The sequence below is a fragment of the Streptomyces sp. NPDC051364 genome (assembly GCF_040682115.1).
GTDB lineage: Bacteria > Actinomycetota > Actinomycetes > Streptomycetales > Streptomycetaceae > Streptomyces.
Genome location: NZ_JBFBAH010000001.1, coordinates 167,173 through 395,319, shown reverse-complemented (window position 1 = coordinate 395,319; position 228,147 = coordinate 167,173). Strand labels below are relative to the sequence as shown.

The following is a 228,147-nucleotide window of genomic DNA, read 5'->3' as shown; positions in this document are numbered from 1 at the left end:
GACTCGTGCACTCCACCGATGGCACGGCCGGCTCCGTGCACCGCTACGACACGCTGGTCCTGGCCACCGGGTCCCGCCCGGCCGTCCCCCGGATCCCGGGGCTGCCGGCCGAGGGTGCAACGGCGCTGCGGACCCTCGCCGATGCCGGGCGGTGCGCCGCGGCGCCCCCGGGGGCCGCCGTCGTCCTGGGTGGCGGACTGCTCGGGGTCGAGGCGGCCGCCGCGCTGCGCCGGGCCGGGCACGAGGTGGCGCTCGTCCACCGCGGGCCGCATCCCCTGCACCGGCACCTGGACGCCGCCGCGGGCGCGCTGCTCACCCGGCGCCTCGCGGACCTCGGGGTGGACGTCCACCCGGGCCGGACGGCGGCCGCGTACTGCCCCGGCAAGCTCACCCTCGACGACGGTCTGGTGCTCGCGGCCGACACCCTGCTGCTGTGCACCGGCACCGTCCCCGAGACCGGGCTCGCCCGCCGGGCCGGGCTCACCGTCCGCACCGGCGTGGTCGTCGACGGGCTGCTGCGCACCGACGACCCGCGCATCCACGCCATCGGCGACTGCGCCGAGCACCCGGGGGACACCGCCGGGCACCTCGAACCCGCGTGGGCGCAGGCGGAGTCGCTGGCCCGGCAGCTCACCGGCAGCGCCGCGGCGTACGCCGGCACCCGGCAGATCACCCGGCTGCGGGTGCCCGGCGTCGACCTGGTCCGTCTGGGCAGGGGCGGGCCGGCCCCCGAGGGCGCGGAGGTGGTCGCGTTCACCGATCCGGCGCGCGGCCGGTACGCCCGTCTCACCCTGCACGGGCAGCGGATCACCGGGGCGGTCCTGCTGGGGCTGCCGCGGGCCATCGCCGCCGTGAGCCGGCTGTACGAGCTCGACCTGCCGGTGCCGGCCGGGCGGCTGGAGCTCCTGCTCGGCATCGCACCGGCCGCGCCGGGGGCCGACGGACTTCCCGGCGACGCGGTGGTCTGCCGCTGCAACAACGTCACGAAACACGCCGTCACCGAGGCCTGCCGGGCCGGTGCCGCCGACCTGGCGCAGATCGCCGCGACCACCCGCGCCACCACCGGCTGCGGAGGCTGCACGGACGTCGTCCGCGCGCTGTGTGCGGCCGTACGGCCCGAAGGGGGCAGCACGCCATGACCCGTACCGCTCGTACCCTCGTCGTCGCCGGGCACGGCATGGCCGGGCACCGGCTCGTCGCCGAGCTGCGGGGCCTCGATGCCGCCGGGGCCTGGCGGGTCGTGGTGCTCGGGGAGGAGCCGCATCCCGCGTACGACCGGGTCGCGCTGTCCTCGTACCTCGACGGCCGGAGCGCGGCGGACCTGGCCCTGGCCGGGCCCGGGCTCCTGGACGATCCGCTGCTGGAGCTGCGGCTGAGCACCGGCGTGGCCGCCGTGGACCGGGCGGCGCGCACCGTGACCACCACCGCCGGCGACGTGGTCGCGTACGACGCGCTCGTCCTGGCCACCGGCTCGCGGCCGTTCGTACCGCCCGTGCCGGGCCGCGACCTGCCCGGCTGCTTCGGGTACCGCTCGCTCGGCGACCTCGACGCGATCCGCGCCGCCGCCGTGCCCGGCCGCCCCGGCGTGGTGATCGGCGGCGGGCTGCTCGGCCTGGAGGCCGCGAACGCGCTGCGGCTGCTCGGCATGGAGCCGCACGTGGTGGAACTCGCCCCGCGGCTGATGCCGTTGCAGGTGGACGCGGACGGCGGCGGTGTCCTCGGGCGGCGCGTGGCGCAGCGCGGGCTCCGGATCCACTGCGGTGTGGCGACGGCAGCGCTCGAGGCGGGCCCGGACGGCCGGGTGGCCTCGGTGGTACTGGCCGACGGCAGCACCCTCGAGGCGGACGTCGTGGTGTTCTCGGCGGGGGTGCGGCCACGGGACGAGCTCGCGGGCCCGGCGAGCCTGGCCACGGGCGAGCGCGGCGGGTTCCTGGTCGACGAGCTGTGCCGGACGCGGGACGAGCGGATCTGGGCGATCGGCGAGTGCGCGGCCGTGTCGGGCCGCTGCCACGGGCTGGCCGCACCTGGCTACCGGATGGCGGCCTCCGTCGCCCGGCAGCTGCTGGGCCTGGGCGGGGAGCCGTTCGGGGAGGCCGACCTGTCGACCAAGCTCAAGCTGCTCGGCGTGGAGGTGGCGAGCTTCGGCGACGCCCATGCGGCGGCCGTGGGCGCGGTGGAGCTGAGCCGGCTGGACGAGGCGGCGGGTACCTACGCGAAGCTCGTGCTGGACGCGGACTGCCGCACCCTGCTCGGCGGCATCCTCGTCGGTGACGCCCGCGCCTACGGCGAGCTGCGCCCGTACGTCGGCCTGGGCTTGCCCGCGGCGGGCCACCGGCTGCTGGCCGGGGCGGCCTGAGGAGCGCAGAACGCAGGACGCAGTACGCCGCCCTTCGGGGTCCGGGAACCCGAAGGGCGGCGCAGGGCAGGGCCGGTGGGGGCGCCGGTGGGGGACGGCGCGGCCGTGCGGTGGAACGCAACGGTGTGTCAGACGGTCTCGAGGGTGCGGCCCTCGGAGTCGGACGGGCCGGAGCCCTGGACGGCGGCCTCGGCAGCCGCGGCCTTCGCCGCCCTGGCCTTCCGGGAACTGGAGAAGCGGCGCGTGATCGGCGCCTCCACCCAGGCGTACAGCGCCCAGGACAGCAGCACCGCGACGACGATCTGGGCGGCGATCAGGGCGACGGCGACCGGGGTCGGGTAGAGCTGGTCGCCGAGCAGTTCCCGGGAGTAGGCCAGGACGATGTAGTGGAGCAGGTAGAAGGCGAAGGAGATCTCGCCGAGCCAGATCATGAACCGGTTGTTGAACGGCGTCGGCTTGTTCTCCGCGTCGCGCGTGGCGACGGCCGCGATCAGCAGCACGATCGGGACGAGGGTGACCGAGCGCTGCGCGTACAGGTGCTCCACGTTCATGGCGACCGCGTAGCTCACGGCCAGCAGCAGCGCCGACCAGGTCGTGCCGATGTTGCGCCAGCGGCCCGCCATCACGGCGCGGGCGACCAGGATGCCGAGGGCGAAGTCGAGCAGCCGGACGGGCGGCAGGACGTACGCGAACCAGTACTGCACGGTCGAGGTGCCGTCGGCGCCGGGCATCTGCATGCCGCCGCCCGGGATGACCGCGTAGGTCAGCGTCGGGGTGAGGCAGATGGCGGCGACGACGCCGCCTATCCACCACTTCAGCCGCGCGGGGTCGATCTTCTTGATCAGCAGGAACAGCAGCGGGAAGGCGAGGTAGAAGATCGCCTCGGCGCCGAGCGACCAGCTGGGCGGGTCCACGCTGAAGTTGGTGGCGAAGTCCGGCACCCACACCTGCACCATGAGCAGGTTGACCACGGCCTGCCAGGGCTTCGTCATGACCGCCGCGAACGTGAGCAGCGCGAGCGCCCAGGTGATCACGTAGTTCGGGTAGATCTTGACGAAGCGGCGGCGCCAGAAGGCCCGCATCGTGTCCCGGTCGCGGGCCGACCAGGTCAGGACGAAGCCGCTGAGCACGAAGAAGAAGGTCACGCCGAGCGCGCCGGCCTGTGAGGCGTACTTGGCGAACGCGTCGTTCGCCGCGTCGTCCTCGAAGAGCCGGATCCACGGCACCCCGAGGGAGGCGTGGAAGAAGAAGACCAGGAGGGCCGCGGGGAAGCGGAGTCCGGTCAGCGAGGGGAGCCGTGGCGGTCTCACAGGTCTGGAACCGACCGTTCCATTCATGGACATGACAAATACGCTCCTTTGTGGGTGACGGGATGACTGGGCGACGGGAAGAAAGGGAAGGCGGGAGACCTGTGCCTGCGCGCCGGTGTGCCGTGCGTGAACGGGTCCGGGCCGAGGCCCGGACCCGTTCGGTGCGTCAGTCGCGGATGACGGTCTTGGTCCGCATCAGGAACTCGCCGAGGTAGCCGTCGTGCGGAACGCCCGGCCTGATCCAGTACGTCGGGTGGTCGCCCAGGTAGACGTTGCTGATGGTGGGCTCCTGGAGCAGCGCGTCGATCAGCGCCTCGTCCTCGGTGAACGCGGTCAGCACCAGCGAGTTGCGCAGCGGGCCGATCCCGTCGGCGGGCGACCACGGGGCCACCCACACGCAGGGGAAGGGCAGTTCGATGCCGGCCTGCTCGGCGTCCGGCCGCGCCAGCTGGTGCACGGCCGGGCGCAGTACGGCGCTGCCGTCGCCGAGCTCCTCCACGATGCCGTCGCCGCCGAGGTGCGCGGTGGACCCGGCCGCCTTGGCCAGCAGGAACTTCTCGATGGCGCGCGCCCCCTCCACCGGCTGCACCGCGAGGACGGCCTTCGCGTCCTCCGGGGGCAGGCTGGGGATCGTGGCGAGGCGCTCGGCGATGGCCTGCGCGAGCGGCGCCGGATCGCCGTCGACGAGCACGGTGGTGGCGTTGATGCAGGCCACACCGCCCTGGTGGCTGATGGAGTCCACGATGGTGTCGAGGTGGTCGCGCCAGTCGACACCGGCCGGGACCAGCATCTTGGAGCGGCCGGGGCCCTGCGGCAGCACGTTGGTGCCCGCGTACTTGCGCACGACGTCGTCGCCGCCGTACACGAGGCCGTAGTCGGCGCTGCGCAGGATCTCGTCCGCCGCCTCGTAGTCCGTGGGCAGCAGCACCACCTGGTCGTTGCCGAAGCCCGCGGCCCGCAGCGCCGAGATCAGCCGGTGCGGGGTGAACGGCTCGCGGCGCGAGGGCCGCACCGCGACGCGGTAGCCGAGGGCGAGGGCCTCGACCCACAGCGAGTGCGGGCCGGGGTGGTTGCCGGCGGCGTGCACGGCGAACACGTCGCCGCGCCGGGTCCACACGGCGCTGCCCGTACGGGTCTCCCCGGCGCGCCAGTCGTCGACCGCGCCGGTCGGCCGGGCCTGGTACGCGGCGAACCGGGACTGCTCGGTCGCCTCGATGATGGCGGCGGTCGCGGCCTGCACGACGCCGACGGGCACGCCGGAGACCCGGGCGACCGTGTGCTCGTACTCGGCGAACGACAGCCCGTCGATCGTCTCCTCGGCGAAGATCTTCCCGGCGCGGGCCAGTGCAGCCGTCCGCTCGCAGGCCGGCAGCGAGCCGGCCTTGCGCAGGGCGTCCATCGCGCGGGTCACGAACAGCTTCGGGACCAGGCTGAGTTCGGCGACCGGGGCACCCGTCACATCGGTGACGGTCATGCGCTTGCGGGCGCGGAAGGGTCCGGCGGGCCCGAGTGCGTCCAGCGTGATCAGGCCGGCGCTCCCGGTGCTGTCGGCGCTCCCGGCGCTCATTAATAGACCCCTTCGATGACGGTCTCGTTGTCGAACTCCTGGACCGGCGCGATGTCCGCCACGGAGTCCCCGAGCTGCCAGATGCCCTCGGGGGCGGGCACGCGGGTCGCGTAGTCGCGCTCGAGGTTGTTCGGCATGAACAGGCTCTTGCTGATGTGGTGCATGACGACCTGGCCGCGCTCGCCGTACGGGACGGTCTCGCGGGTCTCGGGGTCGACCACGTCGAAGATCATGTGGGGGGAGAACGGGTCGTAGATGCACGGGTCGTCGTCGGACAGGCCCGGGCGCTCGCTGGCGTTGCCGAGGATCATCGTCGAGCCGTAGCCGCTGTACAGGTGGGCCTTGGGGAAGACCTCGGTGCGGTACAGGTAGCGGGTGTCGGCGTCCATCTGGGTGCCGACCCAGTTGATCGCCTTGACCTTCTCGTCGATCAGCTTGGCGAGGTCGTCGCGGCGGGCGAGGCGCTCCAGGACCGGCGGCGTGCACATCAGGACGCCGATGTCCTGGGTCTGCAGCAGGAACGCGACCTGGTCGACGATGTGCTCGGCGTACGCACCGGCCTCGGCGCCCTTGCCGTCGGATATCAGCTTCTTGACCCAGCGCGGGTCGAGGTCGACGGTGAAGGCGAGGCCGCCGCGGAAGGCGGTCTGCCGCTTGATCACGTCACCGACCATGTGGGGCCCGGTCGGGGCGACGACCAGCCAGTTCACGTTCTGCGGGACGCCGTGGCGGTCCAGCTGGGCGCTGCTCCAGGTGAGCAGCCGGTCCAGCCACTCCCGGAGCAGCACGATGCGCTTGGGGGCGCCGGTGGTGCCGCCGCTCTCGTAGACGCCCACGACCTCGGGCTTCTCGCCGTAACCGCGGGGTATGAGGTCCTCGGCCCGTACGTGGCGCAGTTCGTTGGCGAGGTTGGGGAACTTGCCCAGGTCGGCGAATCCGCCGATGTCGGTCAGCGGATCGAATCCGAGAGTTCCTGCGCGTTCCAGCCAGAACGGCGAACCCGTTTCCGGGGAGAAATGCCACCGCAGGGCGGCGCGCAGGAATTCGTCGGGGTCCGGCTGGGTGTCGAGTGGAAATTCCAGCAAGGGATCAACGATGGACACAATGCTCCTTCCGGATACGGAGTAACGCCGTACTCTTCGCATCGTGCGCCTCGCCGCAGCAGCCGGTCCACGGCATTCGGATGAGTCCGTCAACTGTCTGTGTCAGGTCAGCTGGATCCCGACGGTCCGGTTTGCGCCACCGTCTTCGGGAGTTCGTCGAGCAGCATTCCGAAGTGGGTGCGGTAGGCGGCCAGGATCTGCTGGTCGCCCTCCAGCTGTTCGGTCGTGCGCGCCCCGCCCTCGACCCTGACCAGGCGTTTCCCCTTGAGCGTGACCCGGCCGTCCGCGAGCGGCAGCGAGCAGAACAGCTCCTGGAGGAACGGCGAGTCGGGGCTGCTGCGCCACCACCACAGGGTGGGCCCGAAGTCCTCGAGGCGGCAGGGGCGGTCGTCGATCCGGTAGAGCGGGTTCCCCTCCAGGGACACGTCGAAGCCTCCGGCCTCGGCCGGCGCGACCCGGTACTCCCCGTTCGGGTCCCGCTGCACGTCAGTGGTGGCGAAGCGGAGCGGGTGGCGGCTGTTGCGGCCGAATCCGGCGTCGACCAGCCAGGGCTCGTCCAGGGTCACCCGCAGCGCGAGATGGCACATCGCCGGCCCCAGCCCGTCCGGCCGGTAGACCCGGCCCGGCAGGATCTCGACCCGGTACCCGAGGGCGTCCAGCAGGACCGCGAAGGCCGTGTTCACCTCGTAGCAGCCGCCTCCGCGCCGCTGTCGCACGATCTTGTCGACGACCTGCTCGCCGAGGTGGATCTCGCGGTCGAGGTGGTAGTCGATGTTTTCGAAGGGCACCGAGAGGACATGCCGCTCCTGAAGGTGGCGCAGACCCTCGAGATCGGCTTTCTCCGGCCTTTTCGCGCCGATCCGCTCGAGGTATCCGGCCACTCCTGCGTCGTCCAGCATCGCATTCTCCTTGACGATTCGAACCCGGCAGCGTACGCCGAATGAAAATACACGGCCACCCGTCGTTGCCGAATCGATCTGACGGACAACCCGGCACCTGACACAGTGCCGTTCCGCTTGTTGCGGGGTTCTTGCGCGGTTACCAGCATCGGATGGCCCGGAGTCATCCGACGCGGCACATTCGGTTCGAATGGTCACCGTGGAGTCGGCGTGACTGACCGCCCGCCGATGACGATGGAGAACCCACGGCAATGGCCACCTCAGCCGCCCACCGCCCTTCGCCAGAAAACGATGCCGAAGCCGGATCCGTGCTCGCGCACACCAGCGCCGGCGTGATCGCCGGGGAACGCTGCGGACGGCTGTCCGTCTTCCGCGGCATCCCGTACGCCGCGCCGCCGGTCGGTGCCCTGCGCTTCGCCTCGCCGCGGCCGGCCGTCCCGTGGAGCGGGGTGCGCGACGCCACGGCGTTCGCCCCCGAGTCGCTCCAGCCGATCATCCCCGGCAGCGCCGAGGACTCCCTGTACGCCAACGTCTGGACGCCGGCGCCTCCCGCGCAGGCCCCGGGCAGCGCCTCCGACGCCGAAGAGGACGCCGACGCCGAGGGCGCCAGGCCGGTGCTCGTCTACATCCACGGCGGGGGCTGGATGGTCGGCGGCGGCAGCCTGCCCGTCTACGACGGCGCCCGCCTCGCCGACCGCGGCGACCTCGTCGTCGTCACCTTCAACTACCGCCTCGGCGCGCTCGGCTTCGGCCTGCACGAGGAGTTCACCGACCCCGACACCGGCGACTTCGCCAACTGGGGCCTGCAGGACCAGGTGGCGCTGCTGCGCTGGGTCCACGAGAACGCGGCGGCCTTCGGCGGCGACCCCGGCAACATCACCGTCGCCGGCACCTCCGCCGGCGGGGCGAGCACCTGGCAGCTCGCGCTCCTGCCCGAGCTGCGCGGCATCATCCGCCGCATCGTCCCGATCAGCGCCTGCCACGTGTGGGAGCCGTCCACCTCGCTGTCCCCCGCCGACTCCCGCCGGGCGTACGAGTCGGTCGCGCGCCGGCTCGGCACGACGGTGCCGGGCCTGCGCGAGGTCCCGGCGGCCGCCCTGATGGGCGCCTGGGAGGAGGTGTTCGGCGGGCTGCCCGGCGAGCGCGAGGTCGGCAGCGGCCGCGAGTTCCGCGGCCCGGTCGTCGACGGCCGCTGGATGAGCGCCTTCGACTACGAACTGCCCACCCCCGATGTGCCGATCCTGGCCGTCTACGCCCGGACCGAGGGCTCGTTCTACACCGGCCCCTGCCCCCCGCAGCCCACCCCCACCCCGCCGCCCACCGACGCGGCCGAGCTCCGCGAAGCCGTGCGCGGCGTACTGGAGAAGGGGATGGACAAGGCCCCGTACGAGCTGGCCGACGCCTGCACAGCCGCCTACCGCGAGGCCGCCGAGGCCGACGGGCTCCCGCTGGACCCGCTGTCGCTGTGGACGGAGATCTGGGGCGACGCGCTGTTCCGCTACCAGATCATGCGGCTGTCCGAGCGGCACGCCCGGCACGGCCGATCGCCGCAGTACGTCATGGAGTTCGCGTACCCCGTACGGCCGCCGCACCACGGCACCCCGCACGAGGCGACCTCGCCGTTCCTGTTCGGCACGTACGGCGACCCCTCGGCCATCTCCGCCACCTACCCGGTGCCGGAGACCGTGCCCCTGTTCCACGACGGACCGCACGAGCGCGCCGTCTCCGAGACCTTCATGGACCTGGTGGCCGCCTTCGCCCGCGACGGCGTGCCCACCGGCCCTGGCAGCCCCGCATGGCCGGTCTTCGATCCCGAGCACCCCAGCACGCTGGTCCTCGGCGGTGAGCAGGTCGCGGAGATCGCCACCACGTCGAAGCTGCGGCAGCTGCGGTTCTGGGACGAGTCCGGCTGGGTCCCGCGCACCTGACCTGCCCCGCGGCCGACCTGCCGGCTCCCGGCGGCGCGGCCCCACGCCCCCAGAGACACGAATGAGGTTCTTGTCATGGCAACACTCGAAACACCCGCCGAGACCGCCGCACCGGCGCAGGCGCCGGAACGCACGTCCCTGAAGAGCTGGCTGGCCGTCGTCTCCGTCGCCGTCGGCATCTTCACCCTCGTCACCGCCGAGCAGCTGCCCATCGGCCTGCTCACCTCGGTCGGCGGCGCCCTGCACGTCTCCGAGGGCACGGCCGGCCTCATGGTGACCGTGCCCGGCCTGGTCGCCGCGCTGTCCGCGCCGCTGATCCCGGTGGTCGTCGGCCGCATGGACCGCCGCTTCCTGCTCGTCGGCCTGATGACCGTGATGGCGGTCGCCAACCTGGTCACCGTCCTCGCGCCCAACTTCGGGATCCTGCTCGCCTCGCGCGTCCTCGTCGGCGTCACGATCGGCGGCTTCTGGGCCGTCGCCGGCGGTCTCGCCTTCCGGCTGGTGCAGCCCGCGGCGATCCCCCGGGCCACCGCGCTCATCTTCGGCGGCGTCGCCGCCGCCAACGTCCTCGGCGTGCCGACCGGCACCCTGATCGGCGGTCTGGCCGGCTGGCGCACCGCGTTCGCCACGCTCGGCGTCCTCGCCTTCGCGGTCCTCGTCGCCCTGCTGGTCCTGCTGCCCTCGCTGCCCGCCACCAAGCCCGTCAGCGTGGGTGAGCTGATGGGCCAGTTCGCCAACCGCGGCGTCCGCTCGGGCATCATCGCCACCGGCCTCATCGTCACCGGGCACCTCGCCGCGTACACGTACGTCAGCCCGATGCTCCAGCAGGTCTCCGGCATCGACGAGGACCTGATCAGCGTCCTGCTGCTGGGCTTCGGCGTCGCCGGCATCATCGGCAACTTCGTCGCCGGCGCGGCCGTCGCGAAGAACCTGGGCCGCACGATGGCCGTCATCATCGTCGCGCTGGCCGCCGCGATGCTCCTCTTCCCGCTGCTCGGCAAGAGCCAGGCCGGCGGCATCGCCCTGCTGATCCTGTGGGGCCTGGCCTTCGGCGGGGTCTCCGTCAGCCTGCAGACCTGGATGCTCAAGTCCGCGCCCGACGCCATGGAGGCCGCCTCGGCCCTGTGGGTGTCGGTCTTCAACCTGGCCATCGCGCTCGGCGCGCTCGTCGGCGGTCTGATCGTCGACCAGGTAGAGCTGATCACCGTGGCCTGGCTGGGCGGCGTCGTGGTGCTGCTCACCGCGCTCACCCTCCCGAGCCTGCGCACCGCCGGCAAGGCCGCCGAGTGAGCACCCCGCCAGCGAAAGGAACCTCCTCAGTGACCACCACCGCCGTGACCACCGACGACCTCGCCGCGCTCGCGTCCGAGCTGCGCGGGCCGCTGCTGCTGCCCGGCACCGACGCGTACAAGGACGAGGCGCTCGGCTTCAACCGGATCCTGCCGGACGCCCGGCCCGCCGCAGTGGTCCTCGCCGACGGCACCGCCGACATCCTCGCCTCGGTGCGCTTCGCCGCGCGCCACGGCATCGCGGTCGCGGTCCAGGCGACCGGGCACGGCGTCGCGCTGCCCGCCGACGGCGCCCTGCTGATCAACACCCGCAACCTCGACGGCGTACGGATCGACCCGCGCACCCGCACCGCCCGCATCGAGCCCGGCGTCCAGTGGAGCCGGGTCATCGAGGAGGCCGCCGCCTTCGGGCTGGCCCCGCTCAACGGCGCCTCCCCCGGCGTCGGCGTCGTCTCGTACACCCTGGGCGGCGGCCTCGGCCCGCTCGGCCGCTCGTACGGCTACTCCGCCGACCACGTGAAGAACATCGACCTGGTCACCGCGGACGGCGAGCTGCGGTTCGTGTCCCCCGAGGAGCACCCGGACCTGTTCTGGGCGCTGCGCGGCGGCAAGGGCAACTTCGGCGTGGTCACCTCCATCGAGATCGGTCTCTTCCCCGTCGCCCGGCTCTACGGCGGCGGCCTGTTCCTCCCCGGCGAGCACATCGACGAGATCCTGCGCACCTGGCGCGACTGGACGCGGACCGTCCCCGACGCGATGCAGTCCTCGATCGCCGTGATGCGCTTCCCCGACATCGACGTGCTGCCGGAGCCGGTCCGCGGCCGCTTCCTCGCGCACATCCGGATCGCCTACAACGGGCCCGTCGCGGAGGGCGAGGAACTGCTGCGCCCGCTGCGGGAGATCGCGCCGGCCGTCCTCGACACCGTCGCGGACATGCCGTACACCCGGGTCGCCGAGATCAACATGGACCCGACCGTCCCGTTCGTCTACTACGAGCGCTCCACCCGGATCCGGGAGCTCGACGATGCGGCGATCGACACCCTGCTGCCGCTGATCAAGGAGGGGGTGGACGCGGTCCGCCCCGGCATCGAGCTGCGCCACCTGGCCGGCGCCCTGGGCCGGCAGCCCGAGCACCCCAACGCGCTGCCGCACCGCGAGACCGCGTACACGCTGTTCGCGGGCGCCCCCGTCTGGCCCGAACACATCCAGGACGTACGGGAGTTCCAGGAGCGGCTGATCGAGACGATGGAGCCCTGGCGCATCGGCGGCCCGTTCCTGAGCTTCATCAGCGCCCTGGAGAGCACGCCCGAGCACCTGCGCTCGGCGTACGACGAGGCGACGTACGCCCGGCTCGTCGCCGTCAAGGACGCGTACGACCCGCAGAACGTGTTCCGGGTGAACCACAACATCCCGCCGACCGGCTGGTCCCGATGACCGAGGAGAGGACGAAGACCATGCTCAGCGATGCGATGGTGGACGCGTACCTGGAGCGCATCGGCGCGCGCCGGCCGGAGAAGGCCGACATCCACGCCCTGCGGCACCTCCAGGAGCGCCATGTGCTGTCGGTGCCCTTCGAGAACATCGACTACCACGTCGAAGGCGCCGAGCTCGGCCTCGAGCGGGACTTCCTGTACGAGAAGATCGTCACCCGCCGGCGCGGCGGCGGCTGCTACGAGCTGAACCCCGCTTTCGGGCACCTCCTGGAGGCGCTCGGCTTCTCCGTGGAGATCCTCGCCGGCCAGGTCTTCCTCGGCGGCGAGTTCGGCGCGCCGCTGTGCCACCTGGCGCTGCGCGTGCGCCTGGAGGACCGGGACTGGCTGATCGACGTGGGCTTCGGCAAGAACAGCCGGTTCCCGCTGGAGACCGGGTCGGCGGAGGTCCAGAAGGACCCGCACGGCGATTACCAGGTGACCCGGCCCGAGGAGGGCTTCCTCCAGGTCCACTTGAACGGGGAGATCCAGTACCGGCTCGACGAGCGGCCGGTGCGGATCGAGGACTTCTACCCGACGCTGTGGTGGTACCGCACGGCGCCCGATTCGGTGTTCCTGCACAACCTCATCTGCTCGATCCAGAACGAGGGCGGCCGGGTCACCGTCAACGGCCGGGAGCTGACGCGTACGGACGAGAACGGCACCGTGACGGTGGAGCTTGCGGACGACGCCGCCCTGCGTGCCGCGTACGAGGAGGGCTTCGGCCTGGTCATCGACCCGGCCGCCATGCCGAAGCAGCCGGACGTCGATCCGGCCATTCGCATCGTCATGCAGATCGACTGAATATCCTTTCCCTGATATCCACACCCCTGTGCCGCACGTATTCCGCGTGCGGCACAGGGGTTTTTCTGCCACGGCGAACACATCGGGCCGACCTGACGGATCGACATCTGGTCCATACCTCTCGTGAATTCATCGCGCCATCATAGGAATTGCAGGAATACTCATCAATTCCATGGGAGACGATCACATGCGCAAGAGCACCCGTATCAAGGTCGCCGTTTTCGCGGGCGTCGCCGCGCTCGCCACCGCGACGGCCGTCACGGGCTCCGCGAACGCCGCGGTCGAGGGCGGCAGCAGCTGCTACACCCTGCCGGGCAGCTGGAAGGTCGTCGACGACAACACCCACGAGACCTTCCTCGGCAGCTACTACGGCAGCGCCACCGCCACCGCCGGCGTCGTCAACTTCACCTCGCCGAACAACACCACGACCGCCTCGCACGGCGAGTGGCGCCAGACCGGCTGCGGCACCTACTCCGACACCGACGTCGCCTTCCTGATCGGCGCGGACGGCAAGGCCGCCTCCACCATCACCTTCAAGGCCAACATCTCGGTGACGGGCAAGAACACCGCGAACTTCGACTTCGCCTTCACCATCAACAACCTGGACGGCTCCTTCGTCACCAGCGGCGCCTCCACCGGCAAGGCCACCCGCATCGCCGTCCAGCCCCGCTGACCCCGCACTTCCCCCGCACACCCCCTGCACCGCACTCACCCCCTCGGCGCCCCCCTCAGGCGTCCGCCGTACGGGCCCGGCTCCCCCCAGCCGGGCCCGTACGGCTTTGTCGCGTACGGGCGCCCGCACCGCCAACGGAACGGGGCCCGCGGTGCGCACCGGCCGGGGTGCGCGCCACGGGCCCCGCAGGGGCCGTACGGGAGCTCAGGAGGGCTCGGGGGCCGGCAGCGCGGCGACGACCACCGCGGCCTCCTCCTCGGTCAGCTCGATCCCGAACTGCTTGGCCAGCAGCTCGCGCACCTCCCCGTCCGCCACGTGCCGGACCTCGACGGTGCCGTCGGCCCGGGTCAGGGTGAGCTTGCGGTGGTTGAGGTTCAGCCGCCAGTCCTCCGCGATCCGCTCCAGGAAGACGCGGCCGGTGAACGGCGAGCCGGCGTGCGTGGAGATGAAGTAGTTCGCCACCACGCAGTCGATGTGGTGGTGCGCCTCGGTGGCGTACCAGTACAGGGGGAACCAGCCCTCGTCCCGCTTCAGCGAGAGCACCCACTCCTTGTCGGTGCCCTCCTCGCGGGCCAGCCGGTACACCCAGCCGCCCTGGTCCGAGACGGTCCCGTCCGAGACCGGGATCGGCTCCAGCGGGCCCTCGTCGCCGAAGCCCACGTCCGCGAGGTACGTCTCCTCGCCGACGGCCACGCTCAGCATCAGGTGGGTCCGGGGCAGCGGCTTGGGCGCGTCCAGGAGCGGGCGGGCGTACAGCCGCGTGACCTCGTACCCGAGCCGCTCCAGCAGCACCGCGAAGAGCATGTTGTGCTCGTAGCAGTACCCGCCGCGCCTGCTGCGCAGGAGCTTGGACTGCATGACGTCCACGTCGAGGTCGATGCCCCGCCCCAGCAGGATGTCGAGGTTCTCGAACGGGATGGTCAGGGCGTGCGCCCGGTGCAGCCGGCGCAGGGTCTCCGCATCCGGCTCCAGCGGCCCGGTGATGCCGAGGCGGTCGAGGTACGCCTCGACGTCGAGGAGTTCGGCCTGCCACTGGGCGGCGCTGCAGAACGGCCTCATGCTCAGCCCTTCTTCTCGCTGTCGAGCATGGCCATGCCCTCGGCGTCGAAGCGCGTGCCGGCGACCTCCTCGGCGGGGACGGCCCGCTCGATCTCGGCGACGTCCTCGGCGGTCAGCTCGAGGGAGAGGGCGCCGAGCGCCTCGGTGAGCTGGTCGCGGCGGCGGGAGCCGACGACGGGGACGATGTCCACGCCCTGGGCCATGGCCCAGCCGATCGCCAGCTGCGAGGTGGTGACGCCCTTGGCCTCGGCCACCTTGCCCAGGGCCGCGACCAGCTGCAGGTTGCGGTCGAGGTTCTCGCCGCTGAAGCGCGGGAAGTTGCTGCGGCCGTCGTCGGAGGCGGCGGCGCGCTGGTGGTTCCAGCGGCCGGACAGCAGGCCGCGGGCGAGCACCCCGTACGCGGTGATGGCGGTGCCGAGCTCGCGCGCGGTCGGCAGGATCTCGTCCTCGATGGAGCGGGAGAGCAGCGAGTACTCGATCTGGAGGTCGGAGATGGGGTGCACGGCGGAGGCCCGGCGCAGGGTCTCCGCGCCGATCTCGGACAGGCCGATGTGCCGGACGTGGCCGGCCTCCACCATCTCCTTGACGGCGCCGATGGTCTCCTCGATCGGCACCGCCGGGTCGAGGCGCGCCGGGCGGTAGACGTCCACGTAGTCCGTGCCGAGCCGCTGCAGGGTCTGGGCGAGGGAGTTCTTGACGGCCTCGGGACGGCAGTCGACGCCGAGGATGCCGCCGGACGGGTCGCGCAGGACGCCGAACTTGACGCTGAGGGTGAGCTGCTCGCGGTCGTGGCTCTGCAGCACCTCGCGCAGGAGGAGCTCGTTGTGGCCGCTGCCGTAGAAGTCGCCGGTGTCGAGGAGGGTGATCCCGGCGTCGATGGCGGCGTGCGCGGTGGCGACTCCCTCGGCCCGGTCGGCAGGGCCGTAGAAGTCGGACATGGACATCAGGCCGAGGCCGAGAGCGGAAACCTCAGGGCCGGCCGAACCAAGTGATCGCAGCGAAGTCATATACCCCAGCATTGAGCAGCCGCCTTCGGCGCAAAAACCATTCCGGGCCGGTCTGTCAGGTCGTGAATGGCCGAATATCGACGGGGATTCGGCTTTGCGAGTTGCGATCATCGACTGCATGACAGAAACGATGCGCACGGTCCGCCAGGACGTCCTGGGCGGCACCGAAGTACTGAACCTGACGGATTCCCCGCTCCCCATTCCCGGTCCCGCCGGAATTCTGGTAAAGACCCACGCCGCCGGCGTCAATCCCATCGACTGGAAGATCCGTGCATTCGGATTGTGGATGACCCCGCCGTTCGGCGTCGGCTGGGACGTCTCCGGCACCGTCGTGGCGGTCGCGGCGGGCGAGAACCGGTTCAAGGTCGGCGACGAGGTCTTCGGCCTCCCCTCCTTCCCCGACGAGGCCGCCGGGTACTCGGAGTACGTCGCCGCGCCCGCGCGCCACTTCGCGCGCAAGCCGGGCAGCCTCGACCACGTCTCCTCGGCCGCCCTGCCGCTCGCCGGCTCGACCGCCTGGCAGGCCCTGGTCGACGGCGCGGACCTGCAGGCGGGCCAGCGGGTGCTGATCCACGCGGCGGCCGGCGGCGTCGGCCACCTGGCCGTCCAGATCGCCAAGTCCCGCGGTGCGTACGTCATCGGCACGGCCAGCGCGGCCAAGCACGAGCTGCTGCGCGAGCTGGGCGCCGACGAGCTGATCGACTACACGGCGCAGGACTTCACCGAAGCCGTCCAGGACGTGGACGTCGTACTCGACCTGGTCGGCGGCGAGTACGAGGACCGCTCCCTGCGCACCCTGCGCCCCGGCGGGCTCTACATCGGCGTGACGAACCCCCTCGGGATCGAGGAGATCACCGCGAAGGCGACCGCGGCGGGCGTCCGCGCCATCACGGTCAACGTGGCCCCCGACCACATGGTCCTGCAGGAACTGGCCACCCTCGTGGACACGGGCCGGCTGCGCCCCCTGATCGCGGAGACCTTCCCCCTCCAGGACGTGCGCAAGGCCCACGAGCACGGCGAGTCCCGCCACACCACGGGCAAGATCGTCCTCACGGTCTGACCCGGCCCGGACGGCGCCGCCGCACCGACCGCCCCTGCGGGCGGTGCGGCGGCGGTGACGGTGACGGTGACGAAAACAAACCGTCTGACCACTTAAAGTGATCATGTGTTGTAACTGACGATGGCCGGTATGACGGGACCTCCCTCAGCGGACTCCGGCGACCCCTCCGAGAGCGCCAAGCTGCAGCAGGACGCCACGCGGCGGTCCGGAACACCGCAGACGGCGACGCGCTCTCCCTGCGCCGCTTCGGCGGTGACTGCGGCGACTCCGGCAACACGGAGGAGCTCGTCGGCAGCGGACGGGGGAACGGGAAACGGATCGGCGAGGCGGCCCACACCCTGACCCCCGGCGGCAAGGCGACGCTGAACAGCGGGCTCCTGGCCGCGATCGACGATTTCTCCGGGCGCTACCCCTTCCGCGGCAGCAAGCGCAACCGGATCGTGGTCGTGACCACGCAGGGCACCGACGGCTGCGGCGAGGACCCGGCCGCAATGAACAAGCGGGTCCGCGACCGGATGGACGCCCTGGGCCTGCAACTGGAGTTCCGGTTCGTCGGCTACCGCGTGCCCGTCAAAGAACAGGAAGCCCTGGGCAAGGCGTGCGACCTCACCACCTACGAGTCCTCCGCAGGTCTGCAACTGACCGTGAGTGACCACCCCAGCGCCATGGAGGGGTACGGGGTGGGCCTGGGGGAAAGCGAAACAGCCGGCATGGGAGAAGCGGTGGACATCCCGACCGGCGTCCCGGGTCTCTCCATCGGAACCATCCGCGATACCTCAGGGCCCGAGATCAAGGCCTGGCTCCAGGTTTTGAGGACCGACAAGCGCCCTGCCACGAGTAATCTCCTCTGCCTGCTCCCCAAGGAACAGGCAGACATCTGCACCGCCTCGCTCGTCTTCTTCTTCCTCCGGCAGGCGGCCGGCACGGACATCTCCACCGCCGACCGCGACCGCGTCACCGCAGCCGTCGAGGCCTACGTCAAGAGCCTGCCGTGAGGCGGTCGAAGTCGTACGCGCCGTGCAGCCACGCCACCTTGTCGTACATGTCGTCGTCCGACAGGGAGGCAAGCATCGCGTTGCGCTCGACCCGCGCCTCGCCCGCCGCGTGGTAGAGCTGCCGGCCCATCTCCCGGGCCACCAGCTGCACCTGCGCGGTCCGCTCGCGCCGTGCCGCGTTGTACTTCTCCAGCCGCTGCTCGAAATCGGCCGGGCAGCCGTCCAGCAGCCCGCTCAGCAGCACCGCGTCCTCGATCGCCTGGCAGGCGCCCTGCGCGGCGTACTGGAGCATCGGGTGCGCGGCGTCGCCCAGCAGCGCCACCCGGCCCTCGGTCCAGCGGTCGACCGGGTCGCGGTCGCACAGCACCCAGGACTTCCAGTCCCGGCCGAGCTCCAGCAACCGCCGTGCGGCTCCGGACAGTTCGGGGAAGGAGTTCACCACGTGGCCGTGCTCCGCCGGCAGGCCCGCCACGGCCTCCGTGGCGCCGTCGTCCCGGGTCGCGGCCAGGTTGAAGTGCTCGCCGCCCGCGATCGGGTAGTGGACGAAGTGCCACTTCGGGCCGGCCCACAGGGTGACGGTGTTCCACCGCAGCTCCTCGGGCACCTCCTCCATCGGGATCACCGACCGGTAGATGGTGTGCCCGGAGACCCGCGGGGACCCGTCGCCGACCATCTGCTGCCGGATCGCGGAGTGCAGTCCGTCGGCGCCGATCAGCGCGTCGCCGGTGACGCGCCGGCCGTCGGCGAGGACGGCGGTGACCGCGCCCGCCTTCTGCTCGTACGCGACGACGTGGTGGCGGCCCAGCAGCTCGATGCCGGGGTGGCGGCGGGCGGCCTCCAGCAGCGGCAGGTACAGGTCGACGCGGTGGACGACGGCGTACGGGTTGCCGAACCGGCCCCGGTACTTCTCCTTCACCGGCATCGCGGCGACCTTCTCGCCGGTCGTGCCGTCCATGAAGCGCAGCTCGTCGATGAAGACGGCGCGGTCGCGGACCTCCTGGCCCACGCCCAGCAGGTCGAGCGCGTGGAAGGCGTTCGGACCGAGCTGGATGCCTGCGCCGACCTCCGTGAAGACGTCCCTGCGCTCCAGGACGGTGACCTGGTGTCCACGCTTCGCGAGTCCGAGCGCCGCGGCGAGGCCACCGATGCCACCGCCGGCGATGAGTATGTCGGCCATGGGGGTTCTCACATCCCTTTCGTTGTCAGTGACTGTGGGTGCCCGAGCGGTGGGCCGGGAAGAGCCGTCCCAGTTCGGCGTGGAAGCCGGGGAAGGTCTTGCCGACACAGGACGGGTCGTCGAGCGTGATGCCGGGGACGCGCAGGCCCAGTACCGAGAACGCCATGGCGATCCGGTGGTCCCGGCGGCAGGCGATCCGGGCGGCTGTGGGGCGGCCCGGGTGGACGGTGAGCCGGTCCGGTCCTGACTCGGTGCGGATCCCGAGGGCCCGCAGGTTCTCCTCGACCGCGGCGATCCGGTCGGACTCCTTGAGCCGTGCGTGGCCGATGCCGTGGACGGTGATCGGCGCGTCGGCGAGCGGGGCCACCGCCGCCAGTGTCATGAAGGTGTCGGAGATGTCGCCCATGTCGACGGCGAAGCCGCCGCGCAGCGGCCCGGTGCCGGTGACGGTGGTCGCCCCGTCGGCGATCTCCACCCGGGCGCCCGCCCGGCGCAGCACCTCCACGAAGCCGAGGTCGCCCTGGACGCTGCCGCGGCCGAGGCCGGGCACGCTGACGGTGGTGCCGGTGACGGCGGCCGCCGCGAAGAAGTAGGAGGCGGTGGAGGCGTCGGGTTCGATGTCGAGCTCGGCGGCCCGGTAGCCGCCGGGCAGCACCTGGATCGCGCCGCCCTCGAACTCGTCGACGTACGCGCCGAAGTGGCGCATCAGCTCCTGCGTCATGGTGATGTACGGGCGGCTGACCAGCCCCTCGCCCCGTACGGTCAGCGGCTGCCGCATCAGCGGTCCCGCCATCAGCAGGCCGGTGAGGTACTGGCTGCTGAGCGAGGCGTCCACGGTCAGCTCGCCGCCGGTCAGGCCCCGGGCGGCGACGGTCAGCGGCAGGCCGCCGACGGGCTCGGCGACCCGGGCGTCCGCGCCGAGCCGCCCCAGCGCCTCGGCGAGGGGCCTCAGCGGCCGGGCGCGCAGCTGCTCGGTGCCGTCGAAGGTGAACGCGCCCGCGCCGGTCGCCGCGAACGGCGGCAGGAACCGGGCCGCGGTGCCCGCGTCCTCGCACCACACCGCGCCGCCGCCGGCCGGGGCGCGCCCGCTGCCGGTGACCTTCCAGCCGTCGTCGCCCTCCACGACGGGGACGCCGAGGCCCGCCAGCGCCTCCCGGAAGGCGGCCGTGTCCGCACTGACGAGCGGGGCCCGCAGCAGCGAGACCCCGTCGGCCGCGGCGGCCAGCAGCAGCGCCCGGTTGGTGATGCTCTTCGAGCCCGGGATGCGGGCGGTCAGTACGGCCGTGTTCACGCGCCCTCCCGGTGTCCGGCGCGGGCCAGCCCGGCCCGGGCGGTGGCGGCCACCCGCGCGGCGCTGAAGCCGTGCTGCCCATGGAGCGCGGTGTACGGGCCGCGCGCGCCGCACTGGTCGAGCCGGACCGGGATGCCGGCCTCGCCGAGCAGTTCGTAGCAGCCGAGCGCGGAGCCTGCCGCCACTGACACCCGGGCCCGGACGCCGGGCGGCGACTGGGGGCAGGGCATCGCCACCACCCGGGCGGCGATGCCCTCGCGGTGCAGGATGGCGCGGGCGTCGAGGGCGATGCGCATCTCGCCGCCGGTGGCGATCAGCACCACGTCGGGCGCGGCGCCCTCGGCGTCGGCCTCGACACCGACCTCGGCGTCGATCTCGGCCACGACGCTGTCCCGCTTGGACCAGCCGGGCTCGCCGGGATCGTCGTAGGGACGGGGAGAAGTCTGCATGGGACGGGCCACCGCTCTACTCGCTGGTCTTGCGGTCGAGCACGAGGTCGTGCCCGACGATGTACGCGGCCGCGTCGGAGCAGAGCCAGACCACGGTGTCGGCGATCTCCTCGACGCTGGCTCCCCGGCCGAGCGGGCAGGGGCTGATGGCGTTGATCCGGATCGACTGGGCGACGTACTCGCGGGCCGCGGTCCGGGTCAGGGCGCTGACGGCGGCCGTGGACGCGGCGTACGCGCCGAGGCCGGGGAGCATGCCCTGGGCGCCGATGTTGCTGGCCGTGTTGACGATGACCCCGCCGCCGGCGGTCTCCATGTGGGCGATCTCGTGCTTCATGGACAGCCAGACGCCGGTGAGGTTGGCCGTCAGGGTGTGGGCCCAGACCGTCTCGTCGATGTCCGCGACGGACTGGTGCGGGCCCAGTTCGGTGGTGTTGTTGAAGGCCACGTCCAGGGCGCCGTGCCGGCGCACGGTCTCGGCGACGACGTACGCCGCGCCGGCGTCCGCGCCGGCCGTCGTCTCCGACACGTCGGCGACGACGCTGTCGGCCTGCCCGCCCGCGTCGCGGATCAGCTTGACCGTTCCTTCGAGCGTCTCCGGGTGGCGGCCCGAGACCACCACCAGTGCGCCGAGCCGGGCGAAGGCAACCGCCGCTGCCCGGCCGATGCCTTCGCCTCCTCCGGTGACGAGGACGACCTGGCCGTCGAACCGTTCAGACATCAGCGTTCTCCTGATTCTCCGCTTCGGATTTAACGGGAAGGCGCTCTGCGGAACGCCACCGACCAACCGTCACCCTGCAAGAAACAACAGCCGGTGAGGCAGTGGCCTTCTCTCATTCCGTCAGGTCCCGGGGCAGGTGACGCAATACTCCGCCCGGCTTTGACACCGCTGTCCGCCCGACCGATGCTGCACGCCGGCTTAGCTGCGGAAAGGGGAGATCAATGCTGACGCTTTCGTGGACACGTCCGGTCGTCGGCGCAGTTCAGGAGGGGCGTCCGGCTCCTACGCGGGAGTGCCTGTGGCAGGCACTGCTGCACAAGGCGGAGTTCCCCACCGGCTATGTTCCGGCCATTACGGATTGCCGGATCAACGAACGGTACGCCGATGGATTTCTCCGGGAAATCCGGCGCGGGGGGCTGACCTTCCTGCAACGCGTCACTCCGCAGGAGAGCGCCGGGCGCATTACCTACCGGCATCTGGACGACACCGACATCGCGGAGATACGAAATGAGATCGGAGAGGACGAGGACGGCCGGCTCACGCTCACCCTGAGCATCACCCTGACCGACCGCCCGGCGGCCGCGATCCTGGCGCAGAACACCTATCTGCGGGACCTGGACTGCGATTTCCACGGCACGCTGGACGCCATGACGGAGGTCCTGCGCCAGGTGATGACCACAGGGGCGGACCGGAGGGCGTGACACCCACGCCTGCGGCCCCTCACGGCCCCCGGGGGCCGTGAGGGGCCGCAGGCGCTCTCGTGCTTCACACCTTCCCGGGCAGCGTGTGGACGCCCTCGACCGTCGCCTCCACGTCGAACACCGTGTACTGCACCGGCGCCCGCCCGATCAGCTCGGCCGCCCGCGGGGCCAGCGGCTGCGCCGCCGCCTCCGCGGACTCCCACAGCAGCACCGCGCCCCAGCGCTCCGTCGCCGGGTCCGCGATCCAGAACTTCAGCCGCAGCCCCTCGACCGCGGCGAACCGGTCGACCGCCTCATCGCGCAGGTACGCCCGCAGCGAGTCGATGCTGTGCCCCGAGCCCTTCAGGTCCCACCAGGCCACGGTCGCCTTCATGCTCATACGGTCTGCTCCTGGAGCAGACCGGACAGGGCCTCGCTGACGATGCGGATGCCGTCCTCCGTGAGCACCGACTCCGCGTGGAACTGCATCGAGCGGAAACCGGGCCCCCGCAGCGCGTGCACCTCCCTGGTCCCCGGCTCCCGGCACACCTCGACCGTGCCGATCCCCGGCACCTCGACGGTGTCCGAGGCGCTCTGCGCGGCGAAGGTGTTGTAGAAGCCGACCCGCTCGCGCCGCCCGAACAGCTCGATCTCCCGCTGCACGCCCTGGTTGGGCTGCTCCCGGCGCTTCAGCGCGAAGCCCAGCTTCGTGCTGAGCACCTGGTGGCTGAGGCAGACCGCGAGGAACGGCCGCCCCTCCGTGAGGAGGGTGTCCACCGCGGACCGCAGGTGCGCGATCTTCGGGTCGTCCACCTCCCGCGGGTCGCCCGGCCCCGGCCCCATCACGACCAGGTCGTACGGGGCGAAGCTGTACGGCTCGTCGAACCGGCGGACCGTGACGTCGGCCTCCATGGCCCTCAGCTGGTGCTCGATCATCGCGGTGAAGGTGTCCTCCGCGTCGACCACCAGCACCTTGCGGCCCATGAGCAGCGGGACCGGCCGGGCCCGGGACGTGTCGTCGTCCAGCCAGAACCCGGCGATCGTCGCATTGCGCCGGCTCAGGGCCGCCCGTACGTCCGGGTGGTCGCCGAAGCGGCGCGGCCCCGACGGCTCGAACATCGCGAGCAGGCCGGCCGCCTTCGCGCGGGTCTCGGCGACCTCGGACAGCGGATCCGAGTGGCGCACGAGGGTGGCGCCGACGCCGATGCGCATCCGGCCTGCGGCGTCGATGTCGGCGGTGCGGATCAGGATCGCCGAGTCCAGCGTCCGCTCGCTGTTCTCGTCCTGGCCCATCAGGGCCAGCACACCGCTGTAGTAGCCGCGGCCCTGCGGCTCGTACTTCTTGATGACCCGGCCCGCGCTCTCCAGCGGGGACCCGGTGACCGTCGGTGCGAACAGGGTCTCGTGCAGGATCTCGCGGGGGTCGCGGGAAGTACGGCCCTCGATGAAGTACTCGGTGTGGGCGAGGCGGGCCATCTCCTTGAGGTACGGCCCGACGACCCGGCCGCCCGATGCGCAGATCCGGGCCATCATCTTCAGTTCCTCGTCGACGACCATGTACAGCTCGTCGGCCTCCTTGCGGTCGGCGAGGAAGTCCATGACGCCGGGCAGTTCGGGCCCCGACGCGGGGAACCGGTACGTGCCGCTGATCGGGTTCATCACGGCCCGGCCGCCGGAGAGGCTCACGTGCCGCTCGGGCGAGGCACCGATGAGGGTGCGCTCGCCCGTGTGCACGATGAACGTCCAGTACGCGCCGGTCTCCCGCTCCAGCAGCCGGCGGAAGATGCGCAGCGCCGCGGCGGTGGAGTACTCGCTGATGTCGGCCACGAAGGACCGCTTCATCACGAAGTTGGCGCCTGCGCCGGTGCCGATCTCGTCCGCGATGACGCGGCGAACCGTTTCGGCGTACGTGTCGTCGTCGATGTCGAAGTCGCCGCCCGTCGCGAGGTGGACGGGGGCGTCGGGGATCCCCGCCAGGACGGCGGCGAGCGGCACCTGCGCCTGCTCCTCGATCACCATGGCGAGCAGCGGGGTGCCGTCGTCGGGCGCCTCGAAGCCGCGCTCGGCGAGCTGCCGGTACGGGACCAGGGTGAGCACGTCCTGGCGGACGCCGGCGCCCGCCTCGACGTCCCGGAGCGGGATGTCGGCGAGCGTGGCCGCCTCGGCGAACTCGCCGAGGAAGAGGTCGAGGTGCCCGGTGACGGTGGTCTCCGGACGGTGGATCAGCGCGAAGGCCGGCGGTCGGCCGGTCAGGATCCGGCCCAGCAGGTCTCCGGTCATGCGGATTCCCCTCCCGCTCCCGCATAGGCGGCCACCCGGTCCGGGAGGGCCGTCAGGAGCTCCTTGGTGGTGATCAGACGGGCGCAGCGGCCGGCGGCGTACTCGAGCGCCATCCGGTGCTCCTCCCAGCTGAAGTCGGCGACGGCGTCGGCGACCAGGAAGGGCTGGATGTCGTTGGTGAACGCATCGACCGCGGTCACCAGGACGCCCACGTGCGCGTACACACCGCAGAGGATCAGCTGGTCGCGGCCCTGGGCGCGCATCCGCTCCAGCAGATCGGTCTTGAAGAAGGCGCTGTAGCGCCACTTGGTGAGCATCCAGTCGCCGGCGGCGGGCGCCACCGGGTCCACGACCTGGCGGTGCTCCGGGCTGGGCTGCATGCCCGGGCCCCAGAAGTCCCCGAGCAGTCCGCGCTCCTCGGGGGTCATACCGCCCGGCTGCGCGGTGTACGCGACCGGGATGCCGAGCTCGGCTGCGCGTACGCGCAGCGCGCCGGCGTTGCGGGACAGGTCCACGACGGGCTGCTCGCCCGCGGGGAAGGGGGCCAGGAAGTACTTCTGCAGGTCGTGCACCAGCAGGACGGCGCGGTCCGGATCGATCTCCCAGTCGACGCCGGAGGCGGGCAGGTCGGCCGCCGACGGCATCGGATAGGGGTTGATCGCAGGTATGCCTGCCATGCGTTTCTCCCTCTCGTTCACGCTCTCGTTCACGGTTCGCTGACTGGTTGCACCGGTCTCAGGCACCGAGCGCCGCACCGCCGTCGACGGTCAGGTCGTGCATCGTGATGTGGGCGGCCTTGTCGGAGAGCAGGAAGACCACCGCCTCGGCGACGTCCTCGGGACGCGCCAGCTTGCCCAGCGGGATCCCGACGCGGTACGCGTCCGGAACCCCGTCGATGGAGGCCCGCGCGCTGCTCTCGTCCTGCCACATGGAGCTGAGCATCGGCGTGTCCGTCGAGCCCGGCGCCACGAGGTTCGCGCGGATGCCGAACTTGGCGACCTCCAGCCCCAGGCACTTGGTGAACATCGTCGCGGCGGCCTTGGAGGCGGCGTACGCGGACATCTCGGTACGGGCGGTGCCCGCGGCGTTGGAGGCGATCGTGACGATCGCGCCCCGGCGGCGCGGCACCATGCGGTTGACGACGGCCCGGGAGACGAAGAAGACGCCCGTGGTGTTGACCGCGAACGTCGTGCTCCACTCCTGGTCGGTCAGGGTGCGTGCCTCGGCCAGCCGCAGCACGCCGGCGGCGTTGACGAGGAAGTCGAGCGGACCGACGAGCGCCTCGACGTCGTCGACGAGCGATTCGACGTCGGCGCTGGAGGTGACGTCGGCCGGGAACGGATCGACCCGGCCGCCCTCCTCCGCGACGGACTTGGCGACGTCGCGCAGGCGGTGGGCGTCCCGGTCGACCGCGGCCACCCGGACGCCCCGGGAGGCCAGGGCGCGGACAATCGCCTCGCCGATGCCGCCGGCCGCTCCGGTGACCAGAGCGATCTTTCCTTCCATGATGAAGAAACCCCCTCTTTCTCTTCGGCCTCAGCCGCGCCAGGCCGAGACGACCTCGACGGCCTGGTCGACATTGAGGCGCGGGTCGCAGAACGAGGTGTACTTCTCGCCCAGTTCGTCGACGTGGTATTTGTCGGAAACGCATTCGTGGACCAGGTCCGGGGTCGTTTCCAGGTGGAGCCCGGCCGCCACTCCGCCGTTGTCGACGACGGCCTTCTGGAATTCCTCGACCTCGCGTACGACCGTTTCCACATAACGGGTCTTGACGCCGCCCGGCAGGCTGACGGTATTCCCGTGCATCGGGTCGCACAGCCACAGCACCGGGTGCCCGGCGTCGTGCACCGCGCGGACCAGCTCCGGCAGCTTCTCGGCGGCCGTGCCCTGGCCCATCCGGGAGATCAGCGTGAGCCGGCCCGGCTCCCGATCGGGATCGAGCCTCCCGCACAGCTCCACCAGCTCGGCCGGGGTCATCTTCGGACCGACCTTGGTGGCGACCGGGTTGGCGATGGTCGCGAAGAGCTCGATGTGGGCGCCGTCCAGCTCGCGGGTGCGCTCGCCGACCCACGGCCAGTGCGTCGAGGTCAGCAGCACCGAGCCGTCCGGCTGGGTGCGCAGCATCGGGCCCTCGTAGTCCAGCAGCAGCGCCTCGTGGCTCGTCCACACCGGGGCCTCGGCCGCGGAGGGGCGCCCCTCGCCGTGCCAGCCGAGCCAGCCCATGGCCCCGGCGGCCGCCCGGTAGCCGGCGACCAGGCGCCGGGGGTCGGGACGGCGCAGCTCGGGGTCCGGCTCCGGGCTGTTGACCATGTGGCCGCGGTAGACGGGCAGCTCGATGCCGCCGACGGTCTCGGTCGGCTGGGAACGCGGCTTGCCGAACTGGCCGGCCAGCCGGCCCACCCGTATGACGGGCTTGAGCGAGCGCGTCTTCATGACACCGGCCAGCACGTCGAGGAGCGCCGCCTTGCGCGCCACATAGCCGGGAGTGCACTCCGCGGGGTCCTCCGCGCAGTCCCCGCCCTGGATGACCTGCACCTCGCCCCGCGCGGCCGCGGCGAGCAGGGCGCGAAGGGCTTCGACGTCCTGAGGACGAACGAGTGCGGGTGCTTCGGCGAGTTCGGCCCTGGCATTCTCCAGGGCGTCTTCATCCGGCCAAACGGGCTGTTGGCCCGCGGGCAATGATTTCCAGCGTGCAACACCGTGCATGCGGCACCTCCCAGTGCTGAACCTGCCGTGACATCAGATGCAGCCAGAAGTCTGTGAAACAGGCATTCGAGGGAACCACAAGAGATTCGCCACTACGTCAGGTGGGGCCGCATTCGGTCAGGTTGAAAGCAAGGGCCCGAAATAAACCTGACGCAGTACCCGGGCGTAGGGCCGCGGTCGCCTTCGAACCCTTTAAGGTCCGCACACGTGAGAGGACACGGGACCTGGACGGTCCGTTACTTGACACACCATCAACGGTTCAGTTCATACAGATGTCATGACGTTCTAAGGTCGTGTTCGTGGTTAGTCAAGGAGCTGGAGCGCTGCTGAAGCAACTGGTGTCCGAGGGGGTTTCGCCGTGGCTGAGCACGCAGGATCCCGGGGACTTCGACGCCGGAGCCCGGTACCCGACCCTGGGCGCCCACTTCCACAACGCCCTCGCGCCCACGGGCAGCAGCGTGGCCCAGCTCCGCCGCGCCTGCGATGTCCTGCTGCCCGTGTACGAGATCAGCAAGGGCGCGGTGGGCCAGGTCTCCGTGCCCGTCTCCCCGCGCCGCGCCCATGACGTGAAGGCGATGGGCGAGGCGGCCCGCGCGGTGCACCGGGCGGTGGACCGCCCCAACGCACTCGTCCGCATCCCCATGACCCCGGCGGGTCCCCGGGTGCTGTCCGACTGCCTCGCCGAGGGGATCGGGGTGCACGCCTCGATGGTCTTCTCGGACGAGCGGTACGCCGAGGTGCTCGACGGCTACCTCGACGGGCTGGAGCGGTCCCTCTCCTGCGGCCGGCCGCTGGGCGCCGCCCCGATGGTGGCCTCCTTCCCGGTGGGCCTGCTCGACGTGGCGGTCGACGCCCGGCTGGACGAGCTCAGCGTCGGCCCCCGGCACGAGGTGCGCGGCGCCGCGGGGCTGGCCGTGGCCCGCACGATGTACCGGCTGCGCGAGGAACGGCTGTCCGGGGACTGGTGGCGGGTGCTCCGGGCCAACGGCGCACCGCAGCCGCGGCTGCTGTGGGGTACCGGCGCCGACGGCGGCGTGGGCGCCCTGGTGGGCTGGAACACCGCGCTCGCCCTGTCCGTGGACACCCTGGAGGCCGCCGCCCGGAAGCCGGAGCTGACCGGTGACACCCTCCTCAACGCCGACGGGGAGGCGGCGTGCGCCCTCCGGGCCCTGGAGCGGCTCGGCGTACCCGCCCGTCAGGTCGCAGCCGTACTGGAGACGGAGGAGCTCACCCGCCTCCAGCACGGCTGGGGGGTCAGGACGGGATCCGGTCTCGCCGCCTCTCCGGGAACCGGGTATTCGTCAGCGCCAGCAGCGGAGCCGACTTGACGGCCGTCTCCTCGTACTCGGCGGCCGGATCGGACAGGGCCACCACGGCCCCGCCGACCCCGTACCGGACGCGGTCGGCGGTGACCGTGGCGGTACGGATCACGATGCTCAGGTCCGCGGCGCCGGACAGCGAGAAGTAGCCGATGGCCCCCGAGTACACCCCGCGCGGACCCGCCTCCAGCCGGTCGATGATCTGCATCGTGCGGATCTTGGGGGCCCCGGTCATCGACCCGCCCGGGAAGGCGGCCCGTACGCAGTCCACGGCCGACAGCTCCGGCCGCAGGCGCGCCCGTACGGTGCTCACCAGCTGGTGGACGGTGGCGTACGTCTCGACCCGGAACAGCTCCTCGGCCTCGACCGAGCCCGGTACGGCGCAGCAGCCGAGGTCGTTGCGGACCAGGTCGACGATCATGAGGTTCTCGGAGCGGTCCTTCTCGTCGGTCAGCAGGTCCTCGATCAGCTCCGCCTCCTCCTGCGGGGTGCTGCCGCGCGGCCGGGTGCCCTTGATGGGCGAGGACTCGACGAGCCCGTCGCGGGCGACGCGCAGGAACCGCTCGGGCGAGGTGCTGAGCACGGACAGCTCGCCGAACTGGAGCAGCGCGGCGAACGGCGCCGGGCTGGTGCGGCGCAGGGTGCGGTACGCGGTCCAGGGGTCGAGGCGGGCTTCGGCCTCGGCCATGTTGGTGAGGCAGACCTCGTACGTCTCGCCGGCGGCGATCTCCTCCAGGCAGGAGTCGATGAGGTCCAGATAGGCCCCGCGGTCGTGGCGCAGCCGGATCTCCCCGCTCGGGGCGGTCGGCCGGGGGGCCGGCAGGCTCAGGCCCGCGAGCTGGGCCAGCCGCTCCGCCGTGCCGATCAGCCAGGCGTCGGCCGCGGCGGCGGACTCCTCCGCGGTCCCCTCCACCAGGGCCAGCAGGTGGGTGGTGTTCCCGACGTGGTCGAAGACCAGGGCACGGTCGGCGAAGACCATCGTGGCGTCGGCCACCGGCGAGCGGTGCACGAGATCGCCGCCGCATTCGGCCTTGAGCTCGTATCCGAGGTAGCCGACCCAGCCGAGCGCGAAGCCGAAGGGGAGCTCGGGGAGTTCGGTGTGCAGGGAGCGCAGGTCGCGGTCGACCCACTCCAGGAAGGGGGCGGCGACCAGCTCGCTCGCGCCGCCCGCCGACTCGACGGTGACGCACCCGCTCCACACGTCGGCCGTGGCGACCCGGGCGAGCGGCCCGGTGGCGTCGCCCATGACCGAGAACCGGCCGCGGTCGCCGCCGGGCAGGCTGCTGTCCAGCCAGTAGGCGTGGTCGTTGCCGCGGAAGAGCTGGTCGTAGACGGTCTCGGGGGACCAGCGGGTGGGCAGCTCGCGCGTGACCAGCCGGAGCCGGCGGACCGGGACCTCGGCGACGGGCGCAGGAGCGGTGCCGGTGGCGGGTGCGACGGCGGGTGCGACGGCGGGGCGGCGGGCCCGCGTCGCGTGGCGCTCATGGTGCTTGTGGTTCGTGTGATGCGCCTGGTTCGCCTGGTGCGCGCGGGTCAGATCGGCGAAGTTTGCAAGCAGCTCGATCCCGTACTTACTGCAAATCGATTCGGGGTGGAACTGCACTCCCCACATCGGCCGCGTCCGGTGCCGCAGCCCCATCAGGATGCCGTCCGGCGTCCACGCGGTGGCCTCGAGCTCTGCCGGCAGGTCCGTCACGGCGAGCGAGTGGTACCGGACCACCTCCATCGGGGAGGGCAGCCCGGCGAACAGGCCCGTGCCGTCGTGCAGGACGGGCGAGGCGCGGCCGTGCCGGGGCTCCGGCGCACGGGCGACCGTGGCGCCGTGCACGTGCCCGATCCCCTGGTGGCCGAGGCAGACGCCCAGCAGCGGCAGCGGCGAGCGCTCGACGATCTCGGCGCAGATGCCGAAGTCGGCAGCCCTGCGCGGGGTGCCGGGGCCGGGCGAGACCACGACGTTGTCGAACGCGCCGAGTTCCGTCATCTTCCAGTGCGGGTCGTCATTTCGAACCACTTCCGGCTCCTGACCATTGACCTCGGTCAGATAGTGGAAGAGGTTATAGGTAAACGAGTCGTAGTTGTCCACGAGCAGCGTGCGCATGATGAAATATCCCCCCGTCTGAATCAGGCCGAGATTGGCTTGATCTCGAGCAGCATGTGCTCGACCATGTCCTCTCCGTACTCCCCCTCGCGGACCCGGTAGCTCGCCACGGTCGACAACTCGCGGCCGCTTCCGTCCGCCATCTCGTGCAGTGCCGCCAGGTCGCCGCGGTCGCTGAAGTGGAGCAGGACGCGGCCGCCCGGGGTGGTCCAGTGCACGGCCTGCTCCAGATACCGGCGGTGGGCCTGGTACCCGGTGTCCACGTATGCCCGCTCGTGCACCGACTTGTACTCGTAACTCTCGGGCCCCATCACGTAGTTGGAGCTCCAGAAGACGACATCGAACCGCTCGCTCTCGCGCAGTCCGGAGAACAGGTCGCTGTGCAGGGCCTGCAGACGGTCCGCCACCCCGTGCCGCTCCGCGTTGACGGAGGCGTTCTCCACGGCGGAGGGGCTGATGTCGGCCGCCACGACCCGCTCGTATCCGGCCAGCGCGGCGGTCACGGCGATCACGCCGGTGCCGCACCCTATCTCCAGGAACGAGCCCGAACGCAGGCTTGGTGCAAGCTTGTTGAGACCGAGCAGCTCGAGGGCCACACCCGTCGAAGGGGAGTAGACGGGGGCGAAGACCTCGTCGAACAGGTCCCACTCGCGGTCGCCGAGCGTGAACACCCGCGGCCGGTCCTGCCGGGTCAGCGACAGCCGGCTGCGCAGCAGCGACCGCTCGTAGCTCTGGAGCTGAGACAGCTGTGACACCTGAGTCATGCGAACTCCCCCAAGGAAACATCAGGCTGTTGATGGTGCCGATGGTGGTGACGGCACCGGAACGCTCGGTGAGCAGCCTGCCCTTGAGTCAGCCTCGACCAGAAGGTGTTCACGTGACAGCATCACTCATGGACCGTGGTGATCCGATCACCCTCCGCGTCGCTGACCTGGATCGCTTCTCGAGTGTTTCTTGACCGGTTCTTGCCCCAAGAGATACTTTCAGGCAGGCCAGGGATTGCTTGCACTCGGGTTGGTGCAATCGTGAACGGCTTTTACGGGGGTCGGGGGAGAAGTCGTGGTTGACCACGCTTACGAAATGCTGGAACTGCTGAACAGAGAGGCGCCTGCGGCTGCCTTCGACGACGTGGTCCGCAAAGCCCGTGAGTCCGGCCTGTCCGGGGCCGCCCTCGCCCAGCTGACCAGGGCCCGAGACCAGAGTCTCGGCATCCGGGCCCTCTTCGTACGCCGCCAGCAGCGCGAGGCCGGCCTCGCCGCCCTCGTGGACACCGCGCGCGACCTGACCCTGCCGTACGACCTCGACGAGCTGCTGAAGGTGATCACCCGCCGGGCCCGGCTGCTGCTCGGGCTCGACATGGCCTGGGTCAGCTTCGACGACCTCGACGCGCAGTGCTCCAGGGTGCGTTCGGCCGACGGCCATGCGTCCGCGCTCACCATCGGGTTCGCCATTCCGCTGACCGGCGGGGGCGTCGGCAAGCGCGCCGCGGACGGATCTGCCCCGTTCTGGTCGGCCGACTACATGAGTGACAAAACCTTCCAGCACAGCCCCGTCATCGACGAAGTCGTACAGGCCGAGGGCCTGCACGCCGTCATGGCCGTCCCGCTGCGGCACGCCGGAACCACCCTGGGCGCCCTGTACGTCGCGGACCGGAACATCCGGCACTTCACCCCGGACGAGGTGTCGCTGATGAGTTCGCTCGCCGACCTCGCCACCGTTGCGATCGAAAAGGCCCGGCTGCTGGAGCAGACCCGGTACGAGGTCGTGGAGCTGGAGCAGGACACCTCCCGCGCCCTGGACTCCTCCACCACCGCCCGCCAGCTCCGCGAGACGCACGGCCGCCTGCTCGACCTGGTGCTCCAGGGCGGCGGCCTCGGCAACCTGGCCGCCGAGGCGGTCAAGGGCTTAGAGGGCAAGCTGCTCGTACGGGACGCGGCCGGCCGCAACCTGGCCTGCCCCGGCGGCGAGCCCCCCGAGCTGGACGAGTCCGAGATCCGCACCGTCCTGCTGGACGCACACACCGACCGGCAGCCGCGCAGCACGGGCGACGGGGTGTGGGTCGCCTCGGTCGCCGCGGGCGACGAGATGCTGGGCACGCTCATCCTGGCCTGCGACGAGCCGGCCACCGACCGCCAGATCCAGCTCCTCGCGCTCACCGCCCAGGTCACCGCCGTGGTGCTGCTGATGGAGCAGGGCATGGCCGCAGCCGAGGGCCACATGCGGGACGAGTTCTTCCACGACCTGCTGCGGGGCACCTCGCTGTCCCCGGTGCAGATCGCGGAGCAGAGCCGGCGCCTCGCGCTCGACCTCGACGAACCCCACGTGATCGTGATCGCCCGGCCCGAGGGCGGAGTCCAGGGCCGCGTGCTCGCGTGGGCCGCCTCGTACGCCAACCGCCACCACGGCCTCAAGAGCGTGGACGGCGACATCGTGGTGCTGCTGCTGCCCGGCACCCGGGCCGGGGCCATCGCCCGTACGGCCTCCAAGGAGCTCTCCGAGGTGCTCGGCAAGCCCGTCACGGCAGGCTCCGCCGGTCCCGTCGACGATCCGGCCGGCATCGTCCACCTGTACCAGGAGGCCCGCCGGGTCCTGGACGCGGTCGCGGCGCTCACCGGCCCCGGCAGCACGGCGTCCCCCGAGGAGCTGGGCTTCCTCGGCGTCCTGCTCTCCGAGAAGCCGAACATCGCCGGATTCATCAACGACACCATCGGCCCCGTCCTCGACTACGACGACCAGCAGTACACCGAGCTGATCCGCACCATGGAGGCGTACTTCGCCTCGGCCAACAGCCCCTCCAGGGCTGCCGAGTCCCTGCACGTCCATCCGAACACGGTCTCGCGCAGGCTGGAGCGGATCACCGAGATCCTGGGCGAGGACTGGCAGAAGCCGAACCAGGCCCTCCAGGTGCAGCTGGCCCTCCAGCTCCAGCGGACCCGGCAGGCGCTGAACAAGGGCCCCCGCGGCGACCAGCCCCGGCAGACCATCGGCTGACCGCCGGCCGGCCTCCGGCCGGGCCGGCGGCCGGATGCCGGATGCCTACCGCTCGCCGGCCCCCTGGGTGAGCACCCGCACCGCGTGTGCGGCGGAGGCCAGGGTGGTGTGCCGGTGCCAGCCGCCGAAGGAGCGGCCGCCGAAGTCGGTGAGCCCCACCTTCTGCGAGACGTTCGCGAAGTCCGCCTCGACGTTCTGCGCCCGCTTCGCGAGCCGCAGCAGCCCGCCGGAAGGCGCCTGCGTCATGTCGGTGACCCAGCACTGCTCGGGCCAGCCGCGCGGATCGCTCCACTCGCCGAACAGCAGCAGAGGCCTGGGCGCCTGCGGCAGCTCCACCCGTACGCCGACCACCAGCGTGGTGCGCTGCTGGAGGGTCAGCGGGTCCACCCAGGTCACCGGGCGGCGTAACGTGCCCGCCATCAACAGCAGCTGGTGCGCCGCGAGTTCCCGGTTGCCGCTGCTCGGCAGGACCGGGTCCACGCAGCGGACCCGCATCGAGCCGCGGGCCGAGGCCACGAAGTGCGTCCCTGCCGGGCCGAACCGGCGGGCCACCGCGGCCGGATCGACGTCGGGCAGGTCGAACACCACCGGGCGGCGGATCTGCCCGACCCAGTCGCGCAGTTCCTCGACGGCTCCGGCGGCGCATTCGAGCGGGCTCGTCGCCAGTTCCGACTCGTGGACGTTGGGGGAGAGGGGGCCGACGCTGTCGCGCCACTTCTGGGTAAGCGCGAGCCGCCAGTTCACCGGGCAGCTGTGCTCCTCGCCGACGGACCAGACCCCGAACGCCACCTGGCTGTTGACCATCTGGCCCCGCTCGGGCACGAAACGGCGGGCCACCCCGACCGACTCCGTGCCGGCCTTGGAGATGACCACCGGCTGCACGACCCAGGCCCGGGGGCGCAGCGCCCGCTCCAGATACCGGGCGAGGGCGGCCCGTACCGGACCCCAGTCCCAGGTGGACGAGACCACGAAGTGGTGCAGGCTCTGCTCGGCCGCCCGGTCGCCGACGTGCGCCGCGATATTGCGTATCGACTTGCGCCCCTCGGCCTTCAGGAGGCCGCGCAGGTACACCTCCCCCTTGCGCCGCTGGTCGCTGCGCGGCAGCGAGGCGAACAGCTCGGCGCAGAGTTCGGCCACGACCAGGTCCGGTACGTACCGGCTGCTCAGGGTCTCCAGGCGTTCGAGACTCGGTGCGCTCATGACGGATGCATCCCTTCCCCCGACGTTCTCTCCAGCCCCTCAACCCTGCGGTCGGAGGAGGCGGGAGAACCAGGTGGACCCGTCACACACATTCGGCCCGGCATGCACGGCGGACCATCAGCCCGAAAGAACCAGGCGAACCCGAATCATCATTCGATGCAGCGCACCACAACCCTTTGGCCAGGGCAGCAACGATTCGCAGCCGGGTCGAGCCCCGCTGGAGCCGAGGTGGACCACCCACCCCACCCGCCCCACGCCGGGGGCATACGCCGCCAGAGGTGCCCGCCCCACCACGCCACGGCCCTGGCGTGGTGGCCGGCCCACCATGGGGCAGCTCAGATCACAGCGTGCGCACGAAGGATGCCCAGGCCAGGTCGGCGGTCTCGACGACCGCCCCGTCGGCCCGCTTGCTGTCCCGGATGGCGACGGTCCCGGCCACGTTCGTGGCCACCTCGACGCATTCGCCGCTGGATGTGCTGTAAGTGGACTTCACGAACTCGAAGTGCGTCATGCCTGGAGCCCCTTATGAATGCTGTCGATCAGGTCGATGGAGTCACGCGGCGCCAGGCTCATCCTGGCCGTGCGGTCGAAGTACCGGCTGTACACGGCACTCTGCTCGCGGCTCTCCACCCAGACAGTAGATCCGATGACATCGACATGGACCACGTCCATTGCCTCCGCCTCTGCGAACGAGACGACGTTGAAGGTCCCACCAATACACGGATGGCCACCGGCCCGGTACGGCAGAACCTGCACATGGACGTTTGGCAGCTCAGCAAGCTCCAGCAAGTGGGCGAGCTGCGCACGCATCACGTGGGTGCCACCGACCTCCTGTCGGAGCGCACCCTCCCAGACCACCGCGTGGACCTGGAGCGGTACCTCGCTCCGCAGCCGGTGCTGACGTTTCACACGGACGGCCACGATGCGCTCGATGTCGTCGGGCTCCTGCCAGAACTCGTCACTCACGGCGAGTGCCCGGGTGTAGTCGGCGGTCTGGAGCAGGCCGGGGATCAGGGACAGCTGCCAGGTGCGCACCCTGGTCGCCACGTCCTCCATCGCGATGTACTCCGCCATCGAGCCCGCGTCAGGTGAGTGCTGCCACCATCCCTTGGCCTTGCGACGCTCGCGATCCAGTCGGGCCAGATCCAGCAGACCAGTCGTGAACTGCGCGTCCGACACCCCGTAGAACTCGCACAGCACGCGAATGTCCGGGTCCCTCATCGGCACCCAGCCGCTCTCCATCTTCACGATCTTCGTCGCAGTGGCGCTGATCTCTTGGGCTGCTTGCAGCTGGGTCTTGCCCGCCGCCGTGCGCAGCCTGTTCAGCTCGCCACCCAACCTGCGCCCCAGCACCGTCGACACCCGGTTGCCCTGGCCTTCTCGCATCCCACGGTTCACCGGCCCAGTTTCGCGCCCTGCCAAGCACAAGTCGACACCGTAATCCATCTGGGGAAGATATTCCCCGAAACCCTTGCTCCCCCACCACAGTCGCTCCTACCGTCGGTGACGAACTGCTCACTGCCCAAGCCCAGTTGGCGGAAGTGCACCGTGCTGCCCGCACGGCGGAGCCACCGCCCATCGGAGGTGCACGTACAGATGGACGAGCCGACGCGATGCGACGTACGGAACTACCCGCCCCGGCAGGACTCGGTGCCCGCGGCCCGGCGGCGAGCCGCTTGGCTCGCGGTGGCGTGGGGGCTGCCCCAGCTGGCTTCGGACGCGGCGCTGCTGACCAGCGAGCTCACCACCAACGCGCTGCTGCACGGCTCGCTGCGGGACCGGTACCTACGGGTCGAGGTGCAGCTCACGGGAGCAGTGCTCCGGATCGCGGTCACCGATCCGAAAGGCGAGCGGCGGCCCGAACCGCGAGCGGCTGCCGACGATGAGCAGTACGGGCGGGGGTTGCAGATCGTGGGCGCCGTCGCGGAGCGGTGGGGGGACTCCGAGAGGGTCATCGGCAAGACGGTATGGGCCGAGCTCTGCGTCGGAGGGCCCCGTTAGGGTTGGCCCGTATGGGGACCTGGATCGCGCCGAGCGCCATCGAGAGAGAGCTGTACGAGGCCAAGGGCGCCGGCGAGTGGGGCCGGTACCTCGACGTACTCGCCCGCGCCGAGCTGTTCCTCGCCCAGCCCCGTACCCAGATCGACGCCGAGCCCACCCAGGCCCGCTTCTATCCGGTCGGCCACACCCTCCCCGTCTACACCCGCGGGATGCTGCCCGCCCCCACTCCCGAGACCGTCTTCGTACGTCAGAGCCTGGCCTGGTTCGCCAACGCCTGGGACCACCGCGACCCGCCGTACCTCGCCGTGAACCCCGGCAGCCCCGCCGAGGCCTACCTCACCACCGGCCCGGCCGACCTCGCCCGCTGGCGCGCCCACTGGGACTCCGCGACCAGCTGGGGCCTGGCCCCCGGCGCCGTGCACGCCCTGCACACCGGCGGGCCCCTGCACGGGCCCGTCGCCCGCGGACTGGCCGTGGGCGCCCATCTCGCGGTGAGCAACGGGGAGTTCTGGAACGCGCTCGCCTACCACGGCAGCGGCTACACCCGCGAGCGCGAACGCCTCCGCAAGTCCTGGGGCATCACCACCCGCGAGGACTGGCTCGACGTCCTGCACCGCATGCTGAACGCCGAGATCGTCAGCCCCGTCTGGGAGTTCGTCCTGCGCATCCGCCGGATCCTCGCCTCCGACTTCGCCGGGCCCGTCGACGTCGAGCACTGGCGGCACGCCGCCGAGGCCAGCCTGCGCCGCAATGCCGAACGGGCCGCCGAACCGCAGCTCACCCCCGACGGCGTCACGGTCGCGCAGCCGCGCCCCACCGCGGAGGTCGAGGGCGAGATCGCCGGCGTACAGCGCCTGATCGGGCGCATCGCCCGGTACGAACAGCGCTTCCGGGCCGACGGACTGCTCCCCGAGGGGGGTTACGTACGCTCCGTCGAGGGCTGGGACATCGGCCGGGCCTCCCAGATGGCCCGCTGGGGCCTCGGCACCCGCTACGGCACGCTGGAGGAGGCGGAGCGCGCGGTGCTCCGCGCGGGCGAGGCGGCCGCCGACACCTACCGCTCCTGGGCGGAGTTCTCCGCCGGTTACTTGCTCGGCCGGTGCCTGCACTTCGACGAGGAGGAGTTCGGCGAGTGGTACGCCGGCTCCCTGGCCACGCACCTGACCCTGACCACGGAGCCGTCCAGCCCCTGGCTCAACATCCCCTGGAGCTAGGACGTTTCATCGCTTCGTCGGCGTGGGCGATTCATCGGCGGAGGGCTAGTGCCCGGCCATGTCCATAAGTTCCGCGAGGGGTTTCTGCTGCATTGAGCCGCGCACCCGTTGCAGGCCGTACCGATCAATGGCTTTCTTGTTTCGATTAGGGTCCGACAGGTCAAAATCAACCTTCAAACCAGGCGGCTCCACAACCACATAAATGTACGGCCAGTCTTTTTTGTGCACATACCACAGAGTTATACGCTGACGGCCTCGAGTCACGTTGAGGATCTCATTGCTGTTCGAGATGTCGGTCTGATACCTGAAGTAATGCTGATCCGCCTGGCCCGGCTGGTCCGCCTGGTCCGGCCCTCGAGGATCTTTGTCCTTCCCTTCCTCTATGAGCTGCCTCAGATTCTTGCCGGAGCGCTCATAGTTGCCAACTATCGTCATCCGATCCTTCCTGATCGCGTACAATTCGGCCTCGACCTTGACCTTCTCGTATTTCGACTCATCCGAGTTATTGACCGCGATCTCGGCGACCTCGTCCTCCGAGAATTCCTCACCCGGATTCAATGTCCGCCCCGGCGGCATGATGAACTCACCGTCGTGGATCAGTTCGAAGTGCGGCTTCTTCTTTGCCGGGATCCAGCCGTGGACCCAGTAGATACTGCCGAGGATGTAGACGGGAATCTGGCCTGCGTTCTTCACCGCCAGATGAACCGGCAGATACATCTTCGTCTCCCCCTTGTTCAGACTTGGTTTCCCTAAGGTGGCCGCACTGTTCACGACCGGAGATGTCGCGTAGGGGAGATATATTTGCGTATACGTCACGTTGGGGATGGCAAAAAGGCTGGAGATGACCACCCCGGCCACGATGCGCTTCGGATGGGGAATCGCCCTCCATACCCGGTCGTGGACGAGTATGATCAGTGCCCACACGGACAGCAAGGTGAAAAATACCCAAAGCGGCACGTACCACGTATACGTCCCTCCGTTGATCAAATGCATGAGCAGCATGAACAGGCCGACGGCAATAGAGCCCAATGCGCCGATCAAAGTGATCATCCCGGAGTGCGCCACTTTACGCTTGTGCCAATAGTCGACAGCGGCCAGTGCGGCAACGATTTCCAGCGCGGCGGCAAGAAGGAAGATTATTCCTGTGATGCGTCCGGAGTAGGTAAGGGCGCCGAATATGTCCATCACGCCGATCACGAAGAGCATGCCCGCTGTCGCCAAGAGGCCGAGTGCCATCAGACCGCCGACGGTATACCGGTACCGCGGGTTGTCCGGCCAGACTGTGCAGTCCCCGCCGATCCAATGGATGTCGTATCCGGATTTCAGGCCGGCGCGGTCTATGAGTCTTCCCAGCTCCTTGATGGAGCGGACATTCCCCGCGTCCTTGCCGTCGACGGTGACGTGCCGCCAGCCGAGGCCATTCGGTCGATCTACGGCCACCACGGATGTGCTCGCCATGACACCAGTCTGCCGCCGTATGCCGGTGAACGCCTCTGGAGTGCGCCCGCACCCGATCGGAGTAACGTCATGACCCATGGCCCGCCCTCACAGGAGGTCCCCATGCATACACGACTTCTCGGCTTCGCCGCCGCCGTCATCCTGGCCGTTCTCGGCGTCATGAGCCCTGCCGCACAAGCCGCCGCGCCCGCAGTCGATGCGCCCACATGTCTCGCCGGCAGGGGCACTGTGGAGTACAACTCCGCAACGGGCCTGTGGACGTGCATCGATGGCGAACACGACGGCGAGCCCATCGACTGACAGGGTTGCCCCAGCCCCGACTTCGCTCAGTCGCAGCGCATTCCTGTGTGGGCGGCAATCCGCCAATTAGCCTACTGTGCATGACGATTGAGTTGAACGAGACCGTACGCGGCTTACTGGACTCCCCCCACCCCGCGGTGCTCTCCACCCTCAACCCCGACGGCAGTCCTCAGAGTTCGGTGGTCTGGGTGGCCCGGGACGGGGCCGATGTGCTTGTGTCCACCGAGCAGGGCCGCCGCAAGGAGCGGAACATCGCGCGTGACGGGCGCGTCGGGCTGACCGTCTTCGACACCGCCAATCCCTTCCTCTACGTCGAGATCCGCGGCACGGCCACCCTCGCCGAGGACGCGGGCCGCGAGGTCGCCATCCGCATCTCGGAGCAGTACCTGGGGCCGGGCGCCGGCAAGGAGTACGCCGAAGCACCGTCCGAGAACGTCCGCCTCGTCGTGCGCATCACCCCGACCAAGGTGCTCGGCAACGCCGCGAAGGGCAGCTAGGGCAGCAGCGGCTGGACCTCCGACCAGTCGTCCACCGCCTCCGCGAGGGAGTCGCCGTCCGGGAGGTGGGGTCGTGCGAGGGCCATCCAGGGCAGCAGGAGCTTGATGCGCCGCAGGTGCCGGATGCGGGGTCGCGGCAGGTCGCGCCAGGTGCGGGCCTCCGCGGCCGCCTCCGCCGGGGTCAGGTCGATCACCGCAAGCGCGTCCCGGCACAGGGATCCCGGGTCGCCGCCACGGCCCGGGCCGAACTGCTGGATCAGGTAGCCCCGTACGGCGGCCACCTCCACCGCGCGGTCCAGCTCGTGCGACCCCGCCCACTCCGCCTTGCGGTGGGTCGCGGCCAGCGCCACCCGGCCCCAGCGCAGCCGGGTCTCCTCGGGCAGCCAGTCCCCCTGCATCCGGCCCACGGCCAGGGTCCGCAGCGTCAGCGGATGCGGCTCGTCCTGCAGCGGCGGGTCGGTGGCCAGCCAGGCCTCGATGTCCTCGAGCGCATGCCCGCCGGGCGGGACCGCGGTCAGCACCTGCCCCCGGGTGAGCAGCGCGACCAGGGCGCCCGTGAGGTGGACCCTGGCCACGTGCCCCGCGTCGAAGAAGGCCACGGAGCGCCCGTACCGCTCGATCCGCCGTAGGCCGAGCCGCAGTTCCCCGACGGCGTAGACCTGTCCGGCGCGCGCGACCCCGCCGAGGCAGCGGACCACGCACACGCCGCCCGTGACGTCGGCCTCCTCGACGGAGTACACCTGCAACTCGGCGATGGCCACTCCGACCCCCCTTCCCGGGCGGGAGGCTACCGCCTGCCGGCGTCGGAACCTCCTACACCTCCTGAGCCTCCAGGACCAGGCGGATCTCCGTGACCTCGTAGCCGGCGCGGTCGAACGCCGCGGCCATGGGCACGTTGGCGGTGTCCGTGGTCGCAGTGATGCGCTCGGCGCCCGCGGCCGCGTGGAAGCGGGTGATCTCCGCGAGGACCTCGTCGATCAGGCCGCGGCCGCGCTGCTCCGGTACGACGCCCAGGTACCCGACGTTGCGGTGGTACGGGGTCGCGGAGGGGATGGCCATGCCCGCGAGGGTGCCGTCCGGGAGGTCGGCCAGGCGCCACCAGGAGCGCTCGCCCGGGCAGTCGAGGTAGAACTCGACGTCTTCGCGGGCCAGTTGCTCCGCGTCCATCGAGCGGAGCTCGTTCCGGGTGTGCACGTCCAGGCTGCCGGCGGACAGCCTGGCGAAGGCCTCGAGGAACTCCTCGTCCGTGCCCTCGCGGAACACCAGGCGCCCGGTGGGCTCCGCGGTCCCGGCGGCCGGGCTCCACTCGTAGCGCAGGCGCTCGATCTCCCGGGTCAGGCCCGCCCGGTACGCGGCCTCCTGGCGCCAGGCAACGGCCTCGACCAGGTCGGGGCGGGTCCGCCAGTCGCCGGGCAGCGCGACGTTGTAGAGCGGCAGGTTCCCGAAGGCCTCGTGCCCGGCGGCCAGCAGGGCAGCAGCGACGCCCGCCGGGTCGGCGACGGTTTCCCGTACCTGGAGGCAGTCGAGCGCGACGGGGCGCTCGCTGTCGGCGCGGCCCCACCACAGCGCGCGGGCCAGGATCTCGCCGTTCTCGTCCTCGGCGCACCAGATCCACTCGGGACGGAACCGGTTCTCGGCGAGCTCCTCGCGGATCCTGTCGGCGGAGAGGGCTTCGACGGGCCCGTCGGCCGGGTAGGCGACGGCGCGGTCGATGTCGGTGGGGGCTGCGATGGCAGCGCGGTAGGTCACGGTCACGGCCTGATGATCACACCGGGCAGAGCCCCTGGCCAAGACTTTTCCGGTACGCCGAAGGCCCCCTCGCGGTGCGGTGGCGAGGGGGCCTTCGGATGCGCGCCTATGAGCAGGTGCCGCTACGACCAGGTGATGAGCCGGCGCGGGTGCTCCAGGACGGCCGCGATGTCCGCCAGGAAGCGGGAGCCGAGCTCACCGTCGATGAGCCGGTGGTCGAACGACAGCGCCAGGGTGGTGACCTGGCGCGGCTTCACCTTGCCCTTGTGGACCCACGGCTGGAGCTTGATCGCGCCGACCGCGAGGATCGCGGACTCGCCGGGGTTCAGGATGGGCGTACCGGTGTCGACGCCGAAGACGCCGACGTTGGTGATGGTGATGGTGCCGTTCTGCATGTCGGCCGGGGAGGTCTTGCCGTCGCGGGCGGTGGTGACCAGCTCGGACAGGGCCGTCGACAGCTCGGGCAGCGTCTTGGCGTGGGCGTCCTTGATGTTCGGGACGATCAGGCCGCGGGGGGTGGCCGCTGCGATGCCCAGGTTGACGTAGTGCTTGAGCACGATCTCCTGGGCCGCCTCGTCCCAGGACGCGTTGACGTACGGGTTGCGGCGGACGGCCACGAGGACGGCCTTGGCGATCAGGAGCAGCGGGTTGATCCGCAGACCGGCGAGGTCCGGGTCGTCCTTGAGCTCCTGGACCAGCTTCATCGTGCGGGTCACGTCGAAGGTGATGAACTCGGTGACGTGCGGCGCGGTGAACGCGGAGCCGACCATGGCCTGCGCGGTGACCTTGCGGACGCCCTTGACCGGGATCCGGGTCTCGCGGGCCGAAGCCTCGCCGGGAACCGAGGCGGGAGCCACGGCCTGGACCTGGGCCTGGGCGGGCACGGCGGCAGCAGCGGCCGGAGCCTGCGCGACCGCGGCCTGCGGGGCGATCGCAGCCGCGGCGGCGGCGTGCACGTCCTCGCGGGTCACGACCCCGCCCTCCCCGGTGGGCACCACGGAGGCCAGGTCGATCCCGAGGTCCTTGGCGAGCTTGCGCACCGGCGGCTTCGCCAGCGGGCGCTCCCCGCCGGCGTGGCCGTTGCCGTTCAGCCCGGCGGCCGCGGCGGCGGTGCCGTTCTGTGCGACGGCGGGCGCGGCCGGCGCGACGGGAGCCGCGGCCGCGACGGACGCGCCGGGCGCCGCCTTGCGCGGACGGCGCTTCGTCGAGGCCTCGGAGACGCCGTAGCCCACCAGGACGGGCTGACGGGCCGCAGCGGCCGGCGCCTCGGCGGGAGCCGCGGCCGCAGCCGGGGCGGCCACCGCAGCGGCCGGGGCCTCCGCCTCGGCCGGGCCCGTCTGCACGGAGATGATCACCTGGCCGACGTCGACCGTGGTGCCCTCCTCGAAGAGCAGCGCGTGCACGACCCCGTCGAACGGGATCGGCAGCTCCACGGCCGCCTTCGCCGTCTCGACCTCGCACACGACCTGGCCGTCGGTGACCGTGTCACCCGGCTGGACGTACCACTTGAGGATCTCGGCCTCGGTGAGGCCCTCGCCCACGTCGGGCATCTTGAATTCGCGGATGGTCATGAACGTGGCTCCTCAGTACGCCAGCGAGCGGTCGACGGCGTCGAGCACCCTGTCCAGGCCCGGCAGGTACTCGTCCTCCAGGCGGGCCGGCGGGTACGGAGCGTGGAAACCGCCCACGCGCAGCACCGGAGCCTCCAGGTGGTAGAAGCACCGCTCCGTGATGCGGGCGGCGATCTCCGCGCCCGTGCCCAGGAACACCGGGGCCTCGTGGACGACCACGAGCCGGCGGGTCTTCTCCACGGAGGCCTGCAGCCCGTCGAAGTCGATCGGGGACATCGAGCGCAGGTCCACGACCTCCACCGACTTGCCCTCCTCGGCCGCCGCGGCCGCCGCCTCCAGGCAGACCTTCACCATCGGGCCGTAGGCCGCCAGGGTGATGTCGGAGCCCTCGCGCGTCACGCGCGCCTTGTGCAACTCGCCGGGGATGGCGTCGGTGTCGACCTCGCCCTTGTCCCAGTAGCGCCGCTTCGGCTCGAAGAAGATCACCGGGTCGTCGCTGAGGATCGCCTGCTGGAGCATCCAGTACGCGTCGCTCGCGTTCGACGGGGAGACCACCTTCAGGCCCGGGACGTGCGCGAACAGCGTCTCGGGGGACTCGGAGTGGTGCTCCACCGCGCCGATGCCGCCCGCGTACGGGATGCGGACGACGACGGGCATCTTGACCTTGCCCAGCGAACGCGCGTGCATCTTCGCGAGCTGCGTGACGATCTGGTCGTACGCGGGGAAGACGAACCCGTCGAACTGGATCTCCACCACGGGGCGGTAGCCGCGCAGCGCCAGGCCGATCGCCGTGCCGACGATGCCGGACTCGGCGAGCGGGGTGTCGATGACCCGCTCCTCGCCGAAGTCCTTCTGCAGTCCGTCGGTGATCCGGAAGACACCGCCCAGCTTGCCGACGTCCTCGCCCATGATCAGGACCTTCGGGTCCGTCTCCAGGGCCTTGCGCAGGGACTCGTTGAGCGCCTTCGCGATCGACATCTTCTCGACGGCCATCAGTGGCCCTCCTCGGCCGACTCGAAGGAAGCGAGGTAGGCGGCGAACTGGGCGCGCTCCTCGTCGACGAGCGCGTGCCCGTCCGCGTAGACGTTCTCGAAGATCGCCATGGTGTCCGGGTCGGGCATGGCGCGCACGACCTCGCGCACCCGCTTGCCCAGCGTCTCGCTCTCGGCCTCAAGGGCCTCGAAGAAGGCCTCGTCCGCCCCGCCGCTCGCCAGCAGGTACGTCTTCAGGCGCAGGATCGGGTCCTTCGCCTCCCAGGCCTGCGTCTCCTCGTCCCGGCGGTACTTCGTCGGGTCGTCGGAGGTGGTGTGCGCACCCATGCGGTACGTGAACGCCTCGACCAGGGTCGGGCCCTCGCCGCGGCGCGCCCGCTCCAGCGCCCAGCGGGTGACCGCCAGGCAGGCCAGGACGTCGTTGCCGTCGACGCGGACGCCCGGGAAGCCGAAGCCCTGCGCGCGCTGGTACAGCGGCACGCGCATCTGGCGCTCGGTCGGCTCGGAGATCGCCCACTGGTTGTTCTGGCAGAAGAACACCACGGGGGAGTTGTAGACGGCCGAGAAGGTGAACGCCTCGGCCACGTCGCCCTGGCTGGACGCGCCGTCGCCGAAGTAGGCGATGACCGCCGAGTCGGCGCCGTCCTTGGCCACACCCATCGCGTAACCGGTCGCGTGCAGCGTCTGCGAGCCGATGACGATCGTGTAAAGGTGGAAGTTGTTGATCGTGGGGTCCCAGCCGCCGTGGTTCACACCGCGGAACATGCCGAGCAGGTTGGTCGGGTCGACGCCGCGGCACCAGGCCACACCGTGCTCGCGGTAGGTCGGGAACACGTAGTCGTCGTCGCGCAGCGCGCGGCCGGAGCCGATCTGGGCGGCCTCCTGGCCGAGCAGCGAGGCCCACAGGCCCAGCTCGCCCTGACGCTGCAGGGCCGTCGCCTCGCCGTCGAAACGGCGGGTCAGGACCATGTCGCGGTAGAGCCCGCGCAGGTCCTCGGTGGTGATGTCCTCGACGTAGGACAGGAACTCCGCAGCATCGGGATTGTCTGCGGCGCTGACCCGTTCCCCTTCGGGCGTCAGCAGCTGTACGAGCTGGGGCTCGGCGTTCTGCGCGGTGGCGACAGCCTTGGCAGCGGGGGCCTTGGCGGCGCTCGCCGCGCCTGCCGCCCGCTTGGTGCCGCTGCTGCGTCGCGGCTTGCGCGCGGCAGTGCTCTCCACGGTCACGTGTTGCTCCTCCGTCGGTCCGGCTCCCGGGTTCTCCGGGGTCCAGTGCGGCTCACCCGGATCCGTACCAGCGCACGGGGTGGGTGCGCGTCGTGTGCGGATTCGAGCGTGACAGGTGCCCCGGCAAGTGCCCTGCGCAATGCACGTTACCCAGTGCGCCGCATATCCGCGAAACCCCACTTGACCTGCGTTTTTGCTTGGATTTCCAAGTAAATCCGCAGTGCGGGGAACAACCACTGGTCACAGCCTTGCAGGGGGCCGGAACAACGGCACGTTATCCCGGGTAACGGCGTCAGGGAAGGGGTGAGTGTGTGAAACTGAGTTCGTGCGCGAAGACGGAAAAATCAAGGTATTTCTCCTGGACGACCACGAAGTGGTACGTCGCGGGGTCCATGAGCTCCTTTCGGTCGAAGACGACATCGAGATCGTCGGCGAGGCGGGCACCGCCGCGGACGCCCTGGTCCGTATCCCCGCCACCCGGCCCGACGTGGCCGTCCTCGACGTGCGCCTGCCGGACGGCAGCGGGGTGGAGGTCTGCCGCGAGGTCCGCTCCCAGAACGAGGACATCAAGTGCCTGATGCTGACCTCGTTCGCCGACGACGAGGCACTGTTCGACGCGATCATGGCCGGGGCCTCGGGCTACGTGCTCAAGGCGATCCGCGGCAATGAGCTGCTGAGCGCCGTACGGGACGTCGCGGCCGGCAGGTCGCTGCTGGACCCGGTCGCCACCGCGCGCGTGCTGGAGCGGCTGCGCGACGGCAAGAACTGCAAGGGCGACGACCGTCTGGCCAACCTCACCGAGCAGGAGCGGAAGATCCTCGACCTGATCGGCGAGGGCCTGACCAACCGCGTCATCGGCGAGCGCCTGCACCTGGCCGAGAAGACCATCAAGAACTACGTCTCCAGCCTGCTGTCCAAGCTGGGCATGGAGCGCCGCTCCCAGGCGGCCGCGTACGTGGCCCGGCTGCAGGCCGAGAAGCGGGCCTGACCCCGGGTCCGTCCACTCGGGACCAACGTCCCTGATCGTCGGGGCGCCTTCCTCTTTTCCGGCGGAGCATCCGCACCGGAGAGTGGACGCATGTCACCGGAGGAACTCCACGCCGTCGAACTGCTGCGCCGGGTGCCGTACGGCAGGGTGGCCACCAGCATGCGCGCGCTCCCCTTCCTCGCCCTCGCCCGCCACGTCGTGGTGGACGGGGAGGTGGCCTTGAGAATGCACGCCGGCTTCGGCTACCACCAGGCGTGCAACGGCAGCGTGGTGGCCTATGGCGCCGACAACTTCAATTCCCGGGACCCCGGCTTGTGGTCCGTGCAGTTCACGGGAACGGCCCGGATCGTCGAGCCGACCAACCGCGAACTCGAGTTGTTCGGACCCGTCCCGCATTTCGTGGACGGCGCGGTCTTCGACCCCGTCTACATGCGCATCGAGCCCCAGTTCGTCACGGTCCACGCGCTGGCCGGAAATCCGGACCGGGAGCACCAGCACGCCCTCTGAGCTGCGCATTCACCGATCAACGCGAACGGGCCCGGCGGAATCGAATTCCGCCGGGCCCGTTCACTCGTAACGCCTAAGGTTCGTCAACCGGATTCGGCGGGTCCACCGGCGGGCTCACGCTCTTCGACGGCGGCGGCGACTTCGACGGCGACTTCGACGGACTGCTCGACGCCGACGTCGACGGGCTGGTCGAAGGCGACGTCGACGGGCTGGAGCTCGGCGTGAACTTGCTGCTGCGGCTCGGCTGCGGCACGGACTCCTCCGACGAGCGCGAGGGCTGCGTCTCGTGCGACTGCGTGCTCTGCAGCGTGGACGGGGTCGGCTGCTGGCCGCTCGAGGAACTCTGGACGGTGGACGGAACGCTGTCGTCCTTGTTCTTGTGCGACACGGAGCTGACGGCGTACGCCACGCCGCCCGCGATCGCGACGATCGCCAGCACCGCGAACAGCCACAGCTTCCACCGGCTGCTGCCGCGGTCGTCGTAGCCGTCGTAGCCGCCCTGGCCGCCCGGTCCACCGCCGTGGCCGTGGTTGTCGTACCCGCCCCCGCCGGGGAAGGCCGAGCCGTCGTCCGGGTTCAGCGGCGGCACCATCGGCTGCTGGAACTGCGAGGTCATGGCGTGCGCCGGGTAATTCTGCTGGCCGCCGGTCGGGCCCAGCGGCATCGCCGTGGTCTGCGCCGCACCGCCGCGCCCGTGCGGCAGGGCCATGGTGACCGGGCCGGTGTTCCAGGTGCCCGTGTTCGGCCCCTGGTCGTGCAGCATCTGCAGCGCGTACTGGACCAGCCCGCGCATCTCCTCGGCGCTCTGGAACCGGTCGTCCGGGTCCTTCGCGAGGGAGCGCATGACGAGGCCGTCGAGCTCCTGCGGAATGTGGTGGCCCTCCGGCAGCTGCGAGGGCGGGACCGGCGCGTCCTGCACGTGCTGGTAGACCACCGACAGCGGGGTCTCGCCGGTGAACGGGGGGCGCAGCGCGAGCAGTTCGTACAGCAGACAGCCGGTCGCGTACAGGTCGGAGCGGTGGTCCACCGCCTTGCCGAGCGCCTGCTCGGGGGAGAGGTACTGCGGGGTGCCCATGACCATGCCGGTCTGCGTCATCGTCGACTGGGCGCCGTGCAGGGCGCGGGCGATGCCGAAGTCCATCACCTTGACCGCGCCGGTCTCGGTGATGATGACGTTCGCGGGCTTGATGTCGCGGTGCACGATTCCGTGCTGGTGCGAGTACGCGAGGGCTTCCAGCACGCCCGAGGTGATGATGAGCGCCTGCTCGGGACCCGGGGCCTCGGCGCTGATCAGCAGGTCGCGGATGGTGCGGCCCTCGACCAGCTCCATGACGATGTACGGGACGGTGCTGGGGCCGACCTTGTCCTCGCCGGAGTCGTACACGGCGACGACGGCGTGGTGGTTGAGCCCGGCGACCGACTGCGCCTCACGCGTGAAGCGGGCCTTGGAGACCGGGTCCTCGGCGAGGTCGGCGCGCAGCAGCTTCACGGCGACGGTCCGGCCCAGCCGTACGTCCTCGGCGGCGAACACCTCCGCCATGCCGCCGCGGCCCAGGCGGTGGGTGAGCCGGTAGCGGCCGTCGCCGACCAGGCCGCCGGCTCCCCAATGCTCAGGACCGTCGGCCATCCCGGCGCCGTTCACCTCGGGTTCGGGTGCCATCAGTCCTCGCCGTCGTCTCTCTCGGCCGCCGCTCAGCGGTAGGTCCTTTTCGGGTGCTCCGCTGAACGCTACAGCCTCGGAACAGGTCGCCGTTCGGACAATGGCGCGCCGTGACCCGTGGTCACGGAACGGGCACCCGGCTTGACGTGTGCTTGCCCTCCGGCAGACTGGGCCCGACATGCGCTCAGCCAGAGGCGTAGGGACACATCCCGAGGGGAAGCAACAGTCATGAGCCAGGACGGCACTCAGGGCCAGTACGCGGGCGGCTCTCTGGCCGGTGGCCGTTACCAGCTAAGGGACTTGCTGGGTGCGGGCGGTATGGCGTCCGTGTACTTGGCGTACGACACGGCGCTCGACCGGCAGGTCGCCATCAAGACCCTGCACAGCGATCTCGGCCGTGAACAGTCGTTCCGCGAGCGCTTCCGCCGTGAGGCACAGGCTGTTGCGAAACTGTCGCACACGAACATCGTCTCAGTCTTCGATACGGGCGAAGGCGAAGTGACGTTCAGCAACCGCGGCGCCGGCGACGCCACGGTGATGCCGTACATCGTGATGGAGTACGTGGAGGGCCAGCCGCTCGGCTCCGTGCTCGAGACGGACATCCGCCAGTACGGGGCGATGCCCGCGGACAAGGCGCTGAAGGTGACGTCCGACGTGCTGGCCGCGCTGGAGGTCAGCCACGAGATGGGCCTCGTCCACCGCGACATCAAGCCCGGCAACGTGATGATGACCAAGCGCGGCATCGTCAAGGTGATGGACTTCGGCATCGCCCGGGCCATGCAGTCCGGGGTCACCTCGATGACGCAGACCGGCATGGTCGTCGGCACCCCGCAGTACCTGTCGCCCGAGCAGGCGCTGGGGCGCGGCGTGGACGCCCGCTCCGACCTGTACTCGGTCGGCATCATGCTCTTCCAGCTGCTGACGGGCCGGATCCCGTTCGACGCGGACTCGCCGCTGGCCATCGCGTACGCGCACGTACAGGAGGAGCCGGTCGCCCCGTCCTCCATCAACCGCTCCGTCACCCCGGCGATGGACGCGCTGGTGGCGCGCGCCCTGAAGAAGAACCCGAACGAGCGCTTCCCCACGGCCGCCGCCATGCGCGACGAGCTCGCTCGGGTGCTGTCGGCCGGCCAGACCGGTGCCCCGGTCATCGTCCCGGGCTCGCACACCGGAGCCAGCGGCGCGGGTGTGGGCTCGGCCGTGTTCCCGCCGGTGGACTCCGGGTTCCAGGCGCCCCCGGCCCAGTCGGTGCAGCAGCCGTACGCGCCGACCCCGGCGCCGTCCCCGTACGCGCCGACCCCACCGCCGGTGGCGCAGCCGCACGGGCAGGGCGGGTACGCGTACCCGCCCCAGCAGCAGCCGGTCTCGCACCAGCAGCAGCACTACGCGCCGCAGACCCCGCCGCCGTTCACGATCTCGCCGGCGGCCACCGCGGCCCCGGCCGGCGGGGGCTCCGGGAGCGGCGACAAGCGGAACATGCCGGTGATCGTGGGTGCCATCGCGGTGGCGGTGCTGGCCGTCGGCGGTCTGATCGCCGCGATCTCGATGAACGGCGACGGCGACAAGGACAAGGCCGACGGCAGTTCCGCGTCGCCCGGGGCCTCCACGTCCGCCTCGGCCAAGGCCGGCTTCAAGGGACCGGACCTCTCGCGCACGATCGAGTCGTCCAAGTGCAAGGACCCGAGCAAGCACTACAGCGACGCCACCAAGTACACGGCGCCCGACCTGCGCTACAAGAACCTGCTCTCGGTCAAGGAGTGCATCCAGGCCTCCGGCGGCAAGTACAAGATCGTCGAGAAGGACGAGGCCGTGTACGGCAAGGACACCGTGCTCGACCAGAACCCGCGGCCCGGCGACAAGATCGACAAGGAAGGTACGGAGTACACGCTGACCGTGTCGACCGGCAATCCGGAGTAGTCGGGGGCAATAAGGAGTAACCGGACGACATCCCGGGCGACCCCTACGGGGCGCCCGGGATGCCCGTTTTATCCCACCGTGGCAACCTGAGCACAACATCTCGGCGCTCGGGACGGGAGGGGCCCCCGTGACTCAACGCCTCCGCGCACAGCGCTGGCTGGCCGGGGCCGCAGTGGCCGCCGCCGCGCTGTCCCCCGCCGCCTCCACCGCGTCCGCCTCGTCCGCCGCCGCCTCGTCCCCCGCCGGCCTCGCCGCGGCCGTACGCCCGCTCGCGCCGGCCGCTGCGGACTCCTCCGCCAGGGCTCCCGGCAAGGCCCCGAAGGCCGATCCGGACGACACCGGCGACACCGCCGACAGCACCGGCACCGACCCGGTGGCCGACGTACCCCACGAGGCGTACGAGGAGCTCGCCGGCAGCGCCGCCGGGGTCGGGCGGGAGCGGCCCGGGCGGCCGGCGGCCGAGCCCGCGAACCCGGACACCGTGCTGGCCGCCCGCCCGCTCCCGGTGCGCCCGTACCACCGGCCGGCCGGCCCGAAGCCGGTGCCGCCAGTGCCGCCAGTGCCGCTGGTGCCGCTGGTGCCGCCGGCACCGCCCAGCCCGCCGTCCGCGGTCACCGCGCTCGGCACCGGGCCGAACGAGCGCGCCGCCGATCTGGCCGCGCACATACTGCCGCTCGGCACCGGATTCGCCCTGATGGGGCTGGGTCTGGGCTACCTCGGGATGCGGCTGCGCAAGGGCATCTGACTCCGCCCCGGGCGGGACGCGAGGACCCTCCTCCCCCTTCCGGCCTACTCCTCAGGACGGTTGCGGCGGTCGGCATACTCGGTATACATACTGAGTATGTCGATCCGCCACGGCCTTCTCGCCCTGCTGGAAAGGGGTCCTCGGTACGGCTCTCAGCTGCGTACCGAGTTCGAATCCCGCACCGGCTCCACCTGGCCGCTCAACGTCGGGCAGGTGTACACCACCCTCGCCCGGCTGGAACGCGACGGCCTCGTCGCACCCGGCGGCGAGGACTCCGCCGGGCACACCCTCTACGCCATCACCGATTCCGGACGCGCCGAACTGCACCAGTGGTACGAGCGCCCCGTCGACCGCACCAACCCGCCCCGCGACGAGCTGTCCATCAAGCTCGCCATGGCCGTGGGCGCCCCCGGCGTGGACATCCGCGCCGTCATCCAGGCCCAGCGGCACGCCACGATCAAGGCGATGCAGGACTACACCCGGCTCAAGGCGCAGGCGCTCGCCGCGATCGACAGCGGGAAGTCCCGCGAACGCGACGACGTGGCCTGGCTGCTGGTCCTGGAACAGCTGATCTTCCAGACCGAGGCCGAAGCCCGCTGGCTCGACCACTCGGAATCACGGCTCGTACGGCTCTCCCTGCCGGCCGACCGGAGAGCCGAGCCCGACCCGCCGCAGGCCGCCGAAACCGACGACGTCGCCGTCACCGCACCCCAGCCCCGCGCCTCCCGCACGCCGCGGAGCTGACGCCACCACCGTCCCAGGGGGGACCTCCCATGTCTGACCAGCAGTCCGCGCCCCACATACAGCCCGTACCGCCCGCACGGCCCGCTCAGCCCGTGCTGCAGCTCGACAAGCTCACCCGTACGCACGGCAGCGGCGCCACCGAGGTGCACGCCCTGCGCGGGATCGACCTGGCCGTGTACCCCGGCGAACTCGTCGCCGTCATGGGCCCCTCCGGCTCCGGCAAGTCCACGCTGCTCACGCTGGCCGGCGGCCTCGACACGCCCACCAGCGGCCATGTCATCGTCGAGGGCACCGACATCACCACCGCGAGCCGCAAGCAACTGGCCGCGCTGCGCCGCCGCAGCATCGGGTACGTCTTCCAGGACTACAACCTGATCCCGGCCCTCACCGCCGCCGAGAACGTGGCCCTGCCGCGTGAACTCGACGGGACCTCCGCGCGCAAGGCCCGCGTCTCGGCCCTGGCCGCCCTGGAGGAGATGGGCCTCGGGCAGCTCGCCGACCGGTTCCCCGACGAGATGTCCGGCGGCCAGCAGCAGCGCGTGGCCATCGCCCGCGCCCTCGTCGGCGACCGCCGCCTGGTCCTCGCGGACGAGCCCACCGGCGCCCTCGACTCCGAGACCGGCGAATCCGTCCTCGCCCTGCTGCGTTCGCGCTGCGACGCGGGCGCCGCCGGCATCCTCGTCACCCACGAACCGCGGTTCGCCGCCTGGGCGGACCGCGTGGTCTTCCTGCGCGACGGCAGCGTGGTCGACGAGACCCTGCGCAGCCAGGCCGATTCGCTGCTCTCGGGGCAGGCGGCCGGCCGGTGAGATCCTCCTACCACGCATGGATCGCGGCCATCCGGATCGCCCGCCGCGACGCCTGGCGGGCCAAGGGACGCAGCGCCCTCGTCCTCGCGATGATCGCCCTGCCGATCGTCGGTGTGAGCGCCGCAGACCTCACCACGCGCAGCGCCCAGCTCTCCCCCGAACAAACGGTGTCCCGTCAGATCGGTACGGCGGACGCCCGGCTGAGCGATTCGGCCCTCAACGGGCCCGTCTACCAGGACGTCGAGGGCAGGAACTCGACGCCCGTCGGCGGCTACGACAAGTACGTCCCCGGCGCGGAGCCGAATCCGAACCTGCTGACCTCGGTGATCCCGGCGGGCGCGCAGTCCCTCAAGGACAGCACCGCGCACACCAAGATCCGCACCCGGTACGGCCTGCTGGAAGCCGACCTGCGGGAGATCGACGCGGCCAGCCCGCTGGTCAAGGGCATGATCGAGATGAAGCGCGGGCGGCTGCCGCAGGAGGCGGGCGAGGTCGTCGCCACGACCGCCTTCCTGGAGGACTCCGGCTTCTTCGTGGGCTCCGAGTTCCGCGCACGCGGTTCGGACGCCTGGTACCGGATCGTGGGCGCGTACGAGCTGCCGTCCGAGCTCAAGAAGACCGAGGTCCTCGCCCTGCCCGGCACCCTGCTGACCCCGCTCGACAAGGCCTTCCAGGCCGCCGGGGTCCCCGGGGTGGTCGCCACCGACACCTACCTGGTCAAGGTCGGCGGCGATGGTTTCACGTGGAACATGGTCAAGGAGCTCAACGCGAAGAGCGTGCAGGTCGTCTCCCGCGCCGTGCACCTCGACCCGCCGGCCGAATCCGAGGTGCCGTACATCGTCCAGCAGAAGGAGCTGGGCTACTACTACGGGGACAACGAGCTCCCGATCACCGAACTGGCCGTCCTGGCCACCGTCGTCGGCCTCGCGATGCTGGAGATCTGCCTGCTGGCCGGACCCGCCTTCGCGGTCGGCGCCCGGCGCTCGCGCCGCCAGCTCGGTCTGGTCGGCGCCAACGGCGGCGACCGGCGCCACATCCGGGCCATCGTGCTCTCCGGCGGCCTCGTCATCGGCGCCGCGGCCGCCGTCACCGGCACGGTCCTCGGTGTCGCCCTCACCCTGGGGCTGCGGCCGGTGCTGGAGGAGTATCTCGGCGCGCGCTTCGGCGGATTCACGTTCCGCCCGCTGGAAATCCTCGGCATCGCCCTGCTCGCCGTCGTGACCGGCCTGCTGGCCGCGATCGCCCCGGCCGTCACCGCTTCCCGGCAGACCGTGCTGGCCTCGCTGACCGGCCGTCGCGGCGTCCGCCGGGCCAACCGGGTGCTGCCCGTCCTCGGTCTGATCGCCCTCGCCACCGGCGCCGCGATCGCCCTCTACGGCACGGCCTCCAGGATGGGCGCCACCGTCGTGGCGGGCGGCAGCGCCATCGCCGAGCTGGGCCTCGTCGCCCTCACCCCGGTGCTGGTCGGCCTGTTCGGGCGGCTCGGGCGCTGGCTGCCGCTGTCGCCGCGGCTCGCCCTGCGCGACGCCGTACGCAACCGGGGCCGTACGGCCCCCGCCGTGGCCGCCGTCCTGGCCGCCGTCGCCGGCACCGTCGCGGTGGCCACGTACCAGCACAGCATGGAGCTGCAGGCCCGCCACGAGTACATCGCCGACCTCCCGGACGGCGCGGGAATGGTGACCATCCACGAACTCGGCCGCAGCAAGGACATGGGCGCCGTCCGCGAGGCGGTGGCGCAGGAACTCCCGCTGGCCGTACGGGCGGACGTGGACTACATCTCGTACGGCAAGCCCGGCTGCGAGAAGTTCACCGGCCGCGAAGGCTGCGGCCGGGCCGACATCATGCGGCCCAAGGAGCAGCGCTGCCCGCTCTACGAGGCCAAGGATCCCGACGCGTTCAGCCAGGCGGAGAAGAAGGCGCTGCGCAAGGACCCGCGGTGCCAGTACAACCGCCACTCAGCGCAGTTCGTCGTGGTCGTCGCCGACGAGAAGCTGCTGACGGCGCTCGCGGTCACCGATCCGGGCGCGGCGTCCGCCCTGAAGGAGGGCAAGGGCGTCTCCTTCGACAAGCGCAACGTCAAGGAGGGCAAGGTCACCGTACGGCTGATCGACAACAAGAACGACGCCTTCGAGCCGGGGGTCGATCCGAAGGGGGAGGACAAGGTCTTCGCCGTCCACCAGGCGTCCGACACCACGGAGGGGTACGGCCTGGAGCTCATCCTGCCGCCCGCCGCGGCCAAGAGCGCCGGGCTGACCACCGTGCCGTTCGCCTCGTACTTCACCCTGGACGGCACGGCCACCAGCCACCAGAAGCAGCGGGTGGCCGGGCGGATCGACCAGATCGGCGTCGAGGCCCCCGTCACCATCGAAGCCGGCTACCAGGCCGGGGCCGACATCACGATGCTGGCCCTCACGGTCTTCGCGGGCCTGGTCACGATCGGCGCGGCGGGCATCGCCACCGGTCTCGCGCAGGCCGATGCCGAGGCCGATCTGAAGACCCTGGCGGCGGTCGGTGCACCGCCGCGGGTGCGGCGGACGCTCAGCGGCTTCCAGTGCGGGGTCGTGGCCCTGATGGGCGTGGTCCTGGGTTCGGTGGCGGGCATCCTGCCGGCGGTGGGCCTGCGGCTCGTCCAGCGGCGGGAGACGGAACACCTCATGGAGATGGCCGGCGACGCGAAGGACGTGCTGTACGTGCCGATCGCGGTGCCGTGGGAGACCCTCGGCGGGCTGCTCGTCGTGGTCCCGCTGGGCGCGGCCCTGCTGGCGGCCCTGGTCACCAAGTCCAGCGGCGCCATGGCCCGGCGCGCGGCGGGCTGACGGTCACGGTGCGTTCACGCCCCCGTACAGGGTGGATCACGCCCGTACGGGGGCACACCGTGTGAGTACGAGGGTGTGCGAGAGAATGACGGCATGGAGATGCCGAGGAGTGAACGGTCGCAGGACAGCCCCCCGCACGGCCTGATCGTGGGACAGGACGGGATGCCGGTCGGCGGCGCCGATGACGAGTCGCGCGAGGTCCCGGTGACGGAGATGGTCGAACAGCCCGCCAAGGTCATGCGGATCGGCAGCATGATCAAGCAACTTCTGGAAGAGGTCCGCGCCGCACCTCTGGACGAGGCCAGCCGGGTCCGTCTCAAGGACATCCATGCAGCGTCCGTGAAGGAGCTGGAGGACGGTCTGGCTCCTGAACTGGTCGAGGAACTGGAGCGCCTGTCGCTCCCGTTCACGGAGGAAGCGATCCCCTCCGAGGCGGAACTGCGCATCGCGCAGGCCCAGTTGGTGGGCTGGCTGGAAGGCCTGTTCCACGGCATCCAGACGGCCCTGTTCGCGCAGCAGATGGCGGCGCGGGCCCAGCTGGAACAGATGCGCCGCGCCCTCCCCCCGGGCGCCCCGACGGACGAGGAAGACGCCCACGGCGCCATCCGCTCGGGCCCGTACCTGTAAGCAACGAACGGCGTGGCGGGGCTGGAAGCATGCGCGCTTCCAGCCCCGCCGGCGTTCGAGCCCCCGGTAAGTACGTCTCCCCACCGGGGACATGGCCCGCGCATACTCATGGGTATGACCTACGACGCGATCGTCCTGGCCGGCGGCGCCGCAAGACGACTCGGCGGCGCGGACAAACCCGCCCTCCACGTGGGCGGCCGCGCCCTCCTGGACCGCGTCCTGGACTCCTGCACGGACGCCACCACCACCGTCGTCGTCGGCGGCCGCCGCCCCACCTCCCGCCCGGTCCGCTGGACCCGGGAGGACCCGCCCGGCGCCGGCCCCGTCGCCGCCCTCGACGCCGGTCTGCGCCAGACCACCGCCGAGCTGGTCCTCGTACTCTCCGCCGACCTCCCCTTCCTCGACCGGGCCACGGTCCACGCCCTCCTCCACGCCCCCGCCCCCGGAGGCGACGGCGCCCTGCTGCGCGACCCCACCGGCCGCGACCAGCCGCTCGTCGCGGCCTACCGCGCCGAACCCCTGCGCCGCGAGATCGCCCTCCTGGCGACCGAGCACGGCAGCCTCTCCGGCCTCCCCCTGCGCGCCCTCATCGCCGAGCTGGATCTGGCAAAGGTGACGGACACTGCGCCACTCGCCTCCTTCGACTGCGACACCTGGGACGATCTCGCAGCCGCCCGCGCCAGGATCAGGGAGCATGGAAGCGTGCTGGACCAATGGATCACCGCCGTCAAGACCGAGCTGGGAATCGACCTCGCCGTCGACACCAAGACCCTGCTCGACCTCGCCCGCGACGCCGCACACGGTGTCGCCCGGCCCGCCGCCCCCCTGACCACCTTCCTGGTCGGCTACGCGGCCGCCCAGGCCGAAGCCACCGGCACCGACCCCGCCACCGCCGTCGCCGAGGCCTCCCGCAAGGCAGCCGACCTGGCCCTGCGCTGGGCCGCCGAAGCCGAGGCCGAGGCCGAGGCCGAGGCCGAACAGAACGGCTCAGGATGACCCCCACCGACGCCGACCACGCCCTCCAGGCCCTCGACGAGGCCCTGGCCCTGGTCAGCCGCGATCCCCGGTCCGGCGCGGCCGGCGCCCACCGCGCCGCCGCCTGGCCGCAGGCCCGGGAGGCCGCCGCCCGCGCCGGCTCCGGCGTCCGGCCCCGCACCCACCGGGTCCCCCTCGCCGACGCGCTGGGCGAGGTGCTGGCCCAGTCCCTGGACGCGCTCACCGATCTGCCGTCCTTCGACACCTCCGCCATGGACGGCTGGGCCGTCGCCGGCCCCGGCCCCTGGACCGTCCGCCCCGGCGCCGGGGTGCTGGCCGGCTCCGACCGCCCCGAGCCGCTGGCCGACGGCGAGGCGGTACGGATCGCCACCGGCGCCCGGATCCCCGCCGACACCACCGCCGTCATCCGCAGCGAGCACTCCCGCGAGTCCGGCACCCAGCTGCACGCCGACCGGGCCGTCCTCACCGGCCAGGACATCCGCCCGCGCGGCCAGGAGTGCCGCTCCGGCGATCTGCTGCTGCCCGCCGGCTCCCTCGTCACCCCGGCCGTCCTGGGGCTCGCCGCGGCCGCCGGGTACGACGAACTCACCACCCGGCCCCGGCCCCGCGTCGAGATCCTGGTGCTCGGCGACGAACTGCTCACCGAAGGCCGCCCGCACGACGGGCTGATCCGGGACGCCCTCAGCCCCATGCTCGGCCCCTGGCTCACCCGGCTCGGCGCCGAGGTCACCGCCACCCGGCAGCTCGGCGACGACCCGGCCGGAGCCAAGGCCCTGCTGGACGCCATCACGTGCTCCGACGCCGACCTGGTCCTCACCACCGGCGGGACCGCCTCCGGCCCCGTCGACCACGTCCACCCCGTCCTGCACGAGGCCGGCGCCGAGCTACTGGTCGACGGGGTCGCCGTACGCCCCGGGCACCCCATGCTGCTGGCCCGGCTCGGCGACAGGGCCTCCGGCCAGGACCCGGTCCGCCACCTGGTCGGCCTGCCCGGCAACCCGCTCGCCGCCGTCTCCGGGCTGCTGACCCTCGCCGAACCGCTGCTGCGCGCCCTCGCCGGCCGCCGCCAGCGGCCCCGGTACACGGTCCCGGTGCAGGGTGACGTACCCGGCCACCCGTACGACACCCGGCTCGTGCCCGTGCTGCTGACCGACGAGCACGCCGTACCGCTGCGCTACAACGGCCCCGCGATGCTGCGCGGCGTGGCCGCCGCCGACGGGCTGGCCGTCGTACCGCCGCACGGAGCGCACGACGGGCAGGACCTCGAGATCCTGGATCTGCCGTGGGTCTCGGGAGGATGTTTCACGTGAAACTCCACGGCCAGGACGCGATGGCCCGTGGCGCCGACGAGAAACTCGCCTCACGCCGCATCAAACTGCCCAAGCGCGTGGTGGAGAAACCGCTCCGGCAGGTCGGCAAACGCCTGTTGATGGCCTTGTTCGTGCTGTTCCTGACGGTCCTGATCGTGTGGCTCGACCGCGACGGGTACCACGACAACGCCAACGAGACGGTCGACTTCCTCGACTGCGTCTACTACGCCACGGTGACCCTGTCGACGACCGGATACGGCGACATCGTCCCGTACAGCGACAGCGCGCGGCTGACCAACATCCTGCTGATCACGCCCCTGCGCGTGCTCTTCCTGATCATCCTGGTCGGAACCACGCTGGAAGTCCTGACCGAGAAGACCCGCGAAGAGTGGCGGCTGAGCCGCTGGAGGAAGAACTTGCGTGAGCACACGGTCGTCGTCGGCTTCGGCACCAAGGGCCGCTCCGCCCTGCAGACGCTGCTGGCCACCGGCCTCCCGAAGGAGCAGGTCGTCATCGTGGACCCGAGCGCCAAGGTGATCGACACGGCCAACGCGGAGGGCTTCACCGGAGTCGTGGGGGACGCCACCCGCTCCGATGTACTGCTCCGTGCCGAGCTCCAGAAGGCCCGTCAGATCGTCATCGCCACGCAGCGCGACGACACCGCCGTGCTGGTCACGCTGACGGCTCGGCAGATGAACCGCGGCGCGAAGATCGTCGCGGCGGTCCGCGAGGAGGAGAACGCGCCGCTGCTGCGCCAGTCGGGTGCGGACGCGGTCATCACGAGCGCGAGCGCGGCCGGCCGGCTGCTGGGGCTCTCGGTGCTGAGCCCGAGCGCCGGCACGGTGATGGAGGACCTGATCCACCAGGGCAGCGGGCTGGACCTGGTGGAACGGCCCGTGAAGAAGGCCGAGGCCGGCAAGGGAGTACGGGAGACGGAGGACCTGGTGGTGAGCGTGCTGCGCGGGCACCGGCTGCTCGCGTACGACGACCCGCACGCGAGCCCGCTCCAGCTGACGGACCGTCTCATCACCATCGTGCGCGCGGCGCCGCTCGCCTCGCCGCCGATGACGAGGGGACCCGCCGACTAAGCGGCTTCCCCGAGGCCGCGTAGCCGGTGGGGCGCCGCGTTGGCGTACCCTCCGGGCCATGCATGCGATCACCATCGAACAGCCTGGCGGCCCCGAGGCCCTCGTCTGGGCCGAGGTACCCGATCCGGTGGCCGGCGAGGGCGAGGTCCTCGTCGACGTCGCGGCGAGCGCCGTGAACCGCGCCGACGTCCTCCAGCGCCAGGGGTTCTACGAGCCCCCGCCCGGCGCCTCCCGCTATCCCGGCCTGGAGTGCTCGGGGCGGATCGCCGCCGTAGGGCCGGGGGTGTCCGGCTGGGCGGTGGGCGACGAGGTCTGCGCGCTGCTCGGCGGCGGCGGGTACGCGGAGCGGGTCGCCGTCCCGGCGGGTCAGCTGCTGCCGGTCCCGGCCGGCGTGGACCTGGTGACGGCGGCAGCGCTGCCCGAGGTGGTCTGCACCGTGTGGTCGAACGTGTTCATGGTGGCGGGGCTTCGCCCCGGCGAGACGGTGCTGGTGCACGGCGGCTCCAGCGGCATCGGCACGATGGCGATCCAGCTGGCGAAGGCGGTCGGCGCGACGGTGGCGGTGACGGCCGGCGGCCCGGAGAAGCTGGCCCGCTGCAAGGAGCTGGGCGCGGACATCCTGATCGACTACCGCGAGCAGGACTTCGTGGCGGAGCTGCGGGCCGCGACGGGCGGCGCCGGCGCGGACGTGATCCTGGACATCATGGGCGCGAAGTATCTGGCACGGAACCTGGACGCCCTGGCCGTGAACGGCCGGCTCGCGGTGATCGGGCTCCAGGGCGGGGTGAAGGCCGAGCTCAACCTGGGCGCGCTGCTGGCGAAGCGGGCGGCGATCACGGCCACTTCCCTGCGGGCGCGGCCGGCGGCGGAGAAGGCGGCCATCGTCGCGGCCGTACGGGAGCATGTGTGGCCGCTGGTTGCTGCGGACCGTGTCCGCCCGGTGGTCCATGCCACCTTCCCCATGCGGGACGCCGCCGAGGCCCACCGCACGATGGAATCGAGCACGCACGTGGGCAAGCTGCTCCTGACCACCTGACGGGTCCCGCTGCGCGGAGCTCTCTCCCCGCCCCGCCCTTCTCCCTCCCCCCAGACTTCGTCCGGGGGGAGGGAGAAGGGCGGGGCGGGGACAAGCCCCGCAGGGCCCCCGTTACAGCGAACGCAGAAGCACCGCCGGGGACTCCACGCAGTCGGCCACGTACCGCAGGAACCCACCGGCCGTGCCGCCGTCGCAGACGCGGTGGTCGAAGGTCAGCGACAGCTGGACGACCTTCCGGACCGCCAGCTCACCCTCGTGCACCCACGGCTTCGCCACGATCCGGCCGACGCCGAGCATCGCCGCCTCCGGGTGGTTGATGATCGGCGTGGAGCCGTCCACGCCGAACACCCCGTAGTTGTTCAGGGTGAACGTCCCGCCCGTCAGGTCGGCCGGAGCCAGCTTCCCGGCCCGGGCCACCTCGGTGAGGCGGGCGAACTCCGCCGACAGGGACTCGGCGCCGCGCGTCTGCGCGTCCCGGACCACCGGGACGACCAGGCCGCGCTCCGTCTGCGCCGCGAAGCCCAGGTGCACGGACGGCAGCCGCACGATCTCGTTCGCCGCCAGATCCACGGTCGAGTTGAGCTCCGGGTACTTCGCCAGCGCAGCCGTGCAGATCCGGGCCAGCAGCGCGAGCACGGAGATCTTCGGCCCGCCCACGGCATTCATCGCGGCCCGCGCCGCCATCAGCTCGGTCGCATCGGCGTCGACCCAGCACGTGGCGTCCGGGATCTCCCGGCGGCTGCGCGACAGCTTCTCGGCCACCGCGCCCCGCAGGCCCTTCAGCGGAATCCGCTCACCGCTCACCGCGGCCGCCACGGGGGCGGAAGCAGGGACGGCCGCCGGCTCCGGCGCGCGGAGCGCCGCCTCGACGTCCGAGCGCAGGATCAGGCCCTCGGGCCCGGACCCGCGCAGCGCGCGCAGGTCGATCCCGTGGTCCCGCGCCAGCTTGCGCACCAGCGGCGAGATCACCGCGACGGGACCGGTCGCAAGGGGAGCAGGAGCGGGAGCGGGAGCGGGTGCGGGAGCGGGAGCGGGTGCGGGAGCAGCGGCGACAGCCGGCGCTGCGGAGCCAGGTCGCACCCGCCTCCGACGCGCCGTGCGCGAGTGGTCCGTCCCGTAGCCGACCAGGACGTTGCCCGAGCCGGAGTCCTCGGGCTCCACCACCTCGTCCGCGCCCGCACCCACCGCCACCGTGATCAGCGGTGCTCCGACGGGGAGTTCCGTGCCCTCCTCCCCGAACCTGGCGGTGACCACACCGCCGTACGGGCACGGCACCTCCACCATCGCCTTGGCCGTCTCGACCTCGACCACCGGCTGGTCGATGGCGACGACGTCGCCCACCGCCACCAGCCAGCGGACGATCTCGGCCTCGGTCAGTCCCTCCCCGAGATCGGGGAGCTTGAACTCCATTACCTGCGGCATCAGTTCTCCCACTGCAGGCGGGCCACGGTGTCCAGGATCCGGTCCACACCGGGCAGATGGTGCTTCTCCAGCATCGGCGGCGGGTACGGGATGTCGAAGCCCGTCACCCGCAGCACCGGCGCCTCCAGGTGGTGGAAGCACTTCTCCTGGATACGGGCGACGAGCTCCGCGCCCGGTCCGCCGAAGCCGTTGGCCTCGTGGACCACCACCGCGCGCCCGGTGCGGCGTACGGACGCCACGACCGTGTCCTCGTCGAACGGGACGAGCGAGCGCAGGTCCACGACCTCCAGGTCCCAGCCCTCCTCGCGCGCCGCCTCGGCCGCCTCCAGGCAGACCGGCAGCGAGGGCCCGTACGTGATCAGCGTGGCGCTCGTGCCGGTACGCCGGACGAGTGCCTTCCCGATCCCCGGCACGGCCGCCGGCGTCTCGGGGTTCCACTGCGCCTTCGACCAGTACAGCCGCTTCGGCTCCAGGAAGACCACCGGGTCGTCGCTCGCGATCGACGCGCGCAGCAGCCCGTACGCGTCCTCGACGGTCGCCGGGGTCACCACGTGCAGGCCGGGAGTGGCCACGTAGTACGCCTCGGAGGAGTCGCTGTGGTGCTCCACACCGCCGATCCCGCCGCCGTACGGCACCCGGATGGTGATCGGCAGCGGCATCGCGCCGCGCGTGCGGTTGCGCATCTTCGCCACGTGCGAAATCAGCTGCTCGAACGCCGGGTACGCGAACGCGTCGAACTGCATCTCCACGACCGGCCGCAGCCCGTACATGGCCATGCCCACCGCGGCGCCCAGGATCCCGGCCTCCGCGAGGGGGGTGTCCGTACAGCGGTCCTCGCCGAACTCCTTTGCGAGGCCGTCCGTGATCCGGAAGACCCCGCCCAGCGTCCCGACGTCCTCGCCCATGACATGGACCGTCGGGTCCTCCGCCATCGCGTCGCGCATGGCCCGTCCCAGGGCCTGCGCCATCGTCGCCGGCTTCACGGCCACCGTGGTCACGACTGCTCCTCCGCGTCGAGCTCGGCGCGCAGCATCTCCGCCTGCTCGCGGAGCCGGCCGGTCTGCTCCGCGTAGACGTTTTCGAACAGGTCCATCGGGTCGAGCACGGGCTCGGCGTTCATCCGCTCGCGCAGGGTCGCGGCCATCGCCTCGGCGGCGTCCTTGGCCTCCTGGATGCCCGCCTCGTCCAGCATTCCGCGCGCGGTCAGCTCGCGCTCCAGCAGCTGCACCGGGTCGTGCGCCTTCCACGCCTCGACCTCGGCGTCACCGCGGTAGCGGGTCGCGTCGTCGGCGTTCGTGTGGGCCTCGATGCGGTACGTGACCGCCTCGATCAGCGTCGGTCCGCCGCCGGCCCGGGCCCGCCGGACCGCCTCGGACAGCACCTCGTGCACGGCGGCGATGTCGTTGCCGTCGACGAGGCGGCCGGGCATCCCGTACCCGACGGCCTTGTGGGCCAGGGTGGGGGCGGCGGTCTGCTTGGCGAGCGGGACGGATATGGCGAAGCCGTTGTTCTGCACGAGGAAGACCACCGGGGCCTGCCAGACGGCCGCGAAGTTCAGGGCCTCGTGGAAATCGCCCTCGCTGGTGCCGCCGTCGCCCACCAGGGCGAGGGCGACCACGTCGTCGCCGCGCAGCCGGGCCGCGTGGGCCAGGCCGACCGCGTGCGGCAGCTGGGTGGCAAGCGGGGTGCTCAGCGGGGCGATCCGGTGCTCGCGCGGGTCGTAGCCGGTGTGCCAGTCGCCGCGCAGCAGGGTCAGCGCCTGGACGGGGTCGAGCCCGCGCGCCACGGCCGCGAGGGTGTCGCGGTAGCTCGGGAACAGCCAGTCCTGCTCCTCCAGGACCAGCGCGGCCGCGATCTCGCAGGCCTCCTGGCCGACGGTGGAGGGGTAGACGGCGAGCCGGCCCTGCTTGGTGAGGGCGGTGGCCTGGGCGTTGTAGCGGCGGCCGCGCACCAGCTCGGCGTAGCAGCGGCGCATCAGCTCGGGATCGAGCTTCTCGGCGGCCGGCGTGCCCAGCACCCGGTACGGCTCGGGGTCCGGGAGCAGCGGGGCGGCATCCGTACGGGGCCTCCAGGCGGGCGGCGGGGTGGATCGGTAGGACGCACCGGCACCGGGCAGCTCTTGGACCGTCATGGCGGCGTACACCTCCTCGTGGGAAGTCGTCTGGGCGCCCTGGGGGTACCCCCCTCGGTAGCCGGGGGATTGTGAGGCGCCTCACCAACCGATTGTTCGGTCGATGGCGCAATTTGGCTACAGGCGGCTCCAGGCTGTGGACAAAGTGGCGCCGGGGCCCTGGGATGGGTGCAGGACGTCCAGGAGAGGGAGGCAGTGGGCAATGCCGGATGAACAAATGGCCGCAGCGGGTTCCGCACCGGTCCCACCGGGAGGTGCATCTTCCGCCCCACAGGCACCGCCCCGCGCCCTGGATCCCATCGACCGTTCGATCATGCGGCTGCTCCAGGCGGACGGCCGCGCGTCCATACGGTCGGTGGCCGAGCAGGTCCACGTGTCGCGGGCGAACGCCTACGCCCGGATCAACCGGCTGATCGACGAGGGCGTGATCCGCGGGTTCACGGCCCGCGTCAACCACGAAAGGGCAGGCCAGGGCGCCTCCGCGTACATCACCCTGAAAATCGTCCAGAACTCCTGGCGCACGGTCCGCGAGAAGCTCCGCGAGCTCCCGGGCGCGGCGCACATCGCCCTGGTCAGTGGCGACTTCGACGTCCTGCTCCTGGTCCACACGCCGGACAACCGCACCCTGCGCGAGCTGGTGCTGACCCGCCTCCAGTCCATCCCGGAGGTCCTCTCGACGCGCACGCTGCTGGTCTTCGAGGAGACCGACTTGCTCGACGCCGGCCCGATCGGCGGCCCGGCGATCTCCGAGGAGTAGCCGGCGGGAGAAACGGCGGGAGAAACGGCGGGAGAAACGGCACCGCCCCGGGAACGGCCTGGAGGGCCGTTCCCGGGGCGGTGTGCACGAGCGCCGGGGCTAGATCACTTGGTCTCGTAGTAGCCGAAGATGTCGACGATCAGGTCGGTGGTGTTCCAGCTCTGGTTCCAGAAGTCGACGACTCCGTTTACCCCGCCGGAGCTCGCCTGGACCAGGTTCGGGACGGTCTTGCCGGCCGTCCAGTTCAGGGTGGACGCGGTGGGACGCGTCAGCTCCGCCTCGGTGCCGCTCTCGTACTGGTCCGGCGTGTTCGTGTCCGGGGCGACCGAGAGGAAGCCCGCGTCCTTGGTGTTCGTCACCGTGGTGTTCAGGACGTAGCCCGCGATGCCCTGCTCGCCGTGGGAGATGGGCATCCAGATGTAGCCACGGGGGTACATCGGCCCCTGGCCCCAGGCACGGGTGTCGAGCATCCGGCCCGGGGTGACCGCCATGAAGGAGCCCGAGCTGTCGGGGCTGTAGTAGCCGACGACGTCGACGATGACGTCGGCCCCCGCCCAGGCGCCGTTGAGGACGTTGACCTTCCCGTCGGGACCGACCGGGACGACCACCGAGTTGGCGACGGTCTGCCCGGCCTTGAAGTTCACGTTCGAGGTGTTCGGGGCCTGCTGGCCGCTCGGGTAGGCCGTCAGGTGGCCGTCCTCGCGCGGGTTGGTGGCGGTCACGTTCAGCGCCACGGCGGTGGCGTTGGCGGGCACGTACCAGCCGCCGAGCTGCACGCCGATCGTGCCGCGGCCCGGGACCTGGCCCTTGGGCGCGCCCTGGCCGGAGCGGGTGTCCACGGCGCGGACCGGGGCCATCGGCGTGTAGCCGCTGGCCGCGGTGCGGGTGAAGTAGCCGGTGATGTCGGCGATCAGGTCGACCGCGGTCCAGCTGCCGTTGTAGAGCTCGACGGTGCCGTCCTTGCCGACCGGCACGACCACCAGGTTCGGGACGGTCTGGCCGGCCTCGAAGTTGAGGTTCGAGGTGGTCGGACGCGTGCCGCCGCCGGGGAAGGCCGTGACGTGCCCCGGGTTGGCGGCGTTGGTGACGGTGACGTTCAGGGCCACGGCCGTGACGCCCGCCGGGATCTTGCCGTTGCCGGCGATCTTCACCTTGGCCGAGGAGTACGCCTGGACCATGCCCTTCGGGGCTCCCGTGCCGCTCCGGGTGTCCAGGAGACGGGTCGGGGCGTACGGGGTGAAGTCCGAGCCGACCGTCGACAGCGGGAGCTCGTTGACGACCTCGGCCTGGTTCACGGTGTCCGTGACGGTGACCTTGACGTTGTACTCGCCGACCTCGGCGTAGGTGTGCTTGAGCGACACCTCCTGGCCGGGGAAGGCGTCGGTGCCGTCGGTCGTCCCGTCGCCCCAGTTGTAGGTGACGCGGAGCGTGGCGCCCGGGGAGCTGAGGACCTGGGCCCGCAGTTCGATGCCGTGCGCGGACGTGCTCTGCGCATCGAGGACGAGGCCCAGCTCCGGGTTGCCGGCGGCGGCCTCGGCGCTCTGGGCGGTTGCGCCGGTCTTGCCCTTGGCCGCCGGCAGGGCCTTGCGGACCGAGTGCTCCGCAGGGCTGTGGAACTTCTTGACTTCGGATGCACCGAGCTTGCCCAGGTCCGCTCCGGGAACGGACACCCCCTTGGCCACCGGTGCGGACGGACCCGCGGCCGGACCGGCCGCCTGGGCCATGCCCGGGATGAAACCAACGCTGGCCGCGACGACGACGGCAGCGGAAACTACGAGACGGCGACTGCGCACCGGCCCCCCCATTTTCTATTACTGCTTGAACATGTTCGAAAGCGTGCTCATCGTACAGACCCGCACGGCGATCGATCAGAAAATATGCGGCCAGACCGAACGGATCATGGCCGGTCACCGACCACGTATGGTCCGCAGGCCGTCCAGCGCCATGTGGACGACCGCGTCGGCCAGTTGGTCCGCGGTGGTGCCGGGGTGCGGGCGGTACCACTCCACCAGGGAGTTCACCATGCCGAACAGCAGGCGGGTGGCCAGCCGGATGTCCACGTCCGCGCGCAGGTCCCCCTCGGCCGCGGCGGCACTGAGGAGCTCCGCGACCTGGTGGTCGAACTCGCGGCGGCGCTCCAGGGCCCAGCGCTCGGTCCGGGTGTTGCCCCGGACCCGCAGCAGCAGCGTCACGTACGGGAGCTCGGCGACCAGGACCTCGACCGTGCGCCGCGTGACGTACTCGACCCGCTCGACCGCCCGGCCGCGTACGGCGCCCGGCTCCTCCAGGACGGCGAAGAGCCCGTCGAGCGCGCGGCTGACGGCCCGGCGCAGGAGCTCCTCCTTGCCCGCAACGTGGTGGTAGATCGAGGACTTCGAGATGCCCGCCGCCTTGGAGAGGTGCTCCATGGAGGTGCCGTCGTAGCCCCGCTCGTTGAAGACCTGGACGGCGACCGACAGGAGCGTCTCGGGGGTGTACGTGTCCCGCCTGACGGTGGTCATTCGGCATCCTCCGCGTAGCCGAGCTTGAACAGCGCCAGCGAGGGCGCGTAGCGGCCGCCGCGACAGCGCTCGTCGAGGTGGTGCAGCAGGTCGTACGCCCAGTCGCGGCCGAGCCGGTCGTGCCATTCGGACGGGCCCAGCGGGTAGTTGACGCCGAGCCGCATCGCCGTGTCGATGTCCTCGGCGGTGGCCGCGCCGCGCGCGACGGCGTCGGCGGTCAGGTCGATCAGCATCGCGACCGTGCGCGCCACGATCATGCCGGGCACGTCGCCGATGACGGAGACCTGCTTGCCGAGCTTCTGGAACAGCCCGACCGCCTCCGCGAGGGTCCGCTCGCTGGTGTCCTCGCCGGCGGACAGCGCGATCCGGGTGGCGCCGCGGTAGTCGAGTGCGAGGTCGAAGTAGACGACGTCGGCGAACTCTGCCGCGGTCTTGCCGTCCGCGAGCACCAGCTGGCCCTCGCCGGGTAGCTGGATGTACGGGCCCCCGTGCTCGGTGGACGTGACCGCGATCCCGGCCTCCTCCAGCAGCTCGAGGAGCCCGGCGGCGGGACCGAGGTCGCCGACCACGGTGACCTTCTCCGGGGCGTCCTCGGGACCGGCGGTGTGCGGGGCCTGGGGCTGGGCGTCCGGGCCGTACGGGAACCAGCCGTGCCCCGACTTGCGGCCCAGGCGGCCCGACTGGACCAGCCGGCGCTGCGCGAGGGACGGGGTGAACTTGGGGCTCCGGAAGAAGGACTCCCACACGGAGCGGGTGACGGCCTCGTTGACGTCCTGCCCGATCAGGTCGGTCAGCTGGAACGGGCCCATCTTGAAGCCGCCGCACTCGCGGAGCACGGCGTCGATGGTGGCCGGGTCGGCGCCCTGCTCCTCGTACACCGCGAAGGCCTCGGCGTAGAAGGGGCGGGCGATCCGGTTGACGATGAAGCCGGGGGTGTCGGCGCAGCGGACCGGCGTCTTCCCCCAGCCCAGCACGGTGCGGTACGCGCGCTCGGCGGCGGCCGGGTCGGTCGCGAAACCGCTGACCACCTCGACGAGCGGGAGCAGCGGGGCCGGGTTGAAGAAGTGCAGGCCGAGGAAGCGGCCGGGGTGCGCGAGCCCGGCGGCGAGCTCGGTGACGGAGAGGGAGGAGGTGTTCGTGGCCAGCAGGGCGTCCGGGGCGACCACCTCTTCGACTGCTTCGAAGAGGGCGCGCTTGACGGCGGCGTCCTCGACGACGGCCTCGATCACGAGTGCCGCGCCGGCGAGGTCGGCGAGGGCGGAGGCCGCATCGATCCGGCCGATCGCGTCCTCGGCCTCGGCGGGGTCGAGACGGCCCTTCGCGGCCATACGGTCGACGCGGTCCTGGACGATGCCCACGCCGCCGGCGGCGAGCTCGGCATTGATGTCGTAGATCAGCACCCGGTGACCTGCGAGAAGGGCGACCTGGGCGATGCCCTGCCCCATGGTGCCGGCGCCGACGACCGCCACAGTGCGGGACCGCTCGATTGCTGTCATGTCCTGATCCTCCCGCACCGGGTTATCCACAGGCCTGCCGGGCCCTCTTGTCCCGACCGATCGTTCGGTTACTCTAACTCCAGTCTGCTCTTCTTCACCCGCCCCTGCCTGATCTCAGTCTGCGACCCAGCCTGATCTTGCCCGGCTCAACGAGGAGTTGGTCCCTGATGGCCGCCGAGCTCACCGTCCCCCACCTGTCCGACAAGCACCGGTCCACCCTGGACCAGGCCCTGGCGGCCATCCGCAGCCGCGCCTACTGGTCCCCTCATCCGGAGCACCCCAAGGCCTACGGAGAGACCGCGCCGGCCGACGGGCTGGCCGCCTTCGAGGCCGTCCGCGGCACCCGGCTCGACCTGGGCCAGCCCGGCACGGACGGCTGGACGGGCGCCGAGGTGTCCCCGTTCGGCCCCGAGCTGGGCGTCGAGTACCCGCACGTCGACCCCGATGTACTGCTGCCCGCAATGAAGGCCGGCATGGGCGCCTGGCGGGACGCCGGTCCCGAGGTGCGCGCCCTGGTCTGCATCGAGATCCTGGCCAGGATCGGCGCGCGGACGCACGAGTTCGCGCACGCGGTCATGCACACCAGCGGCCAGGCCTTCATGATGGCGTTCCAGGCGGGCGGCCCGCACGCACAGGACCGCGGCCTGGAGGCGGTGGCCTACGCGTACGAGGAGCAGACCCGCGTCCCGGGCCAGGCCGACTGGTCGAAGCCGCAGGGCAAGAAGGACCCGCTGGAGCTCGGCAAGACCTTCACGGCCGTCCCGCGCGGCATCTCCCTGATGATCGGCTGCAACACGTTCCCGACGTGGAACGGCTACCCGGGCCTGTTCGCCTCTCTGGCCACGGGCAACGCGGTGCTGGTCAAGCCGCACCCGCGTGCCGTACTCCCGCTGGCGCTGACGGTGAAGGTGGCCCGCGAGGTCCTCGCCGAGGCGGGCTTCGACCCGAACCTGGTGGCGCTGGCCGTGGAGCGCCCGGGCGAAGGCATCGCCAAGACCCTGGCCGTCCGCCCCGAGATCAAGCTGATCGACTACACCGGCTCGACCGAGTTCGGCGACTGGCTGGAGACCAACGCCCGCCAGGCGCAGGTCTACACGGAGAAGGCCGGCGTCAACACGGTCGTCGTCGACTCGACCTCCAACTACAAGGGAATGCTGTCCAACCTGGCGTTCTCCCTCTCCCTGTACAGCGGCCAGATGTGCACCACCCCGCAGAACCTGCTGATCCCGCGGGACGGCATCGAGACGGACGCCGGCCACAAGTCGTACGACGAGCTCGTCGCCGACCTCGCGGCCTCGGTCGGCGGCCTGCTGGGCGACGACGCCCGGGCCAACGCGCTGCTCGGCGCCCTGGTCAACCCGGACGTCAAGACCCGTCTGGAGGCGGCGGCCGGCCTCGGCGAGGTGGCGCTGGCCTCCCGCGAGGTGGTGAACCCGGAGTTCCCGGACGCGGTGGTCCGCACCCCGGTGATGGTGAAGCTGGACGCCGCCAAGCCCGACCCGGAGGCCCCGTACCTCTCGGAGTGCTTCGGCCCGGTCTCCTTCGCGGTCGCCGTGGACTCCACGGCGGACGCCCTGGACCTCCTGCGCCGCACGGTGCGGGAGAAGGGCGCGATGACGGTCGGCGCGTACACGACGTCCGCGGACACCGAGCGGGCCATCGAGGAGGTCTGCCTCGAGGAGTCGGCGCAGCTGTCGCTGAACCTGACGGGCGGGGTCTACGTCAACCAGACCGCGGCCTTCTCGGACTTCCACGGCTCGGGCGGCAACCCGGCGGCGAACGCGGCCCTGTGCGACGGAGCCTTCGTCTCGAACCGCTTCCGCATGGTGGAGATCCGCCGCCAGGCCTAGGCGGGCCTAGGCGGGCCTAGGCGGGCCTAGGCGTCGCGGGGTCCGCCCCAGTGGAAGAGGGTCATGGCCACGCTGGTGGCCAGGTTGTAGCTGGAGACCTGCGGCCGCATCGGCAGGGACACCAGATGATCGGCTCGTTCACGCAGCTCGGGCGAGATTCCGTGGCGTTCCGAGCCGAAGGCGAGCAGGGCGTCGTCCGGGAGGGTGAGGGCACGGATGTCCTCGCCCTCCGGGTCGAGCGCGTACAGCGGCCCGGCGGGCAGGGTGCCGATCTCCACCCGGTCCACGGTGGTGGCGTAGTGCAGCCCGGCCCCGGCCCGGACCACGTTCGGGTGCCAGGGGTCGAGGTCGCCGCGGGTCACCACGCCGGTGGCGCCGAAGCCCGCGGCGAGCCGGACCACGGCGCCGACGTTGCCGAGGTTGCGCGGGTTGTCGAGTACGACGACGGGCGCGGTCCGGGGCTGCCGCTCCAGCCGGGCCCGCCCTTCGGCCCGGTCGGGACGTACCGCCAGCGCCGCGACCCCGGTGGGGTGGACCCGGGGCAGCAGCGTCCGCAGCTCCGCCTTCCGCACCAGCCGCCCGACCTCTCCCGCCACATCCGGAGCCAGCTCGCCGGCGAGCACCCGCACGGCATCCGGATCGTCGGCGACAACGACCCGCACATCGGCCCCGAACCGCAGGGCGTGCTTCAGCGCGTGGAACCCGTCGAGGAGTACGAGGTCCCCCCGCTCGGCGGCCTCCCGCCACTGCCGTGCGGTCTCGTCGGGGCGCCCGTGCTGCTCAGTCATACCGACGAGCGTACGGGCCGTGGCCTGGGCGTTCTGTCCCCTGCCCGCCCTTCGCCCGTTCCCCGGGCGCTGCCCGGACCCGGTCCCAGCGCCCCCGCAACGGCGCCGCGCCGACAGGGGGTCCGGGGCATGCCCCGGGAAACGGAGAAAGGGCGGGGCGGGGAGAAGCCCCGCGCAGCGGAAGCGGCGCGCCCCGGCCGGTCACCGCACGCCGGCGCTCGGCTCTGCCGGTGCAAGGACCCGCCCGGCCTCCGCCGGAACCGGCACAGACCCCGCCGCCCCCACCAGCCCGGAGGCCCTGGCCCCGAGCCACACCAAAAACCCCGTCGGCAGGAACACCGCATCGGCGGCGATCATCGCCAGCGAGAAGAACGGCAACCCCAGCAGCACCGCAATCCCGGCATGCTCCAGCATCATCACCCCCAGCAGCACGTTCTTGATCCGCCGGTTGAACACCGTGAACGGGAACGCCACCTGCACCGCCACCGTCCCGTACGACAGCAGCATCACGAGCGTCCCGCTCCCCGCCACCACCGACGACAGCCCCGGCCACGGCGCGAAGTAGTCCAGCCCGAGCGGGTAGTACAGCGCGGTCCCGTCCTGCCACCGCGACCCCTGGATCTTGTACCAGCCGGCCGTCGCGTAGATCAGGCAGACCTCCGCCATGATCACCAGCAGCCCCGCGTTGTGCACCAGGTTCGCCAGGACGTCGAGGACCGCCCGGCCCTCGCCCTCCGGCTCGTACCGGTCCACCATCCACCACACCGCGCAGACCACCCACAGCGCCGCGAAGGCCGCCAGCCAGCCGTAGCCGAACCGCGCCGCCACCGCCCCGTACGCGAACACCGCGCCCAGCACACCCCACAGCACCGGCCCGGCCGCCCCCGCCGAGGCCGACCCCCGCAGCCGCGCGCGCCGCGCGTCCAGCGACCACACCTGTGCGCACCGCGTCAGCACCAGGTACATCGCCATCAGGTGGATGACGTTGTCCCCGCCGTCGCCCATGAACACGCTGCGGTTCTGCAGCGACAGCACCCCGGCCATGAACACCACGGACATCGCGCGCGTCCGCCAGCCCAGCATCAGCAGCACGCTCGACAGCACCGACACCGCGTAGACGATCTCGAACCACAGCGTCGAGTCCGACCACATCAGCACCGTGAAGGCCTGGTTCGAGTCAATCAGCCGCTCCGCCAGCCCGAAGCTCCAGGGCCCGTCCGGCCCGTACAGCTCGTGCCGGTTCGGGAACTCCCTCAGCAGGAAGAACAGCCAGGTCGCGGAGAAGCCGATGCGGACGACGGCGCTCTGGTACGGGCCCAGCGACCGCCCGGTGACCCGTGCGACCGCCCGGCCGGCGGCGGCCCGCGCCCGCCTCACACCGTCCACCACGGCAGCTCCCGGTAGTAGGTCTGGGTGTCGGTCTTCTCGTCGCTCCACGGCGGCGCCGCCACCGCCCGCGTCGCCGAGCGCAGCTGGATCCGTACGATCTCGCCCGCGGCGACCCCGTCGTCCGCGAGCCGGTCCAGCGCGATCCGCCGCAGGTACTGCTCCGACAGCTCCCCGCGCTCGCCGATCGGCTTGTCGTCCTCGTCGTGCGAGCCGGTGAAGAAGTCCCAGGCCCGGCGCAGCTCGTTCTGCCGCACGTGGCTCGGCAGCAGGCTGTGCCGGATGGCCGCGCCGTCCTCCGCGGACAGGTCGCGCCAGCCGCTCGCGACCGGCTCGCCGCCCGCTGCCGTGCGCACCTCCGCCCGTACCTCCACCGCGATGTTCTGCTGGAGCGGGTTGGGGGCGAAGAGCTTCCAGTTCTGCTCGAACTCGGGGTAGATCCAGTCGTCGACCGTCTGCGCGTGCTGTTTGCTCACCGTGTTGGATGGGGCGACGTGCAGGAAGACCAGCGCCAGGTGCCCGCAGGCGGCGAGGCCCACGGCCGCCAGGGCGAGGGCCGTGACGACCCGGTACGGGGCGGACAGGCCGGCGATCCCGGGCGCCCGGGGCGGCACCGGACCGGCCGGCACCTCGCCCGGAGCCTCGACCGCCGTATCGGCCGCCGTATCGGCCGGCGTATCGGCCGGCGTATCGGCCGGCGGGCGCGCCGACGGAACAGCCAGGCGATCGACCGGCGGATCGACCTGCGGATCGACCTGCGGAACAGCCTCTTCCGCGGGCTCGCGCTCGTTCGAATCCATCCCGCCCCGATCGTCCGGCGTCCACAGGGTTGACCTCAGAGGTTGACACCCTACGGGCCGCCGACCCACCATTGAAGAGTACGAACCGAACGATCGGTCGGTCGGGCGGTCAACAATCTCTGGCAGGGAGCCGGGATGGTGGCAGTGACCCCGGAAACGGGGCAGGACTCAGGCCTCGGGGCTGACCTCGGGGCACAGCTCGCGGCGGCCTTCGATGCCGCCGTGGCGGCCGACGAGCGCGTCGAGCCGCGCGACTGGATGCCCGAGGCGTACCGCGCCTCGCTCGTCCGCCAGATGGCCCAGCACGCCCACTCCGAGATCATCGGCATGCAGCCCGAGGCCAACTGGATCACCCGTGCGCCCTCGCTGCGCCGCAAGGCGATCCTGATGGCCAAGGTCCAGGACGAGGCCGGCCACGGCCTCTACCTGTACAGCGCCGCCGAAACCCTCGGCACCAGCCGCGACGAGCTGCTCGACAAGCTGCACTCCGGCAAGCAGAAGTACTCCTCGATCTTCAACTACCCCACGCTGACCTGGGCCGATGTCGGCGCGATCGGCTGGCTCGTGGACGGCGCGGCGATCACCAACCAGGTGCCGATCTGCCGCTGCTCGTACGGGCCGTACGCCCGCGCGATGGTCCGGATCTGCAAGGAGGAGTCCTTCCACCAGCGCCAGGGCTTCGAGCTCCTCATGGCCCTGTCCAAGGGCACGGAGGCGCAGCACGCGATGGCGCAGGACGCCGTGAACCGGTGGTGGTGGCCCTCGCTGATGATGTTCGGCCCGCCGGACGACGAGTCGGCGCACTCCGCGCAGTCCATGGCATGGCGGATCAAGCGGCACTCCAACGACGAGCTGCGCCAGCGCTTCGTGGACATCGCCGTTCCGCAGGCCGAGGCGCTGGGCCTGACCCTGCCCGACCCGGACCTGAAGTGGAACGAGGAGCGCGGGCACCACGACTTCGGTGCGATCGACTGGGCCGAGTTCTGGGACGTGCTCAAGGGCAACGGCCCGTGCAACGAAGAGCGGATCGGCCAGCGGCGCCGGGCCCACGAGGAAGGCGCCTGGGTCCGCGAGGCGGCCGCGGCGTACGCGGGGAAGCACACCGCTCGGACCCCACACACCGCCGTACAGAGCACGGCAACGAACGAGGAGGCAGGGGTATGACGCAGAACTGGCCACTGTGGGAGGTGTTCGTGCGCTCGCGCCGCGGCCTCTCGCACACGCACGCGGGCAGCCTGCACGCGCCCGACGCGGAGATGGCCCTGCGCAATGCCCGCGACCTCTACACGCGGCGCGGCGAGGGCATCTCGATCTGGGTGGTGCCTTCCACCGAGATCACCGCGTCCTCGCCGGACGAGCGGGACCCGTTCTTCGCCCCGTCGGCCGACAAGCCGTACCGGCACCCGACCTTCTACGAGATCCCCGAGGGGGTGCACCACCTGTGACCAGCACCGATGCCGTTCAGTCCGATGTCGTCCGGTCGGCAGCCCTCGCGCTGGGGGACGACGCCCTGATCCTCTCCCACCGCCTCGGCGAGTGGGCGGGTCACGCCCCCGTCCTGGAGGAGGAGGTCGCCCTCGCGAACATCGCGCTCGACCTGCTCGGCCAGGCCCGCATCCTGCTGTCCCTGGCCGGGGACGAGGACGAGCTGGCCTTCCTGCGCGAGGAGCGGTCCTTCCGCAACCTCCAGCTGGTCGAGCAGCCCAACGGGGACTTCGCCCACACCATCGCGCGCCAGCTCTTCTTCTCCTTCCACCAGCACGAGCTGTACGCGGAACTGGCCGTCGGCGACGGCCCGTTCGCCCCGCTGGCGGCCAAGGCCGTCAAGGAGACCGCGTACCACCGCGACCACGCCGAGCAGTGGACCCTGCGGCTCGGCGACGGCACGCAGGAGAGCAAAGCCCGCATGCAGGCCGCCCTCGACGCGCTGTGGAAGTTCACCGGCGAGATGTCCCAGCCGGTGGACGGCATCGACGGCGTCGACGGGGCCGCCCTGGAAGGCCGCTGGCTGGCCGCCGTGGGCGGCGTAGTGGAGCGGGCCGGGCTCGCGCTCCCCGAAGGCCCGCGCACCGGCGCCTGGGCGGCCGGCGCCGGCCGGCAGGGCCTGCACACCGAGTCGTTCGGCAGGCTGCTCGCCGAGATGCAGCACCTGCACCGCAGCCATCCGGGGGCGTCATGGTGACGGACACGCCCCGCGCCCCGGCCGCGACGGGCGGGCCCGAGGCCCCCGAGGCCATGACCCGCCTGGAGGCGGAGCTGGCCGAGCTCGCCGGCTCCGTGCCCGACCCCGAGCTGCCCGTACTCACCCTCGCCGAGCTCGGCGTCATGCGCGGCGTGCGGATGCACGAGGACGGGCACGTCGAGGTCACCCTCACCCCGACCTACACCGGCTGCCCCGCCATCGAGGCCATGTCCGCCGACATCGAGCGGGTCCTGACCGGCCACGGCATCCCGGACGTACAGGTGCGCACCGTCCTGGCCCCGGCCTGGTCGACCGACGACATCAGCGCCGAGGGCCGGCGCAAGCTCGCCGAGTTCGGCATCGCCCCGCCGAGGCCGCACGCGGCCGACGGGCCGGTCCCGGTCACCCTCTCGGTCCGCTGCCCGAACTGCGGATCGACCGACACCGAGCTGCTCAGCCGGTTCTCCTCCACCGCATGCAAGGCGCTGCGCCGCTGCACCGCCTGCCGTGAACCGTTCGACCACTTCAAGGAGCTGTAGATGGCCGCGTCCACGCCGTCGCCCACGTCGGGCTCCGGGCGCCCCGCGCGCCACGGCGCCTTCCACCCGCTGACGGTGGCGGCGGTCGACCGGCTCACCGACGACTCCGTGGCGCTGACCCTGCGCGTCCCCGAGGAGCTGCGCGGCGAGTACCTGCACGCCCCCGGCCAGCACCTCACGCTGCGCCGCAGCACCCCCGAGGGCGAAGAGATCCGCCGTACGTACTCGATCTGCTCCCCCGCCCCGGACCCCGCGGGCCCCGGCCCGGCGGCGCTGCGGGTGGGCGTGCGGCTGGTGGAGGGCGGCGAGTTCTCCACGTTCGCGCACAAGGAGATCGCCGCCGGGGACGTGCTGGACGTGATGGTCCCGGCCGGGCGGTTCGTCCTGGCGCCGGCCGCCGGGCACTACGCGGCGATCGTCGGCGGCAGCGGGATCACCCCGGTGCTGTCGATCGCCGCCTCGCTGCTGGCGGCGCGGCCCGACGCCCGGTTCTGCCTGGTCCGCAGCGACCGTACGGCGGCGTCGACGATGTTCCTGGACGAGGTCGCCGACCTCAAGGACCGCTTCCCGGACCGCTTCCAGCTGGTGACGGTCCTGTCCCGGGAGGAGCAGGAGGCCGGGCTGCCGTCCGGCCGCCTCGACGAGGAGCGGCTGAAGGCCCTGCTCCCCGCGCTGCTGCCGGTCGCGGACGTCACGGGCTGGTTCCTGTGCGGCCCGTACGGCCTGGTCGTGGGAGCGGAGCGGGCGCTGGGCACGCTCGGCGTCGTCCGGACCCGGATCCACGAGGAGATCTTCCACGTCGAGGACACGGCACCGCCGGCTCCGGCCGCGGCTCCTTCCCACGTACGGGTCACGGCCCGGCTCGACGGCCGCTCCGGGACCTGGCCGGTCCAGGACGGCGAGTCCCTGCTGGACGCCGTGCTGCGCAACCGCGCGGACGCCCCGTACGCCTGCAAGGGCGGGGTCTGCGGCACCTGCCGGGCGTTCCTGGTCACGGGCGAGGTCCGGATGGACCGGAACTTCGCGCTGGAGGCGGAGGAGACGGAGGCCGGTTTCGTGCTGGCCTGCCAGTCGCACGCGGTGACCGAGGAAGTGGAGATCGACTTCGACCGCTGAGGCGCCGTCCATTTCCTTCACTGTGCATTTTCCACCGCGTGCTCTATCTTGACGCACCGTCAGGTCCGGACGGGGCCTGACGGGGATCCGGTGCGCACGGGAGGACAGGCAGTGGACTTCACCTTCACCGAGGAGCAGCAGGCCGCCGTCGAGGCGGCGAAGGCCGTCTTCGCGGACGTCGCCCCGGACAGTGTGCCCAGCCCCGCCCTGACCCCGGGGGCCGTCGCCGAGGACTTCGACCGGCCGCTGTGGGCCAGGCTCGCCGCGTCCGACCTGCTGAGCCTGGTCCTCGCCGAGGAGCACGACGGGGCGGGCCTCGACGCGATCGCCCTGTGCCTCGTGCTGCGCGAGGCGGCGAAGGTGCTGGCCCGGGTTCCGCTGCTGGAGCACTGCGCCACCGCCATGGCCGTCCAGGCCCACGGCAGCCCCGAACTGGCCGCCGCCCTGCTGCCCGACGCCGGGCGGGGCACGCTCGTCCTCACCGCCGCCGCCCACGGACGCAGCGGCCACGATCCCGCAGAACTCGCCGTCACCGCCCGCCGCGAGGGCACGCAGTGGACCCTCGACGGGGTCCAGACGGCCGTCCCGTGGGCACACGGCGCCGACTGGATCGCCGTACCGGCCCACACCGGCGAGGGCGAGGCCGTGCTCGCCCTCGTCCCGCGCGCCGCCGAGGGCCTCACCCTGGCGGAGCAGGTCTCCACCAGCGGGGAACGGCTCGCCGAACTCGCCCTGGACGGCGTACGGGTGCCCGCGACGCACCTGATCGACAACCCGGGGGCCTGGGAGCGGCTCCGCCAGCTCCTCGCCACCGGAACCTGCGCCCTGGCGCTCGGACTCGGCGAGGGCGTGCTCTCGATGACCAGCCAATACACCAGCAAGCGCGAGCAGTTCGGCTTCCCGGTGGCCACCTTCCAGGCCGTCGCCGTCCAGGCCGCCGACCGCTACATCGACCTGCGCGCCATGGAGGTCACCCTCTGGCAGGCCGCCTGGCGGCTCGACGCGGCGACCGGCGGAGCCGGCGGCCCGCTGCCGAGCGCCGGGGACGTCGCCGTCGCCAAGATCTGGGCCTCGGAGGGTGTACGCCGGGTCGTGCAGACGGCGCAGCACCTGCACGGCGGCTTCGGCGCCGACACCGACTACCCGCTGCACCGCTACCACGCGTGGGCCAAGCAGCTGGAGCTCCAGCTGGGCCCGGCCGCCGCGCACGAGGAGGCGCTGGGCGACCTGCTGGCCGCCCACGCCCTCGCCTGACGGCCGGCGCCTGACGCGGCGCTAGAGCACGAAGGCCGGGTTCCCGCTGTCGGTCACCATCGGGCGCCCGGCGCCGTCCCAGGCCTGCATGCCGCCGTCGATGTTCACGGCGTCGATGCCCTGGCGCACCAGGTACTGGGTGACCTGTGCGGAGCGCCCGCCGACCCGGCACATCACGTGCACGCGGCGGCCGTCCTCGACGGCCTCCGTCAGCTCACCGAAGCGGGCCACGAAGTCGCTCATCGGCAGGTGCAGGGCGCCTTCCACGTGTCCGGCAGCCCATTCGTCGTCCTCCCGGACGTCGAGGACAAAGCCTTCGGAGGGCACCGCGGCGGCGTCCACCGAAGGAAGCGGTCCGAAGTTCATACGTCGCCTTCTCTCATCGCAGATCTGACTCCCAACCTATCCAAACTCCGCCAGCTCCGACTCCCGCTCGGAGACCTGGGCCAGCAACTGCTCCGCGATCTCCTCCAGCAGCCGGTCCGGATCCTCCGGCGCCATCCGCAGCATCGACCCGATCGCGCTGTCCTCCAGCTCCCGCGCCAGCACCGACAGCAGCTCCTTGCGCCGCGCCAGCCACTCCAGCCGGGCGTACAGCTCTTCGCTCTCGTTCAGCTGCCGCACGGCCTCCGGCACGGGACCCGCCGCCCACTCCTCGGCCAGCTCGCGCAGCACCTGCTCCTCGCCCCGCGCGTACGCCGCATTGACCCGCACGATGAACGCATCGCGCCGCTCCCGCTCGGCCTCGTCCCGGGCGAGATCCGGGTGCGCCTGGCGGACGAGCTCGCGGAAGAGCCTGCGTACCTCCTCCGTCGGCCGCACCCGCTCCGGGGGCCGCACCGGGCGGTCGGTGAGCATCGCGGACGCGTCGTCGGAGATGCCCTCCGAGCCCATCCAGTCGTGGAACAGCTCGTCCACGCCCGGCATCGGCATCACCAGCGAGCGGGCGTCCCGGGCCCGTCGCAGATCCTCGGCATCGCCGCTGCGCGCCGCCTTCGCCTCGGCGATCAGCGCATCCAGCTCGTCGAGCCTCGAGTACATCGGGCCGAGCTTCTGGTGGTGCAGGCGGGAGAAGTTCTCCACCTCCACCCGGAAGGTCTCCACGGCGATCTCGAACTCGATCAGCGCCTGCTCGGCGGCCCGCACGGCCCGTTCAAGGCGCGCCTCGGGACGCTCGTCGCCGATCTCTTCAGTCTGCTGCTCGCTCACCCGGCCACCCTAAGGCCGGTCGGGCCGGGTCGATGTTTCACGTGGAACATCGACCCGGGACCGTGACCCCGGGCCCGTGACCCGCTCAGACCCCTGCCTCCGCCGCGATCCGCCCGGACCGCACCGCCGCCAGCAGGTGCGCGTGGTCGGCCTCGCTCCGGTCGGCGTACGCCACGGCGAAGGTGGCCATCGCCTCGTCCAGCTCGTCGTTCTTGCCGCAGTACCCGGCCAGCAGCCGCGGATCGGCGCTGTGCGCGTGCGCGCGGGCCAGCAGGGCACCGGTCATGCGGCCGTAGTCGTCGATCAGGTCGGCCGCCAGCGCCGCCGGGTCCACGCTGCCCTTGCGGTTGCGGAACTGCCGCACCTGGTACGGCCGCCCCTCCACCGTGGTCCAGCCCAGCAGGATGTCGGAGACCACCTGCATCCGCTTCTGCCCGGCCACCACCCGGCGGCCCTCGTGCTCCTCGACCGCGGACTCGAAGCCCAGCGCGGGAAGGTACGGCAGCAGCACGGACGGCCGCGCCTCCTTGACCTGGAGCACCAGCGGCTCACCCCGGTGGTCCAGCAGCAGCACCACGTACGAGCGGGTGCCGACGCTCCCGGTGCCGACCACCCGGAAGGCCACGTCGTGGATGGCGTAGCGGGCCAGCAGCGGCAGCCGGTCCCCCTGGAGGGTCTTCAGGTACGGACCCAGCGAGGCCGCCACGGCCGCCGCCTCGGCGTCGCCGACCCGGCGCAGCACCGGCAGGGCGTCAACGAAGCGTCGATCAGCGGCTCCGCCGCGGGGCCGCCCGCCGTCGGGGCCGGCCTCGGTGGACTTGGCGGCGAACCGCGCCGAGGTGTTGTTGCGGGCCTTCTCCGAGACCCGCTCCAGCGTGCCCAGCAGGTCGCGGGCGTCGGTGTGGGAGACGAGCTCCTCGTCCGCGATGGCGTTCCAGGCATCCAGCGCCGGCAGCTTGGCCAGCAGCCGCATGGTGCGGCGGTACGCGCCCACGGTGTCGTGCGCCGCGGCCCGGCAGGTGTCCTCGTCCGCGCCGGCCACCCGCCCGGCCAGGACCAGCGAGGTCGCCAGCCGCTTCAGGTCCCACTCCCACGGGCCGAACACGGTCTCGTCGAAGTCGTTCAGGTCGATGACGAGCCGGCCGCGCGCATCCCCGTACAGGCCGAAATTCGCCGCATGGGCATCGCCGCAGATCTGCGCGCCGACCCCGGTCACCGGGCCGCCGGACAGGTCGTGCGCCATCAGCCCGGCCGATCCGCGCAGGAACGCGAAGGGGTTCGCCGCCATCCGGCCCACCCGGATCGGCGCCAGCTCGGGAACCCGCCCGACGTTGGACTCCTCGACCGCCTGCACCGCGTCCGGCCGCCCGGCCGGCGCCTCGAAGTGCGCGTGCGCCGAGCGCGGCACCCGCGTGCGCAGCGCCCTGCCGGCCTCCTTGGGCGAGCCCGCCACGGCTCGCGGGGCGAACCCCGCGACCACAGGTATCCGCCCGCCGGGCGCACCGCCCGTCGCCCCGTCCGGCTCCGCAACCCGCTGCTCCGGTACCGCCACCATCCGCGCCGCCCCCGCCCGTACCCGTACTCGTCGGACCGTCCCGTCCGACATCATCAATTCGGCCCGACCGTATCTAGAGCCCGGCGTCCCTGGCCAGCAGGGCGGCCTGAACCCGGTTCTCGCAGCCCAGCTTCGCCAGGATCCGGCTCACGTACGTCTTCACCGTCGCCTCGCTCATGTGCAGCCGCCGGCCCGCGTCCGCGTTGGACAGCCCCTCGCCCAGCAGCGCCAGCACCCCGCGCTCGCGCTCGCTCAGCTCCGCCACCCGCCGCCGGGCCTCCTCGCCGCGCCCCGCGGCCCGCCCCGAGGCCAGCTGGTCGACCACGTGCCGGGTCGCCCCCGGCGAGAGGTACGCGTCCCCGGCCGCGGCCGCCCGCACCGCGCCGATCAGCTCGCCCGGCGCCGAATCCTTCAGCAGGAACCCCGCGCCGCCCGAGCCGAGGGCCCGCAGCACGTTCTCCTTCTCCCCGAAGGTGGTCAGGATCAGCGCCCGGACCTCCGGTGCCGCCCGCCCCAGCTCGCCGAGCGCGGTCAGGCCGTCCATCACCGGCATCTGGATGTCCAGCAGCATCACGTCCGGCGTGTGCGCGCGGGCCAGGTCCACGGCCTCGCGGCCGTTCGCCGCCTCCGCGACGACCTCGATGTCCGGAGCCGAGGTCAGGATCATCCTGATCCCGGCCCGGATCAGCGGCTCGTCGTCAGCGATCACCACTCGGATCACCTTGGCTGTCACCCGCGCTCCTACTGCTCGACCTCGTACGCCTGCTTGTCGACGAGCTTGCCGTCCTTGAAGCAGAACCGGAAAACGGTATCGGTGGACAGTCCCGAGTCGTCCGACGACAGCAGTGCCAGACACTGAGCGCCCTCCGGCCTCTCCGGTCCCTTCCGGTCCAAGCCGTCGGTGAGGAAGCTCTCACCGTCGGGGAGCCGGCTGCGGACCGCCTCCTCCGGCTCGCCCACCTGCACCCTGTCGTAGTCGTCCCGGCTGATCATCGCGCTGCCCGCCGTGCCCAACAGCAGCACCACCCCGGCCCCGAGCACGATCACCAGCAGCACCACCGCCGCGAAGGCGATCCCGCAGCCCATCGCGATGCCCCCGGTCCGGCTGCGGCTCCGTACGGCCAGCTCCCGGTCCACCGCCGCCCAGTCCATCGGCGGCGCACCCGCGAGCCCCAGAGCCTGCGCCTGTGCCTGTGCCTGCTGCCCGAAGTCGTCGGCGATGTCCTCCACGCCCGCCGGCTCCGTCCCGTACGGCAGCACCCCGGCCACCCGGAACCCGCCGCCGTCGCTCGTGCCCGCGTGCACCATCCCGCCGACCAGCCGGGCCCGTTCGCGCAGCCCCGTCAGCCCCTGCCCGCCCGACACCACCTCGCCCGTGCCCGGCCCGGCCGCGGGCCCGTTGGCGATCTCCACCACCAGCGAGTCGTCCTCGTACCGCAGTTCCACCGAGATCGGCGCCCCCGGAGCGTGCTTGTACGCGTTGGTCAGCGCCTCCTGCACGATCCGGTACGCCGCGTGGTCGCACGCCGCGACCAGCGGCCTCGGCCGCCCCGCCGAGGTCATCCGTACGTCGGTCCCCGCGCTCCGCGCCGCCTCCACGATCCCGGCGATCCCGGCCACCCCGCGCGCCGCGCGGTGGGCCTCCTCGACGGGCACCGGCGCCTCGACCCCGTCCCGCATGATCCCGACCACCTCGCGCAGCTCGTGCATCGCCGCGACCGAGGCCTGCCGCAGCACCCCCACGGTCTCGCGCTGGCGGTCGGTGAGCTGCGGATCCACCTCCAGGGCGCCGGTGTGCACGGAGATCAGTGCCAGCTGGTGGCCCAGGCTGTCGTGCATGTCCTGGGCGATCCGCTGGCGCTCGCGCAGCCGGGCCTGCCCGGCGACCATCGCGCGCTCCCGCATCAGCTGCCCGTTGCGCTCCTGGAGCGCCTGCAGCAGGGTCCGGCGCTGCGACCAGTAGCGGCTGGCCAGACCCGGCATCACCGTCATCGCGAGGAACATCAGCGTGGAGAAGACGATCACCAGGACGGGCCGCTTGTCGGACCACGCCTGAAGCACCCCGAAGCCGACCGAGGCGAGGAAAGCCAGCGTGAATGCGGTCAGCGCCCGCCCCACCCCGACGATCCGGCGCCCCGCCGACCAGCCCAGCAGGATCATGACCAGGAACGAGCCGGGCAGGAACGGGGACACCGCCGCCGCCGCGACCAGGGTCGCCGCCGGCAGGCGGCGCCGCAGCAGCGTGAGCAGCACCACAGCCGCGGCGCTGCCGATCATCCGCTGCACGCTGCCGTTGTCGAGCTCCTCGACCCCCAGGCCGAGCAGCACGATCAGCCCGGCGATCACCAGGTCACCCGCCAGCATCCGCCGGGTCCACGGCTCGGGGCCCGTCAGCCAGTCCCAGCCCGCCCGCATCCTCGCCGTCGCATCCACGCGACCGACCCTAGACACCCGCACTCCCGCCCGGCCGCCCTCTTTCGTCGCGCCCTGCGTGACGAAAGTCGTACGGCCGACACCGCGGCCGTTCCGGTCACGACCCCCAACTCCCGGCACATGGCCCGGAATCGGCCCGCCGGCGGTCGGCAAGGACGACCCGCTCGAGATCAACACCCCACCAGGGCACGGGAAAAGCGAAACGGCCGCCATCGCTTTCGCGATGACGACCGTTTCGTCGATGTGGGCGAGGGGGGATTTGAACCCCCACGTCCCGAAGGACACTGGCACCTGAAGCCAGCGCGTCTGCCGTTCCGCCACTCGCCCGAGCAGCTCCCCAGTGGATCTTCCCTTTTCGGTCCGTTCCCCTGGCGACGTCGAAACATTAGCACGTGGGACGGGGTGGATTCACATCGCTTTCCCCGCCCCCGACGACCCGGCTCCGAATGCCCCTCCCGCACCGCACGTCCGGTGCGGGACACTGTCCCCTGAGCACCCCTACGATCCCTTGTGAGGACCAACACTCCTGCGCATGGGACCCAGGGGGAACCAGCCGAATCCGCCACGCGTGGATACGATCAGTAAGCAGTACAGGGCGACAACGACGGAGGAGGTGCCCCATGGGAGTCCTGAAGCGGTTCGAGCAGCGACTCGAAGGTCTGGTGAACGGCACCTTCGCCAAGGTGTTCAAGTCCGAGGTCCAGCCCGTCGAGATCGCCGGGGCGCTCCAGCGCGAGTGCGACAACAACGCGACGATCTGGAACCGCGAGCGGACCGTTGTCCCCAACGACTTCATCGTCGAGCTCAGCGTCGGCGACTACGAACGCCTGAGCCCCTACTCCGGGCAGCTCGGCGACGAGCTCGCGGGCCTCGTCCGCGACTACGCCAAGCAGCAGCGCTACAGCTTCATGGGCCCGATCAAGGTCCAGCTGGAGAAGGCCGACGACCTCGACACCGGGCTCTACCGGGTCCGCAGCCGTACGCTCGCCTCCAGCACCTCCCAGGCGCAGCCGGCGGCCCCCCCGAACCAGCAGGGCGGCTACGGCTACCCTCCGGTCGCCGCACCGCCGATGCCGGCAGGACCGCCCCCGGGCGGTCCGGCCGCGCGCCGGCCGGGCGCCGGCGGGCCGGCCCCCGTACCGACCGGGGGCGCCACCCGGCGCCACTGGATCGAGATCAACGGCACCCGCCACCAGATCTCGCGCCCCACGCTCGTACTCGGCCGAAGCACCGAAGCCGACGTGCGGATCGACGACCCCGGCGTCTCGCGCCGGCACTGTGAGATCCGGACCGGAACGCCCTCGACGATCCAGGATCTCGGGTCCACCAACGGCATCGTGGTGGACGGGCAGCACACCACCCGCGCTACGCTCCGCGACGGCTCGCGGATCGTCGTGGGCAGCACCACCATCATTTACCGGCAAGCCGAAGGGTGAAGCGGGGGCAATGTCAGAGCTGACCCTGACGGTCATGCGGTTGGGTTTCCTGGCCGTTCTGTGGCTGTTCGTCATCGTGGCCGTCCAGGTCATCCGCAGCGACCTCTTCGGTACGCGCGTCACGCAGCGCGGCTCGCGCCGCGGCAGCGCCGCGTCCGGAGCGCCGGCGCAGGCCGGAGGCCGGCAGACCGCCGCGCCGCCGCAGCAGCGCCAGCGCCGCGGAGCGCCTACCAAGCTCGTCGTCTCGGAGGGCACCCTCACGGGCACCACCGTTGCCCTGGCGGGCCAGACGATCACGCTCGGCCGGGCACATGACTCCACGATCGTGCTGGACGACGACTACGCGTCCAGCCGCCATGCCAGGATCTACCCCGACCGTGACGGCCAGTGGATCGTCGAGGATCTCGGGTCCACCAACGGCACGTATCTCGACCGGACCCGGCTGACCACCCCGACGCCCATTCCGCCGGGCGCCCCGATCCGCATCGGCAAGACCGTCATCGAGCTGCGGAAGTAGTACGAGAATGAGCGAGCGGAGCGAGCGAGCCGCGGCAGTCCGGCCCATCCAGGACCCGGACCCGAGCGCGCTCCCGACCGGAGGGTGGGCAGTGTGGCTCGAGACCGGTTGTACCCGGAGGAATCGACTGGGCAGGTGCGCATGAGTCTGTCCCTGCGGTTCGCCGCCGGATCCCACAAGGGCATGATCCGCGAGGGCAACGAGGACTCCGGCTATGCCGGGCCCCGTCTCCTCGCCGTCGCCGACGGCATGGGCGGCCAGGCCGCCGGCGAGGTCGCGAGCTCCGAGGTGATCTCCTCCCTCGTGCAGCTCGACGACGACGTCCCGGGCTCCGACATCCTCACTTCGCTCGCCACTGCCGTGCAGCGCGCGAACGACCAGCTGCGCGTCATGGTCGAGGAGGACGCCCAGCTCGAGGGCATGGGCACCACCCTGACCGCGCTCCTGTGGACCGGTCAGCGCCTCGGACTCGTCCACGTCGGCGACTCCCGCGCCTACCTGCTCCGCGACGGCGTCCTCACGCAGATCACCCAGGACCACACCTGGGTGCAGCGCCTCGTCGACGAGGGCCGCATCACCGAAGAGGAAGCCACCACCCACCCGCAGCGCTCGCTCCTCATGCGGGCGCTCGGCAGCGGTGACACCGTCGAGCCCGACCTCTCGATCCGCGAGGTCCGCACCGGCGACCGCTACCTCATCTGCTCCGACGGCCTGTCCGGCGTCGTCTCGCACCAGACCCTGGAAGAGACGCTCGCCGGCTACCACGGCCCCCACGAGACCGTGCAGGCGCTGATCCAGCTCGCCCTGCGCGGCGGCGGACCGGACAACATCACCTGCATCGTCGCGGACGTCCTCGACACCGACAGCGGCGACACCCTCGCCGCCCAGCTGAACGACACCCCGGTCATCGTCGGCGCGGTCGCCGAGAACCAGCACCAGCTCTTCGACGGCAACGCCATGCAGACCCCGGCGGGCCGCGCCTCCGGCCTGGGCCGCCAGGCCCCCCCGCCGGCCGGTGCCTTCGGGCCCCCCGGCAGCGGCGAGGCCCCCGGCTACGGATACCCCGACCAGAGCCAGGGCGGCGGCGCGTACGGCAGCTTCGGCGAACCCGACCCGTACGACGACGACTCCCGCTACGACGACACGTACGACCACCCCCGCCGGCGCCGCAGCAAAGGGCGCAAGTGGACCACCCGCACCCTGATCCTGCTGATCGTCGCGGGTGTCGTCGGAGGCGGCCTCTACGCCGCCCACCGCTGGACCCAGACCCAGTTCTACATCGGCGTCAAGGGCGAGCACGTCGCGCTGTTCCGCGGCATCAGCCAGAACCTCGGCCCGCTGGAGCTCTCCAAGGTGGAGACCGACCACACCGACATCGAACTGAAGTACCTTCCGCCCTTCAAGCGCAAGCTGGTCGAGGCCACCATCACCGAGACCAGCCTCGACGGCGCCCGTCAGAAGATCGACGAACTCGGCGCCCAGGTCACCGCCTGCAAGAAGGACGAGGACCGCCGCGCCGCGGAAGCGCAGAACCCACCAGCACCCGGCCCCAGCCTGACTCCCACGGAGCAGTCGCTGGTCGGCCTCTGCGGCAAGCAGTAGTAGACACCCGCGGGCACAGGGGGCCTGCCACACCATGAGCGTTGTCACCAACACGACCACCATCGGCGCCATCGAGCTGCCGAGCCGGCGGAACACCGAGCTCCTGCTGCTCGTTTTCGCCGTGGTCATCCCGATCTTCGCCTACGCCAACGTGGGCCTGGCGATCCACGGCGAGCTGCCTCCCGGCATGGTCGCGTACGGGGGCGGCCTCGCCGTCCTCGCCGGCATCGCGCACCTCGTGGTGCGCCGCTACGCGAAGTACGCGGACCCGCTGCTGCTGCCGATCGCGACACTGCTCAACGGGCTCGGCTGCGTCCTGATCTGGCGGCTCGACCAGTCCGAGCGGCTGCAGAACCTGGCCAAGCGCAGCTTCGGCCACTTCTCCGAGTCGGCCCCCCGCCAGATGATGTACACCGCGGTGGCCATCGCCCTGTTCGCCGGCGTACTGCTGCTGCTCAAGGACCACCGCACCCTGCAGCGCTTCACGTACATCTCCATGGCCGCCTCGCTGGTCCTGCTGATCCTCCCGGTCGTCCCGGGCCTCGGCGCCGACGTCTTCGGCGCGAAGATCTGGATCAGCGTGGGCGGCTTCTCCATCCAGCCCGGTGAGTTCGCGAAGATCGTCATCGCGATCTTCTTCGCCGGCTACCTGATGGTGAAGCGCGATGCGCTCGCCCTGGCCAGCCGCCGCTTCATGGGCCTCTACCTGCCGCGCGGCCGCGACCTCGGCCCCATCCTGATGATCTGGGCGGTAAGCCTGCTCGTCCTCGTCTTCGAGAACGACCTCGGCACCTCCCTGCTCTTCTTCGGCATGTTCGTGATCATGCTGTACGTGGCCACCGAGCGCACCAGCTGGATCGTCATCGGCCTGGTCATGAGCGTGGCCGGCGCCGCCGTCGTCGGCGCGACCGCCAGCCACGTCAAGGTCCGTGTCACCGCCTGGCTCGACCCCTTCGCCTGCTACTCCAAGTCGGGCGCGTGCGAGCAGGTCGGCCAGTCGATCATGAGCTTCGGCTCCGGCGGGGTCCTCGGCACCGGCTGGGGCCAGGGCAACTCCGACCTCATCGGATTCGCCGCCAACTCCGACTTCATCTTCTCCACGGTCGGCGAGGAGCTCGGCCTCGCGGGCGTCATGGCCTTCCTCCTGCTCTACGGCCTGATCATCGAGCGCGGCGTGCGCACCGCCCTCGCCGCCCGCGACCCCTTCGGCAAGCTCTTCGCCATCGGCCTTTCCGGCGCCTTCGCCCTGCAGATCTTCGTGGTCGCCGGCGGCGTCATGGGCCTCATCCCCCTGACCGGCATGACCATGCCCTTCCTCGCGTCCGGCGGTTCGTCCGTCCTCGCGAACTGGGCCCTCATCGGGATCCTCATCCGGATCAGCGACACCGCACGCCGCCCCGCCCCGGCCCCGGCGCCGTCCCCCGACTCCGAGATGACCCAGGTGGTCCGCCCGTCATGAACAAGCCCCTGCGCCGCATCTCGATCTTCTGCGGGCTGCTCGTCCTCGCCCTGCTGATCCGGACCAACTGGCTCCAGTACGTCCAGGCCGAGGAACTCAGTACCCGCAAGGAGAACCGCCGGGTCCAGATCGCCCAGTACGCCACCCAGCGCGGCAACATCATCGTCGCGGGCGGCCAGGCCATCACGGGCTCCACCGCCACCAACGGCAGCGACTACAAGTACAAGCGGGTCTACAACAATGGCGCGCTCTGGGCACCGGTAACCGGTTACGCCTCCCAGGCCTTCGGCTCCACCCAGCTGGAGTCCCTGGAGGACAAGATCCTCACCGGCAACGACGACCGGCTGTTCTTCGACCGCACCATCGGCATGTTCACCGGCGAGAAGAAGGCCGGCGGCAACGTCGTCACCACGCTGATGCCGGATGCCCAGCAGGCCGCCTTCGACCAGCTCGGCACCAGGACGGGCGCCGTCGCCGCGATCGACCCGCGCACCGGCGCCATCCTGGCCCTGGTCAGCACCCCGTCGTACGACCCGTCCAGCTTCGCCGGCAACTCCAAGACCGACGAGAAGGCCTGGGTCGAGCTGAAGGACAGCGCGGAGAAGAAGCTCGTCAACCGCGCCCTGCGCGAGACCTACCCGCCCGGCTCGACCTTCAAGGTCGTCACCGCCGCGGCCGCGCTGGAGCACGGCGTGGTCACCGACATCAACGCGCCGACGGACACCCCCGAGCCGTTCCTGCTGCCGACGACCAAGACCCCGATGGTCAACCACGCCAAGGGCTGCGAGAAGGCGCCCCTCAACTTCGCGCTCCAGGTGTCCTGCAACTCGGTCTTCGCCAACGTCGCCGACAAGGTGACGAAGGACAAGATGCTGGAGACCGCGCAGAAGTTCGGCTTCAACAACGACAAGATCGACACCCCGGTCCGGGCGTTCGCCAGCGTCTACGACAAGAACATGGACCGGCCGAGCAACTCGCTCTCCGCGATCGGCCAGTACAACACCGCCGCCACCCCGCTCCAGATGGCGATGGTCGCCGCGGCCGTCGCCAACGACGGCAAGCTGATGAAGCCGTACATGGTCGACCAGCTCACCGCCCCCAACCTCGACGTCATCGAGAAGCACGAACCGCAGGAGATGAGCCGCCCGCTCTCCCCCGCCAACGCGCAGAAGCTCCAGCAGATGATGGTCAACGTCGTCGAGAACGAGAACGGCACCGGCGGCAAGGCCAAGATCAAGGGCGTCACCGTCGGCGGCAAGACCGGCACCGCCCAGCACGGCGAGAAGAACGCCAAGCGCCCCTACGCCTGGTTCATCTCCTACGCCAAGACCGACAAGGGCTCCCCGGTCGCCGTCGCCGTCGTCATCGAGGACAGCGAGGCCGACCGCGAGGACATCAGCGGTGGCGGCCTCGCCGCCCCGGTCGCGAGGGCCGTCATGGAAGCCGTCCTGAAGAACCAGGGCTGACGGGGGAGCGCAAAGGCCGACAGGGGCGCAAGGGCCGAACTGGAGTGATCCACATCACTGTTCCCGCCCGGATCCGAGCGTACGGTACCGGTCCGGTATCAGCCTGTGGTCACGAACCGATCACCGACGATCGGCCGGTAGCCTTTGCGCGAACAGCACACCGCCGGACCACACACGGGTGCGGTCGGGACTGACGGAGAGGGCTGCAACGTTATGGAAGAGCCGCGTCGCCTCGGCGGCCGGTACGAGCTGAGCCACGTGCTCGGCCGCGGTGGCATGGCCGAGGTCTACCTCGCCCACGACACCCGGCTCGGCCGTACCGTCGCCGTCAAGACCTTGCGCGCCGATCTCGCCCGCGACCCGTCCTTCCAGGCCCGGTTCCGGCGCGAGGCCCAGTCGGCCGCGTCGCTGAACCACCCGGCGATCGTCGCCGTCTACGACACCGGCGAGGACTACGTCGACAACATCTCCATCCCGTACATCGTGATGGAGTACGTCGACGGTTCCACCCTGCGTGAGCTCCTGCACTCCGGCCGCAAGCTGCTGCCCGAGCGCACCCTGGAAATGACCATCGGCATCCTCCAGGCCCTCGAGTACTCGCACCGCGCCGGCATCGTCCACCGCGACATCAAGCCCGCCAACGTGATGCTCACCCGCACCGGCCAGGTCAAGGTCATGGACTTCGGCATCGCCCGCGCCATGGGCGACTCCGGCATGACCATGACGCAGACCGCGGCCGTCATCGGCACCGCCCAGTACCTCTCCCCGGAGCAGGCCAAGGGCGAGCAGGTCGACGCACGCTCCGACCTCTACTCCGCGGGCTGCCTGCTGTACGAACTCCTCAGCGTCCGGCCGCCGTTCATCGGCGACTCCCCGGTCGCCGTCGCGTACCAGCACGTACGGGAGGAACCCCAGCCGCCGTCGAACTTCGACCCCGAGATCACGCCCGAGATGGACGCGATCGTGTTGAAGGCGCTGGTCAAGGACCCCGACTACCGCTACCAGTCCGCCGACGAGATGCGTGCCGACATCGAGGCCTGCCTCGAGGGCCAGCCCGTGGCCGCGGCCGCCGCCATGGGCGCCCCCGGGTACGGCTACCCCGACCAGGGCCACGGCTACGGACACCAGGGCTACGACCAGCCCACCACCGCCCTGCGCGCCGCCGACTCCGGCCAGACCTCCATGCTCCCGCCGATGCCCCCGGGTGAGGGCGGCTACGGCTACGGGGACCAGGGCCAGGGCGGCTACGACCAGGGCGGCCACGGCCGCCGCCAGCAGAAGAAGAGCAAGGCCTCGACGATCCTGCTGGTCACGGCCGGCATCCTCGTCCTGGTCGGCGCCATCCTCATCGGCCGCTCCCTCTTCAGCGGCGGCGCCGACAACCGGCCCAGCGTGCCCAAGCTCATCGGCGTGACCCTCGAGCAGGCGCAGAAGACCGGCGACAACGTCGGCCTCAAGGTCGAGAAGGAAGCCGACGAGGCCTGCGACAACCAGCCCAAGGGCAACATCTGTTCGCAGAACCCGGAGCCCGACACCAAGGTCGCCAAGGGCTCCACGGTCAAGGTCAAGGTCTCCTCGGGCCCCGGGGAGGTCGCCGTGCCCGACGTCCTCAACGTGAAGTTCGAGGACGCGGAGAAGGCGCTCAAGGACAAGGGCTTCGCGGTCGAGAAGAAGACCCAGGAGTCCGACCGGACCGCCGGCACCGTCCTGGACCAGACCCCGAAGAGCGGCGGCAAGGCCGCGAAGGGCTCGACCGTCACGCTGACCGTCGCCAAGGAGCAGTCGAAGGCCGAGATGCCGGACCTCCTCGGGAAGACCAGGGAGGCAGCGGTCAAGGCTCTGAACGACGCCAAGCTCAAGCTGGGCAGCGTGACAGAGGTCGACTCTCCCGGTGCCCCGCCGAAGACGATCGTCCAGCAGCAGTTCCAGGCGGGCGAGCAGCTCGCCGTGGGCACGACGGTCAACGTCCAGATCGCCAAGGCCGGCCAGAACACCCAGGTCCCGCAGCTGATCACCAAGACCGTCGCCCAGGCCAAGGCGGACCTCGCGAGCCGGGGCCTGAGCCTCCAGGTCATCGCGGGTCCGACGGACGACAAGGCGATCATCGTGCAGACCGATCCGCCGGCGGGCACGCCCGTCGAGGCGGGCCGGGTCATCAACGTCCAGACGGTGGCCGGCCAGCAGGACGGCGGCAACAACAACGGCGGGACGTTCTTCGGCGGCCTGACGGGCGGCCGGCGCTAGCCGACGGCCCGTTCCACGCGGAGACGCACGAAAGCCCCTGTGAGCGGCCTCAGAGCCGCTCACAGGGGCTTTCCCGTGTCCGCGTGGGCTCAGGTCCGGGTCAGCGCAGCTCCGCCGGGAGCGTGCGCTTCGCGTCCACCTTCTCCGTGCGCACCAGCTCGCCCCACACGACGTACCGGAACTTCGACGTGTACACCGGCGTGCAGGTCGTCAGGGTGATGAAACGGCCCGGAGCCGTCCGCCCCGACTCCTTCGGGACCGCCGAGATCACGTCCACGTTGTACTTCGAGGTCTGGCGCAGCTCCGCGAAGACCTTGTACACGTACCAGGTGTCCCGCGTCTCGAAGACGACCGCGTCGCCGTTCTTCACCTCGTCGATGTTGTGGAACTTCGCCCCGTGCCCGTCCCGGTGCGCCGCCAGCGAGAAGTTCCCCGACGGCTCCCACGGCAGGGCCGCCTTGACCGGGTCGGTGTAGTACCCGGCCACGCCGTCGTTGAGGACGTCCGGCGCCGTGCCCCGCTTGACCAGGACCTCGCCGTTCTTCATCGCCGGCACGTGCAGGAAGCCGATGCCGTCCATGGTGTCCAGCGCCCCCGGCGCCGCGGGCGCGTTCGCCCCCGGGGCGCTCTGCCACTGCCGGCGGACGTCGTCGCCGCGCGCCGAGGCCTGCCGGTCCGCGAGGACGTTCGTCCACCACAGCGAGTACGCGACGAACAGGCCCAGCACCAGGCCCACGGTGATCAGGAACTCGCCCAGCAGGCTCAGGAACCCGGCGAGCACACTGCGGCTCTGATGGGGCGGCGGTGCGGCACGTGACACTGCTTGTTCGTCCTTACGGGCTGGTCAGCGCGGGCGGAGCACCCTGGCTGCGGGGGCGTTCACCGGTCATCCTGCCCCATACGATCATCCGGTAGGTGCTCGTGAACTCCGGGGTGCAGGTCGTCAGCGTGATGTACCGGCCCGGGGAGGTGAAACCCGACCCCTCCGGCACCGGTTTGATCACCGACACGTTCGTCGGCGGTGTCTGCGCCAGTGCCGAGGTGATCTCGTACGTGTAGTACGCGTCCCGCGTCTCGACCACGACCGGGTCGCCCGGCACCAGGCGGTTGATGTAGCGGAACGGTTCGCCATGGGTGTTGCGGTGGCCCGCCAGTGCGAAATTGCCCTGCTGGTCGGCCGGCATCGCCGTCTTCAGCGTGCCGTCCGCGTAGTGCCCGACCATCCCCTTGTCGAGCACCTTCGGCTTGCTGATCCCCTCCGCCACCGGCACCTTCACGTCCAGCTTCGGGATGTACAGGATCGCGAACCCCTGCCCCGGCTCGAACGCCGAGACGGGCGGCGCGGCGGCCCCGCCCGGGTCCCGCTCCCAGGTCTGGCGCAGCGAGCCCGCCGCCCCGTTCGCCGTACGCTCCGCCAGCACGTTCGTGTACCAGAGCTGGTAGGCGACGAACAGCAGCATCACCACGCCCAGCGTGATGAACAGCTCCCCGGCGAGCCGGCTCGCGACGACCACCGGGCCGCCTGACACGGGCCGCCTGCGCCGCCGTCCGCCCCGCCTCCGCGAGCGCTTCGCGGCCTCCTGAGCTGCCCTGCGCCGCGCGGCCCGGCCCTCCGTGGGCGCGGACGGCGCGACCGCGGTCACGCGACGGCCTTGCCCACCACCGGGGCCAGCCCCACCGAGCGGTCGACGGCCCCCGCGTCACCGCAGCGCACCAGCCAGTTCGCGAGCATCCGGTGGCCCCACTCGGTCAGCACCGACTCGGGGTGGAACTGCACGCCCTCGACGTCGTGCTCCCGGTGCCGCAGCCCCATGATGATCCCGTCCTCGGTGCGCGCGGTGACCTCCAGCACGTCCGGCAGGGTCCCCGGCTCGGCCGCGAGCGAGTGGTAGCGGGTCGCGGTGAACGGCGAAGGCAGCCCCTCGAAAACGCCGAGGCCCCCGTGCACCACCGGCGAGGTCTTCCCGTGCAGCAGCTCGGGCGCCCGGTCCACGACGCCGCCGTACGCCACGGCCATGGACTGCATGCCCAGGCACACGCCGAAGACCGGGACCCCGGTATCGGCGCAGTGGCGAACCATGTCGATGCAGACGCCCGCCTGCTCCGGCGTTCCCGGCCCGGGCGACAGCAGCACGCCGTCGAAGCCGTCCTGCGCGTGGGCGAGCTCGACCTCGTCGTTGCGCAGCACCTCGCACTCGGCGCCGAGCTGGTACAGGTACTGGACCAGGTTGAAGACAAAGCTGTCGTAGTTGTCGACAACCAGAATGCGCGCGCTCACGGAGTGGCTCCCGATCCTTCGTCCACCGTTACGTCGTTGAACGGGAGGAGCGGCTCGGCCCACGGGAAGACGTACTGGAACAGCACGAAGACCACCGCGAAGACCAGTACGAGGGAGATCAGCGCGCGAATCCACGCGTTGCCCGGCAGATGCCGCCAGATCCAGCCGTACATGCCGTCTGTTTCCTTATCCGTCCACGAACAACCCACCGCACCGCGGGGGCGGTACGCAAACAGACTAAAGGCAGCGGCCCGGCCCGGTGGGTCAGCCCGGCAAACCCTCCGGGCGGCCCTGGGCGACCGTCCGGGTCTGGGTCAGCTCCGCCCACACGACCAGCCGGTGGCTGTGGCCCCATTCCGGATCGCAGGTCGTCAGCGTCAGGTACCGTCCGGGGCCCGTGAACGGCGACCTGCGCGGCACCGGGTCGACCACCCCGACGTCGGTGGGCAGCGTGCGCAGCGGCTCGCTGCGGACCGTGTACGTGTACCAGGCCGCCGCGTCCTTGAGGATCACGGCGTCGCCGGGGCGCAGCTCGGGGAAGTCCTTGAAGGGGTCGCCGTAGGTCCGCCGGTGGCCCGCCACCGAGAAGTTCCCGGTGCCGCCGAGGCGGGCCGTGCCCGCGTAGTGGCCGAGGCCCTTCTTCAGCAGTTCCGTACCGGTGCCCTCCAGGACCGGCTTGTTCCAGTCCGGGCCGAAGCGCGGGATGTACATCTCGGCGAAGGCCTGGCCCGGTGCGTATCCGGGACCGTCCTGCGCGGGCCGGGATGGCGCGGGCTGCGGGGCGGCCGGGCTCGCGGGCGGGCTCACGGCCGGGGTGGGTGCGGCGGCCGCGGGGGCGGCGGCCGAGGCCCAGCGGTCGCGCATCCGGGCCATTTCCCCGTCCATGGCCCGGTCGGCCCTGACCCCGGTCCACAGCAGGACGTACGCGACGAAGAGCACGATCAGCGTGCCCGCCGTCAGGCACACCTCACTGAAGGTCCGCACCACCAGGCGCAGTACGACGTCACGGCGTACTGGTCGCGGAAGATGCATCCAGCGGCTTCGCATGGTGGAGGTCCACTGTGCCGGAGTACCCCGGAAGTGTCAGCTCCTTGTGCTCGTCCACTTTCCAGCCGAGCCCGTACGCCGACACATACAGCTGGTAGTTCTGCAGGGCCGGGGAGGACGCGAGCGCCTTGCGCAGCGCGGCCGGGTCGCCGACCGCCGTCACCTTGTACGGGGGCGAGTAGACCCGGCCCTGGAGGATGAGCGTGTTGCCCACGCAGCGCACCGCGCTGGTGGAGATCAGCCGCTGGTCCATGACCTGGATGCCCTGGGCGCCGCCCTGCCACAGGGCGTTCACCACGGCTTGGAGGTCCTGCTGGTGGATCACCAGGTCGTTGGGCTGAGGCTCGGGCACGTTGGGGATGCGGGCCGTGGCATTCGGCGGGGCGTCGTTCAGGGTGACCGTGAGGCCCTTGCCGGACAGCGGCTCGGTGCCGGAGGCGACACGCAGGGCGGCCAGTTTGGCGTCCTCCGCCTTGGTGCTGCCGTCGTCACGCTCTGCGAGGGCGTCCACCCGGCTGCGGACGGCCGCGGTGCTCTGCTCGAGCAGCGCATTGTTCTGGCTGCGCTCGTGGATGAGGTCCGAGAGCTTGAGGAGCGAGGCGTCCGTCCGGATGTTCGTACCCTTGGACGTGTTGAAGCTGGTGACGAAGATGAGGCCGGCCAGAGCGAAAACGGCGGCCGTCAGCAGCCGGACCGGTCTGGCCCGGCGACGGGGACCCACGGAGGAGTCGTCGGAATTGCTCAACGTACCCTTCTCCTTCAACGCCACAGGTCCACTACGCTAACGGACGCCCGGGGCAGGCAAGGTCCCCAGCGCATCGACAGGAGAGCCCCTCGTGCCGAAGTCACGTATCCGCAAGAAGGACGACTACACGCCGCCGCCGGCGAAGCAGACGCAGACCATCAGGCTGACCAACCGCAGCTGGGTCGCCCCGGTCATGCTGGCGTTCTTCCTGATCGGTCTCGCGTGGATCGTCGTCTTCTACGTGACCGAGACCCAGCTGCCGATCGAGGCACTGGGCAACTGGAACATCGTGGTCGGTTTCGGCTTCATCGCGGCGGGGTTCGGCGTCTCCACGCAGTGGAAGTAGCCGGGCCCGGTCCGAGCGTCGGCAAGCACAGGCGCACCGGGTCCGACAAGCTCTCCCCATGAGTTATCCACAGCGTCATCCACACCTGAGGAAAAGACAGAAGATCTGTGGATAACCCTGTGGAGTGTTGACGCCGGTGTGATCAGGTGAGTTCGGCCGTACGGATCAGGACCACCGCCGCTGCCAGCAGGAATGCCGCCACACAGGTCCCCCACTGGACGAGCGTGCGCTTCCTGCCGGCGGCCGGTCCCACCATGCCCAGACCGACCAGCAGGCCGGTCACCAGGCCGCCGATGTGGGCCTGCCAGGACACGGACAGGCTGCCGCCGAAGGGCACGAAGGTCAGCACCAGCATGAGCACGACCATGGTGATCACCGGCCGCATCTCGTAGCGCAGCCGGCGCACCAGGACGACGGTGGCGCCGAGCAGGCCGAAGATGGCACCGGAGGCGCCGAGGGTCGGCGTGTTCGGGGCGGTCAGCAGATAGACGAGGGCGCTTCCGCCCAGGCCCGACACCAGGAAGACGGCGAGGTAGCGGGCCCGGCCCAGGGCCGCTTCCAGCGGGCCGCCGATCACCCACAGGGCCAGCATGTTGCCCGCGATGTGCCACCACTCCACGTGCAGGAACACCGAGGTCAGCAGCCGGTGGTACTGGCCGGTGGAGACGCCCTCGACGGGGCCGCCGAAGTACTCGACGTACCGCCCGAGCAGCTCCAGCTGGACGACGACGGCCGGCGCGAGCTGGCCCACCAGGAACAGCGCGACGTTGATCCCGATGAGGATCTTGGTGACGAGGTGGGGATCGGTGGCCACCACCCCGCCCGCCACGGTGCGCGGCGCGTTCGCGGCCGGGCCGTGGCCGGTGCCGGAGCCGTCACGGACGCATTCGGGGCACTGGAAGCCGACCGAGGCGCTGATCATGCACTCGGGGCAGATGGGCCGCTCGCAGCGCGTGCAGCGGATCCCCGTGTCGCGGTCCGGGTGGCGGTAGCAGCCCGGCAGACGGTCGGTGTCCATCGGTCCCCTCGATCAGCGGCGGGGCAGGGGGTGCACCCCGCCGGTCCGGTACACATCCAGTACGGACGGGCGGGGCGGAAAGGTTCCCGGGGCGCGGCCGCCAGGGCCGCTGCGGCAGCCGAGGCCGTGCGGTCAGCGCTTCTCGACGACGACGGACTGGATGATCACATCGTCGAGGGGGCGCTCGGTGCGCGGGTTCGTCCGCAGGCCGGCAATGTCGTCGACGATCTTCTGGCTGGACTTGTCGGTGACCTCGCCGAAGATGGTGTGCTTGCGGGTCAGCCAGGCGGTGGGGGCGACGGTGATGAAGAACTGGGACCCGTTGGTGCCCGGACCGGCGTTGGCCATGGCGAGCAGGTACGGCTTGGTGAAGGCCAGGTCGGGGTGGAACTCGTCGGCGAACCGGTAGCCCGGGCCGCCGGTGCCGTTGCCGAGCGGGTCGCCGCCCTGGATCATGAAACCGCTGATGACGCGGTGGAAGACGGTGCCGTCGTACAGCGGATCGGTGGTCTTCTGGCCGTCGGTGGGGCGGGTCCATTCGCGGGCGCCCGTGGCCAGCTCCACGAAGTTCTTGACCGTCTTCGGGGCGAAGTTCGCCAGCAGCTCGATCTCGATGTCGCCGTGGTTGGTCTTCAGGGTGGCGTAGAGCTTCTCGGCCACGGATCTGCCTTCCATAGTCATCACTGTCGGTTCCAGATCCTCCCACGGAGGGCTGCACGGCACAGAAATCCTCCACCCGTATGCCCTGTCACGCATGCCGCTCGGCGGTATGGCAGGCATGATCCGACAAAGGGTGGAAAGGTGAACTGTGTCCGCCACCGAGGAGGAGGATCCTGTGACCCGCAAGGACAGCGTGCACCTGGCCGCCGAAAGCGCCAGGGAATCGGCGAGGCACGCAGCGGAAGCGGTGGCGCCGTACGCAGCAGCCGCCAGGGAAGCCGCCGTGCACTACGCGACCGAGGCGAACGAGCGGCTGGCACCGAAGGTCTCGTACGCTACCGCCGAGGCGGCCCGGCAGGCCCGTACGGCGTACGACGAGCATCTGCACCCGAGGATGAGGGCGGCCCGCACGCACGTGCCCCCGAACGTGGACCGGGCGGCGACGATGGCCGTGCACCACACGCGCCGCGCGGCTCGGCAGGCGGCCGACTACACGCAGCCGAGGTTCGAGAGCGCGCTGGCGGCGGCCCAGCCGGTGGCCGAAGAGGCCGCGTCACGGTCGACGGCGGCCCTGGCGGCGCTGCGCGGCCAGGTGTCGGCCAAGGAAGTGCAGAAGCTGGTCAGGCGCAACGAGCGGCGGGCCTGCACCGGCCGGGCGTTCAAGTGGGTGGCGGTGGTCGGCGTCGTGGCCGGCGCCGCGTACATGGCGTGGCGCTGGTGGGACCAGCAGTCGAACCCGGACTGGCTCGTCGAGCCGCCGGCGGCCACGGAGCTGTCCCGGGACCGTGAACAGGCCAGCTTCGACGACGAGCTGGCGGCGAAGGAGCGCGAGGCCGGGTCGGGCCCGGCGGACGAGAACCCGATGTAGACGGCAGGCGAGAGGGCCCGGATCCGGTGGATCCGGGCCCTCTCGCCTGCCCGACCGCCTAGCGGGGAAGGGTGAGCACCTGCCCCGGGCGGATCAGTTCGGGGTTGGAGCCGATGACACCCCTGTTCATGGCGTAGAGCTCGCGCCAGCGGGCCTCGTTGCCCAGCTCCCGGCGGGCGATCGAGGAGAGCGAGTCGCCCGCCCGCACGGTGTACATGAGCTGCGCGGCGGCCGGCGCGGGCCCCGCTGCCGGAGCCGCGGGAACCGCCTTGTGCGCGGCGGACGACGGGGTCGGGGTGTACGGCGAGTGGGGCGCCGCGGCGGGCTTCGGCGGAACCGGTGCGGCCTTCGGCGGAGCCGCGGCGGCCATCCGCTCGGCGGCGGCCTTGGTGGCCGAGACGGCGTCGCTGTACTTCGACGCGTAGTCGGCGGACGAGGCCGCCGCTGCCTTCTCGGCGGCCTCGTGTTTCTTCTTGTCGGACTTGAGGAAGTCGAAGAGTCCCATGTCTGTACGCCTCCGGCGGTGGTGTCGCCCCCTGGCTCGGTGCCTTCCCCCACTGTCGGACAGGAGCGGCCGCCCGGCCCTGTGACGGCGCCAACCGGGGGACACCGGGCCCGCCCGCCGGCGGGCCGCCGGGCTGCTGCCGGGCTGTTACTGTCCCCGGATGCCCGAGCTCATCTTCCCCTCCCCCCGGCTGCACGCCTCCTGGCTCGCCGCCCGCGAGGAATGGGGTCCCGACGCCCACATGGACGGAGCCGGCCTCGGCTCCGACGACGACGTCGACAGCGCCGAGGGCTTCGCCGCCTGGACCGAGCGGCTGCGCGGGTACGGGGACCGCACACTCCCGGTCGAGCAGGGCCGCGTCCACGCCACGTACTGGTGGATCGCCGAGGACGACACCTATCTGGGCGCCATCGACCTGCGCCACTACCTGAACGGGTTCCTCCTCGACGCCGGCGGCCACATCGGCTACGGCGTGCGGCCCTCCGCCCGCCGCCGCGGCCTGGCCGGCTGGGCCCTGCGCGCGGTCCTGCACGAGGCCCGGATCATGGGAATGGACCGGGTCCTGCTGACGTGCGACCCGGACAACGCGGGGTCCGTGCGCACGATCGAGCGCGGCGGCGGCGTCCTCGAGGACGTCCGGGAGACGCTCATCGGCCCCAAGCGCCGCTACTGGATCGACCTCTAGCAGCGGCCGCGCGCGGTCGGCCCCACCACGCACGAAGAGGCCCCCTGACCGGCGTTTCCGCTGGCCAGGGGGCCTCTGATGCTGTGGAGCTTAGGAGATTCGAACTCCTGACATCTGCCTTGCAAAGGCAGCGCTCTACCAACTGAGCTAAAGCCCCGAAACGGTGGACGCGACCCGCTCCCGCGAAGAAGTGGCCGTTCCGCAGAACAGAGTACCGGGTGTACCCCCGCATCTCGCAAAATGATAGGGACTCCCGCCCTGCGACCACTCTCCGTAAGATGCTCGCGAGGTTCGCACCAGCGAAGTAGGGGAGTAGTAAGAGTGGACGCTGTACAGCAAGAGGCCACGGCCAGAGCCCGGGAGCTTCAGCGCAGTTGGTACGGGGAGCCGCTCGGCGCCCTCTTCCGCCGACTCATAGATGACCTCGGCTTGAACCAGGCCCGCCTCGCTGCCGTCCTTGGCCTGTCCGCGCCCATGCTCTCCCAGCTGATGAGCGGCCAGCGGGCCAAGATCGGGAACCCGGCCGTCGTCCAGCGCGTCCAGGCGCTCCAGGACCTCGCGGGCCAGGTGGCGGACGGAAGCGTCAGCGCGGCCGAGGCCACCGACCGGATGGACGAGATCAAGAAGACCCAGGGAGGCTCCGTCCTCAGCAACAGCGGCCAGACCACGACCGGTTCCGGCGCGCCCACCGTCAAGCGCGTCGTCCGGGAGATCCAGTCGCTGCTGCGCTCGGTCTCCGCGGCCGGCGACATCATCGATGCGGCCGAGGCCCTCGCCCCCAGCCATCCGGAACTGGCAGAGTTCCTCCGGGTCTACGGCGCGGGCCGTACCGCGGACGCGGTCGCCCACTACGAGTCGCACCAGAACTGACACGACGGACGGGTACGGGGGACGGGCGCAGCGATGGGTGAGATCTTCGCCGGCCGGTACGAGCTGATCGATCCGATCGGCCGCGGCGGCGTGGGCGCCGTGTGGCGGGCCTGGGACCACCGGCGCCGCCGGTACGTCGCCGCCAAGGTCCTCCAGCAGAGCGACGCCCACACCCTGCTGCGGTTCGTACGGGAGCAGGCGCTGCGCATCGACCACCCGCACGTGCTGGCCCCGGCCAGCTGGGCGGCGGACGACGACAAGGTCCTGTTCACGATGGACCTCGTCGCCGGCGGTTCCCTGGGCCACGTGATCGGGGACTACGGGCCGCTGCCGCCCCGATTCGTGTGCACGCTGCTCGACCAGCTCCTGTCGGGGCTGGCCGCGGTGCACGCGGAGGGTGTCGTCCACCGCGACATCAAGCCGGCCAACATCCTGATGGAGGCCACGGGAACCGGGCGGCCCCACCTGCGGCTGTCCGACTTCGGCATCTCGATGCGCAAGGGCGAGCCCCGGCTCACCGAGACCAACTACGTGGTGGGCACGCCAGGTTATTTCGCCCCCGAACAACTGCTGGGCTCCGAACCCGACTTCCCCGCGGACCTCTTCGCCGTCGGGCTGGTCGCCCTGTACCTCCTCCAGGGCCGCAAGCCCGATTCCCAGGCCCTGGTGGAGTACTTCCTCGCCCATGGCACCCCGGGCGCCCCCGAGGGCGTCCCCGCGCCGCTCTGGGACGTCATCGCGAGCCTCCTGCAGCCGGACCCCCAGAGCCGGTTCCGGACCGCCACAGGGGCCCGCAAGGCCCTTGCCGAGGCCGTGGAGCTGCTCCCGCCGCCCGCGCCGGACGAGGACCCGGTGGAGGTGTTCGACCAACTGGGCCCGCTCCCCGCCGGTTTCGGCCCCCAGGGTCCCCAGAGCACGGCTGCGGTGACCCCCGAGGCGCCCACGGCGGCAGCAGTGCCGGTGCAGCCGTCCGGTGCCCCGCCGACGGCGGCAACGACCGCGACGGCGCGGTCCGAACCCACCCGTGCCGATCCCCGCGGCACGGTCGCGACGGCCCAGGCCTCCCCGTACGCCGCTTCCCCCGCCTCCCCGTACGCGGCCTCACCGTACGCGGCCTCCCCGTACGCGGCCTCCCCGTACGCGGTCCCGGCCGACGGGACCGGCACCGGCAGCTTCCACCTCGCGCCGCCGGAGCCGCCGGCCGTCCCGCACCCGGCGGCCCCTGCCCCGCCGCCCGCCCGGCCCGGCGGCATCGCCCCGCCACCGCCGAAGGTCACCGTCGGGATCCTGGTCGCCGCGCTGCTCTGCTTCGCCGTGGGCGTCTGGGCGCTGACCGGGGTCTGAGGGCCCCAGGGGGTACTAAGCGGTCTCGGGGAAGTGGGGTGCGTTTCCGCGTCGTGCGGTGCGGTGGATCGCACGGCGGAGCGGCGCCCCCGTACCGGGCGTACTCGGGTGCCGCGACAACGCGGCGAGGTGCCGTGCCGGGCTGCGCGGGGGCGTGCCCCACTTCCCCGAGACCGCTTACGCGCTCCTGCCCCGCCGGGCCAGCAGGATCCACCCGCCGAGAACGAGCAGCAGCGCCGTCCCGGTGCCGAAGCCCGCGCCGGCCACCACCCGCATCACCGAGCGGTTGCCGGCCGACTCCGTGGCCTCGGGGGCGGTGAGCCCGTCCTTGGCCGCGGCCAGGTCGTCGGCGCCGACCCCGAATCCGGCGGCGGTCAGGCTCTCCTTGTACGCGGGCGCCTTGGCCGGGCCGCCGGTGACGTCCATGCGCAGGGTCAGCGGCACGGGGCTCGCGTCCTCGGTGAACTCGGCGACCTTCCCGCCCAGGGTCACGGCAATGTAGTACCAGCCGGCCACCCGGGCCCCGCCCGCCTCGCCGGTGTCCGAGAAGCGGTTCTCGTACGCCACCGGGGCCGCCTTCGGCAGGGTGACGCCCGCCTGCTTGCCGCTGTAGGAGATGTCCTTGTCCGTGACCAGGCTCCGGTACGGGCTGTAGAGCGAGACGCTGAGCCCGTTGGAGGCGGACCCGTACGACTTGGTCATCCTGGCGTCGGCCAGCTCGGCGCTGAGCCCCAACTGCTGCCCCCAGTCCAGCGGTACCCGGTAGAAGCGGGTCTGCCCGGGCCGCAGGTCGTCACGCCAGACCCCGCTGCCCAGGGCGCGGGCGTCGTTGAAGCCGGTGCCGCCGGTCCGCGCCACCGGCTCGGTGCCGGGCAGCGTCGGCGAGGCCGAGGGCCAGACGCTGGGCGCGGTGGCGGGGGTGCTGCCCGTGGCGAGGCCGGGCTCGCGCTGGAGCAGGAGTTCCACCGGCCACGCGCTCCGGTCGGAGTCCTTGGCGGCGGTGCGGGTGACCTTGGCGAAGTAGACCCCGGCGCCCTGGCATTCGGCGTCCTCCTCGAGCCGCCGTACGGCGGCCGCGCCCAGCGGGACCGGGTCGTAGCCGAAGCCGGCCTGGCCCGGGTTGTTCGGGCAGCGCGCGCCCTCCTTGGTCATGATCGCGACCTCAAGGCGGTCGCCGTATCCGACCTTGGCCCCGCGCGGGGGCTGGAGCACCGCGGAGAAGTACACGCTGGAGGCGTCGTCGAGGTTGAGCCGGTAGACGCGCTCGCCCGGGGCCACGGTGTCCGTGTAGACCTGCCCGGCCGCCACGAGCGGGGCGTCCGCGCTGTTGGCCTGGCCCTCGATCTTCTTGGCGCCCGGGGCGCCTTGGTACACCGGCAGCGGCTGCGGGGGCGCCGTGGCGGCCTGCACCGCCCCCGGCAGGCCCACGGCCAGCCCCAGGGCCGCCGCCCCCACCAGCACCGTCTTCCGTACCCGAGCCATCACGCCCACCCCGATTTTGCTAGCGCAAGCCAAATCTTTGCATAACGTAACTTTTTGTCACAGAACAGCACAAAGCCCCGGCCGCAGCGGCAGCCGGGGCTTCATGAGATCAGCTTTCGGTCTCACACACCGGAACCGGAAGGCACGGAGTCAGTTGCCTCCGTCCACAGGTCCTGCTCGGCGCGGTCCGCCTGGATCTGGCGGTACACGAGGAGCCCGCCGATGGCGGCCAGTGCGACCAGGAGCAGCTTCTTCACCGCGCGACCTCGTCTTTCGTTGACGTTGGGGACTTCTGACGGCCAACAATACACACGCACCGATACCGTTCGGTGACCTGGGAAGGCCTCAACTGGCCCTACGACGAAGACCCCCAGGCCATGGGCCTGGGGGTCTTCGACACTGTGGGGCTAACAGGATTTGAACCTGTGGCCTCATCCTTATCAGGGATGCGCTCTAACCAACTGAGCTATAGCCCCATCCGCGCTGCGCGCTGACTCCTGAAGATTAGCGCACAGACACGGTCACGCCAAAATCCGTTCCCCGGGGGCGTCCCCGCAGGTCATTCGGCGGTCACTCGTCCTCGGCGAGCGTGAGCTCCACACCGCCGACGAAGCCCGCCGACAGGTTGTAGATGAACGCGCCGAGCGTCGCCAGAGCCGTCGCCAGCACCACGTCGATCACCGCGATGACCGACGTGAAGATCAGAACGCGCGGCAGCGACAGGAACGACTGGAGGTCGAAGCCGTTGCTCTCGTTCGACCCGGTCGCCTCGCTGATGGTTCCGCCGACGGTCGAGAAGACGCCCATGGCGTCCATGACCATCCACAGCACCACCGACGCCACGATGGTGCAGACGCCCAGCGCGATCGACAGCAGGAAGCTGACCTTCATCACCGACCACGGGTCGGCCTTGGCCACCCGCAGCCGCGCCTTGCGCGTCCTGGGCGTCGTACGGGCCCCCGTACGCGGCTTGCGCTGCGCACCGGCGTCCCCGGCACCCCGCGGCGCGCCGGGGCCCGGGGGCGCCGCGTAGGCCTGCGGCGGGTGGTACGGCTGCTCCGGCTGCTGGCCGGCCGCGGCCTTCTCCTGCTTCGGCTTGCGGGTGTCCGTCACGGTTCTCCCCCTGCCCTCGGCGGACGCGCCCTCACCGGGGGAGTCCGCGGCGGGGCCACGGGCACCGTCGTCCCCAGTCCTGGCCGGTCCGGCGCCCGTGGCTCCACTCACGACTTACTCCTCGTGCTCCCCGGCCGAGGGCTGCGTGCCCTCGGCGGCCTCGGCGGCCTGTCCTTCGGCTGCCTCGGTCTCCTCGACCTCGTCAGCATCCTGACCGGCCTCGGCGTTACGAGCGATACCGACCACGGCATCGCGCTTGCCCAGGTTGATCAGCTGGACGCCCATGGTGTCACGGCCGGTCTCCCTGACTTCGTTGACTCGCGTACGAATCACACCACCGCTGAGCGTGATGGCGAGAATCTCGTCCGATTCGTCCACCACGAGCGCCCCGACGAGCGACCCGCGGTCCTCCACGATCTTCGCGGCCTTGATACCCAGACCACCACGACCCTGGACGCGGTACTCGTCGACCGGCGTCCGCTTGGCGTAACCGCCGTCGGTCGCGGTGAAGACGAACGTACCGGGCCGGACGACGCTCATGGAGAGCAGTTCGTCACCCTCGCGGAAACTCATGCCCTTCACACCCGAGGTCGCGCGGCCCATCGGGCGCAGCGCGTCGTCGGTCGCCGTGAAGCGGATCGACTGCGCCTTCTTGCTGATCAGCAGCAGGTCGTCCTCGGCGGACACCAGCTCGGCCCCGATCAGCTCGTCGGCAGTGCCGTCGGCGCCGTCGGCGCCGGTCTCCCGGAGGTTGATCGCGATCACGCCACCCGAACGGGGCGAGTCGTAGTCCTTGAGCGCCGTCTTCTTCACCAGGCCGCCCTTGGTGGCCAGGATCAGGTACGGAGCGGCCTCGTAGTCGCGGATCGCGAGGATCTGGGCGATCTTCTCGTCCGGCTGGAAGGCCAGCAGGTTCGCCACGTGCTGCCCGCGGGCGTCGCGGCCGGCGTCCGGCAGCTCGTACGCCTTGGAGCGGTAGACCCGGCCCTTGTTCGTGAAGAACAGCAGCCAGTGGTGCGTGGTGGACACGAAGAAGTGGTCGACCAGGTCGTCCTGCTTCAGCTTCGTGCCGCGCACGCCCTTGCCGCCGCGCTTCTGCGAGCGGTAGTCCTCGGTCTTGGTGCGCTTGACGTAGCCGCCGTGCGTGATCGTGACGACGATGTCCTCTTCGGCGATCAGGTCCTCCATGGACATGTCGCCGTCGAAGGGCACCAGCTTCGAGCGCCGGTCGTCGCCGTACTTCTCGACGATCGCCGCCAGCTCCTCGCTGACGATCGAGCGCTGCTTCTCCGGCGAGGCCAGGATCGCGTTGTACTCGTTGATCTTCGCCTGGAGCTCGTCGTGCTCGGCGACGATCTTCTGCCGCTCCAGGGCCGCCAGGCGCCGCAGCTGCATCTCGAGGATCGCGTTGGCCTGGATCTCGTCGATCTCCAGGAGGCCCATCAGGCCCTCGCGCGCGATCTCGACGGTGTTGCTGCGCCGGATCAGCGCGATGACCTCGTCGATCGCGTCCAGCGCCTTGAGCAGGCCGCGCAGGATGTGCGCCCGCTCCTCCGCCTTGCGCAGACGGAACTTCGTCCGCCGGACGATGACCTCGATCTGGTGCGTGACCCAGTGGCGGATGAACGCGTCGATCGACAGCGTGCGCGGCACGCCGTCCACCAGCGCCAGCATGTTCGCGCCGAAGTTCGTCTGGAGGTCGGTGTGCTTGTACAGGTTGTTCAGCACGACCTTGGCGACCGCGTCGCGCTTGAGCACGATCACCAGACGCTGGCCCGTCCGCGACGAGGTCTCGTCACGCACGTCGGCGATGCCGCCGACCTTGCCGTCCTTGACCAGGTCGGCGATCTTCTGCGCCAGGTTGTCCGGGTTGGTCTGGTACGGAAGCTCCGTGACCACCAGGCACTGGCGGTTCTGGATCTCCTCGACCTCGACCACCGCGCGCATCGTGATCGAGCCGCGCCCGGTCCGGTACGCCTCCTCGATGCCCTTGCGGCCCACGACCAAGGCGCCCGACGGGAAGTCAGGACCCTTGATCCGCTCCAGGAGCGCGTCGAGCAGCTCCTCGTGCGAGGCGTCCGGGTGCTCCAGCGCCCACTGGGCGCCGGCCGCGACCTCGCGCAGGTTGTGCGGCGGGATGTTGGTGGCCATGCCGACCGCGATGCCGGCGCTGCCGTTGACCAGCAGGTTCGGGAAGCGGGCCGGCAGGACGGTCGGCTCCTGGTTGCGGCCGTCGTAGTTGTCCGTGAAGTCGACGGTCTCCTCGTCGATGTCCCGGAGCATCTCCATGGCCAGCGGCATCAGCTTGCACTCGGTGTAGCGCATCGCGGCGGCCGGGTCGTTGCCCGGGGAGCCGAAGTTGCCGTTGCTGTCCACCAGCGGCATGCGCATCGACCACGGCTGGGCCAGGCGGACCAGGGCGTCGTAGATGGAGCTGTCACCGTGCGGGTGGTAGGTGCCCATGACGTCGCCGACGACGCGGGCGCACTTGTAGAAGCCCTTCTCGGGCCGGTAGCCGCCGTCGTACATCGCGTACAGCACACGACGGTGGACCGGCTTGAGGCCGTCCCGTACGTCGGGCAGCGCGCGGGAGACGATGACGGACATCGCGTAGTCGAGGTAGGAGCGCTGCATCTCCGTCTCGAGCCCGACGGGCTCGATGCGCATCACGGGCTGCTCCTCCGCGGGGTTCTCCGCGGTGGGGGTGGTTTCGTCGGCCATTGCTGGTCAGAAGTCCTTTCAGGCGGTCAGCGGAGGCCGACTCAGATGTCGAGGAACCGAACGTCCTTGGCGTTGCGCTGGATGAAGGAGCGCCGCGCCTCGACGTCCTCACCCATCAGCACCGAGAACAGGTCGTCGGCCTGGGCCGCGTCGTCCAGGGTGACCTGGCCGAGCACGCGGTGGTCGACGTCCATGGTGGTGACGCGCAGCTCCTCGGCGTTCATCTCGCCCAGACCCTTGAAGCGCTGGATCGAGTCTTCCCGGATCCGCTTGCCGTTCTGCTTGCCCAGTTCGACGAGGGCGTCGCGCTCGCGGTCCGAGTACGCGTACTCGAAGTCGTCCCGGCCCCACTTGATCTTGTAGAGCGGCGGGCGCGACAGGTACACGTGACCGGCTTCGACCAGCGGCCGCATGAAGCGGAACAGGAAGGTCAGCAGCAGGGTGTTGATGTGCTGGCCGTCGACGTCGGCGTCCGCCATCAAGATGATCTTGTGATAGCGGAGCTTCTCGATGTCGAAGTCCTCGTGCACACCGGTACCGAAGGCGCTGATCAGCGCCTGGACCTCGGTGTTCTGGAGGATCTTGTCGATACGGGCCTTCTCGACGTTCAGGATCTTGCCGCGGATCGGCAGGATGGCCTGGTACATCGGGTTGCGGCCGGACTTCGCGGAACCACCGGCCGAGTCACCCTCGACGATGAAGATCTCGCACTTGGTCGGGTCGTTCGACTGGCAGTCGGACAGCTTGCCCGGCAGCGAGGCGCTCTCCAGCAGGCCCTTGCGGCGGGTGAGGTCGCGGGCCTTGCGGGCCGCGACGCGCGCCGTGGCCGCCTGGATCGACTTGCGGATGATGTCCGCGGCCTCGACCGGGTTGCGGTCGAACCAGTCGTTGAGGTGCTCGTGCACGACCTTCTGCACGAAGGTCTTGGCCTCCGTGTTGCCCAGCTTGGTCTTCGTCTGGCCCTCGAACTGCGGCTCGCCCAGCTTGACCGAGATGATCGCCGTCAGACCCTCGCGGATGTCCTCGCCGGCGAGGTTGTCGTCCTTCTCGCGGAGCAGCTTCTTGTCGCGCGCGTAACGGTTCACCAGACCCGTGAGCGCCGCGCGGAAGCCCTCCTCGTGGGTGCCGCCCTCGTGGGTGTGGATCGTGTTCGCGAAGGAGTACACGCCCTCCGTGTACTGCGAGTTCCACTGCATCGCGATCTCGACCGAGAGCAGGCGCTCCTTGTCCTCGGCCTCGACGTCGATGACGGTCGGGTGGATGAGCTCGCCCTTGCGCGAGTTCAGGTACGTCACGAAGTCGACGATGCCGCCCTCGTAGTAGTACTTGACCGTGCGCGCGGTGGGCTCTGCCACGTCCGCTTCGGGGTCGTCCGCGCCGACGGTCGCCTTGGCCGACTCGCGCTCGTCGGTCAGCGTCAGGGTCAGGCCCTTGTTCAGGAAGGCCATCTCCTGGAAGCGCCGCGACAGCGTCTCGAAGGAGTAGTCGGTCGTCTCGAAGATGTCCGGGTCGGCCCAGAACGTCACCGACGTGCCGTGCTCGTCGGTCTCCTCGTTCTTCGCCAGCGCCGCCGTCGGGACACCGAGCTTGTAGTCCTGGGTCCAGCGGTAGCCGTCGGTCTTGACCTCGACCGCTACCTTCGTCGACAGGGCGTTCACGACGGACACACCCACGCCGTGCAGACCACCGGAGACGGCGTAGCCGCCGCCGCCGAACTTGCCGCCCGCGTGCAGGACCGTCAGCACGACCTCCACCGCCGGCTTGCCCTCGGACGGCACGATGCCGACCGGGATGCCACGGCCGTTGTCGACCACCCTGACGCCGCCGTCGGCGAGGATCGTGACGTCGATCGTGTCCGCGTGCCCGGCCATGGCCTCGTCGACCGAGTTGTCGACGACCTCCTGGACGAGGTGGTGCAGCCCGCGCTCACCGGTCGAGCCGATGTACATGCCTGGCCGCTTGCGGACCGCGTCCAGGCCCTCGAGGACCTGGATCGCGCTGGCGTCGTAAGAGGCGGTTACCTCGCCGTTCTCGCCGGCTGTGGACTGGTTGTCGTTGGGGTTGCCGGAATCGGCCACGAAGCGCCCTTTCTGGCACAGCACAGGCCGTACTCCGGGCCAGCAGGCATGCAAGCAGGAGCGGCTGCGTCGATCTGCGTTGTCAGCGTGTATCAGCTAGATCCCGCAAGCGGGCGGGATTCGCTTCAGTCTACCGGTACCACGGACATGAATGGGGGTTTGCCGGTACCTGAGTCCGCATGTGCCGCCCTGAACCTCCTCTCTCCGACTCCCCATATCCGGGAAGGGGCTCAAAGAGGCTCACACGGGCATCCAGCGCTTCGGCCTGTCAACCTCCCGCTACCGTGAGGGACGCCACCCGGAACGGCGGGTGCGCGGGGTGCGCGAAAGAGGCACACCGACCGGTATGCCGGGCCGTGGGCCGGCCCTCCCGCGGACCGCGGCGGGCGCTGCCGCGCGGCTATCCGTACGTGTCCCCCGGGCCCGTACTGCCCGGCGCGCGCAGCGGTCCGTACCGCTTCGGGCGTCCGCCCGGGCCCTGGACCTTGATCATCTGGACGGTGCCCTGCCCCAGGTCCGCGTTCAGCCGCGCCACCAGCTGCGGGGCCAGCAGCTTCAGCTGCGCCGCCCATGCCGAGGAATCGCACCGCACGACCAGTTCACGGTCCTCGTACCGCTCCGGTTCACAGTGCGCCGCGATCTCCGGCCCGACGATCTCCGGCCAGCGCTCCATCACGCCCGCGACCGCCATCGGCATCTCCCAGCCGTGCTCCGTGCGCAGCCGGTCCAGCGCCGCCATCAACGGCATCGGGTCGCGGCCGTCCGCGCGCGCACCCGAGCGCAGTCCCGGCTGCCGGCTCCCCTTCTTCCCGCCGGCCGCATTGCCCCGGGCCCGCGCCTGCTCCCGGGCCGCCGCCAGCGCCTGCCGTGCAAGGTCCACGCCCGAGGGCTCCGGGACCTTGCGCGGTTCCTTCTTCTCGTCGCTCACAGCCGGGTCACCTCACCGCCGGAAACCCCGAACCGGGTCCCCGCCAGGACACCCGGAACGTCGTCGTCCACCGCCGCCGTCACCAGCACCTGCTCGCCCGGAGCCACCAGCTCCGCCAGCCGTTCCCGGCGCCGTGCGTCCAGCTCCGCGAAGACGTCGTCCAGGATCAGCACCGGCTCGGCGCCCTCCGAGCGCAGCAGCTCGTACGAGGCCAGCCGCAGCGCCAGCGCGTATGACCAGGACTCACCGTGGCTCGCGTACCCCTTGGCCGGGAGGTCGCCGAGGCGCAGCAGCACGTCGTCGCGGTGCGGGCCCACCAGGGTCACGCCGCGCTCGATCTCCTGCTTGCGCACCTCGGCCAGGGCCGCCATCAGCACCTCGTACAGCGCTTCGCGCGTGCGCGCCGTCCCGCTGTCCACCGTTTCGCCGGCCTCGCCGGCGGCCGAGGACTTGTACGCGAGGCCCAGCGGGCCGCCGCCGGGCGCGAGCTGCTCGTACGCCTTGTCCGCCAGCGGCAGCAGCGTCGCGATCAGGTCGAGGCGCTGCGCCAGAAGCTCCGCGCCCACGCGCGCGAGGTGCTGGTCCCATACGTCGAGGGTGGAGAGGTCCATGGAGCGGCCGCCGTGCCGGCGGGCCATCGCCGCCGACTTCAGCAGGGTGTTCCGCTGCTTGAGGACCCGCTCGTAGTCCGACCGGACCGCCGCCATCCGCGGCGAGCGGGCCGTGACGAGCTCGTCGAGGAACCGCCGGCGCTCCCCGGGGTCCCCCTTCACCAGGGCCAGGTCCTCCGGCGCGAACAGCACCGTCCGTACGATCCCCAGTACGTCCCGGGGCCTGACCTGCGAGGACCGGTTGATCCGGGCGCGGTTGGCGCGCCCCGGGTTCAGCTCCAGCTCGACCAGCTGCTGGCGCGCGCCGTGGGTGACGGCCGCGCGGATGACGGCGCGGTCCGCGCCCATCCGTACCAGCGGGGCGTCCGAGGAGACGCGGTGGCTGCCGAGCGTGGCCAGGTAGCCGATGGCCTCGACCAGGTTCGTCTTGCCCTGGCCGTTGGGGCCCACGAAGGCCGTGACGCCCGGGTCGAGGGGAACCTCGGCCCGGGCGTACGAGCGGAAGTCGGCCAGTGAGAGATGCGAAACATGCATACGACGCCGACCTCCCCCGGCTTCCTGCTGCTCTGCTCTGTGCTGCTGTGGTGCCCCGCCTCTTCGGCGGGCGGGCGGCTAGGCCTTCTCGACCGCGTGGCCGCCGAACTGGTTGCGCAGCGCGGCGATCATCTTCATCTGCGGCGAATCGTCCTGGCGGGACGCGAACCGCGCGAAGAGCGAGGCGGTGATCGCGGGCAGCGGCACGGAGTTGTCGATCGCCGCCTCCACCGTCCACCGGCCCTCGCCCGAGTCCTGCGCGAAACCGCGCAGCTGCTCCAGGTGCTCGTCCTCGTCCAGCGCGTTCACGGCGAGGTCGAGCAGCCAGGAACGGATGACCGTTCCTTCCTGCCAGGACCGGAAGACCTCGCGGACGTCGGTGACCGAGTCCACCTTCTCGAGCAGCTCCCAGCCCTCTGCGTAGGCCTGCATCATGGCGTACTCGATGCCGTTGTGGACCATCTTCGCGAAGTGGCCCGCGCCGACCTTGCCGGCGTGCACGGCGCCGAACTCACCTTCGGGCTTGAGGGCGTCGAAGATCGGCTGGACCCGTGCCACGTGGTCCTTCGCGCCGCCGTACATGAGCGCGTAGCCGTTCTCGAGGCCCCACACGCCGCCGGAGACACCGCAGTCGACGAAGCCGATGCCCTTGGTCGCCAGCTCCGCGGCGTGCTTCTCGTCGTCGGTCCAGCGGGAGTTGCCGCCGTCGACCACGATGTCGCCGATCGAGAGCAGCTCCGAGAGCTCGTCGACGGTGGACTGCGTCGCCGCACCCGCCGGGACCATCACCCACACGACGCGGGGGGCCTGCAGGCTGTCCACAAGTTCCCGCAGGCTGTGGACATCGGCGAGGTCCGGGTTGCGGTCGTATCCGATGACGGTGTGGCCTGCGCGGCGGATGCGCTCGCGCATGTTGCCGCCCATCTTGCCGAGACCGACGAGACCAAGCTCCATCAGGTGGTTCCTTAAGCGTTGTGGCCGTCTGTGCCGGGTTTCCCCCGGAATCCCCGGGCATACCCAGGCTCCGAGCCTACGCCGGGCGGTGCCGCGCGGCGCCACGGGCGCTCCCAGGGGCGGCCGTACGGGAGAGAGCCCGTACGAGAGCCAGTACGAGGCGCTGAGAGCCCCTACAAGGCGTTGCGCGGCGCTGGGGGCGCCGGGCCCCGGCCGTGCGGCGGGGCGAACGACGTCGGGCCCGGCCCCGCAGCCTGCGAGACCGGGCCCGACACAGGCTGCGTCAGCCGGACAGGCGCACCGGCATGATCAGGTACTTGTACGCCTCGTCGGCCTCGGCGTCGACCGCCGGGCGGCCGCTGAGCAGCGCCGGCTTCGTGGACGTGGTGAAGCTCAGCTGCGCGGCCGGGGAGTCGATCGCGCTCAGGCCGTCCAGCAGGAAGGTCGGGTTGAAGGCGATCGAGATGTCGTCGCCCTCGAGCTTGGCGTCCACACGTTCCACAGCCTGTGCATCGTCGGAGGAGCCGGCCTCCAGGATCAGCACGCCCTGCTCGAAGCTGAGGCGGACCGGGGTGTTGCGCTCGGCGACCAGGGCCACGCGCTTGACGGCCTCGACGAACGGGGCGGTCTCGATCACGGCGATGGAGTTGAACTCCGTCGGGAACAGCGTGCGGTACTTCGGCAGGTCGCCTTCGAGGAGGCGGGTGGTGGTGCGGCGGCCGGCGCCCTCGAAGCCGATGAGGCCCTCGCCCGCGCCGGAGCCCGACAGCGCCAGGGTGACGGTGTCACCGCTGGTCAGGGACTTGGCGGTGTCCAGGAGCGTCTTGGCGGGCACCAGGGCCACGGCGGAGGCGTCCGGGTTCTCCGGCTTCCACAGGAACTCGCGGACCGCGAAGCGGTAGCGGTCGGTGGAGGCCAGGGTGACGCGGTCGCCCTCGATCTCGATGCGGACACCGGTCAGCACGGGCAGCGTGTCGTCACGGCCGGCGGCGATGGCGACCTGGGCGGCGGCGGAGGCGAAGACCTCGCCGGGCACGGTGCCGGTCGCGGTGGGCATCGTCGGCAGCGCCGGGTATTCCTCCACAGGCAGGGTGTGGAGTGTGAATCGCGAGGAGCCGCAGACCACGGTCGCTCGTACACCGTCTGTGGAAATCTCCACCGGGCGGTTGGGGAGGGCGCGGCAGATGTCGGCGAGCAGCCGGCCGGAGACGAGGACGGTGCCGTCCTCCTCGACGTCCGCCTCGACGGAGACGCGGGCCGAGACCTCGTAGTCGAAGCCGGAGAGGGACAGGGTGCCCTCCTCGGCCTTCAGCAGCAGGCCCGCGAGAACGGGCACCGGCGGCCGGGCCGGGAGGCTACGGGCAGCCCAAGCCACCGCCTCCGCGAGTACGTCGCGCTCCACCCGGATCTTCACCGGAACCGCCTCCTGCTGTTGCTCGCTCGTCTGCCGGCCTTCGTCGTCGGCTCGATGCCTCGATGCCCTCGGTGGCTCGGAGCCTCGTTGCCGGGGACCAGTCTGACGTACGGCGCCGACAGTCGGTGCTGCCGGAGGTCAAGTCGGGAGCGAGGTGTCGGGGAGGCGTCCCCACCGAGTTGTGCACAGGACCCGCTTGAAAACCGAAACCGGCCTAACTCTCTATGGGGGTAGTAGTAGGGCCTGTGGAAACGGTGGATAAGCCCGTTTTCGCAGGTCAACCCGCGTTTTTTATCCACCGACCCTGTGGGTGACACCGGTGGACAACACGGTGTCTCTGTGGAGAACGAAAAGTTCTGCACAGGCCATCCCCAGGTGACCCCGACTACTCCACAGGTGTGTCCCCAGCTTTCCCCCGGTACTCCACAGGCCAAACGTCGACTTCGGTGTGACGGCTTTCACTCGCGGCGGTGACGGGGGGTGCAATGTTGCCGAACAGTGGACAACGGTGTGGGTAACTCGTCGGATCCTGTGCACAGGATCCGGCAACCTGTGGGTCGGCGGTGGACAGAGGCGTGGATGAGCCTGTGGATGAAATTTCTGTCCACAGGCTGTGGATGACGCTTGCGCACAATTCCACAGGCAGCTGACCAGGGTTGATGGGGCCTCACGCGGCACCCCTGTGGACAGATTGTGGGTGACGGAAGCCGTCCCCAGCCTGTGGACGGAAGAAAGTCCGGGAATCTGTGGATGAGTTGCTCCACAGGGGGCGTATTCGAACAGGTCAGGGGCGCGCGGATGAAGAAGGGCGCCCCCGAAGTACCCCGGGAGCGCCCTCTGGAAGCGTTTGAAGAGGCTCAGCTCAGCCGTTCTTGATGCGGTTGGTGAGCTCCGTGACCTGGTTGTAGATGGAGCGCCGCTCCGCCATCAGCGCGCGGATCTTGCGGTCCGCGTGCATGACGGTGGTGTGGTCGCGGCCGCCGAACTGCGCCCCGATCTTGGGCAGGGACAGGTCCGTGAGCTCCCGGCACAGGTACATGGCGATCTGCCGGGCGGTGACCAGGACGCGGCTGCGCGAGGAGCCGCACAGGTCGTCCACGGTGAGGCCGAAGTAGTCGGCGGTGGCCGCCATGATGTCCGACGCGGTGATCTCGGGCGCTGAGTCCTCGCCGCCCGGGATCAGGTTCTTGAGGACGTCCTCGGCCAGGCCCAGGTCGACCGGCTGCCGGTTCAGGCTCGCGAAGGCCGTGACCCGGATCAGCGCCCCCTCCAGCTCGCGGATGTTGCGCGAGATGCGGGAGGCGATGAACTCCAGTACCTCCGGCGGGGCGTTGAGCTGCTCCTGGACGGCCTTCTTGCGCAGGATCGCGATACGGGTCTCCAGCTCGGGCGGCTGGACGTCGGTGATCAGGCCCCACTCGAAGCGGTTGCGGAGCCGGTCCTCGAGGGTGACGAGCTGCTTGGGCGGCCGGTCGGAGGACAGCACGATCTGCTTGTTGGCGTTGTGGAGCGTGTTGAAGGTGTGGAAGAACTCCTCCTGCGTCGACTCCTTGCTCGCGAGGAACTGGATGTCGTCGACGAGCAGGATGTCCATCTCGCGGTAGCGCTTGCGGAACGCGTCGCCCTTGCCGTCGCGGATCGAGTTGATGAACTCGTTGGTGAACTCCTCGGAGCTCACGTACCGCACCCGGGTGCCGGGGTAGAGGCTCCGGGCGTAGTGCCCGATGGCGTGCAGCAGATGCGTTTTGCCAAGACCTGATTCCCCGTAGATGAAGAGGGGGTTGTAGGCCTTGGCGGGCGCCTCGGCGACGGCCACTGCGGCGGCGTGCGCGAAGCGGTTGGAGGCACCGATGACGAAGGTGTCGAACAGGTACTTGGGGTTCAGCCGGGCGGTCGGCTCGAGCGGGCCCGACGTGGAGCCGCCGGCCGGGGGCGGTGCGGGCCGGCCGGGCGCCGGGCGCGGGGCGGGCTGCTCGTACGACTGCTGCTCGTACTGATGGGACTGCTGCGGGCGGGGCTCGTACTGCTGTTGCTCGTACTGCTGCTGTTCGTAGGAGTTCTGCTCGTAGCCGCCGGGCTCGGACTGCTGGAGGTAGCCCGGCTGCGGGGAGGCGTACGGGTCGCGCTCGGGGAAGCCGCCGAGGCGCGGCTGCTGCCAGCCGTAGTCGTCCTGCTGGCCGCCGCGGGGCCAGGAGCCGGGCTCGGGGCGGGACTGCTGGTAGTCCGGGTAGGCGGGGCGGGCGGTCGGGAGCTGGTCGTCGCCAGGGCCGCCGGGTCCGCCCGGGGCGCCGGGGCGCTGGCCGCCGTACGGCTCGTACGGCTCGGGGCGCTGCTGCGCGGGCGCCGCCAGGGGCGCGGGCTCGCCGGCGGAGTCGTCCACGGTGATGGCGATGCGGATCGGGCGGCCGCACTCACGGCTGAGCGCATCGCTGATCAGCGGGGCGAGCCGGCCCTCCAGGACGCGCTTGCCGTACTCGTTGGGGACGGCGAGAAGCGCGGTGTCGGCGACGAGAGCCAGGGGCTGACAGCGCTCGACCCACTGCTTGTCCTTGGGCTCGATGGCCTGCTGTCCCTCCCCGAGGAGCTTTTCGAGCACCCTTGGCCACACTGCGGCAAGATCGGCAGGTACGTCAGCCACAGAGCACGCTCTCTCACAGGGGTCCCACGAATGTGTGGTTCTTTGGGACGGTCGGGACAAAAAATCCGGGATCAGACAACGGTAGTCAGGCCGACGGGTACGGTTCAAGTCGTTGTCCACAGCCTGTGCACAGTGTGGGGCCACGTAGCCTCGGTTTGACCGGATGGCGTAGCCGCGCGTACCGTAACGAGGTCGAGTTGTCGATGGCTGCTGCCGCCTGCCTACCGATGGGCGAAGATCACCTTTTGTGATCGTTTAGCGGTGCCACTCGGGCGAACACGCGAGTTTCCTCGTGGGCGCACGGTGACAGCCAGGCGATGTCCCGCCACAACGATTTATTCTCTGGAGCCCCCGAGTGAGCAAGCGCACCTTCCAGCCGAACAACCGCCGTCGTGCCAAGACCCACGGCTTCCGCCTGCGGATGCGTACCCGTGCCGGTCGCGCGATCCTCGCGAACCGCCGCGGCAAGGGCCGCGCCGCCCTTTCCGCGTAACAACGCGCGGGTCGTGACGTCGTGCTGTCTCCCGAGAATCGGCTGAGGCGGCGCGAGGACTTCGCGAGCGCGGTACGTCGAGGTCGTCGGGCTGGTCGCCCGCTCCTCGTCGTCCACCTACGTACAAGCGGTGCAACGGACCCGCACGAGCCGGGGGAGATCGATCCCTCGACGCGTGCGGGTTTCGTCGTCAGCAAGGCCGTGGGTGGCGCCGTCGTCCGTAACCGGGTGAAGCGCCGTTTGCGCCATCTTGTCCGCGAGCGGCTGTCCCAGCTGCCCGCCGGTAGCCTGGTGGTGGTACGGGCATTGCCCGGCGCGGGTGATGCCGGTGTCGACGAACTGGCCCGGGACCTGGATGCTGCCCTGTCGCGGCTCCTGGGAGGCGTGGCTCGATGAAGTACCCGCTGCTCGCATTGATCAAGCTGTACCAGTGGACGATCAGTCCGCTGCTCGGGCCGGTGTGCCGTTATTACCCCTCGTGCTCGCACTACGGGTTCACGGCCATCGACCGGCATGGTGCGGTGAAGGGGACGGTTCTGACCGGCTGGCGGATCCTGCGGTGCAATCCGTGGTCCGCCGGTGGTGTCGATCATGTCCCACCCCGTAAACGCCCGCGTTGGCACGAGCAGCTGCGCAGTGCGTTGCGTAGATCTCGCAATGCTCAAGGAGCCTGATTAGTGGACACGATTGCCAGTCTGTTCAGCTTTATCACCACGCCTGTCTCGTGGGTCATCGTCCAGTTCCACAGCCTGTACGGCGCGATCTTCGGCCCGGACAGCGGTTGGGCCTGGGGCTTGTCCATCGTGTCCCTGGTGGTCTTGATCCGTATCTGCCTGATCCCGCTCTTCGTGAAGCAGATCAAGGCGACGCGCGGCATGCAGGCGCTCCAGCCGAAGATGAAGGCGATCCAGGAGCGCTACAAGAACGACAAGCAGCGCCAGTCCGAAGAGATGATGAAGCTGTACAAGGAGACGGGTACCAACCCGCTCTCCTCGTGCCTGCCCATCCTGGCGCAGTCCCCGTTCTTCTTCGCGCTGTACCACGTGCTCTCGGCCATCGCCAACGGTCAGACCATCGGTGTCATCAACCAGTCGCTGCTGGAGAGCGCGCGTCAGGCGCACATCTTCGGTGCCCCGCTGGCGGCGAAGTTCACGGACAGTGCCGAGAAGGCCGCCTCCCTGGGCGCCTCGATCACGGATGTCCGCATCGTGACCGCGGTCATGATCGTCATGATGTCGCTGTCGCAGTTCTACACGCAGCGCCAGCTGATGCAGAAGAACGTCGACCTCTCGGTCAAGACGCCGTTCATGCAGCAGCAGAAGATGCTGATGTACATCTTCCCGCTGATCTTCGCGGTGATGGGCATCAACTTCCCCGTGGGTGTTCTCGTCTACTGGCTGACCACGAACGTGTGGACCATGGGTCAGCAGATGTACGTGATCAACCAGAACCCGACGCCCGGCAGCAAGGCCCAGGACCAGTACCTGACCCGTCTGCTGAAGCACGTCACCACGCACGGCGACGTCAAGGGCCGGGGCAAGAAGAAGATCGTTGCGGCGATCGTGGCCAAGGGCCCGGACCGCAACGACAACGAGCGCAAGTTCATCGCGGCTCTCACGAAGCAGGGTCTGGCTGCCCAGGCGGACGGGTCTGTGATCAAGAGTGTCGAGGCCACGGCCGATTCGGACGCTGCAAGCGGCGGTGCCGCCAAGCGGCAGCAGCCGAAGCGGCAGTCGAAGTCGCAGCGTCAGACGCCCCCCAAGCCCTCTTCCAAGAAGTGAGAAGGAGTTTCTCCCGTGACGGAAGGCACCACCACCGCCGCCGCTGAGAGTGGCGACACCCTGACCCGCCTGGAGCAGGAGGGCGAGATCGCGGCCGACTACCTCGAGGGTCTGCTGGACATCGCCGACCTGGACGGGGACATCGACATGGACGTCGAGGCCGACCGGGCCGCCGTGTCGATCGTCAGCGACTCGGCCAGCCGCGATCTGCAGAAGCTCGTGGGCCGCGACGGTGAGGTCCTGGAGGCTCTGCAGGAGCTCACCCGCCTCGCCGTGCACCGGGAGACCGGGGACCGCAGTCGGCTGATGCTGGACATCGCCGGGTTCCGTGCGAAGAAGCGCGAGGAGCTGGCTGCGCTGGGCGCCCAGGCGGCCGCAGACGTGAAGGCGTCAGGTGAGCCGCTGAAGCTGGCGCCGATGACGCCCTTCGAGCGGAAGGTCGTCCACGACGCCGTGGCGGCTGCCGGCCTGAAGAGCGAGTCGGAGGGCGAGGAGCCGCAGCGCTTCGTCGTCGTGCTCCCGGCTTGATCGCAACCCTGAGTGTTCGGCCCCGTCTGTGTCGCAGACGGGGCCGAAGTTTGTCAGCCTGGCAGTGTCCGTTCGGGCGGTGCCAGTTCGAGCAGTGCGTTTTCAACGATCCATGCGGTACGGAAGGACGGTCCCCGTGACGGAGGCAGCGGAGCTTCCCCCGGCGCCCGAAGAGGCGCGCGCGGTGTTCGGCGAGTTTTTCCCGGAAGCTGTGCGGTATGCGGAGCTGCTGGCGGACGCGGGGGTCAAGCGCGGTCTGATCGGCCCGCGTGAGGTGCCACGGCTGTGGGAGCGGCACCTGCTGAACTGCGCGGTGCTGTCGGAGGTGGTGCCCGAGGGCGTCACCGTGTGCGATGTCGGCTCGGGTGCCGGCCTGCCCGGTATCCCGTTGGCTCTGGTGCGGCGTGATCTGAAGATCACGCTGCTGGAGCCGCTGCTGCGGCGTACGACCTTCCTGCAGGAGGCCGTGGAGCTGCTGGGCCTGGACCACGTCACGGTGGTGCGCGGCCGGGCCGAGGAGGTTCTCGGCAAGGTGCAGCCGGTGCATGTGGTGACGGCGCGTGCCGTGGCTCCGCTGGACCGGCTGGCGGGCTGGGGCGTGCCCCTGCTGCGTCCGTACGGGGAGATGCTGGCCCTGAAGGGCGACACCGCCGAGGAGGAGCTGGTGGCGGCCAAGGTCGCGCTGGCGAAGCTGGGTGTGGTGAAGACCTCGGTGCTGCACGTGGGCGAGGGTGTGGTGGATCCCATGTCGACGGTGGTCCGGGTCGAGGTCGGAGAAAGCCCCGGTGGGGTGAGGTTCGCGGCCAAGCGGGCTAAGGCTGCTCGCACCAGCCGGACCCGTCGGCGTCGCTGATTTTCGGGGGCGTTGCGCCCTATAGGTATGGATTTCGGAGTGTCGTAGCGGCCTGATGACTCCGTCCGGGCATCGTGTTTCACGTGAAACGTCGCTCTCTGTTGCACGGAATCATCAGCCGCGGCCGTGCGGCTGCGTCCCCCCGCGATCGCAAGAACAAAGGGGGGACGGAGTTGTCCACATCGGTGGATTCATCCACAGGAGTACGGGCCCCGCTGGTTCGCGACCCCGATGCCATGGCAGGCTCTGTCCATCGCGAGCCTGATGTCGAGGAGAGTGACACCGTGCGGTCCGACGCCAACCTCGCGGGGCCGATGGCCGATCCGGTCCCCGGTCCCCGCTCTGAATCGGCGGGCGAGGATGTTTCACGTGAAACATCGTCGCCCCTTGTAGACAACGACACGCCCATCGGCCGTGCCGCCCAGCTGGCGGTCGAGGCGCTGGGGCGCGCCGGCGAGGGGCTGCCCCGCCCGGAGCAGACGCGGGTCATCGTGGTCGCCAACCAGAAGGGCGGCGTGGGCAAGACCACGACGACCGTGAACCTGGCGGCCTCGCTGGCTCTGCACGGTGCGCGGGTCCTGGTGGTCGACCTCGACCCCCAGGGCAACGCCTCCACGGCGCTCGGTATCGACCACCACGCGGATGTGCCCTCGATCTACGACGTGCTCGTGGACAGCCGGCCGCTGCTGGAGGTCGTCCAGCCGGTGGTGGACGTGGAGGGGCTCTTCTGTGCTCCGGCCACGATCGACCTGGCGGGTGCGGAGATCGAGCTGGTGTCGCTGGTGGCCCGGGAGAGCCGGCTGCAGCGGGCCATCCAGGCGTACGAGCAGCCGCTCGACTACATCCTGATCGACTGCCCGCCCTCGCTGGGGCTGCTGACGGTGAACGCACTGGTGGCCGGCGCCGAGGTGCTGATCCCGATCCAGTGCGAGTACTACGCGCTGGAGGGGCTGGGCCAGCTGCTGCGCAATGTCGACCTGGTGCGGGCCCACCTGAACCCCACGCTGCATGTCTCGACGATCCTGCTGACGATGTACGACGGCAGGACCCGGCTGGCTTCGCAGGTGGCGGAGGAGGTGCGCACCCACTTCGGCAAGGAGGTGCTGCGCACGAGCATCCCGCGGTCGGTGCGTATTTCGGAGGCGCCGAGCTACGGCCAGACGGTGCTCACCTACGATCCTGGTTCCAGCGGTTCTCTCTCCTACCTGGAAGCGGCGCGTGAGATCGCGCTGCGGGGGGCCGGAATTTCGTACGACGCCCAGCACGCCCATCTGGGCGCGGGCATGAACAGCACGCAGAGTGTGGCGGAGGGGATCCAGTGAGTGAGCGACGTAGGGGTCTGGGACGGGGGCTCGGTGCGCTGATCCCCGCAGCTCCGCAGGAGAAGACGCCGCCGGTGATCGGTGCCGGGTCGACGTCCCCGTCAGCGGTGCCGGTCATCACATCGGAGCGCGGGATCGCGGCGGCGAAGCTGGCTGCGCTGGCGCAGGCGGATGTTTCACGTGAAACATCGGCGGTCGCGCTCGCGGTGGCCGATGAGCCGGCGGTAGTGGAGCCCGAGGCCGATGTGGTCGCCGGGGCGACGTTCGCCGAGCTCCCGATGGACGCGATCACGCCGAACCCGCGGCAGCCCCGTGAGGTCTTCGACGAGGACGCGCTGGCGGAGTTGGTGACCTCCATCCAGGAGGTGGGTCTGCTTCAGCCGGTGGTGGTGCGGCAGTCGGCTCCTGGCCGCTACGAGCTCATCATGGGTGAGCGCCGTTGGCGGGCTTGCCGGGAGGCCGGGCTGGAGCGCATTCCGGCGATCATCCGGGCGACGGACGACGAGAAGCTGCTGCTGGACGCACTGCTCGAGAACCTGCACCGGGCGCAGCTGAACCCGCTGGAGGAGGCGGCTGCGTACGACCAGCTGCTCCAGGACTTCAACTGCACGCACGACCAGCTGGCGGACCGTATCGGGCGCTCGCGCCCGCAGGTGTCGAACACGCTGCGTCTGCTGAGGCTGTCGCCGCCGGTGCAGCGCCGGGTGGCCGCGGGCGTGCTCTCTGCGGGGCATGCACGGGCGCTGCTGTCGGTGGAGGAGTCCGAGGTCCAGGACCGGCTGGCGCACCGGATCGTAGCCGAGGGTCTGTCGGTGCGTGCGGTCGAGGAGATCGTGTCGCTGATGGGCTCGGAGCCCTCCGGAGCCGTGAAGCCGAAGGGTCCGCGGGCGGGCGCCCGGGTGGCTCCGGCGCTCAGCGAGCTGGCGACGCGGCTGTCGGACCGGTTCGAGACGCGCGTGAAGGTGGATCTGGGCCAGAAGAAGGGCAAGATCACCGTCGAGTTCGCCTCGATGGAGGATCTGGAGCGGATTCTGGGGACGCTGGCGCCAGGCGAGGGCCGGGTGCTGGAGCAGGGTCTGTCCGGGGAGTGAGTCCCCGGCCGCCGAGGGGCGGGTCGTGCCGGTGCGAACCGGCGCGGTCCGCCCCTTTGCCTTGTAGCGGTTTCTCCTGATTCGGGCAGTGGATACGATGCGCTCATGGGGCGTCGGTTGGTACCACTCACGCTGGACAACCTTCAGGACCTGCCTCGGCGTTGCCGGTCCTGTGTGTTCTGGGAGTTGGATCCGGTCAGTGGTGAGGCCGCCGTGAAGGCGGGGACTCCGGCGCTGGAGAAGGAGGCGTGGATCTCCGCCGTCCTGCTGGAGTGGGGTTCGTGCGGCCGTGTGGTCTACGTGGACGACGTCCCGGTGGGATTCGTGCTGTACGCGCCGCCGGCGTACGTACCGCGGGCCGCGTCCTTTCCGACGAGTCCGGTGTCGCCGGATGCGGTGCAGCTGATCACCGCGTGGATCATGCCGGGTTATCAGGGCCAGGGCCTGGGGCGGGTGATGGTCCAGACGGTGGCCAAGGATCTGCTGCGACGCGGTTTCCGGGCGATCGAGGCGTTCGGAGACGCGCGATGGGAGGGCCCGGCATGCCTGCTGCCTGCGGACCACCTGCTGGCCGTGGGCTTCAAGACGGTGCGGCCGCATCCCGTGCACCCGCGGCTGCGGCTGGAGATGCGTTCGACGCTCTCGTGGAAGGAAGACGTGGAGCTCGCGCTGGACCGGCTGCTCGGTGCGGCGCGGAAGGAGCCTGCGCTGCGTCCGCTGTGATGTGCGAACGGGGCCGCCCTTTCGAAGGGGCGGCCCCGTTTCACGTGACCGGGTTGCTCAGACGCTTCAGACGACCGGCTTGATGGTCACGAAGCCGTCGAGGTCACGCAGGATGGCGGCCTTCGGCTTGGCGCCGACGATGGTCTTGACGACCTCGCCGCCCTGGTAGACGTTCAGGGTCGGGATGGACATGACGCCGTACTTGGCGGCCGTGTCCGGGTTCTGGTCGATGTTGAGCTTGACGATCTCGATCTCGTCGCCGTACTCGGCCGCGATGGCCTCCAGGGACGGGGCGATCTGGCGGCACGGGCCGCACCATTCGGCCCAGAAGTCCACCAGGACGGGCTTTTCGCTGGCCAGAACGTCTGCGTCGAAGCTTGCGTCGGTCACGGTCTTGAGGGTGCCGGCCACTGCGGCCTCCTAATTCTTGCTGCGGGGTGTGGGGTGGGGGGTGTGCGTGGGGGTCAGACCGTCGCGTGCGCCTTCTCGGCGTCCGCGAGGGCGGCGAGGAAGCGCTCGGCGTCGAGGGCCGCGGAGCAGCCGGTGCCCGCGGCGGTGATGGCCTGACGGTACGTGTGGTCCACGACGTCGCCGGCGCCGAACACGCCGGTGAGGTTGGTGCGCGTCGAGGGGGCGTCGACCTTGAGGTAGCCGTCCTCGTCGAGCTCCAGCTGGTCCTTGAACAGTTCGGTCCGCGGGTCGTGGCCGACGGCGATGAAGAGGCCCGTCATGGGGAGCTCGGAGGTCTCACTGGTCTTGGTGTTGCGCAGGGTGAGACCGGAGAGCTTCTGCTCGCCGTGGATCGCGGCGACCTCGCTGTCCCAGGCGAACTTGATCTTCGGGTCGGCGAAGGCGCGGTCCTGCATGGCCTTGGAGGCACGCAGGCTGTCGCGGCGGTGCACGATGGTGACGGACTTGGCGAACCGGGAGAGGAAGGTTGCTTCCTCGATCGCGGTGTCGCCGCCGCCGACGACGGCGATGTCCTGGTCCTTGAAGAAGAATCCGTCGCAGGTGGCGCACCAGGAGACACCGCGGCCGGAGAGGGCGTCCTCGTTCGGCAGTCCCAGCTTGCGGTGCTGGGAGCCGGTGGTGACGATCACGGCCTTGGCGCGGTGCACGGTGCCGGCGGTGTCGGTGACGGTCTTGATCTCACCGGTGAGATCAACGGACACGATGTCGTCGGGGACGAGCTCGGCGCCGAAGCGCTCGGCCTGGCCGCGCATGTTGTCCATGAGGTCCGGACCCATGATGCCGTCCTGGAAGCCGGGGAAGTTCTCGACCTCGGTGGTGTTCATCAGCGCGCCACCGGCGGTGACGGCGCCTTCGAAGACCAGCGGCTTGAGCGAAGCGCGTGCGGTGTACAGGGCGGCGGTGTAGCCGGCCGGCCCGGAACCGATGATGATCACGTTTCGTACGTCGCTCACGGGTTTCTTCCTCGTCTCTGTGGACTGCACGCTGCTTGCCGGAGGGGCCGGTGTGTTGTCTCACCCCACCCAACGGATCCTACGGCGCATGCATTCCCGGCCCGCTCCCTCGCGAGCCCGAAGGTGTCAGCTTCGGTGGTATGTCCTGGTCAGCAACGGTTTACTGGGGTCGGCAGACGGAGTGTTCGTGCACTCGATACCCACGAGGTAGGCGTCCACACGGGCAGAGTCGCCGGGGTGCGGCAGGACGAGGAGGTAGACCTCGGTGCCCTCGTAGCTGCCTCGTTCGGCGGCGAGCGGGCTGTCGGGTCGACCGGTGGCGCCCTGGATACAGGGCGGGACCGGCGAGGCTTCCGTGCGGTTGCGGTCGCCGGGGACCAGCCCCGGTGAGGGAGTGGTGTTCTCCAACCCGTACGTGTTGTTCGGCTGTTCCCCCTGCGGGGCGGTCTTGGCGCCTTGTTCGGGGACCAGGAGCCGGCGGACGCTGTCCTGGAGGCCCTGCGCGGTGTACGTACCGTCGGTGGGGGCCTCGGCGGCCGCGCTCGTGCCGGACTTACGGGCGGCGGTGTCCGGAGAGCCGGTTCCGAGCAGGTTGCCCGCAAGGAAGATGCCGAGGGCGCAGGCGGCCGCTCCGGCCAGGCCTGCGATGACGGCGATCCGGCGGCGGGCGCGGCGGCGCCCTGGGCCGGTTGCTCCGGCCGGGTGACCGGCGGGCCGCCGGGTGCCGGGACCGGCGGGTGCGGCAGGCGATGTTTCACGTGAAACATCGCTCGGCGTGCCGGGCCCGGAGGCCGGGACGGCCCCGGCTCTGGGCGCCGTGGAGTCGAGGAGGGCCTCGGCGGCGAGGGCCGCGTCGATGCGCCCGGCGATGTCGGAGGGCATCCGCGGCGGCCCCGGCAGGGTGCCGAGGAGCGCCCGGATCTCCTCCAGGGAGGCGTGGACGTCGGCGCACAGCGGGCAGTCGCCCAGGTGTCGGCGTACCTCCCCGGTCCGGACCGGGGACAGGAGCCCTTCGGTCAGGTCGGAGATCTCCGAGACGTCAGGGTGCCGGATCGTGCCGGTTGTGGGAGTCACGTTCGTCCACCTCCGCCCTTCACCGTGTCTGCGTCTGGGGCTGGCTGACTGGGATCTGCCGCTGGTGGGACGGGTGTCCCCGGCGTCCGGTTCCTTCCCCGCTCGGCGGCGGTGTTATCCCCGGCATTCGAGCGCAGATGAGTGAGCATCGGGAGGAGTTTCGCCCGGCCGCGCGCGCACCGGCTCTTCACCGTGCCGGTGGGGACGTCGAGGATACGTGCGGCCTCGGCGACGGGGTATCCCTGCATGTCGACGAGGACGAGGACGGCCCGCTGCTCGGCCGGGAGCGTGCCGAGGGCGGCCAGGAGCTGCCGGTGGAGCTCCTGGCGCTCCGCCGGTGCCTCGGCGGACTCGTGGGGCTCCAGGAGGCGCTCCAAGCGCTCTGTGTCGTCGAGGGGCGCGGTCCTGCGGGAGGCTGCCTTGCGGGCCCGGTCGAGGCAGGCGTTGACGGTGATGCGGTGCAGCCAGGTCGTGACGGCCGATTCCCCGCGGAAGGTGTGGGCGGCCCGGTAGGCGGAGACGAGGGCGTCCTGCACGGCGTCCGCGGCCTCCTCGCGGTCGCCGAGGGTGCGCAGGGCCACGGCCCACAGCCGGTCGCGGTGCCGCCGTACGAGCTCCCCGAATGCGTCGGGATCACCGGAGACATGCAGCGCCAGCAATTCCTGGTCGCTCCGGTCGTCTCCCGTTGCTGAGTGCATCACACCTCGCTTCTTCCCGGGATGGAGCGTAGAGCCTGTGCGGGGCGCGCACGAGGGGCCGGTTCACACGCCGGGAGCCACGGTCCGGCGGGGGATGCCTCCCCGGCCGGACCATGGCTCCGTCGGCTGTGCGGGTGGCTCAGCCGGCCGGGCCGAGCACCTTGATCTCGTTGATGCCGCCGCGGTAGCCGCCGGTGCCGTCCGAGGGCAGTTCCGTGATGTGGATCAGCACGTAGCGGGTGCGGATGGGGGCGTCCAGCGTCGTCTGGAGCTTGCCCTCGGTGCGTCCCAGTTTGACGATCGGCTGGGTGAAGGCGGACACGGATCCGGGGGGTGCGGCTTCCGGGGGCGCGGCGAGGACCTCGGCCGTCTGACCGGGGACCCACATGTCCACGTCGATCCCGGAGACGTCCTGCACCGAGCCCAGGTCGACGATGATGCCGCTGCCGTCGTTCGCCGTTTCCAGGTTGCCGAACTTGGCGTAGTTCACGTACCTGGGGGTGATCCACCCGGATGCAGGGTCTCCGTCGATGGTCTTGTCAACGGCTTCCGGTTTCACGGAGTTCCCGAGGACCGAAGCGTTCTTGATGGCCAGGGACTTGCCGGGGTCGGGCTGCTTCGGGGACTCGTTGTTCTTCGGCTGCGTCTGGTTGCTGCCGCTGCTGCCCTGCTTGCCGCGGTCCAGCAGGGTGTCGGCGAGCTGCCAGCTGCCCAGGCCGAGGGCGGCGATCAGCAGGGCCGCGACGCCCCACTTGAGGACCCGGCCGGTACGGCTCTGCAGCGGGGGCGGCGGAGGCGCGACGGAACGGACCGCGGCAGTAGGCGCTCCGGACGCCATGGGCCGGCCGTAGCTGCCCTGCTGGTAGGTGGTGTGCTGGTACTCGGGAGGCGGGGTGAAAGCGGGCTCCGGCGGCCGGATGCGGGGCATCGCGGCGACGGCCTTGGCCAGCTCCTCCGGGGTGGTGCAGGCGGGCTCCTGACGGGAAGCGGTGGCCCCGTCGTTGGCGAGGGCGCGCATGGCGAGCTCCCCCAGCCCCCGGTGCACCCCGGCGCGGACCTGGTCGGGGGCGATCAGGCCGACGCCCTTGGGCAGGCCGGTGAGGCCGTAGGCGTCGACCTCGTACGGCCAGCGCTGGGTCAAGGTGGCGTACAGGAGTGCGCCGATGGCCTCGGTGTCCGCACGCTGCGGGGTGTCGCTGGTGATGCCGCGCAGGGCGGCGTTCACGGCGAGCCCGCGGATCCGGTACTGGCCCGTCGAGGTGCGGAGTATGGCGCTGGGCGTCAGGCGCAGGTGGGCCAGGCCCTCGCGGTGCGCGGCGGCCATGGCCTGGGAGACCTGGGTGACGAGCTGGTAGGCCTCGTGGGGCTCCAAGGGGCCCGCGGCGAGGAGCGCGGTCAGCTCGGTGGCGTCGGGCAGCCACTCGTGGACGACGTAGACGAGGTCGTTCTCCTCCACGGCGTCGAGGACGTGGACGAACCGGGGGTCGCCGAGCAGCGCGGAAGAGCGGGCGGCGGCCAGGACGGCGCGGGCCCGCGGGTGGTCGGCAGGCAGCAGATGGACGCCCACGGCCCGGCGCAGCTTCTCGTCCATCGCGCGCCAGCTGCTGAATCCGTCCAGACGGGTGACGCACTCTTCGAGGCGATAGCGCCTGGCGAGCTTGTGGCCGCTGTGGAGTTCGGGGGCGGCAGCAGGGGCCGCTTTTCTGCGTTCGCCGTCCTTTTCGGGCATGGGTCCGTCCGCGGCTCGTCCGTTCTGGGTGTCCACCCCGTCGGCCATGGCCTTCGCCGCATCTGCGGCCGGCGGCTCGTCGCCGCCGTTGTCGGCCACGTCGACGGCAGCCGTGCTACGTTCCGCCACCGTCGTTCCTGCCTCCCCATCCGTTACGCGCTGTCGGCCAGTCTGCGAAGCCATGCCAATTGTGCCCACAGTCCGGCGCTATGCACGACACGCGAAAGGGTCCGACGGTTGTGCGCATCAGCGCCCCATGCGTCCGCGAACCATTCCGACCATGGCGTTGAGCTCTTCGATGCGCATCCTCTTGGCAGCCACGAGGAATACGACGGCCAGCGCGACACCGCCGGCGGCCAACGCGGCGAGGGAACCGGTGACTCCGCTGCCGAGCCACTGGGTGACAGCGTAGGCGGCCGCACCGGCCACGGCGGCCGCGGGGACGCAGGCGCCGGTGAGGCGGGCGTAGGTGCGCATCACGTGGGCGCCGTCGAGGTCGCCGCCCAGCCGGTTGCGCAGGCGACGCCATGCGACGCCGACGCCGACGGTGTAGCCGAGGCCGTAGGCGGCCGCCATGCCGACGACGGCCCAGCGTGCGGGGAGCACGAAGAACGCGGCGGTGGAGACGGCCGCGTTGACGGCGGCGACGATGACCGTGTTGTAGAAGGGGGTCCGGGTGTCCTCGTAGGCGTAGAACCCGCGCAGGACGACGTACTGGACGGAGTACGGGATGAGTCCGAGACCGAAGGCCATCAGGACGTAGCCGATGTTCTGGGCGCCGGAACCGGAACCGGCGTACAGCAGCGTGGCCATGGGGACGCCGAGGGCGAGGAACGCGAAGGCGCACGGCACGATCGCGACGGCCGAGGTGCGCAGCCCGTACGAGATGTCGTCGCGGACGGCGGCGGCGTCCCCGTCGTGGGCGGAGCGGGAAATACGGGGCAGGACGGCCGTCATGACGGAGACGGTGATGATCGCCTGCGGCATCTGCCACAGCAGCAGCGCGTAGTTGTAGGCGGTGATGCCGGTGCCCGGGTGGCCCTGTTTCTCGGCCACGGATCCGGCCCAAGTCGCGAGCTGGGTCACGACGACGAGGCCGATCTGGTTGGCGAGGACGAAGAAGAACGTCCACTTGGCCAGGCGGGCGGCCTTGCCGAGGCCGTGGCCCCGCCAGTCGAAGCGCAGGCGCGGCTTGAAGCCGGCGTCGCGCAGGTAGGGCAGCATCGCGAGCGCCTGGACGGTGAGGCCCAGGAGGGTGCCGAGGCCGAGCAGGCGGACGCCGTCGGCCGTGACGGTGGTGGCGTTGACACCGGAGGTGGTGAAACCGCCGAAGGCCCAGATGAAGGCTCCGAACGTGGCGATGACGACGATGTTGTTGAGGACGGGGGTCCACATCATCGCGCCGAACCGGCCGCGTGCGTTGAGGATCTGGCCGAGGACCACGTGGACGCCCATGAAGAACATGGTCGGCAGGCAGTAGCGGGCGAAGGCGACCGCGACGTCCATCTGCTGGGGGTCGGAGGCGAGCTTCGGCGACATCATCGTGATGAACACCGGTGCGGCGAGGACGCAGATGGTGGTGATGGCGGCCAGCAGGACCACGACGAGGGTCAGGAGGCGGTTGGCGTACGCCTCGCCTCCGTCGTCGTCCTTCTTCATGGCCCGCACCAGCTGCGGGATGAAGACGGCGTTGAGGGCGCCGCCGCCGACCAGCACGTAGATCATCGTCGGCAGGGTGTTGGCGATCTGGTACGTGTCGTTGAACGTGCCGACGCCGATGGCACCGGCGATGACGAGGGTCCGCAGGAAGCCGGTGATGCGGGAGACGATCGTGCCGGCGGCCATGAGGGCGCTGGACTTGAGCAGGCTGGAGGCGCGGCCGGCGGGCTTGCTCGGTGCCGGGGCGGCGACGGGGGGGTCCTCGGCAGGGGTGCCGGGAGCCCCCTGCTGGTCCCGGTAGAGGTGCGCGAAGGCGTCGGGCTCGGGCTGCTCGTCCGCCGCCTTGGTGACCAGGGAGTCCACTCCGACGAACTGGGTGGTCGTGGCGTGGTCGCCGTAGGGCAGGTGCCGGGAGGGCCCGTCCGGCTCGGGCGGCGGGGTCTGCGCCCAGACGTGCGGGTCGGGGGCGTGCACAGGGGCCTGCGGCGCCGCGTAGAGCGGGCCGGGCTCCTGGTAGGTGCCGGGCGGCGGCGGAGGGTGCGAGGCCCGGTCGTACAGGACCTCGGCGACGGGATCCTGGGCCGACAGGTCCTGAGACCGGTAGGGGTCGTGGTCGTAGGCGTCCTGGACATACGGGTCGCGGTCCGGCGCGGGCGCAGGCACGGGAACCTGCCCGGGCACCGGGGTGCCCGGGGCAGTGCCCTGGGAGGGCGCGGGCCCACCAGTGCCCTGCGCGCGGTCACCCTCGTACGGCGCGTTCATCGAAACCCCACCTCATCGTCCCCAGGCCGACCGGCCACGGCATCGCTCAACGGTCCACTGTCTCACCCGTGCCGGACTGCCCGGTGCTTTGCGGTCCGGTGTCCGGGGTCTCGTCACTCGGCTGCGTGCTCTCCCCGGCGGCCGCCCGCGCTGCTACGCGCTTGCGGCTGGCGTACATCTTGATGCCCGCCAGGACGAGGAGCAGGACGCCGCCGGCGATGACGAGCATCACGGTGGGAGTGATCTCGGTGGCCTCGACGGTGAACTTGCGCTGCTTGCCGTAGGGCACGCCGTCCGTGGTGAAGAGCTGCGCGGTGACCTCGACGGGGCCGCTCGCGGTGGCGTTGGCGGTGAACTTCACCGTCTGGCTGTGTCCGCCCGTGACGGTCACTTCCTGCTCGGCCTGGCCGCTGTCGCCGAACATCAGGCGGGTCGGGTTGGCGGATTTCACCCGCAGGACCAGGTTGTGGACGTCCTGGACGAGGCTGTTCTGGACGCTGACCGGGATGGTCGCGCTGTGTCCGGACAGGGTGGCGTCGGACTTGGGGACGACCTTGACCTTCTCGGTGAGGCCGATCAGGTACTCCTGCACCTGGTCCCGGTAGAGCCGGCCCTCCTCGGGGCGGCCCCGCCAGGAGGTGGACATCTCGCGGTTGGTGGTGTTCCCGAAGGGGATCTCCACTCGGTCGGGCGCGGTGAGGATCACCTTGAAGTGGTCCAGTGTGTTCTGGGTCGTGCGGATCTTCTCGAAGGCGGAGACCGGAAGCTCCGTCTTGCGCAGCGCATCGGGGTACTGGCCAGCGCCGGGGACCTGGGTGTTGACGCCCGGGTCGGGCTTGGCGGCGGCCGCGGCCTCGAGGTCGGCCGGCTGGGTCCAGCGGCCCGCCTGCAGACCCCGCAGGGCGGCTGCCATCGTCTGCACCTGGCTGGAGGAGGGCATCCGCTGCGGGGTGACGACGAAGCTGCGCTGGTTGTCGGTCTTCTGCAGGTTCAGGGCGAGGCTCTGCGCGAGGAAGCGCTGCACGGCCAGGGTGGAGTTCCCGGCGCCCAGCATGTCGCCCTCGAAGGCGGTGGAGAGATCGGCGTCCGCGACGACGGCCGTGGTGCCCGCGCCGATGGGACGGGCGGCCGAGGGGGTGTAGCCCAGGGCGCCGGTCTCCTGGAGGCTGTCGCTGCGCGTGAGGACGTTGTGAGCGCCCGCCGAGGTGGCCACGTTGACGATCGACGGGTCGATGGCACCGTCCACCGGCCAGGAGAAATCGGTGGACGGGGAGACGTGCAGCACCGTCTCCACGGCCTGCTTCGCCTTGTCGGTGGCCGGCCGCAGCTGGCCCAGGGTGCCCGAGACGTCCTTGCCCTGGTGGGCGAGGGAGGCGATGTCCGGATCGGCGAACGGCAGCGCCACGATCTTCTTGCCCTGGACCGCGGCTTCCAGGGAGCTCAGCCACTGCTCGGCGATGGCCTTGTTCTTGCCCTGGACGATCCGCCCGTCCGGCGTGCGGTACCGGTAGCCCTTGGTCATCGCGTCGACCGTGTAGAGCAGGTCGGGGTCGATGACCCAGGTGACCGGCAGGTCCTTGCCGAGGGCGACCATCTGCTGGAGGCGCCCGCCGGCCTTGAGCTCCTCGGCGAGCGAGTCGTCGAGGAAGACGGGGGTCTGGAGCTCGTCCGAGCCCGTCTCCGCCGTCAGGTGCGTGCCGGAGATCAGCGGCCACAGGTAGGTGAGCTGGGAGCGCTTGGAGGCAGCCTCCGGCTGCCAGGGCAGGAAGGTCCGCTTGATGCCGAGCACCTGCTCGTACTGGCGGCTCTCGGTCTCGCCGGACAGCGAGACGCCGAGCTGGTAGACGCCGTCCTTGTCCAGCTCCAGCTTGTTCACCGGGATGGTGAGGGTGAAGTCCTGCTTGACCTTGGACGGCAGCGAGGGGATCTTCACGGCATAGGCCGGGTCGATCTCACCGGGATCCGTGCCGGCCCGGAACCCGGCGCGTTCCGCCGCCTCGTCGATGGAGGCCCGGTCGCCCAGGGCGGGCCCGACCCGCAGGCCCACGTGCGCGCCGGTGATCGTCTCGCGGCCGTTGTTGACCACGCTGCCGGAGATGGTGAGCGTGTCGCCCTTGACCGGGGCCGCGGGGGCCATCCCGTCCAGCTGCACGTCGACGGCACCCGCCTCGGCGGCCTGGGCGGCCTGAGGGGCGGGCGAGTAGACCAGAGCGGCGAGCACGGGGGTCCCGGCCAGCAGAACGACTGCCCGCCGCAGCCAGCGGCGCCGGGCAGGTGCGGAGGGTGCCCCCTGGATGTCTGCCGCCTCGGCCACGCGCTGCCCGTCCCTCGAAGTGTCAGTGGTCGTCTTATGTGCGTCCACGCATGGTAACGAGACCCGCTGTGCGCGAGTGCCGCGCCTTGCTCCACATGATCGTGGCCGCCCCGGCGGCACCGCAGGCCGGGGCGCCCGCAAAACAGGGAAGCCCACGCCGGGCCGGGCACGTACCCTTTTCTGTTGTGCCGAACGCCAACGAAGACAACCCCAGTGCCCTGAGTCAGGTGCAGCACCGCGCGGTCAGTGAACTGCTGCGGGTCGCCCCTGTCGCCGACGAGCTCGGCCGCCGGTTCCACGAGGCGGGCTTCCGCCTCGCCCTGGTCGGCGGGTCCGTACGCGATGCGCTGCTCGGGCGTCTCGGCAACGACCTCGACTTCACCACCGACGCCCTCCCCGGGGACGTCCTGAAGATCGTCCGGCCGTGGGCCGACTCCGTGTGGGACGTCGGCATCGCCTTCGGCACCGTCGGGGCCCAGAAGGACGGCTTCCAGATCGAGGTGACCACGTACCGCTCGGAGTCGTACGACCGCACCTCGCGCAAGCCGGAGGTCTCCTACGGCGACTCGATCGAGGAGGACCTGGTCCGCCGCGACTTCACGGTGAACGCAATGGCGGTCGCGCTGCCGGAGAAGGAGTTCGTGGACCCGCACGGCGGCCTGGAGGACCTCCAGGCGGGCGTTCTGCGCACTCCCGGCACGCCGGAGGACTCCTTCTCCGACGACCCGCTGCGGATGCTGCGAGCGGCGCGCTTCGCCGCCCAGCTCGACTTCGAGGTCGCCCCCGAGGTCGTGGCGGCGATGCAGGCGATGTCCGACCGGATCGAGATCGTCTCGGCGGAGCGGGTGCAGGGCGAGCTGAACAAGCTGCTGCTGTCCGCACACCCCCGCAAGGGCCTGGGCCTGCTCGTGGACACCGGGCTGGGCGACCACGTGCTGCCCGAGCTGCCCGCCCTGCGGCTGGAGAGTGACGAGCACCACCGGCACAAGGACGTCTACGACCACTCGCTGATCGTGCTGGAGCAGGCGATGGCGCTCGAGCAGGACGGCCCGGACCTGGTGCTGCGGCTGGCGGCCCTGCTCCACGACATCGGCAAGCCGCGCACCCGCCGGTTCGAGAGCGACGGCCGGGTCTCCTTCCACCACCACGAGGTGGTGGGCGCGAAGATGACCAAGAAGCGCATGACCGCGCTGAAGTACTCCAACGACATGGTCAAGGACGTGTCCCGGCTGGTGGAGCTGCACCTGCGCTTCCACGGCTACGGGGACGGCGAGTGGACCGACTCCGCGGTGCGGCGCTACGTCCGCGACGCCGGCCCGCTGCTGGAGCGCCTGCACAAGCTGACCCGGTCCGACTGCACCACCCGCAACAAGCGCAAGGCCAATGCCCTCTCCCGCACCTATGACGGTCTGGAGGAGCGCATTGCGCAGCTGCAGGAGCAGGAGGAGCTCAGCGCCATCCGGCCCGACCTGGACGGCAACGAGATCATGCAGGTGCTGGGTGTCGGCCCCGGCCCGGTGATCGGCAAGGCCTACGCGTTCCTGCTGGAGCTGCGGCTGGAGAACGGCCCCATGGAGCGCGACGCCGCGGTGACCGCCCTCAAGGAGTGGTGGGCCGCACAGGCCTGATGCGGCCGGCGAATCACGCGTCTGGGCGGGGCGATGTTTCACGTGAAACATCGCCCTGCCGCTTCAGGTGGAGCGCCGTCAGCGCGTAGAGGACGGCCACGCTCACGATCAGCGCGACGGACTGCCCGTCCGGGGGGAGCATGAGTGCGGCCACGGCGGCCGCACTCACGAACGCGATGTTGAACAGCACGTCGTAGACGGAGAACACGCGGCCGCGGTAGTCGTCGTCCACATGGGACTGGATGGCCGTGTCGGTGGAGATCTTGGCGCCCTGGGTGGCGAGGCCGAGGACGAAGGCTGCGACCAGCATCGGTCCGGGCCTGAAGAACAGGCCGAGCGGGGGCACCAGGACGGCAGCCCCGGCGGAGCAGGCCGTGATCCAGCCGCGGGTGCCCAGCCGGCCCACCAGCCAGGGGGTGACGAGGGCGGCCGTGAAGAACCCGGCCCCTGAGACGCCGACCGCGATGCCCAGCAGCGCGAGGCCGGCGGACTCCGTGTCCGACCAGGAGTAGCGGCAGAGCATGAGCAGCATCACGAACAGGGCCCCGTAGCAGAAGCGCATCAGGGTCATGGCGGTGAGCGTCTGGGCCGCCTCGCGTCGGGAGGCCAGGTGCCGCAGCCCTTCGGCCATGCCGCGGACGGTGAGGGCGACCCCCTCGGCGACCGACGGGTGGTCCCGTCCGGCAGGGTGGTCCGGTCCGAGCAGCCCCACGGCCAGACGCAGCGAGACCAGGGCCGCGCACAGGTAGAGCGCGGCGCCGAGCAGCACCACCACGGCGTTGGAGTCGGAGGCCAGCAGCTGGACGAGGAAGGCGAGCCCGCCGCCGGCGACTGCCGCGAGCGTCCCCGCCGTGGGTGAGAGCGAATTGGCGGTGACCAGCAGGGCGGGGTCGACGACGTGGGGCAGGGAGGCGGCCAGCCCGGCCAGGACGAAGCGGTTGACGGCCGTCACCGAGAGGGCGGAGGCGTAGAAGAGCCAGTCGGGGACGTGCGCGACGATCAGCACGCCGGTGCCGCACGCGAGGAATGCCCGCAACAGGTTGCCGTAGAGGAAGACCTGCCGGCGCCGCCAGCGGTCGAGCAGCACCCCGGCGAAGGGGCCGATCACCGAGTAGGGCAGCAGCAGTACCGCCATGGCCGAGGCGATGGCCGCGGGCGAGGTCTGCTTCTCCGGGGAGAACACCACGTACGTGGCGAGCGCCACCTGGTACACGCCGTCCGCCGCCTGGGAGAGCAGCCGTACGGCGAGCAGGTTGCGGAAGTCCCTCAGGCGCAGGAGTACGCGCAGATCACGTACGACAGGCATGAGGGCAAGGGTCACATACGCGGAGGGTCCCCGGGCACATTGCCCGGGGACCCTCCGCGGAAGAACAGTCGAAGACCAGGTGCCCGAAGACCCTTGGAGTGCGACTTAGCGCTCGACCTCGCCCTTGATGAACTTCTCGACGTTGACCAGGGCCTCGTCGTCGAAGTACTGCACCGGCGGGGACTTCATGAAGTAGCTCGAGGCCGACAGGATCGGGCCGCCGATACCGCGGTCCTTGGCGATCTTCGCGGCGCGCAGGGCGTCGATGATGACACCGGCGGAGTTCGGGGAGTCCCACACCTCGAGCTTGTACTCGAGGTTCAGCGGGACGTCGCCGAAGGCGCGGCCTTCGAGGCGGACGTAGGCCCACTTGCGGTCGTCGAGCCACGCGACGTAGTCGGACGGGCCGATGTGGACGTTCTTCTCGCCGAGCTCACGGTCGGGGATCTGCGAGGTGACGGCCTGCGTCTTGGAGATCTTCTTCGACTCGAGGCGGTCGCGCTCGAGCATGTTCTTGAAGTCCATGTTGCCGCCGACGTTGAGCTGCATGGTGCGCTCGAGACGGACTCCGCGGTCCTCGAACAGCTTCGCCATCACGCGGTGCGTGATGGTGGCGCCGACCTGCGACTTGATGTCGTCGCCGACGATCGGGACACCGGCCTCGGTGAACTTGTCCGCCCACTCCTTGGTGCCGGCGATGAAGACCGGGAGGGCGTTGACGAAGGCGACCTTGGCGTCGATGGCGCACTGGGCGTAGAACTTCGCCGCGGCCTCGGAGCCGACGGGCAGGTAGCAGATCAGGACGTCGACCTGGCGGTCCTTGAGGATCTGGACCACGTCGACCGGGGTCTCGGCGGACTCCTCGATCGTCAGGCGGTAGTACTTGCCCAGGCCGTCCAGGGTGTGGCCGCGCTGCACGGTCACGCCCTTGTTCGGGACGTCGCAGATCTTGATGGTGTTGTTCTCGCTGGCGCCGATGGCGTCCGAAAGGTCGAGGCCGACCTTCTTCGCGTCGACGTCGAACGCGGCGACGAACTCGATGTCACGCACGTGGTAGTCGCCGAACTGGACGTGCATCAGACCGGGGACCTTGGCCGCCGGGTCGGCGTCCTTGTAGTACTCGACGCCCTGCACCAGCGAGGCGGCGCAGTTGCCCACGCCGACGATGGCTACGCGAACCGAACCCATTCCGGTTGCTCCCTGTTTGTTCTCGGACGAGGCCTGCGAGATGCAGGCCTCACTTTGCAGTTTCGTCGGGCGGACCGGGTCGTCTCTGATCCCGTCCCGCCCGCTCACTCTCGATGAGCTCGTTCAGCCAGCGCACTTCGCGCTCCACGGACTCCATTCCGTGCCGCTGCAGCTCAAGCGTGTAGTCGTCGAGACGCTCCCGCGTACGGGCCAGTGAGGCGCGCATCTTCTCCAAGCGCTCCTCGAGCCGGCTGCGACGGCCCTCCAAGACCCGCATGCGCACTTCCCGCTCGGTCTGACCGAAGAAGGCGAAGCGGGCGGCGAAGGACTCGTCCTCCCAGGCATCGGGGCCCGTGTGGGCCAGGAGCTCCTCGAAGTGCTCCTTACCTGCCGCCGTCAACCGGTAGACGATCTTGGCTCGGCGCCCTGCGAGTGAAGTGGCGAGAGCGTCTTCCGGGGCGTTGCCCGGTTCCTCGATCAACCAGCCGTTGGCGACCAACGTCTTGAGGCAGGGGTAGAGCGTTCCGTAGCTGAACGCCCGGAACACCCCCAGCGAGGTGTTGAGCCGCTTGCGGAGCTCGTACCCGTGCATGGGGGATTCGCGAAGGAGGCCGAGGACGGCGAACTCGAGGATGCCTGAGCGCCTGCTCATCCGCCTGCCTCCTTCGTCCCTGAGTTTTATACCGAGCTGATGTATCGGCTCGATACATCCAGACGATAGAACGGGCCGTCTTCGGCGACAAGGGGTGATGTGGTGACCGGCATCACATCACCAATTCGTACCAGGCGAGTTGCCTGATTTGGGGTGAACTTCGGCACTGTTCGGGTTTTGGGCGTGCGTAGTCTGTGGGCCATGACAACGGGGGGAACCGGAATTCACCTGCCGCTTCCAGGCCACTCGCCTGCCCGAGGAGTAGTCGTTCGATGAGCGAGCACCGCCGCAAACCGCCGCAGCCCGAGGGTGGCGGTCGTGCCGCGGCCCGCCGGGCCGCCCAGCAGCGCCCTGGCCGGGGCGCCGGGCCCGCACGTGACGTCCCCACTGCGTCACCCAGCGGACCGTACGCAGAGCCGCCCGGCCATGGCAGCCGTGCCGGGGCACGCCGGGCCGCCCCCCGTGGATCCGGAGGCCGCGGACGCGCCGCCGGCCCCGGCCGCCCGGACAAGAGGCTGATCAACTACCCGCGCTCCGACAAGGCAGGCTGGCAGCGCTTCGTGCCATCCTGGAAGCTGGTCTGCGGCACCGCCCTCGGCTTCTTCGCGATCATCACGGCAGGGGCCGGCATCGGCATCGCGTCGGTGAACACGCCCGACCCGAACAAGGCGGCCAAGGCGCAGAACAACGTCTTCTACTGGGAAGACGGCAGCCAGATGGTGGCCACCGGCGGTTCGATGAACCGGCAGATCGTGCCCATCGACAGGATCCCCAAGTCGATGCAGGACGCCGTGATCGCCGCCGAGAACGAGTCGTTCGAGACGGACAAGGGCGTCGACCCGATGGGCATCGCCCGAGCTGTGTGGAACATGGCCCAGGGCGGCTCCACCCAGGGTGGCTCGACCATCACCCAGCAGTACGTGAAGAACACGTACCTGGACTCCGACCAGACGCTCAAGCGCAAGGTCACCGAGCTCTTCATCTCGATAAAGCTGGGCGTGTCCGAGGAGAAGGACAAGATCCTCGCGGGCTACCTCAACACCGCCTACTACGGCCGGGACGCCTACGGCATCCAGGCGGCCGCGCGGGCCTACTTCGGCAAGGACTGCGTGGACCTCACGCCCTCCGAGAGCGCCTTCCTCGCCTCCGTGCTCAAGGGCCCCAACCTCTACAACCCGGACGGCGGCATCGGTGCCGCGGCCACCCCCGAGAAGAACACCGAGCGGGCCAAGGAGCGCTGGGCCTGGGTCCTGGACCGCGAGGTCGCGGTGAAGCGGATGCCGAAGGCCGACCGGGACCAGTTCAAGGAGTTCCCCAAGCTCGTCGACTCCGAGCAGGCCCGCGGCCTGTCCGGCCAGACCGGCTACCTGGTCGACACGGCCAAGAAGTACGTGATGAAGGTCACCGGCATCACGCCCGACGAGATGGCCCGCGGCGGCTACCAGATCAAGACCACCTTCCAGAAGCCGAGGGTGGACGCGCTGGCCAAGGCCGTCGAGGACACCCGCAACGACTTCCTGGACGAGAAGGCCCGGCCCGAGTACGACACCTTCGTCCAGTTCGGCGCCGCCTCGGTGGACGTGAAGACCGGGGCGATCGTGGCCCTGTACGGCGGCCCGGGCATGGACAAGAAGTACTTCAGCAACAACGCCGACACCCTCGGTGTCCCGGTCGGATCGACCTGGAAGCCGTACGTCCTGGCGGCCGCGATGCAGTACGGCACCCAGAACTCGAACGGCCGGGGCATCTCGGCCGACAGCAAGTACAACGCGAACGACCTGACGGTGATCAACAACCGCGACGGCAAGCCGCTGCGGGACGCGTCCGGCAAGCCGTTCAAGCAGAAGAACGAGAGCACCTACCCCTACGGATACGTGACCCTCAACGAGGCGATGGAGAAGTCCATCAACGTGCCGTTCGCGCAGCTCGTCTTCGACGTCGGCCACACCAAGGTCCGGGAGGTCGCCGAGTCGACGGGCATCCTCAAGGACTCGATGAACCCGAACAACGACGCCTCGTTCGCCCTCGGCACCTCGACCCCGAGCGCCATCCGTATGGCCGACTCCTACGCCACCTTCGCCGCCTCCGGTACGCACCGCGACCCGTTCTCCGTGACCCGTGTCGAAAAGGACGGCAAGGAGCTGCCCGGCTTCGGGGCCCCCAAGGAGCAGCGGGCGATGGACAATGACATCGCCGACAACGTCACCAAGGTCCTGCAGAACGTCGTCGAGAACGGCACCGGCACCAAGGTCAGGAAGCTCGGCTTCAACCGGCCCGCCGCCGGCAAGACCGGAACCACCGACCAGAACAAGTCGGCCTGGTTCGTCGGCTACACCCCGGAGCTGTCCACCTCGGTCGCCCTGTTCCGCACCGACCCGAACTCGGCGGACAAGAAGCTGATCTCCATGAACGGTGTGGGCGGCGTCGACTCCATCCACGGTGGCGACATTCCGGCCGCGATCTGGACCGAGTACATGAAGGAAGCCCTCAAGGGCACCCCGGTCAAGGAGTTCCCGGAGGCCGACAAGATCGGCGTCACCGCGGACGCCTCCGGCGCCCCCTCGCCGAGCCCCTCCTTCTCCCCGTCGCCGTCCCCGTCGATGCCCTCGCCGTCGGCGAGCTCCTCGCCGCCGGTCTCCCCGACCCCGTCGAAGGGCGGCAAGCCCTCCTGCAAGCCGTGGGAGCTGTACTGCATCCCGGACACCGGCGGCGGCACCAACAGCGGCGGCACCAACGGCGGCGCCGGCGGATCCACCGGATCACCGTCGCCGACGCCATCGGGTAAACCGGGCCGCCCGGGCGGCACCAGCTGGGGGACCACGGTGGGGACCTCGGGCTGACCCCCGCCCCCCTGTTCCGACGAGGGCCGTCGCACACGGTGCGGCGGCCCTCCCGCATGTCCGGCCCCGTACGGCAGGATGAGCGCATGACCAAGGTGCACGAGGAACGGCCCGTACTGCCCACGCAGCAGGACGAGGTCGCCGCGGCCGGCAGCGAGTTCATCGGCGGCCCGATGGGTCGCTACGCCCGGCTGGGCGGCCACTGGCTGACCCCGGTGCGCGTCGTGGTCCTCGTCGCCCTCGGACTGTTCGCGCTCGGCATGGTGCAGAAGCTGCCCTGCTACGACTGGGCGTGGTTCCGCGGAGCCGGCTCGCAGTACACCCACGCCTGCTACTCCGACATCCCGCACCTCTTCGCCGTACGCGGCTTCGCCGACGGTCTCACGCCCTACTTCGACCGGCTCCCCGGCGACATGGAGTACCTGGAGTACCCGGTGCTCACCGGGCTCTTCATGGAGGTCGCCTCCTGGCTGACCCCCGGCGGCGGCTCCATGCAGCACCGCGAGCAGATGTACTGGATGGTCAACGCGGGGATGCTGATGGCCTGCGCCGCGGTCATCGCCGTGTGCGTCGCGCGAACCCACCACCGCCGGCCCTGGGACGCGCTGCTCTTCGCCCTCGCGCCCGCATACGCGCTCACCGCAACGATCAACTGGGACCTGCTGGCCATCGCCCTGACCGCCGCAGGAATGCTCATGTGGTCCCGCGGCCGGACCGTGCTCTTCGGCGTCTTCATCGGCCTGGCCACCGCGGCCAAGCTCTATCCCGTCCTGCTGCTCGGTGTGCTGTTCGTGCTGTGCTGGCGGGCCGGGAAGTGGCGGGCGTTCGGCTCCGCCGTCCTCGGCGCGGCCGTCTCCTGGCTCGTGGTGAACCTGCCGGTCATGCTCCTCGCCTGGGACGGCTGGAAGAAGTTCTACACGTTCAGCCAGGAACGGCCGATCGACTTCGGGTCGGTGTGGCTGCTCATCTCCCAGCGCTCCGGAAACCCCCTGCACGACGCCAACACGTACGCGACGGGCCTGACGCTGCTGCTGTGCGCGGGCATCGGAGTGCTCACGCTGACCGCCCCCCGCCGCCCCCGCTTCGCCCAGCTGGCGTTCCTGGTCGTGGCCGCCTTCATCCTGGCCAACAAGGTCTACTCGCCGCAGTACGTGCTGTGGCTCATCCCGCTGGCGGCGCTGGCCCGGCCGCGCTGGCGGGACTTCCTGATCTGGCAGGCAGGCGAGGTCGTGTACTTCCTCGGGATCTGGCTGTACCTGGCCTACACGACGAGCGGGGACAAGCACCAGGGCCTGCCCGTGGAGGGCTACCAGGTGGCGATCACCGCCCACCTGCTGGCGACCCTCTACCTGTGTGCGGTGGTCGTGCGCGACATCCTGATGCCCGAGCGCGACGCCGTACGCCGCGACGGGTCGGACGACCCGTCCGGCGGGGTCCTGGACGGGGCCGAGGATGTGTTCACGCTGTCGGACGCCGCTAGGGCGCCGCAGGATGCGGCGCCCTCGCAGGGTCAGCGGGTCGAGTGGGGCATGGCCCCCAGGGACTGACCGGTCAGGCGTCGAGCACGCGGTCGAACTGCGTGGTGGTGTGGCGCAGGTGCGCCACCAGCTCGTCGCCGACCTTCGGCTCGGGGGCGTCCGAGGGCACGAACAGGATCGACACCTGCATGTGCGGGGGCTCCGCGAACCAGCGCTGCTTGCCCGCCCACACGAACGGCGACAGGTTCCGGTTCACGGTGGCCAGGCCCGCCCGGGCCACGCCCTTGGCGCGCGGCATCACGCCGTGCAGGGCCTTGGGGGCCTCCAGGCCCACCCCGTGCGAGGTGCCGCCGGCGACCACGACCAGCCAGCCGTCGGAAGCCGCCTTCTGCTGCCGGTAGCCGAACCGGTCGCCCTTGGCGACGCGCGTGACGTCCAGGACGGCTCCCCGGTACTCGGTCGCCTCGTGGTCGCCCAGCCACAGCCGGGTGCCGATCCGCGCCCGGAAGCGGGTCTGCGGGAACTGCTGCTGCAGCCGCGCCAGCTCCTCGGCCCGCAGGTGGCTGACGAACATGGTGTGCAGCGGCAGCCGGGCCGCGCGCAGCCGGTCCATCCAGCCGATGACCTCCTCGACGGCGTCCGAGCCGTCGGGGCGGTCCAGCGGCAGGTGCAGGGCGAAGCCCTCGAGCCGCACGTCCTCGATCGCCGAGTACAGCTGGCCCAGGTCCTGCTCGGAGATGCCGTGGCGGCGCATCGAGCTCATGCACTCGATGACCACGCGGGCGCCGACCAGGCCGCGGACCCCGTCCAGCGAGGACACCGACCGGATCACCCGGTCCGGCAGCGGCACCGGCTCCTCGCCCCGCCGGAACGGGGTGAGGACGAGCAGGTCGCCGCCGAAGAAGTCCTTGATGCTGGCGGCCTCGTACGTGGTCCCGACGGCCAGGACGTCGGCGCCCAGCCGGGTCGCCTCCTCGCACAGCCGCTCATGGCCGAAGCCGTAGCCGTTGCCCTTGCAGACCGGGATCATCCCGGGGAACTGGTCCTGGATCTGCTTCTGGTGCGCACGCCAGCGCGCGGTGTCGACGTAGAGCGTGAGCGCCATGCCCGTCCGGAGCCTCTCTTGAAAGCTGCAAGGTGCAGCGGTGCGGTGTGTGGGGGATGCGGAAGCAGGTCAGCGGCGCGACATGTAGATGTCGAGCGCCTTGTGCAGCATCTTGTTGAGCGGGAAGTCCCACTCGCCGACGTACTCGACGGCCTCGCCGCCCGTGCCGACCTTGAACTGGATCAGGCCGAACAGGTGGTCGTTCTCGTCCAGCGTGTCACTGATGCCGCGCAGGTCGTAGACGCTGGCACCGAGCGCGTACGAATCGCGCAGCATGCGCCACTGCATCGCGTTCGAGGGCCGCACCTCGCGCTTGTGGTTGGCGGAGGCGCCGTACGAATACCAGACGTGCTGGCCGACGGTGAGCATCGTGGCGGCGGCCAGCGGCTCCCCCTCGTGCTTCGCGATGTACAGCCGCATCCGGTTCGGGTCCTCGGAGTTGAGGGCCGTCCACTGGCGCTGGAAGTAGCTGAGCGGGCGCGGGCGGAACTTGTCGCGCTCGGCCGTGATCTCGTACAGCTCCTGCCAGACCGGCAGGTCCTCGTAGCCGCCCTGGACGACCTCGACGCCGGCCTTCTCGGCCTTCTTGATGTTGCGGCGCCACAGCTGGTTGAAGCCCTTGAGGACGTCGTCCAGCGAGCGGTTGGCGAGCGGCACCTGGAAGACGTAGCGGGGCTGCACGTCGCCGAAGCCGGCGCCGCCGTCCTCGCCCTGCTGCCAGCCCATGCGGCGCAGCTTGTCGGACACCTCGAAGGCGCGGGGCTCGATGTGCGAGGCCTCCACGTCCCGCAGGCGCTTGACCTCCGGGTCCTGGATCCCGGCCTTGATGGCGGCGGAGTTCCAGCGGCGGATGACGACGGGCGGACCCATCTTCACGGTGAAGGCGCCCTGGCGCTTGAGGTGGGCCAGCATCGGCTGGAGCCACTCCTCCAGGTTCGGGGCGTACCAGTTGATGACGGGGCCCTCGGGAAGGTAGGCGAGGTACCGCTTCACCTTGGGCAGCTGGCGGTACAACACGAGGGCGGCACCGACCAGTTCGTCGTTCTGGTCGAACCAACCGAGGTTCTCGGAGCGCCACTCGTTCTTCACGTCGGCCCACGCCGGGACCTGGCAGTGGCTAGCCGAGGGCAGGCTCTGGAGGTATCCCAGATGCTGCTCTCGGCTGATGGTCCTCAGGGACAGGCTCATGCGGGGCGTCTCCTCCGGCGGCTTCGCTGGCTATGGCGCGAAGCCTACTGCGACAAGGGCGCCACCCATCTGGGGGACGGGCCGGGCCCGGGCCGGTGTGAGGCCGGCGCCCTGTCGCCGAGGTGACCCGGTCAGCCCGCCCAGCCGCCGAAGAGACCGCCGTGCGCCATGCCGAGGTAGAAGCCCACGGCCGAGGCGCCAAGCCCGATGATCAGTGCGAAGCGCTCGCGTGTCGTCTCCGAGATGAACTGTCCGTACGCGCCGGTCAGGATGCCGACGAGCCCGGTCCACGAGCTGAGCAGGTGCAGATTGTCGAAGAATCCCGTGACGAACGCCACGGCGCCGAGCACCACGGTGGCCACCATGAGCGTGTCCTGCAGCGGATGGGGCTTGCCGTCGGTCGCGAGGAGCGAGATGGAGGACTGGGGTCGCATTGCCTGTGCCATCGGAAGGCACCTCCTGGCTGAAGCAGAGCGGTGCACGGAGCGCCTCCGGCAGGGGCCGAGGGCATAGCACCGAGCACACCCGATGAATACACAGTGTGGCCTCCTCCTGCCGGATTTCAACCGGAAGGAGTCGAGCAGGTAGTCTGTACAGCTGCGCGGTGTCTGCTCACAGACGCCGTGCGTACGCATCACGACCCTCCTGCCACGGAACGACCGTGGCCGCTGAGTCCAAAGGAGGTGGGTTCCACATGCGTCACTACGAAGTGATGGTCATCCTCGACCCCGATCTCGAGGAGCGCGCTGTCTCCCCGCTGATCGAGAACTTCCTCTCCGTCGTCCGTGAGGGCAACGGAAAGGTCGAGAAGGTCGACACCTGGGGCCGTCGTCGTCTCGCTTACGAGATCAAGAAGAAGCCCGAGGGCATCTACTCGGTCATCGACCTTCAGGCCGAGCCTGCGGTCGTCAAGGAGCTTGACCGACAGATGAACCTGAACGAGTCGGTTCTCCGGACCAAGGTCCTCCGCCCCGAGACCCACTGAACTTCGGTTCAGCGGTAATCGGGACCGAGTAGCACAGCAGCCCAGCAGCAATCCCCGCCGAGAGGTTCATCCATGGCAGGCGAGACCGTCATCACGGTCGTCGGCAATCTCGTCGACGACCCCGAGCTGCGCTTCACCCCCTCGGGTGCGGCGGTCGCGAAGTTCCGTGTCGCGTCCACTCCCCGCATCTTCGACAAGCAGACCAATGAGTGGAAGGACGGCGAAGGCCTGTTCCTGACCTGCTCGGTCTGGCGTCAGGCGGCGGAAAACGTCGCCGAGTCCCTTCAGCGGGGCATGCGCGTCATCGTGCAGGGCCGGCTGAAGCAGCGGTCGTACGAAGACCGTGAGGGAGTCAAGCGCACGGTCTACGAGCTGGACGTCGAGGAAGTCGGCCCCAGCCTGAAGACCGCCACGGCCAAGGTCGCCAAGACCACCGGCCGCGGTGGCCAGGGTGGATACGGCGGCGGCGGTCAGCAGCAGGGCGGCGGCGGTGGCTGGGGCGGAGCCCCCAGCGGCGGCGCCCCGCAGGGCGGCGGAGCTCCCTCCGACGACCCGTGGGCGTCCAGCGCGCCGGCCGGCGGCCAGCAGCAGGGCGGCGGCGGGGGCGGCTGGGGCGGAAGCTCCGGTGGCTCCGGCGGCTCCAACGGTGGCTACTCGGACGAGCCTCCCTTCTAGGGAAGCTCGCATCCCCACTTCTTGATCACACAGGAGAGACACAATGGCGAAGCCGCCTGTGCGCAAGCCTAAGAAGAAGGTCTGCGCGTTCTGCAAGGACAAGACCGCGTACGTGGACTACAAGGACACGAACATGCTGCGGAAGTTCATTTCCGACCGCGGCAAGATCCGTGCCCGCCGCGTCACCGGCAACTGCACGCAGCACCAGCGTGACGTCGCCACGGCCGTGAAGAACAGCCGTGAGATGGCACTGCTGCCCTACACGTCCACCGCGCGATAAGGAAAGGGTGACCGACTAATGAAGATCATCCTGACCCACGAGGTTACTGGCCTCGGTGCCGCCGGCGATGTCGTCGACGTCAAGGACGGTTACGCTCGCAACTACCTGGTCCCGCGTGGTTTCGCGATCCGCTGGACCAAGGGTGGCGAGAAGGACGTGGCGCAGATCCGCCGCGCCCGCAAGATCCACGAGATCGCGACCATCGAGCAGGCCAACGAGGTCAAGGCCAAGCTCGAGGGCACGAAGGTCCGTCTGGCCACCCGCTCGGGTGACGCCGGCCGTCTCTTCGGCTCCGTGACCCCGGCCGACATCGCCACGGCGATCGAGGCTTCCGGTGGTCCGAAGGTCGACAAGCGCCGCGTCGAGCTGGCTGCCCCGATCAAGACCCTCGGTTCGTACCAGGTCTCCGTGCGTCTGCACGCCGAGGTCGCCGCGAACGTGGGCGTCGAGGTCGTCGCCGCCTAAGTGCTGCGAGCGAAGGGCCGCACCCCTATGGGGTGCGGCCCTTCGTCGTTGTCGCGGGCTGTGGGCCATGTTTCACGTGAAACATGCCGAGAAGCAGCCGATGTTTCACGTGAAACATCGGCTCACGGATCAGTGGATCAGCGGGTCGACCCTGCTACCAGCCATCGGCCGGATCGTGCCCGCAGCTGGAGGGTGGCCATTCGGACCAGCATCATCAGGGTCATGGCCCACCACAGTGTGGTCAGATCGCCGCCGACGGTCGGGACGAGCAATGCCACCGGGGTGAACGCGGCCAGCGTCACGAGCATCGCCCGGGCGAGGTAGCGGCCGTCTCCCGCGCCCATCAGAACCCCGTCGAGCACGAACACGATGCCAGCCACCGGCTGGCAGAGGGCCACGACCAGCAGGGCGGGCAGCAGAGCGTCCTCGACCGCGGGATCGCCGGTGAAGAGCGGGATGAACAGCGGGCGGGCTGTGATCACCAGTGCCCCCAGGACCATCCCCGAGACGATGCCCCACTGCACGACGCGGCGGCAGATGGTCTTGGCGCCCTCGGTGTCGCCGGCGCCCAGGTAGCGGCCGATGATGGCCTGCCCGGCGATGGCGATCGCGTCGAGAGCGAAGGCGAGCAGGCTCCACAGGGAGAGCAGTATCTGGTGGGCTGCGATGTCCGCGTCGCCGAGCCGCGCGGCCACAGCGGTCGCGATCATCAGGACGGCGCGCAGCGACAAGGTGCGCACCAGCAGCGGCACGCCGGCCTGGGCGCAGGCCCGGATGCCCGCGGAGTCGGGGCGCAGGGAGGCCCCGTGCCGGCGGGCTCCGCGGACCACCACCACGAGATAGGCGCCGGCCATGGCGCACTGGGCGATCACGGTGCCCCAGGCGGAACCGGCGATGCCGAAGCCCGCGCCGTACACGAGGGCGCCGTTCAGGCCCGCGTTGAGGGCGAAGCCCCCGACGGCGACGTAGAGCGGGGTACGGGTGTCCTGGAGGCCGCGGATGACACCGGTGGCGGCCAGCACCATCAGCATGGCCGGGATACCCAGGGCGGAGATCCTCAGGTAGGTGACCGCGTACGGGGCGACGGTGTCGGAGGCTCCGAAGAGGGAGATCAGCCAGGGCGCCGTGGGGAGCACCACGGTGACGACGGCAGCCCCGATCAGGAGGGCGAGCCAGATGCCGTCCATGCCCTGCCGGATGGCTGCCGGGAGGTCTCCCGCTCCGACCCGGCGGGAGACGGCCGCGGTGGTGGCGTACGCGAGGAACACGAAGACGCTGACGGCGGTGGTGAGCAGGGCGGCGGCGATGCCGAGGCCGGCCAGCTGGGGGGTGCCGAGGTGCCCCACGATGGCGCTGTCTGCCATCACGAACAGGGGTTCGGCGACGAGGGCGCCGAAAGCCGGGACGGCGAGCGCGAGTATCTCGCGGTCGTGCTGTCTTGGGGCGGCCTTCAGTGGCGCGAGGGCCTGTGTCATGTGCTCAATCTAATCTTCCACAGGTAATGGATGCAACTGGTCTTGGACCCTTACCTGTGAGTTGACTCGCGTCTTCTCGGCACCCCGTTGGAGGCGATCTCGGGAACAGGGCCAAGAAATTTCTCCCCCACAGCCTCTGGAGGAAGAACATGCAGCTCAGGTCGGGTGTGTGGGTAGGGCAGGTGATTTTGTCCACAGCACCGTCCCCCGGTCCGTGCACAGCTTCCGGCGACTTACCCACAGCATTGGGTCCGTCATCCACATCTCATCCACACAGCCTGTGGATAACAAGATTGGCTGACGTCGCTCCCGGCCCTACCGTTGTGCGTTGCCCGACTCGCCGACTGCGGATTCGGGTGCCCCAAATGTCAGAGCCGTGCCCTAGAAAGAGTGGCACGGCGAGGTCCGCGTTGCGGACGGGAGGAGGCGGCCCGGTGAGCATGCCCGAGCCCATGGACGACCCCTGGGCCGACAGCGGTCCAGGTGACCGTCTGCCCGCCCGTTCGCGCCGTAACAGCGACAGCCGGGGCCGCGGGGACGAACAGCACGAGCGGGGCCGCGAGGGCGGCTCCTGGGACGGCGGTGGCGGCGGCTTCGAGCGCGTCCCGCCGCAGGACCTCGACGCCGAGCAGTCGGTGCTCGGCGGCATGCTGCTGTCCAAGGACGCGATCGCGGACGTGGTCGAGGTCATCAAGGGCCACGACTTCTACCGGCCCTCGCACGAGACGATCTACCAGGCGATCCTCGACCTGTACGCCAAGGGCGAGCCGGCCGACCCGATCACGGTCGGCGCCGAGCTGACCCGCCGCGGCGAGATCAGCAAGGTCGGCGGGGCCTCGTACCTGCACACCCTCGTTCAGTCCGTCCCGACCGCGGCCAACGCCGAGTACTACGCGGAGATCGTCCACGAGCGGGCCGTCCTGCGCCGCCTCGTCGCCGCCGGTACGAAGATCACGCAGATGGGATACGCGGCGGACGGCGACGTCGACGAGATCGTCAACAGCGCCCAGGCCGAGATCTACGCCGTCACCGAGCAGCGGACCTCCGAGGACTACCTTCCGCTCGGCGACATCATGGAGGGTGCGCTCGACGAGATCGAGGCCATCGGCTCGCGCAGCGGCCAGATGTCCGGCGTCCCGACCGGGTTCACGGACCTCGACTCGCTGACCAACGGCCTGCACCCGGGCCAGATGATCGTCATCGCGGCCCGTCCCGCCATGGGTAAGTCCACCCTCGCGCTGGACTTCGCCCGGGCCTGTTCCATCAAGAGCAACCTGCCGAGCGTGATCTTCTCCCTCGAAATGGGGCGCAACGAGATCGCGATGCGCCTCCTGTCGGCGGAGGCCCGGGTGGCCCTGCACCACATGCGCTCGGGCACCATGACGGACGACGACTGGACCCGGCTGGCCCGCCGGATGCCCGATGTCTCCGCCGCCCCGCTCTACATCGACGACTCCCCGAACCTGTCGATGATGGAGATCCGGGCGAAGTGCCGGCGCCTCAAGCAGCGCAACGACCTCTCGCTCGTCGTCATCGACTACCTCCAGCTGATGCAGTCGGGCGGCTCGCGCCGTCCCGAGAGCCGCCAGCAGGAGGTCTCGGACATGTCCCGAAACCTCAAGCTGCTGGCCAAGGAGCTCGAGGTGCCGGTGATCGCGCTGTCCCAGCTGAACCGTGGTCCCGAGCAGCGCACCGACAAGAAGCCGATGGTCTCTGACCTGCGTGAGTCGGGCTCGATCGAGCAGGACGCCGACATGGTGATCCTGCTGCACCGCGAGGACGCGTACGAAAAGGAGTCGCCCCGCGCGGGCGAGGCGGACCTGATCGTCGCGAAGCACCGTAACGGCCCCACGGCGACGATCACCGTCGCCTTCCAGGGCCACTATTCGCGGTTCGTGGACATGGCCAACACGTAGCATCCGATCATGGATGCCGTATCTGAGGATCTTGAACTGCTTCCCGCGACCCGGCGAGCGCTGCGGCACAGGATCGCCGTCGCGCAGAGCGAGGGACGAGCGCCGTCAGTGGTGGCGGCCGTGGCCCGCGGCGGCGAGGTGGTCTGGGAGGGCTCCCGGACCTCCGTGGAGGGGCACGGGCCCGACGGGAACGTGCAGTACCGGATCGGGTCGATCAGCAAGACCTTCACCGCTGTTCTGGTGATGCGACTGCGTGACGAGGGCCTGCTGCTGCTCGAGGACCCGCTGGAGAAGCACCTGCCCGGGACGGGCGCCGGCGAAGTGACCATCGCCCAACTACTGGCCCACACCGGTGGTTTGGCGGCGGAGACGCCGGGCGAGTGGTGGGAGCGCACGCCCGGCGCGCTGCGCCCCGGGCTTGACGATGTGCTGGGCGATGAGCCGTTTCGCTTCCGGCCCGGCAGGCGGCACCACTACTCGAACCCGGGCTACACGCTGCTGGGTTCGCTCGTGGAGGCCGTACGCGGGAAGCCGTGGGAAGAGGTGCTCCGGGCCGAGGTCCTGGAGCCGCTGGCTCTGGACCGTACGACGGCGCAGCCGCAGGCTCCGCACGCGGGCGGCTGGGCGGTGCACCCGTGGGCCGACGTGATGATGCCCGAGCCGCTGGAGGATCTGGGGCTGATGGCCGCGGCCGGGCAACTCTGGTCCACGACACGCGACTTGGCGCGGTTCGCCGTGTTCCTCGCCCGTGGCGACGAGCGGGTGCTGAGCGCGGAGAGCGTACGGGAGATGCGGACGCCGGCCTCTCCGCCGGAGCCCGGTTTCGCCGAACTCGGCTACGGGCTCGGCGTGCAGCTGGCCGACAGCGGCGGCCGCAGGCTCGCCGGCCACAGCGGATCGCTCCCGGGATTCGTGGCGGGGCTGTGGCTGAGCGAGGCGGACGACGTGGCGGCCGTGGTGCTGGCGAACTGTACGTCGGGGCTGCCCGCCGCGACGGTGGCCGCGGACCTGGTGTCCATCGTCGCGGACGCGGAACCGCGGTTCCCGCAGCCCTGGCGGCCGTTCCGGGAGGCCGATCCGGTCGCCCTGGAGCTGTGCGGCCCCTGGTACTGGGGTACGTCGGTGCAGGTGCTGAGGCTGAAGGCGGACGGGCTGCTGGAACTCGCCCCGGTGGGCGCGACGGGCCGGTCGGCCCGGTTCCGGGCCGAGCCCGGCGGCAGTTGGACCGGACTCTCCGGCTACTACGCGGGGGAGACGCTGCGGGCGGTCCGCCGCGAGGACGGTTCGGTCAGCCACCTCGACCTGGGCTCGTTCGTGTTCACGAGGGAGCCGTACGACGCCCAGGCCCCGGTGCCCGGAGGGGTGGACCCGCAGGGCTGGCGGGGCATCGGCTAGCGCTCGGCCGGCAGGCTCAGGCGACGAGTTCGCGCTCCAGCGGGGTGCGGAAGCGCGGCGTGATCCGGGTGTCGCCCACCCACCGGGCGAGGCCGGCCGCCTCGGCCGTGATCGCCTCCTCGGCGACGCGGCCGGGGTCGGCCAGTAGCCGCCAGACGATCTCGCCGTCCGCGCGCTGGGCCCAGCCGCCGACGATCTCGCCGTTCCACCAGACCGTGGGGCCGATGTTGCCGGCGTAGTCGAAGAAGGCGGGCCGGTGGGCGGGGTCGAGGTGGAAGCCCCGGTCGGCCCAGCCCATGCCGCTGGGGTCGAGTCCGGGCAGCAGTGCGGCCCAGGGCTCCGGGGCGGGTTCGGGCGCGGTGTCGCCGGGGCTGACGAGGGCGGTGCTGCCGTCGTCGAGACGGACCTGGTCGGGGCCGACGGCGGCGAGGGCCTTGCGGACGTCGGTGAGGGTCCAGCCCGTCCACCACTTGAGGTCCGCCTCGGTGGCCGGACCGTAGGCGTGCAGCCAGCGCCGGGCGATCTCGGCGCGGGCCTCGGCTGCGGGCACGGCGGGCCAGGGCTCGGTGTGCACCCAGCGGAACTGGCTGGAGGTCCACGATCCGCGCGGCCGGTCACGGCGGATCCGGCCGTCGGCGGCCAGCAGCCGGATGACACGGGTGGCGACGCCGGTCTCGGTCTCGTACTTCTTGCCCCGGCCGATGGTGATCTTCTCGCGCAGTGCGGGCACGGCCGCCGAGAGCTGGCTGCCGGTGCAGGGGCCGCCGGTGTCGAGGGCGTCGAGTGCGGCGGTTTCGGCCCGGGCCAGCCAGGCTGCATCGAGGCCCTGGCCGTCCTCGTCGAGGTGCTTGAGGAAGGTACGGCGCTCCTTGACGGCGATGCCCCGGGCGGTCGAGGCGTCCACGTACGGGGCGAGTTCCGTGGAGACGGCGAAGAGCGTATTGCGCATGCTGAGCAGCCGGACGAGCGAGACGTCCTCGTAGAGCGCCTGCTCGACGGCGGCGGGGCCGCCTTCCGTGAGCCGGGCGCGGGCGGAGAGGAACACGGTCGCGGCATCCGTGGCGTGCAGTGCCACGACGGCGTCCGCAGCCTGGGCGACCGTGGCCGCATGCGCCGAGGGAGCCAGTCGGTGTCTGCGGCCGAGCCGGTGGCGACGCTCGGCGGTGGTGACGAGGGGGAGGCTGGGGCTCATCCTCCCGATCGTAGGCCGGGCCACCGACGCCGGCCCGGCCTTCCGTACGGGCGATCAGAGAGAGAGCTTGAATCCGACGTGGGACGCGGTGAACCCGAGCCGCTCGTAGAAGCGGTGGGCGTCGGTACGGGTCACGTCCGAGGTGAGCTGGACGAGTTGGCAGTTCTCACGGCGTGCCCGCTCGACGGCCCATTGGATGAACCGGGTGCCCAGGCCGCTGCTGCGCTCGTCGGCGTGGACGCGGACCCCTTCGATGATCGCGCGGGTGGCTCCCTTGCGGGAGAGTCCGGGGACGATGGTGAGCTGGAGCGTGCCCACGACGCGGCCCTCGCGGACCGCCACGACCACGTGCTGGTGGGGGTCGTCGGCCAGGCGTTTGAAAGCCTCGATGTACGGGGTGAGGTCGTCGGGGGATTCGCGGGTGGCGCCGAGGGGGTCGTCCGCGAGCATGGCGACGATGGCGGGCAGGTCCTCCTCGGCGGCGGGGCGGATGGCCGGTTCGTCGGGGTCGGTCATGGAGGCGTCCTTTCTCAGCCTGCTGCAACGGTGAGCGGGGCCCAGCGGCGGGTCCAGTCGCCGGGGAGACCGGGGATGTCGCGGGTCATGACGGCGTTGAAGGCGACGGAGCCGAGGCCGCGGTCCTTGAGCCAGGTCAGGAGCTCCTCGTGGCGTACGTCGATGTCGGTCCGCAGCGGCCGGTCGGTGACGGCGGCGAGAGCGGTGACGAGTGCCTGGGCGCCGGCCGTGTCACGGGCGATCAGCGGGCCGATGACGTGGTTCTCCATGTTGGGCCAGATCGCGGCATAGCCGACGAGCTCGCCCCGGCCGTCCTCGGCGACCAGCAGCCGGTCCGCGAAGGCGGGAAGCCGCGTGATCATGTGGGTCCGGTCGGTACCGAAGACCTCGGTGTCCAGGCGGAGGATCCGCTGGATGTCCTCGCCGGTCGCCGGCCGGACCGCCACGGAGCCCGGTTCCGGAGTCGCGGGGTCCTGGCGGAACGTGCCCCGGAGCATTTCCGCGCGGCCTGTGGTGTCGAAACCGAGCTCCTCGTAGAGGGGGCGGCCGTAGGGAGTGGCGTGCAGGGTGAGAGGGACGCCCTTGAGGAGGTCGTCGCAGATGTACGTCATCAGACGGCGGCCCAGGCCCTGGCGGGCATAGCGCTCGGCGACGAGGACCATTCCGATGGCGGCCAGTTCCGGGCCGGCGTGGGAGTGGCCGTACGAGGTGACGACACAGGCGGCGGCGAGCCCCTGTCCGTCGGGGGCATCGATGCCGTAGCCGCTGCCCGCGGCGAGGAGCAGCCCCCACTTGTGGTCCTCGCGCGGCCACCCGCGGTCTTCGGACAGGTCGGCGCAGTGGCTGAGGTCGTCCACGGTCAGCGCACGGATCGGCAGGTCGGTCAGGTGTGGTGGTGTCACCGGCCCAGAGTGGATCACCGGATGGAGGGCGTCCAGAGGATTTGGGGCGCATGTTTCACGTGAAACATCCCGATGTCTCTCCGTCGGCACCCCGGTGAGGTCCCTGTGGGACCAGGCGATGTTTCACGTGAAACATCGCTGTTCCTGCCCCGGCCACGGCCAGGAGGCGCCCGCGGTGAAATGAACCGGCTAGCCTCGACTGCCATGACTCTCCTGCACCTTTTCGATCTCGACGGGACGCTGATGTACGGCTCGGCGGCGCCGGTCGAGATCTCCCGACAGCTCGGCCTGAGCGCGGAGATCGCCGAATTGGAGCGATCGTTCGGAGCGCGGGAGATCGGGCCGCACGAATTCTCGGTGGCGGCGCATGCGCTGTGGGCAGGGCTGACGCCCGCGCATGTCCGGGCGGCGTTCGACAAAGCTCCCTGGCTGGCGGGGATTCGCGAGGTGTGGCGGGAGATCAGGGAGCGCGGGGACTACTGCGCGGTGATCTCGCTGTCGCCGTCGTTCTTCGTGGAACTGCTGCTGGAGTGGGGCGCGCATGCCGCACACGGCTCGGTCTTCCCGGAGGTGCCCTTCACCCGGCCCGTGGACGCGAACGGGATCCTGACGCCCGAGGGCAAGGTCACGGTGGCTGACCGGCTGTGCGCGCAGTTCGGGGTGAGCCGGGCCGACTGTGTCGCGTACGGGGATTCGTCGACCGACGCCGTGCTGTTCGAGGCCGTTTCGGTGTCGGTGGCAGTCAACGCGCGGCCGTATCTGGCGGAGCGGGCGACGTATGTCTACGAGGGCCGGGACCTGCGAGAGGCATATCAGCTGGTCGGGGCGGCCCGCCCGGAAGTCCAAGCATCTTAGGAGGAAAGTGGGTTCGAAACGCGGATTTTCCGCGTTTCCCCGCGGGTGGTTGGGGCGGCTGGCAGGCTTTGAGGCCCGGAACCACGGATTCGAAGGCCGTGGCGTGCTTACCGACCGAGATGTTCGAAGCGAGGCACCGCATGGACGCTCCGCCCACCAGATCGGCCAGACGGACGGCCCGGATACCGTCCGGGGGCGGTGCGGTCGAGCCCTCCCCGGACGCGGTGCTGATCCGCCGGACCCTCGAGGAAATCGCACCGATCGCCGACAAGGTGACCTCGTACTTCTACGCCCTGGTGTTCACGAGGCACCCGGAGGTGCGGGGCATGTTCCCGGCCGCCATGGACGCACAGCGCGACCGGCTCCTGAAGGCGCTGCTGACCGCCGCCGAGCACATCGACAACCCGGACGTGCTCGTTCCCTATCTGCGCCGACTGGGTACCGGGCACCGCAAGTACGGCACGGCGGCAGGGCACTATCCGGTGGTGGGCGAGGCCCTGATCGGCGCCTTGGCCCGGTACGCGGAGCACAGCTGGGGGCCGGAGGCACAGGCCGCATGGGTGCGGGCCTACACCGCGATGTCTCAGATCATGATCGACGCGGCGGCGGAGGACGAGGTGAAGACCCCTGCGTGGTGGCACGCGGAGGTGGTCTCGCACGATCTGCGCACCCCGGACATCGCGGTGCTGACCGTCCGCCCCGATCAGCCCTACTCCTTCCTGGCGGGCCAGTACACGAGCCTGGAGACCCCCTGGTGGCCCCGGGTGTGGCGGCACTACTCGTTCGCCTCGGCCCCGCGCGCCGACGGACTGCTGTCCTTCCACGTCAAGGCCGTTCCGGCGGGCTGGGTCTCCAATGCGCTGGTGCGGCATGCCCGGCCCGGCGACGTGCTGCGGCTCGGGCCGCCGGCCGGGTCGATGGTGGTGGACCACACCACCGACAACGGGATGCTGTGCCTGGGCGGCGGTACCGGCATAGCCCCGATCAAGGCGCTGATCGAGGACGTGGCGGAGCACGGTGAGCGCCGCCCGGTGGAGGTGTTCTTCGGGGCGCGCAGCGACGGCGACCTGTACGACAAGGACACCCTGCTGGGGCTGCAGCGTTCGCATCCATGGCTGTCGGTGCGCCCGGTGGTCTGCGAGGGCCTGGCGGGGCAGCTGCCGCAGGCGGTCGGTGAGCATGGGCCCTGGAGCTCGTACGACGCGTTCATCTCGGGGCCGCCCGCGATGATCCGCAGCGGTGTCGACGAGCTCAAGCGGATCGGGATCCCCGGCGACCGGATCCGCTTCGACGCGCTCGAGGAGCTGGTGGGCGCGGCCGGCTGAGACCCGGGCCGACACGGCCCGGGCCGAGCTCAGCCCAGGTCGGGGGCGTGCATGGCGCGCACGCCCTCGATGTTGCCGTCGAGGTAGTGGCGCAGGGACAGCGGGACGAGATGGACGGTGGCGATGCCGACCCTGCTGAAGGGCACGCGGACGATCTCGTACTCGCCTGCGGGCTCGTCCACTTCGGGGCCGTGCCGCTGGCTGGGGTCCATGGATTCGAGGTGGCAGACGAAGAAGTGCTGCACCTTCACTCCGGTCACTCCGCCGTCGGCGATGTGCTCGACGGTGTCGACGAAGCAGGGCACCACATCGGTGATCTTCGCGCCGAGTTCCTCGTGGATCTCTCGGTGGAGGGCGTCGACGACGGTGGCGTCCGAGGACTCCACTCCCCCGCCGGGGGTGAGCCAGTACGGGTCGACGCCGGGCTTGGTGCGTTTGATAAGGATCAGGTCGCCACCGTCGAGCAGGATCGCGCGGGCGGTGCGTTTGACCACGGGACGTTCGGTCATGGGAGAAGAGTGGCCCAGACTGCGGTGTCTGAAACGCTTGTCGGCGAAACGCGCCGCACGCCGGAAGCGGAGGCTCACCAGTGCGCGGCGGCGCGCAGCAGCCGGTCGTGCGCACGGGCGAGGTGGGCGAGGGCGAGGCTGCCGGCCCGTACGACGAGGAACCAGGTGCGCAGCGGTGGTACGGGCGGCTCGAGCAGGGCGACGATCTGCCCGCGGTCGAGGGCGTCCTGGCACAGATATCGAGGCAGGACGGCGAGTCCCGCGCCGGCCCGGACGCATTCCAGTACGGCCCTGAGATCGGGGGCGACGACGGTGGCGGCATCGGGCCGGGTCCCGGGGCGGGTCTCGAAGACCGCGGCCCAGTAGCGGGCGACGAGCGGCAGGGTCTCGTGGACCTCGACGAGCGGAATGCCGTCGAGGGCGGCAGGGCCGGTCTCGCGCAGCCGGTCCGGATCGACGAGGGCGGCCCAGTAGGGCGCGGCGACCAGGACGTGCTCCTCGTCGCACAGGGCGGTCGTGCTGAACAGTCCGCCGCGCGGCCGGGCGGTGGTGACGACGAGGTCGTGGTGGCCGGCGGCGAGCCCGTCGAGGGCCTCCTCGGCGCCGGTCTGCAGGACGGTGCGCAGGGTGTGGCCCTGTCCGACGAGCGGTGCGAGAGCGGGCAGGACGCGCAGGCACAGGAATTCGGGGGGACCGGCGACGTGCAGGGTGCGTAACGTACCGGCCGCCTCCCGCTCCGCCTCGGTGATCCGCAGCAGGGCGTCGAGGTGTGGGGCGGCCTTGTGGGCGAGTTCGTCGCCGACGGCGGTGGGGGTGACCCCGCGGGCCCTGCGGTGGAACAGCGGCCGTCCCAGCTGGCGTTCGAGGGTTCGGATCTGGGACGTGACGGCGGGCTGGGACAGCCCGAGCAGTGCGGCGGCCCGGGTGAACGAGCCCGCCCGGTGCACGGCGACGAAGGTGCGCAGCAGGGCCAGGTCCATGAAGGCCCCTCTCGGTGGGGGCCTTCAACTATAAATATGCCGATAGGCCCCTGTCGTTACCGTGATTGGACTCTGCCGCCGGGTCAACTAGCCTTGGGCGCGTGGTTCTTCGCGCGCAGAACCCGGGCGGTCCGAGCCACTAGGGGGGAGGCTCGGACCGCTCCATGTCTGCTGCCGCTCAGGCGCCGGCGCCCGCGGCGTCGAGGGCGCGCAGCACGTCCGCGACCAGGTCCCCGGTGTCCTCGGCCCCGGCGGACAAGCGGATGAAACCCTCCGGGACGGGGTCGCCGCCCCACCGTCCGCGCCGTTCCGCGGTGGACCGTACGCCGCCGAAGCTGGTGGCGTCCTCGACCAGGTGCAGGGCGGCCATGAAGCGTTCGGCGTGTGCGCGGTCGGGCAGGGTGAAGGAGACGACGGATCCGAAGCCGCGCATCTGCCGGGCGGCCGTCTTGTGCGACGGGTCCGCCGGCAGCCCCGGGTAGCGCAGCCCGGTCACGTCTGTACGGTCGGCCAGCGCCTCGGAGACGGCCAGCGCGTTGGCCCACTGGCGCCGGGCGCGCAGCTGGATCGTGGCCAGGGAGCGGTGGGCGAGCCAGGCCTCCATCGGGCCCGGGATCGCACCGACGATCTTGCGCCAGCGCCGGATGGTGGCGGCGAGTCCCGGGTCGCGGCAGACGACGTAGCCGAGCAGGAGGTCGCCGTGGCCGGTGAGGCCCTTGGTGCCGCTGGCGACGGAGAAGTCCGCGCCGAGTTCCAGGGGCCGCTGGCCGAGCGGGGTGGCGAGGGTGTTGTCGACGGCCACCAGGGTGCCGCCCGCGTGCGCGGCCTCGACCAGGCGCCGTACGTCGCACACGTCGAGCCCGGGGTTGGAAGGGGTCTCGATCCACAGCAGCCTGGCCCCGTCGAGGACGGCGAGCTGCCCGTCGTCGCCGGTCGGGGCGGTGCGGACGCGGATCCCGTACGCCTCCAGCTGCTCGCGGACCAGCGGCAGCGCCTGGTAGCCGTCGTCGGGCAGGACGACGGTGTCCCCGGTGCGGGCCTGGGAGAGCAGGACGGCGGAGACCGCGGCCATGCCGGACGCGAAGACGATGGTGTCCACGCCGTCCTGGCCGGGGGCTTCGAGTTCCCCGATGGCCCGTTCCAGCAGGGTCCAGGTGGGGTTGGTGTCGCGGCCGTAGGTGTACGGGCCCTCGACGTCGCCGGGGAGGTGGAAGTGGGCGGCGAAGACGGGTCCGGGCAGGGGCGGTTCGTTCTTCACGGGCTCGGGCAGTCCGGCGCGCACGGCCCGGGTGCCGTCGCCGAGCCCGTCCGCCGTGGCGGCCCCGGCCGCTGCTGTTGATGCCTGGTCGGCGTGGTCGTTCACGCGGTGTGCTCCTTCACTGCCTCGCGTACGGCGTCCAGCAGGCCCGCACTCGCCGCCTCGACGAGCTCCAGGCACAGCTCGAACCCGTCGAGGGGGGCGTAGTAGGGATCCGGTACATCGGTCTCCGCGGCCGTGGCCGCCGGGTCGTACGACCGCAGCAGCCGTACCTTGGCGGCGTCCTCGGGGGTGGGTGCGAGCGCCCGCAGGTCCCGCAGGTGCCCGGCGTCGAGCGCTATGACGAGGTCGAGACCGCTGAACCACGAGGCCCGGAACTGCCGGGCCCGGTGGGTCTGCTCGTACCCGGCGGACTCGAGGACGGAGACGGTGCGCGGATCGGCGCCGTCCCCCTCGAACCAGCCGCCGGTGCCGGCGCTGTCCACCTCGACGAGAGCATCGAGCCCGGCCTCGGTGAGGCGGGCGCGGAAGACGGACTCGGCCATGGGCGAGCGGCATATGTTGCCCGTGCAGACGAAGCACACGCGGTACATGGGCGGTCCGTTCAGTTCTTGTCGGGCAGGGCCATGTTCACGGCCCAGGAGACGACGGAGATGATCAGGCCGCCGACGAGCGCGGTCCAGAAGTTGTCGACGTGGAAGCTGAGGTCGAGCTGCGTGGCCAGCCAGGAGGTCAGCAGCAGCATCAGGGCGTTCACGACGAGGGTGAACAGTCCGAGGGTGAGGACGAACAGGGGCAACGAGAGGAGCCTTACAACGGGCTTGACAATGATGTTGACCAGGCCGAAGACCAGTGCGACCAGGATCAGCGTGAGGGTCCTGCGGCCCAGGGAGCTGTGGTCGTCGAGCGTGATGCCGGAGAGCAGCCAGATGGCGACGGCCAGGGCTGCGGCGTTCGCGAGCGTCTTGACTACGAAATTCGTCATGTGTCTGATCGTGGCAGAGAAGATCCCGGTGGGACATCAGCAGATCAGCGGATGCCAGGGAACGCGAGAGAGCAAGGGGCACAACGAAGATGAAGGCCTTCCGGCTGGACGAGCTCGAGGCGGAGCGGCTCGCGAACGACGGCGCCTATCTGCAGTTCCTGCGCGAACGGAACATGTCGGTCGGGCTGTACGCGCTCGACGCCGGGCAGAGCGACCCGCAGCAGCCGCACCGCCAGGACGAGGTGTACTTCGTGGTGAGCGGCCGCGCCTCGATCACGGTCGGGGAGGAGACGACGACGGTGGCCCGCGGCAGCGTCGTCTACGTCCCGGCCGGGGTGGTGCACAAGTTCCACCACATCACCGAGGATCTGCGGGTACTTGTGGTGTTCTCCCCGCCGGAGGCATAGCCGGGGGCCCCGGACCGAGGGTCGGACCCCTGGTCCCCTAGGGGGCGGATCAGGGGACTCCGGGGGCTCGAGGGCCCCCGGGCGCCTTCGCGGCCTCCTAGCATCGAGAGCAGGAAGTCACGGCTCAGGAAGAGGTTGAGGACATGGACGGCATCCGACAGACATTCGCAGGCATGCCCTGGTGGGTTAAGTGGGTCGCGATCCCGCTTCTGGTGCTCTTCGTCTTCGGCGGTGTCATCACCAGCATCCTCGGTGCCCTGATCGGGTTCGCCTTCAAGCTGCTGCTCTTCGTCGGCCTCGTCGGCGGCCTGGTCTTCCTCGTGAAGAAGTTCAGCGGCAGTGGTACGAAGTCCTCGTCCGGCGACTGGTAGGACCCGGGGTCAAGCCCGGGGACTAACCCAGGCGGGGGAACGTGAGGTGGCAAACCGCTCACACCGCGGGAATCGGCGGATAGGGTGGCAATCTGTGCCGTTCCCTTGGGTCGAAGGCCGGTAATGCCGCCCTGACCTGCGGCTCTCTCCAGTACCGGCTGAGCATCACCTCCAGGAACCACGGCATGTGCGGGGGCGGCCCCCGCAGGGCGGGCCCTCCCAAGGCCCGCCGCCACGCCTGGGGGTGAGCTTTGTCTTCGGTTCACAATGCCGGTGTGCCAACGCTGATCGGTTCGGTGCAGCGAGCGTTGAGACTGCTCGAAGCAGTGGGCTCCCACAGCGAGGGAGCCCCGGCGAAACAACTGGCGCGCGAGGCCGGGCTCCCGCTCCCCACCGCGTACCACCTGCTGCGCACGCTCACCCACGAGGGCTATCTGCGGCGCGAGGGCGGAGTGTTCGTTCTCGGTGCCGCCGCAGGCCGGCTCGCGGGCGGCGGACTGCAGCAGAAACGTCGCAGCATGATCCTCGACTCTCTCGCGCACTTCCGCGACGCGGTCGGGGCCCCCGTCTACTTCGCGGTGTTCCGCGAAGGTGAGATCGAGCTCGTGGGCGTTTCGGACACCCCGGCCAGTCCTGCCGTCGAGGAGTGGGCCGATTTCCGTGCGACCGGCCATGCGCACGCCATCGGGCAGTGCCTGCTGGCCCAGCTGGACGAGGAGACGCGCAAGGAATACTACGACCGGCACCCGGTCGAGGCCGTCACCCGGTACACCGTCCGAGACCAGCGCGCCCTGGAAGACCGGATCGGGTCCCTCGGTCGCATGCAGCCGGTTACGGAGCGTCAGGAGTACGCGCTGGGCACGGTGTGTGCAGCCATCCCCATCACTGCTGGCGATACCGCCGCAACCATGGCGATTTCCCTCCCTTTGCACCAGGAGGAACGATTGCTATGTGTGGTCGATCGGCTACGGAGTGAAGTAGGCGCGCTGTTGAGCACCCTCTCGTTCTCTATCAGTATCTGAAAACTCACTCCTTGTGATCTGCAAGCGCGTCCACCACCCTTGTCAAGAGGGCCCTGGGGGATCATTCCTGGCCACTTCCACTACAGCGGGGTAGTCAATGCGCGAGTCGGTACAGGCAGAGGTCATGATGAGCTTCCTCGTTTCCGAGGAGCTCTCGTTCCGGATTCCGGTGGAACTCCGGTACGACACCCGTGACCCCTACGCGGTGCGCCTGACGTTCCACCTTCCCGGAGACGCGCCCGTGACCTGGGCGTTCGGCCGGGAGCTCCTTCTCGACGGCATCAACAAGCCGTGCGGTGACGGCGATGTGCACATCGCCCCCACCGACCCCGAGGAGCTGTCCGACGTCCACATCCGGCTCCAGGTCGGCTGCGACCGGGCTCTGTTCCGCGCCGGCGCAGCGCCGCTCGTGGCGTTCCTCGACCGCACCGATCGGCTTGTTCCGCTCGGTCAGGAGCGCAACCTCGGCGACTTCGAGGAGAACCTCGACGAAGCGCTGGACAGGATCCTGGCCGAGTCGCGGCAGAACGAGCAGAACGCGGGCTGAACGGACCGGACGCGCCGAGCTGCCCCGGGCCCCCGAGCACCCCGGGTCTCTCAGCGCTTGCGCCGCCGTCCCCGGCCCCCGCGGACCGGCCCCGAGGCCGCCGCTCCGGCCGGGGACCCCGGCCGGTCGGCAGAAACCACCAGCGCGGCAAGCGCCGTTGTCACCGGGACCGAGGCCACCAGGCCGATCGACCCGACGAGTGTCCGTACGATCTCCTCCGCGACCAGTTCGCTGTTGGCCACCGAACCCATGCTGCTGTTCGCGATCGAGAACAGCAGCAGCAGGGGCAGCGCTGCGCCCGCGTAGGCCAGTACCAGGGTGTTGACCACCGAGGCGATGTGGTCGCGGCCGATCCGGATGGCCGCACGGTACAAGGCGCGGGACCCCATCGACGGGTCGGCCTGGTGGAGTTCCCAGACCGCCGAGGTCTGGGTGACCGTCACATCGTCGAGCACACCCAGCGATCCGATGATCACGCCTGCAAGCAGCAGGCCGCTCATGTCGATGTCCGGGTAGAGCCCGTGGATCAGCCCGGTGTTGTCGTCGGTGTTGCCGCTCAGGAACGCCCAGTCGACGAACACCGAGCCCAGCAGCCCGATCAGCAGCAGCGAGACGAGCGTGCCCAGAACGGCGACGGAGGTACGGGCACTCAGTCCGTGACACATGTAGAGCGCGATGAGCATGATGGCGCTGGCACCGACGACCGCGACGAGCAGCGGGTTCGAACCCTGCAGGATCGCCGGGAGGATGAAGAGCGTCAGCACACCGAAGCTGATGGTCAGCGCGATCAGCGCGAACAGGCCGCGCATCCGGCCGACGACGACCACCGCAACGGCGAAGATGGCGGCCAGCACCGCCAACGGCAGCTTGCGGTTCACGTCGATCACGGAGTACTGGAGATCCCGGGGCGCGTCCGGGGCGTACGCGACGACCACCTCCTGGCCGTTCTCCAACTGCCGTGGAGCGCCCGGCTGGACGATCTCGAAAAAGGTGCGGCCTTTGTCGGATCCGGTGGTGACCTCGATGGTGGCCTTCTTGCACTCGCCGGTCTGCGCGGCCTGGGCCTCACGGCCCTCCGGGGTGGAGGGGCTGCCGGTGGTCGGCACCTGCGAGGCATTCACGGATTTGCAGTCGACCTGTTCGAGCGCGACGACCTGGCCCTGCTGGGTCTGCCGGTCGAAGCCCACCCCGGAGCGCTCGTGGGCGGGGGCGCCGCCCGGCCAGAGCACCACCATGCCGACGAAGACGGCGGCGGCGAAGGGGATCAGTACGGCCGCGATGACCTTGCGCAGGTGCTTCGAGACGGGTGCCGCCGGCCCGTGGCCGTGCGAATGACCATGGGATTGGCCCTGGGACGGGCCGTGCGACGGGCCGTGGTCATGCCCGGGGGCCGCGTGTGCGTGGTCGGTGTGACCCGTGGGCTCGGTGGGCGAGGAGGGATGCTGCGGCGAGGACGTCACCGGCAGATCATCGCAAGAGTTGAGGGGGCCTACTGTTCAGCACGCCACAGATGACGCTAGCGTGGGGGCACCTTTGCACAACGCGGGAGCTCGGAGCACCGGGCTGAGAGGGCGCTGATCACCGTACGCGCAGCACACATGCGTACGGGAAGAGGCTGCGTCGACCGCCGAACCTGTTACCGGGTAATGCCGGCGTAGGGAGATCAGGTCTCATGACCATTCAGGACGCACGCACGCCTGCCGTCAGCCAGGACGCCGACGGCCGGACCGAGCGCCAGCCGGGCTGGCACAAGGGCTACGTGGCAGGCTCCCGCCCCGACATCCGGGTGCCGGTCCGCCAGGTCCACCTCACCAACGGCAAGGATGTGACGCTCTACGACACGTCCGGGCCGTACACCGACCCGCAGATCGAGACCGACGTGCGGCGCGGCCTGCCGCCGCTGCGCGAGAACTGGATCATCAGCCGCGGCGACACCGAGGAGTACGCGGGCCGTCCCGTGCGCCCCGAGGACGACGGCATCAAGCACACCTCGCCGCGCGGTGGTCTCAAGAACCTCGACGCGGTCTTCCCGGGCCGCCCCCGCCAGCCCCGCCGCGGCCGTGGCGGCGCCGCCGTCACGCAGCTCGCGTACGCCCGCCGCGGTGAGATCACCCCGGAGATGGAGTACGTCGCGATCCGCGAGAACGTCTCCCCCGAGGTCGTCCGCGAGGAGATCGCCGCAGGTCGCGCCGTGCTTCCTGTGAACGTGAACCACCCGGAGATCGAGCCGATGATCATCGGCAAGCGGTTCCTGGTGAAGGTCAACGCCAACATCGGCAACTCCGCCGTCACCTCCTCCATCGAGGAGGAGGTCGACAAGATGACCTGGGCGACCAAGTGGGGCGCCGACACGGTCATGGACCTCTCGACCGGCCGCAACATCCACACCACCCGCGAGTGGGTGCTGCGCAACTCCCCCGTGCCGATCGGCACCGTGCCGCTGTACCAGGCGCTCGAGAAGGTCGACGGCCGCGCCGAGGACCTGACCTGGGAGATCTACAAGGACACGGTCATCGAGCAGGCCGAGCAGGGCGTCGACTACATGACGGTCCACGCCGGCGTGTTGCTGCCGTACGTGCCGCTGACCGCCCGCCGCAAGACCGGCATCGTCTCGCGCGGCGGATCGATCATGGCCGCGTGGTGCCTGGCGCACCACAAGGAGAATTTCCTCTACACGAACTTCGAGGAGCTCTGCGAGATCCTCGCGACGTACGACGTCACGTACTCGCTGGGCGACGGCCTGCGCCCCGGCTCCATCGCCGACGCCAACGACGCGGCGCAGTTCGCGGAGCTGAAGACGCTGGGCGAGCTGAACACGATCGCCAAGCGGCACAACGTACAGACCATGATCGAGGGCCCGGGTCACGTCCCGATGCACAAGATCAAGGAGAACATCGACCTCCAGCAGGAGATCTGCGAGGAGGCGCCGTTCTACACGCTCGGCCCGCTGACCACGGACGTCGCCCCGGCGTACGACCACATCACCTCGGGCATCGGTGCCGCGATGATCGCCTGGTGGGGCACCGCGATGCTCTGCTACGTCACGCCCAAGGAGCACCTGGGCCTGCCCAACCGTGACGACGTGAAGACCGGCGTCATCACGTACAAGATCGCTGCCCACGCGGCGGACCTGGCCAAGGGCCACCCGGGCGCCCAGGAGTGGGACGACGCCCTGTCGGACGCGCGGTTCGAGTTCCGCTGGGAGGACCAGTTCAACCTGGCCCTCGACCCGGACACGGCCCGTGAGTTCCACGACGAGACGCTCCCGGCCGAGCCGGCCAAGACCGCGCACTTCTGCTCCATGTGCGGTCCGAAGTTCTGCTCGATGAAGATCTCCCAGGACATCCGCCGTGAGCACGGCGGAGACCTGAAGGCCGATGAGATCGAGGCGGGCATGGCGGAGAAGTCCGCCGAGTTCGCGGCGAGCGGCAACCGGGTGTACCTCCCGCTGGCGGACTGACCCGACGGCTGCGGTGGCGCTGCTCCGGGGAGGAGGAGGGGACTCCCCGGAGCAGCGTCCCGGGGCCGGAACTGCTTGCGCTGGAGTGCACTCCAACTCCTACAGTGCGGCCCCATGACCATGAGATACCGCAGTCTGGGTGGGACCGGCATAGAGGTCAGTGCACACTGCCTCGGCACGATGATGTTCGGATCGGTGGGGAACCCGGACCACGACGAGTGCGCGCGGATCATCCACGCCGCACTCGATCAGGGCATCAACTTCGTCGACACCGCGGACATGTACTCCGCCGGGGAGTCCGAGGAGATCGTCGGCAAGGCGCTCAAGGGGCGGCGCGACGATGTCGTGCTCGCCACCAAGGTCCACTTCCAGATGGGGGAGGGGCGCAACCGCAGCGGGAACTCGCGGCGGTGGATCGTGCAGGCCGTCGAGGACAGTCTGCGGCGGCTGGACACCGACTGGATCGACCTCTACCAGGTGCACCGGCCCGACCACTCGACGGACGTCGAGGAGACCCTGTCGGTCCTCGGAGATCTGGTGAGGGCGGGCAAGATCCGTGCCTTCGGCTGTTCCACCTTCCCCGCCGAGGAGATCGTCGAGGCGCATCACGTCGCCGAGCGGCGGGCTCTCCCGCGGTTCCGGACGGAGCAGCCTCCGTACTCGATCCTCGCGCGCGGGGTGGAGGCCTCCGTGCTGCCGGTCGCCCGGCGGTACGGGATGGGCGTACTGACCTGGAGCCCGCTCGCCTCCGGCTTCCTGAGCGGCAAGTACCGGCTCGGCGCGCCCGTCGACATGAGCTCGGGGAGGGCGGCCCTGACTCCCGCGCGCTTCGACCCGGCGATCCCCGGCAACGTCGCGAAGCTGGAAGCCGCGGAAAAGCTCCTCGAGCTCGCCGACGGCATCGGCTGCACGCTGCCCGAGCTGGCGGTCGCCTTCCCGGTCGCGCATCCCGCAGTCACCTCGGTGATCATCGGTCCGCGGACCATGGACCAGCTGAACTCGCTGGTCAAGGGTGCCGGACTGGTCCTCGACGACGCGGCGCTTGACCGGATCGACGAGATTGTGCCGCCGGGGACGAACCTCTACCACCCGGACGGCGTGTGGCGCCCGCCGGCTCTGACCGACACCGTGCAGCGGCGGCGGGCCCCCGGGGACCGGTCGGCGGGTTAGGCGGTGTTTTGGCCCTGTTCGGCGCGATGTTTCACGTGAAACAGGGACGGACTGCCCACCGAGGCTGTCAGGACGACTCGGTCTCCGGGCCGCCGAAGTCGGGGCTGGTGAAGTCCGGAGGCGTGTAGCCGGGCCGGGGTCCCTGTGACGGGGATCCGGGGCTGGTGAAGTCGGGCCGGGTGTATCCCAGGTTGGGGATGCGCCCGGCCTTCGGCGTGCGGGGGGCGGGATACACGGGCCCCGCGCTCGGATCGGCCAGCGCGTCCCGCAGGAACGGCAGGATGCCCCGCTCCAGCAGGGCATGCCGCCAGGCTTCGCGGGCCTGCGCGAGCTCGTCGGGTATCGCTCCGTCCCCGGCCACGACCTCCGTCGCGCGGTTGCGGACGGCCGTCACCAGCAGCCCGATCACCGCGAACAACAAGGAGACCACGGTCAGCGCGCCGAAGAGCCAACCCGCCGTCAGCATCGTGTCGGCGAAGGCCGGTTCGGGCTCGATCGCCTTCAGGACGTAGCCCACCAGCAGGAAGATCAGCATCGCGGTGCCCGCCAGGACCGGGGCGAGCACCGCGACCACGGCGCTGACCCCGGCCCCGTCGTCGCCCTCGTCCTGCCCGGAACTCCTGTCGGCAACTGCCGATCCGGGGGTGGACAAGGCCTCGTCGCGCCGTTCCCCGCGGAGTTTCACGTAGTGGTCGTACTCGGCCGCGGCCGCGGCCGTCAGCAGCGCGCTGGCCCCGACGGCCATCGTGCGCAGTTGTTCGGCGTTCAGGCGTTCGCCGAGAGCGGCGAGCTCGGGCCGTTGGTGTGCGGTACGCAGCGCCTCGTCGAGGAGCCGATCGAACTCGGGTCGGTCCTCGGTCAGCAGGTGCGGAGCGCTGTTCATGTGCATCCCCCGATGCTCCGTGGGGACCGGTTTGCCCGCGTAGACCCGGGCGCCGGCACAAACGGAGGAGAGCCTGCTACGGATAGGGCGATGGTAGAGCGCCCATGCCACGCCGTGACAGGGGCTTTCCTGAAATTACCCCCCTTCTGATAACCCTCAGTCGTTCAGCGGGAGTTGCACGACCAGCAGTTTGCCCGCCATCGTGACCCCGCCATCCATGGCGATCGCGAGCCCTTCCGCATACACGTGCGGTCCGGTCACGGCCTCCGGGCCGCGGGACTCGTCGCCGTTCTCGGTGCCCACCTCGCCCAGCAGGTACGGGATCGGGCTGTGCCCGTGCACGACCCGGCCGCCGCCGTAGGTGTCGAGGAGTTCGCGTACGGCCTGGGGGCCGGTCTCCTCGTCGCGGAAGGCGAACCGCTTGGTGAACTTGCGGAAGAGGTCCCAGGTGATGTCGGCGTCGTTGCGGTTGAGCAGCTCGTGGATGGTGTCGTTGACGTCCTCGATGGAGTCGCCGTAGTCGAGGTACGCGGTGGTGTCGGAGTGCAGCAGCAGGTGCCCGTCCTCCAGCACGGCCGCGTCCAGCCGCGACATCCACTGCAGGTGCACGTCCTCCAGGCGCTCCATGTCGGTGCGCTGGCCGCCGTTGAGGAGCCAGGCGGCCTGGAAGGTGGCGGTGCCGGCGCCCGAGGCGACAGGGGTGTCGCCGAACCGCTTGGCGCCGATGAGCAGCAGCTCGTGGTTGCCCATGAGGGCCTTGCAGTAGCCGCCTGCGGCGGCGGCTTCGGCGGACAGCCGCATGACGAGGTCGATGACGCCGATCCCGTCGGGCCCGCGGTCGGTGAAGTCGCCGAGGAACCAGATGCGTGCGTTGCCGGCCGACCAGCGGCGGTCGGCGTCGATGAGGCCCTGCGCCTGGAGTTCGCTGACGAGCTCGTCCAGATAGCCGTGGACGTCGCCGACGACGTACAGGGGCCCGGGGCCCGCGGCCGCGGGCTCCGGGGGGATGTACTGGACCTGGACGGTGTCACCCGGCCCGCCGCGGCCGATGATCGGCAGATCGCGGTGCGTGGGGGTGTAGCTCTCGTCGAGCTCGTCCTCGTCGGCCGGTCCGCCCGCCGCGGGCGCCTGGCCCGGGGGCGGCGGCGCGGGCACGGACGCGCCCTCCCCGTAGTACGCGGGGTACTCGCCGTACACGGGGGCTTCGTCGGGAAGCCCGCCCGGCACGCCGTAAGGGACGGGCTCGGTGACCGGAACTCGGAAGTCCCGCAGCGTCTCCGTCCGCATCGCGGGTCCCTGACCGGCCCCCTGAGTCATCGACCCCTCCACCACCGTCGCGCTGCCGTACACCTGCGGACCCTCCTGACCTCCGGGGAGGAGGGTCCGTGATGTCGTGCGCCCATCATAGGAATGCGGCTCGCGCTCTGTGACGCACCAGGGGTGGTGAATCCTGGGCGGAACCAATAGTTCCTGCCGCTTTCTCCCGAAATAGGTGTTGCTGAAATCCTCGGCAGGGCCGTCGGCCCCGCCGGTTTCGCGGTGTGGCGGTCAGTCCTTGGCCGGTGACCGGGGCGGACTGACGGTCGTACGGGGCTGCCTGCGCTGCGAGGAGGTACGGACGATCAGCTCGGTCGGGACGACCTGTTCGACGGGACGCCCGGTGTCGACCCCCTCGATGGCGTCGATGAGCAGCTGCACGACGGCGGTGCCGATGCGGCGCGGTTTGAGGGAGAGGGTGGTGATGGGCGGTTCGGTGTTGGCGTACACGGTGGACTCGCTGCAGCACACGAGCAGCAGGTCCTCGGGGACGCGCAGGCCGTAGCGCCGGGCGGCGGCGAGCAGGTCGGTCCCGTTGGGGTCGAACAGCCCGTAGACGGCGTCGGGCCGGTCGGGCCGGGCGAGCAGCCGGTCCGCGGCAACGGCGCCGGCGCATGGATCGTGGGCGGGGTAGGACTCGTAGACGGGGTCCTGGCCGACGCGCTCGCACCAGCTGAGGTAGGCGGTGGTGGAGAGCCGGGTGTAGGTGTCGGTGGTGGTGCCGGTCAGCAGCCCGATACGGCGGGCGCCGGCGGCGGCGAGGTGGTCCAGCAGGTTGAGTACGGCTGCCTCGTGGTCGTTGTCGACCCAGGCGGTGACGGGGAGGGAGCCGGCCGGGCGGCCGTCGGAGACGACGGGGAGGCCTTGGCGGACCAGTTCGGTGACGACGGGGTCGTGGTCGGAGGGGTCGATGACGACGGTGCCGTCGAGGGCCACGTTGGACCACACGTCGTGTCGGGAGGTGGCGGGGAGGATGACGAGGGCGTAGCCGCGGGCGAGCGCGGCGGAGGTGGCGGCCCTGGCCATCTCGGCGAAGTAGGCGAATTCGGTGAAGGTGAAAGGTTCATCCCCGTACGTCGTCACGGTCAGACCGATGAGGCCCGACTTGCCGGTACGGAGGGTGCGGGCCGCGGCGGAGGGGCGATAGCCCAGCCGGTCGGCGACCTCGCGAACGTGGCGGCGGGTGGCGTCCGGCAGCCGCCCCTTGCCATTGAGCGCGTCGGAGACGGTTGTGATCGAGACGCCCGCCGCAGCGGCCACGTCCCTGATGCCGGCCCGGCCCTGTCGGCCGGCGGCCCGCCGGGTGGTCTCGGTCCGGCTCACCTGATGCTTCCCTGCTGCTGTCATGGCGAGCCGATAGTAGGGCTCGGCGGGGTGGGTGGTCCGGGTGCATATGCACGCGTTGACAGGCACGATTCTGCATGGTTCGCCACCCCCAATGACCTTGGAATTGAAGGCATTTGAGCGCGGAGAGTGAGCGGGGCGTTTGTCGGCGGGTACGGGCATGCCAAAGCGGTGTGGTCTCGGGCCGGTCTCAACTCACCTGTACGAGGGATGCGCGCCACGGCGTGGGCCACCGGCGTGTGCATATATGCGTGCGCTCCCCCGCAATTCTGGCGCCGCCATTTTCGGAAGAGCGGAATCCTCATAAGGTGAGCAGTATTGAGTCGACGGCGACGTCGTACGGGATGGTCGAGGAGGACCTGCGGTGAGCGAGAAGAGCCCGAAGCTGCGCGCCGAGCTGGACGGCATTCCCACCTACAAGCCCGGGAAGCCCGCTGCCGCGGGCGGGCCCGTCGCGTACAAGCTGTCCTCGAACGAGAACCCGTACCCGCCGCTGTCCGGGGTGCTGGAGACTGCGGTCGCGGCGGCAGGACAGTTCAACCGCTACCCCGACCTGGCCTGCACGGTCCTGGTGAACGAGCTCGCCGAGCGGTTCGGGGTGCCGGTCGAGCACATCGCCACCGGCACGGGTTCGGTGGGCGTGGCCCAGCAGCTGGTCCAGTCGACGGCCGGCCCGGGCGATGAGGTCATCTACGCCTGGCGGTCCTTCGAGGCCTACCCGATCGTCACGCAGATCTCGGGTGCGACGGCCGTGCAGGTCCCGCTGACCGACGGGGACGTGCACGACCTCGAGGCGATGTTCGACGCGATCACCGAGCGGACCCGGCTGATCTTCGTCTGCAACCCCAACAACCCCACCGGCACGGCTGTGCGCCGTGACGAGCTGGTGCGGTTCCTGGACCGGGTGCCCTCGGACATCCTGGTGGTGCTGGACGAGGCGTACCGCGAGTTCGTCCGCGACGTCGAGGTGCCGGACGGCATCGAGCTCTACCGGGGCCGCCCGAACGTCTGCGTGCTGCGTACGTTCTCCAAGGCGTACGGGCTGGCCGGCCTGCGCGTCGGCTTCGCGGTGGCGCACGAGCCGGTGGCGGCGGCGCTGCGCAAGACGGCGGTGCCCTTCGGCGTCAGCCAGCTCGCCCAGGACGCGGCGGTCGCCTCGCTGCGCGCCGAGGACGAGCTGATGGGCCGTGTCGGGGCGTTGGTGGGCGAGCGTGCACGGGTCTACAAGACGCTGCTCGGCCAGGGCTGGACCGTGGTGCCGGAGACGCAGGCGAACTTCGTGTGGATGCGGCTGGGGGAGCGGACCGCCGAGTTCGCGGCGGCCTGCGAGAAGGCCGGTGTGGTGGTCCGGCCCTTCGCGGGCGAGGGCCTGCGGGTCACGATCGGTGAGCCCGAGGCGAACGACATCTTCCTGCACACGGCGGAGGCGTTCTTCAAGGAGATGTAGCCCTCAGGGGCTACGCGGGTTCGCCGGAGGCTACGCGACTTCCACGCGGATCGGGTCGCCGTCGCGGACGGTGGACAGCAGGCGGGGGTCGCCGTCGAACGAGCCGAGCACATTGCACGGGCTCGCCAGGCGGCTCTCGCCTCCGCGCGAGATGGGTGTGGGGCCGTACGGGAGCGCGAGGGCGTCGCCCTCGGTCCAGAACGCGACCGTGCCCGGGTCGACGACCTGCCGGGCGTCGTGCTCGAGCGCCACGGAGACGCCGGTGTCGAAGTAGACCTCCTCGCCCCAGGTGTGGGCGGACGCGGAGATCGGAAGGGCCTCGGCCAGCGCCTTGCTGGTCGGGGTCTCGTCAAGGGTTGCCGTGAGCTGGCCTGCGGGCCAGGAGATACGAATCCTCATGAGCGGCATTCAACAATCTGTTGAAAGTGTTGGCTAGGGGGCCCCGCCTGAAAGGCGTCGGGAGCGGTACGACATAATGCTTGTGAATGTGAACGCGTTCACAAGCGTGTCCTGTTTCGTCCCGTATCGGGTGGGGCACGCCAGGCAAACTGCGGCAGTGACCACGGCGCACCGAAGGAGACGACGACGTGGACGTAGCTTTGGCGCCAGAGACGTTGGCGCGCTGGCAGTTCGGCATCACCACCGTCTACCACTTCCTCTTCGTCCCGCTGACGATCTCTCTCGCGGCGCTCACGGCAGGCCTCCAGACCGCCTGGGTGCGCTCGGGGAAGGAGAAGTACCTCAGAGCCACCAAGTTCTGGGGCAAGCTCTTCTTGATCAATATCGCCATGGGTGTCGTCACGGGCATCGTGCAGGAGTTCCAGTTCGGCATGAACTGGTCCGACTACTCGCGCTTCGTCGGTGACATCTTCGGGGCCCCGCTGGCCTTCGAGGCGCTCATCGCCTTCTTCTTCGAGTCGACCTTCATCGGCCTGTGGATCTTCGGCTGGGACAAACTCCCGAAGAGGATCCACCTGGCCTGCATCTGGATGGTCTCGATCGGCACCATCCTCTCCGCGTACTTCATCCTCGCGGCCAATTCGTGGATGCAGCACCCGGTCGGCTACCGGATCAACGAGGAGCGGGGCCGCGCCGAACTCACCGACTTCTGGCTGGTCCTCACCCAGAACACCGCGCTGACCCAGTTCTTCCACACCATCACGGCGGCGTTCCTGGTCGGCGGCGCCTTCATGGTCGGCATCTCCGCCTTCCACCTGGCCCGCAAGAAGCACATCCCCGTGATGCGGACCTCGCTGCGACTCGGCCTGGTCACCCTGATCATCGCCGGCATGGGCACCGCCATCAGCGGTGACCTGCTCGGAAAGGTGATGTTCAAGCAGCAGCCGATGAAGATGGCCGCCGCGGAGGCGCTCTGGGACGGCGAGGCGCCCGCGCCCTTCTCCGTCTTCGCCTACGGAGACGTCGAAAAGGGCCACAACAAAGTCGCCATAGAGATCCCGGGCCTGCTGTCCTTCCTGGCCAATGACGACTTCACCTCCTTCGTCCCCGGCATCAACGACGTCAACAAAGCCGAACAGGAGAAGTTCGGGCCCGGCGACTACCGGCCCAACATCCCGGTCGCGTACTGGGGCTTCCGCTGGATGATCGGCTTCGGCATGGCCTCCCTCGGCATCGGAGTGCTGGGGCTCTGGCTCACCCGGAAGAAGTTCATGCTGCCGCCGGGCCTGCGCACCGGCGAGGACGAGGTCCCGCACCTGGTCCTCTTCAAGAAGGCACTGAGCCCCAGGTTCACCACCTGGTACTGGATCGTCGCCCTCTGGACCATGGGCTTCCCGCTCATCGCCAACTCCTGGGGCTGGATCTTCACCGAGATGGGCCGCCAGCCCTGGGTGGTCTACGGAGTCCTGCGCACCCGCGATGCGGTCTCGCCCCACGTCTCCCAGGGCGAGGTGCTCACCTCGATGATCGGCTTCACGCTCCTGTACGCCGTGCTCGCGGTGATCGAGGTCAGGCTGTTGGTGAAGTACGTCAAGCTCGGGCCGCCCGAGCTCACCGAGGCAGACCTGAACCCGCCCACCAAGATCGGCGGGGACGACAAGAACCCCGACCGGCCTATGGCCTTCTCGTACTGAGGCTGAGGGGACCACACCATGCAACTCCATGACGTCTGGTTCGTGCTCATCGCCGTCCTGTGGACCGGCTACTTCTTCCTGGAGGGCTTCGACTTCGGAGTCGGCGTACTGACCAAGCTGCTCGCCCGCGACCGCAGGGAGAGGCGGGTCCTGATCAACACGATCGGGCCCGTGTGGGACGGCAACGAGGTCTGGCTGCTCACCGCCGGCGGGGCGACCTTCGCCGCCTTCCCCGAGTGGTACGCCACCCTGTTCTCGGGGTTCTACCTGCCGCTCCTGGTCATCCTGAGCTGTCTGATCATCCGCGGTGTCGCCTTTGAGTACCGGCACAAGCGGGACGAGGACCGGTGGCAGACCAACTGGGAACACGCGATCTTCTGGACCTCGCTGATCCCCGCGTTCCTGTGGGGCGTGGCCTTCGCCAACATCGTGCGCGGCGTGAAGATCGACGAGCACAAGGAGTACGTCGGCAGCCTCTTCGACCTGCTCAACGTCTACTCCCTGCTCGGCGGCCTGGTCACCTTGACCCTCTTCACCTTCCACGGAACGGTGTTCACCTCGCTCAAGACGGTCGGGGACATCCGGGAGCGCTCGCGTGCGCTGGCGACCCGGCTGGGTGTGGTCACTGCCGTGCTGGCACTCGTGTTTCTGATCTGGACCCAGGTCTCGCGCGGTGACGGCAAGAGCCTGATCGCCATGGCCGTCGCGGTCGTCGCACTGGTCGGGGCCCTCGCCTTCAACCTGGCGGGCCGCGAGGGCTGGTCGTTCGCCCTGTCGGGGATCACCATCGCGGCCGCGGTCGCGATGCTCTTCCTGACGCTCTTCCCGAACGTGATGCCGTCCTCGCTGAACGACGCATGGAACCTCACGGTCACCAATGCCTCGTCCAGCCCCTACACCCTGAAGATCATGACCTGGTGTGCGGGAGTGGCCACGCCGCTCGTCCTGCTCTACCAGGGCTGGACGTACTGGGTGTTCCGCAAGCGGATCGGCACGCAGCACATCGTCGATGCGCACTGATCCCTGACCGTCCGGCCTGACCCTGCTCTGGGGGATGTTTCACGTGAAACCGATCGACCCGCGCCTGCTTCGGTACGCCCGCTCCACCCGCCTCTTCCTGGCGGCCGTGGTGGCCCTGGGACTTGCCGGGGCGGGGCTGGTCGTCGGTCAGGCGATGCTGATCGCCGAGATCGTGGTCGGCGCCTTCGAGCAGGGGCTGGACGGCGAGGCGCTGCGGACACCGCTGCTGCTGCTCGCAGCAGTGGCACTGGGGCGAGGTCTGCTCGCCTGGCTCACGGAGCTCGCTGCCCATCGGGCCAGTGCGGCGGTCAAGTCGCAGCTACGGGGCCGGCTGCTCGACCGGGCCGCGGACCTGGGGCCCGGCCGGCTGAGCGGACAGCAGACCGGGTCGCTGGTGGCGCTGGCCACCCGGGGCGTGGACGCCCTCGACGACTACTTCTCGCGGTACCTGCCCCAGCTGGGCCTCGCCGTGGTCGTCCCGGTGGCGGTCCTCGCCCGGATCGTCACCGAGGACTGGGTGTCGGCTGCCATCATCGTGGTCACCCTGCCGCTGATTCCGCTCTTCATGGTGCTGATCGGCATGGCCACCCAGTCCCGGATGGACCGCCAGTGGCGGCTGCTGTCCCGGCTGTCGGGACACTTCCTGGACGTGGTGGCCGGGCTGCCGACGCTGAAGGTCTTCGGCCGGGCCAAGGCGCAGGCCGAGTCGATCCGCAAGATCACCGATGACTACCGGCAGGCGACGGTGCGGACCCTGCGCATCGCCTTCCTCTCCTCCTTCGCCCTGGAGCTGCTGGCGACCCTCTCGGTGGCACTGGTGGCCGTGACCATCGGCATGCGGCTGGTCCACGGGGAGCTCGATCTGTACACCGGGCTGGTCATCCTGATCCTGGCGCCGGAGGCGTATCTGCCGCTGCGCCAGGTCGGGGCGCAGTACCACGCGGCCGCCGAGGGGCTGGCGGCCGCGGAGGAGATCTTCGAGGTACTCCAGACCCCGGTCGCCGCCCTGGGCGGCGCGGCCCCGGTGCCGGCCGCGGGGCTGCGGATCGAGATGGACGGCGTCGCGGTCCGCTACGAGGGCCGGGGTGAGGACTCGCCGGGACCGGTCTCGCTGGCGGTCGGACCCGGGGAGTGTGTCGCCCTCACCGGGCCCAGCGGGGCGGGCAAGTCCACGCTGATCCAGGTGCTGCTGGGCTTCGTGGCGCCGACCGCGGGGCGGGTGCGGATCGCGGGCGTGGACCTCGCGTCGCTGTCGCTCGAGGAGTGGCGGGAGCGGATCGCTTGGGTGCCGCAGCGGCCGCACCTGTTCGCCGGGACGATCGCGCAGAACGTACGGCTCGCGCGGCCGGATGCGTCCGCGGACGCGGTGACCGAGGCGCTGAAGGACGCCGGGGCGTGCGAGTTCGTGGCCGCACTGCCGCGCGGCGTCGACACCGAGCTCGGCGAAGGCGGAGTCGGGCTGTCCGCCGGACAGCGCCAGCGGCTGGCGCTGGCGCGGGCGTTCCTCGCGAACCGGCCGGTGCTGCTGTTGGACGAGCCGACCGCGGCTCTCGACGGGGAGACCGAGGCGGCCGTGGTCGACGCGGTACGACGTCTCGCGGTGGGGCGGACCGTGCTGCTGGTCGCCCACAGGCCGGCGCTGCTGGCCGTGGCCGACCGCGTCGTGCCGGTGGGCTCTGCGGGGCTCCTGTCCCCCGTCTCCCCTGCCCGGCTCGGGGCCGTGCCAGGGACCTCAGACAGCCTCGGCGGGGAGCGCAACGGGCCGTCCGGTCCCGGGGAGTGGATTCTCGGCAGCGCCCCCGAGCGGGCGGCCAAGGCCGGCGGCACCGACTCGGGCGGGGGCGATCCGCTGCGGCGGGTACGCGCCGTGGCCAAGGCCTGGCAGGGGCGGTTCCGGCTCGGTCTGCTGCTCGGCGCCCTGGCCGTCGGATGCAGTGTCGGGCTGATGGCCGTCTCCGGATGGCTGATCTCCCGGGCCTCGGAACAACCGCCGGTGCTGTACCTGATGGTGGCCGTCACCGCCACCCGGACCTTCGGGATCGGGCGGGCCGTCTTCCGGTATGCGGAGCGGCTCGTATCCCACGACGCCGTGCTGCGGATGCTCGCCGAACTGCGGGTGTCGGTGTTCCGGCGGCTGGAGGGCATCGCGCCCGCCGGGCTGCGGGAACAGCGACGCGGAGACCTGCTGGCCCGCCTGGTGGCCGACGCCGACGCCCTTCAGGACTACTGGCTGCGCTGGCTGCTGCCGGTCGGCACCGCGGTACTCGTCGGCACCGGCTCGGTCGCCTTCACCGCCTGGCTGTTGCCCGGGGCAGGGGCCGCGCTCGCCGTCGGGCTGCTCGCCGCCGGGGTCGGCGTGCCGCTGGTCAGCGGGGCCTGCGCCCGCCGTGCCGAGCGGCGGCTGGCGCCGGCCCGGGGCGAGCTCGCCACCCGGGCGGCCGACCTGCTGACGGGGACCGCCGAGCTGACCGTCGCCGGCGCGCTGGCCGGCCGCAAGGACGCCGCGAAGGAGAGCGACCGGACGCTGACCGCCATCGCCGCACGGGGAGCAGCCGCCACCGGGCTCGGCAGCGGGCTCTCCGCCCTCGTGTGCGGGCTGACCGTGGTGGTCGCCGCGGCCTTGGCCGCGAATGCCGTCCACGACGGCCGGCTGTCCGGGGTGGCCATGGCCGTTGCCGTCCTGACCCCGCTCGCCGCCTTCGAGGCGGTCAACGGGCTTCCGCAGGCGGTCCAGTACCGACAGCGGGTACGCCGCAGCGCCGAGCGGATCTACGAGGTCATCGACGCTCCCGTCCCGGTCGCCGAGCCGGAGCGGCCAGCCCCGGTACCCGCCTCTCCGTTCCCGCTGCGGCTGACCGGACTCGCCGTCCGGCATCCCGGGCAGGAGCAGGACGCGCTGCACGGGCTGGACCTGACCCTGGAGTCCGGCCGGCGGATAGCGGTCGTCGGCTCCTCGGGTGCCGGCAAGACCTCGCTGGCCCAGGTCCTGCTGCGGTTCCTGGACCCGCACGAAGGCGCGTACACCCTGGGCGGGACCGATGCGCGCACGCTCGACAGCGACGAGGTCCGCCGGATCGTGGGCCTGTGCGCCCAGGACGCGCACCTCTTCGACAGCTCGGTACGGGAGAACCTGCGGCTGGCCAGGACCGGGGCGAGCGAGGAGCAGTTGCGACAGGCCCTGGCTGCGGCCCGGCTGCTGGAGTGGGCCGACGGGCTCCCCGACGGGCTGGACACCCTGGTCGGCGAGCACGGCGAGCGGATCTCCGGCGGCCAGAGGCAGCGCCTGGCCCTGGCCAGGGCGCTGCTCGCCGACTTCCCCGTCCTCGTCCTCGACGAGCCGGCCGAGCACCTGGACCTGGCGACCGCGGACGCCCTGACGGCGGATCTGCTCGCCGCGACCGAGGGCCGCACCACCGTGCTGATCACGCACCGGCTGGCCGGCCTGGAGGCGGTCGACGAGGTGCTCGTACTGGACCGCGGAACGGTCGTGCAGCGCGGCACGTACGCGGAGCTGGCCGCAGCCGAGGGCCCGCTGCGGAACCTGCTGGAGCGGGAGCGGGCGGCCGACGGGGCCCTCGCCGACTTTCCCCGGTAAAAGGGACTAACTAGTCTCAAGGGCATGTCAGTGCAGGAGTCGCAGGAACCGCCGGAGTCACCACCCGGAACGCCTGACCCGCTGAAGGCAGCCACCCGGGCCACCCGGAGTCTGCAGGGCCTCTCCACCGAGCTCACCGCCCGCGTGCCGCAACTGCTGGAGGCCATGCGCTCGGTCGGCACCGGACTCGAACTGCACTCCACCCTCGACCGCATCTGCGAGACCGCGGCCGAGCTCGCCGACGCCCGGTACGCGGCGATCGGCGTCGTCGACACCGAGGGCCGCGGGCTGTCGGACTTCGTCACCTTCGGCATCGACACCGAGGCGGCCAGGAAGATCGGGCACCGCCCGGACGGGAAGCGGGGCCTGCTCGGCGCGCTGATCTCGCACCCCGACACGGTGCAGCTCGCCGATCTGACGAAGGATCCGCGCTCGGCCGGATTCCCGCCGCACCACCCGCCCATGAAGACCTTCCTCGGCGTCCCGATCCGGGTGCAGGGGGAGATCTTCGGCAACCTGTACCTTGCCGAGAAGAACGGCGGCAGCCAGTTCAACGACTACGACGTCCACATGGTCCGCGTCCTGGCCACCGAGGCGGGGATCGCCATCGGCAACGCCCGGCTGTACGAGGCCGCCACCCAGCGGGAGCGGTGGATCGACGGCTCGGTGGCCGTCACGACCGCCCTGCTGTCGGGCGGTGACGCGGACGACGCGCTGGCGGTGGTGGCCGAACAGGCCCGCCACCTGGCCGACTCCGCCGCCGGGATCGTGATGCTGCCCGCCGAGGAGGGCGGGATGGAGATCGTCGCCGTCTCCGCAGAAAATCCGGCCACCTCACTCGGCCTGGTGATCCCGGCCGAGAGCCCGGTGGTGGCGAGGCTGCTCCGGGGCGAGCCGGTCTTCGTGGACGACGCCGCCTCCGACCCCCGCATGATCAGCCGGCTGACCAGCCAGTACGGGCCGTGCATGATGCTGCCGCTGCACAGCGGCGGGCGGGTGCTGGGCGCGCTGGTGACCCCGCGGGCCCGCGGCAAGAGGCCGTTCAGCGAGTCCGAGCGGACCCTGGCCACCCAGTTCGCCTCCCAGGCGGCGCTCGCGCTGATGATGGCCGAGGCGCAGCGCGACCGGGAGCGGCTCGCGGTGTTCGAGGACCGCGACCGGATCGCCCGGGACCTGCACGACCTGGTCATCCAGCGGCTGTTCGCCACGGGGATGATGCTGGAGGGCGCCCAGCGGCGGTCCGTCGTCCCCGAGGTCGTAGACGGCGTGGGCAAGGCCGTGGACGAGCTGGACGTGACGATCCAGGAGATCCGCACCGCGATCTTCGCGCTCCAGCAAGGACCGGCCGAGGCTCCGTCGGGGCTGCGCACCCGGGTCCTGCGAGAGATCAACATGGCCGCGGTGCCGTTGGGTTTCAAGCCGGCGCACCGGTTCCTCGGCCCGATCGATGCGGTGGTCGGCGAGCTGGTGGGCAAGAACCTGATCGCGGCGCTGCGCGAGGCCCTGTCGAATGCCTTCCGGCATGCGGAGGCATCCCGGATCGAGGTGGTCGTGGACTGCACCGCCACGCTGGCCGACGGGAGGCCCGGGGTGCGGCTGGAGGTCGCCGACGACGGCGTGGGCATTCCCGAGGGCGGCCGGCGCAGCGGGCTGCGGAATCTGCGCCGGCGGGCCGAGTCGCTGGGCGGGTCGAGCTCGTACGGCGCCGGCATCGGAGAGGACGGCAGCGGGACCACCCTGGTGTGGGAGGCCCCCCTCTGACCTGTCGGGGCCCGCTCGCGCCGGCCCCGCTGCCGGTGTCTACCGCTGGTGCGCGGCGCGTTCCGTGAGGATGCGCTCGATGACGACGGCGACGCCGTCCTCGTTGTTGGCGACCGTACGGCCGGAGGCGGCCGCGATCACGTCCGGGTGGGCGTTGCCCATCGCGTAGGAGGTACCTGCCCAGCGGAGCATCTCCACGTCGTTCGGCATGTCCCCGAAGGCGACGACCTCGGCGGGGGAGATACCGCGCTCGGCGCAGCACAGCTCCAGGGTGCTGGCCTTGGAGACGCCCAGCGCACTGATCTCCAGCAGAGCGGTCGGGCTGGAGCGGGTGATCGACGCGTGGATGCCGGCGACCGAGCGGGCGAGTGCCAGGAACTCGTCCGGGGCGAGCTCGGCGTGGTGCGCGAGCAGCTTGAGGACGGGAGCGGAGGTGTCGTCCGTGTCCTCCTCCAACAGCTTCTCCGCGGTTGCCACATGGGCACCCGGGTCCTGGAAGAAGGGCGGGTACAGCGGCTCGTAGTTGATTCCGGTGGTCATCTCGACCGCGAAGGACGTGCCCGGGGCGGCGGCGCGCAGGGTCTCCACGACCGTCAGAGCCGTGGCCCGTGGCAGTGCCCGGACCTGTACGAATTTCCGGCCCGCGTGGAGATCGACCACCGCGGCCCCGTTCGCGCAGATCGCCAGGCCGTGGCCGTGGACATGGTCGCTGACCACGTCCATCCAGCGGGCCGGGCGGCCGGTCACGAAGAAGACCTCGATCCCGGCCTCCTCGGCGGCGGCGAGCGCGGCGACCGTGCGGAGCGAGACGGATTTGTCGTCGCGCAGCAGGGTGCCGTCGAGGTCGGTGGCGATGAGCCGGGGAGTGGGGGTTTGCCCGTCCGGGCGCTGGGGAGCCGAGGTCACGGATCCATCTTCGCCCATGGCCCGGCGGCGGCGGCCCGGGGCAGGGCGGGGCACCGCACCGGATGGCGATGTTTCTCCCCCGGCTACCTGCCCGCGGACTCCTTCCGGGGAGACCTGAGGTGCCCCGCGTGAAACAGGGACGGCTGATGTTTCACGTGAAACATGGGCGGCTGACGTTTCACGTGAAACATGGGCAGGGCCGTAGTCTCGAATACATGAGTCTGCGTCTGAGCACTGTGATCCTCCCGGTACGCCCGTGGCGTGAGGGCGGTCGTGACCAGTGGGTGCGAGCCGAGAAGCTCGGGTTTCACACCGCATATACCTACGACCACCTGACCTGGCGTTCCTTCCGCGACCGGCCGTGGTTTGGCGCGATCCCGACGCTGGCCGCAGCGGCCGCAGCCACCGAGCGGATGCGGCTGGGCACGCTCGTCACCTCGCCGAACTTCCGGCACCCGGTGACGCTGGCCAAGGAGCTCATGGCGCTGGACGACATCTCCGGCGGCCGTTTCACCCTCGGTATCGGCGCCGGAGGCAACGGGTTCGACGCGACCGCGCTGGGCCAGGACCCCTGGAGCCCGCGTGAGCGTGCGGACCGCTTCGCAGAGTTCGTGCCGCTGCTGGACCGGCTGCTCACCGAGGCCGCGGTCAGCGAGCGCGGCACCTTCTACTCCGCCGAAGAGGCCCGCAACATCCCCGGCTGCGTGCAGCAGCCGCGACTGCCTTTCGCCGTCGCCGCGAACGGCCCGCGGGGCCTCAAGCTGGCCGCCGCCCATGGCCAGGCCTGGGTGACCACCGGCGATCCGAAGCTCTTCGAGGAGGGCACCCCGGAGCAGTCGCTGGAGGCCATCCGCGGCCAGCTGGCCAAGCTCGACAAGGCCATGGCCGAGATCGGGCGGGCGCCGGAGCCGATGGAGAAGATCCTGCTCACCGGCTTCACCCCGGAGCGCAACACGATGCTGGACTCCGTCGGTGCATTCGTCGACTTCGCCGGCCGCCACCGGGAGCTCGGCTTCACCGAGATCGTGATCCACGCACCGATCCCGGACTCCGAGTTCGCGGCGGACGTGAACGTCTTCGAGGAGATCGCCACCGAGGGCCTGGCCCAGCTCGACAGCTGATGGCTCCGATGCCCCCGTCGCCGCCTGGCGACGGGGGCATCGCGGTCAGGACCTCAGGCTGTCCAGGGAGGACTGGGCGCGCTCCAGCAGACCCTCCGGAACTCCCTCGGGCCGGGCCCGGAGTTCGTCGATCAGCGCCGAGAGCCGAGCGGCTCCCGCCTCCTCGCGACCTGTTTCCTGCTCGGTCCAGGCGGCGTACTGGACACACTGGAGCCGGTCCCCCAGATGGTCCGGACCCAGTTCCGCGTACAGGGCCGCGGCCCGCCCACTCAGCCCGATCTCCTCCAGCCTCAGCGCCTCGACCTCCGCGTTGCGGCCCACGACGGCGCCAGGGGACTCCTTGCCGTCCTCGCCGTCTTCACCGCCGTCCTCCTCGTCGGCTTCCTCGAGCGAGTTGACCCGCCAGTCGAGCACCTGCGCCAGCTGCAGCCAGGTCTGGGCGAGCTCGGCCCGCAGCTGCGGGGCCGCGGGGGTGTCCCCGTGCTCGGCCAGTGCAGCCTCCACGACCCCGGCCGCCTGGTACATCAGGTCCCGGGCCTGCCCCCATGCCGCCGCGGTGACGTTCTCCCGCGGTGCCAGCCAGGCCAGGGAGCGCAGGATCCGCACCTCGGCGATCGGGGCGTCCCCCGTCACCCGGTACAGCTCCAGGGACCGCTCGTACGCGGCGACCGCCTCCTGGTGCAGGCGCGCGGCGGCGAGTTGCTCCGCAGCCGCCTGCGCGAGGGCGGCCTGCGGGCGGGTGTCCTCCCAGCCCTTGGCCACCTCCGCCGCCAGCAGGTACTGCTCGGCCGCAGCACGCGAGTCGTCCAGCTGCCGCAGCAGATCGCCGAGGAACTCCCGTGCGGACACGGCCTGTCCCTCACCGTGTTCCAGCAGATCGGGCAGCGTCGACTGCAACACCTCCGCCGCGTCGGCGTTCCGGCCCTCCCGCGCATGCGCCCGGGCCAGCACGAGCCGGGCCTGAGCTCCTCCGTCGGCGGCCAGACCGGCCTGGTCGAACCAGTGCGCCGCGGTGATGGCGTGCTCGGCCGCCTCCGCCGCAGCGTCGGCCCGACGCAGCAGGATGTCCGCGAGGGTGAGCCGTACGACTCCCTGCGTCTCGGCCTCGGTCACCTCCGCGGAGTGCTCCAGCGCGGCGCGCGCCGCCTCCTCCGCCTCCTCCGGCCGGTCCAGCGACATCAGCACACCGGCCCGCAGCACCAGCGGATCCACGGCCTGCCACGGCCGCTCCGCAGACACCGCGCGCGCCGCGGACGAGGCCAGGAGCGGCAGGGACCGCTCGGGGTCACCCTGGGACACGGCGACGCGGCCCAGCATCTCCTCGGCCTCCGCGACCAGGTCGGGCAGATCCTCGGCATGGGCTGCGACGAAGGCGCCGAGTCCGGCCGCGAGCTCACCGTGCCCGTGGTCCTGTCCGTGGCCGTGGACGTGGTCGTGCTCCGGGCCGGCCTCCAGCGAGCGCAGGTACGACTCCACGCGGATCGAGGCCAGCTCCGCCAGCGCGATCCGGCGCCCGCGCAGCGGCTCGTCCGCATCCAGCGCCTCGGCGGCCCGCGCGGCCACCTCCAGCAGCTCCCGGATCCGCTCAGGCTCGGCCCCGGACTGCGCGGCCTCGCTCGCCAGCCGCAGCTCCGCCAGGGCGGCGCGCTGCGCCTGCCCGAGCATCCGGTAGCCGTCGCGGACCGCCTCCAGCAGCTCCGCCGCGTTCGCGGCCCCGCCGCGGGCTGCCGTCAGAGCCCGGTGGTCCGCCACATCGGCGGCGACCAGCGCGTCCACCTCGGCTTGCGGGCGCGCGTCCACCCGTACGCCGACCTCGGCCCACAGCCCGTCCGCGGCCGGATGCCCCTGGTCGCGGGCCTGCCGGGCCCGCTCCACCAGCTCGTCGAAGCCGGCTGCGGGCGGCACGGGCGCAGCCGCGGGGGCAGTTGCGGCCGCGGGCGCAGGGGTCTTCGGCAGGGCCGTGCTGCGCACCCCCAGCGGCAGCACGTCGACCAGCGGCTCCCGTCCGATCCGGGCGAGGAAGCGGTCCGAGACCCGGGTGGTGCCGTTGCGGGCGTCGAACCGCCGGGCGATCTCGAGCGAGCTCGCGCGCAGCACCTCGTACAGCTCGGAGACCGTGCGCGGGAGGCCCTCGTAGGGGACGGCCGGGCTCTGGCCGTGCCCCAGCTCCGTCAGCCGGCGCAGCAGCACCAGGATGCCGCCGTGGAAGGCCATCTGGTCGTCGACATTGACGAGCGGGCCCACGTGGGCGGCATGCTCGGCGAGGATCTCCAGGCCGCGCGACTCGTTGCCGCTCAGGGCGCAGAACTCGATGTGCTTGCCGATCGAGGGCAGCAGGCTCTCGTTGCCCCGGGCCATGCGGTAGCCGCGCAGGTGGTGCGAACGGGCCTCGTCGAAGCGGCCGAGGCGCAGCAGCGGCAGCAGCGAGTGGGCGAGCAGCCGGTGGGGTTCCTCGGCGCAGGTCCGCTCGCCCGCCAGCACGGGCTGCCAGACCTCCAGGGCCTGGGCGTCGTCACCGCGCAGCACGGCGTACGCGCCCTGCCCGTTGAGCTCGCAGGCGTGGCAGTCGCTCATGCTGTCGCGGTCGGCCGCCAGCCAGACGCGGTACGCCCGCTCGGCCCGGTCGTCCTCGCCGATGGCGTCGGCGAGCCACAGCTCGGCCTCGCGTACCGGCCGCTCGCTGTAGCCCGCGATCCGGTAGCGGCGCTCCATCTCGTCCAGCCAGCCGGTGGCGGACTCCAGCGGGATCTCGGGGGAATCGCTGATGGCCGTGGCCACCCACTTGAACTGCCAGAACAGCGAGTGGGCGTCCCACCGGTCGAAGGCGCCGGGGTCCTTGTCGTACTCCTGGAGCAGCCGGGCGAACGGCACCAGCATCTTCGAGGACTCGGCACTCCAGAGGTAGGCGTTGATCAGGTTGTCGAGCGCCTTGCGGAACAGCGCCCAGTCACCGTTCGCCTCCGCCGCACCCACGAGCACCTCGGCGTGCGCGTTGCGCGCGGCTCCGTTCGGGGCGTCTCTGTTCTCCGCCAGACCCCGCTCGATCTCCTCGTGCGTCAGCATGGTCACTTCTGTCCCTCCGGGGAGTCGGTGGAGTGGGTCGCCCATTCCAGGAGCCCGAGGAAGGCCCGGTTGAGCAGGGTGGAGTCGGCGGGGCGCAGCGGCCGCTGGGACATCAGCAGTGCCTGCCCGTACAGCGATTCGACCGCCGTGCCGGTCAGCGCCTCGTCGGGCAGGGCCGAGATCCGGCGGATCAGCGGGTTGTTGTGGTTGAGCACCAGGCGGGCGCGCGGCGCGGAGCCGCGCAGCGCCCCGAGGATTCCGCTCCACAGCGAGTCGGCGCTGCTCAGGGCGGCCGTGAGGTCGCGCTCCTGGCGGGCCTGGCGGTCGTCGAGGTAGAGCGCCGGGACCGAGACGGGCTGGAAGGCGCGCAGGACCACGTCGCAGCCCTGCGGTTCCAGCCGGGTGCGCGCCGTGGACAGGAAGGGCGCGAGGGCGAGTTCGGCGGAGGTCGGGACCGGGTCGAGCCGCTCGGTGACGGCTCCGGCGTCCAGCTCCGTGACCTTGAGGTCCGGCCGTACGGAGGGCAGCAGGGCGAGCAGGTCGGCGTCGTAGGTGTACCCGGCGTTGATGACGCCGAGGCCGTGGGCCGCCGCGATCGGGGCGATCTGACGGAACTCCTCGACGGTGCGCGTGAAGTGGATCTCGGTGTGGGCCGCCGTGAACTCCTGGAGGCTCATCGAGCCGTCGCTGGTCTCGAACGGCAGCCAGGGCAGCATCAGGCCGAGCAGCTCGGCGTCGTGCCGGGCCAGGGACTTCACACCGAGGTGGTGGACGCCCAGGAAGGCGGCCAGCCGCTCCGGTTCACTCGCGGCGAGTTCGGCGAGCCAGGCCCGGACGCGGGCGCCGAGGGCCTCCCGTACGGCGGACAGGGTCTCGTCGTCGTACAGGTTCTCGCGGGAGGCGGTGGGCCGCAGCGTGTCGGTGTCGATGACCGCGCGGACGAAGAACGCCCAGTCCGGCAGCAGGTTGTCGGCATGATCGGTGAGCAGCATGCCCTTGAGGTGGACGCGGTGTCCGGCCCGGTGGGCGGGGCTGGTCGGCTCGGGGAGGACGTACGCCACTCCGCGCACCCCGGCGACGGGCAGGTCGAGGTCGATGCTGTCGAGCGGGGTGAAGCCGAAGAGCTGCGCGCAGTGGCCGGCGAGCGCGACGCGGCGGGCGGCGGGGGTGGGGAAGGGACGGTCCCATGCGGCGGGCCGGTCCGTGACGGCCCGCGGCTCGCCGCCTTCGCCGTCGTCGAAGGTGATGTCGTACGGGAGCAGGGAGCCGTAGTCGCGGGCCAGCTGCTCGACCTTGGCCGGGACGGTCCACTCCTCGGCGCCCGGGCGGGCCTGGAGGATGACGGTGGTCCCGGGCTCCCGGCGTGCCTCGTCGGGCAGTTCGCGGACGGTGTACGAGCCGTCGTCCGTGGCCAGCCATTCGACGGGCGCGGCCTGGGGGTCGCGGGCGGAACGCGTGATGACGCGGATCTGGCGGGCCACGACGAAGCAGGCGAGCAGTCCGATGCCGAACTGGCCGAGGAACTCCCGGCGGGTGGTCTCGAGGCCGTGGTCGCCGCCGCGCTTGGAGCTGCGGCCGATGGTGGCGAGGAGGGAGTGGGCCTCGGCGGCGGTCAGGCCGATGCCGCTGTCCTCGATGGTCACCTGGCCCGCGGACGCCGACAGGCGGATGCGGATCTCCGCCTCCGGGTCGAGTGCGTGGCGGGCGGTGACGGCGTCCACCGCGTTCTGCAGGAGCTCGCGGACGTAGACGCGCGGGCTGGAGTAGAGGTGGTGGGAGAGCAGGTCGACCAGGCCGCGCAGATCGACTTGGAAGCTGTTGGCCGACGGGTCGGAGTGGTCGGCGGAGTGGGAAGGGGAAGGGGATGTGGACGTCACGGGGCGTCACCTCGCGTGCTCGCATGGATGGTTCGGCGATCGCGAGGTACCCCCCTCACAGATCGGAATGAGGAACAGAGTAGGGGGATGATCTGACAATCTCTTCGTGAATTCCGGCGGAGCCGAGCGCGCTGCCGAGCAGCGCCCCGGCCGGCGCTACTGGTAACGCAGGAACTGCGGCGGTACGGCATCCACCAGCCACACCCCGTTGGCGCTGATCCGGAAGACGTGCCCGGCCGCGCGCATCGCCCCCGAGTCCACGCTGAGCACGACCGGCCGGCCGCGCCGCGCGCCGACACGGCTCGCGGTCTCGCGGTCGGGGGACAGGTGCACGTGGTGGCGCGCCATGGGGCGCAGGCCCTCGGCGCGGATCGCGTCCAGGGCTGCGGCGACGGTGCCGTGGTAGAGGTACGCGGGCGGTTCGGCCTCCGGCAGGTCCAGGTCCACGGGAACGGTGTGCCCCTGGTTGGCCCGGATGCGGGTGCCGTCGACGGCGAACCGTTGCTTGTCGTTGGCGGCGACCACGTGGTCGAGCTCGGCGCGGCTGACGGGGAAGCCGTGGGAGATGGCCGCGCGGAGAAGATCGTCGATCTCCACCCAGCCCTGGGGATCGAGCACCAGTCCGATGCGTTCCGGCTGATGCCGCAGATGTTTCGAGACGTATTTGGACACCTTCACGGTGCGTCTGTCGTCCATGGCCCCAGCTTGCCGCGTCGGAGCGGGGGCCGGGCAGCGATTTTTCGCGGCTCCGCCGAACCCGGACACCCTCTATCGCGCTTCCAAGATACGGAATACATTTTCCGTTGAACTTCTGCCCAGGGGGAGAACCCATGACAATCCACGCTTCCCTGCCGCGCCGTGCGGTCGCCGAGTTCATCGGCACCGCAGGCCTTCTCGTGGTGGTGATCGGTTCCGGAATCCAGGCCGCCGACCTCAGCCGTGACACCGGAGTCGCCCTCGTCGCCAACTCGCTCGCCTCGGCCATCGGCCTCGGGCTGATCATCACCCTCTTCGGACCGCTGTCCGGAGCGCATCTCAACCCGGTCGTCACCCTCACCTCCTGGTGGGCCCGGCGGACCGGCGGTGAGGGGCTCGGCGGCAGGGAGGCCCTGGTCTACACCGCGGCCCAGACCGCCGGGGCCATCGGCGGCGCCGTCGTCGCCGAGTTGATGTTCGGCCGCGTCCCCGGGACGTTCTCCACGCAGATCCGCGCCGGAGGGCACCTGCTCGTCGGCGAGATCGTCGCCACCGCGGGGCTCGTCCTCGTCATCCAGGGCCTGGAGCGCATCGGGCGCCCGAAGCTGATCCCGGCCGCTGTCGCCGGGTACATCGCCGCCGCGATCTGGTTCACCTCATCCGGCTCCTTCGCCAACCCGGCGGGCACCATCGGGCGCGCCTTCAGCGACTCCTTCACCGGCATCGCCCCGCAGTCGCTGCCCGGATTCGTCGCGGCCCAGCTGATCGGAGGCGTCCTGGGCCTGGCCCTCGCCGCACTCCTCTACGGGAGCACCCGGCGCGGTACGCAGGACGCGCCGGCCACCCCCGCGGCCGGTGCGGAGGCCCTCGCGCCGGTGCCCGTCAGCCCGCCGGAGCCCGCCGGAAGCGCCGGCGCCATCGGCCCCGGCGGCCCCGTGAACGCCGCGTACGAGGCCGTCGGTTGAGCCGTCCGAGCAGCCGTTCACACCGCCGTCCACAGGGTTGCCCACAGGCATAACCGACTTGTCCACAGCTGGTTGGGTCGGGTTTGAGGGCAAACGAGTGATCCGCCCTGTGGACTACCGACCGACGTCACCGGACGGCGGCGGCCGCTACCCGCCGCCCCGGCGCGCCAGCTCGTTCATCGTCCGGGCCTGCAGCTCCCGCTCCGTCGCGGCCCGGACGAACTCCCCGACGTGCTCGGCGCCGACCAGCTCCTGCACCGCCCGTACCGTCGCCGCCGGCAGTGCCACCGATGCGGGCCCCGACGGCTGCGGGGTCCCTGCCGCCCCCAGGTGGCTCTGCAGATGCCGGGTTGCGAACAGCCGCATCGCCCGCGCCAGCTCGGCGTCCACCGTCTGCTGGGCCAGGGGCCGCAGTCTCCGTACCATCGTCGCCGCCTCCGCCGCGTCCGCGTCCGTCGGCGGGACCTGCCCGAGGTAGCGGGCGAAGACGTGCTCGGTGGTGAACTCGAGGAACCGCGAGGCGATGTGCTCCACCTGCCCGCGCAGCTCGCGCAGATGCCCGGTGATCGCCGACAGCGGCACCCCGGCCGCGTACAGCTCGCCAGCCACCGCCAGCTCCTGCGGGGAGGGCACGAGGAAATCGTCGGGGCGCCCCGGGATCCGCTCCAGCACCCCCAGCTCGCACGCCTCGCCCACCGCGTCGTCGTCGGGCCGGCCGCCGAACCGTTCGTTCAGCTCGGCCCGGCTGATCCGGGCGGCCTCCTCGTCGGTCCACGGTCCGTGCACCTCGGCGACGAGCCCCAGCACGCCGCCGAGCCCGCGCCCGGCGTCCCAGGCCTCCAGCAGCTCCTTGATGGAGGCCAGGGTGTAGCCGCGGTCCAGCAGGTCGGCGATCTGGCGCAGCCGCGCCAGATGCGTGTCCCGGTAGACGTTGGAGCGGCCCCGCCGCTCCGGCTTCGGCAGCAGTCCGCGGTCCTGGTACGCACGGATGGTGCGCACCGTCGCCCCGCTGTGGTGCGCGAGATCCTCGATCCGGTACTCGGCCACCGCCTGTTCTGACAATCCCGGCTCCCTACGACATGGCGGCTCGGCCGACCGCGGCCGCCGAGGCCCGGGCGGCAGGCGAAGCCGCAAGGTACTCGACCGCCCTGCGCAGCGAGCCCTCCTGCGAGGGATGGTACGACTGCCGGAAGTAGCGGGATATGGCCGTGCCGAGCTCTCTCCACGCCGGCAGCAGCCGCGCGGGGCGGTCGCGGAGCCGCAGCCCGGCTCCCCCGCCGCCGCCCGGCGACGGGACCGGCTCCGCAGCCCCGTTCACAGCCGGGGTTCCAGTTTCGCGAGCCGCCGCAGGGCGCCCGGCGCGAACCGGGACATCCACAGGGCGCCCTTGGACTCCGGTGTCACGGGAACCACGGCCTCGTTGCGCACCACGGCCCGCAGGATCGCGTCGGCGACCTTCTCCGGCGGGAAGTTGCGCAGCCCGTACAGCCGAGAGGAGCGCTCCTGGCGGCGCTTCTCCTCCGCCGCGTCCACCCCGGCGAAGCGCGAGCTGGCGGTGATGTTGGTGTTGACGATCCCCGGGCATATCGCCGAGACCCCGATCGACTGCGAGGCGAGCTCGGCGCGCAGGCACTCGCTCAGCATCAGCACCGCGGCCTTCGAGGTGCTGTACGCGGGCAGGGTCTTGGAGGGCAGGTACGCGGCGGCGGAGGCGGTGTTGACGATGTGTCCGCCCTGGCCGCGCTCGGCCATCTGCCGGCCGAAGATCCGGCAGCCGTGGATGACCCCCCACAGGTTGACGTCGAGGACCTTCTTCCAGTCCTCGGAGGTGGTCTCCAGGAAGGGCCCCGACAGGCCGATCCCCGCGTTGTTGACCAGGACGTCCACGATTCCGTACTCGGCGGCGGTCTTCGCCGCGAGCTTCTCCATCGCCTGCTCGTCGCTGACGTCGACGCACTCGCCCCAGGCCTCGGGGGCCCCGACGAGCCGCGCCATGTCGGCCGTCCGCACCGCGCCCTCGGCGTCCCGGTCCACGCACACCACCCGGGCCCCGGCCTCGGCGAAGGCGAACGCGGTGGCCCGGCCGATGCCGCTGGCGGCGCCGGTGACCAGCACCAGCTGGCCGCCGAACCGGTCGGCGTACCGGCCCGGAGCCTTCTGTTCCGGCGCCCGGGTGGCGGGCTCCTCCCGGGCGGTGACGAACTCGGTGATCCACGCGGCCAGCTGGTCGGGCCTGGTCCGCGGCACCCAGTGCTTGGCGGGCAGGGTACGCCGCACCAGGTCGGGGGCCCACAGTTCCAGGTCGTCGTAGAGCCGCTCGGAGAGGAACGCGTCCTCGGTCGGGGTGATCAGCTGGACGGGTACGTGCGCGTATGCGTCGGGGCGCGGGCGGCGCATCCGGGGCCGTACGTTGTCGCGGTAGAGCCAGGCTCCGTGCGCGGCGTCCGAGGGCAGCGAGGCCGTCGGGTAGGAGCCGGCCGGGACCTTCTCCACCCGCTCCAGCATCTTCGGCCACCGCTTGCCGAGCGGCCCGCGCCAGGCGAGCTCCGGCAGTACGGGGGTGTGCAGCATGTACACGTACCAGGACTTGGCACCCTGGCCGAGGAGCTGCGCGGCCCGGCGCGGGGTGGGCCGGGTCATCCGCTTCTTGATCCAGTGCCCGAAGTGGTCCAGGGAGGGGCCCGAGATCGAGGTGAAGGAGGCGATCCGGCCCTCGGTACGGGCGACCGTCGCGAACTCCCAGCCCTGTACGGAGCCCCAGTCGTGGCCGATCAGGTGCACCGGCCGGTCTGGGCTGACGGCGTCCGCCACTGCCAGGAAGTCGTCGGTCAGCTTCTCCAGGGTGAAGCCGCCGCGCAGTGGCACGGGCACGGTGGAGCGACCGTGGCCGCGTACGTCGTAGAGCACCACGTGGAAGCTGGCAGCCAGCCGCTCCGCGACTTCGGACCAGACCTCCTTGCTGTCCGGGTACCCGTGTACGAGCACCACGGTCGGCCGGTCGCCGTCGCCGAGCTCGACGACGCACAGCTCGATGCCGCCGGTGCTCACCCGGCGCTCGCGCGCCCCCGCGAGGCCCGTCCCGGCGGGGGCCGCCCCCGCGGGGCCCGTCCCCTTGATGCCGTTCTTGCTGCCGTTCGCTCCGCTCATGCCGCTCATGCTGCCTTCTCCTCGGCCCAGCGCCGCACGTGCGGCAGATCGTCGTCCAGCCAGAACGCGCTCTCCTCGGGATCCGTCGAGTCGGTGACGACCAGGATCTCCTCGAACTTCGCGCCGGTGCCCCGGAAGCCCAGGTGCGGTTCCACCGCCCACAGGCCGGGCTGCGGCGGGTGGTCGGAGAAGCGGTACGGGCTCCACAGCGGGGACCAGCCCTCGCGGTGCCCGTGCAGGGCGTCGGAGGCCAGCCCCTTGAGGGACTGCGTCCCGAACCCGAAGGCGGTCGGGGACCAGCGCCGCTCCTTGACCCGGTCTATCTTGTGGGCGATCACGCCGAAGGGGTAGGCGCGGTGCCGGTTGGCATACCCCTGGCGGATCATCAGCCGCTCGACGTTCTCGTAGATCTCGCGCAGCGGGCGGCGCTCGCGGACCTGCTCCAGGATCAGCTCGCGGTGCACCCGCAGATCGGACATGAGCCGGTCCTGTACAGGGTTCAGCCCGAGGCTGCCCGAGTATCCGATGTCGGCCGCGTACCCGTTGTGGACGGGGGCCATGTCGAGGATGAACGGCATCCCCGGCTCCAGCTTCCGGTTCGTCGGGAAGAACTGCAGGGGGATCTTGAAGTTCGCGAAGGCGGTGCGGTCACCGAACCACGCGAACGGCAGGTGGAACCAGTCCCGCACGCCGCGCTCGCGCAGCCACTCGCGCTGCATCCGCGCCGCCTCGCGCTCGGTCACCCCCGGCCGCAGCTGGGCCGCGACGGTCTCCGCGCACTCGTACGAGAGGCGTTGCACTTCCCTGAACCCGCGCAGGTCCGCCGAGAGTTGCGCGGTGCGTTCCCTGGTGTCCCCAGCCATGACAGCCGTCCGTCCGTAGCCGTACCCGCCCGTAACTTGACACTGATGAATGTGACAATGACCGGAGATCACGTCAAGGCCCGTGCACAGACCTGTGGACAAACTTGTCCGGTCCGCATCAGCCTTTCGTCAGGGTCTGTAGTCCTGAAGGCGGAGACGGGATGACGCTCCAGGTCTGACGATCCGCACGGCCGGCGCCACTAACGTCGGAGCCGTGACTGTCATCGCGACCGAAAGCCTGAGCAAGCGGTACCCCCGAGTGACCGCAATCGACCGGCTCTCCCTGGACATCGGGCCGGGAGTGACCGGCCTCGTGGGTGCCAACGGAGCCGGCAAGTCCACGCTGATCAAGATCCTGCTTGGACTGTCCCCCGCCACCGAGGGCCGCGCCGCCGTGCTCGGACTCGACGTCGCCACCCATGGCAGCGCGATCCGTGAACGCGTCGGCTACATGCCCGAGCACGACTGCCTGCCGCCCGACGTCTCGGCCACCGAGTTCGTCGTACACATGGCGCGCATGTCCGGACTACCGCCGACCGCCGCCCGCGAGCGGACCGCCGACACCCTGCGTCACGTGGGCCTGTACGAGGAGCGCTACCGCCCCATCGGCGGCTACTCCACGGGCATGAAGCAGCGGGTCAAGCTGGCGCAGGCACTCGTCCACGACCCCCAGCTGGTCCTCCTCGACGAGCCCACCAACGGCCTCGACCCCGTCGGCCGCGACGAGATGCTCGGCCTGATCCGCCGCGTCTACACCGACTTCGGCATCTCCGTCCTGGTCACGTCCCACCTCCTCGGCGAGCTGGAGCGGACCTGCGACCACGTCGTGGTCGTCGATGGCGGCAAGCTGCTGCGTTCCAGCTCCACCAGCGACTTCACGCAGATCACCACGACCCTCGCGGTCGAGGTCACCGACTCCGACACCCACCCGGACGGCACCGCCGCCCTGCGCAAGGCGCTCGCCGAGGCGGGCATCACCCTGCACGCGGGCGAGGAGCAGGGCCTGCCCGGAGCCGGCCACATCCTGCTCGTCGAGGCCACCGGCGAGGACACCTACGACACCGTGCGCGACACCGTCGCCGACCTGGGCCTCGGCCTGGTCCGCATGGAACAGCGCCGCCACCACATCGCGGAGGTCTTCCGCGACAACGACCAGCAGCAGCTCGTCCGGAAGGGAGCCGGTTCCGATGGCGCCTGACACCTCGACCCAGATCCACAACATCGGCTACCGGTCCTACGAGGGAGCCCGGCTCGGCCGTGCCTACGCCCGCAAGTCGCTGTTCTCGCAGTCCCTGCGCGGCGCCTACGGACTCGGCCGCTCGGCCAAGTCCAAGGTCCTCCCGATGCTGCTCTTCGCGGTGATGTGCGTCCCCGCGCTGATCATCGTCGCGGTCGCCATCGCGGTACCCGGCTCCACCAGCCTGCCGATCAAGTACACGACGTACGCCCTGACCACCCAGGTGATCATCGGCCTGTACCTCGCCTCACAGGCACCGCAGTCGGTCTCCCGGGACCTGCGCTTCAAGACCGTGCCGCTCTACTTCTCGCGGCCGATCGAGCGCGTCGACTACGTCCTCGCCAAGTTCGCGGCGATGGCCTCGGCGCTCTTCATCCTCACCGCCACACCGCTGCTGATCATGTGGATCGGCTCGCTGCTGGCCAAATTCGACTTCGCGGACCAGACCAAGGGGTTCGCCCAGGGACTGGTCTCCGTGCTGCTGCTCTCGGTGCTGTTCGCCGGCCTCGGCCTGATCATGGCAGCGCTCACCCCGCGCCGCGGCTTCGGCGTCGCCGCCATCATCGCCCTGCTCCTGATCCCCTACGGCGCCGTGACCGCCGTCCAGGGCATCGCGTACAACACCGGTTCGACCGGTCCCATCGAGTGGATGGGCCTGTTCTCCCCGATCACCCTGATCGACGGAGTGCAGACGGCCTTCCTCGGTGCCACCTCCGCCTTCCCCGGCGGAGACGGCCCCTCGGCCGGCGTCGGATTCGTCTACCTGCTCGTCGTCCTCGCCCTCATCGCCGGCTCGTACGCCGCTCTGATGGCCCGCTACCGGAAGGCCGGGCTGTGACCACCATCGACATCGACCACACCTCCCGCTGGTTCGGGAACGTCGTCGCCGTCAACGACGTGACCATGCACATCGGCCCCGGCGTCACCGGGCTGCTGGGCCCCAACGGCGCCGGGAAGTCCACCCTCATCAACATGATGGGCGGCTTCCTCGCCCCCTCCACGGGCACCGTCACCCTCGACGGCGCGCCGATCTGGCAGAACGAGCAGGTCTACAAGCAGATCGGCGTCGTGCCCGAGCGCGAGGCCATGTACGACTTCCTCACCGGCCGGGAGTTCGTCGTCGCCAACGCAGAGCTCCACGGCCTCGACGATGCCGCCGCCCAGCGGGCGCTCGCCACCGTCGAGATGGAGTACGCCCAGGACCGCAAGATCTCCACGTACTCCAAGGGCATGCGCCAGCGCGTGAAGATGGCCTCGGCCCTCGTCCACGACCCGTCCGTACTGCTCCTCGACGAGCCGTTCAACGGCATGGACCCGCGCCAGCGCATGCAGCTCATGGACCTGCTGCGACGCATGGGCGACGACGGCCGCACCGTGCTGTTCTCCTCCCACATCCTGGAGGAGGTCGAACAGCTCGCCTCCCACATCGAGGTGGTCGTCGCCGGCCGGCACGCCGCTTCCGGCGACTTCCGCAAGATCCGCCGCCTGATGACGGACCGCCCGCACCGCTACGTGGTCCGCTCCTCCGACGACCGGGCCCTCGCCGCGGCCCTGATCGCCGACCCCTCCACCGCCGGCATCGAGGTCGACCTCAAGGAAGGCGCCCTGCGCATCCAGGCCGTCGACTTCGGCCGCTTCACCGAGCTGCTGCCGCGGGTCGCCCGTGCGCACGGCATCCGGCTGCTGACGGTCTCGCCCTCCGACGAGTCCCTCGAGTCGGTCTTCTCCTACCTCGTCGCGGCCTGAAGGAGCTGGCACCCATGTACAACCCCACCGTCGCCCGGCTCACCTACCGCGCGCTGCTCGGCCGCCGCCGCGCTCTGATCCTCTGCGGGCTGCCCGTCCTGCTGATCGTCCTCTCCACCGCCGTCCGCGCCTTCACCGGCCTGGACGACAAGGTTGCGGCCGACCTGCTGGGCGGCTTCGCCCTCGCCACCATGGTTCCGCTGATCGGCGTCATCGCCGGCACCGGCGCCATCGGCCCCGAGATCGACGACGGCTCGATCGTCTACCTGCTCTCCAAGCCGGTGAAGCGCCCGACGATCATCATGACCAAGCTGATCGTCGCGATCGCCGTCACCATGGCCTTCTCCGCGATCCCGACCCTGATCGCCGGGTTCATCCTCAACGGCAACGGCCAGCAGATCGCCGTCGCCTACACCGTCGCCGCCCTCGTCGCCTCGATCGCCTACAGCGCCCTGTTCCTGCTGCTGGGCACCGTCAGCCGGCACGCGGTCGTCTTCGGTCTGGTCTACGCCCTGATCTGGGAGTCGCTCTTCGGCAGCCTGGTCTCCGGCGCGAAGACCCTCAGCGTCCAGCAGTGGGCCCTGGCCCTCGCCGAGAAGGTCGCCGGCGAAGGCTACGTCGATGCGACCGTCGGCCTGCCCACCGCGGTGATCCTGCTCTGCGTGGTCACCGTCGGCGCCACCGTCTACGCCGGCCAGAAGCTGCGCCGCCTCACCCTGGCGGGCGAGGAGTAGGCCGCCGACGTACCGGCTTCACGCCCGGTGCCCCGCCCGGCCCACCGGCCAGGCGGGGCACCGCCGTACGGGGCAAAATCAGTGCATGATCGAGCACACCGAGCCCGAGCCGTCCAGGCCCGTAGGGTCCTGGATACGCTCCTCGCCCGGTACGCACATATGGCTGCTGCTCCTCGCCGTCACGAGCATCATCGTCGTGATCGCGCCCGACCACCTCGAGCACGTCCTGCTCCACCGCCACAGCAGCAATATCCACGAGCTCACCCGGCACCCCGTGCGGGCCCTGCTCTCCAGCGCCTTCTGGATAGCGAACCCGGCCTCGCTCGCCCTGTACGCCGTCCTCTTCGAGCTCTTCCACGCCCCCGTCGAACGCTGGCTCGGCACCCTGCGCTGGCTCGCCATCGTCGCGACCGCCCACATCACGGCCACCCTGATCAGCCAGAAGGTGGTCCTGATGGCCATTCAGGACCACCGGGCCCCGCAGAGCATGGTCCACGTCGTCGACGTCGGCGTCAGCTACGGACTCGCGGCCTCGATCGGGGTCCTCACCTACCGCCTCCCGAACCCCTTGCGCTGGCTCTACCTCGCCTGTGTCGTCGCCTTCTTCGGGCTCCCCCTCCTCACCGGAGGCACGTTCACCGACCTCGGGCACGCCATCTCGCTCTCCGTCGGGCTGCTCGCCTGGCCGCTGACCCGCCACCCGCACCCCAGGCATGTTTCACGTGAAACATGAGCGCCGCGCTCGCCGGGCTGTTGCGCGGAAATTGACTGGTACGGGACGTACGCCCCGGGCAGAGTGAGTCGTGCGGGGAGCAACAAAAAGGTCCGGAGCAGCCACTTCGAGCGCGCCTTGCGGCGCGGGCTGTTCCGGACCTTCCTCGTTCTCGGCCGAGCCGTCAGGCAGCACCCAGCAGGCGCTCCAGCACCACCGCGATGCCGTCCTCCTCGTTGGAGGTCGTCACCTCGTCGGCCACCGCCTTCAGTTCCGCATGGGCATTGGCCATCGCCACGCCATGGGCCGCCCAGCCGAACATCGGGATGTCGTTGGGCATGTCACCGAAGGCGATCGTCTCCGCAGCCTTCACGCCAAGCCGGCGCGCGGCCAGCGAGAGGCCGGTGGCCTTCGTCAGCCCCAGCGGCAGGATCTCCACTATGCCCGGGCCGGCCATGACGATGTCCACCAAGGAGCCCACCGTCGCCCGGGCCACCTTCACCAGCGCGTCGTCGTCGAGCTCCGGGTGCTGGATGTACAGCTTGTTCAGCGGAGCCGTCCAGACCTCCGCGGTGTCCTCCAGGTAGAGCGCCGGCAGGCCCTCCTGCACCTGGTAGCCGGGCCCGAACAGCACGTCGCCGTCCACCCCGTCCCGGCTGGCCGCGAGCGCCAGCGGACCCACCTCGGCCTCGAGCTTCGACAGCGCCAGACCGGCCAGCTGCCGGTCGAGCGTCACCGAGGTCAACAGCCGGTGCGCCCCCGCGTCGTAGACCTGTGCGCCCTGCCCGCACACCGCGATCCCCTTGTAGCCGAGGTCGTCCAGCACGCTCCGGGTCCAGGGCACGGCCCGGCCGGTGACGATGATGTGCGCCGCGCCCGCCGCGGTGGCCGCGACGAGCGCTTCACGGGTGCGTTCCGAGACGGTGTCGTCGCCACGCAGCAGCGTGCCGTCGAGGTCGGTCGCGACGAGCTTGTACGGGAACGGGGCCGGGCTCACTTGGTGATCGGCTCCAGGACCTCGCGGCCGCCCAGGTACGGACGGAGCACCGCCGGCACTCGCACCGAACCGTCGGCCTGCTGGTGGTTCTCCAGGATGGCGACGATCGTGCGCGGTACCGCGCACAGCGTGCCGTTCAGCGTCGAGAGCGGCGCGGTCTTCTTGCCGTCGCGGTAGCGGATCGACAGGCGGCGGGCCTGGAAGCTGTTGCAGTTCGAGGCGGAGGTGAGCTCGCGGTACTTGCCCTGCGTCGGGATCCACGCCTCGCAGTCGAACTTGCGCGAGGCGGAGGAGCCCAGGTCACCGGTGGCGACGTCGATCACCTGGAAGGGCAGCTCCAGGCTGGTCAGCCACTGCTTCTCCCACTCCAGGAGGCGCTGGTGCTCGGCCTCGGCCTCCTCCGGCGCGACGTACGAGAACATCTCGACCTTGTCGAACTGGTGGACGCGGAAGATGCCGCGGGTGTCCTTGCCGTACGTACCGGCCTCGCGGCGGAAGCACGGCGAGAAGCCGGCGTACCGCAGCGGCAGCTTGTCGGCGTCGATGATCTCGTCCATGTGGTACGCGGCGAGCGGGACCTCGGAGGTGCCGACCAGGTAGTAGTCGTCCTTCTCGAGGTGGTACACGTTCTCCGCGGCCTGGCCGAGGAAGCCGGTGCCCTCCATGGCGCGCGGGCGGACCAGCGCCGGGGTCAGCATCGGGATGAAGCCGGCCTCGGTGGCCTGCGCGATCGCAGCATTGACCAGGGCGAGCTCCAGCAGGGCGCCGACACCGGTCAGGTAGTAGAAGCGCGAGCCCGACACCTTGGCGCCGCGCTCGACGTCGATGGCGCCCAGCGACTCGCCGAGCTCCAGGTGGTCCTTGGGCTCGAAGCCCTCGGCGCCGAAGTCGCGGATGGTGCCGTGCGTCTCGAGGACGGTGAAGTCCTCCTCGCCGCCGACCGGCACGTCCTCGTGGACGATGTTGCCGAGCTGGAGCAGCAGTCGCTTGGCGGCCTCGTCGGCCTCGTTCTGCTCGGCCTCGGCGGCCTTGACGTCCGTCTTGAGCTGTTCGGCCTTCTTGAGCAGCTCTGCCCGCTCCTCCGGGGAGGCCTTGGGGATGAGCTTGCCGAGCGACTTCTGCTCGTTGCGGAGTTCATCGAAGCGCATGCCGGAGGACCTGCGGCGCTCGTCGGCGGAGAGCAGTGCGTCGACGAGTTCGACGTCCTCTCCACGGGCGCGCTGCGAGGCGCGGACACGGTCAGGGTCTTCACGGAGCAGCCGGAGGTCAATCACCCCTCCAGGCTACCGGGCTGGGCTTCCTGGGATCACACCGATATCACGCTGCGTGTCGCTATGTCCTAATTGCGGAGAATGGAAAACTCTGGCCGGCTGGCCGGAAGTGGCCCTTGCCGGGCAGTCAATAAAAGCGTCCCATTCCCTGAAAAGGGGCGCAACCGGGGTATCCCGGCACCCTCTGAGCAGGGGCGGGAAGGCCTCCCTTGTCCACAGGAATTGTCCACGGCGGGGACTTTTCCACAGGCTGTGTGCCGGATCTGTGGACACGGAATTAGATCAATCCCCACCGGCGGGCCGTCCGGAGGAATCAGGGTTCAAACCACCCTCACACACTCATTCGGGTGGGAATGACTCGCTCCAAAGAGTTGATCGGCGATGCGGGGGTGACGCCGTTCACCTCCCGCTCCCCAGCGCGAAACCTGGGCCCGCCGACCGATTTGTCGACCTTGTCGTGCCATGATGTCGACTAGTCCACAGGTCCCCATCTCGGCCTGTGGATAACTCTGTGGACAGTGGAGGAAGAGCTACGCCCGGCCGTCGAGGCAGCGCGTCAGCCAGTCGGAAGCGGCCGTGAAGTCCCCGTCCGAGGTGCCGGGCCGCGGATCGCGCACGTCACCCTGAGCGACGCCGGCGCGCGGGTAGGAACCGAGGAAGCGGACCTGGGGGCAGGTGCGCTTGAGCCCCATGAGCGCCTCGCTGACCCTGCGGTCGGAGATGTGGCCCTCCGCGTCGACGGCGAAGCAGTAGTTGCCGATGCCCGCGCCCGTCGGCCGGGACTGGATCAGCATCAGGTTGACCCCGCGGACGGCGAACTCCTGGAGGAGCTCCAGCAGCGCACCGGGGTGGTCGTCGCCGAGCCATAGCACGACGGAGGTCTTGTCGGCGCCGGTCGGTGCGGCGGGCCGGGCGGGGCGCCCGACGAGCACGAACCGGGTCTCGGCGTTCTCCGCGTCGTGGATCTCGGTGACCAGCGGGACGAGCCCGTACGTGGCGGCAGCGAACTCGCCCGCGAAAGCGGCGTCGAAGCGGCCCTCCTGGACCAGCCGGGCGCCGTCGGCGTTGGAGGCGGCCGACTCCCACATCGCGTCGGGCAGGTTCGCCCGCAGCCAGTTGCGCACCTGGGGCTGGGCGACCGGGTGCCCGGTGACGGTCTTGACGTCCGACAGCTTGGTCCCGGGCCGCACGAGCAGCGCGAACGCGATGGGCAGCAGCACCTCGCGGTAGATCATCAGCGGTTCGCCGGAGGCCAGCTCGTCCAGCGTGGCGGTGACGCCGCCCTCCACCGAGTTCTCGATCGGCACCAGGGCGGCTGCGGCCTCCCCGTTGCGTACGGCATCCAGGGCGGCCGGGACCGACACCATCGGGACGAGCTCCCGGGTCGCGGCTTCCGGCAGTGTGCGGAGGGCGGCTTCGGTGAAGGTGCCCTCGGGACCGAGATAGGTGAAGCGGGTGGCCGACATGTGATCAGCCTAATGCCGGGCCCCCGACCACCGGGGTGCTGTTCATCCTTCGAGCAGCCGCTGCCCCACGTACTCCCCGTCGCGCGGGCCGGGCGGCACCGCGTACAGCCCGCTGGACTCGTGCCGGATGAACTCCGACAGGGCGTCCCCGCGGTCGAGCTTGCGCTGGACGGGGACGAAACCGCGCAGCGGATCGGCCTGCCAGCAGATGAAGAGGAGCCCCGCGTCCGGCGTGCCGTCGGCGCCGATCCCGTCGTGGAAGGAGAAGGGACGCCGGAGCATGGCGGCCCCGCCGTTCTGCTCGGGGGCGGAGATCCGGGCGTGCGCGTTGGACGGGATGACCGGCTTGCCGTCGGGGCCGATCTTGTCGAGGGCCATCTTGGTGGTCTCGGTGCCGCCGGTGAGTGGCGCGCCGGTGGCCTTCGTACGGCCTATGACCTGCTCCTGCTGGGTCAGGGACTGCTTGTCCCAGTCGTCGAGGAGCATCCGGATGCGGCGTACGACGGCGTACGAGCCCCCGCCCATCCAGGCGTGCTCGGCGGGCCCGGGGCCCGTGGCGGGGACGAAGATCCGCTTGTCGAAGTCCGGCTGCGCGGGCTTCGGGTTGCCGGTGCCGTCGATCTGGCCCATGAGGTTGCGGGCGGTCATGGGGGCGGCGGTGGCACCGGGGGACCGGTTGAAGCCGTTCATCTGCCAGCGCACGCGGGCGGCGTCCCCCGCGTCCTTCTGTAGGGCGCGCAGGGCATGGAAGGCGACGAGCCCGTCGTTGGCGCCGATCTGGACCCACAGGTCGCCGTTGCTGCGCTGGGCGTCGAGCCGGTCGGCGGAGAAGTCGGGCAGCGGGTCGAGGGCGGTGGGGCGGCGGGCGGCGAGCCCGGTCCGCTCGAAGAAGGAGTGCCCGAAGCCGAAGGTGACGGTCAGGGAGGACGGCCCGGCGTCGAGGGCGATCCCGGTGTCCGTGGATGAAACAGCCTTGCCTGCCATCAGCAGGCGGGCGGTGTCGGACCAGCGGCGCATCAGGGCGGCGGCCTCCTTGTGCCCGGCACCCGGGGCCAGGTCGAAGGAGAGGACGTGGCCCTTGGCCTGCAGCGGGGTGGTGATGCCGCTCTGGTGGTCGCCGTGGAAGTCGACCTCGGTGGCGCCGAGGGAGGCGAGGCTCCCGGCGGCGCCGGGAGCGCCGGCCGGGGAGTCGGCGAGTGCGGAGTGCACGAGGGCACCGCCGGTGGCGCCGAGCGCTAGCCCGGCGGCGCCTGCGGCGCCGACGGTGCCCAGCAGCCGGCGCCGGGAGATCTCGATGTCGGGGTTGCTCTCGGTCACGCTGGTCAGCCGATCTTCACGTTCTTCTGCACGGTCGTCTGGTCGATGTCGGAGGTACGGACGGTCACGTCGATCCGCCATTCCCCGGCGAGCAGCAGCTGGACGCCGGATGCGCTCCAGTGTCCGGGGGCCGCGCGCTCCGGGATGAGCGGCAAGGGGCCGATGTCCTTGACGGGGAGGGTGAAAGCGACCTTGATCTCGGGGGTGTCGAGAGGCTTGCCCTCGGGGTCGTCGACCCAGACGTGGAGCGAGTTGGCGCCCACCCGGCCCGGGTCGAGCTCCACCCGGACCGACCCCTTCCCGTTCTCGCCGCCGGTGTCGAACGGCAGGGTGATCTTGATGGCGCGGTTGGGGACGGCGGTGGCCGCGGACTCGCGCCCCCTCGACTGCTCGCCGGTCCGACCGGGTTCGGTGCTGGTGAGGACGGTGGTCACGGCGAGCAGGACGACGGCGACCCCGGCCTCGGCGAGGACGGAGCGGCGCAGCCCCGCCCGGTTCGGATCGGCGTCGCGGACCTGCTTCTCGCGTGCGTTCTCGCGGGCGGCACGCTGGCGGGCGAGCTGTGCGGCCCGCTTGGGGTCCTCGGGGACCGTGACGGCGGCCGGCTGTGTTTCACGTGAAACATTGCGCTGCCGGGCGATCTTGGCCGGCTTCCCGGCGGGAGCGTCGGTGAGCCGTGCGGTCCACGAGCGGGAGACGTAGGCGACGGCGACCAGGGCGGCGACGAGCCCGACCTTCATCAGCAGGAGCCGTCCGTAGCTGGTACCGGTGAGGGCCGACCAGCTGCCGACCTGGCGCCAGGACTGGTAGATGCCGGTGACGGTCAGCACCAGGACGCTGACGAACGCGACCCGGGAGAACCGCTGGACCGCCTCGCGCTCGATCCCGGGAACCTTGTGGAGGGCGACGAGCAGTGCGGTGAGTCCGCCGAGCCAGGCGGCGACGGCCAGCAGGTGCAGGATGTCGGCGGGCATGGCGATACCGGGCTGGATGCCGGTCGAGGCGTGCTCGGACAGGGCCCAGGTGGCGGCGATCCCGCCGGCGACGACGGCTCCGCCGATGCCGAGGCCGAAGAGCAGGTCGTTGGCCTCCTTGTCCGCAGTCTGCCCCTGCCCCTGCCCCTGCCCCTTGCCATTGTCCTTGTCCCCGTTCTTGCCCTTGCCGATGTCCCCGGTCTCGGCGGTCCTGCGCGCAAAGGCGCCGAACAGCACGGCGATGAACAGCGCGGCGGCACCGAGAAGCAGCAGCCGGGAGACGAGGGAGGCGCCGGGCTTGGTCTCCAGAACGGCCTTGAGGCCGTCCAGGTCCAGCGCGTCGGCGAACTTCCCCGACCCCGTGTACGGGTTGCGGAGCACCAGCATCGCGAGGGTGGCGGCGGTGAGCGTGACCCAGGCGCGCACGACGAGCTTCTGCAGGGGGCGTTGCGCGGCGCCGCGGCGCCAGCACAGCAGGATGAAGGCGGCCCCGCCGACGAGGACGGTGAAACCGGCGTAGGCGGCGTAGCGGGCGATGTCGTACGCGATGCCGACGGGTCCGCCGCCCGCCTGCCCGGTGGGCAGGGCGACGCTGGTCGCCGAGGGGGCGCCGATGGAGAAGGTGAAGGCGCCGGAGACGGGGTGGCTGTCGGCGGACACGGCCTGCCAGGCGACGGTGTACGTGCCGTCCGGCAGTCCGGAGTGCAGAGCGGTGCCGTAGCGGATGGTGGATCCGCTGCACATGTCGCGCAGTTCGCCGGTGTCCACCCGCCTGCCCTGCGGGTCCATGACGCGGATGGAGTCGTCGCCCATGGCGACCTGCTCCGAGAAGGAGAGGGTGACCTGGGCGGGGGCCGTGGCGACCACCGCTCCGTCCTTGGGGTCGCTCGCGGTGAGTGCGGCGTGTGCCGCGGCCGGGCCGGCCGCGGTGAACAGGGCTGCCAGCAGGGCTGCGAGGACCAGCGCGAGCCGCGGCAGGAGTGCCGCAGCCTGGACGCGGGCCGGGGAGGGGGCGATGGCCGTCATGGCGTGTCAGTACCTCGGTCCGTCAGTGGGCGCTGGTGTTCTGGGCGTTGTACGTCCGTTCCTTGACGTCCAGCTCGACCTTGACCGGGTCGGCCTTCTCGAAGCGCAGCTCGACGGTGACCTTGTCACCGACCTTCGGCGTGTTCTTCAGCCCCATGAACATGACGTGGCTGCCGCCGCGCTCCAGCTTCAGCTCGCCGTTGGCCGGCACGTCCATGGCCGCGACCTGCTGCATCTTCTGGTCCTTGGTCTCGTGGATCTGCAGATCGTCCGAGAGCGGGCTGGTGACGGCCGTGAGCTTGTCGGCCGTCATCGAGTCGTTCTTGATGACCATGAACGCGCCGGCCATCTTGTCGTTCACGGGCTCCGGCATGAAGGCGCCGGTGACCGTCATCTTCGGCTTGTCCGCGCCGGCCTTGGCGGCCGAGCCGGAGTCGGAGTCCGAGGAGCAGCCGGATATGGCGAGCGCTGCCGTCAGGGAGAGTGCGGCGGCGAAGGTGCGGGTGGTGCGGGCGTTCACGGGTTCTCTCCCTTGATGATCTTCGGCAGGTCCTTGGTGTAGTCGTCGACGGTGCTGCCTTCGCCGTAGAGGAGGTACCCCTCGTCGGTCTTGGGTGAGAACGCGATGACCTGGGCGCCGTGCATGGAGACGACGCTGCCGTCGGCCTCCTTCTTGGCGGCCTCGATACCGATGCCGAGCTTGCGCGCGGCGGCCTGGATGGTGGCGAAGTCCCCGGTCAGTCCGGTGAAGGACGGGTCCTGGGCCTTGAGCCACGCGCCGAGGGAGTCGGGAGTGTCCCGTTCGGGGTCGGTGGTGACGAACACGACCTGGAGCTTGTCCTGGTCGGCCTTCGGGAGTGCCTTCTTGGCGACGGCGATGTTGCTCATCGTCAGGGGGCACACGTCGGGGCAGTTGGTGTAGCCGAAGTAGATGAGCGTCGGCTTGCCCTTGGTCTGCTCGCGCAGGCTCCACGGATTGCCGGTGGTGTCCGTCAGGACCAGCTCCGGCTTGTCGAAGGGGCGGTCGAGGACCGTGGCGGTACCGGCCTTGGACTGACCGGTGATCTGCGTGACCGCGTCGGTCTTGGCGGGCTCACCGCCACAGGCGGTGAGGGTGAGCGCGGCCACTGCCGCGAGGGCGGCGACCGTCACACGTGTGGTGCGCATGGAGAGATGTCCCTGGGATCGGGTATGCGGTGCGGGCGGGCCGGCCACGAGGGCGGCCGGCTGCGCGCACGTTCTGGATACGGGGATACGGGGATACGGCCTGCGGCCGCGTCGGGTCAGGAGGCGCGTCGACGCGCGGCGACACCGAAGGCGACACCGCCGAGGCCGATGACGATGCCTGCGACGCCGAGGACCCGCGCGGTCGTGTCGGAGGCGTCCGCAGCGGCCTCGTCGTGGCCCTTGTCGTCCTTGGCGGCGGTGGCGTTCTTGTCGTCGTGGTGGCCGTCGGCCGCCTTGGCCGCGGTCAGCTTCAGGACGGGCGCCGGGTTCTGCGGCTCCGCCGCGCCTTCCTTGGGCTCCTCGATCCAGCGGACGATCTCGTTGTTGTCGTACGTCTGGATCGCCTTGAAGACCATCTGATCGGCGTTGTCGGGCAGCTTGCCGACGGAGACCGGGAACTGCTGGAACTTGCCGGGCTCGATCTTGCCGCCGCTCCAGGTCACCTTGGTGACGGCTTCGCTGACCTGCTTGCCGTGGACGGTGAGCGGCTTGTCGAGCTTGCTCTTCTCGACCGTGACGGTCCAGCCGGGGATGTCCTGCGGCATGACGGACGTCAGCGGCTGGTCCACGGGGAAGTTGACTTCCAGCTGCGTGGTCGAGGCGTTGTCGCGCTCGTTCGGAACCTTGAAGTTGATCGTCGCGTAGCCGCCCTTGGTGGCCTCGCCGGGCTGCACGCCGACGTGCGCGAAGGCGGTGCCGGACAGGACGAGGACGGCGCCGGCGGCAAGGGCGGCGGCGAAGGAGACGCGAGAGGTCTTCATGGCAGAAACACTCCACAGGGGCAGTGGTGACGGTGGTTCCGCGCACGGGCGCGCGCGGAGTTCGCGGCACCGGTGCTTCCGCCGGGTGCTCCGGGGAGGGGGTGCCGCGTCAGGCTGCGAGGGCGAGCGCCGTGCAGGGCGGCCCGCGCCTGATCACCGTGTGCTGGAGTGCCTCCCGGCCGGTGTGGGCGGCGGGTTCGGCGGCGCTCCGGGTGGCCTGCCGGGTACCGGCAGGCGCGCCCGGGAGCCCGGCGCCGAGTGTGCGTACGAAGGCCAGTGCGGCGCGCAGCGGGCGTACCGGATCGGCTTCGGCGGAGGCGCGGGACAGCTCGACGAGCCGGAACAGGGCGGCGTCGCCGCGCCCCAGCAGCCAGCCCGCGGCCAGCGCGGCCAGCAGGTGGCCGAGGAGCATGCCGGTGCTGAACAGCCCGGTGGCGGGGGCCGCGTAGGCCTGCACCATGTGCGCGTGGCCGGCATGTGCCTGCGCCGCGGCCTGCCCTGCGGCCTGGGCCGTCATGGCGGCCGGATCCAGTCCGGCGGTCTCCAGGATCTGCCGGGCGTCGGCCGGGCTGAGCGGGACGGAGTTGCCCCCGCAGACCAGCCGGGCGGCGAGCGCCGCGAGCGAGGTGTCCGTGCCGGCGGGTGCCTGGGGCGCGGCGTCGCCGTGCTGGGCGAGGCCGAACACGGCGTGCAGTCCGAGCTGCCCGAAGGCGAGTCCGGCGGCGATGCCGGGCAGCGAGCGCCGGCGTCCCGCGAGCGGGGCGGCGACCGCGAACACGGCGAGGAAGGCGATGACGAGGGCCCACCAGGGCACGGTGGCGCAGGACGCCAGTGCGTGCCCGGCCGCGGACAGCACGACGCAGACCGCGGTGAACACCGCGGCCCGGATCAGCCGGAGGCCGGCTCCGGCGGGCGTCGCGTGGGGGACAGTCATGGCCGGGCCATCATCGCACTGAGCTCACGCCGTCCATACGGCAGGTCCGGAAGGTCGTGAGTGCCCCTGTACGAGGGCTTCACCTCGGGTGTCCCCGCCGGGGCGGAGGCCCGTGAGCCGCCGCATACACCGCTGCCCGGGAGTGCCGCATCGGCCGAATGAGGGCTGTGGCGGCCGCCGGGCGCTTACGCACCCCCGCGGGCGGCAATAGGTACCCGTATGAGCATCTGGTGGTCTCTCCACTTGAGGCGCGAAGCCGCGAGCGTGCCGCTCGCCAGGCGGTTGCTGCTGGGGACGATGGAGACCGCGGGGGTGGACCCGGACATCTCCTTCGATCTGTCGGTGGCACTGAGCGAGGCGTGCGCGAACGCGGTGGAGCACGGCGGCCCGGCGGCCGAAGCCGGTGTCGGCGCGGAACCGGACCCGGAGGCGTGCGCGGCGTACCGCGTCACGGCGTACCTGGACGGGGACTGCTGCCGCATCGAAGTGACCGATTCGGGCCCGGGATTCCCGGCGGCGACGGTCGCGGGGCGCAGACCCCCGCCGGCCGGCCCCTCCGAGCCGTCGGAGAGCGAGCACGGCCGGGGCCTTTGGCTGATCGCGGAGCTCGCCGACCACGTCAGGTTCCGCAACCGGCCCGGCCGGGGCGCGGTGGTCAGCTTCGACAAGATCCTGAAATGGCGTGAGGGAGCGCTGCTGAAGGCGTCGTAGCCGCGCAAGTCCTCCCGGATACGCCGATGGACGGGACTCGCGTACGAGATCCCGCCCATCGGAGGTCAGCCGTCCGAGTTCAGCCGTCTGACGTCAGCCTTCGCAGGCCGGCCGTCGCAGGCCGGCCGTCGCGGCCTGCCGGAGTCAGCTCTTGAGGCGCGCCATCCAGGTCTCGACATCGGCCGAGGTGCGGGGCAGCCCGGCCGACAGGTTCCGGTTGCCGTCCTCGGTGACCAGGATGTCGTCCTCGATCCGGACGCCGATCCCGCGGTACTCCTCGGGCACGGTCAGGTCGTCGGCCTGGAAGTACAGACCGGGCTCGACGGTGAGGCACATGCCCGGCTCCAGCGTGCCGTCGACGTACGCCTCGGTGCGCGCGGCGGCGCAGTCGTGGACGTCCATGCCGAGCATGTGGCCGGTGCCGTGCAGGGTCCAGCGGCGCTGCAGGCCGAGCTCCAGGACGCGCTCGACCGGGCCCTCCAGCAGGCCCCACTCGACGAGCTTCTCGGCGAGGACGTGCTGCGAGGCGTCGTGGAAGTCGCGGAACTTCGCACCCGGCTTGACGGCCGCGATGCCGGCTTCCTGGGACGCGTACACCGCGTCGTAGATCTTGCGCTGGATGTCGGTGTACGTGCCGTTGATCGGCAGCGTGCGGGTGACGTCGGCGGTGTAGAGGGAGTGGGTCTCCACGCCGGCGTCGAGCAGCAGCAGGTCGCCGGAGCGGACGTCGCCGTCGTTGCGGACCCAGTGCAGGGTGCAGGCGTGCGGGCCGGCGGCGCAGATGGAGCCGTAGCCGACGTCGTTGCCCTCGACGCGGGCGCGCAGGAAGAACGTGCCCTCGATGTAGCGCTCGGACGTGGCCTCGGCCTTGTCCAGGACCTTCACGACGTCCTCGAAGCCGCGGACGGTGGAGTCGACGGCCTTCTGCAGCTCGCCGATCTCGAAGTCGTCCTTCACGGCGCGGGCCTCGGAGAGGTAGACGCGCAGCTCCTCGTCGCGCTCCTTGGTGACCTTGTCGGTCAGAGCGGTCTCGATGAGGGAGTCGTGGCCGCGGACGTTCCGGACCGGGCCCTCGGCCTCGGCCAGCTCGTCGGCGAGCTTGCGGACGTCCTTCGCGGGGATGCCCAGCAGCTGCTCGGCCTCGGCCAGGGAGTGGCGGCGGCCGACCCACAGCTCGCCCTGGCCGGAGAGCCAGAACTCGCCGTTCTCGCGGTCCGAGCGGGGCAGCAGGTAGACGGTGGCGGTGTGGCCGGTCTCGCCCGCGGGCTCGAGGACCAGGACGCCGTTCTCGGTCTGGTCGCCGGTCAGGTACGCGTACTCGGTCGAGGCGCGGAAGGGGTACTCGGTGTCGTTCGAGCGGGTCTTGAGGCGACCGGCGGACACGACCAGGCGCTCGCCGGGGAAGCGCGCGGACAGCGCGGCGCGGCGGGCGGCGGTGTGCGCGGCCTGGGCGATCGGCCCCAGCCCGTGCAGCTCGGTGTCGGCCCAGCCCGTGCGCATGTTCTCCGCGAGTTCGTCGCTGACGCCCGGGTACAGCCCGTTCTTGCGCTGCTTGTGCTTCTTCTGGGGCTGCTCTTCTTCCGGGGTCTCCGGGGTGAGCTCGTCAGCCACGTCTTCTCCTCAGCTACGACAGGACCGGGTATGGACCGCATCCATCGTATGTGCGAGGGGAAGACGCCCGGCGGCGGGTGTGATAAATCAGTCAAAACGGGCAGCGAGCAGGACGATGTCCTCCACCCCGTCCTCCGTGGCGGCCATGGCGGCGGTGGTCCCGGTAGCGGCCGCGGCAGCCGCGGATCCGGCGGGCGCGAGCGCCGGGTCGTCCTCGGGCAGCACCGTCCGCAGGATGTGGTCGCAGACGGCCGCCGGGTCGTCCCGGATGCCCCGGGGCACTCCCGCGGCCGCGGCGTGCAGCCGCGCGTAGGCCCGGTCCATCGGGTCGCCGGTCCGCCGCAGCAACCCGTCGGTGTACAGCAGCACCGTTTCTCCGGGCACAGGTTCGATCTCCACGCTCGGCGCTTCCCAGCACGACAGCATCCCGAGCGGCGCGGAGAGCGAGGTCTCCACGTACTCCGTGCGGCGCTCGCCGACGAGCAGCGGCGGGGCGTGCCCCGCCCCGGCCAGGATGATCTTCCGCTGGGCCGGCTCGCAGTACGCGAACAGCGCAGTCGCGCAGCGCGCGGGCTCGGTCAGGCGCAGCAGCAGCTCCAGATCGGACAGCACCGCGACGGGGTCCTCCCCCTCCATGACGGCGTATGCGCGCAGCGACGCCCGCAGCCGCCCCATCGCGGCGACCGCGCTGGGCCCCGCTCCGGTGACGGAGCCGACGGCCAGCCCCAGGGCGCCCTCCGGCAGCGGCAGCGCGTCGTACCAGTCGCCGCCGCCGCGCGGCCCTGTGTGGTGGCGGGCGGCGAGCTGCACGCCGGGGATCCGGGGGAGCCGGCTGGGCAGCAGCTCCTCGGCGACCGTGGCCAGCCGGCTGCGGGACCGTTCCACCTCGAGCATCCGGGCCAGGTGTTCGGCGGCGTGCCGGACGTAGAGCCCGGCGAGATCGCGCTGGCGGTCGCTCGGCTCGGCCTGCTCGTCGTAGAGCCAGACGGCCGCGCCGAGCCGGCCGGTGGCCTCGGCGGTGAGCGGCACGGCGTAGCTCGCGGCGTAGCCGAGCCGGGCGGCGACCTCGCGGTGGCGGGGGTCGACCGGGGTGCCGTACCCGCCCGAGCCGGGGGCTGCGTCGGGTTCGGGAAGCACCTCGGAGCCGCCGTGGGCGTCGGGGAGCCCGTCGAGGATCCGGCCGTACGAGGTCGCGGTGCGCGGGACGGTCTCGATGTGCCCGAGGTCCGCGCGGCCGAGGCCGAGGCCGATCGTGGTCGTCGGACCGAGCCCGTCGGAGGGCTCCAGGACGATCAGGCCGCGGCGGGCGCCGACGAGTGCGGCCCCGGCGCGCAGGAACTCCTGGAGGGAGGAGTCGAGGTCACGGGCGCGGGCGAGGCGTTCGGTGAGCTCGTGGAGGGTGGTCAGATCGGAGACCATCCCCGCCAGGCGGTCCTGGATCAGAGTGCTCGGTCCGGGAACCGGTGCCGGGGCCGGTGCGGGGGCTGTTCGGGCGGGCGTGGGCGCCGCAGTGTGCGAGACCACGGTAACTGCTGGATCGATTCCAGCCACTTTCGGCAGATGCGGGGCGCTCATGGCGTCCGCCTTTCCACCTGGTGCGATTCGCCATATAGCATCGCAAACCCCCAGATCGTGCTGCGCCGCCATCAATGAATCCACATCTACACGCACACGAGGATCGATGTCCAGCATTGCCCAGGTGGGAATCCTGGTGTCCGTGGGGCTGCAACTCACTGTCCAGCCAAGGCTAGAACTTGGCCGGAAAAAGCTGGAAGCAGACGGTTTTTGCGATCGACTGGTCGGGCACCGGAGTGGCTCCGGGTACCTAGTCGGTGGTGCCCGGGGAGAGTTGGCGTAGCCCGGTGGTCGCCGGGAACCGCCCGGCGCGGGCGGTCGTCCTTAGCGGCGGCAGCCGGTCTCGGCACCGGCGCGGGTCGCGTTCCGCCCCCGCCGGACGTTTTATGGACCCGTAAGAAAACTGCACGAACCGTGTGAACCTGCCTCTGGCGGACAGTGACGCGAAACGTGTACGTGTGGTGAGACATCGGTTACATGGTGTGATGTGGCCCTCGGCGTTCAACGGAAAGGAACGAGCGCTCATGCGCGAGATCCTCGGAAGGCGTCTCCAGCGGCTCCGCAATCGCCTGAAATCCCTGCGCCCCGCCCCCGGGCAGAGCGGTGACCAGGCCCTCCTCGATGCGGCGCTCACCTGCGCCACCGCCTGGCAGTGGCCGGTGCTGCCCGGCGTCGGCCGCTCCGGCGCCGACAGCACCCGGTGCGCCTGCCCCGACCCCGACTGCGTCGTCCCCGGCGCCCACCCCTTCGACCCCGGCCTGCTGGCGGCCACCACCGACCCCCGGATGGTGGCCTGGTGGTGGACCAACCGGCCCACCGCTCCCGTGCTGCTGGCCACCGGCGGGCCCGCGCCGTGTGCCGTGAGCCTGCCGGCCGCCGCGGCCGCGCGGGCCGTCGTACGGCTGGACGCGCAGGGCATGCGGCTGGGCCCGATCGTGGCCACCCCCACCCGGTGGTCGCTCCTGGTCGCGCCGTACTCGCTGGAGCGGCTCGGCGAACTCCTGTACGCCAAGGACCACGTGCCCTCCGCGCTGCGCTTCCACGGCGAGGGCGGCTACCTGTTGCTCCCGCCCTCCCCCGCGTCCGGCGGCGGGCAGGTGCGGTGGGAGCGCGAGCCCGCGGATGCCGGGGGCCTGTGGCTGCCGGAGATCGAGGCCGTCGTGGACGCACTGGTCGAGGCGAGCAGCGGGGCCTCCGGCGGCGGCAGCCGGCTCGCATACTGATCGCGCACGGTGGGCGCGTACGGCCCGCGCACGGTAGACGTACGGCCCGCGCGCGAGCGGGCCGTACCGATGTGCCGGGCGTCCGCCGATCACTCGTACGGGTGTCAGCGCGACGAGTTTCCAAGGGAATTGGGCGCGGGGATCTCCGCGCCCCGTTCCAGCATCGCTATGTTCGCCGAATGAATCTCCGCTTGATCGGTATCAGCGCGGGTGTGCTGATCATCTTGTCGCTCCCGCTGGCAGGAGCGATCGCGGGACCGGATTTCGCCGGTCAGGACGACGGAAAAGGCGGCGGGTTGCTCTCCTCGCTCGGGCTGGTCGATCCGGCGAGCGGATCCCGTACGCCGGCGCCCGGCGCCCCGCCCGCGCAGCAGGCCGGGCCTCCGCAGGCCGAGCCGCAGCAGCCGGGTCCGTCCGCGCAGCCCCGTACGGATTCCCGGTGCGGCCCCGAACTCTCCTCCCCGCAGGGAGTGGAGGCGCAGACCTGCATCCTGGTGGGCGAGGGGCGGACCTGGGGCCGGAGCTACTACCGCAATACCAGCGGGCGCGCACTGGACGCCGTCCTGACGGTGATGGGGCCCGCGGGGCGCACGGTGCAGATCCGGTGCGCGGTCGGGGCGGGCGACGAGCCGGGACTGTGCGAGACGCCGAGGGAGGACTCGGCGGGGGCGCCGGACGCCTACTCGGCCGTTGCGGAGTTTGCAGTTCCGGATGATGAAGGACGGCTGCTGCTGCGGTCCGGGAGCAACTCACCGGCACCGGCCGACGGTTGAGCGACGGCGGAAATGGAAGGGCCCGGTCGCTGGCGACGGGGGATGCACCAGCGACCGGGCTACAAGAACGGTAACAAGAGATCGCCTGTTCGCAAATTCGATCTCTGATATTCAGACACCGATTTGCAGGCGATTAGCGGGAGTTGTGACCCCAGTCACCGGTCCTGCAGGGGCTCGGTGGTCAGCTGAGGGTGACCTGGCGGTTGGTGAGTCCGCCGCGCGCCCGGCGCTCCTCCGCGGTCAGCGGGGCGTCCGCGGCCAGGGCCGTGGCCAGCCGCTCCGCGAACTCCGCCGCAGGCTTCTCCACGTCGTCGGCGGTCACTCCGGTGGGCAGGTCCCAGACGGGGACCATCAGGCCGTGCGCCCGGAAGGAACCGACCAGTCGGGTGCCTTCGCCGAGCGAGGAGGTGCCCGCGGCGTGCAGCCGCGCGAGGGCGTCGAGCAGCTTCTCCTCGGGGTGCGGCATGACCCAGCGCAGGTGGTTCTTGTCCGGGGTCTCGCACCAGTAGGACGCGTCCACGCCGGCCAGCTTGACCGTCGGGATGGCGGCGGCGTTGGCGCGCTCGAGGGAGGCGGCGATCTCCGGGGAGGCGCTCTGGGCGCTCTCCGCATCCGGAATCCAGAATTCGAAGCCGCTGTGCACAACCGGCTCGAAAACGCCGTCCGTGTCCAAGAGATCCTGAAGTCGCGGACCCTCGGCGGGAACACGGCGGGCCGGAATCGGGGTGCCCGGTTCCGCGACGAGCGCGCGCTCCAGCGTGTCGGCCATGTCCCGGGAGAGGTCCCCGGTGGTCGAGTCGTTCTGCAGGCCGAGCAGGACGGACCCGTCCTCGCGGCGCAGCGCCGGCCAGGCCATGGGCAGTACGGTCACCAGCGTGACGGAGGGGACGCCCTCGGGCAGGCCGCCCTTGAGCGTGAGCGGGATGGTCGCCGCGGGCACGAGCTCGCGCAGCGCGACCCAGTCGCACTCGCCGGGCAGGCCCTCGAAGGGGCGTGCCACGTGCTCGGTGACGGCGTGCGCGGCGGCTGCCCCGTGGCAGGCCTTATAGCGGCGCCCGGATCCGCAGGGGCAGGGCTCGCGTGCGCCCACCACCGGGATCTCCCCGTTCTTGAGCTGTGGCTTTGCAGTCTTGGCTGCGGGGCGCTTCTTGGCCATCGTGGGTGTCTCCCGGTTGCGGCGGTACGGCGTTGTGTCTGGGCGCGAGCCTAGCCGTTCGTACCGCTGCAACCGGGAGGATGCGGCCGGGAGCACGGTCGGCGTGCGCTCCCGGCGGCCGCTCGTTCGGATGGCCGGTGGTGCGGGTGCTGCTCTCGGGGATCCGGGTCGGGTCCGAGTCGGGGATCCGCGCCGGGATCCGGGTCGGGTCCGGGTCGGGTCCGGGTCGGGATCCGGTCACGGATTCAGATCGTCGAAGGCCGTGCTGAAGTCGATCGCCGGGGGCGCAACGCGCGTAGCGAAATCGTCGTGCCGGGGCCCACATGCAACGGTCACCCATACGGTGACCTCGCCTGCCGCTCCGTCCCGGACACCCCAGTCCTGGGCGAGGGCGCTGATGATGTTCAGCCCCCGGCCGCCGCGCGCGGTGACCGAGGGCGTGGCCGGAACCGGGCGGGTGGGACCGCCCCCGTCCGTGACCTCGACCGTCAGTCGCCCCGCCTTGTCGATGCGCCATGCGGCGCGTATCTCCCCGTCCCCGATCTCCCCGGTGCCCAGCGGTCTGCCGTGCCGGCAGGCGTTGCTGAGCAGTTCGGAAAGGATCAGTACGGCGTCGTCAACGACCGATTCGGACACCCCGCTCATGCGCAATTGCTCACGCATGCGGCGTCTCGCCTCGCCCACGCCCGCAGGACCATGGCATACGTCCACGCACGACGACGTGGGCACTTCCTGTGCCACCACCAACGCCACCCCCGGAACCTCCTTAGCCCCACGCCATGGTCTGGATGCCCCAATGGCCTGGACCGGAAACCGGTCAAGCGGAGCCCTCTGACGCATTCATGACCAGCGATTGCGGAGCGGATGCGCCGGGGCACACCCTGTCACGGGCGCGACGTGCGGGACGGGTGGGCAAAAGGGGGCGTCAGCGCCCGAGCTGTGACAGAACTTGTCGCGGCCTGTTCGTAATGATCGCTTCTACACCGAGATCAGCGCAGAGCTGAACGTCTTCCGGTTCGTTTACGGTCCATACGTGTACGGAGTGGCCCGCGCTTTGGAGTTTGCGGATGAACCCGGGATGGCTGCGCACGATGCGCATCCCCGGACCGGCGATCTGCACCCCGGCCGGCAGCCGCCCGTCGCGCATCCTGGGCGAGATGAACTGCATCAGGTACACGGTCGGGATCGTCGGCGCGGCCGCCCGCACCCGGTGCAGGGAGCGCGCGGAGAAGCTCATGACGCGGACCGGGTGCGGGCCCTCGGCGGGCGGTGCGTCCAGCCCGAACCGCTTGAGGAGGAAGAGGAGGCGCTCCTCCACCTGTCCGGCCCAGCGGGTCGGGTGCTTCGTCTCGATGGCGAGCTGCACTGGCCGGCCGGCGTCGGAGACCAGCTCCAGCAGCCGCTCCAGGGTGAGCACGGAGGTGCGCTCGGGGTCGGCGTCCCAGTCGGGGGACTCCTCGCGGTCCTTCCAGGAGCCGAAGTCGAGGGCGGCGAGGTCGGCCAGCTCGAGGGCGGAGACGGCGCCGCGGCCGTTGGAAGTGCGGTTGACCCGGCGGTCGTGGACCAGGACCAGGTGGCCGTCGGCGGTGAGCCGGACATCGCATTCGAGCGCGTCGGCGCCGTCCTCGATGGCCTTGCGGTAGGCGGCCAGGGTGTGCTCGGGGGCATCCTCCGAGGCGCCGCGGTGGGCGACGACCTGGATGGGCGGCATTGCGTGGGTCACCGAGTCATGGTGCCACCGGGAAGGCGCCCGGTGTCGGGATCCGCCCTCCGGATGCGACCGAAATGCCGGAGATAAAGGATGGGGGAGATACACAGGTCCGGCTTACAGTGCTCTGACGGGTCATAGGGAAGGCTTTTCCCAGGAACTTGTGCGGCGCGTCGAACGTTCAGTCGAGCCGAACCACCAGTTTGTCTGAAGCCGTGCGTGACGAGGAGAAGAGCGCTGTGAGCACCGAGAACGAGGGCACCGCGGCCCCGAAGCCCCCCGCGGCCCCGTCGGCACCCCCGGTGGCCGCTCCCGTCCCCGAGACGTCTGCGCCCGCACCGGCTGCGGAGGCCCCCGCGGGCGCCCCGGCACCTGCCCCGACGGCACCTGCCCCGACGGCCGAGCAGGCCGCCGCTACGCATGCCCCCGCGCCGGCCGGGCCCGCCACGGAGCCGGTCACCCAGCAGCTCCCGCCGACGCCCGCGCCGGGCGCGGAGCCGACCCAGCAGCTCCCGCCCACCCCTGCCCCGGCACCGGCCTACGCCCAGGCCCCCGCGCCGCATGCCCCGGCCGCGCACGGCGCCGAGGGCTGGCCGCCCCCGCCGCCCAGCGTCCCGGCGTACGGCTCCGGCGGCCACGGCGGCGGTGCCTGGGGCGTGCCCCCGACCGCTGGCGGCATGCCGCCAGCCAAGCCGAAGGGCAAGGGCGGCCTGGTCGCCGCCGTGCTCGTGGCTGCCCTCCTCGCGGGCGGCGTCGGCGGCGGCATCGGCTACTGGGCCGCCGAGCGCAACGACAACGGCTACGGCTCGACCACGATCGCCGCGGGCAACACCCCCAAGGACCTCAAGCGGGAGGCCGGTTCCATCGCGGGTCTGGCCGCGGGCGCGCTGCCCAGCGTCGTCACCATCGAGGCCTCGGCCGGCGACGGCGAGGGCGGCACCGGCACCGGCTTCGTCTACGACCAACAGGGCCACATCCTCACCAACAACCACGTGGTGGCCTCCGCTGCGAACGGCGGCAAGCTCTCCGCGACCTTCTCCGACGGCAAGAAGTACGACGCCGAGGTCGTCGGCCGGGCCCAGGGCTACGACGTGGCCGTGCTCAAGCTGAAGAACCCGCCGACCGGGCTCAAGCCGCTGCCGCTCGGCGACTCCGACAAGGTCGCGGTCGGCGACTCGACCATCGCGATCGGCGCCCCCTTCGGCCTGTCGAACACGGTCACCACCGGCATCGTCAGCGCCAAGAACCGACCGGTGGCCTCTGGCGACGGCTCCGGCAGCAAGAGCTCGTACATGAGCGCACTCCAGACGGACGCCTCGATCAACCCCGGCAACTCCGGCGGCCCGCTGCTCGACGGGCGCGGCGCGGTCATCGGCATCAACTCCGCCATCCAGTCGGCCGGCAACGGCGGCTTCGGCGGCGGCCAGGCCGGTTCGATCGGCCTCGGCTTCGCCATCCCGATCAACCAGGCGAAGAACGTCGCCGAGTCGCTGATCAAGACGGGTAAGCCGGTCTACCCGATCATCTCCGTCTCCGTGGACCTCCAGGCCAAGACCGACGGAGCCAAGATCTCCGAGCAGGGCGCCCCCGCCAACGAGCTGGTCGACCCCAACGGTCCGGCCGGCAAGGCGGGCCTCAAGCCCGGCGACGTCATCACCCAGTTCGGCGACAAGCCGATCGACAGTGGCCCGACCCTCATCAGTGAGATCTGGACGCACAAGCCCGGCGACGTCGTGAAGCTGACCTACCTGCGCGACGGCAAGCCGAACACCGTCGACATCACGCTCGGCTCGCGGGTCGGCGACAAGTAACGACGGTCCACGGCCGGTCCCCGCGGCGGGAAACGGCCGGGACCGCTGGCCTGATGGCGAGGGGCCGTGGGCGCGAATACGCCTGCGGCCCCTCCCAATGTCCGCTTATGCTTCCCACGTGTTCGATTCGCGGCACATACGTACTTTCCACGAAGTGGTCACCAACGGGTCCTACTCGGCGGCCGCTCGCGTCCTCGGCTACACCCAGCCTGCTGTCACCCAGCAGATGAAGGCGCTGGAACGCGCCGTCGGCACCCCGCTGTTCACCCGGGTCGGCCGCAAGATGCAGCTCACCGAGGCCGGGGAGTCCATGGCCCGGCACGCCGAGTCCATCCTCGGCAGTCTCTCCGCCGCAGAGGCCCAGCTCAAGGCGTACGCACGCCTGCGCACCGGGCGGGTACGGCTGTGCGGCTTCCCCAGCGCCAACGTCACCCTGGTCCCGGAGGCCCTGAGCGGCCTGGCCAAGGAGCATCCGGGCATCCAGGTCGAGCTGCTGGAAGGGGAGCCCCCCGAGTCGCTGCGCCGGCTGGAGCGCGGGGAGTGCGACATCACCCTCGCCTTCACCTATCCCGGGCTCCACGAGGAGATTCCGGAGGAGGTCGCCGAGGTCAGACTCATGGAGGACCAGCTGACGGTGCTGCTCCCGACCGGGCACGCACTGGCCCGGCGGCGGGCCGTGCACCTGGCCGACCTCGCGGAGGAGCGGTGGATCGCCGGCTGTCCGCGCTGCCGGGCGAACCTGCTGCACGAGTGCGCCGAGCTGGGCTTCGTGCCCGACATCCGGTTCGCCACGGACGACAACCTGGTGGTGCAGAGCATGGTCGGGCAGGGGCTCGGCGTGGCGATGATGCCCGCGCTGGTGCTGCCTTCCCTCTCCCTGAGCAAGGTGTGCGGGCGGCCGCTGCAGCCCGCCGCGCGCCGGCACATCGCCGCGCACGTCTACCGCGACCATCTGCGGATCCCGGCGACGGCCGTGGTCCTCAACGCGCTGAAGCAGGCGGCCTCCAACCGCGTCGGCTGTTGACCGGCCCGCGGCTTCTCCCCCTAACCCATAAGCGCTGCTTGGGATTTCAGGTGAGAACTGTCGTTGGACGTGATGGGATAGCTGCTCGACGCTGCCCGTATGACCACCACTACGCCGGCCCGTACGACCGCGAGGATGGCCGCCCTCGTCAGTGAGATCCGTACGGTCGTGGACCGGGGGCTGGCCCCGGACCTGACCGCCTACCTCGTCGGCGAGCGCGTCGCCCCGCATCTGGGCACGGCCGACCTGCTCACCCCCGAGCAGCGTGAGGGGCACCCCGACCGGTACCGGCAGCACGTCCTGCACGCGGAGCCGGACGGCAGTTTCTCGGTGGTCGCCCTGGTGTGGCTGCCCGGACAGGAGACCGCCATCCACGACCACGTCTCCTGGTGCGTGGCCGGGGTGCACGAGGGTGAGGAGAGCGAGCTCCGCTACCGGCTGGCTCCCGCCGCAGGAGAGTCCTGCGCCCGGCTGGTGGCGACCGAGCACGTGGTCAACGGCCCAGGCGACGTCTGCGGATTCGCTCCGCCCGGCGATATCCACAAGGTCCGCAACTCCTGTGGCACCACGGCGATATCCCTTCACGTCTACGGAGCCGACGTCATCCGCCTGGGCAGCAGCGTCCGCCGCGTCTATACGCTCCCCACCGACTGATGGCCCTGCTGAACCGCCCGGTACGCGGGGCGGAGACGGAGCGCGCAGGGCGTGTTTCACGTGAAACATCCTCGTCCTGGCCGGGGCTGGGGCTGGCGGCCGTGGGCGTACTGGTGGCGTGGTGTGTGCACCGGCTGGTGCCCGACGTGCCCATGCTGACCGCGGCGGTGGTGCTCGGCATCGCGGTGGCCCATCTCCCGGGCATACGCGAGGTCGTACGCGGAGCAGCCCGGCCAGGGCTTTCGCTGGCCGGGCGGCGGCTGATGCGGATCGGCATCGTCCTGCTGGGCCTCGGCCTGGGCCTGGACCAGGTGCTTCGGCTGGGCTGGGCCACGGTGGCGATGGTGGCCGGGGTGGTCGCCGCCACCTTCCTCGGCACGCTCTGGCTGGGTCGCAAGCTCGGGCTCCCCGGCGACCAGCCGCTGCTGATCGCCACCGGGTACTCGATCTGCGGGGCCTCGGCGATCGGCGCGGTGAGCCAGGTGTCCGGCAGCGACGAGGAGGACGTCGCCGCCTCGGTGGCGCTGGTGACCCTGTGCGGGACGCTGGCCATCGCGGTCCTCCCCCTTCTCCAGAGCCCGTTGGGGCTCTCGGACCCGGCCTTCGGGCGCTGGGTCGGCGCGAGCGTCCACGACGTCGGCCAGGTGGTCGCCACCGCCCAGACGTCGGGCCCGGGTGCGCTCGGCGAGGCCGTCCTGGTCAAGCTGATGCGGGTGGCGCTGCTGGCCCCGCTGGTGGCCGCCGTGGCCTTTTCCGTACGGGCACGCCGACAGGGTGTGCGTACGCCCTCGGGCCGCCGCCCGGCGCCGGTGCCGCTGTTCGTGGCCGGGTTCCTGGCCGCGGCCGCGCTGCGCGCCACCGGGGTGCTGCCCGACACGGCACTGGAGTGGGCGCACACCGCGCAGGAACTGCTGCTGGCCGCCGCCCTGTTCGGGCTCGGCAGCGCGGTGGACCTCCCCCGGCTGGCCAGGACCGGCGGACGGGCCGCGGTACTGGGGCTCGGAGCCTGGATCGTGGTGGCCGGCGTCTCGTACGCGGGAGTGCTGCTGACGATGTGACCGCAGGACGTTCTCCATCGACGGGAGTTGGCCAATTCCTGGCCGGAACCGACCGAACGTTCCGACCGTCTCCTGACTTCTCGTGCCGCGCGTGCGACTCTGCGGCCGATCCGCACCGACAGCTCTTCACCCCCACCCTGCCCGCTCCGACGGGACCGGGCACGGCAGAAGGAGTCCTGCGTGAATCGTCATCGCACGGCCTTATCGGTCCTCATGGCGGCGGGCGCCCTGATCGCGGGCGCGCTGACGGCGGCCACCCCCTCGGCCGCCGCCGACGCCCCGGCCTCGTTCAAGCAGCAGCACAGCCAGGGCTTCTGGACCGCCGAGCGGATGCGCGGCGCCACCCCGCTGGACGTCACGGCAGCGCCCGGCGCCGGGCGTGCGTGGGTCGCTGCCTCGGACCGGCCCACGGCGGTCGCCCCGACGGCGGCGAGCTCCGTGGCGCCCTCCGCGGCGGCCTCCCCGGCGGCGTTCCCTCAGGCGGGCGGCGCGTGGACGGGTGGCGGCGCGGTGGTCAAGACCTCGGGCCGCGTCTTCTTCACCTTCGGAGACCGGACCGCGTCCTGCTCCGGCGACTCCATCACCAGCGCCAACGGCAGCACGGTCATCACCGCCGGCCACTGCGTTAAGTACCAGGGCACCTGGCACACCAACTGGATCTTCGTCCCCGCGTACGACAACGGGACCGCGCCCTACGGCCAGTGGCCGGCCACCAAGACCTTCGCCACCGACCAGTGGGCCGCCAGCGAGGACATGAACATGGACGTCGGCCTCGCCGTCGTCGCCCCGCTGAACGGCCAGAAGCTGAGCCAGGTCGTCGGTGCCCAGGGGATCCTGTTCAACGGCGGCTACAACAAGAAGATGTACTCCTTCGGCTTCCCGGCGGCCGCGCCCTACGACGGCACCAAGCTGGTCTACTGCAGCGGGAACTCCGGCAAGGACTTCCTGCTGACCAAGGACCACGGCCTGGGCTGCAACATGACCGGCGGCTCCAGCGGCGGCCCCTGGTTCCAGGACTTCAACGAGTCCACGGGCCTGGGCACCCAGGTCTCGGTGAACAGCTTCGGCTACACCTTCCTGCCCAACCGCATGTTCGGCCCGTACTTCGGCAACGAAGCGAAGGCGGCCTACGACAAGGCCCAGAATTCCTGACCCGGCAGGCCCCCACCTGCCGGTACTCTGTACCGGCCAGGTGGGTTGCCCGAGCGGCCTAAGGGAACGGTCTTGAAAACCGTCGTGGCGCGAGTCACCGTGGGTTCAAATCCCACACCCACCGCACCAGGTCGGCGTCGCCGACCAGAAGGGGCGTCCCCCGTCAGGGGGGCGCCCCTTCGTCATGGGCGGGGTGCGTCCGGGGTGCGGAGGCGGCCCGGGGTGGTGCCGAGGCGCTGTCGCAGCAGGGTGGTGAGGGTCGAGGCGTTCTCGTAGCCGACGCTGCAGCGGGCCGTGGACCGGGTACTGGGGGTGTCACCAGTGCGGTTCGCAGACCATCCGGCTCGAGCAGGCCGCCCACCTGCTGCGCACCACCGACCTCCCCACCGAGGCCGTGGCCCGGTACCACCCGCGTCGGCCTGCTCGCCCGGATCGAGGCCAAGCCGGAGCATGCCACCGACGTGGAGGGCCTGCTCACCGGCGCCCTCGCCCTGGCCCGGGAAGAAACCGGCACCACGGTCTGGTTTGCCCTGCGGCTCGGCCCGACCACGTTCGGCGTCTTCGACGCCTTCGGCAGCGACGAGGACCGCACCGCCCATCTCCAGGGGAGGATCGCCGCGGCCCTCATGGAGAACGCCCCCAAGCTGCTGGCCGAGGCCCCCGAGATCCTCCCGGTCGACATCCTGGCCGCGAAGCTCGCCTGACGCGGCCGCCTGACGCGTTCACCTGAAGGTCCCCGGGACTGCGTCGAGCGCCTCGAGCAGACCGGGGGCCCTCCCAGGTCCTGGCGGCGTCAGCGTCGGCCGGCCATTGGCGTTGCGCCCTTCGAGTGGTGTTTGTCGGAAGATCGGCGCGCGTTGTGGGGGCGCTGCGGTTGCGAACACATCATGACGAATGTATGCAGATCCGCCCGTCGGAACATCGCGAAACGAAGGACCCCGTCATGGCTCACCGCATCACCGTCACGTCGATCTGGACCGCAGTGGTCGCCGCTCTCGTGGCGCTCCTCGCCTCGCTCGGGTTCGGCGCCAAGGCCGCCCCGGCCGCCGCCTCCGGCGGATCCGCCGCCCCCGCCCCTGCTCCCTCCCGCCGTGCGGCCGCCGCCGTGCGCCGGCCGGCCCGGCCGATGGGGCGCCGGACCTGGCGGGCGATGATGCGGGGCGGATCGCTCCCGCCGACCATCAAGCAGCGCATCCGCGCCGAGGCGCACGGCAAGGCTCCGTCGGTCCGCCGCTCGAGCACCGCCGCCTCGCTGGCCGGGGGGACCTCCGGAGCCGGTCGCGAAGAGCTCGGGCTGGTCGCGTAGCGCCCGCACGGAGACGCACCGCGCACCTCGCACGCACTCAGCAGGCAGTACCCGTACCTGACCAGTGATACGCAAATACGTCATACGCGCAGGCAGTGCGCAGTGAGCAGCACGGAGTCGACAGCAGCAACGGCAGCAACACCAACACCAGCAGGCGCTGGAGCCCGGTCGGCAGGTCGCGACCGCGGATCGCGCCGGAGATGTGCCCCCGGAGTGGGGCACGGTGGGATGGCCCCGGCGGGCGCCGGGGGCGCGCAGGGGGCGTGAAGCTTGGCATTGCAGGGCCGCAGGCCCGGGAGACGGTGGGGTTCCCGGACGGCGCGGCCCTTTTCGGCATGTCCGGCGCACATGAGTTTGAGGGAACGTTTCAGCTCATGCGTGACGGCGGTTTCAACCCCCCTCCGAGGCGCTGACCTGGGGCGTTGGGGCGCGAATGGGGTTTATCCGATGTTGCTCATACTTGCGGGGGAATCGTGGACTCCGGGGTGGTTCGCCGGGGATTCGGTGGGCAACTCTGGTCTCGCGACGTCGTCACCACACAGAACGACCGAGGCGGTCGGCCAACTGCCTTGGAGCAACTCCCACTTCGGTTTTCTGGAGGATTCAGACATGGCAAGCATCCGTACCGCCCGCGTCTTCGCCGCTGTCGCCGCTCTCCCCCTCGCCGTCGCCCTCTTCGGCGGTGTGGCATCGGCCGACAACGGCTCCTTCGCGAACGACGGATCGAATGCGAGCGTCGCCAGCATCATCGGCAGCGGTGTCGGTGGTGACAACCACGGCAACTCGTCCACCTCCCAGCAGGTCGCCACCGGCTCCGGTGCGTCCAACCAGAACAACACCGCGCAGGTCAACGGCTCGGCCTTCACGGCGATCCACCAGGACAACTCCAATGTCGCGGTCAACTTCCATCCCTGGTGGTAGGTGCTCCCCGAGTCCTCTGACTGCTGAGGGCGCCTGTGCCACCGGACCGGCTGGGGTCCGGTGGGGCAGGCGCCCTCGCGCGTCCGGGCGGCGGTGCGGCCGAGCTCGTTGCGGGCTCTCCCGACCTTGACATCGACAGGGAATCTGACGGACAGTCAGGTTCACTCGATGATGTGATGCCGGGAGGCCAGCGCCGTGCACCTCGCCCCGACCGAAGGCCAGTTGCGGCTGCGCGCCGAACTGCGGGAGTACTTCCACGATCTGCTGCCGGACGGGCCTCCCGAGGACCCCGCCGCCCAGCGTGAACTGCTGCGCCGCATCGGCGCCGACGGACTGCTCGGCCTCGGCTGGCCCGTCGAGTACGGCGGCCAAGGGCGCGGCCCCGACGAGCAGTTCGTGTTCTTCGACGAGGCCTACCGGGCCGGCGCCCCCGTCTCCATGGTCACCCTCAACACCGTCGGCCCGACCCTGATGAAGTACGGGACCCCCGAGCAGAATGACTACTTCCTGCCCCGGATCCTCCGCGGTGAGACCGTCTTCGCCATCGGCTACTCGGAGCCCGAGGCCGGCACGGACCTCGCCTCGCTGCGTACCCGCGCCGTACGCGACGGAGCCGACTGGGTCGTCGACGGGCAGAAGATCTTCACCTCCAACGCCCAGAACGCGGACTGGATCTGGCTCGCCTGCCGCACCGATCCCGGCGCCCCCAAGCACAAGGGCATCTCGATCATCCTGGTGCCCACCGACGCCCCGGGCTTCGCGTGGACCCCCATCGACACGGTCGGCGGCCTCACGACCACGTCGACGTACTACGACTCCCTCCGCGTGCCCGCCGGCAACCTCGTCGGCCCCGAGCACGGCGGCTGGGGGCTGATCACCAACCAGCTCAACCACGAGCGCGTGGCCCTCGCCGCCATCGGCATGCAGGCGGAGGACTTCTATACGGGCGCGCTCCGCCACGCCCGCACCCCCGATCCGGTCACCGGCGAACGCCCCGCCGACCTGCCCTGGGTGCAGTCCCGGCTCGCCGAGGCACATGCCCGGCTGGCCGCCGTACGCCTCCTCAACTGGCGCCTCGTCCAGGACGTCGGCAGCGGAGCACTGGCCCCCGGCGACGCAAGCGGCGTGAAGTTCCTCGGCACCGAGTCCACCGTCGAGGTGTACCGGATGTGCCAGGAGGTGGTGGGCGAGGAGGCCCTCGTACGGGGGCCTGCGGCCTTCGCAGGCGGCGAGCTGGAACGGATGAACCGGGCCGCCCAGATCAACACCTTCGGCGGCGGGGTCAGCGAGGTCCAGCGGGAGATCGTCGCCATGATGCGGCTCGGCATGAAAGGGAGGAAGCGATGACCGCCACGGCGGACCAGGCAGCGGGCGCGGGCGCCGAGGAGGCCGCCCGGTTCCATACGCTGCTCAAGGCCTTCGAGGGGCGGCCCGCAGCCACCGCGGGCCAGGGCAAGGACCCGGTCAACCTGCCCATGATCCGCCACTGGTGCGAGGCGATGGGCGACGCCGACCCCGCCTACACCGGCCCGGACGCCATCGCCCCGGCCACCATGCTCCAGGCATGGACGATGGGCGGGCTCTCCGGCCACGGCGACCGCTCCTCCGCCTACGACGAGCTCCTCGGGCTGCTCGACGACGCGGGCTGCACCTCCGTGGTGGCCACCGACTGCGAGCAGGTGTACCTGCGTCCGCTGCGCCCCGGCGACACGATCACCTACGACGCCGTCATCGAGTCCGTGTCCCCGCGCAAGACGACCAAGCTGGGCACCGGCCACTTCGTGACCACCCGCATGGACGTCCGCGCGGACGGCGAACTCGCCGGGACCCACCGCTTCCGGATCCTCAAGTACACGCCCGCCGCCCGGCGCGAGACGAAGCCCGCGGCCCGGCGCCCCCGCCCGGTGGTCAACCGCGACAACCAGGGGTTCTGGGACGGCATCGCGGACCACAAGCTGCTGATCCAGCGCTGCACCTCCTGCCAGACCCTCCGCTTCCCCTGGCTGCCCGGCTGCAACGCCTGCGCGAGCCTGGACTGGGACACCGTCGAGGCCTCCGGCGCCGGCACGGTGTTCAGCTACGTCGTCATGCACCACCCGCCCTTCCCGGCCTTCACTGCGCATGAACATGACGCTGCCGCGGCGGGTCCGTACGCGGTCGCCCTCGTGGAACTGGCCGAGGGCGTCCGGATGGTCAGCAACATCACCGGCGTCCCGTACGACAAGGTGCGCATCGGGCTGCCCGTGCAACTGGAGTTCCTGCGGGTCGACGAGGACCTGGAACTGCCGGTCTTCCGAGGGAGCGAGGGCTGATGGACTTCCACCCCACCGAGGAGCAGGAAGCGGCGGCCGGACTCGCCGCCCGGATCTTCCGCGACCTCGCCACCCACGAACGCCTCGCCGCCGCCGGCACCGGCAGCGACGCCGAACTGTGGAAGGCGCTCACCGCCGCCGGGCTGACCGCCGCAGTGGAGGACGTCGGCTTGCTCGGCCTGGTGCTGCTGCTGGAGGAGCAGGGCCGCAACACCGCGCAGGTCCCGTACGCCGCCACCTGCGTGTACGGGATCGTGCCCGTCGCCGCGCACGGCAGCGCCGAGCAGCGCGCCCGGCTGCTGCCCGCCCTGGGCTCGGGCGAAGCGGTCGCCACCGGCGCCTTCCCGGCCCGCGGCCGCATCACCGCTTCGCCGGACGGCCGGCTGACCGGGACGGCCCCCGTCGTGCCCTGGCTGCGCGATGCCACACACGTGCTGATCCCGGACGCCGACCGGGCGCTGTGGCTC

205 protein-coding genes, 4 tRNA genes, 3 pseudogenes and 1 riboswitch (2 of these 213 cut by a window edge) are annotated in these 228,147 nt (G+C 70.9%); of the genes and pseudogenes, 100 read left to right on the top strand and 112 right to left on the bottom strand.

From position 1 onward, the window contains the following. Positions 1-1,139, top strand: partial view of an FAD-dependent oxidoreductase gene (locus AB0M76_RS01910; RefSeq protein WP_365951031.1) — the 3' portion only. The gene continues 253 nt to the left of window position 1, outside the view; only the last 1,139 of its 1,392 coding nucleotides appear in the window; its start codon lies beyond the left edge, outside the window; it ends in the stop codon at positions 1,137-1,139. Next, a complete protein-coding gene (locus tag AB0M76_RS01905) occupies positions 1,136-2,356 on the top strand; it encodes an FAD-dependent oxidoreductase (protein WP_365951030.1) in 1,221 nt (406 codons plus the stop codon). Before AB0M76_RS01910 ends, AB0M76_RS01905 begins: the two co-directional genes overlap by 4 nt. 128 nt (positions 2,357-2,484) lie before the next feature. On the opposite strand, the gene AB0M76_RS01900 is transcribed toward AB0M76_RS01905, so the two are convergent. The 4 genes from AB0M76_RS01900 to AB0M76_RS01885 form a co-directional block, all read right to left on the bottom strand. Beyond that, positions 2,485-3,699: an acyltransferase gene (locus AB0M76_RS01900; protein WP_365951029.1), complete on the bottom strand. Its 1,215-nt coding sequence runs from the start codon at positions 3,697-3,699 to the stop codon at positions 2,485-2,487. 133 nt (positions 3,700-3,832) lie between these two features. Beyond that, positions 3,833-5,233 carry an aldehyde dehydrogenase family protein gene (locus tag AB0M76_RS01895; RefSeq protein ID WP_365951028.1) on the bottom strand — a complete coding sequence of 467 codons (1,401 nt, stop codon included), beginning with the start codon at positions 5,231-5,233 and terminating at the stop codon, positions 3,833-3,835. Beyond that, positions 5,233-6,336: an AMP-binding protein gene (locus tag AB0M76_RS01890; protein WP_266665649.1), complete on the bottom strand. Its 1,104-nt coding sequence runs from the start codon at positions 6,334-6,336 to the stop codon at positions 5,233-5,235. Before AB0M76_RS01890 ends, AB0M76_RS01895 begins: the two co-directional genes overlap by 1 nt. Positions 6,337-6,443: 107 nt before the next feature. Continuing rightward, positions 6,444-7,235 (bottom strand): arylamine N-acetyltransferase, encoded by a 792-nt coding sequence (locus AB0M76_RS01885; protein WP_365951027.1) that lies wholly within the window; start codon positions 7,233-7,235, stop codon positions 6,444-6,446. Positions 7,236-7,486: 251 nt separating this feature from the next. On the opposite strand from AB0M76_RS01885, the gene AB0M76_RS01880 reads away from it, so the two are divergent. The 5 genes from AB0M76_RS01880 to AB0M76_RS01860 all read left to right on the top strand — a co-directional run bounded on the left by AB0M76_RS01880 (position 7,487) and on the right by AB0M76_RS01860 (position 13,398). Then, positions 7,487-9,163, top strand: a complete 1,677-nt coding sequence (locus tag AB0M76_RS01880) for a carboxylesterase family protein (RefSeq protein ID WP_365951026.1) — start codon at positions 7,487-7,489, stop codon at positions 9,161-9,163. A gap of 75 nt (positions 9,164-9,238) precedes the next feature. Beyond that, positions 9,239-10,453 carry an MFS transporter gene (locus AB0M76_RS01875; protein ID WP_266665652.1) on the top strand — a complete coding sequence of 405 codons (1,215 nt, stop codon included), beginning with the start codon at positions 9,239-9,241 and terminating at the stop codon, positions 10,451-10,453. Positions 10,454-10,482: 29 nt separating this feature from the next. Further along, positions 10,483-11,886: an FAD-binding oxidoreductase gene (locus AB0M76_RS01870; RefSeq protein ID WP_365951025.1), complete on the top strand. Its 1,404-nt coding sequence runs from the start codon at positions 10,483-10,485 to the stop codon at positions 11,884-11,886. Beyond that, a complete protein-coding gene (locus AB0M76_RS01865) occupies positions 11,883-12,725 on the top strand; it encodes an arylamine N-acetyltransferase (RefSeq protein ID WP_365951024.1) in 843 nt (280 codons plus the stop codon). The genes AB0M76_RS01870 and AB0M76_RS01865 overlap by 4 nt, the downstream gene beginning before the upstream one ends. Positions 12,726-12,912: 187 nt before the next feature. Beyond that, a complete protein-coding gene (locus tag AB0M76_RS01860) occupies positions 12,913-13,398 on the top strand; it encodes a hypothetical protein (RefSeq protein WP_266665655.1) in 486 nt (161 codons plus the stop codon). 204 nt (positions 13,399-13,602) lie between these two features. Here AB0M76_RS01860 and AB0M76_RS01855 read toward each other — a convergent pair whose 3' ends face one another. Further along, on the bottom strand, positions 13,603-14,457 hold the full coding sequence (locus AB0M76_RS01855; protein ID WP_365951023.1) for an arylamine N-acetyltransferase: 855 nt from the start codon (positions 14,455-14,457) through the stop codon (positions 13,603-13,605). Between the two features lie 2 nt (positions 14,458-14,459). After that, positions 14,460-15,464 carry an aldo/keto reductase gene (locus tag AB0M76_RS01850; protein ID WP_365951022.1) on the bottom strand — a complete coding sequence of 335 codons (1,005 nt, stop codon included), beginning with the start codon at positions 15,462-15,464 and terminating at the stop codon, positions 14,460-14,462. A gap of 118 nt (positions 15,465-15,582) precedes the next feature. Here AB0M76_RS01850 and AB0M76_RS01845 point away from each other — a divergent pair, with 118 nt between their 5' ends. Then, entirely contained in the window at positions 15,583-16,524 is a 942-nt protein-coding gene (locus tag AB0M76_RS01845) for an NADP-dependent oxidoreductase (RefSeq protein ID WP_365951021.1), read from the top strand. Between the two features lie 446 nt (positions 16,525-16,970). After that, positions 16,971-17,519, top strand: a complete 549-nt coding sequence (locus AB0M76_RS01840) for a hypothetical protein (RefSeq protein ID WP_365951020.1) — start codon at positions 16,971-16,973, stop codon at positions 17,517-17,519. On the opposite strand, the gene AB0M76_RS01835 is transcribed toward AB0M76_RS01840, so the two are convergent. Genes AB0M76_RS01835 through AB0M76_RS01820 form a run of 4 tightly spaced genes read right to left on the bottom strand, consistent with a single transcriptional unit; the run spans position 17,503 to position 21,154 of the window. Further along, on the bottom strand, positions 17,503-18,696 hold the full coding sequence (locus AB0M76_RS01835; RefSeq protein ID WP_365951019.1) for a 3-hydroxybenzoate 6-monooxygenase: 1,194 nt from the start codon (positions 18,694-18,696) through the stop codon (positions 17,503-17,505). The two genes, AB0M76_RS01840 and AB0M76_RS01835, sit on opposite strands and share 17 nt — an antisense overlap. 25 nt (positions 18,697-18,721) lie before the next feature. Continuing rightward, positions 18,722-19,987, bottom strand: coding sequence for a 3-phosphoshikimate 1-carboxyvinyltransferase (gene aroA / locus AB0M76_RS01830; protein WP_365951018.1), 1,266 nt, complete (start codon positions 19,985-19,987; stop codon positions 18,722-18,724). Continuing rightward, positions 19,984-20,436 (bottom strand): transketolase C-terminal domain-containing protein, encoded by a 453-nt coding sequence (locus tag AB0M76_RS01825; RefSeq protein ID WP_365951017.1) that lies wholly within the window; start codon positions 20,434-20,436, stop codon positions 19,984-19,986. The genes aroA and AB0M76_RS01825 overlap by 4 nt, the downstream gene beginning before the upstream one ends. 16 nt (positions 20,437-20,452) lie before the next feature. Further along, complete coding sequence (locus AB0M76_RS01820) at positions 20,453-21,154, bottom strand: SDR family oxidoreductase (RefSeq protein ID WP_266665664.1); 702 nt, start codon at positions 21,152-21,154, stop codon at positions 20,453-20,455. Positions 21,155-21,375: 221 nt separating this feature from the next. On the opposite strand from AB0M76_RS01820, the gene AB0M76_RS01815 reads away from it, so the two are divergent. Beyond that, positions 21,376-21,855: an AtaL-like protein gene (locus AB0M76_RS01815; protein ID WP_365951016.1), complete on the top strand. Its 480-nt coding sequence runs from the start codon at positions 21,376-21,378 to the stop codon at positions 21,853-21,855. A gap of 64 nt (positions 21,856-21,919) precedes the next feature. Here AB0M76_RS01815 and AB0M76_RS01810 read toward each other — a convergent pair whose 3' ends face one another. From AB0M76_RS01810 to AB0M76_RS01790, 5 genes are read right to left on the bottom strand one after another with little or no spacing between them, the layout of a single operon-like run. Further along, complete coding sequence (locus AB0M76_RS01810; RefSeq protein ID WP_365951376.1) at positions 21,920-22,228, bottom strand: hypothetical protein; 309 nt, start codon at positions 22,226-22,228, stop codon at positions 21,920-21,922. Between the two features lie 2 nt (positions 22,229-22,230). Then, entirely contained in the window at positions 22,231-24,114 is a 1,884-nt protein-coding gene (locus AB0M76_RS01805) for an anthranilate synthase family protein (protein WP_365951015.1), read from the bottom strand. Continuing rightward, positions 24,111-24,791 carry an isochorismatase family protein gene (locus AB0M76_RS01800; RefSeq protein WP_266665667.1) on the bottom strand — a complete coding sequence of 227 codons (681 nt, stop codon included), beginning with the start codon at positions 24,789-24,791 and terminating at the stop codon, positions 24,111-24,113. The genes AB0M76_RS01805 and AB0M76_RS01800 overlap by 4 nt, the downstream gene beginning before the upstream one ends. A gap of 58 nt (positions 24,792-24,849) precedes the next feature. Beyond that, positions 24,850-25,620: a 2,3-dihydro-2,3-dihydroxybenzoate dehydrogenase gene (locus tag AB0M76_RS01795; protein WP_266665668.1), complete on the bottom strand. Its 771-nt coding sequence runs from the start codon at positions 25,618-25,620 to the stop codon at positions 24,850-24,852. Positions 25,621-25,650: 30 nt separating this feature from the next. Then, complete coding sequence (locus AB0M76_RS01790; protein WP_365951014.1) at positions 25,651-26,820, bottom strand: 3-deoxy-7-phosphoheptulonate synthase; 1,170 nt, start codon at positions 26,818-26,820, stop codon at positions 25,651-25,653. 338 nt (positions 26,821-27,158) lie between these two features. On the opposite strand from AB0M76_RS01790, the gene AB0M76_RS01785 reads away from it, so the two are divergent. After that, positions 27,159-28,148, top strand: coding sequence for a transaldolase family protein (locus tag AB0M76_RS01785; protein ID WP_365951013.1), 990 nt, complete (start codon positions 27,159-27,161; stop codon positions 28,146-28,148). Here AB0M76_RS01785 and pabB read toward each other — a convergent pair. Together pabB and AB0M76_RS01775 are read right to left on the bottom strand one after the other, a co-directional pair. Continuing rightward, entirely contained in the window at positions 28,075-30,237 is a 2,163-nt protein-coding gene (gene pabB / locus AB0M76_RS01780; RefSeq protein ID WP_365951012.1) for an aminodeoxychorismate synthase component I, read from the bottom strand. The two genes, AB0M76_RS01785 and pabB, sit on opposite strands and share 74 nt — an antisense overlap. A 23-nt stretch (positions 30,238-30,260) precedes the next feature. Then, complete coding sequence (locus tag AB0M76_RS01775; RefSeq protein ID WP_365951011.1) at positions 30,261-31,001, bottom strand: class I SAM-dependent methyltransferase; 741 nt, start codon at positions 30,999-31,001, stop codon at positions 30,261-30,263. Positions 31,002-31,296: 295 nt separating this feature from the next. On the opposite strand from AB0M76_RS01775, the gene AB0M76_RS01770 reads away from it, so the two are divergent. After that, the gene (locus AB0M76_RS01770) at positions 31,297-33,228 is read left to right on the top strand and encodes a helix-turn-helix domain-containing protein (RefSeq protein WP_365951009.1); all 1,932 of its coding nucleotides are present in this window, start codon (positions 31,297-31,299) and stop codon (positions 33,226-33,228) included. Between the two features lie 45 nt (positions 33,229-33,273). Here AB0M76_RS01770 and AB0M76_RS01765 read toward each other — a convergent pair whose 3' ends face one another. The 3 genes from AB0M76_RS01765 to AB0M76_RS01755 all read right to left on the bottom strand — a co-directional run bounded on the left by AB0M76_RS01765 (position 33,274) and on the right by AB0M76_RS01755 (position 35,814). Then, on the bottom strand, positions 33,274-34,428 hold the full coding sequence (locus AB0M76_RS01765; RefSeq protein ID WP_365951008.1) for a transposase: 1,155 nt from the start codon (positions 34,426-34,428) through the stop codon (positions 33,274-33,276). 340 nt (positions 34,429-34,768) lie between these two features. Further along, positions 34,769-34,939: a DUF397 domain-containing protein gene (locus AB0M76_RS01760; RefSeq protein ID WP_365951007.1), complete on the bottom strand. Its 171-nt coding sequence runs from the start codon at positions 34,937-34,939 to the stop codon at positions 34,769-34,771. Beyond that, on the bottom strand, positions 34,936-35,814 hold the full coding sequence (locus AB0M76_RS01755) for a helix-turn-helix transcriptional regulator (protein ID WP_365951375.1): 879 nt from the start codon (positions 35,812-35,814) through the stop codon (positions 34,936-34,938). Before AB0M76_RS01755 ends, AB0M76_RS01760 begins: the two co-directional genes overlap by 4 nt. Positions 35,815-36,024: 210 nt before the next feature. Between AB0M76_RS01755 and AB0M76_RS01750 the strand changes: the two genes are divergently transcribed. Beyond that, the gene (locus AB0M76_RS01750; RefSeq protein ID WP_365951006.1) at positions 36,025-36,429 is read left to right on the top strand and encodes an ATP-binding protein; all 405 of its coding nucleotides are present in this window, start codon (positions 36,025-36,027) and stop codon (positions 36,427-36,429) included. An 11-nt stretch (positions 36,430-36,440) separates the two neighbouring features. Further along, positions 36,441-37,643 carry a DUF1266 domain-containing protein gene (locus tag AB0M76_RS01745; protein WP_365951005.1) on the top strand — a complete coding sequence of 401 codons (1,203 nt, stop codon included), beginning with the start codon at positions 36,441-36,443 and terminating at the stop codon, positions 37,641-37,643. A 45-nt stretch (positions 37,644-37,688) separates the two neighbouring features. Here AB0M76_RS01745 and AB0M76_RS01740 read toward each other — a convergent pair whose 3' ends face one another. Then, positions 37,689-39,101, bottom strand: coding sequence for a hypothetical protein (locus tag AB0M76_RS01740; RefSeq protein WP_365951004.1), 1,413 nt, complete (start codon positions 39,099-39,101; stop codon positions 37,689-37,691). A 102-nt stretch (positions 39,102-39,203) separates the two neighbouring features. Here AB0M76_RS01740 and AB0M76_RS01735 point away from each other — a divergent pair, with 102 nt between their 5' ends. Both AB0M76_RS01735 and AB0M76_RS01730 read left to right on the top strand, forming a co-directional pair. After that, positions 39,204-39,401, top strand: a complete 198-nt coding sequence (locus AB0M76_RS01735) for a hypothetical protein (protein ID WP_365951003.1) — start codon at positions 39,204-39,206, stop codon at positions 39,399-39,401. Between the two features lie 80 nt (positions 39,402-39,481). Then, on the top strand, positions 39,482-39,898 hold the full coding sequence (locus AB0M76_RS01730; RefSeq protein WP_365951002.1) for a PPOX class F420-dependent oxidoreductase: 417 nt from the start codon (positions 39,482-39,484) through the stop codon (positions 39,896-39,898). On the opposite strand, the gene AB0M76_RS01725 is transcribed toward AB0M76_RS01730, so the two are convergent. From AB0M76_RS01725 to pdhA (AB0M76_RS01705), 5 genes are all read right to left on the bottom strand, one after another. Continuing rightward, on the bottom strand, positions 39,895-40,659 hold the full coding sequence (locus AB0M76_RS01725; protein WP_365951001.1) for a hypothetical protein: 765 nt from the start codon (positions 40,657-40,659) through the stop codon (positions 39,895-39,897). The two genes, AB0M76_RS01730 and AB0M76_RS01725, sit on opposite strands and share 4 nt — an antisense overlap. Positions 40,660-40,711: 52 nt before the next feature. Further along, positions 40,712-41,647 carry a GNAT family N-acetyltransferase gene (locus AB0M76_RS01720; protein WP_365951374.1) on the bottom strand — a complete coding sequence of 312 codons (936 nt, stop codon included), beginning with the start codon at positions 41,645-41,647 and terminating at the stop codon, positions 40,712-40,714. 122 nt (positions 41,648-41,769) lie between these two features. Then, entirely contained in the window at positions 41,770-43,218 is a 1,449-nt protein-coding gene (locus AB0M76_RS01715) for a dihydrolipoamide acetyltransferase family protein (protein WP_365951000.1), read from the bottom strand. A 12-nt stretch (positions 43,219-43,230) separates the two neighbouring features. Next, the gene (locus AB0M76_RS01710) at positions 43,231-44,211 is read right to left on the bottom strand and encodes an alpha-ketoacid dehydrogenase subunit beta (RefSeq protein WP_365950999.1); all 981 of its coding nucleotides are present in this window, start codon (positions 44,209-44,211) and stop codon (positions 43,231-43,233) included. Beyond that, the gene (pdhA, locus tag AB0M76_RS01705) at positions 44,211-45,434 is read right to left on the bottom strand and encodes a pyruvate dehydrogenase (acetyl-transferring) E1 component subunit alpha (protein ID WP_365950998.1); all 1,224 of its coding nucleotides are present in this window, start codon (positions 45,432-45,434) and stop codon (positions 44,211-44,213) included. Before pdhA (AB0M76_RS01705) ends, AB0M76_RS01710 begins: the two co-directional genes overlap by 1 nt. A 325-nt stretch (positions 45,435-45,759) precedes the next feature. Here pdhA (AB0M76_RS01705) and AB0M76_RS01700 point away from each other — a divergent pair, with 325 nt between their 5' ends. Together AB0M76_RS01700 and AB0M76_RS01695 are read left to right on the top strand one after the other, a co-directional pair. Then, positions 45,760-46,422: a response regulator transcription factor gene (locus tag AB0M76_RS01700; protein WP_365950997.1), complete on the top strand. Its 663-nt coding sequence runs from the start codon at positions 45,760-45,762 to the stop codon at positions 46,420-46,422. 90 nt (positions 46,423-46,512) lie between these two features. Then, entirely contained in the window at positions 46,513-46,929 is a 417-nt protein-coding gene (locus tag AB0M76_RS01695) for a pyridoxamine 5'-phosphate oxidase family protein (RefSeq protein WP_365950996.1), read from the top strand. A gap of 73 nt (positions 46,930-47,002) precedes the next feature. Here AB0M76_RS01695 and AB0M76_RS01690 read toward each other — a convergent pair whose 3' ends face one another. Next, positions 47,003-48,589: a protein kinase gene (locus AB0M76_RS01690; RefSeq protein ID WP_365950995.1), complete on the bottom strand. Its 1,587-nt coding sequence runs from the start codon at positions 48,587-48,589 to the stop codon at positions 47,003-47,005. Between the two features lie 228 nt (positions 48,590-48,817). Between AB0M76_RS01690 and AB0M76_RS01685 the strand changes: the two genes are divergently transcribed. From AB0M76_RS01685 to AB0M76_RS01640, 10 genes are all read left to right on the top strand, one after another. Beyond that, positions 48,818-50,506, top strand: coding sequence for a protein kinase (locus AB0M76_RS01685; protein ID WP_365950994.1), 1,689 nt, complete (start codon positions 48,818-48,820; stop codon positions 50,504-50,506). Between the two features lie 127 nt (positions 50,507-50,633). Next, positions 50,634-51,251 (top strand): hypothetical protein, encoded by a 618-nt coding sequence (locus AB0M76_RS01680; protein ID WP_365950993.1) that lies wholly within the window; start codon positions 50,634-50,636, stop codon positions 51,249-51,251. A gap of 96 nt (positions 51,252-51,347) precedes the next feature. Beyond that, a complete protein-coding gene (locus tag AB0M76_RS01675; RefSeq protein WP_365950992.1) occupies positions 51,348-51,995 on the top strand; it encodes a PadR family transcriptional regulator in 648 nt (215 codons plus the stop codon). 29 nt (positions 51,996-52,024) lie between these two features. After that, positions 52,025-52,804, top strand: a complete 780-nt coding sequence (locus tag AB0M76_RS01670; RefSeq protein ID WP_365950991.1) for an ABC transporter ATP-binding protein — start codon at positions 52,025-52,027, stop codon at positions 52,802-52,804. Next, positions 52,801-55,620: an FtsX-like permease family protein gene (locus AB0M76_RS01665; protein WP_365950990.1), complete on the top strand. Its 2,820-nt coding sequence runs from the start codon at positions 52,801-52,803 to the stop codon at positions 55,618-55,620. Before AB0M76_RS01670 ends, AB0M76_RS01665 begins: the two co-directional genes overlap by 4 nt. A 93-nt stretch (positions 55,621-55,713) precedes the next feature. Then, positions 55,714-56,247 carry a bacterial proteasome activator family protein gene (locus tag AB0M76_RS01660; RefSeq protein ID WP_030292759.1) on the top strand — a complete coding sequence of 178 codons (534 nt, stop codon included), beginning with the start codon at positions 55,714-55,716 and terminating at the stop codon, positions 56,245-56,247. A gap of 114 nt (positions 56,248-56,361) precedes the next feature. Further along, positions 56,362-57,243, top strand: a complete 882-nt coding sequence (locus AB0M76_RS01655) for an NTP transferase domain-containing protein (protein WP_365950988.1) — start codon at positions 56,362-56,364, stop codon at positions 57,241-57,243. Next, the gene (locus AB0M76_RS01650; RefSeq protein WP_365950987.1) at positions 57,240-58,553 is read left to right on the top strand and encodes a molybdopterin molybdotransferase MoeA; all 1,314 of its coding nucleotides are present in this window, start codon (positions 57,240-57,242) and stop codon (positions 58,551-58,553) included. The genes AB0M76_RS01655 and AB0M76_RS01650 overlap by 4 nt, the downstream gene beginning before the upstream one ends. Continuing rightward, positions 58,541-59,641 carry a potassium channel family protein gene (locus AB0M76_RS01645; protein ID WP_365950986.1) on the top strand — a complete coding sequence of 367 codons (1,101 nt, stop codon included), beginning with the start codon at positions 58,541-58,543 and terminating at the stop codon, positions 59,639-59,641. The genes AB0M76_RS01650 and AB0M76_RS01645 overlap by 13 nt, the downstream gene beginning before the upstream one ends. A 58-nt stretch (positions 59,642-59,699) precedes the next feature. Then, positions 59,700-60,677 (top strand): NAD(P)H-quinone oxidoreductase, encoded by a 978-nt coding sequence (locus AB0M76_RS01640; RefSeq protein ID WP_365950985.1) that lies wholly within the window; start codon positions 59,700-59,702, stop codon positions 60,675-60,677. A gap of 111 nt (positions 60,678-60,788) precedes the next feature. Here AB0M76_RS01640 and AB0M76_RS01635 read toward each other — a convergent pair whose 3' ends face one another. Genes AB0M76_RS01635 through pdhA (AB0M76_RS01625) form a run of 3 tightly spaced genes read right to left on the bottom strand, consistent with a single transcriptional unit; the run spans position 60,789 to position 64,230 of the window. Further along, a complete protein-coding gene (locus tag AB0M76_RS01635) occupies positions 60,789-62,099 on the bottom strand; it encodes a dihydrolipoamide acetyltransferase family protein (RefSeq protein ID WP_365950984.1) in 1,311 nt (436 codons plus the stop codon). Then, on the bottom strand, positions 62,099-63,097 hold the full coding sequence (locus AB0M76_RS01630) for an alpha-ketoacid dehydrogenase subunit beta (RefSeq protein WP_030292747.1): 999 nt from the start codon (positions 63,095-63,097) through the stop codon (positions 62,099-62,101). The genes AB0M76_RS01635 and AB0M76_RS01630 overlap by 1 nt, the downstream gene beginning before the upstream one ends. Further along, positions 63,094-64,230 (bottom strand): pyruvate dehydrogenase (acetyl-transferring) E1 component subunit alpha, encoded by a 1,137-nt coding sequence (pdhA, locus tag AB0M76_RS01625; RefSeq protein WP_365950983.1) that lies wholly within the window; start codon positions 64,228-64,230, stop codon positions 63,094-63,096. The genes AB0M76_RS01630 and pdhA (AB0M76_RS01625) overlap by 4 nt, the downstream gene beginning before the upstream one ends. 202 nt (positions 64,231-64,432) lie before the next feature. Here pdhA (AB0M76_RS01625) and AB0M76_RS01620 point away from each other — a divergent pair, with 202 nt between their 5' ends. Beyond that, positions 64,433-64,987 (top strand): Lrp/AsnC family transcriptional regulator, encoded by a 555-nt coding sequence (locus tag AB0M76_RS01620; RefSeq protein WP_365950982.1) that lies wholly within the window; start codon positions 64,433-64,435, stop codon positions 64,985-64,987. A gap of 104 nt (positions 64,988-65,091) precedes the next feature. On the opposite strand, the gene AB0M76_RS01615 is transcribed toward AB0M76_RS01620, so the two are convergent. The 3 genes from AB0M76_RS01615 to AB0M76_RS01605 form a co-directional block, all read right to left on the bottom strand. Beyond that, positions 65,092-66,780: a PKD domain-containing protein gene (locus AB0M76_RS01615; RefSeq protein WP_365950981.1), complete on the bottom strand. Its 1,689-nt coding sequence runs from the start codon at positions 66,778-66,780 to the stop codon at positions 65,092-65,094. A gap of 114 nt (positions 66,781-66,894) precedes the next feature. Then, a complete protein-coding gene (locus AB0M76_RS01610) occupies positions 66,895-67,488 on the bottom strand; it encodes a TetR/AcrR family transcriptional regulator (protein ID WP_365950980.1) in 594 nt (197 codons plus the stop codon). Beyond that, on the bottom strand, positions 67,485-68,984 hold the full coding sequence (locus tag AB0M76_RS01605; RefSeq protein ID WP_365950979.1) for a 3-hydroxyacyl-CoA dehydrogenase: 1,500 nt from the start codon (positions 68,982-68,984) through the stop codon (positions 67,485-67,487). The genes AB0M76_RS01610 and AB0M76_RS01605 overlap by 4 nt, the downstream gene beginning before the upstream one ends. A 167-nt stretch (positions 68,985-69,151) precedes the next feature. On the opposite strand from AB0M76_RS01605, the gene paaN reads away from it, so the two are divergent. Continuing rightward, on the top strand, positions 69,152-70,834 hold the full coding sequence (gene paaN / locus AB0M76_RS01600; protein WP_365950978.1) for a phenylacetic acid degradation protein PaaN: 1,683 nt from the start codon (positions 69,152-69,154) through the stop codon (positions 70,832-70,834). A 26-nt stretch (positions 70,835-70,860) separates the two neighbouring features. Here the strand turns inward: paaN and AB0M76_RS01595 are convergent, their stop codons facing one another. The 3 genes from AB0M76_RS01595 to AB0M76_RS01585 all read right to left on the bottom strand — a co-directional run bounded on the left by AB0M76_RS01595 (position 70,861) and on the right by AB0M76_RS01585 (position 73,880). Then, positions 70,861-71,622 (bottom strand): TrmH family RNA methyltransferase, encoded by a 762-nt coding sequence (locus AB0M76_RS01595; RefSeq protein WP_365950977.1) that lies wholly within the window; start codon positions 71,620-71,622, stop codon positions 70,861-70,863. A gap of 201 nt (positions 71,623-71,823) precedes the next feature. After that, complete coding sequence (locus AB0M76_RS01590; protein ID WP_365951373.1) at positions 71,824-72,999, bottom strand: HTTM domain-containing protein; 1,176 nt, start codon at positions 72,997-72,999, stop codon at positions 71,824-71,826. Further along, positions 72,996-73,880 carry a DUF5819 family protein gene (locus AB0M76_RS01585; protein WP_365950976.1) on the bottom strand — a complete coding sequence of 295 codons (885 nt, stop codon included), beginning with the start codon at positions 73,878-73,880 and terminating at the stop codon, positions 72,996-72,998. Before AB0M76_RS01585 ends, AB0M76_RS01590 begins: the two co-directional genes overlap by 4 nt. A 63-nt stretch (positions 73,881-73,943) precedes the next feature. Here AB0M76_RS01585 and paaA point away from each other — a divergent pair, with 63 nt between their 5' ends. From paaA to AB0M76_RS01555, 6 genes are all read left to right on the top strand, one after another. Next, on the top strand, positions 73,944-74,972 hold the full coding sequence (paaA, locus tag AB0M76_RS01580) for a 1,2-phenylacetyl-CoA epoxidase subunit PaaA (RefSeq protein WP_365950975.1): 1,029 nt from the start codon (positions 73,944-73,946) through the stop codon (positions 74,970-74,972). Further along, the gene (gene paaB, locus AB0M76_RS01575; RefSeq protein WP_030292728.1) at positions 74,969-75,253 is read left to right on the top strand and encodes a 1,2-phenylacetyl-CoA epoxidase subunit PaaB; all 285 of its coding nucleotides are present in this window, start codon (positions 74,969-74,971) and stop codon (positions 75,251-75,253) included. The genes paaA and paaB overlap by 4 nt, the downstream gene beginning before the upstream one ends. Further along, on the top strand, positions 75,250-75,990 hold the full coding sequence (gene paaC, locus AB0M76_RS01570; protein WP_365950974.1) for a 1,2-phenylacetyl-CoA epoxidase subunit PaaC: 741 nt from the start codon (positions 75,250-75,252) through the stop codon (positions 75,988-75,990). Before paaB ends, paaC begins: the two co-directional genes overlap by 4 nt. A 53-nt stretch (positions 75,991-76,043) precedes the next feature. Beyond that, positions 76,044-76,529 (top strand): 1,2-phenylacetyl-CoA epoxidase subunit PaaD, encoded by a 486-nt coding sequence (gene paaD, locus AB0M76_RS01565; RefSeq protein ID WP_266672863.1) that lies wholly within the window; start codon positions 76,044-76,046, stop codon positions 76,527-76,529. Continuing rightward, a complete protein-coding gene (locus AB0M76_RS01560; RefSeq protein WP_365950973.1) occupies positions 76,530-77,645 on the top strand; it encodes a 2Fe-2S iron-sulfur cluster-binding protein in 1,116 nt (371 codons plus the stop codon). It begins immediately after the preceding gene. 111 nt (positions 77,646-77,756) lie between these two features. Beyond that, positions 77,757-78,899, top strand: a complete 1,143-nt coding sequence (locus AB0M76_RS01555) for an acyl-CoA dehydrogenase family protein (protein ID WP_365950972.1) — start codon at positions 77,757-77,759, stop codon at positions 78,897-78,899. 21 nt (positions 78,900-78,920) lie between these two features. Here the strand turns inward: AB0M76_RS01555 and AB0M76_RS01550 are convergent, their stop codons facing one another. The 6 genes from AB0M76_RS01550 to AB0M76_RS01525 form a co-directional block, all read right to left on the bottom strand. Beyond that, the gene (locus tag AB0M76_RS01550; protein WP_365950971.1) at positions 78,921-79,265 is read right to left on the bottom strand and encodes a rhodanese-like domain-containing protein; all 345 of its coding nucleotides are present in this window, start codon (positions 79,263-79,265) and stop codon (positions 78,921-78,923) included. Between the two features lie 36 nt (positions 79,266-79,301). Continuing rightward, on the bottom strand, positions 79,302-80,108 hold the full coding sequence (locus AB0M76_RS01545) for a hypothetical protein (RefSeq protein ID WP_365950970.1): 807 nt from the start codon (positions 80,106-80,108) through the stop codon (positions 79,302-79,304). Between the two features lie 85 nt (positions 80,109-80,193). Then, positions 80,194-81,663, bottom strand: coding sequence for a DUF2252 domain-containing protein (locus AB0M76_RS01540; RefSeq protein ID WP_365950969.1), 1,470 nt, complete (start codon positions 81,661-81,663; stop codon positions 80,194-80,196). A 73-nt stretch (positions 81,664-81,736) separates the two neighbouring features. Continuing rightward, the gene (locus AB0M76_RS01535) at positions 81,737-82,384 is read right to left on the bottom strand and encodes a response regulator transcription factor (RefSeq protein ID WP_266999497.1); all 648 of its coding nucleotides are present in this window, start codon (positions 82,382-82,384) and stop codon (positions 81,737-81,739) included. Positions 82,385-82,404: 20 nt separating this feature from the next. Next, the gene (locus AB0M76_RS01530) at positions 82,405-84,078 is read right to left on the bottom strand and encodes a histidine kinase (RefSeq protein ID WP_365951372.1); all 1,674 of its coding nucleotides are present in this window, start codon (positions 84,076-84,078) and stop codon (positions 82,405-82,407) included. Between the two features lie 262 nt (positions 84,079-84,340). Beyond that, positions 84,341-84,423: transfer RNA gene (locus AB0M76_RS01525), tRNA-Leu, on the bottom strand. Between the two features lie 293 nt (positions 84,424-84,716). Between AB0M76_RS01525 and AB0M76_RS01520 the strand changes: the two genes are divergently transcribed. The 6 genes from AB0M76_RS01520 (at position 84,717) to pknB (ending at position 92,820) form a co-directional block, all read left to right on the top strand. After that, positions 84,717-85,532, top strand: coding sequence for a DUF3662 and FHA domain-containing protein (locus tag AB0M76_RS01520; protein ID WP_365950968.1), 816 nt, complete (start codon positions 84,717-84,719; stop codon positions 85,530-85,532). A 10-nt stretch (positions 85,533-85,542) separates the two neighbouring features. After that, positions 85,543-86,049: an FHA domain-containing protein gene (locus AB0M76_RS01515; protein ID WP_266627537.1), complete on the top strand. Its 507-nt coding sequence runs from the start codon at positions 85,543-85,545 to the stop codon at positions 86,047-86,049. A 141-nt stretch (positions 86,050-86,190) separates the two neighbouring features. Continuing rightward, positions 86,191-87,651 (top strand): PP2C family serine/threonine-protein phosphatase, encoded by a 1,461-nt coding sequence (locus tag AB0M76_RS01510; protein ID WP_365950967.1) that lies wholly within the window; start codon positions 86,191-86,193, stop codon positions 87,649-87,651. A 34-nt stretch (positions 87,652-87,685) separates the two neighbouring features. Then, complete coding sequence (locus tag AB0M76_RS01505; RefSeq protein ID WP_365950966.1) at positions 87,686-89,110, top strand: FtsW/RodA/SpoVE family cell cycle protein; 1,425 nt, start codon at positions 87,686-87,688, stop codon at positions 89,108-89,110. Then, positions 89,107-90,576 (top strand): penicillin-binding protein 2, encoded by a 1,470-nt coding sequence (locus tag AB0M76_RS01500; protein WP_365950964.1) that lies wholly within the window; start codon positions 89,107-89,109, stop codon positions 90,574-90,576. Before AB0M76_RS01505 ends, AB0M76_RS01500 begins: the two co-directional genes overlap by 4 nt. A gap of 213 nt (positions 90,577-90,789) precedes the next feature. After that, positions 90,790-92,820 (top strand): Stk1 family PASTA domain-containing Ser/Thr kinase, encoded by a 2,031-nt coding sequence (gene pknB, locus AB0M76_RS01495; protein WP_365950963.1) that lies wholly within the window; start codon positions 90,790-90,792, stop codon positions 92,818-92,820. A 100-nt stretch (positions 92,821-92,920) separates the two neighbouring features. Here the strand turns inward: pknB and AB0M76_RS01490 are convergent, their stop codons facing one another. The 6 genes and pseudogenes from AB0M76_RS01490 to AB0M76_RS01465 form a co-directional block, all read right to left on the bottom strand. Beyond that, a complete protein-coding gene (locus AB0M76_RS01490; protein WP_365950962.1) occupies positions 92,921-93,640 on the bottom strand; it encodes a class E sortase in 720 nt (239 codons plus the stop codon). A gap of 13 nt (positions 93,641-93,653) precedes the next feature. After that, positions 93,654-94,337: pseudogene (locus AB0M76_RS01485) on the bottom strand (class E sortase); the annotation flags it as partial. A gap of 122 nt (positions 94,338-94,459) precedes the next feature. Beyond that, the gene (locus AB0M76_RS01480) at positions 94,460-95,098 is read right to left on the bottom strand and encodes an aminodeoxychorismate/anthranilate synthase component II (RefSeq protein ID WP_365950961.1); all 639 of its coding nucleotides are present in this window, start codon (positions 95,096-95,098) and stop codon (positions 94,460-94,462) included. Next, a complete protein-coding gene (locus tag AB0M76_RS01475) occupies positions 95,095-95,271 on the bottom strand; it encodes a hypothetical protein (RefSeq protein WP_030292686.1) in 177 nt (58 codons plus the stop codon). Before AB0M76_RS01475 ends, AB0M76_RS01480 begins: the two co-directional genes overlap by 4 nt. Positions 95,272-95,362: 91 nt before the next feature. Then, the gene (locus AB0M76_RS01470; RefSeq protein WP_365950960.1) at positions 95,363-96,130 is read right to left on the bottom strand and encodes a class E sortase; all 768 of its coding nucleotides are present in this window, start codon (positions 96,128-96,130) and stop codon (positions 95,363-95,365) included. Further along, positions 96,102-96,890: a DUF881 domain-containing protein gene (locus AB0M76_RS01465; protein WP_365950959.1), complete on the bottom strand. Its 789-nt coding sequence runs from the start codon at positions 96,888-96,890 to the stop codon at positions 96,102-96,104. Before AB0M76_RS01465 ends, AB0M76_RS01470 begins: the two co-directional genes overlap by 29 nt. A 91-nt stretch (positions 96,891-96,981) precedes the next feature. Between AB0M76_RS01465 and crgA the strand changes: the two genes are divergently transcribed. Beyond that, positions 96,982-97,236 carry a cell division protein CrgA gene (gene crgA, locus AB0M76_RS01460; RefSeq protein ID WP_365950958.1) on the top strand — a complete coding sequence of 85 codons (255 nt, stop codon included), beginning with the start codon at positions 96,982-96,984 and terminating at the stop codon, positions 97,234-97,236. 142 nt (positions 97,237-97,378) lie between these two features. Here crgA and AB0M76_RS01455 read toward each other — a convergent pair whose 3' ends face one another. Both AB0M76_RS01455 and AB0M76_RS01450 read right to left on the bottom strand, forming a co-directional pair. Next, positions 97,379-98,254 (bottom strand): rhomboid family intramembrane serine protease, encoded by an 876-nt coding sequence (locus AB0M76_RS01455; protein WP_365950957.1) that lies wholly within the window; start codon positions 98,252-98,254, stop codon positions 97,379-97,381. A 132-nt stretch (positions 98,255-98,386) separates the two neighbouring features. Further along, positions 98,387-98,914 (bottom strand): peptidylprolyl isomerase, encoded by a 528-nt coding sequence (locus AB0M76_RS01450; RefSeq protein WP_365951371.1) that lies wholly within the window; start codon positions 98,912-98,914, stop codon positions 98,387-98,389. Positions 98,915-99,089: 175 nt separating this feature from the next. On the opposite strand from AB0M76_RS01450, the gene AB0M76_RS01445 reads away from it, so the two are divergent. Then, positions 99,090-99,782, top strand: a complete 693-nt coding sequence (locus tag AB0M76_RS01445) for a DUF5324 family protein (protein WP_365951370.1) — start codon at positions 99,090-99,092, stop codon at positions 99,780-99,782. Positions 99,783-99,840: 58 nt separating this feature from the next. Here AB0M76_RS01445 and AB0M76_RS01440 read toward each other — a convergent pair whose 3' ends face one another. Beyond that, positions 99,841-100,287: a LysM domain-containing protein gene (locus AB0M76_RS01440; protein ID WP_365950956.1), complete on the bottom strand. Its 447-nt coding sequence runs from the start codon at positions 100,285-100,287 to the stop codon at positions 99,841-99,843. Between the two features lie 160 nt (positions 100,288-100,447). On the opposite strand from AB0M76_RS01440, the gene AB0M76_RS01435 reads away from it, so the two are divergent. After that, a complete protein-coding gene (locus tag AB0M76_RS01435) occupies positions 100,448-100,972 on the top strand; it encodes a GNAT family N-acetyltransferase (RefSeq protein ID WP_365950955.1) in 525 nt (174 codons plus the stop codon). A gap of 84 nt (positions 100,973-101,056) precedes the next feature. Here the strand turns inward: AB0M76_RS01435 and AB0M76_RS01430 are convergent. Further along, positions 101,057-101,129 (bottom strand) — tRNA-Ala (locus tag AB0M76_RS01430). 164 nt (positions 101,130-101,293) lie between these two features. On the opposite strand from AB0M76_RS01430, the gene AB0M76_RS01425 reads away from it, so the two are divergent. Next, complete coding sequence (locus tag AB0M76_RS01425) at positions 101,294-101,842, top strand: DNA-binding protein (RefSeq protein ID WP_365950954.1); 549 nt, start codon at positions 101,294-101,296, stop codon at positions 101,840-101,842. Between the two features lie 33 nt (positions 101,843-101,875). Beyond that, the gene (locus AB0M76_RS01420) at positions 101,876-103,186 is read left to right on the top strand and encodes a serine/threonine-protein kinase (protein WP_365950953.1); all 1,311 of its coding nucleotides are present in this window, start codon (positions 101,876-101,878) and stop codon (positions 103,184-103,186) included. Positions 103,187-103,363: 177 nt separating this feature from the next. On the opposite strand, the gene AB0M76_RS01415 is transcribed toward AB0M76_RS01420, so the two are convergent. The 11 genes from AB0M76_RS01415 to dnaA form a co-directional block, all read right to left on the bottom strand. Then, a complete protein-coding gene (locus AB0M76_RS01415) occupies positions 103,364-104,668 on the bottom strand; it encodes a hypothetical protein (protein ID WP_365950952.1) in 1,305 nt (434 codons plus the stop codon). A gap of 122 nt (positions 104,669-104,790) precedes the next feature. Beyond that, positions 104,791-104,925, bottom strand: a complete 135-nt coding sequence (locus tag AB0M76_RS01410) for a DLW-39 family protein (RefSeq protein ID WP_208809277.1) — start codon at positions 104,923-104,925, stop codon at positions 104,791-104,793. 145 nt (positions 104,926-105,070) lie between these two features. Beyond that, positions 105,071-105,144: transfer RNA gene (locus AB0M76_RS01405), tRNA-Ile, on the bottom strand. A 94-nt stretch (positions 105,145-105,238) separates the two neighbouring features. Then, on the bottom strand, positions 105,239-105,892 hold the full coding sequence (locus tag AB0M76_RS01400; protein ID WP_365950951.1) for a DUF3566 domain-containing protein: 654 nt from the start codon (positions 105,890-105,892) through the stop codon (positions 105,239-105,241). A 3-nt stretch (positions 105,893-105,895) separates the two neighbouring features. Further along, the gene (gene gyrA, locus AB0M76_RS01395; protein WP_365950950.1) at positions 105,896-108,502 is read right to left on the bottom strand and encodes a DNA gyrase subunit A; all 2,607 of its coding nucleotides are present in this window, start codon (positions 108,500-108,502) and stop codon (positions 105,896-105,898) included. A gap of 41 nt (positions 108,503-108,543) precedes the next feature. Then, entirely contained in the window at positions 108,544-110,604 is a 2,061-nt protein-coding gene (gene gyrB, locus AB0M76_RS01390) for a DNA topoisomerase (ATP-hydrolyzing) subunit B (RefSeq protein WP_365950949.1), read from the bottom strand. 376 nt (positions 110,605-110,980) lie between these two features. Further along, positions 110,981-111,508 carry a DUF721 domain-containing protein gene (locus AB0M76_RS01385; RefSeq protein ID WP_365950947.1) on the bottom strand — a complete coding sequence of 176 codons (528 nt, stop codon included), beginning with the start codon at positions 111,506-111,508 and terminating at the stop codon, positions 110,981-110,983. Continuing rightward, on the bottom strand, positions 111,505-112,653 hold the full coding sequence (recF, locus tag AB0M76_RS01380) for a DNA replication/repair protein RecF (RefSeq protein ID WP_365950946.1): 1,149 nt from the start codon (positions 112,651-112,653) through the stop codon (positions 111,505-111,507). The genes AB0M76_RS01385 and recF overlap by 4 nt, the downstream gene beginning before the upstream one ends. A gap of 78 nt (positions 112,654-112,731) precedes the next feature. Beyond that, entirely contained in the window at positions 112,732-113,658 is a 927-nt protein-coding gene (gnd, locus tag AB0M76_RS01375) for a phosphogluconate dehydrogenase (NAD(+)-dependent, decarboxylating) (protein ID WP_365951369.1), read from the bottom strand. Between the two features lie 232 nt (positions 113,659-113,890). Next, positions 113,891-115,021: a DNA polymerase III subunit beta gene (dnaN, locus tag AB0M76_RS01370; protein ID WP_329382392.1), complete on the bottom strand. Its 1,131-nt coding sequence runs from the start codon at positions 115,019-115,021 to the stop codon at positions 113,891-113,893. Positions 115,022-115,883: 862 nt separating this feature from the next. After that, complete coding sequence (dnaA, locus tag AB0M76_RS01365; protein ID WP_365950945.1) at positions 115,884-117,659, bottom strand: chromosomal replication initiator protein DnaA; 1,776 nt, start codon at positions 117,657-117,659, stop codon at positions 115,884-115,886. A gap of 355 nt (positions 117,660-118,014) precedes the next feature. On the opposite strand from dnaA, the gene rpmH reads away from it, so the two are divergent. From rpmH to AB0M76_RS01320, 9 genes and pseudogenes are all read left to right on the top strand, one after another. Beyond that, positions 118,015-118,152 (top strand): 50S ribosomal protein L34, encoded by a 138-nt coding sequence (rpmH, locus tag AB0M76_RS01360; RefSeq protein WP_008741645.1) that lies wholly within the window; start codon positions 118,015-118,017, stop codon positions 118,150-118,152. 21 nt (positions 118,153-118,173) lie between these two features. Then, positions 118,174-118,548 carry a ribonuclease P protein component gene (gene rnpA, locus AB0M76_RS01355; protein WP_078987192.1) on the top strand — a complete coding sequence of 125 codons (375 nt, stop codon included), beginning with the start codon at positions 118,174-118,176 and terminating at the stop codon, positions 118,546-118,548. After that, a pseudogene (gene yidD, locus AB0M76_RS01350) lies at positions 118,545-118,799 on the top strand (membrane protein insertion efficiency factor YidD); the annotation flags it as partial. The gene rnpA and the pseudogene yidD, both read left to right, overlap by 4 nt. Positions 118,800-118,829: 30 nt before the next feature. Beyond that, positions 118,830-119,933, top strand: coding sequence for a membrane protein insertase YidC (gene yidC, locus AB0M76_RS01345; RefSeq protein ID WP_365950944.1), 1,104 nt, complete (start codon positions 118,830-118,832; stop codon positions 119,931-119,933). A gap of 15 nt (positions 119,934-119,948) precedes the next feature. Continuing rightward, positions 119,949-120,461 (top strand): R3H domain-containing nucleic acid-binding protein, encoded by a 513-nt coding sequence (locus tag AB0M76_RS01340; RefSeq protein WP_030153171.1) that lies wholly within the window; start codon positions 119,949-119,951, stop codon positions 120,459-120,461. Between the two features lie 136 nt (positions 120,462-120,597). Beyond that, entirely contained in the window at positions 120,598-121,314 is a 717-nt protein-coding gene (rsmG, locus tag AB0M76_RS01335) for a 16S rRNA (guanine(527)-N(7))-methyltransferase RsmG (protein ID WP_266627572.1), read from the top strand. Between the two features lie 236 nt (positions 121,315-121,550). Beyond that, positions 121,551-122,636, top strand: coding sequence for a ParA family protein (locus tag AB0M76_RS01330; RefSeq protein ID WP_323139574.1), 1,086 nt, complete (start codon positions 121,551-121,553; stop codon positions 122,634-122,636). Continuing rightward, positions 122,633-123,727, top strand: coding sequence for a ParB/RepB/Spo0J family partition protein (locus tag AB0M76_RS01325; protein ID WP_365950943.1), 1,095 nt, complete (start codon positions 122,633-122,635; stop codon positions 123,725-123,727). The genes AB0M76_RS01330 and AB0M76_RS01325 overlap by 4 nt, the downstream gene beginning before the upstream one ends. 105 nt (positions 123,728-123,832) lie before the next feature. Continuing rightward, positions 123,833-124,450 carry a GNAT family N-acetyltransferase gene (locus AB0M76_RS01320; RefSeq protein ID WP_266627574.1) on the top strand — a complete coding sequence of 206 codons (618 nt, stop codon included), beginning with the start codon at positions 123,833-123,835 and terminating at the stop codon, positions 124,448-124,450. 66 nt (positions 124,451-124,516) lie between these two features. Here the strand turns inward: AB0M76_RS01320 and trxA are convergent, their stop codons facing one another. The 7 genes from trxA to AB0M76_RS01285 form a co-directional block, all read right to left on the bottom strand. After that, on the bottom strand, positions 124,517-124,861 hold the full coding sequence (gene trxA, locus AB0M76_RS01315; protein WP_365950942.1) for a thioredoxin: 345 nt from the start codon (positions 124,859-124,861) through the stop codon (positions 124,517-124,519). A gap of 53 nt (positions 124,862-124,914) precedes the next feature. Then, on the bottom strand, positions 124,915-125,874 hold the full coding sequence (gene trxB, locus AB0M76_RS01310) for a thioredoxin-disulfide reductase (protein ID WP_365950941.1): 960 nt from the start codon (positions 125,872-125,874) through the stop codon (positions 124,915-124,917). Positions 125,875-126,000: 126 nt separating this feature from the next. After that, positions 126,001-126,948 (bottom strand): hypothetical protein, encoded by a 948-nt coding sequence (locus AB0M76_RS01305; RefSeq protein ID WP_365950940.1) that lies wholly within the window; start codon positions 126,946-126,948, stop codon positions 126,001-126,003. After that, a complete protein-coding gene (sigM, locus tag AB0M76_RS01300; protein ID WP_365950939.1) occupies positions 126,945-127,646 on the bottom strand; it encodes an RNA polymerase sigma factor SigM in 702 nt (233 codons plus the stop codon). The genes AB0M76_RS01305 and sigM overlap by 4 nt, the downstream gene beginning before the upstream one ends. 139 nt (positions 127,647-127,785) lie before the next feature. After that, positions 127,786-129,504, bottom strand: a complete 1,719-nt coding sequence (locus AB0M76_RS01295; protein ID WP_365950938.1) for a protein kinase family protein — start codon at positions 129,502-129,504, stop codon at positions 127,786-127,788. Positions 129,505-129,621: 117 nt separating this feature from the next. Beyond that, positions 129,622-131,796 carry a murein biosynthesis integral membrane protein MurJ gene (gene murJ / locus AB0M76_RS01290; RefSeq protein ID WP_365950937.1) on the bottom strand — a complete coding sequence of 725 codons (2,175 nt, stop codon included), beginning with the start codon at positions 131,794-131,796 and terminating at the stop codon, positions 129,622-129,624. A gap of 46 nt (positions 131,797-131,842) precedes the next feature. Continuing rightward, entirely contained in the window at positions 131,843-134,110 is a 2,268-nt protein-coding gene (locus AB0M76_RS01285; RefSeq protein WP_365950936.1) for a DUF6049 family protein, read from the bottom strand. Positions 134,111-134,295: 185 nt separating this feature from the next. On the opposite strand from AB0M76_RS01285, the gene AB0M76_RS01280 reads away from it, so the two are divergent. Next, on the top strand, positions 134,296-135,738 hold the full coding sequence (locus AB0M76_RS01280; protein WP_365950935.1) for a CCA tRNA nucleotidyltransferase: 1,443 nt from the start codon (positions 134,296-134,298) through the stop codon (positions 135,736-135,738). Between the two features lie 13 nt (positions 135,739-135,751). On the opposite strand, the gene AB0M76_RS01275 is transcribed toward AB0M76_RS01280, so the two are convergent. From AB0M76_RS01275 to AB0M76_RS01265, 3 genes are all read right to left on the bottom strand, one after another. Further along, entirely contained in the window at positions 135,752-137,044 is a 1,293-nt protein-coding gene (locus AB0M76_RS01275) for an MFS transporter (RefSeq protein ID WP_365950934.1), read from the bottom strand. 105 nt (positions 137,045-137,149) lie between these two features. Further along, positions 137,150-138,232, bottom strand: coding sequence for an inositol-3-phosphate synthase (locus AB0M76_RS01270; protein WP_365950933.1), 1,083 nt, complete (start codon positions 138,230-138,232; stop codon positions 137,150-137,152). A 49-nt stretch (positions 138,233-138,281) separates the two neighbouring features. Further along, positions 138,282-138,884: a PadR family transcriptional regulator gene (locus AB0M76_RS01265; protein WP_053785476.1), complete on the bottom strand. Its 603-nt coding sequence runs from the start codon at positions 138,882-138,884 to the stop codon at positions 138,282-138,284. A gap of 272 nt (positions 138,885-139,156) precedes the next feature. Between AB0M76_RS01265 and AB0M76_RS01260 the strand changes: the two genes are divergently transcribed. Both AB0M76_RS01260 and AB0M76_RS01255 read left to right on the top strand, forming a co-directional pair. Further along, positions 139,157-141,724 carry a transglycosylase domain-containing protein gene (locus AB0M76_RS01260; protein WP_365950932.1) on the top strand — a complete coding sequence of 856 codons (2,568 nt, stop codon included), beginning with the start codon at positions 139,157-139,159 and terminating at the stop codon, positions 141,722-141,724. A gap of 86 nt (positions 141,725-141,810) precedes the next feature. Further along, a complete protein-coding gene (locus AB0M76_RS01255; RefSeq protein WP_365950931.1) occupies positions 141,811-143,271 on the top strand; it encodes a glycosyltransferase 87 family protein in 1,461 nt (486 codons plus the stop codon). A 4-nt stretch (positions 143,272-143,275) separates the two neighbouring features. On the opposite strand, the gene AB0M76_RS01250 is transcribed toward AB0M76_RS01255, so the two are convergent. From AB0M76_RS01250 to AB0M76_RS01240, 3 genes are all read right to left on the bottom strand, one after another. Then, a complete protein-coding gene (locus tag AB0M76_RS01250; RefSeq protein WP_365950930.1) occupies positions 143,276-144,307 on the bottom strand; it encodes an alanine racemase in 1,032 nt (343 codons plus the stop codon). Between the two features lie 69 nt (positions 144,308-144,376). Next, positions 144,377-145,495 (bottom strand): peptidoglycan bridge formation glycyltransferase FemA/FemB family protein, encoded by a 1,119-nt coding sequence (locus tag AB0M76_RS01245; protein ID WP_030153200.1) that lies wholly within the window; start codon positions 145,493-145,495, stop codon positions 144,377-144,379. 131 nt (positions 145,496-145,626) lie between these two features. Next, positions 145,627-145,941 carry a hypothetical protein gene (locus AB0M76_RS01240; protein ID WP_365950929.1) on the bottom strand — a complete coding sequence of 105 codons (315 nt, stop codon included), beginning with the start codon at positions 145,939-145,941 and terminating at the stop codon, positions 145,627-145,629. Positions 145,942-146,189: 248 nt separating this feature from the next. Between AB0M76_RS01240 and rpsF the strand changes: the two genes are divergently transcribed. The 4 genes from rpsF to rplI all read left to right on the top strand — a co-directional run bounded on the left by rpsF (position 146,190) and on the right by rplI (position 147,900). Beyond that, the gene (gene rpsF, locus AB0M76_RS01235; protein WP_004950685.1) at positions 146,190-146,480 is read left to right on the top strand and encodes a 30S ribosomal protein S6; all 291 of its coding nucleotides are present in this window, start codon (positions 146,190-146,192) and stop codon (positions 146,478-146,480) included. 72 nt (positions 146,481-146,552) lie between these two features. Beyond that, entirely contained in the window at positions 146,553-147,155 is a 603-nt protein-coding gene (locus AB0M76_RS01230; protein ID WP_365950928.1) for a single-stranded DNA-binding protein, read from the top strand. A gap of 43 nt (positions 147,156-147,198) precedes the next feature. Then, positions 147,199-147,435 carry a 30S ribosomal protein S18 gene (rpsR, locus tag AB0M76_RS01225; RefSeq protein ID WP_005315025.1) on the top strand — a complete coding sequence of 79 codons (237 nt, stop codon included), beginning with the start codon at positions 147,199-147,201 and terminating at the stop codon, positions 147,433-147,435. Positions 147,436-147,453: 18 nt separating this feature from the next. Next, positions 147,454-147,900, top strand: coding sequence for a 50S ribosomal protein L9 (gene rplI / locus AB0M76_RS01220; RefSeq protein WP_266665753.1), 447 nt, complete (start codon positions 147,454-147,456; stop codon positions 147,898-147,900). A gap of 137 nt (positions 147,901-148,037) precedes the next feature. Here the strand turns inward: rplI and AB0M76_RS01215 are convergent, their stop codons facing one another. Beyond that, complete coding sequence (locus tag AB0M76_RS01215) at positions 148,038-149,375, bottom strand: MATE family efflux transporter (RefSeq protein ID WP_365950927.1); 1,338 nt, start codon at positions 149,373-149,375, stop codon at positions 148,038-148,040. 452 nt (positions 149,376-149,827) lie between these two features. On the opposite strand from AB0M76_RS01215, the gene dnaB reads away from it, so the two are divergent. Next, positions 149,828-151,291, top strand: a complete 1,464-nt coding sequence (gene dnaB, locus AB0M76_RS01210; protein WP_352211594.1) for a replicative DNA helicase — start codon at positions 149,828-149,830, stop codon at positions 151,289-151,291. A gap of 9 nt (positions 151,292-151,300) precedes the next feature. After that, entirely contained in the window at positions 151,301-152,686 is a 1,386-nt protein-coding gene (locus AB0M76_RS01205; RefSeq protein WP_365950926.1) for a serine hydrolase domain-containing protein, read from the top strand. Between the two features lie 16 nt (positions 152,687-152,702). Here the strand turns inward: AB0M76_RS01205 and AB0M76_RS01200 are convergent, their stop codons facing one another. Genes AB0M76_RS01200 through AB0M76_RS01190 form a run of 3 tightly spaced genes read right to left on the bottom strand, consistent with a single transcriptional unit; the run spans position 152,703 to position 155,296 of the window. After that, complete coding sequence (locus AB0M76_RS01200; RefSeq protein ID WP_365950925.1) at positions 152,703-153,878, bottom strand: winged helix DNA-binding domain-containing protein; 1,176 nt, start codon at positions 153,876-153,878, stop codon at positions 152,703-152,705. A 54-nt stretch (positions 153,879-153,932) separates the two neighbouring features. Next, positions 153,933-154,394, bottom strand: a complete 462-nt coding sequence (locus AB0M76_RS01195) for a GNAT family N-acetyltransferase (RefSeq protein ID WP_365950924.1) — start codon at positions 154,392-154,394, stop codon at positions 153,933-153,935. Between the two features lie 14 nt (positions 154,395-154,408). Beyond that, entirely contained in the window at positions 154,409-155,296 is an 888-nt protein-coding gene (locus tag AB0M76_RS01190) for a GNAT family N-acetyltransferase (RefSeq protein ID WP_365950923.1), read from the bottom strand. Between the two features lie 204 nt (positions 155,297-155,500). Between AB0M76_RS01190 and AB0M76_RS01185 the strand changes: the two genes are divergently transcribed. Beyond that, positions 155,501-156,151 (top strand): HAD-IB family phosphatase, encoded by a 651-nt coding sequence (locus AB0M76_RS01185; RefSeq protein WP_365950922.1) that lies wholly within the window; start codon positions 155,501-155,503, stop codon positions 156,149-156,151. Positions 156,152-156,270: 119 nt separating this feature from the next. Continuing rightward, positions 156,271-157,476, top strand: coding sequence for a globin domain-containing protein (locus AB0M76_RS01180; protein ID WP_365950921.1), 1,206 nt, complete (start codon positions 156,271-156,273; stop codon positions 157,474-157,476). A gap of 29 nt (positions 157,477-157,505) precedes the next feature. On the opposite strand, the gene AB0M76_RS01175 is transcribed toward AB0M76_RS01180, so the two are convergent. The 5 genes from AB0M76_RS01175 to AB0M76_RS01155 form a co-directional block, all read right to left on the bottom strand. Beyond that, positions 157,506-157,985, bottom strand: a complete 480-nt coding sequence (locus tag AB0M76_RS01175; RefSeq protein ID WP_365950920.1) for an NUDIX hydrolase — start codon at positions 157,983-157,985, stop codon at positions 157,506-157,508. Positions 157,986-158,059: 74 nt separating this feature from the next. Continuing rightward, positions 158,060-158,965, bottom strand: coding sequence for a LysR family transcriptional regulator (locus AB0M76_RS01170; protein ID WP_365950918.1), 906 nt, complete (start codon positions 158,963-158,965; stop codon positions 158,060-158,062). 178 nt (positions 158,966-159,143) lie between these two features. After that, positions 159,144-160,328 carry a cystathionine gamma-lyase gene (locus AB0M76_RS01165; protein WP_365950917.1) on the bottom strand — a complete coding sequence of 395 codons (1,185 nt, stop codon included), beginning with the start codon at positions 160,326-160,328 and terminating at the stop codon, positions 159,144-159,146. Next, positions 160,325-160,816, bottom strand: a complete 492-nt coding sequence (locus tag AB0M76_RS01160) for a low molecular weight protein-tyrosine-phosphatase (protein ID WP_365950916.1) — start codon at positions 160,814-160,816, stop codon at positions 160,325-160,327. Before AB0M76_RS01160 ends, AB0M76_RS01165 begins: the two co-directional genes overlap by 4 nt. 11 nt (positions 160,817-160,827) lie before the next feature. Then, on the bottom strand, positions 160,828-161,208 hold the full coding sequence (locus AB0M76_RS01155) for a phage holin family protein (RefSeq protein ID WP_365950915.1): 381 nt from the start codon (positions 161,206-161,208) through the stop codon (positions 160,828-160,830). Positions 161,209-161,297: 89 nt separating this feature from the next. Here AB0M76_RS01155 and AB0M76_RS01150 point away from each other — a divergent pair, with 89 nt between their 5' ends. From AB0M76_RS01150 to AB0M76_RS01135, 4 genes are all read left to right on the top strand, one after another. Continuing rightward, positions 161,298-161,615, top strand: coding sequence for a cupin domain-containing protein (locus AB0M76_RS01150; protein ID WP_030153240.1), 318 nt, complete (start codon positions 161,298-161,300; stop codon positions 161,613-161,615). 143 nt (positions 161,616-161,758) lie between these two features. Further along, positions 161,759-161,986 carry a DUF5326 family protein gene (locus tag AB0M76_RS01145; protein ID WP_365950914.1) on the top strand — a complete coding sequence of 76 codons (228 nt, stop codon included), beginning with the start codon at positions 161,759-161,761 and terminating at the stop codon, positions 161,984-161,986. Positions 161,987-162,261: 275 nt separating this feature from the next. After that, positions 162,262-163,008, top strand: a complete 747-nt coding sequence (locus AB0M76_RS01140; protein ID WP_365950913.1) for a helix-turn-helix domain-containing protein — start codon at positions 162,262-162,264, stop codon at positions 163,006-163,008. A gap of 97 nt (positions 163,009-163,105) precedes the next feature. After that, entirely contained in the window at positions 163,106-163,555 is a 450-nt protein-coding gene (locus AB0M76_RS01135) for an SsgA family sporulation/cell division regulator (RefSeq protein ID WP_365950912.1), read from the top strand. Positions 163,556-163,605: 50 nt separating this feature from the next. On the opposite strand, the gene AB0M76_RS01130 is transcribed toward AB0M76_RS01135, so the two are convergent. Next, a complete protein-coding gene (locus AB0M76_RS01130) occupies positions 163,606-165,015 on the bottom strand; it encodes a YibE/F family protein (protein WP_365950911.1) in 1,410 nt (469 codons plus the stop codon). A 72-nt stretch (positions 165,016-165,087) separates the two neighbouring features. Next, positions 165,088-165,233, top strand: a riboswitch (TPP riboswitch). On the opposite strand from AB0M76_RS01130, the gene thiC reads away from it, so the two are divergent. Further along, the gene (gene thiC / locus AB0M76_RS01125; RefSeq protein ID WP_365950910.1) at positions 165,228-167,015 is read left to right on the top strand and encodes a phosphomethylpyrimidine synthase ThiC; all 1,788 of its coding nucleotides are present in this window, start codon (positions 165,228-165,230) and stop codon (positions 167,013-167,015) included. Its footprint overlaps the riboswitch before it by 6 nt. Positions 167,016-167,135: 120 nt before the next feature. Beyond that, a complete protein-coding gene (locus AB0M76_RS01120) occupies positions 167,136-168,185 on the top strand; it encodes an aldo/keto reductase (RefSeq protein ID WP_365951368.1) in 1,050 nt (349 codons plus the stop codon). A 67-nt stretch (positions 168,186-168,252) separates the two neighbouring features. On the opposite strand, the gene AB0M76_RS01115 is transcribed toward AB0M76_RS01120, so the two are convergent. The 3 genes from AB0M76_RS01115 to AB0M76_RS01105 form a co-directional block, all read right to left on the bottom strand. After that, positions 168,253-169,074 (bottom strand): hypothetical protein, encoded by an 822-nt coding sequence (locus tag AB0M76_RS01115; RefSeq protein WP_365950909.1) that lies wholly within the window; start codon positions 169,072-169,074, stop codon positions 168,253-168,255. Between the two features lie 150 nt (positions 169,075-169,224). Continuing rightward, positions 169,225-170,400: a metallophosphoesterase gene (locus AB0M76_RS01110; RefSeq protein WP_365951366.1), complete on the bottom strand. Its 1,176-nt coding sequence runs from the start codon at positions 170,398-170,400 to the stop codon at positions 169,225-169,227. Positions 170,401-170,616: 216 nt separating this feature from the next. Continuing rightward, a complete protein-coding gene (locus tag AB0M76_RS01105) occupies positions 170,617-171,732 on the bottom strand; it encodes a LacI family DNA-binding transcriptional regulator (protein ID WP_133897508.1) in 1,116 nt (371 codons plus the stop codon). Positions 171,733-172,093: 361 nt separating this feature from the next. Between AB0M76_RS01105 and hisC the strand changes: the two genes are divergently transcribed. Beyond that, entirely contained in the window at positions 172,094-173,176 is a 1,083-nt protein-coding gene (gene hisC, locus AB0M76_RS01100; RefSeq protein ID WP_365950908.1) for a histidinol-phosphate transaminase, read from the top strand. 30 nt (positions 173,177-173,206) lie between these two features. Here the strand turns inward: hisC and AB0M76_RS01095 are convergent, their stop codons facing one another. Next, positions 173,207-173,575: a cyclophilin-like fold protein gene (locus tag AB0M76_RS01095; protein WP_365950907.1), complete on the bottom strand. Its 369-nt coding sequence runs from the start codon at positions 173,573-173,575 to the stop codon at positions 173,207-173,209. A gap of 188 nt (positions 173,576-173,763) precedes the next feature. On the opposite strand from AB0M76_RS01095, the gene AB0M76_RS01090 reads away from it, so the two are divergent. The 4 genes from AB0M76_RS01090 to AB0M76_RS01075 are packed head-to-tail and all read left to right on the top strand — an operon-like array spanning position 173,764 to position 181,645. Continuing rightward, entirely contained in the window at positions 173,764-175,269 is a 1,506-nt protein-coding gene (locus AB0M76_RS01090) for a cytochrome ubiquinol oxidase subunit I (RefSeq protein WP_365950906.1), read from the top strand. A gap of 18 nt (positions 175,270-175,287) precedes the next feature. Beyond that, positions 175,288-176,289 (top strand): cytochrome d ubiquinol oxidase subunit II, encoded by a 1,002-nt coding sequence (cydB, locus tag AB0M76_RS01085; protein WP_365950905.1) that lies wholly within the window; start codon positions 175,288-175,290, stop codon positions 176,287-176,289. Between the two features lie 43 nt (positions 176,290-176,332). After that, positions 176,333-179,884 (top strand): thiol reductant ABC exporter subunit CydD, encoded by a 3,552-nt coding sequence (cydD, locus tag AB0M76_RS01080; RefSeq protein ID WP_365950904.1) that lies wholly within the window; start codon positions 176,333-176,335, stop codon positions 179,882-179,884. A gap of 24 nt (positions 179,885-179,908) precedes the next feature. Beyond that, on the top strand, positions 179,909-181,645 hold the full coding sequence (locus AB0M76_RS01075) for a GAF domain-containing protein (protein WP_365950903.1): 1,737 nt from the start codon (positions 179,909-179,911) through the stop codon (positions 181,643-181,645). 39 nt (positions 181,646-181,684) lie between these two features. On the opposite strand, the gene AB0M76_RS01070 is transcribed toward AB0M76_RS01075, so the two are convergent. Continuing rightward, positions 181,685-182,569, bottom strand: coding sequence for a Cof-type HAD-IIB family hydrolase (locus tag AB0M76_RS01070; RefSeq protein ID WP_365950902.1), 885 nt, complete (start codon positions 182,567-182,569; stop codon positions 181,685-181,687). A gap of 197 nt (positions 182,570-182,766) precedes the next feature. Here AB0M76_RS01070 and AB0M76_RS01065 point away from each other — a divergent pair, with 197 nt between their 5' ends. After that, a complete protein-coding gene (locus AB0M76_RS01065; RefSeq protein WP_365950901.1) occupies positions 182,767-183,672 on the top strand; it encodes an LLM class flavin-dependent oxidoreductase in 906 nt (301 codons plus the stop codon). A gap of 45 nt (positions 183,673-183,717) precedes the next feature. On the opposite strand, the gene AB0M76_RS01060 is transcribed toward AB0M76_RS01065, so the two are convergent. From AB0M76_RS01060 to AB0M76_RS01050, 3 genes are all read right to left on the bottom strand, one after another. Beyond that, positions 183,718-186,735: a tetratricopeptide repeat protein gene (locus tag AB0M76_RS01060; RefSeq protein ID WP_365950900.1), complete on the bottom strand. Its 3,018-nt coding sequence runs from the start codon at positions 186,733-186,735 to the stop codon at positions 183,718-183,720. Positions 186,736-186,737: 2 nt separating this feature from the next. Beyond that, complete coding sequence (locus tag AB0M76_RS01055; protein WP_365950899.1) at positions 186,738-188,612, bottom strand: HSP90 family protein; 1,875 nt, start codon at positions 188,610-188,612, stop codon at positions 186,738-186,740. Positions 188,613-188,768: 156 nt separating this feature from the next. Then, positions 188,769-189,308 carry an RNA 2'-phosphotransferase gene (locus AB0M76_RS01050; protein WP_365950898.1) on the bottom strand — a complete coding sequence of 180 codons (540 nt, stop codon included), beginning with the start codon at positions 189,306-189,308 and terminating at the stop codon, positions 188,769-188,771. A 134-nt stretch (positions 189,309-189,442) separates the two neighbouring features. Between AB0M76_RS01050 and AB0M76_RS01045 the strand changes: the two genes are divergently transcribed. Then, the gene (locus AB0M76_RS01045; RefSeq protein WP_365950897.1) at positions 189,443-190,273 is read left to right on the top strand and encodes an aquaporin; all 831 of its coding nucleotides are present in this window, start codon (positions 189,443-189,445) and stop codon (positions 190,271-190,273) included. 147 nt (positions 190,274-190,420) lie between these two features. Here AB0M76_RS01045 and AB0M76_RS01040 read toward each other — a convergent pair whose 3' ends face one another. The 4 genes and pseudogenes from AB0M76_RS01040 to AB0M76_RS01025 all read right to left on the bottom strand — a co-directional run bounded on the left by AB0M76_RS01040 (position 190,421) and on the right by AB0M76_RS01025 (position 194,283). Beyond that, complete coding sequence (locus AB0M76_RS01040; RefSeq protein ID WP_365950896.1) at positions 190,421-191,335, bottom strand: MerR family transcriptional regulator; 915 nt, start codon at positions 191,333-191,335, stop codon at positions 190,421-190,423. Positions 191,336-191,345: 10 nt separating this feature from the next. Then, positions 191,346-191,510: pseudogene (locus AB0M76_RS01035) on the bottom strand (metal-dependent hydrolase); the annotation flags it as partial. Positions 191,511-191,587: 77 nt separating this feature from the next. Continuing rightward, a complete protein-coding gene (locus AB0M76_RS01030; protein ID WP_365951365.1) occupies positions 191,588-193,420 on the bottom strand; it encodes an SDR family oxidoreductase in 1,833 nt (610 codons plus the stop codon). Between the two features lie 5 nt (positions 193,421-193,425). Continuing rightward, on the bottom strand, positions 193,426-194,283 hold the full coding sequence (locus AB0M76_RS01025) for a M24 family metallopeptidase (protein ID WP_365950895.1): 858 nt from the start codon (positions 194,281-194,283) through the stop codon (positions 193,426-193,428). A 214-nt stretch (positions 194,284-194,497) separates the two neighbouring features. Here AB0M76_RS01025 and AB0M76_RS01020 point away from each other — a divergent pair, with 214 nt between their 5' ends. The 5 genes from AB0M76_RS01020 to AB0M76_RS01000 all read left to right on the top strand — a co-directional run bounded on the left by AB0M76_RS01020 (position 194,498) and on the right by AB0M76_RS01000 (position 198,733). Continuing rightward, positions 194,498-195,481 carry an ABC transporter ATP-binding protein gene (locus tag AB0M76_RS01020; RefSeq protein WP_266995722.1) on the top strand — a complete coding sequence of 328 codons (984 nt, stop codon included), beginning with the start codon at positions 194,498-194,500 and terminating at the stop codon, positions 195,479-195,481. Then, entirely contained in the window at positions 195,471-196,358 is an 888-nt protein-coding gene (locus tag AB0M76_RS01015) for an ABC transporter permease subunit (protein WP_099890723.1), read from the top strand. Before AB0M76_RS01020 ends, AB0M76_RS01015 begins: the two co-directional genes overlap by 11 nt. Then, positions 196,355-197,266 carry an ABC transporter ATP-binding protein gene (locus AB0M76_RS01010; RefSeq protein WP_229337996.1) on the top strand — a complete coding sequence of 304 codons (912 nt, stop codon included), beginning with the start codon at positions 196,355-196,357 and terminating at the stop codon, positions 197,264-197,266. Before AB0M76_RS01015 ends, AB0M76_RS01010 begins: the two co-directional genes overlap by 4 nt. 14 nt (positions 197,267-197,280) lie before the next feature. After that, entirely contained in the window at positions 197,281-198,000 is a 720-nt protein-coding gene (locus AB0M76_RS01005; RefSeq protein ID WP_365950894.1) for an ABC transporter permease, read from the top strand. Between the two features lie 85 nt (positions 198,001-198,085). After that, positions 198,086-198,733: a rhomboid-like protein gene (locus AB0M76_RS01000; protein WP_365950893.1), complete on the top strand. Its 648-nt coding sequence runs from the start codon at positions 198,086-198,088 to the stop codon at positions 198,731-198,733. A 163-nt stretch (positions 198,734-198,896) separates the two neighbouring features. Here the strand turns inward: AB0M76_RS01000 and AB0M76_RS00995 are convergent, their stop codons facing one another. From AB0M76_RS00995 to AB0M76_RS00955, 9 genes are all read right to left on the bottom strand, one after another. Next, positions 198,897-199,709, bottom strand: a complete 813-nt coding sequence (locus AB0M76_RS00995; protein WP_365950892.1) for an HAD family hydrolase — start codon at positions 199,707-199,709, stop codon at positions 198,897-198,899. Then, positions 199,706-200,983 (bottom strand): serine--tRNA ligase, encoded by a 1,278-nt coding sequence (gene serS / locus AB0M76_RS00990; protein ID WP_266665790.1) that lies wholly within the window; start codon positions 200,981-200,983, stop codon positions 199,706-199,708. The genes AB0M76_RS00995 and serS overlap by 4 nt, the downstream gene beginning before the upstream one ends. Before the next feature lie 527 nt (positions 200,984-201,510). Beyond that, the gene (gene pheA / locus AB0M76_RS00985) at positions 201,511-202,446 is read right to left on the bottom strand and encodes a prephenate dehydratase (RefSeq protein WP_266665791.1); all 936 of its coding nucleotides are present in this window, start codon (positions 202,444-202,446) and stop codon (positions 201,511-201,513) included. 42 nt (positions 202,447-202,488) lie between these two features. Next, positions 202,489-203,763: an iron uptake transporter deferrochelatase/peroxidase subunit gene (gene efeB / locus AB0M76_RS00980; protein ID WP_365950891.1), complete on the bottom strand. Its 1,275-nt coding sequence runs from the start codon at positions 203,761-203,763 to the stop codon at positions 202,489-202,491. Between the two features lie 5 nt (positions 203,764-203,768). Next, positions 203,769-205,763, bottom strand: a complete 1,995-nt coding sequence (locus tag AB0M76_RS00975; protein ID WP_365950890.1) for a copper resistance protein CopC — start codon at positions 205,761-205,763, stop codon at positions 203,769-203,771. Positions 205,764-205,785: 22 nt separating this feature from the next. Beyond that, complete coding sequence (locus tag AB0M76_RS00970; protein ID WP_365950889.1) at positions 205,786-206,283, bottom strand: copper chaperone PCu(A)C; 498 nt, start codon at positions 206,281-206,283, stop codon at positions 205,786-205,788. Next, positions 206,280-206,930 carry an SCO family protein gene (locus AB0M76_RS00965; RefSeq protein ID WP_365950888.1) on the bottom strand — a complete coding sequence of 217 codons (651 nt, stop codon included), beginning with the start codon at positions 206,928-206,930 and terminating at the stop codon, positions 206,280-206,282. The genes AB0M76_RS00970 and AB0M76_RS00965 overlap by 4 nt, the downstream gene beginning before the upstream one ends. A 116-nt stretch (positions 206,931-207,046) precedes the next feature. Continuing rightward, the gene (locus AB0M76_RS00960) at positions 207,047-207,751 is read right to left on the bottom strand and encodes a YcnI family protein (protein ID WP_365950887.1); all 705 of its coding nucleotides are present in this window, start codon (positions 207,749-207,751) and stop codon (positions 207,047-207,049) included. 109 nt (positions 207,752-207,860) lie between these two features. Next, positions 207,861-208,685, bottom strand: a complete 825-nt coding sequence (locus tag AB0M76_RS00955) for a hypothetical protein (protein WP_365950886.1) — start codon at positions 208,683-208,685, stop codon at positions 207,861-207,863. 219 nt (positions 208,686-208,904) lie between these two features. Here AB0M76_RS00955 and AB0M76_RS00950 point away from each other — a divergent pair, with 219 nt between their 5' ends. Continuing rightward, positions 208,905-209,396: an ATP-binding protein gene (locus AB0M76_RS00950; protein WP_365950884.1), complete on the top strand. Its 492-nt coding sequence runs from the start codon at positions 208,905-208,907 to the stop codon at positions 209,394-209,396. A gap of 144 nt (positions 209,397-209,540) precedes the next feature. Here AB0M76_RS00950 and AB0M76_RS00945 read toward each other — a convergent pair whose 3' ends face one another. Both AB0M76_RS00945 and AB0M76_RS00940 read right to left on the bottom strand, forming a co-directional pair. Continuing rightward, positions 209,541-211,007 (bottom strand): aminopeptidase P family protein, encoded by a 1,467-nt coding sequence (locus AB0M76_RS00945; protein ID WP_365950883.1) that lies wholly within the window; start codon positions 211,005-211,007, stop codon positions 209,541-209,543. Between the two features lie 87 nt (positions 211,008-211,094). Continuing rightward, positions 211,095-212,699: a PP2C family protein-serine/threonine phosphatase gene (locus AB0M76_RS00940; protein ID WP_365950882.1), complete on the bottom strand. Its 1,605-nt coding sequence runs from the start codon at positions 212,697-212,699 to the stop codon at positions 211,095-211,097. Positions 212,700-213,106: 407 nt separating this feature from the next. Between AB0M76_RS00940 and AB0M76_RS00935 the strand changes: the two genes are divergently transcribed. Both AB0M76_RS00935 and AB0M76_RS00930 read left to right on the top strand, forming a co-directional pair. Then, positions 213,107-213,805, top strand: a complete 699-nt coding sequence (locus AB0M76_RS00935; protein WP_266665800.1) for a bifunctional DNA primase/polymerase — start codon at positions 213,107-213,109, stop codon at positions 213,803-213,805. Between the two features lie 179 nt (positions 213,806-213,984). Continuing rightward, the gene (locus AB0M76_RS00930) at positions 213,985-214,578 is read left to right on the top strand and encodes a hypothetical protein (RefSeq protein ID WP_365950881.1); all 594 of its coding nucleotides are present in this window, start codon (positions 213,985-213,987) and stop codon (positions 214,576-214,578) included. A 181-nt stretch (positions 214,579-214,759) separates the two neighbouring features. On the opposite strand, the gene AB0M76_RS00925 is transcribed toward AB0M76_RS00930, so the two are convergent. From AB0M76_RS00925 to AB0M76_RS00915, 3 genes are all read right to left on the bottom strand, one after another. Beyond that, positions 214,760-215,734: a DUF5926 family protein gene (locus AB0M76_RS00925; protein WP_365950880.1), complete on the bottom strand. Its 975-nt coding sequence runs from the start codon at positions 215,732-215,734 to the stop codon at positions 214,760-214,762. A gap of 237 nt (positions 215,735-215,971) precedes the next feature. Then, positions 215,972-216,574, bottom strand: coding sequence for an ATP-binding protein (locus tag AB0M76_RS00920; RefSeq protein ID WP_365950879.1), 603 nt, complete (start codon positions 216,572-216,574; stop codon positions 215,972-215,974). Between the two features lie 85 nt (positions 216,575-216,659). Continuing rightward, entirely contained in the window at positions 216,660-217,445 is a 786-nt protein-coding gene (locus tag AB0M76_RS00915) for a glycerophosphodiester phosphodiesterase (RefSeq protein WP_365951364.1), read from the bottom strand. Between the two features lie 236 nt (positions 217,446-217,681). On the opposite strand from AB0M76_RS00915, the gene AB0M76_RS00910 reads away from it, so the two are divergent. From AB0M76_RS00910 to AB0M76_RS00855, 12 genes are all read left to right on the top strand, one after another. Next, positions 217,682-219,253 carry a trypsin-like peptidase domain-containing protein gene (locus tag AB0M76_RS00910; protein WP_365950878.1) on the top strand — a complete coding sequence of 524 codons (1,572 nt, stop codon included), beginning with the start codon at positions 217,682-217,684 and terminating at the stop codon, positions 219,251-219,253. Between the two features lie 118 nt (positions 219,254-219,371). Continuing rightward, complete coding sequence (locus AB0M76_RS00905; RefSeq protein ID WP_365950877.1) at positions 219,372-220,277, top strand: LysR substrate-binding domain-containing protein; 906 nt, start codon at positions 219,372-219,374, stop codon at positions 220,275-220,277. 99 nt (positions 220,278-220,376) lie between these two features. Then, positions 220,377-220,931 carry a cysteine dioxygenase family protein gene (locus AB0M76_RS00900; protein WP_365950876.1) on the top strand — a complete coding sequence of 185 codons (555 nt, stop codon included), beginning with the start codon at positions 220,377-220,379 and terminating at the stop codon, positions 220,929-220,931. Then, positions 220,931-221,989, top strand: a complete 1,059-nt coding sequence (locus AB0M76_RS00895; protein WP_365950875.1) for a putative sulfate exporter family transporter — start codon at positions 220,931-220,933, stop codon at positions 221,987-221,989. The genes AB0M76_RS00900 and AB0M76_RS00895 overlap by 1 nt, the downstream gene beginning before the upstream one ends. 180 nt (positions 221,990-222,169) lie before the next feature. Next, positions 222,170-223,141, top strand: coding sequence for a peptidase (locus tag AB0M76_RS00890; RefSeq protein ID WP_365950874.1), 972 nt, complete (start codon positions 222,170-222,172; stop codon positions 223,139-223,141). A 39-nt stretch (positions 223,142-223,180) separates the two neighbouring features. Beyond that, a tRNA-Ser gene (locus tag AB0M76_RS00885) sits at positions 223,181-223,265 on the top strand. A 337-nt stretch (positions 223,266-223,602) separates the two neighbouring features. Then, positions 223,603-223,845 (top strand): antibiotic biosynthesis monooxygenase, encoded by a 243-nt coding sequence (locus AB0M76_RS00880; protein WP_365950873.1) that lies wholly within the window; start codon positions 223,603-223,605, stop codon positions 223,843-223,845. 239 nt (positions 223,846-224,084) lie between these two features. Beyond that, positions 224,085-224,447: a DUF6344 domain-containing protein gene (locus tag AB0M76_RS00875; RefSeq protein ID WP_365950872.1), complete on the top strand. Its 363-nt coding sequence runs from the start codon at positions 224,085-224,087 to the stop codon at positions 224,445-224,447. A 609-nt stretch (positions 224,448-225,056) separates the two neighbouring features. Next, positions 225,057-225,368 (top strand): hypothetical protein, encoded by a 312-nt coding sequence (locus AB0M76_RS00870; RefSeq protein WP_365950871.1) that lies wholly within the window; start codon positions 225,057-225,059, stop codon positions 225,366-225,368. Between the two features lie 195 nt (positions 225,369-225,563). Next, positions 225,564-226,715, top strand: coding sequence for an acyl-CoA dehydrogenase family protein (locus tag AB0M76_RS00865; protein ID WP_365950869.1), 1,152 nt, complete (start codon positions 225,564-225,566; stop codon positions 226,713-226,715). Then, the gene (locus AB0M76_RS00860; RefSeq protein ID WP_365950868.1) at positions 226,712-227,680 is read left to right on the top strand and encodes an OB-fold domain-containing protein; all 969 of its coding nucleotides are present in this window, start codon (positions 226,712-226,714) and stop codon (positions 227,678-227,680) included. Before AB0M76_RS00865 ends, AB0M76_RS00860 begins: the two co-directional genes overlap by 4 nt. Continuing rightward, positions 227,680-228,147, top strand: partial view of an acyl-CoA dehydrogenase family protein gene (locus tag AB0M76_RS00855; protein ID WP_365950867.1) — the beginning only. Its footprint extends 582 nt past the window's final position; 468 of the gene's 1,050 nt are visible here — the first part of the coding sequence; the start codon lies at positions 227,680-227,682; its stop codon lies beyond the right edge, outside the window. The genes AB0M76_RS00860 and AB0M76_RS00855 overlap by 1 nt, the downstream gene beginning before the upstream one ends.

Coding starts and splice junctions, on each gene's coding strand:
- AB0M76_RS01755 (WP_365951375.1), bottom strand. CDS start 35,814: ATGCGAGAAGGCCAGGGCAACCGGGTGTCGACGGTGCTGGGGCGCAGG.
- AB0M76_RS01645 (WP_365950986.1), top strand. CDS start 58,541: ATGTTTCACGTGAAACTCCACGGCCAGGACGCGATGGCCCGTGGCGCC.
- pknB (WP_365950963.1), top strand. CDS start 90,790: ATGGAAGAGCCGCGTCGCCTCGGCGGCCGGTACGAGCTGAGCCACGTG.
- AB0M76_RS01145 (WP_365950914.1), top strand. CDS start 161,759: ATGGACGGCATCCGACAGACATTCGCAGGCATGCCCTGGTGGGTTAAG.
- AB0M76_RS01825 (WP_365951017.1), bottom strand. CDS start 20,436: ATGCAGACTTCTCCCCGTCCCTACGACGATCCCGGCGAGCCCGGCTGG.
- AB0M76_RS01160 (WP_365950916.1), bottom strand. CDS start 160,816: ATGTACCGCGTGTGCTTCGTCTGCACGGGCAACATATGCCGCTCGCCC.
- AB0M76_RS01265 (WP_053785476.1), bottom strand. CDS start 138,884: ATGAGCAGGCGCTCAGGCATCCTCGAGTTCGCCGTCCTCGGCCTCCTT.
- AB0M76_RS01005 (WP_365950894.1), top strand. CDS start 197,281: ATGTACAACCCCACCGTCGCCCGGCTCACCTACCGCGCGCTGCTCGGC.
- AB0M76_RS01030 (WP_365951365.1), bottom strand. CDS start 193,420: ATGAGCGGAGCGAACGGCAGCAAGAACGGCATCAAGGGGACGGGCCCC.
- AB0M76_RS01610 (WP_365950980.1), bottom strand. CDS start 67,488: ATGACCACCGTCAGGCGGGACACGTACACCCCCGAGACGCTCCTGTCG.
- AB0M76_RS01000 (WP_365950893.1), top strand. CDS start 198,086: ATGATCGAGCACACCGAGCCCGAGCCGTCCAGGCCCGTAGGGTCCTGG.
- AB0M76_RS01505 (WP_365950966.1), top strand. CDS start 87,686: ATGAGCGTTGTCACCAACACGACCACCATCGGCGCCATCGAGCTGCCG.
- paaA (WP_365950975.1), top strand. CDS start 73,944: ATGGTGGCAGTGACCCCGGAAACGGGGCAGGACTCAGGCCTCGGGGCT.
- AB0M76_RS01075 (WP_365950903.1), top strand. CDS start 179,909: ATGTCAGTGCAGGAGTCGCAGGAACCGCCGGAGTCACCACCCGGAACG.
- pdhA (WP_365950983.1), bottom strand. CDS start 64,230: ATGACGGTCCAAGAGCTGCCCGGTGCCGGTGCGTCCTACCGATCCACC.
- AB0M76_RS00875 (WP_365950872.1), top strand. CDS start 224,085: ATGGCTCACCGCATCACCGTCACGTCGATCTGGACCGCAGTGGTCGCC.
- AB0M76_RS01605 (WP_365950979.1), bottom strand. CDS start 68,984: ATGACAGCAATCGAGCGGTCCCGCACTGTGGCGGTCGTCGGCGCCGGC.
- AB0M76_RS01900 (WP_365951029.1), bottom strand. CDS start 3,699: ATGTCCATGAATGGAACGGTCGGTTCCAGACCTGTGAGACCGCCACGG.
- AB0M76_RS01860 (WP_266665655.1), top strand. CDS start 12,913: ATGCGCAAGAGCACCCGTATCAAGGTCGCCGTTTTCGCGGGCGTCGCC.
- AB0M76_RS01050 (WP_365950898.1), bottom strand. CDS start 189,308: ATGGACGACAGACGCACCGTGAAGGTGTCCAAATACGTCTCGAAACAT.
- AB0M76_RS01230 (WP_365950928.1), top strand. CDS start 146,553: ATGGCAGGCGAGACCGTCATCACGGTCGTCGGCAATCTCGTCGACGAC.
- AB0M76_RS01070 (WP_365950902.1), bottom strand. CDS start 182,569: ATGGGCGAAGATGGATCCGTGACCTCGGCTCCCCAGCGCCCGGACGGG.
- AB0M76_RS01245 (WP_030153200.1), bottom strand. CDS start 145,495: ATGAGCCTGTCCCTGAGGACCATCAGCCGAGAGCAGCATCTGGGATAC.
- AB0M76_RS01775 (WP_365951011.1), bottom strand. CDS start 31,001: ATGACTCAGGTGTCACAGCTGTCTCAGCTCCAGAGCTACGAGCGGTCG.
- AB0M76_RS01855 (WP_365951023.1), bottom strand. CDS start 14,457: ATGAGGCCGTTCTGCAGCGCCGCCCAGTGGCAGGCCGAACTCCTCGAC.
- AB0M76_RS01180 (WP_365950921.1), top strand. CDS start 156,271: ATGTTCGAAGCGAGGCACCGCATGGACGCTCCGCCCACCAGATCGGCC.
- AB0M76_RS00965 (WP_365950888.1), bottom strand. CDS start 206,930: ATGCGCACCACACGTGTGACGGTCGCCGCCCTCGCGGCAGTGGCCGCG.
- rplI (WP_266665753.1), top strand. CDS start 147,454: ATGAAGATCATCCTGACCCACGAGGTTACTGGCCTCGGTGCCGCCGGC.
- dnaB (WP_352211594.1), top strand. CDS start 149,828: ATGGACGACCCCTGGGCCGACAGCGGTCCAGGTGACCGTCTGCCCGCC.
- AB0M76_RS01795 (WP_266665668.1), bottom strand. CDS start 25,620: ATGGAAGGAAAGATCGCTCTGGTCACCGGAGCGGCCGGCGGCATCGGC.
- rpsR (WP_005315025.1), top strand. CDS start 147,199: ATGGCGAAGCCGCCTGTGCGCAAGCCTAAGAAGAAGGTCTGCGCGTTC.
- AB0M76_RS00900 (WP_365950876.1), top strand. CDS start 220,377: ATGACCACCACTACGCCGGCCCGTACGACCGCGAGGATGGCCGCCCTC.
- AB0M76_RS01135 (WP_365950912.1), top strand. CDS start 163,106: ATGCGCGAGTCGGTACAGGCAGAGGTCATGATGAGCTTCCTCGTTTCC.
- AB0M76_RS01690 (WP_365950995.1), bottom strand. CDS start 48,589: ATGGCACCCGAACCCGAGGTGAACGGCGCCGGGATGGCCGACGGTCCT.
- AB0M76_RS01500 (WP_365950964.1), top strand. CDS start 89,107: ATGAACAAGCCCCTGCGCCGCATCTCGATCTTCTGCGGGCTGCTCGTC.
- AB0M76_RS01275 (WP_365950934.1), bottom strand. CDS start 137,044: ATGCCTGTCGTACGTGATCTGCGCGTACTCCTGCGCCTGAGGGACTTC.
- AB0M76_RS00870 (WP_365950871.1), top strand. CDS start 225,057: ATGGCAAGCATCCGTACCGCCCGCGTCTTCGCCGCTGTCGCCGCTCTC.
- recF (WP_365950946.1), bottom strand. CDS start 112,653: ATGCATGTTTCGCATCTCTCACTGGCCGACTTCCGCTCGTACGCCCGG.
- AB0M76_RS01250 (WP_365950930.1), bottom strand. CDS start 144,307: ATGGCGCTCACGCTCTACGTCGACACCGCGCGCTGGCGTGCGCACCAG.
- AB0M76_RS01905 (WP_365951030.1), top strand. CDS start 1,136: ATGACCCGTACCGCTCGTACCCTCGTCGTCGCCGGGCACGGCATGGCC.
- AB0M76_RS01150 (WP_030153240.1), top strand. CDS start 161,298: ATGAAGGCCTTCCGGCTGGACGAGCTCGAGGCGGAGCGGCTCGCGAAC.
- murJ (WP_365950937.1), bottom strand. CDS start 131,796: ATGAACGCGCCGTACGAGGGTGACCGCGCGCAGGGCACTGGTGGGCCC.
- AB0M76_RS00960 (WP_365950887.1), bottom strand. CDS start 207,751: ATGAAGACCTCTCGCGTCTCCTTCGCCGCCGCCCTTGCCGCCGGCGCC.
- AB0M76_RS01750 (WP_365951006.1), top strand. CDS start 36,025: ATGGACGAGCCGACGCGATGCGACGTACGGAACTACCCGCCCCGGCAG.
- AB0M76_RS01635 (WP_365950984.1), bottom strand. CDS start 62,099: ATGCCGCAGGTAATGGAGTTCAAGCTCCCCGATCTCGGGGAGGGACTG.
- AB0M76_RS01270 (WP_365950933.1), bottom strand. CDS start 138,232: ATGGGTTCGGTTCGCGTAGCCATCGTCGGCGTGGGCAACTGCGCCGCC.
- AB0M76_RS01415 (WP_365950952.1), bottom strand. CDS start 104,668: ATGGCTCGGGTACGGAAGACGGTGCTGGTGGGGGCGGCGGCCCTGGGG.
- AB0M76_RS01790 (WP_365951014.1), bottom strand. CDS start 26,820: ATGCACGGTGTTGCACGCTGGAAATCATTGCCCGCGGGCCAACAGCCC.
- AB0M76_RS01675 (WP_365950992.1), top strand. CDS start 51,348: ATGTCGATCCGCCACGGCCTTCTCGCCCTGCTGGAAAGGGGTCCTCGG.
- AB0M76_RS01740 (WP_365951004.1), bottom strand. CDS start 39,101: ATGGCGAGCACATCCGTGGTGGCCGTAGATCGACCGAATGGCCTCGGC.
- pabB (WP_365951012.1), bottom strand. CDS start 30,237: ATGCGCACGCTGCTCGTGGACAACTACGACTCGTTTACCTATAACCTC.
- AB0M76_RS01520 (WP_365950968.1), top strand. CDS start 84,717: ATGGGAGTCCTGAAGCGGTTCGAGCAGCGACTCGAAGGTCTGGTGAAC.
- AB0M76_RS00920 (WP_365950879.1), bottom strand. CDS start 216,574: ATGCGTCAGAGGGCTCCGCTTGACCGGTTTCCGGTCCAGGCCATTGGG.
- AB0M76_RS01115 (WP_365950909.1), bottom strand. CDS start 169,074: ATGCACATGAACAGCGCTCCGCACCTGCTGACCGAGGACCGACCCGAG.
- AB0M76_RS01470 (WP_365950960.1), bottom strand. CDS start 96,130: ATGCATCTTCCGCGACCAGTACGCCGTGACGTCGTACTGCGCCTGGTG.
- AB0M76_RS01530 (WP_365951372.1), bottom strand. CDS start 84,078: ATGCGGGCGGGCTGGGACTGGCTGACGGGCCCCGAGCCGTGGACCCGG.
- AB0M76_RS01015 (WP_099890723.1), top strand. CDS start 195,471: ATGGCGCCTGACACCTCGACCCAGATCCACAACATCGGCTACCGGTCC.
- AB0M76_RS01595 (WP_365950977.1), bottom strand. CDS start 71,622: ATGACTGAGCAGCACGGGCGCCCCGACGAGACCGCACGGCAGTGGCGG.
- AB0M76_RS01640 (WP_365950985.1), top strand. CDS start 59,700: ATGCATGCGATCACCATCGAACAGCCTGGCGGCCCCGAGGCCCTCGTC.
- AB0M76_RS01435 (WP_365950955.1), top strand. CDS start 100,448: ATGCCCGAGCTCATCTTCCCCTCCCCCCGGCTGCACGCCTCCTGGCTC.
- AB0M76_RS01510 (WP_365950967.1), top strand. CDS start 86,191: ATGAGTCTGTCCCTGCGGTTCGCCGCCGGATCCCACAAGGGCATGATC.
- AB0M76_RS01735 (WP_365951003.1), top strand. CDS start 39,204: ATGCATACACGACTTCTCGGCTTCGCCGCCGCCGTCATCCTGGCCGTT.
- AB0M76_RS01715 (WP_365951000.1), bottom strand. CDS start 43,218: ATGACCATCCGCGAATTCAAGATGCCCGACGTGGGCGAGGGCCTCACC.
- AB0M76_RS01255 (WP_365950931.1), top strand. CDS start 141,811: ATGACCAAGGTGCACGAGGAACGGCCCGTACTGCCCACGCAGCAGGAC.
- AB0M76_RS01540 (WP_365950969.1), bottom strand. CDS start 81,663: ATGGTGGCGGTACCGGAGCAGCGGGTTGCGGAGCCGGACGGGGCGACG.
- AB0M76_RS01475 (WP_030292686.1), bottom strand. CDS start 95,271: ATGTACGGCTGGATCTGGCGGCATCTGCCGGGCAACGCGTGGATTCGC.
- AB0M76_RS01695 (WP_365950996.1), top strand. CDS start 46,513: ATGTCACCGGAGGAACTCCACGCCGTCGAACTGCTGCGCCGGGTGCCG.
- paaN (WP_365950978.1), top strand. CDS start 69,152: ATGGCCGCCGAGCTCACCGTCCCCCACCTGTCCGACAAGCACCGGTCC.
- AB0M76_RS00930 (WP_365950881.1), top strand. CDS start 213,985: ATGAATCTCCGCTTGATCGGTATCAGCGCGGGTGTGCTGATCATCTTG.
- AB0M76_RS01880 (WP_365951026.1), top strand. CDS start 7,487: ATGGCCACCTCAGCCGCCCACCGCCCTTCGCCAGAAAACGATGCCGAA.
- AB0M76_RS01240 (WP_365950929.1), bottom strand. CDS start 145,941: ATGGCACAGGCAATGCGACCCCAGTCCTCCATCTCGCTCCTCGCGACC.
- AB0M76_RS01835 (WP_365951019.1), bottom strand. CDS start 18,696: ATGGCCGACATACTCATCGCCGGCGGTGGCATCGGTGGCCTCGCCGCG.
- AB0M76_RS01200 (WP_365950925.1), bottom strand. CDS start 153,878: ATGAGCCCCAGCCTCCCCCTCGTCACCACCGCCGAGCGTCGCCACCGG.
- AB0M76_RS00955 (WP_365950886.1), bottom strand. CDS start 208,685: ATGACTGTCCCCCACGCGACGCCCGCCGGAGCCGGCCTCCGGCTGATC.
- AB0M76_RS01815 (WP_365951016.1), top strand. CDS start 21,376: ATGCTGACGCTTTCGTGGACACGTCCGGTCGTCGGCGCAGTTCAGGAG.
- AB0M76_RS01560 (WP_365950973.1), top strand. CDS start 76,530: ATGGCCGCGTCCACGCCGTCGCCCACGTCGGGCTCCGGGCGCCCCGCG.
- cydB (WP_365950905.1), top strand. CDS start 175,288: ATGCAACTCCATGACGTCTGGTTCGTGCTCATCGCCGTCCTGTGGACC.
- AB0M76_RS01195 (WP_365950924.1), bottom strand. CDS start 154,394: ATGACCGACCCCGACGAACCGGCCATCCGCCCCGCCGCCGAGGAGGAC.
- AB0M76_RS01025 (WP_365950895.1), bottom strand. CDS start 194,283: ATGGCTGGGGACACCAGGGAACGCACCGCGCAACTCTCGGCGGACCTG.
- AB0M76_RS01660 (WP_030292759.1), top strand. CDS start 55,714: ATGGAGATGCCGAGGAGTGAACGGTCGCAGGACAGCCCCCCGCACGGC.
- AB0M76_RS00935 (WP_266665800.1), top strand. CDS start 213,107: ATGCGCGAGATCCTCGGAAGGCGTCTCCAGCGGCTCCGCAATCGCCTG.
- thiC (WP_365950910.1), top strand. CDS start 165,228: ATGACCATTCAGGACGCACGCACGCCTGCCGTCAGCCAGGACGCCGAC.
- AB0M76_RS00940 (WP_365950882.1), bottom strand. CDS start 212,699: ATGCTGGACATCGATCCTCGTGTGCGTGTAGATGTGGATTCATTGATG.
- AB0M76_RS01875 (WP_266665652.1), top strand. CDS start 9,239: ATGGCAACACTCGAAACACCCGCCGAGACCGCCGCACCGGCGCAGGCG.
- paaD (WP_266672863.1), top strand. CDS start 76,044: ATGACCCGCCTGGAGGCGGAGCTGGCCGAGCTCGCCGGCTCCGTGCCC.
- AB0M76_RS01620 (WP_365950982.1), top strand. CDS start 64,433: ATGCCGGATGAACAAATGGCCGCAGCGGGTTCCGCACCGGTCCCACCG.
- AB0M76_RS01765 (WP_365951008.1), bottom strand. CDS start 34,428: ATGAGCGCACCGAGTCTCGAACGCCTGGAGACCCTGAGCAGCCGGTAC.
- AB0M76_RS01850 (WP_365951022.1), bottom strand. CDS start 15,464: ATGACTTCGCTGCGATCACTTGGTTCGGCCGGCCCTGAGGTTTCCGCT.
- AB0M76_RS01745 (WP_365951005.1), top strand. CDS start 36,441: ATGGGGACCTGGATCGCGCCGAGCGCCATCGAGAGAGAGCTGTACGAG.
- rpsF (WP_004950685.1), top strand. CDS start 146,190: ATGCGTCACTACGAAGTGATGGTCATCCTCGACCCCGATCTCGAGGAG.
- AB0M76_RS01845 (WP_365951021.1), top strand. CDS start 15,583: ATGACAGAAACGATGCGCACGGTCCGCCAGGACGTCCTGGGCGGCACC.
- sigM (WP_365950939.1), bottom strand. CDS start 127,646: ATGCACTCAGCAACGGGAGACGACCGGAGCGACCAGGAATTGCTGGCG.
- AB0M76_RS01120 (WP_365951368.1), top strand. CDS start 167,136: ATGAGATACCGCAGTCTGGGTGGGACCGGCATAGAGGTCAGTGCACAC.
- AB0M76_RS01810 (WP_365951376.1), bottom strand. CDS start 22,228: ATGAAGGCGACCGTGGCCTGGTGGGACCTGAAGGGCTCGGGGCACAGC.
- AB0M76_RS01330 (WP_323139574.1), top strand. CDS start 121,551: ATGGCAGGCTCTGTCCATCGCGAGCCTGATGTCGAGGAGAGTGACACC.
- AB0M76_RS01730 (WP_365951002.1), top strand. CDS start 39,482: ATGACGATTGAGTTGAACGAGACCGTACGCGGCTTACTGGACTCCCCC.
- AB0M76_RS01820 (WP_266665664.1), bottom strand. CDS start 21,154: ATGTCTGAACGGTTCGACGGCCAGGTCGTCCTCGTCACCGGAGGAGGC.
- AB0M76_RS01105 (WP_133897508.1), bottom strand. CDS start 171,732: ATGACAGCAGCAGGGAAGCATCAGGTGAGCCGGACCGAGACCACCCGG.
- AB0M76_RS01155 (WP_365950915.1), bottom strand. CDS start 161,208: ATGACGAATTTCGTAGTCAAGACGCTCGCGAACGCCGCAGCCCTGGCC.
- AB0M76_RS00975 (WP_365950890.1), bottom strand. CDS start 205,763: ATGACGGCCATCGCCCCCTCCCCGGCCCGCGTCCAGGCTGCGGCACTC.
- AB0M76_RS01440 (WP_365950956.1), bottom strand. CDS start 100,287: ATGGGACTCTTCGACTTCCTCAAGTCCGACAAGAAGAAACACGAGGCC.
- AB0M76_RS01260 (WP_365950932.1), top strand. CDS start 139,157: ATGAGCGAGCACCGCCGCAAACCGCCGCAGCCCGAGGGTGGCGGTCGT.
- AB0M76_RS01685 (WP_365950994.1), top strand. CDS start 48,818: ATGAGCCAGGACGGCACTCAGGGCCAGTACGCGGGCGGCTCTCTGGCC.
- AB0M76_RS01320 (WP_266627574.1), top strand. CDS start 123,833: ATGGGGCGTCGGTTGGTACCACTCACGCTGGACAACCTTCAGGACCTG.
- AB0M76_RS00895 (WP_365950875.1), top strand. CDS start 220,931: ATGGCCCTGCTGAACCGCCCGGTACGCGGGGCGGAGACGGAGCGCGCA.
- AB0M76_RS01045 (WP_365950897.1), top strand. CDS start 189,443: ATGACAATCCACGCTTCCCTGCCGCGCCGTGCGGTCGCCGAGTTCATC.
- AB0M76_RS01710 (WP_365950999.1), bottom strand. CDS start 44,211: ATGGCCGTCGAGAAGATGTCGATCGCGAAGGCGCTCAACGAGTCCCTG.
- AB0M76_RS01455 (WP_365950957.1), bottom strand. CDS start 98,254: ATGGACACCGACCGTCTGCCGGGCTGCTACCGCCACCCGGACCGCGAC.
- AB0M76_RS00915 (WP_365951364.1), bottom strand. CDS start 217,445: ATGCCGCCCATCCAGGTCGTCGCCCACCGCGGCGCCTCGGAGGATGCC.
- AB0M76_RS01760 (WP_365951007.1), bottom strand. CDS start 34,939: ATGACGCACTTCGAGTTCGTGAAGTCCACTTACAGCACATCCAGCGGC.
- paaB (WP_030292728.1), top strand. CDS start 74,969: ATGACGCAGAACTGGCCACTGTGGGAGGTGTTCGTGCGCTCGCGCCGC.
- AB0M76_RS01885 (WP_365951027.1), bottom strand. CDS start 7,235: ATGCTGGACGACGCAGGAGTGGCCGGATACCTCGAGCGGATCGGCGCG.
- AB0M76_RS01205 (WP_365950926.1), top strand. CDS start 151,301: ATGGATGCCGTATCTGAGGATCTTGAACTGCTTCCCGCGACCCGGCGA.
- AB0M76_RS01185 (WP_365950922.1), top strand. CDS start 155,501: ATGACTCTCCTGCACCTTTTCGATCTCGACGGGACGCTGATGTACGGC.
- AB0M76_RS01805 (WP_365951015.1), bottom strand. CDS start 24,114: ATGACCGGAGACCTGCTGGGCCGGATCCTGACCGGCCGACCGCCGGCC.
- AB0M76_RS01865 (WP_365951024.1), top strand. CDS start 11,883: ATGACCGAGGAGAGGACGAAGACCATGCTCAGCGATGCGATGGTGGAC.
- AB0M76_RS01420 (WP_365950953.1), top strand. CDS start 101,876: ATGGGTGAGATCTTCGCCGGCCGGTACGAGCTGATCGATCCGATCGGC.
- AB0M76_RS01670 (WP_365950991.1), top strand. CDS start 52,025: ATGTCTGACCAGCAGTCCGCGCCCCACATACAGCCCGTACCGCCCGCA.
- AB0M76_RS01550 (WP_365950971.1), bottom strand. CDS start 79,265: ATGAACTTCGGACCGCTTCCTTCGGTGGACGCCGCCGCGGTGCCCTCC.
- AB0M76_RS00925 (WP_365950880.1), bottom strand. CDS start 215,734: ATGGCCAAGAAGCGCCCCGCAGCCAAGACTGCAAAGCCACAGCTCAAG.
- AB0M76_RS01065 (WP_365950901.1), top strand. CDS start 182,767: ATGAGTCTGCGTCTGAGCACTGTGATCCTCCCGGTACGCCCGTGGCGT.
- AB0M76_RS01060 (WP_365950900.1), bottom strand. CDS start 186,735: ATGCTGACGCACGAGGAGATCGAGCGGGGTCTGGCGGAGAACAGAGAC.
- AB0M76_RS00950 (WP_365950884.1), top strand. CDS start 208,905: ATGAGCATCTGGTGGTCTCTCCACTTGAGGCGCGAAGCCGCGAGCGTG.
- pheA (WP_266665791.1), bottom strand. CDS start 202,446: ATGTCGGCCACCCGCTTCACCTATCTCGGTCCCGAGGGCACCTTCACC.
- AB0M76_RS01215 (WP_365950927.1), bottom strand. CDS start 149,375: ATGACACAGGCCCTCGCGCCACTGAAGGCCGCCCCAAGACAGCACGAC.
- AB0M76_RS01650 (WP_365950987.1), top strand. CDS start 57,240: ATGACCCCCACCGACGCCGACCACGCCCTCCAGGCCCTCGACGAGGCC.
- AB0M76_RS01800 (WP_266665667.1), bottom strand. CDS start 24,791: ATGGCAGGCATACCTGCGATCAACCCCTATCCGATGCCGTCGGCGGCC.
- gyrA (WP_365950950.1), bottom strand. CDS start 108,502: ATGGCCGACGAAACCACCCCCACCGCGGAGAACCCCGCGGAGGAGCAG.
- AB0M76_RS01585 (WP_365950976.1), bottom strand. CDS start 73,880: ATGGTGGGTCGGCGGCCCGTAGGGTGTCAACCTCTGAGGTCAACCCTG.
- AB0M76_RS01170 (WP_365950918.1), bottom strand. CDS start 158,965: ATGGACCTGGCCCTGCTGCGCACCTTCGTCGCCGTGCACCGGGCGGGC.
- AB0M76_RS01175 (WP_365950920.1), bottom strand. CDS start 157,985: ATGACCGAACGTCCCGTGGTCAAACGCACCGCCCGCGCGATCCTGCTC.
- AB0M76_RS01655 (WP_365950988.1), top strand. CDS start 56,362: ATGACCTACGACGCGATCGTCCTGGCCGGCGGCGCCGCAAGACGACTC.
- AB0M76_RS00860 (WP_365950868.1), top strand. CDS start 226,712: ATGACCGCCACGGCGGACCAGGCAGCGGGCGCGGGCGCCGAGGAGGCC.
- AB0M76_RS01895 (WP_365951028.1), bottom strand. CDS start 5,233: ATGAGCGCCGGGAGCGCCGACAGCACCGGGAGCGCCGGCCTGATCACG.
- AB0M76_RS01095 (WP_365950907.1), bottom strand. CDS start 173,575: ATGAGGATTCGTATCTCCTGGCCCGCAGGCCAGCTCACGGCAACCCTT.
- AB0M76_RS01515 (WP_266627537.1), top strand. CDS start 85,543: ATGTCAGAGCTGACCCTGACGGTCATGCGGTTGGGTTTCCTGGCCGTT.